The sequence below is a fragment of the Rufibacter immobilis genome (assembly GCF_003721565.1).
GTDB classification, from domain to species: domain Bacteria; phylum Bacteroidota; class Bacteroidia; order Cytophagales; family Hymenobacteraceae; genus Nibribacter; species Nibribacter immobilis.
This window is the reverse complement of sequence record NZ_RJJE01000009.1, coordinates 1-230,686: the sequence shown is the minus strand read 5'-3', so window position 1 is coordinate 230,686 and position 230,686 is coordinate 1. Positions and strand designations below refer to the sequence as shown.

The window sequence follows — 230,686 nt, the reverse complement described above, 5'->3', positions numbered from 1 at the left end:
GGGCCGTTTTTGGAAAAAGAGGCCCTAAACGCAACGGCCGGGCATGGAAAGGAACCTAAGCAAATTACTATCTTTACCGGCTTGCAGAGGCAGATGTGGCAGTCCAACTGTTGCGGGTGCCCAGCTTCTGCCAGTGACTAACCGTAACTTCAGTACATGGGAATAAAAGCGTTCTTGAGTAAACCATTGGCATCCTGGGTAGTAAGCCGCCAGCAACGCTGGATGGCGCAACCGGCCCAGGCGCAGGAGCAGGTGTTTCAGTCCATCATCAGGAAAGCCGAAAATACCGCCTTTGGGAAAGATCACCATTTCAAGGACATCCAGACCCCGCAGGAGTTCACCCAGGCCGTGCCCGTGCGCGACTATGAGTCGCTCCGGCCATATTTTGACCGGCTCAAGCAAGGGGAGCGCGATGTGCTCTGGCCAGGTTTGCCGCTGTACTTCGCCAAAACCTCAGGTACCACCTCGGGCACCAAGTACATCCCCATTACCCAGGATTCTATCCCCAACCACATCAATGGGGCCAAAAATGCGCTGCTCAATTACATCCATGAAACCGGAAGGGCACAGTTTCTGGACGGGAAGCTGATCTTCCTTAGCGGCAGTCCCGTGCTGGAGCAGATTTCCGGCATTAACACCGGCCGATTGTCTGGTATTGTGAACCACCACGTGCCGGGTTATCTGCGCACAAACCAATTGCCCAGCTACCAGACCAACGTCATTGAAGACTGGGAAACCAAACTGGACGCCATTGTGGGCGAAACCCTGCATCAGCGCATGACGCTCATCTCGGGCATTCCGCCGTGGGTGCAGATGTACTTTGACAAGATCATGGCCCGCACCGGCAAGCAGATCAAAGACGTGTTTCCATACTTCAACCTGTTTGTGTACGGGGGGGTGAACTTTGCGCCGTACCGGGCCAAGCTGCTGGAGAGCATTGGCCGTAAGGTAGATTCTATTGAGACATTCCCGGCTTCAGAGGGCTTTTTCGCGTTCCAGAACCAGCAGCACGACCCCGGGCTGCTCTTGTTAGCCGACAGCGGTATCTTCTTTGAGTTTGTTCCCGCCGAGGAGTTTCACCAGCCCAACCCGCGTCGCCTCACGCTGGCTGAGGTGCAGACCGGCGTGAACTATGCGCTCATTATTAACAGCAACGCCGGGCTCTGGGGCTATTCCATTGGCGACACGGTGAAGTTTACGTCTTTGTACCCGCATAAACTGGTGGTGAGCGGCCGTCTCAAGCATTTTATCTCGGCTTTTGGCGAGCACGTGATTGGCGAGGAAGTGGAGGGCGCCTTGAAAGATGCCATGGCTGAGTTTCCGGAAGTAGCTGTGACCGAGTTCACCGTGGCGCCGTACGTGAGCCAAACCGATGCGCCCTCTTATCATGAGTGGCTCATTGCTTTTGACACGCCGCCCCATGACCCAGCGCAGTTTGCCAAAGCCCTGGACCTGCACCTGCGCCGCCGCAACAGCTATTATGATGATCTCATTGCCGGGAACATTTTGGCTACCTTAAAAGTGACGCTGTTGCCGCCAGACGCTTTTCAGCAGTACATGAAGCGGCAGGGCAAGCTGGGTGGCCAGAACAAAGTGCCCCGCCTGAGCAATGACCGCACCCTAGCAGATGGCCTTTTGGCTATCTTCGGGCGTTGAGGGGGGCGTTTCTTTGAGGTTTAAATACGCAGACAACATACCACCCGTGCCATAAAGCCGTTCCTCTAACTGAAATCTTGTCATGGAACTACTTATTATCATCATCCTCACACTGCTCAACGGGTTCTTCGCCCTGTCAGAAATCTCCATTATCTCAGTGAAGAAAAGCCGGATTGAGCGTAAAGCGCAGGCAGGCAGCAAGGGCGCGAAAAAGGTGCTGCAACTGCTGGCCGAACCCGAAGATTTTCTTTCTGCCGTGCAGGTGGGTATCACGCTCATCGGGATTGTGTCTGGGGCGTACGGGGGAGCCGCTTTCTCAGATGACATGCAGAGCCTGCTGGTGAAGGTTCCGTTTCTTGTTCCTTATTCAGAGGAGCTTTCCATTATCCTGGTCATCGGGTTGATCACGTATTTCTCCATCGTGATTGGCGAGCTTATCCCTAAAACCCTGGCTTTGGGCAACAGCGAGCAGATTGCGCTTACGGTGGCTCCCATCATCAAGGTGTTTACCACGCTCACGTTGCCGCTGGTGAAGTTGCTGTCGGCTTCCACCAATTTGGTGATCAAACTACTGGGCATTAAAGAGCCAGAGGAGGAACAGCTGTCTGAAGAAGAGCTGCGGCAGATCATTAAGACGGCGGGCAAGCAGGGGGTGCTGGACAAAGACGAGAGCGATCTGCACCAGAACATCTTCAACTATTCGGCGCAGCGTGCCAAGAACCTTAAAACCCACCGTATGGACGTGCAGTGGGTGTGCCTGCAAGATTCCCTGGAGACCATTCAGGAGAAATTGCAGCGCAGCGTGCACTCCCGGTTCCCGGTGTACGATACCACCCATGACAACGTGGTGGGCGTGCTCACTTCCCGCGATTTCTATGAGAACCTGTTGGGGAAAAACCTGCCGCTCAGGAGTATTCTGCTGGAGCCTCTTTTCATCCCCGAGACGATGCTTGCCCATGCCGTCTTGAACCTGTTCCGTCTGCGCAAGCAATACATGGGCATTGTGGTGGATGAGTTTGGCTCCGTGGAAGGGATTATCACGCTGCATGACATTCTGGAAGCTATTGTAGGCGACATCCCGGATACCGATGAACTGGCCGAGCCGCTGGTAGTGCGCCGCGACCAGCACTCGTTCCTGGTGAGTGGCTCCGTTCCCGTTCGGGAACTGAACAAAAGCCTGAAAAAGAAATTGCTGGAAGAAAAATCCCCGGACTTTTCCACGCTAGCGGGTTTCGTGATCCATCATCTGGGCCGTCTGCCCGAGGTGGGGGAGAAGTTTGACTACAAAAACTTCAGCTTTGAAGTGGTAGACATGGACGGCATCAAGATAGACAAGCTCATTGTACAGGCTTTGGCCGCGCCGACTGAGCAGCCTTAGCTAGCGGCGGGAAAGATTTACTAGAGGCTTTCCCCTCATTTAGGGAACAGAATTAACGGCACGTAGTTGTGAATAAGACAGTATTCAGGCATTCTATAGGCGTAAATGTGCCATTAGCATAATGTAGCGTTTATTAATCAAGGTTTTCTGCTCAAAATACCTGAAATCGCTTGTCTGGATGGTGCGGAAGTTCTGGACACCCAACAGGTTCTGGCCAGAAAGTTGAAAAGCCCACTTGCTCCTTTCTGGTTTATAGTCTACCGTTACCGCTAGGAAGGAATGCTTGTTGCCAGACAGGTGATAGAAATTGTGGTTTGTGGTGAATACTAGCTTCTCATTAGGCTTAAAGATAATCTCGTTGCTAAGTATATAGTTGTTAACCTGTGAACTAGCCTCGTTGAAAGTGCTACGGTTCTTCTGGTACTCAGCAGAAAATCTAAGATTAGCAGGAAAATTGAAATAGGTGGTTCCTGAAAACCTGGAGGACACGTTATAGTTCTTTGCCTTTTGGAAAGGTCCTAAGTTAATTGACAGATAATTAAGGGTATGGCTGAAGGTGCTTTCCAATTTAAAGCTTGTATAGAGTGGGGCCACGTAAGTAGTGATTTGATTTTGCGCTAAAAGGAGCCTTCCTCCTTTTCCCTCCTCTGTCTCAATTACGGTAAAATCTTCGTTGATAAAATTTTGTGTGATATACCCTTTATCATAGCTGGTGTAAGAGACAATGTTGAAGAGCAAAAAGCCATTGGCCAAATCTTGGTAATTATGGGTGAAGCCCAGTGCATTACTGTTTACCCTAAGTAAGTGGGTTGCTCCCCCCACCAAGGTTCTATAGTCTTTGAGGGCATACCCATTGTAAAACCTACTATAGTCGCTCAATTGTTGCCGGTAGGTATAATTTAGCGCGAATTTGCCTGCCTTTGGCACTGAGAAAAGATAGGTGATTCCGCTCCTCACTAAGTGAAAATCTTCTGCAAGAGCTTTGCCTGTTACCTTATGGGTAAACCCAGCCTCTACCTCTATGCTCTTATTTTGCTGCAAGTAAAAGGTGTAGCTGGCTTGTTCATGAAAGTTGGTGAAGTTCAACTTCCGGCTACTCTGTAAACTATCCTCTATTTTGCTCTCTGAGGAGAAAATATTCGCTTGTAGGTGGTCATTTTCTTTCTCTATGCCTACGGCTAAATGAATGCGTCTCCTGGCATTAGAAAATTTTAGTCTGCTATTCAGGCCTGCATATGTTTTTCGTTCTTTCGAGAATTGTTGTAGATCTGCCTCTTCTAATCTTTGTCTAAAGTTGATGCCCTGTCCAAAAAAGTCTTGGGTTGTTCTGGAATAGGAGAAATAGGCGTAATTTTCTAATAGAAAAGACTCTGAGGCTTGGTACGTGACATATAGATGATTGTTGAAATAGTGTTGTAAAGCCTCAGACGCGCTTTTTATAGCCTTGTCATTTAGCAGTAGCCCCTGATTCCATAGGGGTGACTCTCGTCTATATTCGGCTTCAAAGGTAGTATACCAGTTTTTCTGGTTGTAGTATTTTAATTCCGTATTGAGGTAAAGGTTTCTGTTGACGGGCCTTGCATGAATTTGTTCTGTATAAGTGAGTGGCTGCTCTTCTGTAAGAAACCGTGTATAGGTATTGTTATCAAAGAACAGTTTGTCTTTAGAGAAATAGGTAAGAGACCTAATGCTCAGGTTATTGTTCCACTTGTAGGAAGTAGTAATAGAACCTAGCTCTGATTTGTTGGGTAACGCTTCTTCTGCTTTTAGAAATCCAGGTTGGTTTACTTCATTTTGAACTACGGGTGTAGCGAATGCCTCTTTTTTTGAGTTGTATTCCCATAAATCTTGTAAAGCTAGATTCTTATAAGTGTTCTTAGGGCTAGTTTGGAAGCCATTGTTATTGGCGTCATTAATATTTAAAACTTTGAACTGCTCTTTTAAGAGGCCTAGATTGGATTTTGTGTTGTAACGTTGGTTCGTCCCTGATCCTGCACTTAGTTTACCAAACAGGATGTTCTTCTTGTCTTCCTTTATGGATAGGTTTATGGCCACTTCATCTCCCTCCCCAAACTTCTTGCGCAATGGATTCTCGTCATAGTTGCGGAGCACCTGCACGTTTTTGAGCAGGTCACTGTCCAGGTTCTTACTTAATAGGGTGTACTGGTCATCCACTAAATTGTCCCCGTCTATCAGAATTCTGCTTATCTCCTTATTCCCATATCTAATGGTGCCGTCATCTGCCACAGAAACGCCCGGCAGTTTCTTTAAAACATCTTCAACAGTTTGTTCATTCTTATCTGTATGGAAGTCTAGATTATAGGTGATGGTATCTTGCGTAACCGTAATTGGTCTGGAAGATTCAATAACAACCACTTCATCCAGGTTCTCATTCTTTTGGGTAAGAATACCATCTATGGAGAGAACAGTAGGAGTGGAATTGATAGAAATTTCTTTTCTGAACTCGTTATACCCCAAATAACGAACGGAGAGCCATAAGCTGTCGCCTGCTGTTGCGCTAAATTTCAAAGAGTACTCCCCGCCTTGCTTTGATATAGCATAGGTAATCACCTCTTCTTTGTTAGAGAGAAGAAGTACGTTGGCAAATTCAATAGGCTTTCCTTCTTTGTCTTTGATGAAGCCAGTTATTTGGTAATCCTGAGCATGAAGGGCAAATGCGTTGATGAAGAAGATAAGAAGGAAAATGTGGCGCATCAGTTATTCAAAGATTTCGAAATAGCGCTTTCTATATTCAGTTGTTTTCCCTTCCGTGCTTATAGAACCGGCATATTGCTCAGCAATGGCTCTTTGGTACTTCAGATTATTTTCGTAGTTAAGATCTTGTTCTCTTTTTAATGCAGTCAAATCAGGGAGATTGCCCTTTACCTCGGGGAAAAGTATTTTCCCTTTATAGGGGTAAACTATCTTTTTGAAAATGAAGTGAATCTCTTTATGGTCATCGTGTGCCTCAAGAATCAAACCAGGAAGCCCTTGTAGTTTCCAGGGGCCTAAGGGAACCGCAATTTCTGGAGAAAACCATGCTGTGTAGTTTCTTCCTCTAAATTTAGTAGTGGCTTTGATGGCTTTTATGCCTCCTATTTCTTTTGATTGGTTTGATATTTTCCAACTAATTTCTGGCAGGGCTTCTTGATAAGTGAAATTACTTTTAAAGCGTGCATTGCTAATCAGCTTGCTCTCTTTACGATATGTTATATTAAATAGGCCTTTATCTGTACTGCTGGATTTTATGCCTTTTACAGCCCCGTTCGCATCTGTATACGTTTTAGAAATGTTTTTCTTGCCGTTTTCCAGGGAATCTATTCTTGTTACATAAAGAGCTACTTCTGGAGAGAAATATAATGCCGCGTTAAAAGGCTTCAAATTGGCGCCTGGAGCACCCAGGCTTTCAATGTCTTCATAGTAAACAACTCCGGTGGCTTGCTGTGCAAATGTATAGGAGTGGACTAGTAAAAGAAGTGTTTTTATAAGTAATAATATATGTCTTTTATGCATGTTGAAGCGCGTTTATTTTTTTTGAGATATTAATGATTTTTTATAAATAATTTCAAAGTATATATGCTGCCTTTGCTTCTAGTTTAAATAGGAAAGATGAGAAGAGAATAGTTTGTATGATTATAGATATATTTTTCTATTCCTACATGTAAATTTGTATAGGGATAGACGCCTGTCTAAAATAAGGTAATTTCTGATAGAAGCAAAATCTAAAACGTTTTATCTTATTTAGAGGAGAAGAATGTTTTCAACTGTAACACATGCGTGTAGGATCATGCGATAGAGTTACTTTAACTTGGCAAGGAGTATCTAATAGCATATGGTGATGCATAGTAAAAAGCAGCTTTCTGAGGCATTTGATTTTCCGGCCGTCTTGTAAAAGCAAGGCAAGAGTTTAGAGGGTTAGAAGTTTGCCATGGCAGAAGGGATTGGGGCATAGTAGGCAAACCCACAGTTTTCCCTTAATTTCGCAAAAACGGCCTCTAAACGGCTTCAAGAAGATTACATGAAGAAAAGAATAGCTATTCTTGGCTCTACGGGTTCCATTGGCACGCAGGCGCTGGACGTGATACAGGCACAGGCACAGGCATTTGAGGTGGAGGTGCTTACCGCCCATTCCAACGCAGATTTGCTCATTGCGCAGGCCATGGCCTTTCAGCCTAATGTGGTGGTCATTACCAAGGAGGAACTCTATGAGCAGGTGCGGGCGGCCCTGGAGGCGTATCCAATTAAGGTGTATGCCGGTATGGGCGCCGTGAATAGCGTAGTGCAGATGGACACGGTTGACATTGTACTTACCGCCATGGTGGGGTACGCCGGGTTGCAGCCTACCATCAAAGCCATTGAAGCGGGAAAAACCATTGCCCTGGCCAATAAAGAGACGCTGGTGGTGGCCGGGCAGTTAATTACCCAGTTGGCGCGGGAGAAAGGCGTCAACATTTATCCGGTAGACTCAGAGCACAGTGCTATTTTCCAGTGTCTGGCCGGCGAATTCCATAATCCCATAGAGAAAATCATCCTTACCGCCTCCGGTGGTCCGTTCCGGGGCCAGAGCCGGGAGTTTCTGCAGACCGTGACCAAAGCGCAGGCGCTCAAGCACCCAAACTGGGAGATGGGCGCTAAAATCACCATAGACTCCGCTTCGCTCATGAACAAGGGGCTGGAGGTGATTGAGGCCAAATGGCTGTTCGGGCTGCGGAACGATCAGATAGAAGTGGTGGTGCATCCGCAATCTATTGTGCATTCGCTCGTTCAGTTTGAAGACGGTTCGCTCAAGGCGCAGATGGGCTTGCCCGACATGAAACTGCCCATTCAGTACGCGCTCAATTATCCGCAGCGGCTCAAGGCAGATTTCCCTAGGTTCAACTTCCTGAACTATCCGCAGCTTACCTTTGAGCAGCCCGACCTGAACACGTTCCAGAACCTTGGGTTGGCCTTTGCAGCCATGGAGAAAGGTGGGAATGCGCCCTGTATCCTGAACGCGGCCAATGAAATAGCGGTAGCGGCGTTTCTGCGGGAGGAGATTGGCTTTTTGGAGATGTCTGACCTCATTTCTGACTGTCTCGCTAAAGTTGCGTATATTGCCGAACCTTCTTTGGACGACTATGTGCAAACCGACCAGGAAGCGCGCCGTCTGGCAGAGAGCCTGATGCAGGCGTAAATTTTTTCCAGAACCATCAACTTAAAAACATAAAACGGCGGGGCTTGTTAGTGCAATGCCTTGGCGCAGACCTCATAATTTCTTTCAATGGATGCATTAGTAATGGCCGGCCAGTTAATTCTGGGTTTGACCATCTTGGTAGGGATACATGAATTAGGCCACATGCTCACGGCCAAATGGTTTGGGATGCGGGTGGAGAAATACGCCATCGGGTTTCCGCCCAAACTGGTGAGCAAGCAGGTAGGCGAGACCGAGTATATGATTGGCATGATTCCGCTGGGAGGTTTCGTGAAGATATCGGGCATGGTAGACGAGTCCTTGGACACCGCTTCGCTTTCACAGGAGCCGGAGCCTTGGGAGTTCCGGGCCAAGCCCGCCTGGCAGCGTCTCATTGTCATGATGGGCGGTATCATCTTTAACGTAATTACGGGCATCATCATTTTTGCGGCATTAACCTACATGTATGGCGAGAGCTACCTACTGGCCAAAGACGTGCAGTACGGCATTGAAACCAACGAGATTGGTGAGCAGATTGGTCTCCGCGACGGCGATAAGATTGTGGCCGTGAACGGAAAGCCCTTGGTGGAGTTCCAGGACGTCTACAACCCTGATGTTCTGTTGGGCCAAAACGGTTCCTACACCGTTGAGCGCAACGGGCAGCAGGTGCAGGTTCCGGTCCCATCTGATTTGATCGACAAACTTGCCGACGGTGACAAAGCCGGTTTCATTATGGCCCGTGAGCCGTTCCAGGTAGAGGCGGTAAAAGCCAAAACCCCAGCGGCGGCCGCCGGTCTGCAACCCGGAGACCGAATTACACAGGTAGGCAACCAACCCATTCAGTTTTTCCATGAGTTTCAGCAGGCCCTGCAGGTAAACAAAGGAAAGCCGGTTGCCCTGCAGGTGGAGCGCGGAACGCAGGAACTGACTCTTAAAGCCACTGTGGAGGAAGACGGCACCATTGGTTTTATGCCTAAGTTGTTATTGCCGCGGGCCACCCGCGAGTACGGTTTACTGGCTTCTATTCCAATTGGCGCCGAGAAAGCGTTCTCTGTCATTACCACCAACATCAAAGGGTTCGCGAAGATTTTCAGAGCCGAAGTTTCTCCTTCTAAAGCCTTGAGCGGTCCTATTGGTATTGCCCAGATCTTTGGCGGCAATTTCTCCTGGATCAATTTCTGGGCCATCACGGCTATGTTGTCTATGGTGCTGGCGTTCATGAACTTCCTGCCTATTCCGGCCCTGGACGGCGGGCACGTGATGTTCCTCACCTATGAGATCATCTCGGGCCGCAAGCCTTCAGATAAGTTCCTGGAAAATGCGCAGAAAGTAGGCATGGTGTTGCTGTTGGGCCTCATGGGCTTCGCCATTTTCAATGACTTCTTTAAATTGCTGTTCAATTAGAAGATTCACCCAAGAGGTGTTCTTGATAAAAATTAGAAGAGAAAGACGCAAGCATACTGCGTCTTTCTCTGTTTAAAGGGGAGTAGAATGAGAACAAGAAGGAAGAAAGGGCTGCTAATAGCCATTGGGGGTATTCTGCTGCTGGCTATTTTAGCTCCGTTTACGGGATGGGCGCATGATTTCCATACCAGCATCACAGATGCCCGCTACAACCCAAAGACCCAAACCTATGAGCTTTCGGTGCGGGTGTTCGCCGATGACCTGGAAGAGGCCCTGAGCCGCCGGCATAAAACTACCATCCGGCTAGACCGGTCTGAGCGGGTAAATAAACTGATTGCTGAATATCTACAGACGCACCTGGCCATCTCCACCACCCGTGGTACCCGCGCCGCCCAGAAATTTATAGGGGCTCAGGAAGAGGCAGACGCCATCTGGCTGTACCTGGAGATTCCGGCGGGTAAATTAACCTCAGGCCAGGTGTGGGTGCAGAACGCTCTGCTGGTGGAGATCTTTGACGACCAAACCAACATCCTCAATTTAGAGGTAGCGGGTAAGAAACGCTCCGTTCTCTGCCGTACCGGCGATACCCAGCAGGTTATTCAACTGTAAGACAATTAATTCCCCATCTGAGAATAGGGGTTTCTCCGGCGGAAGGCATCTTCTGAAGGCAGCGCGAACGCAAGAGAGGGAGCGGAGTTCTTTTTCCTGAGTCCTAGAATCCGTACCTTTCCAGACCAGAATCAACGTTAACCGCGGAAGGGTAGAGGCTGCCTGGATGTAGCGTCTTTGCGCGGTTTTGCCTTGGGCAGTGAGTGAAGGATACCAAGTTGCCTTGTGGAAAGAGAGGCGGAAGACACTTGGTACCGATGATTATTTTTACTGTTTTATGAGAAAAAGCTTTCTACGTGTAGTGGGTTTATTGGCGGGAGTGGTAAGTGTAAGCGGCTGCTCCTCTGTGTACATGCCCAACGTGCCCAATACCCCTATGCTCACCTCCAAAGGTGAATTGAGCACCAGCGGACACATTACCCTCAAAGGAAACGCCAGTTTCAACTCTGCCTACGCCGTCACAGACCATGTGGGGGTGCTGCTCAGCGGAGCCATGATGAACAATAACAATGACAAGAAAGACTTCCGGCATAACCTGCTGGAGGCGGGGGGCGGCTACTTTACCACCTTCGGGCCTAACCAGAACCGGGTGCTGGAAGTGTACGCCGGTATTGGCCACGGCAGCAGCGACCGCACCTACAAAGACAAATCCTCCGAAGGACTGATCACCTATGACCGCCAGGAGACTACTTTCAATAAGTATTTTCTACAGGTAAATTATTCCTCCAAGAAAAAACGGCTGTTGAAACTGTTCGGGAATGAGCACACGCTCAATTACGGCACCGCCCTCCGGCTGAGCTACCTCAACATGAGTGAATTCATCCGGAATGATGTGAAGCAGCCCACCGAGGACAACATCTTCTTTGAGCCCATTTTCTACACCCGCATGTCCTTGACGCCATCTATCCAGTTGCAGTACACCAGCGGCAGTAACTTCGGGCTGAAGAACCGTGACTTCATGACGGCCGGTAACTCCGTGTTCAGCATTGGGTTCATTGTGAATGTGGGCGGGCGTAAACTCAAAAAAGACGCTCCCCGGCCAGAAGACAGAACGCCAGCCCTTCCACCTCTTCCTAAATGGAACAAGAAAGGGAATTCCATTAAGCTGTAGAAGCGCAGGCCAAAAAAAGCGTTTAGGGGCTGTTTTTTCAAAAACAGCCCCTAAACGCTTTTTTTGTTTTTATCTGGGTCGCTTGCTTTGGGCCTAATTCCAGAAAAAGAGCCGCTAAACGCACTTAACCCACCCCTACCCCTCCCGGGAGGGGAGTCCCGCAGTCAAGGATCAATACGCAATGCCTTAACTCATGCGCCTCGTACTCCAGCCACATCCTCAGGGCGAGGAAGGCGTTGCAGTGGCTCTAATGGTAGTAGGCTTGCCTGCGGGAGTGGGCAACGCAGGGGCGGCACGCCTCGAGGCGCTTAGCGGGAGCACGCTTAAACTTAACAAACCTGCAACAGCCTTCGCTTCCTACGCAGCAGAGGACGGTTGCCAGGTGGTACCATTACTGAAGCTCCGCCTGTTTGAGCGTCAGCGAGTTCGGAGGTTCTTGATTCTTTTGGTCACTTTTCTCATCAAGGAGAAAAGTGACAGACGCGGGCAGAGCGCATCACGCGCCAAGAGCTTAGCAGGAAAAGACGTGGAAGGCAAAGACGGATAGTTAACCGGAGCGGCAGTCTTGGTTGTCGGTGAGAACACCAACAACGGCGAAAGACGGATAGCTCACCGGAGCGGCAGTCTTGGTTGTCGGTGAGAACACCAACAACGGCGAGGAAGTAAAAAGCAGGAGGTTTGGCAAAAAAGGTAATGGAAATAAGCTGCAAGGCATCGCCACTGAAAGCAGGAGATGAATCAGCGGGTGTAAACATCCCCCTGCCCCCTTCAAAGGGGGAATCTGTGTTGGCAAAGGCAGTCTGCTTGGCAATTGGCGAGAACTTCAACAACGACCCAACGGCGGGAACACCGGCAATGGCGGCGGATAACTTCCTTGAAACTAAGAAAAGTAAAAGTGTTTAGGGGCTATTTTCTGAAAAACGGCCTCTAAACGCATTTACTGCTAATGTGCTACAAGCTTCTTTGTGCTACCAGTCACTGCCGCCGCCGCCGCCAGTTTCATTCTCCTTAGGCCTGATCAGTTTGAACTCCACGCGGCGGTTAATGGCGCGGTCTTCCAGGGTGAGTTCGGGTTTGATGGGCTCTGAACTGCCTTTGCCCACAGCGTCTATGCGGCCGGGGGCCAACTTGCCTTTGTCTTCCAGGTACTTCTGAATGGAGAAGGCGCGCCACTGTGAGAGTTCAATATTAGCATTAGGGTCGCCGCTGCCGTCGGTGTGGCCTTCAATGCTGAGGCGTACGCGCGGGTGGTCTACCAGGAACAGCACAATGCGGTCTAAGGTAGGTTTCATGGCTTCTTTGATCTCGGCCTTGCCCTCGTCAAACTCCAGATTCTTGAAAATAAGCGGAATGCTGTAGTCAATGAGCGTGGTCATGATTTTGAGCACCGTGTCCTGCTCCAGATTGATCTCTTTTTCAATGGAGAAAAAATCAGGGCCCTGAATGAGCATCATGTAGCGGCTGTTGTCAATGAGGTCAAAGTCAAAGGAGCCGTCTTCGCGCAGGTATTTGGAGGCTACCTCAATGCCGTTGTCCAGGTCAATGATGGAAATGATGCCATTGAGGGGTTTATTGGAAATAGAGTCGGTGAGCACGCCCGTCAGCTTGGTCACCGCCAGCGGATGGGCTTCCATGGGCAGCGGAAACGAGTATAAGTCCAGGTTCTTGAGGTCTGTAGGCTCAGAGCGGGCGTAGTACAGGTTGGTGGAGTTGGCGTTGATGGTGAAGTAATACTCGCTGCCTTTGCCGTTCACCAACGGCCCAATATTGCGCGGCTCCTGCCAGTTGCTGTTGATCCTATACGATTTATAGATGTCAAAGTCCCCAAAGTTCAACAGCTGACCGCGCGAACTGAAATACAGCACCTGGTACAGCGGGTGGAAGTAAGGGCTCACCTCGCTCTCGCGGGTGTTAATGATGGGGCCCATGTTCTGCGCCGGCGCCCACTGCCCGCTCTTTAGCTTGTAGGTAAAGTAAATGTCTGACATGCCAAAGCCGCCCAAACGGTCAGAGGCGAAATACAGCGTGTCTTCCTGCGGCGACAGGGTAGGCTGCGAGTCCCAGGACTTGCTGTTCACGCTGGCCCCCAGGTTCTTGATCTGGCCCCAGGAACCGTCAGTGAGTTTGGTGGCCGAGTAGAGGTCGCAGTTGCCTAGGCCATCGGGGCTTTCGCAGCGGGCGAAGTAGAGGGTTTTGCCGTCGCGGCTGAGACAGGCCGAGCCTTCGTTGTAAATGCTGTTGATGGGTTTGCCAAACGACTGGCCTTCCTGCCAGAAACCGTTCTCATACTTAGAGAAATACAAGTCCTCATCAGTACCGGTGGCCTTGATGCCTTTGCGCCGGGAGGTGTAAATGAACAGCTCTTCGTCTGAGTGCACCGCCGGGCCGTAGTCTTCCGCTTTGGAGTTGATGGCATCGCCCATGTTGGTGTACACCCCGCGCGGAGGTTTAAATGTGCTCACAGATTTACGGTACTCCACCAGCTCATAGTAGTACTGCAAGGGCACATACAGTTCCGTGTTTTTCTCCTCCAGGGAGTCATAGTATTGCTTTACCTGGCGCACATCGGTGCGGTGGTGTTTCAGGACCAGGCGGTAATAGGCAATGGCTTTCTCGCGCTGCCCGGTACGCTCATACAATTGGCCCAAACGCCAGAGAAGTTTTGTATCTTTATAAAAATTATCAATCCCGAAGTTGCCCACATATTCCGCCAGCAGCGGAAGTACTTTGTTCCAGTCCTTTTTCTTCTCCAGTTTCTGGATGGTCTGGTACTTTGCCTTGTGGTAGTAATAGGGAATGCGGTTGATGTTGGGGAAATGCAAGACCGGCTCCACTTGAGGGGTTCTCTGGCGGAGAGAATCACTCACGGGCCGCAGTTTCAACCGCAGAGGAGATTTGGTCTGTGCCTGGGCAGAGAAGCCAACCACCCAGAACAGTAGTAAATAAAGATATAAACCAGTACGAGACATAACTGAAAAGAGCCTCCGGAAAATCGGGCTTCCGGTACGCCGAACCAAATGTAGCTTTTTCTGAGGGGAAAATTACTCCCGGTCCCGCAGATTTGCGCTTATATATTGGCACAGCTCTTGACAAGTATATATCTTGAAGACAAACAACCGAACCTACGGGAGGATTGCTGCCAATTTGGCACCCTCTGCTACATTTCGTATGAATTATACCCAAGAGAACCTACTCCAGCAACTCATGTTGTCCGATCTGTCTGACGACGGTAACGGGGAATTGATCTCCATTATTACCTCAGAATTGGATGACTCAGAGGGCGCTGAAAAAAATAACCCGGGCTCTTTGCCGCTATTGCCCATTAGAAACACGGTGCTGTTTCCGGGCGTGGTAATCCCTATTACGGTAAGCCGTAAAAAATCGGTGCGGTTGGTGCGTAAAGCCTACCGCGGCGACAAAACGGTGGGCGTAGTGGCCCAGAAAAACATGAGTGCCGAAGAACCTACCCCAGATGATCTGTTTGAGGTGGGAACCATGGCCAAAATCCTGAAAATGCTGGTGCTGCCAGACGGCAATACCACCATCATCATTCAGGGCCAGAGCCGTTTCAAAATTGAGGAGATTACGCAAGAGGAGCCATTTATGGTGGCCAAAGTGTCTTACTGCCCAGAGACGTTCCCTAAAAAGAACAGCAAGGAGGTAAAGGCGCTGGTAGAGTCTTTGCAGGATGCGGCGGCTAAAATCCTGAAATTGAATCCTGAGATTCCGCAGGAGGCCCAGGTGGCCCTGGATAACATTGACAGCCCCAGCTTCTTAATGCATTTCCTGTCGTCTAACATCAACGCGGAGGTAGGCCAGAAGCAGAAACTGCTGGAGATCAATGATGGCGTGGAGCGCGGCACTACGCTGCTGCAATTGATGATGCGTGAAATCCAGATGCTGGAAATCAAGCAGGAAATCCATAGCAAAGTACACACCGACATTGACGAGCAGCAGCGCGATTATTTCCTGCGCCAGCAAATTAAAGTGTTGCAGGACGAACTGGGCATGGATGGCCCTGAGCAGGAAGTAGAGAAAATGCGCGCGGCCGCGGCCAAGAAAAAATGGCCAGAGGCGGTTGCCAAACATTTCAACAAGGAACTGGATAAACTCAGCCGCCTGAACCCGCAGGCCGCCGAATATCCTATCTCCCTCAATTACTGCGAATTCCTGCTGGATCTACCCTGGAGCGATTTCACCAAAGACAACTTCAACCTGAAGCGCACCAAGAAAATCCTGGACACTGACCATTACGGGTTGGAGAAGGTGAAGGAGCGTATCTTAGAGTACCTGGCGGTGCTCAAGCTGAAAAATGACATGAAGGCGCCCATTCTTTGCCTCTACGGGCCTCCGGGCGTGGGGAAAACCTCACTGGGTCGTTCCGTGGCCAAAGCATTGGGGCGTAAATACGTGCGTATTGCCCTGGGCGGTGTGCGCGATGAGGCTGAGATCAGAGGGCACCGCAAAACTTACGTGGGCGCTATGCCGGGCCGTATCATCAGCCAGATTAAGAAAGTGGGTTCTTCCAACCCGGTCATGATTCTGGACGAGGTAGACAAGCTGAACTCAGATTTCCGCGGAGATCCTTCCAGCGCCTTGCTGGAGGTGCTGGACCCTGAGCAGAACCATACTTTCCAGGATAATTACCTGGAGGTGGAATATGACCTCTCTAAGGTGCTGTTCATTGCCACGGCCAACTCTTTGGATACCATTCATCCGGCCCTGCGCGACCGTATGGAGATCATTGAAGTGACGGGCTACACCATTGAAGAGAAAACTGAAATCGCGAAGCGCCACCTCATTTCCAAACTGAAGGAAGACCATGGCCTGCAACCCAAAGACGTGACGCTGTCAACGGCGGCGGTGCAGAAAGTGATTGAAGACTATACCCGTGAGTCTGGGGTCCGAAACCTGGAACGTAAGCTGGGTGCCGTGATCCGGAACATTGCTAAGTCCAAGGCCATGGAAGAGGAGTTTCCGGCCAAACTGGAGCCGAAGGACGTGGTGCGCATTCTGGGACCGGAGATCTTTGACAAAGAACTGTACCAGGACAATGAAACCGCTGGCGTGGTAACCGGGCTTGCCTGGACCTCCGTGGGCGGCGACATCCTGTTCATTGAATCTCTGTTGAGCCGCGGCAAGGGCAAACTGACCTTATCCGGTCAGTTAGGCGATGTGATGAAAGAATCTGCCATCACGGCGGTTTCTTACCTGCGTGCCCGTGCCGACGAAATGGACATTGATTACCGCCTCTTTGACCAGTACGACCTGCACATTCACTTCCCCGAAGGGGCGGTGCCCAAAGACGGTCCAAGTGCCGGTATCGCTATCTTCACGTCCATCGCCTCTGTGTTTACGCAGCGTAAGGTGCGGTCGCATCTGGCCATGACCGGTGAGATTACCCTGCGCGGCAAGGTGCTGCCGGTGGGTGGCATCAAAGAGAAAATACTGGCGGCCAAGCGGGCGGGTATCAAAGACGTGATTCTGTGCTACAAAAACCGTAAGGACGTAGAGGAGATCTCGGCGCACTATATTGAAGGCCTCAACATCCATTACGTAGACCGCGTGGACGAAGTGCTGGAGATTGCGCTGCTGCCTGAGAAAGTAGCCAAGCCCTTGGACCTGCGGGTGCGCGAGGAGGCTCAGCCCAAGGCAGAAGCATAACATTCCTGGCGCCTTTGGCCGCGAGGTAAAAAGAAACGAAGGTCTGTTTAGGGCCGATTTTTTGAAAAACGATGCAGAAACGCCTTTCCCTTCTGGGGCTGCTGTTGGTAGCCGCGGTGCAACTGACCTCAGCGCAGGTGGGAGGGCGTTCTGTTTTTCGGTTTCTGGATGTGCCCACGCACGCGCGGGTGGCGGCGTTGGGCGGTATCAATATTTCCTCTGGGCTGGAGGATGTGAACGCCGTTTCTTCCAACCCCGCGCTCATGCACGGCAAAACCAACCGGCACCTGGGGCTCACGCACCTGAATTACCTGGCAGATGTAAGCCAGAACAACGCCTACTACACCTTTGAGAGCAACCGGTGGGGGCGCAACGCCATTGGGGTGCAATACTTAGACTACGGGGCTTTTACTCAGACCGATGCCGCGGGGCAGGAGGAGGGAAGTTTCAGGGTGCGGGACTATGCCTTCGCCCTGTCGCATGCCGCTACCATAGAGCCTTTCACCCTGGGCGCTACCGCCAAAGTGGCGGTTTCCAGCATTGCCGGAAATCAGGCAGTGGCGTTTCTGGTAGATCTGGGGGGAACCTTCAAGCATCCGGAGAAGGATTTTGTGGTGGGGCTGGCCATCCGCAACCTGGGCGTCATGCTCAAACCCTATGACAACGGGGAGCGCGAAGACCTTCCGCTGGACATCCAGATTGGCGCCAGCTACAAACCCGAGCATGCTCCTTTCCGCTTGTCGCTCACGGCGCACCAGTTGCAGCGCTTTGACATTGTCTACCTGGACCCCAACCAGAAAGGCACCCTCAATGAGAACAACGAGGAGGTGAAGGAGGAAAAAACCTTCGGGGACAAACTGGCGCGGCATTTTGTGGTAGGGGGGGAGTTCATTCTGGGGCCGGGGTTTCAGCTGCGGGCCGGGTACAACCACCTGCGCCGCAAGGAGCTGGTAGTGGAGAATGTGGGCGGTATGGCGGGTGTTTCCTTGGGTGCATCGGTGAAAGTGCATGCGTTCCGGTTTGAGTACACGTACGCCAGCTACCATGTAGCCGGGGCCAGCAATTACCTCACCCTCAACACAGACCTGAACCGTTTCCTGAAGAAGAAGCTGGACTGAAATGCAGAACCGCCTGTGGCGAAGAAGTACGTTTAGCGGCTCTTTTTCCTAAAACAGGCCCAAAACAGAGAGAAATTTTCATTCACTTTGCCAGTTGTTCAGTAGAATTGCGCGTAAAAACCACTTTCTTAGGGCAGCCGTCCAAAAAGCGGGAACGCAGATAGAGTGATTTCCCAATTGGAAGCGGCAGATGTAAGACCGCTTCTTCAGTAAAAAGATACTAGTTAAGAATGGGTGTGATGTTGCAGAACGGCCCATTCGTTTCATTACTTAATAGCATATGTTAGATCCGAGCAAGTATTTAACCCCCAAACAGATAGTAGCTGAGTTAGATAAATACATTATTGGGCAGCATGAGGCCAAGCGCAATGTGGCCATCGCGCTGCGCAACCGCTGGCGACGCATGCACGCCGACCCCGAGATGCAGAAGGAGATTGTACCCAATAACATTCTCATGATTGGCGCTACCGGCGTGGGGAAAACCGAGATTGCCCGCCGTCTGGCTAGCATCGCGGATGCGCCCTTCACCAAAGTGGAGGCTTCTAAGTTCACGGAGGTAGGCTACGTGGGCCGCGACGTGGAAAGCATGGTGCGTGACCTGGTGGAACAGGCCGTGAACATGGTGAAGACCCGTAAGAAGGAAGAAGTGAAACAGCAGGCCGCCCAGCAGGTAGAGGAAGTGATCCTGGACGCGCTTATTCCGCCCATCAACCAGTCCGGTGGCCGTGAGGCCATGATGGGTTTCGGGAACACCGGCAACGGAAGCACCGACATGCCTGACAGCGATCTGGAACTGAACGAGCGCACCCGCGAACGCTTCCGCGAGAAAATCCGGAACGGGGAACTGGAAGACCGCAAGATTGACATCAAAGTGGCGCAGAATCCGTCTTCAGGGGTGGGCGTGGTGGGCCCGGGCATGGATGAAATGTCCATGATGAACATTCAGGAGATGATTGGGAACATGCTGCCCAAGAAAACCAAGAAGCGTAAGGTGACCATTGCCGAGGCCCGCAAACTCCTCCTGGAAGAGGAAGCCACCAAACTCATTGACATGGATGAGGTGAAGGAGGAAGCCATCCGGAAGGCCGAAAACGCCGGCGTTATCTTCATTGACGAGATTGACAAGGTAGCCAGCGCCAGCGGAAAAGGCAGCGGCGGACCAGACGTGAGCCGCGAAGGCGTGCAGCGTGACCTGCTTCCCATTGTGGAGGGCAGCACCGTGAACACCAAATACGGTGTCATCAAAACCGACCACATCCTGTTTATTGCCGCTGGGGCGTTTCACGTGGCCAAACCTTCTGATCTGATTCCCGAGCTGCAGGGCCGTTTCCCCATCAGGGTGGAACTCCAGAGCCTGAGCAAGGATGATTTCTACCAGATTCTGAAGTACCCTAAAAACGCCCTCACCAAGCAATACGAAGAGTTGCTGAAGGCCGAAGGCGTGGAACTGAGCTTCACCGACGAAGCCCTCCAGAAACTGGCCGAAATCTCTTTTGAGGTGAACGCCGAGGTGGAGAACATCGGCGCCCGCCGCCTGCACACCGTCATGAGCCGCCTGCTCAATGACATCCTGTTCGATGTGCCAGACACCATCCCGGTAAACGCCCACCTCATGATCACCCCAGAACTGGTGGAAGAACGCCTCCGCGACATGGTCAAAAACCGCGACCTGAGCCAGTATATTCTTTAATTAGGAATTAGGAATTAGGAATTAGGAATTAGGAATTAGGAATTAGGAATTAGGAATTAGGAATTAGGAATTAGGAATTAGGAATTAGTTTCCGCTAAACGTCTTTATTCTGTTGGTCACTTCCTCTTTCCTCCCGATTCCCTTTTCCATGTCATCTTGAAAAGATCTTGTGGGCGAGCTAGAAAAGCTGCTACTAAACCATATAGAATCTTTCAGGATGAGAATAATAAGCAAGAGCCGCTGCCAATGAGGGAGCGGCTCTTGCTGTTTTGGGGCAGATTACAGAAAAAGCCCCCCTAAACAGGATCTGGAAGATCTACTCGCCAGCTTTGGCAAAAACTCTTACTTGTTACTTTTGCGTATGCTACACAGGTTTAGGTTCTGCCATTCCTAATTCCTAATTCTCAATTCTTAATTATAACCATGAACCACTACATCATCACGGGAGCCAGCCGGGGCTTGGGAAAAGCATTGGCGGAGGCCTTGCTGGAAGAAGACGAACAGAACTGTGTCATTGGGGTGTCGCGCCACAGCACCATCACGCATGAGCGTTACCGGCACCAGCCGCTGGACTTTTCAGACATAGCCGGGGTAGAGCATAACCTGCACAAAGTGTTCGGGCCCCTGGAAGATGCCCAGAAACTGGTGTTGGTCAACAACGCGGGCGTGATGGGTGAGATTGGCTACATTGGCAACAGCCAGAACGAGCATTATGAGTATGTGTTTGACGTGAACGTGATTGTGCCCGCCATGTTCATGAACCTGTTTCTGCAGAGCTACCAGCACCGCCAGAACTGCCAGAAAATGATTGTGAATATCAGTTCCGGGGCGGGGCAGAAACCCAAGGACGGCTGGGCGGCTTACTGCGCTTCCAAGGCGGCGCTGGACATGCTGTCGCAGACGGCGCAGCTGGAGCAGGAAAAGCTAGGAACAGGGGTGCAGGTGTTTTCTGTGGCCCCCGGCATCATTGACACCGAAATGCAGGAGCAGATACGGGAAGCCAGCGTGGAGCAATTCAGCAGTGTGCAGCAGTTCCGGGATTATAAAACACAGGGAGCGCTGGCCTCGCCCGAAGAGGCGGCCCAGAAGATCATCCGGCTCATGAAAGAACCGCAGATCGCCAGGGGCGTGGTGTGCTCAGTGCGGGATTTCTGATAGGACGTAAATTGCGTTTAGGGGCTGTTTTTGGAAAAACGGCCCCTAAACGCAAGCGCCAGTGCGGGAGCTGCTTTAAAATGCCTAATTTTGCTGCGTTTTTATCATATCCACCAACATCAGGCATGACAGCTTTCAAAAAACTATTCGTCCTCGGGTTTCTTCTCTACCTGCCGTTCCAGTCCATGGCGTGGGGCATGCTGGGGCACCGCATTGTGGGCGAAATCGCCGATAGGCATATCTCCTCCAAAACCAGGAAGAACATCAGGCAGATCTTAGGCAATGAGTCTATTGCCATGGCCAGCAACTGGGCCGATTTCGTGAAGTCAGACCCCGCCTACAATTACCTGGGCAACTGGCACTACGTGAACCTGAAGCAAGGCCTGAGCCAGCCCGAGGTAGAGGCATTCTTCCAGCAAGACACCGCCACAGACGCCTACACCCGCATCCAGTTTCTAGCCGGTGAGCTGAAGAAAAAAGAGGTTTCCCAAACCCAGAAAGTGATGTACCTGCGCCTGCTCATTCACCTGATAGGCGATGTGCACCAGCCCATGCACGTAGGCAGACCCGAAGATCTGGGCGGAAACCGCATCAGGGTGCAGTGGTTCAATCAGCCCTCCAACCTGCACCGCGTTTGGGACGAGCAGCTCATTGAATACCAGCAGTTGAGCTACACAGAATACGCCACGGCCATCAACTTCGCCTCCAAGGATCAGGTAAAGACCTGGCAGCGGCAACTGGCGCCGGTGTGGTTCTTTGAGTCTTACCAAATTGCCGAGAACCTGTACAAAGGCATTTCCAGCCCCGACCAGAAACTGAGCTACCGCTATAACTTTGACTACGTAGACACGCTCAACCAGCAACTCCTGAAAGGTGGCGTGCGCCTGGCGGGGGTGCTGAATGAGATCTTCGGGTAAGTGCGTTTAGCGCCCGTTTTTTGGGAATAAGCATCAAAACGGCGGTCCCTCTGTAGAAAGAGGGACCGCCGTTTTCTTTTATGGGTGCCGGTAAGGCTATGATTTTACGTTGAGGGCCCGGAGTTCATCGTCAATCTTCCGGTTCCAGCGCTCCTGCGCGCTGTGGTTGGTGCCGTGGCCGGTTTCGCGGTCATACTGTTTCTGCAGGCGGTCCATTTCCCAGAGCGCTTCCAGGTACTGGTATTTGATGATGCTCTCATAATCTTCCAACGTCAGTTTCTCTGGTCTGATGCGCTGTTTGTAGTGCTCAGAAACCAGTTTGAGGATGTCAAAGTGGCGCTGCTCGTGGTTGAGCGTGTACTCGGTTTTGGCCGAAGGCAATACTTTGGACAGGTTGCGCAGGACGTACGGTTTGGTGGAGACGCGCACATGGATCACGCCATCCTGCACGGTAGATTCAATGTCATTGGACAAGCCCGGGAAAACGGAAGCCGCAAATCCTCCCGAAACCCGGGCTCCCCCCTGAAAATCGTTCCAGTTGAGCGGACGGGCGGGGTCATAGAACAGCGTGTCATCATTTTGGTGGCGCCGGTAGTCTTCATAGTGGACTTTGATGGTATAGGCCAGTTTCTCATTGTGCGGCGCCTCCTGCTCTACCCAGGTAGTCACGTATTTCAATGAACTGGCCAGTAATCTCCTGAGCAGCGGCTCCACCGTAGGAGCGGGTCCTGCCGCAGCTCGGTTATAGCTGGCCCCGCTGCTGTAGTCAAACAAATGCAGGAGCTTGCCTTCACGCCGTACGGCAAACGCCACGGTTATTTTAGCTTTTCCCGCTACCCGGCTTTTTTCGGCGGCGGTTTCGGTGAGATTGAATTCCTTGAGCCGCATGACCACCGGCCGCAGGTGCTGGTTCTGTTTGAAGCTCTGTTTGATATAGCTTTTGATGGCCGTCACGCTGCCGTTCTGCAAATCTACCGGTTGGGGCGCAGTACCCGCGCCCGACGGCAGGGGCAACAGGAACGCTACCCCTTTTTTGTTGGCCCGCTCATCCACCACATCGGCAATGTGGAACTGCTGGGCGGTAAAAGGCAATTCTTCCTGTTGCAGCAGAATGGGGGAGGGAGAGACAGGCGGTTTGCCCGCACCCGAGAGGAAGAAAAGCGGTAGAAGCAAAAGGACAGTCCACCTGTGAAGGCCAGCGGGCCTGGGTGGGGACTGCTTTTCCTTTCGGTGCTTCCTGTGCCAGCCAAAAGAGAAAAATATCATGTTGTAGGGAAATGCGAAGTTCTAAATGGCCAAGGCCGAACGCCATGTGTTCAGAAAAACAGCCCCTTATGCGCATCAGTTCCTTTGCCCAACCAGATTAAAAGAAGTATCTTGGAGGAAGGTTCCGCAGTATTAGCACGTATTACTCCTACTGGTGTGGGCTGATTGCTATCACCTCTGGTTTTGGCCCAATTCTGGAAAAAGAGCCGCTAAACGCAAAGAAGTTCTGGAATACCGTCCTTGTTCTTCTTTCGTATGAAAGGTAAAATAGCTTTGTTCCTGCCCAAGCTACTACGGTTCAATAAATGAGCATGGAGCGCGTTTTCTAAGGTGTCTGTTCTAAAGTGAATGAAAGATGGAAAAGAAGTTATTTGCTGTCATCGTTTTGGTGTTAACGGTAGGAGCCGCCTTCGCGCAGGCACCTGCAGACAGTACCCAAACCATAGAGGCGCCAAAAGAGAGGCCGCACCTCCGCTACAAAGTGAAGCCCGACCGATGGGCTAATAGACTGGGCAAGTCCAGGAGAGGCGATGTAGTAGAATCTGCTGGGGCCGATGGTGTTCAATCTGAAGACGTCACTACTATTTACAGCAACATGCCCGTAGCCAAAATAGGCGGCGGAAAGCGCGGAATGCCTTCCGCTCCCATAGATTCCACCAAGCACTACCACCTCCGGAAGAAACGGTACAAGGTATTGCCCATTCCTGGCCATAAGGAAGAGGCCGCTGAGCAGGAAGCCAAACGCTAATTCCCTTTAATACGTTTAGCGGCTCTTTTTCTGGAAATAGGCCTAAAACAAAAATCCCCGCCTGACGTGTGCCAGGCGGGGATTTCCGTTCTAGAGGCAGAACGTAGATTAGCTCTGCATCAGGTAAGCTTTGATGTAGTCGTCCAGGTCGCCGTCCAGCACGTTCTGCACGTCGGTGCGTTCTACGCCGGTTCTAATGTCTTTCACCAGCTTGTAGGGGTGCAGCACGTAGTTCCTGATCTGAGACCCGAAATCAATGCGTTTCTTGGTGCTTTCCAGCTTGTCGCGCTCCTCGTTGCGCTTGTTGATCTCAATCTGGTAGAGCTGCGATTTCAGCATTCTGATGGCGTGTTCCTTGTTCATGAGCTGCGAGCGCTCAATCTGGCAGGCAATCACAATACCCGAAGGTTTGTGCTTGAGGCGAACGGCGGTTTCCACCTTGTTCACGTTCTGCCCACCGGCTCCGCCGGACCTGAAAGTATCCCACTCTATGTCGGCGGGGTTTACGTTGATCTCAATGGTATCGTCTACAATGGGGTAGGCAAACACGGAGGCGAAGGACGTGTGGCGGCGTCCGCCGGAGTCAAACGGCGAAATGCGCACCAGACGGTGCACCCCAATCTCGGCTTTCAGATAGCCATACGCGAAATCACCCTCAAACTGCAACGTGGCCGATTTGATGCCCGCTCCCTCGCCGGGCTGAAAGTCAATCTGCTTTACCTGATAGCCTTTGCGCTCGCCCCACATGAGGTACATGCGGTAGAGCATCTCGGCCCAGTCCTGGCTTTCGGTACCGCCCGCGCCGGAGTTTACCTCCAGAATAGCGCCCAATTGGTCTTCCTCGTTGCTGAGCATCCGCTTGAACTCCAGTCCTTCCACGGTTTCCTCAGCGGTTTTATATTCAGCGGCTATGTCTTCCTCAGAAACCTCGCCTTCCTTATAGAAGTCGAAGAGGACTTCCACGTCGTCTACGGCTTTGGAAGTGGTTTCAAAGTCATCGGTCCAGGTCTTCAGGCTCTTGGCTTCCTTCAGTACGGTTTCGGCTTTCTTGGGATCGTCCCAGAAGTCAGGGGCGGTAGACTGGGCCTCTATGGCGGTTACTTGTTCTTTCTTGGTATCGTAGTCAAAGATACCTCCTCAACGCCTCTACACGGCCTTTCAATTCTTTTATCTGGTCTTGGGTCATGGTTCAATGATGCTAGAGCAATAGGGCTTTAGCCGTCTGTACAAAGATAATAGATATAAGGGAAGTTGGAGAAAAGGTTATGCGCCAAGCCTGCTGCATAGGCTAGGTGCCAGAGCAACAATACGGTAACACGGCAACAGGCCAGGCAATGCCGTTTTGCCCCTGATTCAGGAAAAAGAGCCGCTAAACGGAAATCGGCGCAGCCGCTCGCAAGTGAAAACAAGTACTGAGTCAGTTTTGGCTTAATTTGGGAAAAAGAGGCTCTAAACGGAAGAACCCACCCCTACCCCTCCCGGGAGGGGATTCATCTGCTAGAGTAAGGAACTTGCTTGGGAGCTCAATTCATGCTGTAGGTTTTCCGCCGCCGCTACGCCTATACCACACGTCCCATCATTGCCGCCTCATCCGCGTTGAACCGGAATTCCCCTCCTTGGAGGGGTAGGGGTGGGTTTACTCCTGCTGAGCTTCCGGCTCAACCTACGTCAGCCCTTATTACCTGCACCTATTCCAGTCTTCCCATCGAGCACCTCGCTTGTGGCCAAGCAGGAAAGAAGCTAAGAGCCAACTACACTGGCCTGGCCGCAAGGGCAGTGCGAGAGGGGAAGACGGGGCCTCGCGGCCGTGAGCGCTTACCGGATAAGATGAAACAACATAGCTCTTAAAGCCATAGACAAACAGCTATTCCCAAGGCATCAGCCAATCCATTTCCCCCACGCATAAAATCTAAAAAGCGTTTAGGGGCTGTTTTTCCAAAAACAGCCCCTAAACGCTTATACAAAAATCAACGAAAGGTTATTTTACCGGCACTACCCACCCGTGTGGGTCTGGGGCCAATCCGTAACGGATGTTATCCAACTCCGCAGAGATCTTGTTGGAGAAAGTACGCTCGGCTACCGGTGGTAACATCATTTCCTCGCCCCGGAAGGTGATGGACTTGATGTGAGCAATAGTGGCGGCTGTACCGGTCCCGAAGGCGTCTTGTAGTTTGCCGGCTTGGTACGCATCTACAATCTCCTGTACTTTGATGCGGCGTTCCTCCACCGGCATGCCCCAGTCGCGGGCCAGTTGCAGCACGCTGTCGCGGGTGATACCGGCCAGGATGGAGGTGCTCAGGGCTGGGGTGACCAGGGTGCCGTCAATCACGAACATCACGTTCATGGTACCGGATTCTTCCACGTAGTTGTGCTCACGGCCATCGGTCCAGATGATCTGGTGGTAGCCTTCGGCGTGGGCCTGTTGGGCGGGCAGTAAAGAACCTCCGTAGTTCCCGGCGGCCTTCGCAAACCCAAATCCGCCTTCCACGGCCCGGGTATACTGCTCTTCAATCTTCACGCGTACCGGCTCGGCATAATAGCTGCTGGCCGGGCTGCAGAACACAATAAACTTGTACTCCGTGGCCGGACGCACGCCCAGCAATCCTTCAGACCCGAACATAACCGGGCGGATGTACAGTGAGTAACCCGGGCGCTGCGGAACCCAGTCAGCGTCTAAGGCGATCAGTTTCTTGAGGCCTTCCATAAATAGCTCTTCGGGGATCTCCGGCATGCACAGGCGTACCGCCGATTTGTTCAAGCGCGCCCAGTTGTCTTGCGGACGGAACAGCACCACTTCGCCTTCCTGGGTTTTGTAGGCTTTCATTCCTTCAAACAAAGCTTGGCCATAATGGATGGCGGCCATGGCCGGACTCATTTCAATGGGGCCATACGGCAGAATGTGCGGTTCTTGCCAGGCACCGTTCTTATAGTCAATGACCAACATGTGGTCTGCGAACACTTTCCCGAATTGCAGATTATCTAAATCTAAGTCAGCCAGCTGGCTGGCGGTAGTCACAGTGGTATGGATGGGCATGGATTCTGTTTGCATGTATTGGGTATTATAGGTGAGTAGTATACGTATTTCTGGCTCTTCTGAATAAAAAAAGCCTCACATACGAGGCTTCCAAGTTATTTCTTTTACTCCTAATTCAAAACCCAGCGCACGGCTAAGCACGAAGAGAAAGTCTGAAAGGCGGTTTAAGTACTTCACTACCAGATCCTCTACCTCAGATTCTTCCTGCAGGGCAATCACCAGGCGTTCGGCGCGGCGGCACACGCTGCGGGCCACGTGGCAGAAAGAAACAGCTGGGTGACCGCCGGGTAAGATGAAGTGGCGGAGGGGAGGCAGTTTCTCGTCCAGCAGGTCCATCTGTTCCTCCAGAAACTTGATGTCGGTTTCATAGAGGTCAGGGGTCTGCATTTTTACGTTTTTGTCGGGGTCAGTGGCCAGGGTAGAGCCAATGGTAAACAGACGGTCCTGTATCTCAGAGAAAAGCTCCTGACGGTTCTGGTTCACTTCCTGGTCCCGCACCACGCCTATAAAGGAGTTAAGCTCGTCTATGGTGCCGTAGGCTTCAATCCGTAAGCTCGATTTCTTTACGCGGGTGCCGCCAATGAGGGAAGTTTCGCCTTTGTCGCCGGTTTTGGTGTAGATTTTCATTCAGAGGAATTCAAAGCGGCGGCCTGTAGGGCGGGCACCGTAATGTTATCATTCATAATGTCAGACTCAATGAGGCCATCGCGCAGGCGTACAATGCGGTGCGCGTAATGGGCGATGTCGTCTTCGTGGGTTACCATAATGATGGTGTTGCCTTTGGCGTGCAGGTTCTCAAACAGGCCCATGATCTCATAGGAGGTCTTGGTGTCCAGGTTTCCGGTAGGCTCATCGGCTAAGATAATGCTGGGGTCATTCACCAGGGCCCGGGCAATGGCTACCCGTTGGCGCTGCCCGCCAGACAGCTCATTAGGTTTGTGCTGGGCGCGGGTGCCCAGGCCTACGCTGTTAAGGGCTTCCATGGCGCGTTCTTCCCGTTCGGCTTTGCCATACCCGGCATACACGAGCGGCAGGGCCACGTTCTCTAAGGAAGAGGAGCGGGGCAAGAGGTTAAAGGTCTGGAACACGAAGCCAATCTCCTTGTTACGCACCGTAGCCAGTTCATTGTCGGCCATGTTGCTCACGTCATTCCCGTTCAGGATGTAGGTGCCTGAGGTGGGAGTATCCAGACAGCCCACAATGTTCATGAGCGTGGATTTTCCGGACCCAGACGGACCCATGAACGCCACATATTCGCCTTTCTTTATCTCAATGGAAATGGACCGCAGGGCGTGGATGGTTTCGGTACCCATCTGGTAGACCCTGGAGATATTCTCGGTTTTTATGATGGTGCTCATATGGTTTTTGTTATTGCCATTCCTGCTGCAGGGCCTCGCTGGCCTTGAGTTGGGGCTCTATTTCTTGTTTAAAGGTAGCGTATTCCTGAGGACTTACCAAAGGTTCCAGCTGCTCCAGGCCCTGCAAGGCGTAGTCCCGCAGGCCCTGCGCCAGCGCCACTTTAACATAGGCTTTTCTAAGTACCACTGAAGCCGGGTTGTAGCCAATGCCCTCCAGTAACAGGTTGTAAGCCCGCATGGGCTGCTTCAGGTTCACGAAGAAATCGGCGGCAGCCAGATGGCCTTCTTCAGACCCGGGAGCCCGCCGTAACAGCTGGTTGTAAAGATTAGTCGCGGCCTTGGGGTTTTTATTACGCTGCGCGAGCAAAGCCTGGTAATAAAGTGGCACCCCGGCATCTGGCGCCGCAAAATAAAGCTTGGTTATTTGCGCTTGTAGTTCCTGCCAGTTCCCGGTTTGCCGCCACAGCTCCGCCTGCAGTACGTTGGCCTGCGACTTGAGCAGGTTCTTAGGAAAGCTTTCTGGGAAGTGGATGCGGAGTAGATTTTGTGCCGTGGTAACATTTCCTTCCTGTAGGTACCGTTCCACCAAGGGCAACGCCGCCACCGGGGCTAGGGCCGGGGTAGTAATGGTATTGGCTATTTCTTCTACCTGGGCAAGGGGCAGCGCGGCGGCATGTAACTCTAAAAAACGAACTTTAAGCGAATCTGGCGCAGAAACGGCTTGCACGGGAGTTAATTGGGTGGCAATGGCTACCTGCATGGCGGCCTTCTGTTGCCAGGGTTCTGGGAAATTAGTTGTACTAAAAGTAATCTGCTGCGCCTGCGAGAAATTTCCGGCCAAAGCCGAAGCCACCACGGCGTGTAAATGGGCATCTCGGTAACCGGCCTGGCGCGCCTTCTGGAAATATTCAGCGGCCAAGGGGTAAAGTTTGCTTTGGAGCATCCACTGGCCCAGAATGTCATAATAATATCCTGCCGCTCCGCCGCTGTTTGTCGCCAGAAACTCAAGCGTGGTTTTGGCCATTGCCGGTTGAGGGGGAGAAGCCGTGCCTTGCTGCAAGAGTAAGGATTTTATCAAAGTAAGGTCATCCAGAAACGCCTGGTTCTCTTCCTGCCGGAGCAGACTGTTCAGTTGGGAGAAGGTAGCAGTACTGTCTTGCTTGGTTCCAGACAAAAGCTGTCGATTATAGTACTGCGCGAACATCTGCGTGCTGAGGGTGCTATCTGTGGGCAGGGCAGGTAAGTTTGCTGGTGCAGGAGCGCCAAGTGCCAGGGCAATGGCTACCCGGTTGGTGAGTAAGGGCCCGTATGTTCCTGCCTCGTATTTTTGGGCAAATTCCTTGGCCTGTTGGGCAAAACCGTGACTGGCTAAGAAGGATAACTGATTGGCCTGAATCACCTCCGGTTCCTTGCTTTGGGCCAAGGCTGCGTCTAAATAATGTCCTGCTGAGTCAGCAAAGGACGTAGTGCCATACAACAGCCCCAGGTTGTTCAGAAGGGGAGCATGCTCTGGGAACCGTTTCACGCCTTCCTGCAAAATGCGCAGATGGTCAAACAAATCTGAAGACGAAGTGAAGAGGCTAGCCAAGCGCAGATACCCCTCCGGCGAAGGTTTCCTTTCCAGCGCTTCCTGCAGGCGGTTCATCTCCAACGTTCGGCTGCCCCCCAAACGGTACAGATCGGCGAGCGAGAAACTGGAGCGCTGGTTGTTTCTGGACTGGATACTGGCTTCGTTATAAAACTGCTCCGCCAGGAGCGGGCTGTCTTCCGTCTGGCGGTATAGATCCCCTAGGTAGTTGTAGTAACCCGCCTGGTGCTGTAAATAAGCGGCGTAGTTGCTGCGCAAAAGCATGACTACCACCAGCACGGTACCCATGAGGTAGACTGTGAAGTAAGGCAGTTGCCTTGGATCATACACCACTTTATACACCCGCAACTTCTGCTTAATGAGCGGCCCGAAGTTGACCAGCACATAAATAAAGAAGGCCACCCCGTACGCCAGGTGGGTAAGGATGACGCTGCTGCGGTAGGCCTGCACCAAAGGATCATTGGCCAACAGAAAGGCATAGCCCAGGTTCAGGAACGTGAGCAGGGCCAACACCAGGTACAAAGGCGCGGCCTCGGTTTCAAACCTGAAAAAGCGGAGATACTGACCCTGTCGTTGTTTGAGTCCCCATAGGCCCACCAGTGCGGAGCAAAGGAAAACCAGCAGTGCATCAAGCCCCGTGAAATCAAAATCAAGCATGCCCGTTTGGCGCAGGTACAGCAGGAGTAAATTACCCAGGTACAAGACACTGATGAGCACAAACTGCACCAAACCAAACCTTCTCTGTGGCTGTTGGGCCTGCGTATTGAACCACAGCAGGCCGTGCAGGTTCTCATAGGCTACCAACACCATGAACAGCAGAGAGGCCACAAAACTAGCCAGGGTGCTGTAATTAACCACATGAAGGGCTGTGAGCTCAGCCGGCAACGGCGAAAAATAGAACAGCGCTCCGCTGAGAAGCACCAGCAGCACGCCAAAAAACAGAAAGCGCAGCAAAAAAGATACCTGGGTCCAGAAAGCCTGAAACAGAAAACTACCTCCTCCTAAGACTACCAAGGCCACCAGCAGCAACAGGTTGCTGGTCTGGGAGAAGATATCCAGTAAATCCAGGTTGAAGGTGGAGAGCCAGAGCATGCCCAGGAGCACAGCCCCATAGTATGGCATCCGCTTAAGCGTGCTGGCCAGCGTCCAGAAGAAGGTAAGCGCAACCACCAATCCCACAAAATAGGCCCAGGTGGCCCAGAGAGGAAGCTGCATGTCACCTATCACATACCGCTCGGTGACCAGGTAGGCGTTTACTTCTACGCGCAGGGGCGTGAGCAGCGGGGATGAAGGGGAAAGATGGGCCTCGGCGGGGAAAAGCTCGGCTTGTTTCTCCAGCGGGAACACGAGGTCCTGTCCTTTGAAAAAACCGTAAAAGCTTAAGGCCATGGCACCAAGCACCATGGCCGTTAACAGGAAATACAAAAAACGACGGCCAGGCTCCACCGATGGCCAAAACGGGAAAAGCTTCATTCAGGCTTACTCCAGTACTTTAGGAACTCTGAAATAGTCTGAGTCTTTGCGTGGGGCCAGCCGCAGCGCATCTTCATGCCGAACCGTATTTTGCGCCACGTCTTCGCGCATCACGTTCAGTTCCTCTGAGATATGAATGAGCGGTTCCACGTTCTGGGTGTCCAGCTGGCGGAGTTGGTCTACCCAATCCAGGATGTTGTTCAGGTCTTTGAGCATTTCCTGCTCTTTGGTCTCATCAAACTCTAGCCGGGCTAAGTGCGCCAGCTGGCGTAAGGTTTCTATGTTGGTGCTCATTGTTTTTCTGATCTAAAGTCTGTTGAATAAGGGTGAACGTCTGTTCCTTCAGGGTTTCCAAATCCTTCAGGGTTAACCCGATGGTGGAAATAGGCGGATGGATGATCATCTCCAGCGGATGGTACCGGATGATGAGTTTGCCCTTCACGTCTGGCAGGAACAGGTGGTTGTACGGCATGGTAATAGGCACCAGCGGCACCTGTTTCTCAATGGCCAGTTTGAAAGGACCGTCTTTGAACGGTAGCAGATTGCGGCCAGACTCCGGCGAGATTTTCCCCTCGGGAAAAATGACCACGCTGCGGCCGGCATCCAGGCTTTGCTTGGAGGCGATATAGGCTTTGGCGCTGCTGATGGGGCTGTCGCGGTCTACGGAGATGTAGAGGGCATCATAGATTTTCCCCCACAGCGGCACTTTGGTCAAAGACTTCTTGCCCACAAAGTTCAGGAAACCGGGCACGGCGGCCAGAATCATGGGAATGTCTATGTACGAGCTGTGGTTGGGCGCAAAGACGTATTTCTGGGCCGGGTCCAGGTGCTCCATGCCTTTTACCGTGACCGGCATCAGGTACATGCGCAACTGGAACTTAGACCATAAACGGTTTAAGGTATGCGCGTGCTTTAACCGCTTAGGGTTAGAGATGAGTACTCTGAACAGGGGGTAAGAAGTGAGAAACGGTAACACAAACCAGGTGGTACACCACACGGAGTAGATTTTTTTGCCGATTCCTGTTAACCTTTTCATCTTTCCCAAAATTAGTAATTATTAAGAAAAGCGCCATATGCGCGGCTGGCAAAGCTTGTTTTGCCCTGTTTTTGGAAAAACAGCCTCTAAACGGCAACGCTTCCCACCCGCACAAAGTGCCAAAGAAAAGAGTTATTTAGGTCGGCGGGTTAAGAGGATTTTCTCGGCCTTCAGCAGGCCGGCCACGCTAATGGCATCGGTGATCTCGCTGTCCATGACCATGCGCACGGCTTCGGGCAAGGGCAGTTTCCAGATCTTGATGTCCTCCGTCTCCTCAAATTCGGTTTCGCCCGGAGTTAAATCCTCGGCCAGAAAGATGAAGCCTTCCTCGTCGGTCACGGAGTTGGAGGTATGGATGCGACCGATGTTGGTCCACTGGGTGGCGGTGAAACCGGTTTCCTCCTTGAGCTCCCGCTTAGCCGACTCCAGCACGTCCAGTTCCACAGGGCCGCCACCCATGGGAATCTCCCAGGAATATTCGTGAAGGGGGTAGCGGTACTGGCCCACCAGCCAGGTGTTGCCTTCCTCATCTACCGGAATAATTCCAATGGCCTTATTTTTCATAGACACCACCCCGTAAATGCCTTGCCCGCCCCCTGGGTTAATCACCTGGTCTTCGCGCACGCTGATCCAGGGGTTGCTGTAAACAGGTTTAGATTCTAAGGTAGTCCAGGGGTTATCTGTGGAATGCTGTGGTTTCATAGAAATATTGGGTACAGGTTTTATGGTGAGGTACTACCCGTTTAGGGGCTCTTTTCTGAAAAAGAGCCCCTAAACGGGTAGAGTGTTTTTAAGAAGAATTAAGAGCATTAGGTTACACTTGGCTGCGCACTGCGTCGGCGGCCTGCTGGTACACCTGTTCGTAGAGTGGTACAATTTTACCTATCTCAAACTCTTTAGCGCGGGCCAGGGCGTTGGCTTTGAAGGTGGGCAGCTGGTCGTCCTGGAGCAGGAAGAGCGTGTTCTTGACCATGTCTTTCACGTCGCCCACGTTGCTCACAAAACCGGTTACGCCGTGCACGTTGAGCTCTGGCAGACCACCGGCGTTGGAAGAGATCACGGGAACCTCGCAGGCCATGGCTTCCAATGCCGCCAACCCGAAGCTTTCCTTCTCTGAGGGCATCAAAAAGACATCGGCAACGGAGAGGAGTTCTTCCACGGCTTCCAGTTTGCCCAAAAAGCGCACATCCTGGCAGATGCCCAGCTTGCGGCACAGGTTCTCCATTTTGGGGCGCTCCGGCCCATCGCCCACCAGCAACAACTTGGACGGAATCTTCTCCCGCACCTTGGAGAAGATCTTGATGATGTCGCCAATGCGTTTCACGCCCCTGAAGTTGGAGGTATGCACCAGCAGCTTCTCCCCGAAGGGCGCAATGGCAGATTTGAAGTGGTCTTTCCGCTGCTTCTGAAAACGCTCCAGATTGATAAAGTTAGGAATGACCACAATGTCTTTCTCTATAGGGAAATGCTCATAGGTTTCTTTGCGCAGGTCATGGGAAACAGACGTAACGGCATCTGACTGGTTAATGCTGAACGTGACCACCGGTTCATAAGAAGCGTCTTTGCCCACCAGCGTGATGTCTGTGCCGTGCAGCGTGGTGATGACCGGGATCTGAATCCCTTTGCTCTGTAAGATCTGCTTGGCCATAAAGGCCGCCGAGGCATGCGGAATGGCATAGTGCACGTGCAGCACATCTAAATGCTCAAACTGCACAATGTCTACCATTTTACTGGCCAGCGCCAATTCATAGGGCGGGTATTGGAACAGCGGGTAATTGGGGATGTTCACCTCATGGTAGAAGAGGTTCTCATTGAAGTAATCCAGGCGGGCAGGTTGGCTGTACGTGATAAAGTGTATCTTATGCCCCTTCTGTGCCAGAGCCTTGCCTAACTCCGTGGCCACCACTCCGCTACCGCCAAAAGTAGGGTAGCATACAATTCCAATCTTCATGCGTGTATAGGTTTGCCGCTAAGTTACGGTTTAGGCTCTAACGATTGATATACTACGTCGTGTATACGGGTCCGGATGTTGTACTTGAGCAGCTTATCATTCTCTGCGTCAGGATAGACACGGTTAGAAAGAAAGATATAAATAATATTGTTCTCTGGGTCTAACCAGGTGCCGGTACCTGTGAAACCGGTGTGCCCAAAGGTGCTGAGCGGAGCCAGGTCAGAGGTGGGACCGTTGCCTTCGGGTTCCGGTTTGTCCCAACCCAGGCCGCGGCGACTGTCTTTACTGGCATTTTGGGAGAACTCAGTCACCACCGGCGTCTTGAAATACTGCTGCCCGCCGTAGTTCCCGTTCTGTAAATCCATCTGCATGAGAATGGCCAGGTCATTGGCGTTGGAAAACAGACCGGCATGCCCGGCCTTGCCCCCTAAGAGGGCCGCGTTCCCATCATGCACCGTGCCTTGCAGCGGCGTATCTGATTTGTAAGCCGAAGTTGGGGCCGTTGGGGCGATCTGCTCTTTCAGGAACTTGTCCAGCGGGTTAAAGGTAAGTGTGCTGGTGCCCAGCGGGGCGTAGAAGTTTTGCTCCAGGAAGTCGGGGAGGGGCTGGTTGAGCAGGCGCTCCGCTATCCGTTTCATAATGTGCAGGCCCAGGTCTGAGTAGCGGTATTCAAACTTGCCGTTGGCGGTTCTTCTTCCAACCAGCTCAGACGTAACCGTCCATTTCCAGACCGAATCTTCCAGTGATTGGTTACTGTACACGCCGGGAACTACCAGATTTGGGTACTTCACTGACGGGAGGCTGTCATAGTACAAGGGATTGAGCGTGCCGTTGACCATGGTTTGTTTCCAGAAGGGGATGTGGGCGGCCAGACCGGCCTGGTGCAGCAGCACATCGCGCACGGTAAGGCTGGCTTTGTTGGAGCCCTTCAATTCCGGAAGATAGGTTACTAATCTTTCATCCAGCTTCAGACGGCCCTGGTCTTTGAGGAACATGACCGCCTGTAGGGTGGCGGCAACTTTGGTGATGGAGGCCAAATCATAGATGGTTTTCTCCGTAACCGGCTGGTTGCGTTCATACGTGTAGTGACCGTAGGCTTTCTCCATGACCACGGTGCCGTCCTTTACCACCAGCACCTGACAACCCGGAGTAGCCGCATACGCGATGGCCTCTAAGGCAATGTTGTCAATCTGTTTTAGAATGGAAGAATTCATGCCCACACTCTCAGGCATAGAATATTTAAGACGACTCAGGGATGGAGTAGAAATCCCGCTACCGGCCTTAAATTTGGTGGAAGCAGTCACGGGCAGGCGGCCGTTGGCGGGCAAAGCCCCAAACAGCACCTGGGGCACTACCCTACGCGAAACGTCATTGTCTTCGTACCCGCACACCAGCCAATCAATGGATTCAAAGTTCCGGAGGCTGTAGGCGTTGCCCATCACCACCACCACTACTTTTTTGGTGGGGTCACGCTGCAGTTCCCTGATGAACCCTAAAGCGTTGCCAGACAGGTTGAAATTGTTCCCGGGGTTGTTGTTCAGTTTATGGAGCGAAACTACCACTACGTCGGCGTCGGCTATATCTCGCTTGATGCCCGCGTACACGCTGTCTGGGGCAAAGCGGCTGGGAATGGCAAACTTCCTGAAAGGAGCGTATTTCTCCAAGGTTTGGGTAAAGGTGTTGTTCAGGTCAGCGCCTACGGCTACCGTGGCAAATACGGTGGTGTCAAGTACCCGGAAGGGCAACAGGTCATTCTTGTTGGCTACCACCGTTACCGCCTGTTCATACAATTGCTGCTGCAGTACCTGGCTTACGGGACGGCTCAGGTCTTGTGAGAGGTTCTCTACCTCTACCGGGGTGTACTGGTTCAACCCTGCCCAATACTTGGCGTGCAGCATCTTTCTTACCCGCAGTTCTATTTCCTGCTCGGTGATGGTGCTGTCAGCAAGGGCTTGTTTGATGTTGGCAATGGCTTTGGGCACATCCTCAGAAAACAGCAGCACGTCATTGCCTGCTTTGAGGGCCAGGGCGTCTACCTCACCGGGTTTGTGGTATTTGGTCACGCCTTTCATGTTGAGGGCATCCGTGAACACCAAACCCTCATACTGCATTTTGCCTTTGAGCAGGTCATTGACCAGATAAGGAGACAGCGTGGCCGCCCGGTTGGCGATGGAATCTAGCTTGGGTACGTGCAGGTGGGCTACCATCACGCCCATGACACCCGCGTCAAAAGAGCGCCTGAAGGGGTATAACTCTACTTCAGTGAGGCGGGCCATGTCATGGGTAAGCACCGGCAGCGAGAAATGGGAATCGGCGTCGGTGTCACCGTGGCCGGGGAAGTGTTTGGCTACCGCAATAATGCCGTGGTCTTGCAAACCTTTGATGTACGCGATGCCCCGGGCCGTAACCTGCTCTTTGCTTTCGCCGAAGGAGCGGTTGCCAATCACGGGATTCTTGGGGTTGCTGTTCACGTCTACCACCGGCGAGAAATTGACATGGATGCCCAAGCGTTTAAGCTTGAGGGCAATCTCACGGCCCATCAGGTACACGTAGTGGTCATCGGGCAGGGCGCCCAGAGTCATCTGCTTGGCGAAGTGCATGCTGCTGTCCAGGCGCATGTCCAGGCCCCACTCGGCGTCAATGGCCACCAGCAGCGGTACTTTGGAGATACTTTGGTAACGGTTGGTCAGTTTGGCCTGGCGTACCGGGCCACCCTGCATGAACATGACGCCGCCAATGCCATATTGGGTAATCAGGCTTTCCACTTCCCGCACGTGACTCTGGCTTTTGTTGGAGTAGGCGGCCACCATGAAGAGCTGCCCCAGCCGCTGGTCTGGCGTAAGGGATTGGTACACACTGTCAACCCAGCGCTGCTCCTGAACAGAAATGTTGCCCCGGCCCCTGGGCCCGAACCCCGATAGAACCCACCAGGCACCCATTACCACCGTCAACAGCCCCAGGCTATATCGCTTTAGCATTTCGCAACGCGTAATTTAATTTGAATAACTGTTTCATAGGGCTAATTTCGCAGAGAGAAACTAGCCGCGGCTAAGCTGGCGCTGAGGCGTTTTGGGCTCGTTTTGGGAAAAACGGCTCCTAAACGGAAATGTTCAGCGCGAATCCTCCTGCGGTGTCCTCTTCGGCCTCTACCGGCAGTCCGGCACATTGGCCGGGACAGGGGAGGCAAAGCAGTGAACCAACAGAGGGTGAGGGAAGTTAGGCCGCTGTTTAAGCTGGTAATATTACTCAAAATTTTGCTTTTATGCCTTAAAAGTTGGTTGAACCAAGCGGTTGCACGGCTGGTTCACCTACCAAAGGCGCTAAAATTATACTACGCAGGGAAGTTTGTATGACAGATATTATCCGTTTATTGCCCGAGAACCTGGCCAACCAGATCGCCGCCGGCGAGGTGGTGCAGCGCCCGGCCTCCGTGGTGAAGGAGTTGTTGGAAAATAGCGTAGACGCGCAAAGCACCAGTGTGACCTTGATCATTAAAGATGCGGGGAAACAACTGATTCAGGTGGTGGATGATGGCGTGGGCATGACCGAGACCGATGCCCGCATGTGCTTTGAGCGCCACGCCACCTCCAAGATTAAAACCACCGAAGACCTGTTCCGGATCAGGACCATGGGCTTTAGGGGAGAGGCCATGGCGTCTATTGCGGCCGTGGCCCAGGTAGAACTGAAAACCCGGCCCCGGGGAGGCGAACTGGGTACCTGCCTCACCATTGAAGGCAATGAGGTGGTCAAACAGGAGCCGGTGGCCATGGCCGAAGGCACGGTGGTAAGCGTGAAGAACCTGTTTTTCAACGTGCCTGCCCGTCGCAACTTTCTTAAAACCAATCCGGTAGAGATGCGCCATGTTCTGGATGAGTTCCAGCGGGTGGCGCTGGCTAACCCGGAGATTGCGTTTGCCCTGTACCAGAACGAGGTGGAGGTCATTAACCTGCCCGCCGGTAAACTGAGCCAGCGCATTGTGAGTGTCTTTGGCAAAGACTACAAAGAACAGTTGGCCTCCTGCGAAGAAACCACGCCGTTTCTGACCGTGAGGGGGTACATTGGAAAACCTGAGTTTGCGAAGAAAAGCCGGGGCGAGCAGTTCTTTTTCGTGAACAACCGCTTCATCAAGAGCCAGTACCTGAACCACGCGGTGCTCACCGCCTATGAGGGCCTGCTGCCCAAAGACAGCTTCCCGTTCTACGTGCTGTTCCTGGAAATAGCCCCCGAGACCATTGACATCAACGTGCACCCCACCAAAACGGAGATTAAGTTTGAGGACGAGAAAACCGTGTACGCCATTGTGCGCGCGGCGGTGAAACAGAGCCTGGGGCTGCACAACATCACCCCGTCTCTGGATTTTGGGGCCGATGTGAATTATATACCGCTGCAACCCATGAAGTTTCCGGCTTCCATGGACTTTGACACGGCTCCGGCCCAGGCGCCCAGAGCTTCTTCGGCCCCTAGCCAGGCAACCACTTTTACCAGCCGGGCTTCCGGAGGAGGCAGCCAGCCCCGTGAAACGGAAAGAGAATACTTTGGCTCCACACCTACCCGTGAGGTGTCGCGGGCTACTTCTGAAGACAGCAGCCTTTTCCCCGAGGAGGAAGATGCCTTCGCGGCGGCCGGCAGTGTGGCCGGTGGTTCCAAAACCCTGCAGGTGCACCAGAAATACCTCATGGTGCAGGTAAAGTCCGGCTTGATGGTGGTAGACCAGCAGGCGGCGCAGGAACGGATTCTGTACGAGAAATACAGCCAGGCTCTGGGCAAACGCACGGGCGCTTCGCAGCAACTGCTTTTCCCGCAGACCCTGCAACTCTCGCCCGCCGACTTTTCTCTGGTGATGGAGCTCTCTGAGGAATTTACCGCGCTGGGGTTTGTCTTCAATGATTTTGGGAACAACACACTAGTGGTGAACGGGATACCGGCAGAGATTCCGCTGCGCGATGAACGGGAACTCATTGAAGGCCTGCTGGAGCAATACAAAAACAACCAGAGTGCCTTAAAGGTAGACCGGCAGGAGAACCTGGCCCGGGCCATGGCCAAACGGGTTGCCTCCCGCCTCACGGGCCGCCTGAGTGACCAGGAGATGAACGCGCTGGTAGACCGTCTGTTTGGGTGCCAGGTGCCCAATTATACGCCCGGGGGCCAGAAAACGCTGGTGATTCTCAAGACCGAGCAGTTACAGGACCTTTTCCTGAGGAACTGACAGCACGGCCGCCGAGCACGTAGATAAAACGAGGGGTTAAGATAGGCAAAAGGAGGTACCTGTAACGTACGTTTCTGCGTAGAGCGGAGACAGAACCCGTACTTTTGGCCGTTTATGAGGGAGAGAATGGGCGAAGGTTTATACTTTTGCCCAGGTTCTACGTTTCCTATTTACTGTACTTACTAAACCCTTCGCTATGCCACCCATCACGCCCATGGTGCGTAACCTGCTTATCATTAACGTACTTATGTACTTTTTGAGCGATAGGCTTTTCCCTACTGAGCTGTTTGCCCTGCATGATATGCGGTCAGAGTTGTTCCGGCCGCACCAGTTCGTAACGCACATGTTCATGCACGCCAACCTCATGCACCTGTTCGGGAATATGTTCAGTTTATTCATCTTCGGGCCGTTGCTGGAGCGTTATTGGGGCGAGAAGCGTTTCCTCATCTTCTATCTGGTGACCGGATTGGGGGCCAGTTTGCTGTACTCGTCTATCCGGTACTATGAGATCAGCCTGGTGTTGGATGGGGTAACCGCCTACATGCAGAACCCAGACCCTATTGACTTTAAGAACCTCTTGGAGACGGCCGGGATCAACATGCGGAACATGGAGTCTTTTCTGGTGGAGTTCAACCGCAACCCAACCAATGCATCGGCCATCATGCAGTCCAAGGCTTACGCGTCTGGTCTGAGTGAGGTAGTGCTCAACAGCCCTATGCTGGGCGCCTCGGGGGCGGTGTTTGGGATTTTGATGGCGTTTGGCATGCTGTTCCCCAACACAGAACTCATGCTGCTGTTTTTCCCTATTCCCATCAAAGCCAAATATTTCGTGTTTATGTACGGGGCGTTTGAACTGTACTCAGGCGTAAACCGTATGCCCGGCGACAACGTAGCGCACTTCGCCCACCTGGGCGGGATGCTCTTTGCGTTTATTTTGCTCAAACTCTGGGAACGGAGACGCAATAACTTCTACTAACCTATGACAAGTATTTTTGACGATATCAAATCGGCGTTCAGCCGGGGGAACAACTCCCTGCACCAGCTCATCTTAATCAATGTGGTGGTGTTTGCAGTGTTGATTATCCTGCGCACTATTATGACCCTGAGCGGGTCTGGCGGGCTTTTCAGCTACCTGCTTACCTTCTTCGTGATTTCCTCAGACCTCACGCTGTTCGCATACCGGCCCTGGACGCTGTTCACCTATTTCTTCACCCATCTGGAGTTCTTCCACATTCTGTTCAATCTGCTCAACCTGTACTGGTTCGGGATGCTGATTAGAGAATATCTGGGCGACAAGCGTTTGGTGAACCTGTACGTGCTGGGCGGCTTGGCCGGAGGCTTGTTTTACCTGCTCACCTACAATACCATCCCGTACCTGCAACTGCGCGGCGATTCTTTCATGATGGGCGCCTCTGGCAGCGTGATTGCCGTGATGGTGGCGGCGGCCACGCTTTTGCCTAACTATACGTTCAACCTCATTCTGCTGGGCCCTATCCGGATCAAGTATATAGCGGCGGTCATGGTGCTGCTGTCTATCTCCGGAGCCGTGGGAAGTAACGCCGGCGGAAATATCGCCCACTTGGGCGGGGCCATTTTAGGCTTTTTCTACATCAGGCAACTACAGCGCGGGTCAGACTGGGGCCGTCCGGTGCAGGCGGTGCTGGACTTCTTCAGAGGGCTGTTCCAGCGGCGGTCACGGCTGAAGGTTTCCTACAAGAACCCAGACCGCCCGTACGCGGCCACTTCTTCCGCAGCGGGGCCAAGCGGCGGCACCAGTGCCCACGGAACGCCATCGCAGATGGAGATTGACCAGATTCTGGACAAGATTTCGGTCTCAGGGTATGAGAGCCTCACCAAAGAAGAAAAGCAGAAGCTGTTCAAGGCGAGCCAGAAATAACCGTTTCCGTTTAGGGGCTCTTTTTCTGAAATAGGGCTTAAACTGATCTTCCACCTGAACCCCAAAGAAGGCCCCGCAGTACAAACTGCGGGGCCTTCTCTTTTTATTTTGCGTTTAGGGGCTGTTTTTGGAAAAAGAGCCCCTAAAGGGCTTAGCCTTTGCTGCTCTTGAGCATATCGCCTATGGCACCAATGTTGCCCAGGGTTTCCACGGCGGCGCTTGGCATGAAGATTTTGTTGGCCGGCCCCATGGCTAGTTTCTCCAGGGCCTCAAAGGAGCGGTAGGTGAGCACCCGCTCGTCCAGACCGGCTTCCAGCAGCAGCCTGATACGGGCTTTCTCAGCCTCGGCAATCTCCGTGATGGCTTTGGCCTGGCCCAAGGCGTCCAGTTCCACGGCGGCGCGCTCACCTTCGGCCTTCAGGATCTTGCTGGCCCGGTCGCCCTCGGCGCGCAGGATCATGTCCTGTTTGGCGGCTTCGGCTTCCAGAATGGTGGCGCGGCGGTTCCGTTCGGCTTTCATCTGCTTGTCCATAGCCTCCTGGATGTCCAGCGGCGGTTTTATGTCGATGACCTCCACGCGCTCAATGCGCACGCCCCATTTCTCGGTGGCTTCGTCCAGGGCGGTCCTGATCTCGGCCGAAATCCGCTCGCGGCCCGACAGGGTCTCGTCCAGTTCCAGGTTGCCTATGATCTGGCGCATGGTGGCGGTGGTGATGTTGCGCACGCCCAGCACGTAGTCAAAGATGCCGTAGGTGGCCTGCTCAGGGCCCACCACCTGGTAAAACACGATGGTGTCAATGAGCACCTGCACGTTGTCGCGGGTGATCACGCTTTGGGGCGGCACGTTCGTCTGCTGGATACGCAGGTCATGGTAAATGCGAATTCGGTCCACGAAGGGGATGAACAGGTTCAGGCCCGGGTGCATGAGCCGCTGAAACTTGCCCAGACGCTCCACCACACCCACCCGCTGCTGCGGAATAATGCGGATAGAAAGCGCCATGAGCACAATGACGGCGGCCAGAATGATGAGAGAGGTGGTCATAATGAGAAAGGGTGTAGTGGTTATTTTCTTTTGTCACGCAGCTGCTGCTGGTGTTGATTTATTTTTTCCCAAGCTTCCTTGGTGAGGGTGGTCAGTTGGTTTGTTTCGCAGTTCCAGACGGAGACATTTTTAGGAGTGACCACATAATGGTGTTTCCAGGTGGTGAATTTCTGGTACAGAAGCAGCGTGCAAATATCAGTGGCCGTGAAATGATCGCCGGTTTCTGGGAGGTGGGTATGCATGGAGGCAATGGCCGGCTCAGCTTTTCCGTCTTTCACGTTGGGGCTGGTTTGAATGGGAATCAGACTTTTGTGCAACTGCTTGACAGAACTGATTTTATTTGTTTTGTCAAATGTGAGGAGGTAATCGTTTCCGAAGAGGACAACACCCTGCGTGGTTGGCCCGGTGAGAACGTACACTTTTCTCTCTTCCTGCTCAATAAGGGGAATTAGGTTGAGGTTGGCGTTGCTGTAGCTTTTGAACAAGGTGTCACTGTTGATTCTGGCCAGCGCCGCCTTTCTTATGGTAAACAATTCCTGCTCCCGGGCATTGAAAGGGCGGGCCTGCTCTTCCAGGGTAGCCTGCTTCAGGTCAAAAGTGGGTTCAAAGGAAGCCTGCGCAATGACGGAAGGTTGCTCTTCGCGCGTGAAGAAAATGCATTTGACTTTGTCACCGTCTGGATAAGAGAGATAACCGCCCAGCAGGTTCGCCTTGGTTTTGAGTTGGGCCATGAACAGGTCAGAACCATGCCAGGAGGCCATTTCTGATTGGTAGAGGCGGGTGCCTTCCTGTAATAGCGCCTTGTCTTTGTCTGAGGAAGCGTCTTGGGCCCAGGCTGCTTGGCAAAGCAAGAAGGAGAGGACAAGGCTGTAAAGTTTTTTCATATAAAGAAGCTTACTTAATAGGAACTACCTGCAACACCGTGCTGCTCTGCTGCACCACCAGTACCCGCTGGCCCGGCAGCAGTTCTTCCTGGGCGCAGGCAGACCAAACCTCGGTGCCCACGCGCACAATGCCCAATTTACCCGGGGTGATGGGTTCCAGCACTTCGGCGTATTGGTTGGTGAGCAGGTGCACCGGGTCTGTGTAGCCCCGCACCTGGCGCAGGCGGGCGGTTAAGGGTTTAGTGAGGAAGATAAGCGCAACTCCAGAAAGGCTGGCGGCGGCCGGCGGAAGCCAGTACAGCTCCGGGAAAAGGTACGCCAACACCGCGGCCACCAGCGCCGAAACGCCCAGCCACAGCAGGTAAAAGGTGCCCGTCACCATCTCCGCCACCAGCAGCAGGATGCCTGCCAGGAGCCAAAACCACCAAAACTCTAGTTCCATCTTTGTCTGTTTCAGCTTCAAGATAGTAATTTTCAGGAAATAGGCAAGAACACTGAGGTTGGCGTTTAGGGGCTCTTTTTCCAAAAATGGGCCCTAAACGCCATTTCCATGGTCTTCACAAGCCGCCGGATAAACAAAGAAGCCCGACCATGCGGCCGGGCTTCTGCTATAAAAGGTCTTGAAATGTGGTTAGGCGTTGGCGGGCATGTTGTCCAGCACATCCATCACTTCGCGTACGGCTTTCTCTGAGGCTTTGAGCAGGGCCATCTCGTCCTCGTTCAGTTGGAGTTCAATCACGCGTTCCACCCCGTTTTTGCCCAGCACCACCGGTACGCCCAGGTAGGTGCCGTCAATGCCGTATTCGCCTTCCAGTTTGATGCAAACCGGGAACACGCGTTTCTGATCGCGCACAATGGCTTCTACCATCTGGGCGGCCGCAGAGCCTGGCGCATACCAGGCACTGGTGCCCATCAGTTTCACCAGCTCGCCGCCGCCGTTCTTGGTGCGGTCCACAATGGCGTCCAGTTTGGCAGAATCAATCAATTCGGTAACCGGAATGCCGCCCACGGTGGTGTAGCGCGGAAGCGGCACCATAGTATCGCCGTGGCCGCCCATGAGCACCGCCTGGATATCTTTAGGGGAAACGTTCAGTTCTTCGGCCAAGAAAGCGCGGTAGCGGGCGGTGTCCAGAATACCGGCCATGCCCATCACTTTGGTGCGGGGCAGCTTAGAGGTGATGTGTGCCGCGTAGGTCATTACGTCCAGGGGGTTAGACACCACAATGATGATGGCCTCCGGCGAGTGCTTGATCACGTTCTCGGTCACGGAACGAACGATACCGGCGTTGGTGCTGATGAGGTCATCGCGGGTCATGCCGGGCTTGCGGGGCAGTCCAGAGGTAATCACCACCACGTCTGAGTTGGCGGTACGGCTATAATCATTGGTAACGCCCACGGTGCGGGTGTCATACAGGTTAATCGGCGATTTCTGCCAGATATCCAATGCCTTGCCTTCGGCGAAGCCTTCTTTGATATCCACTAACACTACTTCATTGGCAATCTCGCGGTACGCCAAAACGTCGGCACAGGTGGCCCCTACGTTTCCGGCTCCAACTACGGTTACTTTCATTCTGTTTAGGTTTGGTTAGATGATATACTACGCGGTGAAGTTAGAAAAAAGGGCGGCACCTGGAAATTCTGCTCTTGTTTTTAATTGATGATTCTTTATGGCTGATGGCCGTTTAGGGGCCGTTTTTCCCAAAACAGGCCCTAAACGGCTTTCCCTGATTTACTCCGAAGCTACTCAGCTTAAGGTGGTCAATCTCTTTCCTGCAAGAATCGGCAATAGACCAGGAACAACCAACAACCAGCCATCAAGCCCGGGTTACGGTGATCTCCAGTATGTGCTGGGTGTTCTCCGTGACTTTGAAACGGTTGTCCAGCTGCTGCCCAATGACCCATGTCAACGACGCGTCTGATACCAATACCCAAACATCGGGTTTAAGGTTAGCGGGAATTTTGCGGTCAATGAGCAGGTCGCTTACCTTTTTCTTGCCGTTCATGCCCAGCGGGATAAACCAGTCGCCTTGTTTCCAGGGGCGCAGCCGGAGCGGGAACTTGACCAGGTCGGCATCCAGGGCGGCCACGTCTTTGGAGCGGGGCACCTTGTAGCCCTGGGCGGGTTTAGCGGCTATTTTTGCCAAATAAGGGCCAAACCGGAGTTCTGCCACCCCTTCGGGGAGAAGCACGCTCCCAAATTGTTCCAGCGGTTTAGGCGTAATCACCAGGTCCTCGCGGTCCTTGACCAGCACATGGGTGGGGGAGGCGAAGGTTTTACCGGCGAGGCCCTGCCAGGCGGCGGCTATTTCCTGCGCCTGCGCATAGGAGAAGTGGAACGGTTTTAGCAGTTCATGCAGCAGCACTACGGGGGCGGGGCTTTCCTGCAGGGGGGCAATAGAAAGATACACCACGCCGTTCTCCTCGCGTTGCGTTTTGGCCTTGATTTGGGAAAAAGAGGCTCTAAACACGGCCTCGGCGCCTTGCAACCGTTCCAGGGTTTGGGTGAAGGTTTCCTCCAGGTTGGGGTTGAGTTGCTTGAGTACCGGGATCACCTCATGGCGTACCAGGTTGCGGTTGTACTTGCGGCTCTCATTGCTGGAATCTTCACGCCAGATCAGGCGTTTAGTGACCAGCCAGTCATAGAGATCATCTTTGGTGAGGCCCAGCAGCGGCCTGATGAGCTGGCCGTTCCTGGGCAGAATGCCGTGGAGGCCCGCCAGGCCGGTGCCGCGCACCAGGTTGAGGAGTACGGTTTCCAATGCGTCTGACTGGTGGTGGGCCGTGGCGATGACGTCATAGCCCAACTGCTGGCGCATCTGCTCAAACCACTGGTAGCGCAGGGTGCGGGCCGCCATCTGGATGGAGATGCCCTCCTGGTCGGCGAAGGCCTGGGTCTGGAACTGTTCGCTGTAGAAAGGGACATCGTACTGTTTGGCCAGTTTCCGGACGAAGAGTTCATCGGCGTCAGATTCCTCGCCGCGCAGGCCAAAGTTGCAGTGCAAAATGGCGAAGGGCAGTTTGAGGCGGTGCAGCACATCGGCCAGTACCACAGAGTCCAGGCCTCCGCTCACGGCGGCCAGGATTTTCGTTTCAGACGTGGCCAGGGCGTGGCTGTTGATATATTGTAAAACTTTCTGGAGCATCAGCGAAGGAAGGGTATTTTTAGTAATTTTGTCTCTATTACGGTTGTTAATGAAGTTCACAAAGATAGGTTTCATATCTCTTTTCTCCCTGCTTTCTGTGGTGGCGGCCTTCGGGCAGAGTACCCAGCAGGAAAAACCGCGGGTAGAGGCGTCCTCAGATTCCCTCAAAGCCGGTACCTATAACGGCGAGAAAGTCCAGCGCCTTTTAGGGCATGTGGTCATCCGGCAGGGGGCTACCACGGTCACCTCAGACTCGGCCTATCGCTACAGCAGTGACCTCAACAAGATGGAGGTGTTCAGCAATGTGCACATCACCCAGGGCACCATGGACGCCACCAGTTCCACGGCCAGCTATGACGGCACAAGCCGTATTGCCAACATGCGCGGCAATGTGGTGCTGCGCGACGAACAAATGACCCTGACCACCCCCACGCTGCATTATAATCTGGATGCCAAGCACGCGTACTACACAGAGGCCGGGAATATAGTAGGGCCAGATTACACCATCCAGAGCCAGTTTGGGACTTACACCACTGAGAACAAAGTCCTCTCCTTCAAGAAAAACGTGAGATACCTGGGGCAGAACGCCGAGGTGCTGAGCGATACCATGGCCTACAACACCGTGAGCAAGATTGTGGAGTTCTTTGGGCCTACCACCATCAAGTCTCCGGACGGAACGCTTTTCGCCAACCGGGGGACCTACAACACCGTTACCCGCGAGTCCAATTTCAGGGGAAACGCCAGCATCAAAACGCCTGATTATCTGATCAGAGGCAACACACTCACTTATAGCAAGGAGAAAGAATATTACACCGCCACAGGCAACGTGTCCATGACCTCTATCAAAGACACTACCGTGATCACCGGGCAAACCGCGCTGTATTGGCGGGCCAGGGGACGATCCAAGGTGTTTGGGTCTCCGGTCATGCGCAGCATTGTCTCCCGTGACACCATGTACCTTTCGGCAGATACGCTGCTTTCAGTGGAGAACGTAAAGGACAAGACGAAGAAAGGCAAGCTGTACGCCTACCATGATGTGCGTATCTTCAAGTCAGATTTGCAGGGGCTCTGTGACTCGCTCACCTATGACCTCAATGACTCCATTATTTACATGAGCCGCAATCCGAGGCTCTGGGCGAACAAAAACCAGATGACCGCCGACAGCGTGATCATGCAGCTGCGCAACAATACCCTGGACCAGATGCGCATGTACGGGAATTCTTTCGCCATTTCGGTAGACACGCTGGAGAACTACAACCAGGTGAAAGGCCGCCGCATGAATGCGTATTTCGCAGACGGGAAGATCAGGCGCATAGATGTGAACGGGAACGCTGAAAGCCTTTATTTCGCCTTGCAAGGCGATTCTGCCACCATGGGCATGAACCGCGCCTTGTCCAGTGACATGCGCATGATGTTCCAGGACGGGCAGGTGCAGTACATCACGTTTCTGGAGCAGCCAGACGCCAAACTCATTCCGCCGCACGAGCTGGAAGACCCTGATAAACGCCTGAAGGGCTTTGTCTGGCGCAGTGACGAAAAACCGTCCAGAGCCTATGTGCTGGAGAAAAGAACCGGTAAAAAGAAGGCCGCTCCTGCTAAAGCCCCCGCCCCGGTTCCTCCAAAAACAGCTTCAACACCTGCCAAAGCAGCCTCTGGCGGTAAGGCAGCCGCGCCAGCAACCTCTAAGGGAAAACTTAAAGCCAAAGATAGAAGGGCCGCCGGAAGAGTAGAAGCCGTCCAATAATTGAGACGCTATACTGAATGGTTCTGCCATTCGTTCTGTTACATATAAAAAAAATAGTTATTTTTGCGCGCTTATGACCAGACGCATCCTTGCTTATTTGCCCATCTTGCTCACAGTAGTGCTGTTGAGCGCCTGCGGCAAATACAATAAAATCCTGAAAAGTGACGACGTAGACAAGAAATACGCCGCCGCGCTCGCTTACTATGAAAAGGAGGAGTACGACAAAGCCGGTGCTTTGCTGGAAGACCTCATGCCACTCTTAAAAGGCCGCAGCGAGTATGAACAGGCTAACTTTCTGTACGCTAACACCAAGTACCACCAGCAGCTGTTCGTAGAGAGTGCTTTCCACTTCACTTCCTTTGGGCAGACGTTCCCGCGGAGCCAGTATGCCGAGGAGGCCGCTTTCCTCAACGCGAAGTCCTTGACCAATGAGTCGCCGGCGCACAACCTGGACCAGCAGAGCACCGTGCAAGCCATGACCGCCTTACAGGAATTCATGCGCCGCTACCCGCAAAGCAAGTACATGCAGGAGGCCAACACCATTTATGATGAACTTTCGCGCAAGATTGAGTTAAAGGCCTTTGACAACGCCAAGCAGTACTACAAGCTTACCAACTATGACCCGCAGTACTACAAGTCGGCGGTGGTGGCGCTGGAGAACTTCCGGAAGAACTTCCCTTCTTCTGCCTTCAATGAAGAAGCCGCTTACCTGCGCATAGATGCCCAGCACAACTACGCCAAAGAAAGCATAGAGACAAAGCAGAGAGACCGTTACCTGGAAGTAATTACCATGTACCAGGCTTTTGTAGACGCTTATCCAAACAGTAAATATTTACGTACCGCTGAAAGTCTTTATGACTCCAGCCGGCAGGCGTTGGAGAGATTGAGCAAATCTACCAACGCGGCTAACGCCACTGCCACCACCAATTAATCTATTTATAAAACCCAATTCACTAGCTATATGGCCCAAGTACCAGCATCCATTGTAACGCGTAATATCTCAGACCTAGCCGTTGAAACCGGGAACGTATATGAGTCTATCTCCATCATCTCTAAGCGTGCGAACCAAATTGCCGTGAAAGTGAAGGAGGAGTTGAATTCTAAATTAGCCGAGTTCGCCACCACGGTAGACAACCTGGAGGAGGTGTTTGAGAACCGCGAGCAGATTGAGATCTCCAAATACTATGAGCGCCTTCCTAAGCCTACCAATATGGCCATTGAGGAGTTCGTTGAAGGAAAAGTATACTTCAGAAGAACAGAGGACGAAGAGCAGACTTCTTCGGCTTTTTAATTTTAGGTTTCTGAATGCTTCGGCATAAGAAAATAATTCTGGGGGTGTGCGGGAGCATTGCGGCCTATAAAGCGGCACTGCTGGTGCGCCTTCTGGTAAAAGCAGAAGCAGAAGTGCAGGTAATCCTGACCACTTCTGCTTCTGCTTTTATAACCCCGGTTACGCTGGCCACCCTCTCTAAGAGGCCCGTGCTCACCCAATTCGTGCGCGATGACAGCTCCGGCCTATGGCATAACCACGTGGAATTGGGCCTCTGGGCCGATGCGCTGGTGGTAGCGCCTGCCAGTGCCAACACGGTGGGGAAATTTGCCCGTGGTTTGTGTGACAACCTGCTTTCGGCCACGTATCTGTCGGCGCGCTGCCCGGTGTTTGTGGCGCCGGCCATGGATCTGGACATGTACCAGCACCCCGCGGTGCAGGAAAATTTTAGGCTGTTACGTTCCTATGGCAACCACCTCATTGAAGCCGGACACGGAGAATTAGCCAGTGGGTTGGTAGGGCAGGGGCGTTTGGCTGAACCGGAGGAAATTGTACAGGTTTTACAGCAGCATTTTACTTCTCTGAACATTGTTTAACGGTAAGAAAGTCCTGATCACGGCAGGGCCAACGTATGAACCGCTAGACCCGGTACGCTTCATTGGCAACCATTCTACCGGTAAAATGGGCTTTGCTCTGGCCCGTTGCCTGGCTGAGCAAGGGGCGGAGGTCTCACTGGTTTCAGGCCCCACAGCCTTAACCCTGGAGCACCCGCAGGTGCAGGTAATTTCAGTCATGACCGCCGATGAGATGTTTGCCGCCTGTAACAAGATAGCCCCAGGAGCAGATCTTTGGATATTCGCCGCCGCCGTGGCAGATTACAAACCCAAAGACACCGCTGTAAACAAGATAAAAAAAAGTGACGCCTCCTTTACCATTGAGTTGGTGAAGAACGTTGATATAGCGGCTACCTTAGGGAAACAGAAACGCCCCGACCAGTTTGCCGTTGGCTTCGCGCTGGAGACAGATCAGGAACTGGAGAATGCCCGCGGCAAACTCCTTAAGAAGAACCTGAACATGGTGGTGTTGAACTCCCTTCGGGACCCCGGGGCCGGGTTTAAGCATGACACAAACAAAATCACCATTGTGAAACCGGCTTCTGTGGAGGAATACTCCCTGAAGGGAAAAGACGAGGTAGCCCTAGATATTCTGGAATCCATTAACGCTGAATGGGCATGTTTGCAAAAAAAATAGGTTGGCTGGTGGCCGGGCTGCTGTTGCCGTTCTGTTCCCTGGCCCAAGAGTTACGCTGCGAAGTAACCGTGAACAGTGAGCAGGTGCAGGCCACCGACCGGCAGGTGTTTCAGCAGATGCAGAACGCCATTTCAGAGCTCATGAACAATACCCGCTGGACCGGAGACGTGTACCAGAACGAGGAGCGCATCAGGTGCAAGATGTTCATCACGCTGCGGGCCATGCCCCAGATTGGGGTGTATGAAGCCAATACGCAAATTATCTCTAGTAGGCCTACCTACGGCACCGGTTATGAGACCACCGTGCTTTCTTTTGTAGACACCAAGTTTGAGTTTGAGTATAACCCGGCGCAGCCGCTGCAATACGCGCCCAATACCTTTACCACCAATCTTACCGCCATTCTGTCTTTCTACGCCTATACCATTATAGGAATGGACAACGACAGCTTCGCGCGTTTGGGCGGGGCCAATGCCCTCGCTGAGGCCAGCAATATCCTCAATTTAGTGACCTCATCGGGTACTGCCGCCACCGGTTGGAGCGCCACCGCCGATACCCGTAACCGTTACTGGCTCATTAACAACTTGCAAGACCCGCAGTTTGAACCGTTCAGATCGGCGCTCTATCTCTACCACCGCCAGGGGCTGGACCTGATGGGGCAAGACCCTGAGAAGGCCCGGCAGAACATTCTGGAAGCGCTCCGTAATGTGCAGCAGGTGGCTCGCATCAGGCCAGGGGCGGCCGCGTTGCGCTCTTTCTTTGAGGCCAAAGCCACTGAGGTAAGCGCGGCGTTCGCATCGGCTACGCCGGAACAGAAACAGCAAGCCTATGATCTACTTACCCAAGTAGATCCCACCAACCGGGCTAAATACGAAACCATCTTACGTCGCTAAGGCATTTAGGAGCCGTTTTCAGAAAAAGAGCCCCTAAACGTCACGTCATCACATCGCCCTGCCTACGGGGAAAGTTATCTGTTTTCTGTGGTGAATCAGAAACTGCTTATATTGAGGCGGTCTTGCACGGGAAGGAACAGACGGGCAGTCTGATTTTGGGAACAAGCAGGTTGCCCGCATCGTTAGGAGGAAGACCACGTACGGGAAGTTTTGCCGGTAGCTAAGTGCTGCGGAAGCTTCCTATTCTGAAGAGAAAAATTTGGCTACACTTATTAGTTTTGAAACTAAATAAATTAGCATATTTGTCTATTGGAGTACATCGTCACCACCAACCCTGAAAGAGGCCTTCCTACTTTATGCTCGTAGACCTTAAGATCAAAAATTACGCCCTTATTGAGCAGCTGGAGCTGCAACCTTCGCCGCTGCTGAACATTATTACCGGCGAGACCGGTGCCGGTAAGTCCATCATGCTGGGAGCCATTGGCTTGCTGCTGGGAAACCGCGCCGACTCCAAACTGCTGTTCAACCAGAATGAGAAGTGTGTGATTGAAGGCTCCTTTGACATTTCTGAGTACCAGCTGCAATCCTTCTTTCAAACCGAAGATCTGGATTTTGAGCCTATCAGCCTGCTGCGCCGCGAGATTAGCCCCAGCGGTAAGTCACGCGCTTTCGTGAATGATACGCCAGTTACGCTGGAACAGCTGCGCCGCATTGGAGACCAGCTCATGGACATCCACTCACAGCATGACACCCTGCTGTTGGGCGACCCGGCGTACCAGTTGAACATCTTGGACTTATTTGCCCAGAACGAGCCGCTGCGCGAGCAATACGGAGCCGCTTTCAGGACCTATCGCAAACTGGAGCGCGAATACAAAGACCTGGAGGCGCAGCTGGCCCAGTCGCAGAAAGAACTGGACTACAACACCTATCTCCTGAACGAACTGTCAGACGCCAATCTGCAGGCCGAGGAACAGGAAAGTCATGAAACCGAGCTGAAGCAGCTGGAGCACGCCGAGGAAATAAAACTGAAGCTGAGCCAGGCCCTGCAATACATTTCTGAGAGTGAGTACAATGCCGCCGGCGCGCTCAAAGATGCCAGCCACTTGGTGGGGCAGGTAACCGAGTACGGCGACAGCTTCCAGGCCTTGAAGGAACGGTTAGACAGCTGCCTCATTGAATTGAATGACATTGCCGGAGAACTGGAAGACGCCGAGCGCAAGACCGAGGCCGACCCCCAGCGCGCCGAGCAGTTGCAGGAACGTTTAGACCTGATCTACACGCTGCAACGCAAGCACCAGGTGCGCTCTGTGGAGGAATTACTGGCTCTCCAAGCCGAATTGGAAGTGAAAGTAAGCAGTGTGCTCAACCTGGACGCCGCCATTGAGAAAACCAAAAAAGCCCTCACCGCGGCCCTGCAGGAAGTGGAAGCCCGGGCGCAGGAACTTTCCCAAAGCCGTACCAGCGTGTTCACCGTTTTCCAGGAGGAACTGCACAGCCTCCTCTCTGAACTGGGTATGCCCAACGCCCGCGTGGTGATTGAGCACAAAACATCGGCCCCGGCCGCCACTGGTATTGATGTGGTCAACATCCTGTTCAGCGCCAACAAAGGAGCCGCGCCGCAGACCTTGAGCAAAGCCGCCTCGGGAGGTGAATTCTCCAGATTGATGCTCTGCGTGAAATATCTGTTAGCTGATAAGACGGCGCTGCCCACCATTATCTTTGATGAGATTGACACCGGTATCTCCGGCGAGATTGCCGTGAAAGTGGGTAAAATGATGCAGCAGATGTCGCAGAAGCACCAGTTAATCTGTATTTCGCACTTGCCGCAGATGGCCGCGCAGGGAGACACGCACTACTTCGTCTACAAAGAAGACCGCGCCGACCGCACCGTGAGCCGGATCAGGCAACTGAGCCACCAGGAACGGGTGGTGGAAATTGCCCAGATGATTGCAGGGGCCAACCCCTCTGAGAACGCCTTCCAGAGCGCGAAAGAACTTCTGGCCCTGAGCGCATAAGCTTGAAGTAGTATCTTAAAACAGAACGCCCGCTATAGCCTCTCTATAGCGGGCGTTCTGTTTAGGGGCCGTTTTTGGAAAAACAGCCCCTAAACGCAAGCACGGCTTACGCTTCGTCTTCCCGGTTCACGGTGTTGATGTCAAAAGCCGGTACGCAGATAGACCAGTATTCTACTTCCTCGTCAAACGGATTGGCGTACCGGATGCGGGCTCCGGCCTTGATGTGCAGGGTCTGCCCGGCGCTGAGCACCACGGTTTCGCCGTCAATCTCAATCTGTTTCCTTCCCCTGAGCACAATGGTCACCTCATCAAACTCCGGGGTCTGGTGGGGCTCGCTCCAGTGGGGCGGCGCTACCATGTGGGCCACGCTGAACGCCTCGGTGCGGGTGCTGGCCAACCCGAAGTGCTCTTCTATCAGTTTCCCGTCGGTGGTGGGTACCCGGAAGGGAGCGGTTTGCAAGAAGTATTTTTTCTCGCTCATGGCTTAGTTGTTAGTGCCGGAGGTGGCGCATTCTCCTTTGGTATAGGAAGTTACGCCTTTGCTTTCCGCTGAGCAGGCATTGCCGTAGGTTTTGCCGTCGCAGCCGCACACGGGGTCGTACTGCATGGTGCAGGCGCGTTCTTTGTCAATTTTGCTGGGGTCTATGCAGGCCACCGCCTGGGAAGTTTGGTTTGTCTTGCAGCCCAGGGCGCTCCCCAGCAGCAAGGCCAGTACAATAACTTGTTTTTTCATAGTGGTAGTTTTCTGCTGAAATATACGGCGGTTCTAAGCTATTTGTATAGGGGCAAGGGCGTTTAGCGGCTTATTTTCCTAAAACAGGCCAAAACTATAAACCTGCCTCCCATTAATCCGTAAAGGGGATAAATATATATTATAATATATATTTATAGTTTGCATATTGTTGCGGTTCCTGTAGCCGTTGTAGTATTGTTCTCCTTCGCGGAGGCACCTAAAACCCTTATTCTTATTCAAATTATGAAAAACGACAATTCTAAAATCTTGATCGCGGCGGCCGCTGGTGCTGCTGCCGGTGTAGTGGCAGGTATCTTAATGGCCCCTAACAACGGGAAAGTATCCCGTGAGAGCCTCCTGAAAGTAGCGGGCCAACTGGCCGAAAGCGTAAACGGGCAAGTGGGAACCTACCTGGAGAAACTGGGCGGCCTATCTAGCCTGTTGGGCGGTTCTAACGCCGGAGGCGGAGCCACCAACACTTCCAACGCAGACACCAACGCCGGCCAGGGAACCGGTAACCAAGCCTAAGCTACAGCCAGTGGGCCAGAATGAGTAGATTCTTCTGAGATAACCAATTGTTTTGGCTCTCGTTAAGAGGAAACAGATGTTATTAGAACATAACCGAAGCATTTATTCCTATGAAAAAAATAAAGCTCATGAAAGACGATAACGGAAAAATCATTCTGGCCATGCTAGCGGGTGCCAGCGCCGGTTTGGTGGCGGGTATCTTAATGGCTCCAGAAGCCGGTGAAGCTACCCGGGGCAACCTGAAGAAATCGGCCTCTAAGCTGGGGTCTGGCCTGGGGTCTACCTTACAGGGGCTGGGTTCCAGTGCCGGGGCTCTGCTGGGCCGCGTGACGGGCGGCGGTGATCCAGAAGTTGTGAATACCGGTTCCAACACCACACCCACTTCCCACCTGGACAACAACCCTACTGGTGGGAACGTGAGCGGAGCCACTGGCGCCGCCGGTGATGCCACCACCAATGATGTAAGCGGTAGTGCCAATCTGGGAACCGCCGGCGCCGCCGGAGACGTAACCACCGGCACCAACACGGCAGACAATGACACCGCCGGTAACACCCCCACCAAGCCTAAGCGCGCCAGCAGAGCCAAAGGCTCTACCAACAGCGGCGGGTCTGGGGGAGGCTCCAACGCCACGGCCTAAACTTTTCTCAGCGGTGCTGTAACCTTACAGGGGCAGAGCCGTTAAAGAAGGTATAGAATGATTGGTTAAATGATGACAGCGAAACCGATGAAGTAAAGCGAAGCGATAATATTGACGTTGAAACTTAATAATAGAGGTCGATTTAGATTTAGTTTTTAAGGGATACGAGAATAGCCGAGCAAACAGACGAAAGTCACATCTAAAGTAGCAGAAAACGTTATTTAACCAATATAAGAAAGCCTTCCCAAACGGGGAAGGCTTTCTGCATTTACAGACTTGGCGTTTAGCGGCTCTTTTTCCGGAATCGGACCAAAAACAGGAAAGGCCACCCATAAGGTGGCCTTTCCTGTTTTATTTTATACTTCAATTACGTAGCAGCACATTATTCAGCTTGCCGCTCTGGCTTCATTTGTGGGAAGAACAGCACATCCTGGATAGAGTGTGAGTTGGTCATGATCATGCTGAGGCGGTCAATGCCAATGCCCAGACCGGCGGTAGGTGGCATGCCGTATTCCAGGGCACGCAGGAAGTCCTCGTCCAGCACCATGGCCTCAGTGTCGCCGCGCTTGCCCAGTTCCAGCTGCTCCTCAAAGCGGGCGCGTTGGTCTACCGGGTCGTTGAGCTCAGAGAAGGAGTTACAGATTTCCTTGCCGTTGCAGATAGCCTCAAACCGCTCCACCAGACCTTCTTTGCTGCGGTGTTTCTTGGCCAGCGGGCTCATCTCCACCGGATAATCCGTGATGAACGTGGGCTGGATCAATTTACCTTCGCACTTTTCGCCAAAGATTTCGTCAATGATCTTGCCTTTCCCAATGTTCGGGTCCAGTTTGATGCCCAGACTGGCGGCGGTTTCACGCAACTTCGGCTCGTCCATCTCAGAGATGTCAATGCCGGTGAAGTGCTCAATGGCCTCAAACATGGTGAAACGTTTCCAGGGGCGGGCGAAGTTGATCACGTTCTCGCCAACCTGAACTTCAGTGGTGCCGTGCAGGGCAATGGCCACGCGCTCCACCATCTCTTCCACCAGATCCATCATCCAGTAGTAGTCTTTGTAGGCCACGTACAGCTCCACCTGCGTGAACTCCGGGTTGTGGAAACGGCTCATGCCTTCGTTCCGGAAGTCTTTGGAGAATTCGTACACGCCGTCAAAACCGCCCACAATCAGACGCTTCAAGTACAGCTCATTGGCTATGCGCAGGTACAAAGTCATGTCCAGGGTGTTGTGGTGCGTCTTGAACGGACGGGCGGCTGCACCGCCGTACAAGGGCTGCAGGATAGGGGTTTCCACCTCCAGGTAGCCGCGCTCGTTCAGGTACTCGCGCATGGTGTTCACAAGCCTGGTGCGCTTGATGAAGGTATCGCGCACGTCTGGGTTCACCACCAGGTCCACGTAGCGCTGGCGGTAGCGCAGTTCCGGGTCAGAGAAGGCATCGTACACATGTTCCACGCCATTCTCGTCTACCTCGCGCTTTACAATAGGAAGCGGTTTCAGGGATTTAGCCAGCAGTTTCAGCTCGGTCACGTGTACCGATGTTTCGCCTACCTGCGTCTTGAACACGTAGCCCTTAATCCCGATGAAGTCGCCGATGTCCAGCATTTTCTTGAACACCGTGTTGTACAGGTCTTTGTTTTCGCCCGGGGCGATGTCATCGCGGGACACGTAGATCTGGATGCGGCCGGTGCTGTCCATGAGCTCGGCAAACGAGGCCTTGCCCATGATGCGGCGGCTCATCATACGGCCCGCCAGGCTTACCTCCTGAAAGTTGTTCTGCTCAGGATCGTAGTTTTCCTTTATTTCCTTGGCCGTGGCGGTCACGTCAAAAAGTTCGGAAGGGTAGGGGTTGATGCCCATCTTCTGGAGCTCTTCGCGCTCATGGCGCCGGCGTAGTTCCTGTTCGCTTAATTGCATGGAAACGTCTAATTCAGTGAATTCTATAAATCGAACCGCAAATTTCGGAAATTATTCGCAGACCTGAATAGATGGTGGGGTGATTCCTTTCAATAAGGTTGATTTAGGGCGGATTTTGGAAAAAGAGCCGCTAAAGGGGATTTTCTTTGGCTGTCCCCTTGGCTGTGGCGTTTGACGCTGAGTTTTATCTGCTGTATTGTTTCATCATAGCCGATATGCGCTCACGGCCGCGGGGCCCCGTCTTCCCCTCTCGCAAGCCCTTGCGGCCAAGTAATGCAGTCTGTGCTTAGCTTCTTGCTTACTTGGCCACAAGCGAGGCGCTCAAAGGAAAGACTGGAACTGGTGCGTTTAGCTGAGGCTGTTGCAGGTTGGAGCCATGGCTCAGCTGGTAATAACGGAAGTTCAGTAGGTGTAAACCCACCCCTGCCCCTCCCAGGAGGGGAGTTTTGTTGCATAGTCAAAACCAATGGCTAACTCTAAGTTTAGCTTCTACCCAAGCAGCTAGATAAACTGTTTCCCACTTTAGTGGATGCTCCCCTCCTGGGAGGGGTAGGGGTGGGTTCTTCCGTTGCTGGACTCTTCTTCCCAAACTAAGCTAAAACTCAGGACTCAAGACTCAGAACTCAGGACTCCCGTTTAGCGGCTCTTTTTCCAGAATTAGCCTAAAACCAGAATGCCCGGCTAATCCTGAGACAGCCGGGCATTGGGCATGGGATGTACGTTTAGGGGCAGATTTTGGAAAAAGAGCCCCTAAACGCACCATTTTACTTGGGCAGGTCCAGCTTGTTCAGTTCCTCGGTCATGAAGGAGATTTCTTCCTGGCTTAGCTGTACGTCCATGGCTTTGGCATTCTGGATGGTTTGCTCAGCGTTGCGGGCGCCTACCAGGGCAATGGTGATGCCGGGCTGGGCAATGGTCCAGCGCAGCACCAGTTGGCCTAAGGTGGCGTTTTTGTCATCGGCCAGCGGCTTTATCTTGTTCAGGAACGCATTTACCTTTTCCAGGCTCTGCGGTTGGTACACCGGTAACTGGGCGCGGTGGTCGCCTTCGTTGAAATGGTGGCCGGGCTTGATTTTACCGGTGAGCAGGCCGCGTTCCAGGGGGCTGTAGGCCAGAATGGCTTTGTTGTGCTCCAGACAGTAAGGCACCACATCGGCTTCAATGCCGCGGTTCACCATGCTGTAGGGGACCTGGTTAGAGGCTAGGGTCACGTATTTTTCGGCTTCCTGCATCTGGGCTACGTTGTAATTGCTGACCCCGGCCTGGCGGATTTTCCCTTCTTTAAGAAGCTGGGCTACGGCCTCCATCGTCTCCTGAATAGGCGTGGTGCTGTCTGGCCAATGGATCTGGTAGAGGTCAATGTAGTCGGTGCCCAGGCGGCGGAGGCTGTCTTCGCATTCTTTGATGATGCTCTCGCGGCCCGCGTATTTGTACACATCAATGGGGTTGCCTTGGTTATCCTGGCTGTGCATGGCGAAATCGCCTTTGGCCAGGTCCCAGCGCATGCCGTACTTGGTCAGAATCTGCACTTTGTCGCGCGGAATTCCTTTGATGGCTTCGCCCACAATTTCCTCGCTCAGGCCCTGGCCGTAAATGGGCGCGGTGTCAATGGAGGTCATGCCGTGGTCATAAGCGGCTTTGATGGCGTCTACGGCCTCCTGGCGTTCGGTACCGCCCCACATCCAGCCGCCCGCTGCCCAAGCCCCGAAGGTTAACACGGTTACTTCCAGGTCTGAGGCTCCTAATTTTCTGTACTCCATAGTGAATGAATTTATGTCTAGGTTCTGATGAACGACCTCCTTTTTGATAGAAGGTCTGTTTCTCTTACGAAGCCTAAAGAAAATGAATGGAATTTCTTTCTGCACGGGCGCAGTGGTAGTGCTGAGTATACCGGGCTGAGGGTGAGCTGTCTGCCGGAGCAAATCATTCAATGATAGCTGCCGTAAATAAAAGAGAGGGAGGCAGAGGCGCGCGGAGAAAATTCAAAAACACTGGACATGGAAAAAGATGCACAAAGACCATTGGCAGATAAAGTAGTGGTCATTACCGGGGCCTCCAGCGGCATTGGGCGGGCTACCGCCCTTACGTTCGCCCAACAGGGGGCCACCCTCATTTTAGCTGCCCGAAGAAAAGAGATTCTGGAACAGCTGGTGGCAGATTGCATGCAGCGGGGGAGCAAAGCACTGGCGGTGCCCACAGACGTTACTCAGCCGCAGGACTTGCCCGCTCTGGCAGAGGCCGCCTTAGCCTTAGCCGGTAAAATTGATGTGTGGGTGAACAACGCCGGTTCCGGGGCCATAGGCGAATACGAGCAGGTGCCCATGGCGGCGCATGAACAGGTCATCCAGATCAATCTGCTGGGCTACATGCGGGGAGCCCACGCGGTGCTGCCCATCTTTAAGCGGCAGGAATACGGGCTGCTCATCAATACCGTTTCCTTGGGAGCGTTCGCGCCTATGCCGTATGGGGTTTCCTATGCGGCCAGCAAGTATGGCTTACGCGGGTTCTCGGAGGCGCTACGGGCAGAGTTGCTCAAATACCCCAAGATCAGAATCAGCGATGTGTTTCCGGCCTTTATTGATACACCTGGCTTTCAGCATGGCGGAAACTACATTGGCAAAAAGTTGAAACCGGCTCCGCCCGTATATGACGCGCAGTTGGTGGCAGACACCATCGTAGAGTTGGTGCACCATTACAAACCAGGGGTAATGGCCGGTGGGTTTGGCTACGTAGCCAGAATCTCCAATTCCCTTTTTCCGGCGCTCACCAGAAAACTGGCTGCCCGGTTCATGGAGAAGTATTTTGCAGTAGCCGAAGCAGTTCCGGTCACCCATGGGCATCTGTTTGAATCTTCCTGGGTAGGCACCGATGTTTCCGGCGGATGGCAGGAACCTAAGAAGCCCCAGGCTGGTAAAATTGCCTTGGCCGTGGCTGGCGCAGCCGCGCTGCTGTACGTGGTCTCCAGAAACGGGAAAAGCCGGAACGCGTGAGCCTGAAGGTATTGGTATTGGGCTGAATAGGAGTAAGCTAGAGGCTTTCCTAATCCTTCCCCGGCTTTCGCCGTTAAAGTCTAAAACCAATCCCCCACGCTATGAAATGTGAATTAAGCCTCGTTTTTGAGGAGAACGACGGAACCCTCCGCTGGATTTTCAATATCCTCATCTATGCCCACCAGATCAGTGACCCGCAGGTGCGTAAAATGCTGCAACCCACTCTCAAAGAATTCCTGCACAAGCGGAGTTACCAGGAAGTGCTGAGGCTGGCGGACACAGACATTGACGAAGGCGATTTCGTGCGGGATTACTTGAAACAGAACCTCATTAAGTTCAATGCCTCACAGGTGCGGGTGAAAGGGGAGAAAGTGAAAGCCATGTGTTTCACCATAGAACAGGCCGGGCACATGCAGGCCGCCGCCGATCCTGAATCTGTGGCCCCGGAAGTGTTGGCGCTCTTTGAAGGTCATGAACTGAAACTACAGCAGATTAAGCACTGTGCCATTGAAGCCCTGAAAGAAGCTGGCGCGCAGGGCGTGCAGATTGAGAGATTCAGCCATTAATGTTACCATTCCTGCCCTTTTGCGTTTAGGGCTGTTTTTCAAAAAAGAGGCCCTAAACAGCAGTTGACCTATAAAAAAGAAGCACCGTTTTGGCGGTGCTTCTTTGTGTAGTAAAGTAAGTGCTACGCCATAGACAAGTCCATTAAGCCGCCACTGAAAGTTGGTGCGTGGTACCTTCTGTGAACAGAGGCGCCACCTGCTCTTGCAGACGCTTGGAAACAAAGCCTGTACGCAAATGTTCCGGCAATTCCGCCACCACTTTCCGGTACTGCTCCAGCCCAATCGCTTGGGCTACGTAGCTCTCGTGCAGGCCGTTCAGGTAACTCACCAAAGAAAGCAGGCATTCATGGAACAGCTTAAAATCAATTTGCGCCTCCACGAAACGCTCAATCTCCTTCTGCGAAGACGAGATCCTAAGGCGGCTTAGCAGGTCAAAGAGCGTAGTATAGCCCATGCGCCACGTAATCTGCTGCCAGTGTTGTGCCGACCATTTCTCCAGCACCTCGCCGGTCTTACTGCTCCTGATGGCCGTAGCCGGATTTCGCTGTACCTGCTGCCTGATGGCATTGGCGGTAAGTTTTCTGGTGGTGCGCAGGAACTGCCCTATTTGGGCCTGGGCCTCAATCTCTTTACCGGCTATCTGCAAACCTGCTTTATAACCCGCCAAGGGCAAGCGGTGAATGCTGAAGTCATTATATGCCCCGGCGGCATAGTAACCCACCACCCTAGGGTAAGCGTTTTTCACCACCAAACGCCCGGCTTCCCTTCTAATGGCCGCTTCATTGTTGGTCTTTATGCCCAACGTATACAGAAACGCCTGCAGTCCCGCGAAGATGGAGTAATACGCCTGCGGAAACGTCCAGTGCAGAGCATTGCGCAGATACGTCTCATCGCCCAACTCGGCGGTGGCGCGTAGGGCGTACTCGGTGCTCCAGCTGTTGTTCAGGATTCTGGCCAGCGCCTGCACGTCTTTCTCAGAAAGATCCGCCGAATGCTGCCGTAAAAAGACTTGGTTCTTCAGGCCTGCGTCTTCCGGGCTATGGGTGATATGGTAGTTGATGGCGAAAAAGTAGTTCAGGAACACCTGGGCCGGAATAGATTTCCGCCAGGCAGAATCCTGTAGTTTTTGCTCTTCCTGAAAGAGCGGAATCACGTTTTCATCTTGTACCTTCTTCATGTTCTTAGAACACATTTGAAAGGCCGCTAGTTGCAAAATAGGAGATGTTTTTATGTATTTAATATGCTGATCTTTAGTGATTTGCGAAATATTTTATCTGGTTTTCTATAACTACTGGAGAGTTGCTGATTCTTAATTTTAAGAAGGCTGTAAGTGCAAGATTTAGAAGAAGATTCTCGGCTAAAATTAACCCAACCATAACATGGTCTAGAGAATCATTGGTTACTTTTGTATAGGACCTTTAGTGCTCTGTCACTGCTGCTCAGGCAGAGGCGCTTGCAATAATTTTATACTTAATATATCAATTCTTAAAGTTACCTCAATGGTTAAACATTTACGCAAAGTTAGTTTGCTCTTATGGACAGGTTTATGGTTTGGTAGTGATGCTTGGGGGCAAGTTGATATTACACCAGGAGCAAAGATTACCCAAGATTTTTCTTCTATAGGCAGTACTGCCGCCGCAGGCTTACCCGCTGGCTGGAAAGTATCAAAGGATGCGAATGTAAGAACGTTGAGTGCCTATGCTGGAGCCGTAACGGCCACAGAAAGGGAAGGGGGAGACAATTTAAGTTCTTCTGCCTCAAATGGCATCTATAATTTTGGAGCAGGCGCCAATTCTGGAGATAGAGCAATAGGCTTTATTTCCTCGGGGAGCGCTACCAAGAGTGGCAACCTGTATGTCGCCCTGAGAAACACAGGGACTGAAACAATTCCGGCGCTAAAGCTGAACTATAACGTGGAGAAGTACCGGAAGGGTAGCAATAGTGCAGGATTTTCCATTCAGCTCTATTATTCCAAAAATGGGGAGAATTGGGTTTCCGCCGGAGATGATTTCAACGTGAGTTTTGGGGCAGATACAGAAACCGCAGGCTTCAGTCCCGCGCCAGGTGCCACCGTTTCAGTGAAGGATAAAACCCTTTCTCTGGCTTTGGCTGCCGGGGAAACGCGCTATTTGGCTTGGAATTACTCTGTAACCTCTGGTTCAACTACTTCTAATGCTCAGGCGCTTGGCATTGATGATATTGTGATTGAGGCAGACAACACACCTCCCACGTTGGTTTCAAGCATACCTGCATCTGGGGCCACCAATGTAGCCACCAACTTAGATGTAGTATTAACATTTAACGAAGACGTGTTTGCCGGTACCGGAAACTTCACCCTGACTCCTCAGAATGGGAACAGTACGTCAGTGGCTGCAACAGACAGTAGAGTTGTCTTTAGTGGAAGGACGGTGACCATCAGAAATGTAGAGATGGTGGCGAACACCGTCTATGTAGGCACCATTGACAATAACGCGGTGAAAGACGGGGCGGGAAATTTCTTCGCGGGTATTTCCGGAAATACATTAACGTTCACTACGGCTGCCAAGGCCACTCCTCAGATTACGGCCAGCCAATCTTCCATTTCTTTCCCCGCAATTGCCCTTGCAAACAAAGTAAACGCTGTGTATGAACTTTCTGCTGCCAATCTTTCTGGTGAGGTCACGGTTGCCGTAACAGGTCCTTTTGAAATCTCTAAAACCGAAGGAAGCTATGCGACTACCCCTTTGGTATTCACGAAGGAAGAGTTAGCAACTGCCCAAAAAGTGTACGTGCGTTTTTCCCCTGCTGCCTTGGGGGCTACAACCGGTACCATCAGCCATACCTCAGCGGGAGCCGAACCTGTGACTGTCACTCTCACGGGCTTAGCGGTAGACCCGTATAACCAGAACTTTAATGATCCGGCATTCCTGACTACCAGTGGCTGGACGCAGTATAGTGTTACCGGAGCTCAGGTGTGGGCAAGCACCAACTTTGGGCATACTTGCCTTACCGGCTGCAATGCCTCTACTCCAGACAAAGCGGCGCAGATCAGTGGATTTGCCGGTTCAGCCATTCCCAATGAAGATTGGCTTGTCTCGCCGCAGTTGGATCTGACTACATTTACCAATACCCCAGTGCTGGAATTCTGGACAATCTCGGCGTTTGAAGGAAACCAGCTAAAGCTGATGTATTCCACAGATTACACCGGAACCGGAAACCCTAACACCGCTACCTGGACCGAGCTTCCAGGCGGGTTTCCGGCTTCTAACAGCAGTCTTTGGACGCTGTCACAAGGCATTGAGTTGCCTAAGACGGCTAAATATGTAGCCTTTGTGTACACTTCCACAGCAGAGGGAGCTTCCCGCTGGACGGTGGATGATTTCAAAATTCAGGATGCAAGCAGCTACCACAGCATTCCAACGCTTACCTTAAACTTCGGGGAGGTGGCTAGCGGAAGTAAATCCGCGGCGCAGAATTTTACCTTCAAAGCGATTGGGTACGGGGATCTCACGGCTACGGCCCCTGCCGGGTTTGAACTGTCTGCCAACAACGGAAATTCCTTCGCCTCTACCATTACAGTTTCTGCCGCCGAGGCCGCCGCTGGTAAAACGGTACAGGTACGTTTTGCCCCCACTACCAAACAACTGAAAGTAGAAGGCCAGATCGCTATTACCGGTACAGGCTTGCAAACCTCCACAATTGCCGTGTTGGGTTCCTCTTATCTTAGAGCGGAAACCTTTGATGTGGCAACCTATAACATGGAATTCTTCGGGAACGGCACCCAGATCAGCGGCGAGTTTGGTCCCAAAGACCGGACGCAGCAAATCTCCAATGCTACCACGGTTTTGAGCAGACTGAACATGGACATCATCGGGATTGAAGAGATCAGTGATGAAACGGCCGTTGATGCCGTGATCGCCAACCTGCCCGGTACCTACGCTAAGAGTATCTCACAGGTGTATTCGTATTCCATCAAGCCTAATACCTCCACCAATCCTTTCCCGGCCCAGAAGATTGGTTTTATCTATAACACGGCTACGGTAACACCCGTGGGCTTCCGGGTGATGTTCAAAGAGCTGTATGAAAAAGCTGTGGCGGGTACTACCACCGCCATCAGTGACGATTTCTGGTCCTCGGGCCGGTTGCCTTATATGGGTACGTTTGACGTCACGCTCAACGGTATCACTAAGCGCATCAGGGTTATTGATATTCATGCTAAGTCTGGCTCTGCCACCGCTGACTATAACCGCAGGGTAGAGGACCTGGCCGTGTTAAAAGATTCCATTGATACGTATTACGGCGCACACAACGTCATTCTGTTGGGTGACTTCAATGACAACGTCTTCGGTTCTATCAAAGAAGGAGCCGAGTCAAGCTACAATTCCTTTGTGGCAGATGTAGCGGATTATAAGACGTTGACGTATTCCCTGGCCCAGAACGGTGGCTTCTCGTTCCCCAGCTCCAAGAGCTTCCTGGACCACATCATCATCTCCAATGAACTGACCGATGAGTACCTGGACAACTCCATCACCATTGAAGATCCCAGCAGTTATGTGCCCAGTTACGCCAGTACCACCTCAGACCACTTGCCGGTGTATGCCCGTTTTGCCTTCACTACGGCAGATCCGCTGGGAGTGAAAGAAGACATGGCTTCTGCCTTCAGATTGTCGCCTAACCCAACTACGGGTGCGGTAAGCCTCCGTTTGCCTGCGGGCGCGGCCAAAGAAAAGCTCTCGGCCACAGTTTACAGCCTGCGCGGCGAGGTGCTGCTTCAGGTAAGCGGTTCTGAACAGAAACTGAACGAGGCGCTTTCCAAAACGCTTGGCTCTTCGGCGGCGGGCCTGTATCTGGTAAAAGTGCAGGCGGGAAGCCAGGCGTACCAAACCAGAATCATCAAGAAGTAAGTTGCTCCTTCGCCCTTCAGAAGCCTGCCAGATCTTTATATGGCAGGCTTTTTTTATCTTCATATATTTCTTTACTTACCGCCTGTAGGGCTCCTGTTTAGGGGCTCTTTTTCCAGAATCTGCCTTAAACCAGCATGAAAAAATCTACTTTCTACCCGGCCATGTTGCTATGGCTTCTTTGGCAATTGACCTGCTGCAAACCTGCTTCTCCACAGCAAACCACCTCGGCCGGCAGGCCAGAAGTGGGCGCTACGGGAAAGAAAGGAATGGTGGTGAGCGCCCATCCGGAGGCTTCGCGCATTGGGCTGGAGATTCTCCGGAAAGGCGGCAACGCCTATGACGCCGCAGTGGCAACCGGCTTTGCGCTGGCCGTGGCCTATCCCGTGGCCGGGAACATTGGCGGTGGCGGTTTTCTGGTGTACCGCACGCAGAACGGCGAGACCGGCACTTTAGATTACCGCGAGAAAGCTCCGGCTGCCGCCACCCGTAACATGTACCTTGATGACCAAGGAAACGTAGTGGCTGGGGCCAGTACGCTGGGGCACTTGGCGGTAGGCGTACCCGGGGCCGTGGCCGGCATGGTGGCCATGCACCAGAAGTTGGGTCGTTTGCCTTGGGCGCAGGTGGTGCAACCGGCCATTGATCTGGCCCAAAAAGGCGTGGTGCTTACCCAACGTGAAGCCCGTTTATTGAACAATGCGCAGGAGGAACTCATCAAGGCAAACAAGTTTACGCCGCACTTAGTCAAAAGCACTCCTTGGCAGCAGGGAGACATTCTTCCGCTGCAAGAGCTGGCCCGAACGCTGGAGCGCATCAGAGACAAGGGAGAGGCGGGTTTTTATGAGGGCGAAACGGCAGATCTGCTGGTGAGGGAAATGCGCCGGGGTGGGGGAATTATGACCCATCAGGATCTGAAAGAGTACAAAGCCGTCTGGCGGCAGCCCATTACCGGAACCTACCGGGGCTATAAAGTCATCTCCATGCCTCCGCCTTCCAGCGGCGGTGTTGCCTTGCTGCAGTTGCTCAACATGGTGGAACCTTATGACCTGCGGAGCTGGGGCTGGCAAGCGCCTAATACGGTGCACGTAATGGTAGAAGCGCAGCGCCGGGTGTATGCTGACCGCGCCACCTATCTGGGAGACCCTGATTTTTTCAAAGTGCCCGCCTCGGAACTGCTCAAACCAGACTATCTCAAACAGCGCATGGCTTCTATGAAAATGGAACAGGCCACTCCTTCATCGGCGGTATTGGCTGGCGTATTGCTGGCCAAGGAAAGTGACCAAACCACCCACTACTCAGTGGTAGACCAGTGGGGGAATGCCGCCTCTATCACCACCACCCTCAACGGAAACTATGGTTCTGGTGTGGTGGTGGAAGGAGCCGGATTCCTGTTGAACAATGAGATGGATGATTTCAGCGCCAAGCCCGGCGTGCCCAATATGTTCGGCCTTATTGGCGGAGAAGCCAACGCCATTGCTCCCGGCAAACGGATGCTCAGCTCCATGACCCCCACCATTCTGGAAAAAGACGGCCAGCTCTTCATGATCGTGGGCACGCCCGGCGGTTCTACCATTATCACTTCCGTCTTCCAGACCATCCTGAACGTGATAGACCACGGCATGGGCATGCAACAGGCCGTGTCGGCTCCCAGATTCCACCACCAATGGCTGCCAGACAGAATTGAACCCGAGGCAGCGGCGCTGTCTGAGCAAGTACGCTCCGAATTGCAGAGCCGAGGCCATAAACTCCAGAACAGGGGCAACTACGGAGCGGTGGAAGGAATCCTGAAACGGCCGAACGGTACGTGGGAAGGCGGCGCCGACCCCAGAGGGGATGATACTGCTTTAGGGTATTAATTTGAAAAGTAAGTAAAACTGGGGTTGTGTTTAGGGGCTTTTTTTGGAAAAGGAGCCCCTAAACGCAACCCCAGTTTTGTTCTAAGGCTTTGCCTTGACCTTTCCTAGATTCATGAGAACCGCTAAGCGGTATAGCCCTTGCTGTTGAATTAATGCGTTTAGGGGCTCTTTTTAGAAAAAGAGCCCCTAAACGCATTAATTCATTACATAGGAAAAGAACAATTGCGCAATCTTTCTTCTAGGTATGGTTGGATCAAAGAGAATACATTTTTGTAGTGGGCCGATATAGGAAAAAGGTTCTTTCAAAACAATTGTTTTCTGAGGTATTTTTCACTTGTTTTGCTTAATATAGTTCAATATGAAGAGTGATTTTATTTGGTAAAAGACTGATATTTAGGTAATTGCGTAATTATTATACTACACTTATATAGAAGGTTACATTTCTATGAACTTATTTTTGCGTTAGGCAGTTTTGTCAGCATCTGTTTTAATTCATAATCAGCACGAATTATTTGCCTCTCCTGCGGGGAGCTAAGCCCAACTCAATTTTTTATAAATATTCATTACATGAAACTGAAGCAAATTGCTGCTCTTGGCCTTCTCTTATTGTCTGCCAGCTTCGCTAAAGCCCAAGAAACTTCAACTCCACAGCGCATGGCTATTCCACGGCTGTACCATCAGAATTATTTCTACCTGAACCCGGCGTTTGCAGGGGCCGAAGGCAAGAAGGAGTTTGGAGCGAATGTTCATTTGAATGCAATTTCCGGCAATGCCTCCTCGGCGCCGCTGTCAGTGATTGCGCATTACCAAGGTAATATCAATGCCAATAACCCCAATGGGATTGGAGCCGTGGCCGTCTATGATCAATTTGGTCCCTACTGGCTGGGTAAATTAGGTCTTACCTATACCAAACGGTTTCAACTGGGTACTAACAGCAGCCTTGCCTTTGGTGCGCAGCTTGCCGCTGAATACCTGAACGTTGACCTAGCCGAGATGACCCGTGGCGAGGAAAAGAAAATGGTAGGCCATGACAATGACCTGCGCCCAGACATTGATGCCGGGGTATGGCTGAAAATCCATAACTTCTACGCCGGTGGTACGTTCGCCAGTCTTTTGGAGCCTACCTATAACCTGGTGGGCAACGCAGAGCACGTAGGCATCAGAGAATTGTTGGTGACAGCCGGCTATAAATTTGACTTGGCTCCCGAGTTCAGCGTTACGCCTTCGTTCCTGATGAACCAGCCGTTGGAAGGAGGAGACCAGGAGTATCAGTTCGGCGCCTTGGCCAACGTGAAATTCCTGACTGGCGGAGTGATCTATCGGGGTCAGTTTGATAAGTCTGCTCCCTGGAACATAAACGCTGGGGTGAACATCAGAGACAACGTTCAGTTGATTACTTCCTTTGACCTCACTAAAAAAGTAGAAAATACTGTTAAACCAGAGCCGCAGGTAGAAGCAAACCTCAGAATCCGTTTCTAACAGAAAATTTAAAGACATGGAAAAGGCTTGCCCTAAGAAGGCAAGCCTTTTTTTATACCCTTAGGGGAGGGCGTCCCTAAGCAAAACCCTGGAAACGGGGGAGGAGTAGAAGGGAGAAACTGAAATTTGCCTATGGATCTCTCCTACATCCTGAACGAACTTGGTGAAGACCGGGCCGCGTATTTCAATGCGGTGGCTCCGCCCATCATCCAGTCCAGCAACTTCGCCTGTAAAACGGTGGAAGAGATGCGTTACGTGTTGCAGCATTACACAGAAACACATTTCTATTCCCGCGGCAACAACCCCACGGTGAACATGCTAGAGAAGAAAATGGCGGCGCTGGAGGGCACGGAGCAGGCCATTGCTTTTGGGAGTGGAATTGCTGCCATAGCCGCGGCAGTACTTTCTCAGGTAAAAGCGGGAGACCACGTGGTTTGTGTCCGGAAACCGTATGCCTGGACCAGCAAGCTCATGCGCGATTTCCTGCCCCGCTTTGGGGTAGAGGTGAGCATGGTAGACGGTACCAGGGCAGAGAACTATGCACAGGCCACCAAAGAAAACACCGTCCTTTATTACCTGGAGAGCCCTAACTCTTTTACGTTTGAGGTACAGGATATTGAAGCCGTGGCGGCGCTGGCCCAAAAGCGGAACATCTGCACCGTGATTGACAACAGCTTTGCCTCCCCGCTTTTCCAGAACCCGGCGGCCATGGGCATAGACCTGGTGGTGCATTCGGCTACTAAGTACATAGGGGGCCACAGCGATGCCTTGGGGGGAGTGGTCTGCGGTTCCAGAGAAAAAATCAACCGTATCTTCTCCTCTGAATATATGACACTGGGAGCTGTATTGCCCCCGCACGATGCCTGGCTGCTGCTGCGTGGCTTGCGCACGTTGCCCCTCCGCATGGAGCGGGTAGCCCAAACCACACGGCAGATAGTGGCCTTTCTCCAGCAACGTCCGGAGGTTGAGGAAATCATCTGGCCATTTCTGCCATCACACCCACAGCACCAACTGATTAAAAAGCAGATGCGGAACAACACCGGGCAGTTCTCCCTTCGGTTACGTGCAGATTCTCTGGAAGAGGTTGAGCGGTTCTGTGACAGCCTTCAGCATTTTCTCATGGCCGCGTCCTGGGGTGGTTACGAGTCCCTGATTTATCCTGCCGCGGCTTATCACCGGAAAGACGGTCATAAGCCCTCTATGCCGTTCAACCTGATCAGGTTCTATATTGGCTTGGAAGATGCGGAGTACCTGATCAAAGATCTGGAGCAGGCTTTTAGTAAGATGAAAGGGTAATTTGCGTTTAGAGGCTCTTTTTTGGAAAAGGCATAAAAAACGCCGCCTCTGGTTTAGAGACGGCGTTTTTTATGCCTTTAAATAGAAGATGGCTTATAAACCGTCTCTTAGGATAGAAACCGCTTCCTGAATGTACAGGTCTTTCTTCGCGTTGCGGGTGAACGCCTGGAAGCGGGCCGAAGCGGCGGTGTCACCGGCTAACTTGGCCAAATCTGTTTTCAGGGTGCTCAGGTCCAGCTGCGGGATGTTTTTCCGGAGGGTTTCCAGCTTCTTGGATTCAGTCTGAGCGCGGCGCTCTTCGGCCAGGTAAGAACTCAGCTTAAGGGAGCGGGTAGAAGTCTCCGTGCGTTCCTTCAGGCGCAAGGCACTATCATTGATGAGCGAGAAGGTAGGGCTAGCCGCAATTCTCGCCTTGGAAGAAGCCTTGAGTTTCTCAATGGAGAAGTTAGGGCTGTTCCAGGTGTTGAACTTGGCAGGCTGAATCTCATCAAACGGAAGCGCGTACTCCTGTTCTTTCTCGCCGTACTTCAGGTACGTGTAGGTGTCTGGCAGCACAATGTCTGGCGTTACTCCGCGCAACTGTACAGTCTTACCACTTACGCGGTAGTATTTCTGAGTAGTGAGTTTCAGGTGGCCCAACGGCTTCACCGCATCAAAAGAAGCGGGCAAAACCTGGTCCAGATCAAAGAACTGCTGTACGGTTCCTTTTCCGTAGGTAGAGCTTCCCACAATTACGCCCCGTTTGTAATCCTGAATAGCGGCTGCCATGATCTCAGAGGCCGAGGCGCTGTTCTCATTCACCAGCACCACCAAGGGGCCGGAGAAATGAATCTGCGAATCTCTGTCCTCCAGCACGGCGGCGGGGCCGTTGGCCGATTTCACCTGCACCACCGGACCAGACTTGATGAAGAGACCCACCATGTCTACCACGTCTTGCAAAGAACCACCGCCGTTGTTTCTAAGGTCCAGGATGATGCCCTGGGCGTTCTCCCGCTTCAGTTTCTCCACTTCCTCGGCTACGTCTTTACCGCTGTTACGGCCTCCGGCATTTTTGAAGTCGGCGTAGAAGGCGGGGAGGTGAATGTAGCCAATAGGTTTCTGGCCTTTGATCAAAAGCGAGCGGGCGTAGCCTTCTTCCCGTACCACCACATCTCTAATGATGGAGATGACCTTCATAGAGCCGTCTACTTTCTTCACAGTCAGGCGTACCTCGGTTCCTTTTTTACCTCTGATGAGGGAAACCGCTTTGTCCAGGCGCATGCCCTGTATGTCTACCGGCTCCTGAGTTCCCTGCGCTACTTTTAAGATGGCATCGCCAGGTTTGAGTTCTCCCTGTAAGTAGGAAGGGCTGCCGGGGGTAATGTCAGATACTTTGATATTGCCGTCTTTCTCTGTTAACGTAGCACCAATCCCTTCCAAACGGCCAGAGAATTCAAAATCGAAGTCTTCTTTCTCTTTGGGGGCATAATACTCCGTATGCGGGTCATAGATGTTGGCAAAGGAGTTGAGGTAGGAAGAACGGTAGTCTTCGTTTTCCAGCTGACCCATGCGCTTGAACAGGTCCACATAGTTTTCCTTGAGTTTCTTGCGCGCATCGGCCTCAATCTCCACCATGCTTTTCTTCACCTCTTTAGTGCCTGCCGTATCTGCTTTCTCCTGGCTGTCCAAGGCATCGGCTACCCTAATGAGGGCCTGGTATTTCAGGTATTTGCGCCATTCTTCTTTCAGGGCCGCGGGCGAAGTGGCGAATTTCAGTTTCTCCGGTTTCACCTCAATGGTTTCTTCCTGCTCAAAGGAGAAAGGCTTCTCCAGGATTTCTTTCGTGTATCCTTCGGCTTCTTTCAGACGCTTCTGGAAGATGCTCATGGACAGGTCAAAAAACTTGAAGGAGCCGCTCTTGAACTCATCATCCAATTGCGTCTGGTAAGCCATCAGTTGATCTACGTCTGACTGCAACAGAAATTTCTTGTTGTAGTCCAGTCGTTCCAGGTAAAGGTTGAAGGCTTTTTTGGAAAAATTATCATCTAAGCGCTCCGGCGAGTAATGGGCAGAACTGAGCCCCTGCACCAGCACTTTGGTCAGTACTTCGTTTTTCTGGTCCCGTACCGCACCGTCTGTCTCCAGCAGTTTATAGGAGGCAATGCCGAACACCACAGAGGCGGCAGTACCATAAGCGACCAGTTTAGATTTAAATGGAAACATATAAAGTCTCTAAAGTTTTGTCTGTTAGTGTATACACAAAAGTAGTGCCTGATTTTACGTACTGAGAGTAGTTTTACTTAAACGTACGGCGGCTTTACAAAGGTGTATCTTGTATGGTTTTATTTACAAAAGAATTGCAATTAAGCAGAACACGGCAGTAGTTGTTTCTTTTGCGTCTCATTTTTTTAACAAATGAACAGGAGGTTTTGTTTCTGATTGATTTTCAGGAAGTAACTAAGGCGCTGAATGTGAAAATAATTTGGGCCAGTAGCGTGTGGAATCTGGCGGCGGGCGACATCATGGGGGAAAGCACCTATCCATTACCCCAAACCAACAAACGCCATGGAAACCAAAACTACCTACCCCGCCACCCTAGACGACATGATTTTTGAGGGCCGCAACAAAGCCTACGGCGCCTATGTGCTGCGCAAGCTCTATGACCGGCACATCAGCCAAGCCGTCTTGTATGCCATTGCACTTTTCCTCTTCGGGTTTTCTGTTCCCTTTGTGGCCAATCTGCTTGTCGGGCAAGATGTTCAGGCAGCCCACGTTAAACCCAAAACGGAGTCTAAGTGGGTAGAGGTGGTGTTGCCTCAGGAAGAACAGATCAAAGAAGTACCCAAAGCAGAGGAACCCGCCGCGGCCCAACCTGCCGCCCGCACGGTTAAAAATGTCACTGTTAAAGTAGTGCCGGAATCTACACCGGTGGTGGATGAGGTGCCCACGCAGGAGGAGCTTAAAACAGCGAATTCTGGCCTGGTGGCTTCTGAGGGCGACGGTGGCGCCAATTTAAATAGCCCAACTCCCGGCGCTGGTTCTGGATCGGGCACCGGAACAGGAACCGATGGCGGATCTGAGCCCCCGGCGAACAGTATTTTTTACAGCGTGGAGCACATGCCTGAGTTTGAGGGCGGGCTACAGAAACTCATGGACTTTGTAGGCCGAAGCCTCCATTACCCTCGGGCCGCCCAAGCCAATGGCGTGGAGGGAACGGTAGTGGTGAGCTTTGTGGTGGCCGCATCCGGTGACCTCACCGATATTCAGATTCTGAAGGGATTGGGCTTCGGCACCGAGGAGGAAGTGCTGCGGGTCATGAAAAAACTACCCCGCTGGAAACCAGGCAACCAAAACGGCAGAAACGTACCCGTGCGCATGACCCTCCCCATCCGGTTAGAGTTGAAATAAGCACTGAGGAAATCATCTGCTCATTTCCCGTTTAGCGGCCGTTTTTGGAAAAAGAGCCGCTAATCGGAAAAAATAATTAAGGGCTATAAAACAAACGACCCGCTTCTTCACAGAAGCGGGTCGTTTGTTTTGGGAGAAAATCTATTGCTTAACGATAGATGTGCTCACCGCGGTTGGTGCGCCACTCGTTCTCAAAATATTCAGCGTCTTCGTGTGAGCGAGGAGTCACGCCCATCACAATATTGCCTTCCTTGATGCCAGACTCATACACCTGGGCTCTTTCTTCCGGAATACCAGACCCTACCAGGGCTCCCAGTAAACCACCCGTTAAACCACCGGCTCCGGCACCCGCCAAACCAGCCGCTAACGGACCCGCAATCACCAAGCCCAAGCCTGGCAGCGCTACTGACGTACCAATAGCGGCAATAGCCCCTACAATGGCACCCAGTGTACCGCCAATGGCAGAACCAGCGCCGGCACCTTCCAGTGCTTTGCTGCCCAGTTCAGTGTGTTCGCCATCGGCGAAGTGGCGTTTGCGGGCATCGTCGCTCATGATCACGTTGATGTCCTCTTTGCTGTAGCCACGGCTGTGCAAGGCATTGTACGCACGTTCTGCGCTGTCTCTATCTCTGAACATACCCGTCATCATGCGGGAGTTGTAGTTGTTTTCAGGACGATTTTCCATAGTTCGTTGTTTGATATTTAGTAGGTGTAACATAACGGTAATTGCAAGGTCCAACTATACCTAAGAGGTTGGCAAGTAGATTTTATCAAACGGAAGAACTACGTATTAGTTACATGCGCTGGCCGGTCTGTAAAACAGAAACGCCCATGCAAGGCACGGGCGTTTTGGAGCTTATTTTCAAAAAAGAGCCGCTAAACAGGAGGGCTGGGGTTAGTTGTACACTTTTACCATGTACACAAAATCCTGCAGTTTCTTAAGCTGCTGCGGACGCGACGTACCGGCCAAAGCATTCACTTTTGGCAAGGCGATAGGCTGCGGAAGCCGGTGCTCCGGCAGTTGTTCCAGCAGAGAGAGCAGATAGGCAGATTTCACCGCGAAAGCCGCGCCGTCTACACCCAGCATCTTCCCACTGATCACGCCAATCATGTTGCCGCGGTCATCCAGCAGCGGGCCGCCGCTGTTACCGGGGTTCAATGGAATAGAGATTTGGTAAGAGGCGGTGTCACCATACACACCGGAACGGGACGAAAGCGTGCCTTCGCCAAACACTATGTCTTCTCTGGGGTAACCCAGCGTGAACACGCGCTCACCTAAGTCACTTTCTTTCTTCTTAAAGGAGTAAGGCAGTTTCCCGAAGCCTGTGAACGCAGTATCAATTACGCGCAGCAGGGCTAGGTCACGCACCTGGTCAGAGTAAATCTCCTCCACTTTGTACTTGGTGCCCGCCTTGTTCTCAATCATGAGCGAGTCTGCGCCCTCAATCACGTGGTAGCTGGTCACGAAGTAGCCGTCTGAAGTAAGCACGAAGCCGGTGCCCGAAAATTGTCCGGGATTGGTGGCCGATGCTTTTGGCGTGGCAGGGTTAGGATTGAGGATTGCGTTCTGCTTACGCTTGAGGTCGTCTACCTCCCGGCGTAATTCCACGTAACGGGCTGTCTGTTGTTTGGTGGCAGACCGCCACATTTCCATGCCCAGCAAACTGCTGAACACCGTGACAATGGCCACCGTGGCAGCCACGCCCATAGTGGCGGCGTACCGGCGCATAAAGATCTGGATAGGCTTGCGGGGCTTGAGCACCGGGGCCTGCGGCATGGCTTTCTGGTTTTCCAGTTTCCAGGCCAGGTGCTCCTGGTTCAGGCGCTCCCGCAGCGATTTTTGGCGCCCGTGCTGTTGCAGGGTAGAGGTGAACAGCTCCATCTCGCGCACCCGCTGGGCAAAGACCGGGTCGGCGGCCATGCGCTCCTGCAGCATCCGGCGCTCGTCAGAAGTCACCTGGTGCTGGTGGTAGCGTTCAATCAGTTCTAATAATTCTCGGTCACTCATATATGGCTAGCATCCTCTCAGGATGTCTTTTTTACGCATTTTCCCTTCCTTTAGGAGGGGACCTGGTAATCCAGGAAGAACAGTTTCTTCAGGCGCATGAGGCATTTGTATTTCTGGTTCTTGGCCGAGTCTACGTTGTTGTACCCAAACTTCTCCGTGATCTCGGGCATGCCCATGCTCCGGATGTAAAAGTCTTCCAGCAGCGTTTTGCAGGGTTCTCCCAACTGCGCCAGCGCGTTGCCCATGGCCTCAAACTTAAGCTCATTCTGCTCGGCCTGCTCTGCTTCGTCTTCTACCTGCGGGGTCAGCTCAGACTCCGTGTCTTCCACCATGCCATGGCTGAACCGGCTGCTGCGGGAGAGCTTCTTGAGCCAGAGCCGCCGGCAAATGGAATACAGGTACGTCTTGATCTGGCAATGCAACTCCAGTTGGCCGGCCTTCACTTTCTCATAGAAGACAATGACCGCTTCCTGAAAAATGTCTTTGGCGTCATCCTCGGTCCCGCTGTTGCTCTGCACGAAGAACAGCACCATGGGGAAGTGGAGTTTGTATAACCTACTCAGGGCCGTCTCGTCGTCTAGCAGAATTCCTTCTATAATGGCCGCATCGGTCACCAGCGCCTTACTAATCATGCTTGTCAATTAATACAGTTTCAGTCAATTAGTAACCCACAGAAAAAAATAAAAAATTTTTCAAAAAACATGGGTTACCTCCCGGGGGGTAGTGGTATAAAGGTTGAATTTAACGCTAAAACCCTTTAAAACACATTAAAATGAAAAAGGTATTTTCTCTTGCCCTTGTAGCTGGTATGTTCGCTTTCGCTTCTTGCGAGTCTAAGCCTGCTGAAACTACTGACGCTGCTGCTACTGAAGGTGCTGCAACTGAGTCAACTGACGCTACTGCAACTGATGCTGCTGCTACTGACGCTGTTGCTACTGATTCAGCTGCCGCTACTACTACTGATTCAACTGCTGCTACCACTGGTACAACTGCTCAGTAATTAGTGGTGTGCGTCTGCACACTTCCTGATTAGGACAAGAAAGGCGTCTCTTGCGGTTTGCGTAAGAGACGCCTTTGTTTTAAGATAGATTGATTTGTAAGCGTTTAGGGGCTGTTTTTCCAAAAACAGCCCCTAAACGCTTTTTTGTTAGGCGCGCTGCCGCTTGCGGCGCTCCATCTCTTTCTTCACCAGGGAGAACTCCCGGCTGCTCTGGCCGGCAATGGCGGTGTTCTCGTCTGCGCGGCGCAGCAGGTAAGGCATCACGGCCTCTACCGGCCCATAAGGCACATACTTGGCCACGTTGTAACCCGCATGGGACAGGTTGTAGGATAAGTTGTCGCTCATGCCCAGCAATTGCGCGAAATAGATGCGCTCATCTGAAGGCTGCAGGTTGTGCTGGGCCATCAGGTCCATGAGCAGGCGGCTGCTTTGTTCGTTATGGGTACCGGCGCAGATGGCAATGCGGTCCACGTGCTCCACGCAGAACTTCAGGGCCTTGTCATACAACGCATCAGTGGCTTGTTTGGTGGGGTTGATGGGGTTCTGGTAGCCTTGCTGCTGGGCAACCCGGCCTTCTTTCTCCATGTAAGCCCCGCGCACCAGTTTGCCGCCCAGGTAATACCCCAGCTTTTTGGCTCGCTCATAATCCCGCTTGATCACGTCCAGGCGGTCGTGGCGGTAGAGTTGGTAGGTGTTGTAGACAATAGGGCGCTCCTGGTTGTAGAGCTCCATCATTTCATAGCACAGCTGGTCAATGGTTTCCTGCAGCCAGCTTTCTTCGGCGTCAATGAACACGCGCACGCCCCGCTCAAAAGCGCGTTGGCAGATGGCTTTCACCCGGGCCCGCACCCGCCCGAAGGCCGCTTTCTCGTCCTGGGTCAGTTCCTGGGTAGTCTGGGCTTTGGCCAGCAGCGCAGAATCGGCGACGCCGGTCACTTTGAACACGCTGAACGGGATGTGCTTTGAGTTGGCGGCCATCTCAATGGTGGCGATGATTTCCTGCACGGTATGGTCAAAGCTGGCCTCGTTGCTTTCGCCTTCCACGGAGTAATCCAGAATGGTGCCTATGCCAGACCGGCCCAGGCGTTCAATGGTGGGTTTGCATTCCTGGATGGTCTCGCCGCCGCAGAACTGTTCAAAGATGCTTTTCTTGATCAGGAACTTCACCGGCAAATTCCAGCTCAGAGCCTTTTTCATGAGGCCTCCGCCCATTTTCACCATAGATTGGTTATTCATGGCCGCGAAGAGGAGGTAGGTTTTATAGAGTTCGGGATCAGATTTATCTGCGAATGCGATGGCGGTATTCTCAAAGGAAACGGTTGGTGCAGGGTTCATATTTAGTTGCTACAAATACACAGTACAAAGATAACGTAAAAACAGTTGTTAGTTGTTTTAAGGTTGATTTGGAAAAAAGAGCCCCTAAAGGCAACCTTCGGCAACGCCTGCCGCCGCGGCTTACGCACGCATACTCGTTTTACAGACGGCCAAGGGGCTTCTGGTAGGGGCACAATTTCACGTAGGAAAGAACTTCTATGTCCCTTGAAAAAACAACCCGGGAAGATCAACGGGATAACAATGGTTAAGAGATGGCCAATTTTTCTTCGTTTTTTCTTTTGAACTGCCCCCAGCATTCCGTTCTTTAGCGCCTCAACCCGTTTAGGGGCTCTTTTTCCAGAAACAGGTCCTAAACGCCTTAAACGCGAACCAGATTGACTGAACAAATTTTCATAGGCGCCCAAGAGACCGGGCAGTGGCAGCAGTTGCTCCAGAACCGGGCTTTCAGGAAGACGGTGGTGCTGGTAGACGAGAATAGCGCCCGGCACTGTTACCCGCTGCTCAAGCCCTTTTTGCCCCAGCAACACTACGTGGTGCAGATCAAGAGCGGGGAGGAGAACAAGAACCTGGCCACCTGTGAACACGTCTGGCGGGAACTGACGGAGCAGGGGCTGGACCGCTGGAGCCTGCTCGTGAACCTGGGCGGCGGTGTGCTCACTGATTTGGGTGGCTTCTGCGCCAGCCTTTACAAACGCGGCATCACCTTCGTGAATGTGCCTACCACCTTGCTCTCGCAGGTAGATGCCAGCGTGGGCGGCAAGACCGGCATAGACTTTATGGGGTTAAAGAACCATATTGGGGTGTTTCAGGAACCGCTGGCCGTGCTGGTGAACCCAGATTTCCTCCAGACCCTGGACATGCGCCAACTTAAATCCGGCTACGCCGAAATGATCAAGCACTGGCTCATCGCCGATGCCGCCATGTTCCATGAACAAAGATACATTGGTTTGTTCACCGACGATTGGACACCCCTGATCAGGCATTCCATTGAGATAAAGGCCAACGTAGTGACCGCTGATCCTCTGGAGAACGGCTTGCGCAAGATCCTCAACTTCGGGCATACCATAGGGCACGCGGTAGAGAGTTTTTACCTGGAGAAACCGGGGCAGATGCTGCTGCACGGTGAGGCCATTGCCGTGGGAATGATCTGTGAAGCCTGGCTTTCCGCGCAACGGGAGCTGCTGTCACAGGAGGAGCTGAGCCAGATGGAGACGTTTATCTTATCTGTGTACGAGAAAGTGAACCTGCCCGAGGCAGATCTGCAAGCCATTAGCCAACTGTGCCTGCATGATAAAAAGAACAGCGGCGCCACCATCAATTGCACCCTGTTGCAGAAGATCGGCGAAGCCGTGTATGACCAACCCATTACTTTATCTGAGGTGCAAAGCGCCTTGCGTTACTACCAATTACTATGATTTCAGCTGCCGCTGTGCACGTGAAGCACCCAACGGGCGCGCTCCACGGAGAAGTGACTTTACCCGCGTCTAAAAGTGAGGCCAACCGGGCCCTCATCATCCGGGCGTTGTCTGGCAAAGACTACCCTATCCATAACCTTTCAGACGCCAATGATACCCAACTCCTGAACCGTCTGCTCTCCACGCCCGCCGGGGCAGAAGTGAGCGCCGAGGATGCCGGTACCGTCATGCGCTTCCTTACGGCCTATTATGCCGCTACCGGACAGAAACTGGTTTTAACCGGCACGCCGCGCATGTGCCAGCGCCCTATTGGGGTACTGGTAGACGCGCTGCGCCAACTGGGGGCGCAGATTGAGTACCTGGGGCAGGAAGGATATCCACCCCTCCAGATGAACGGCTTTGAGTTCTCCGGCTCCAACCAACTCACGGTGCGCTCAGACATCAGCAGTCAATATATCTCGGCATTGCTCATGATTGGGCCGTTGTTGCCGCAGGGCCTGGAACTGACGCTGGACGGAAAAATCAGCTCCGAACCATACATCCGGATGACCTTGGCGCAGATGGCTTTTTTTGGAGTACAGGCCACGTTTGAAGGCCAGCAGATTTCGGTGCCCCGGCAGGAATATGTGCCCAAAGAATACACGGTGGAGTCTGATTGGTCGGCGGCGAGCTACTGGTACAGCATCACAGCGCTGGCCCAGGAGGCAGATCTGTTTTTGCCGGCTCTCCGCCAAGACTCCCTGCAGGGCGACAGCGTGTTGCCCCAGTTGATGGCCCCGTTCGGGGTGAAGACGGAATTTACTCCGGCCGGGGTGCGGCTCACGAAACAGCCGGTGCAGGAGCCGCTGGACCGCATTGATTTCTACGCTTGCCCAGATCTGGCCCAGACGGTGGCAGCCCTGGCGGCGGGACTGGGAGTTGAGGTGGAAATGACCGGACTGGAAAGCCTGCGCATCAAAGAGACGGACAGGATTGCCGCCCTGCAGTTTGAACTGGTGAAAGTTGGGGCAGAACTGCGGGAAATTGCCCCAGACGTTTTCAAGGTGTTCCTGGCCAAAAAGCCCGAAGACAGCCCTACCATCCATACCTATGAAGACCACCGCATGGCCATGGCCTTCGCGCCGCTGGCAATAAAGCAGCCCCTGGTCATTGAGGAACCGAAGGTGGTGCGTAAATCCTACCCCAGGTACTGGGACGAACTCCAGAAAGCGGGGTTTGAAGTAGCTGCCAGAAAGTAAATCTTTCAAGGCTAAAGTTCCTGCGTTTAGGGGCTGTTTTTCCAAAAACAGCCCCTAAACGCAGGAACCAACTCTTCTTCCTTCTAAGTAGTGCTGGTATCGGCCTCTCGGGCAGATGCACAAATCCTCCATTATTCTACTTCTTACGCCTTCTCTACGCCTGCTAAAACGTACATTAGCAAATAGATGAAAATCTTGCTTTAAAAGCTTTAAACATAACTTTTTTAATCATTAGCGCATCGCTGTGGCGCTGTGGGTAATGATATGATGAACTTTTCCAATATAGGGCTCGTTTTAGTAGGAGATGTGCAGTAGCATCTGAGCAACTACTAAACATACAACTATGAAAAAGCAAAAGGTGTGGATGTTGGCAAGTTTATTCTCCATGGCAAGTTTCGCTATGGTTTCTTGTAACAAAGTAGACAAACAAGCCAACGCAGCAGAAAAGGTAAAAGTAGAGCAGTTCCTGAAACAGGCTGCCACTAATGATAACTTCCAGCTTATGGCCGGTATGATGGCCGAAGACCAAGGTAAAACCGGAAGCGTGGGTGCCTTAGGACAGAAAATTTACCACGTACACTCCAGAACTAATCCAGTTCTCCAGGAAATTGCCAAGAAAAAGGCCGTAGAGTTGCCTGCTGAAATGGGAAGCGCCAAAAAAGCATTAGTTGATACTCTTGAGGCAAAAAAAGGGGAACAGTTTGATGAATCTTTCGCTGAGGTGGAAGTGGCAGCCCACGAGGAAGCCATCGCTTTCTATGAGAAAGCCGACAAAGAAGTAAAAGACCCAGACGTACAGTCTTTCATTGACCAGATTCTGCCGGTGCTGAAAGAGCATTTGTCAGAAGCACAGGCTTTGAGAAGTGAATTGAGTAGCCCAAAATAACGTATTAGCAAAGTCCAAAAAACAAGAAGCCTCTCTGCTCTAATGTGGAGAGGCTTCTTGTTTTTTGGACTTTACTGAAATTTTCCTGCGGAAGTGGACGCTTTAAGGATTGTAAACTAAAAAATAACGATTTTTAGCGCATAGTAATATATAAATAGTAAGATTAGTATTTATACCCGTTTTTACCAATTTAGTAGTTCTTTTATGACTTTCCAGATTTATGCACGTAAAGGCTTTAGAGAAAAATTACAATTAACCTCAACCTAAGAGCATGAAAAAGAAAAGTATCTTAATGTTAGTATGGGTAGCGTTGTTTAGCAGCGTGGCGTTTGTAAGTTGCGACGATGATGATTCAGATGCAGAGCCCTCCGCAGACCAACAGCGCATTTCAGAGTTTATGATGAGAGCCGCGGCTTCAGATATGTTTGAGATCCAGAGCGGTGAACTGGCTAAAACCAAAGGAGCCCAACAGAGCACCAAAGACTTTGGGCAACAGTTAGTCACTGACCATACCAGGAGCTCTAACGAAATGAAAGCCTTAGCCACTAAATTAGGCATCACCCTCCCTACCACGTTGCCCGCCGATAAGCAAGCCATGCTCACAGAACTGAACGGTTTAAGCGGTATGGCCTTTGACAGACGTTTCGCGGCCATGCAGGTGACGGCCCACGAAGAGGCGGTAAATCTCTATGAGACATCAGAAGATAATATTGAGAATGATGAAGTAGAAGCCTTCATCAATAAAACATTACCAGTCCTTCAGATGCACTTAGAACACGCCCGGCAACACAAAACCATGATAGATGGTATGCCTGCCGGAAACTAAAGCAAAAAAAAAGCCGCCAGCCTCCAAACCTGGTGGCTTTTTTGTGTCCTATTATTTGGGGATTCTGTTCGCTGTGGTGATTACTTTTTGCAGGTAACCCACTGAATATAACAAGCGGCTCCCGTACCAACTGAACAGCTCGCCATCCACAATCTCTATGGTTGCCTGGGGGCACATCTCAGAAAACTCAGCTTGGTGTTTCTCTTGGAAAGGGTACGGTTCTGATGACAGTAAAATCAGTTTTGGGGCAGCCTGGGCCAGTTGTTCGGGCGTGACCTCCGGGTAGCGGGGCAAGTGCCCCAACACATTGTGAAAGCCGCAGCGGGTAAGCAAATGGTCAATGAAATTGTTGCTGCCCACACCCATGTAAGGGTTGCGCCAGATAAAGTAAGCAGTAGGAATAGGAGGCACGGCGGGTTCCAAACCAGCAAACTGCTGCTCAATCTGGATGACCAGCTCAGTGGCTTTTTCCTGCGTTCCGGTCAGTTGCCCCACTAAAAGCATCATCTGGAGGGCGTCTTCCAAGGTGTAGATATCACTCATCCAGACAGGGTATTTCTCCTGCAGCTGCTCAATTCCTTCCTGGTAGTTTTCCTCCTTGTTCCCGATGATGAGGTCTGGCTGAAGCGCGTCTATAGCCTGAAAATTGAAGTTCTTGGTGCCGCCTACTTTCTTTTTGTATTTCACCTCTTTCAGGGGATGCACACAGAATTTGGTCACGCCCACTACGCGGTTCCCTAAGCCCAGCTGGAAAAGCAGTTCGGTTTGGGAAGGCACCAGCGACACAATCCGTTGCGGAAGCTGCGGCAAGTGGACCATCCGGTTCATTTGGTCAAAGTAGTGCAAAGCGAGTAAGGTTAGACTGATGGTGACTTAATGTAAAAAGCTATCTGCCTGCGTTTAGGGGCTGTTTTTCCAAAAAGAGCCTCTAAACGCAAGGGAGTAGCGGTTTCAGGCTTTGGAACGTTGCTGCCATTCCCAGTCCAAGATAGCATAGTTGTAGGAATCGCACCATTCGCCTTTGATGAAGATGTTCTCTTTGAAGTGGGCCTCGCGGCGCATGCCCAGTTTCTCCATGACGCGGTAAGAACCGGTGTTCCGCGGGTCACAGTCGGCCCAGATGCGGTGCAGGTGCAGTTCTTCAAACCCATAGTGCAGCATGGCGGCGGCGGCTTCGGTTACGTAGCCTTTGTTCCAGTAAGTCTGGTTTAAGATATACCAGAGCACGGCTTCCTCGGCGTCATAGTCAACCTTCATGCCCACCCGGCCAATGAGCATGTCGGTTGAATGGAGTACAATAGCCAGGTCAAACAGGGTGCGGGGTTCTTCCCGGGCTTCCTCCAGGCAGCGCTGAATGTATTCTAGGCTTTCCTGGCTGGTGCGCACTGCACTGGTCTGGTACCGCATCACCTCCTCGTTGGCTTCATATAGGTGGGTGAAATGCCAGTCTTCTTCCTTGAATTCGCGGAGCAGTAGGCGGGGAGTGGTTAGTTCCATTTCTATGTAATGGGTTGGTTCCGGTAAAGCAAATATGGCAAATAGCCTTCTGAATGGGTGGCCCAGGTGAAGGGGAGTATCCAGAAAGTGCGGTAAAAACAGAAGGCCAGCAGTACGTGAATACTACTGGCCTTCTGTTTCTGGTTTGGGGCTTTTTTTGGAAAAATGGCCCCTAAACGGCTATTTCAGGTAGCGGAAATCATGGCCGCTCTCCAACTGCGTCAGGAACTCATAGTACAGTTTAATGATGCTGTCTACGTCATCTTTGTGCACCGTTTCTACGGTGGTGTGCATGTACTTGAGCGGCAAAGAGATAAGCGCCGAAGCCACGCCCTCAGAAGAATACGCGAAGGCATCGGTGTCTGTGCCGGTGGCGCGGGTGGCGGCGGCGCGTTGGAACGGGATCTCGTTCTTCTCAGCTACATCAATCAGCATGTTGAGCAGGTTGTTTTGCACCGCCGGACCGTAGGTGAGCACGGGGCCTCTGCCGCAATGCAGGTCGCCGTTGGTTTTCTTCTCGTAGCCCTGCGACTGGGTATCATGGGTTACGTCGGTGATCACGGCCACGTCTGGCTTGATGCGGTGGGCAATCATCTCAGCGCCTCTGAGGCCGATTTCCTCCTGTACCGCGTTCACAATGTACAGACCGAAAGGCAGTTTTTTGCCGTTTTCCTTGAGCATCCGGGCAACTTCGGCAATCATGAAACCACCAATTCGGTTGTCCAGTGCGCGGCCTACGTAGAACTTCTCGTTCATTACCCAGAACTCATCGTCAAAGGTAACTACGCAGCCCACGTGGATGCCCATTTCTTCCACCTCTTGTTTGTTGGCGGCGCCGCAGTCCAGGAAAATGGTTTCAACGGTAGGAGCTTTGTCCTGATCTGGTTTGCGCACGTGGATGGCCGGATACCCAAACACTGCTTTCACCGGTCCGTTCTTGGTATGGATATTCACGCGTTTGGAAGGCGCAATGACTGCGTCTGAACCACCGTTACGGCGCACGTAGATGTATCCTTCAGCGGTGATGTAGTTCACGAACCAGGCAATTTCATCGGCGTGGGCCTCAATCACTACTTTGTATTGGGCCTCTGGGTTAATAACGCCCACCACCGTGCCATAGGTGTCTACAAAGTAATCATCAATGTAGGGCTTGATATAATCTAACCACAGTTTCTGCCCCGATGACTCAAAACCTGTGGGGGCAGCGTTGTTCAGATAGGTCTGTAGGAATTTAAAGCTTTCTTCTCTCATAGCTTTCAGAATAAAATGGAGCAAAGCACTCTCCGGCTGTTGTTGGTCTGTTGAAGTAGTTCATGGTTGGGGTGCTTTGTCATCATCAACCATAGTACGTGATAAAATATTGAATGTATGAAAGTCTATTAGACAGGTGCCGTGGCTTCATAGTTTAATGTCTGCCGCAGATCTGTCTCCATCTTTTTATTTACAGCGGAATATTCCCGTGTTTTTTCTTGGGCAGCTGGTCTACTTTGTTTTCCAGCATCTTGAACGCCTTGATCAGCTTAGCCCGGGTTTCTGACGGATAAATCACCTCATCCACAAAGCCACGGTGGGCGGCACGGTAAGGCGTTGCGAATTTCTCCTGGTACTCGGTTACTTTTTCGGCGAGTTTGGCTTCCGGGTCTTCAGCGGCCGCGATCTCGCGCTTGAAAATGATCTCAGCGGCTCCTTTGGCTCCCATCACGGCAATCTCGGCGGTAGGCCAGGCATAATTTAGGTCAGCGCCAATGTGTTTGGAGTTCATTACGTCATAGGCGCCGCCGTAGGCTTTGCGGGTAATCACGGTCACGCGTGGTACAGTGGCCTCGCAGAAGGCGTAGAGCAATTTAGCGCCGTTGGTAATGATACCGCGCCATTCCTGGTCGGTGCCGGGTAAGAAACCGGGCACATCTTCCAGTACCAGCAAGGGAATATTGAAGGAGTCGCAGAACCGTACGAAACGGGCGGCTTTGGTACTGGCGTTGATGTCTAGAACCCCGGCCAGGACGGCGGGCTGGTTTCCTACAATGCCAATGCTGCGGCCGGCTAGGCGGGCAAATCCTACCACAATGTTCTCACCGAAGTTTTTGTGTACCTCCAGGAAAGAGTCTGCGTCAATGATGCCTTCAATTACCTCCCTGATGTCATACGGCTGATTGGAGTGTTGAGCACTTCGCGGGTTTCATCACCGGTAGATTCATACGGCAGGGCAGGAGGGAGTTCCTCGCAGTTCTGCGGCATGTAGCTCAACAATTGTTTGATGTTCTGGATGCACACCACCTCATTGGCGCAGGAGAAATGCGTCACGCCACTCTTGGTGCTGTGGGTGCTGGCCCCGCCCAATTCCTCAGAAGTCACGGTTTCATGGGTCACGGTCTTCACCACGTTAGGACCGGTCACGAACATATAAGACGTGTCTTCCACCATTAAGATAAAGTCTGTGATGGCAGGAGAGTAAACCGCTCCACCGGCGCATGGTCCCATAATGCCAGACAACTGCGGCACTACGCCAGAAGCCAGCGTATTCTTGTAGAAGATATCGGCGTAGCCGCCGAGGGAAACTACCCCTTCCTGAATACGCGCACCCCCAGAGTCATTGAGACCAATCACAGGCGCGCCGTTTTTCATGGCTAAATCCATGATTTTGACAATCTTCTCAGCGTGGGTCTCTGAGAGGGAGCCGCCAAATACGGTGAAATCCTGGGAGAAAACATATACTAAACGGCCGTTCACGGTACCGTAACCGGTCACCACGCCATCGCCTAGGTAGTATTCTTTGTCCAGCCCGAAGTCTTTGGAGCGGTGCATCACAAACTTGCCTATCTCTTCAAAAGAGCCTTCGTCCACAAGTAAGTCTATGCGTTCACGGGCGGTGAGTTTGCCTTTTTTATGTTGGGCATCAATGCGGGCTTGGCCGCCTCCTAAGAGGGCCTCGGCATTTTTGCGGTCTAATATCTCAAATTTGCTATTCAGGGAATTCAGGTCTGACATTGAAGCAGTTTGATGTTGGTACAAGAAACCAAATTTAGGAAAGATTAGGGCAGTGTGAAATTTTTGGTAAGTTTTTCTTATGGAAACTGCTCTGGTACTTTAGAAAGACTAGAGTTGGAGGCGCTTTTACGTTTTGAGCCTGTTTTCTGAAAATTAAGCCGAAAACGCAAAATGTTGCGTCGTTACCCTGTAACGACGTGGCTTCTATGCAACAATACCCTTTCAGTTAAGATAAGAAACGTGTCTTTGCAACTGATACCTTCTATTTTGCCCAAGATTTCAGTTTGGTCTTAGATGAGATTTTTCCGTTTCAGGGACACACGTCATTACAGGGTAACGACGCTACATTTTCTGACTGCGTTTTTGGCGCGTTTTTGAAAAAACAAGCTCTAAACGAAAAAAGGCTGACAGTTTGTCTGTCAGCCTTTCATAATTGAATTCAGCAATTAGTCTTTCTTCTTGCCGTCTGTTGGCGTAGTTTCCTCTTCCTCAGTTGAATCTGAGGCCTCAGGCAAGTCATCAGAAGTGTCTGGGGTGTAGCTCTCGCCCTTGCGGTTAGAGAACGTCAGCTCCTCTTTTCCTTCTTCGTAGTCAATCACGATGGTGTCTCCCTGGGCCAGCTCGGCTTTCAGGATTTCCTCCGCAATTGGGTCTTCCATGTACTTGGTGATGGCACGGTTCAACGGACGGGCACCATATTTAGAGTCATATCCTTTCTCGGCCACAAAGTCTTTGGCTTTGTCAGTGATCTCAATGGTATACCCCAAGGTTTTCACACGGGTCAACAACTTGGCAAGTGAGATATCAATGATTTTATGGATATCTTCTTTGGCCAGTGAGTTGAACACAATCACGTCATCCAAACGGTTCAGGAACTCAGGAGAGAATGTTTTCTTCAAGGCAGAAGCAATGGTGCCTTTCATGATATCATCCATGTTCTCCTGGCGGGTTTTGGTTGCGAAACCTACCCCAGCCCCGAAGTCCTGCAAGTCACGCGCTCCAATGTTGGAGGTCATGATGATGATGGTGTTTCTGAAGTCAACCTTGCGGCCTAAACCATCGGTCAACACACCGTCATCCAGTACTTGCAAGAGAAGGTTGTACACATCTGGGTGCGCTTTCTCAATCTCATCCAGCAATACTACGGAGTATGGCTTGCGGCGGATTTTCTCCGTCAGCTGACCACCTTCTTCGTAGCCCACGTAGCCTGGAGGCGCTCCCACCAAGCGAGATACGCTGAATTTCTCCATGTACTCACTCATGTCAATGCGCACCAGAGAATCTTCTTTGTCGAAGAGGTATGTAGCCAGCACCTTCGCCAGCTCCGTCTTACCAACCCCGGTAGGGCCTAAGAACACGAACGAACCAATGGGGCGTTTTGGATCTTTCAGACCAACGCGGGTTCTTTGGATGGCTTTCACCAACTGCTGAATCGCTTTGTCCTGGCCAATCACTTTACCTTTCAGCTCTTCGCCCATATTCAAAAGCTTGAGGCTTTCTTTCTGCGCGATGCGTTTCACCGGAATACCCGTCATCATGGCGATTACCTCAGCCACGTTTTCTTCTTTCACAGCGTAACGCTTCTTCTTGGTTTCCTCTTCCCAGCTCTTTTTAGCGGCGTCCAGTTGGTCAAGAAGTTTTTTCTCTTTGTCACGCAGTTGAGCAGCCTCTTCGTATTTCTGGCTTTTCACCACGCGGTTTTTCTCGTCTTTGATGTTCTCAATCTGTTGCTCCAGATTAAGGATATCTTCAGGCACCACAATGTTGTTGATGTGCACGCGGGCACCGGCCTCATCCAGAATGTCAATGGCTTTGTCTGGGAGGAAACGGTCGCTCATGTAGCGGTCGCTCAACTTCACACAGGCCTCAATGGCTTTGTCTGAATAGGTCACGTGGTGGTGATCCTGGTATTTATCTTTGATGTTGTGCAGGATCTCAATGGTTTCCTCTGGCGTGGTAGGGTCTACCATCACAATCTGGAACCGGCGAGCCAAGGCACCATCTTTCTCAATGTACTGACGGTACTCGTCTAGCGTGGTAGCGCCAATGCATTGGATTTCGCCACGGGCCAAGGCAGGCTTGAACATGTTGGAGGCATCCAGCGAACCGGAGGCGCCACCAGCACCCACAATAGTGTGCAGCTCATCAATGAACAGGATTACGTCCGGAGATTTCTCCAGCTCATTCATCACGGCTTTCATGCGCTCCTCAAACTGACCACGGTATTTAGTACCGGCTACTAATGAAGCCAGATCTAAGGTTACCACGCGTTTCCCGAACAGCACACGGGATACTTTCTTCTGAATGATGCGCAGAGCCAGACCTTCGGCGATAGCCGTTTTACCAACACCTGGTTCACCAATCAAAATTGGGTTATTTTTCTTGCGGCGGCTCAGTACCTGGGCTACACGCTCAATCTCTTTTTCACGGCCCACAATGGGGTCCAGTTTGCCTTCCTCGGCTAGCTTGGTCAGATCACGGCCGAAGTTGTCCAGCACTGGAGTGCGGGATTTCTCGGCACCCTTCTTGGCGGCAGCGCCAGATCCTCCTTTGGAGGAAGACCCGAAGAGTTTGTCGTTATCGTCGTTATCGTCAGTATCTGAGGAGGCGAGAGGGTTGTTAGCATGGTAGTCTAACGAATCCCGAATGGCTTCATAGTTCACGTTGAATTTGGCTAAGGTTTGCGATGAAATATTATCCTCATCCCGCAAAATAGACAGCAACAGGTGTTCTGTACCTATGATGTCTGACTTGAAGATTTTAGCCTCCAAGTACGTTATTTTCAGGACCTTCTCCGTCTGTTTCGTAAGCGGAATACTACCAGTGATATTGGTGTTTGGGCTGGCGGTGTTTTTGGTGGCTTGCTCAAGCGCGTACTTGAGCTCCTCCATGGGTACCCCCAGCTTCTTAAGCAAAGATATGGCGGTGCCTTCCCCTTCGCGGATCATGCCCAGAAGCAAATGCTCAGTGCCAATATAATCATGGCCCAAACGGATTGCTTCCTCGCGACTGAGAGAGATCACCTCTTTCACTCTATTTGAGAATTTGGCTTCCATGTAGTCTAGTCTAGTAAATTGTTGTAGTGCGTCTGCTGCAACTAGTTGTTGCCTAGGCGTCTGCTATAGTATAAACAAGCTGAGTGGGGCAAATGTTCAACAGAAAGCCGCTGAGTTCTGTAGGTAAATAGATGCCTCTGGGCCAAGGTTAAACAACAAGTCCAGTATACTCAGGTTTGATGCAAATTTGCTGCCAAACACTTGCCGGTAGGGCAGAAGGCGCAAAATGTCAGGTTCCTTCTTGGGGTGGAGCTCTCCGCGCCAATCCTGTACCGGCTCCTCATAGGTTTTTACATACGTCTGAGTGTGGTGTATGGGTTTCTTTAGTTTTAGTAATTTAGTGAAAAGTTTAAATAAATCCAAATTCAGGTCCCAGAGCAGGGCCGGCCGGCGGTCATAGATGTCTTTGAGGTAGTCTGCGTAGAATTCAAAGAATGGGGCATTCCCGTAGGCACTTTGGATGGTGCGCCAGTGAATGTCTGCCCAGCGCTGCTCATAGTCAATCTCCACCTCCCGGATTGGAATTTTACTGTTTCCGTGCTTTACCGGCACAGAGAGCGGCACCACTCCCTGCGCCGTGAGAATGTGGCACCGGTTGCGGTAGCTTTGCTTCTGGTAATGTTCATGGGCCTCCAGCAGCAGTTCTTCTGCCTGGTAGATTTTCTGGAAGTACAGAATGCTGGGGTTATGGTGTAGCTCTGTTAGTAGTTGCATGCCGAAATCTGGTGGAACAGGCGCAAGTAAAAGAAATTTCCGTTTAGCGGCTCTTTTTCCCAAAACTGGACCAAACCAGGAGGTGGTATCTCAGAGGTAACGGGGCTAAAGGCCAGGGACAGAACTTTAGAGGTTTACTTTGCCTTTTAAAAGAGCCTCTCGTAAAGAGAAGGAAAGTCCAATTAGAGAATCATGCCTACAAAAAAGTTATCAGATATATACACCTCGGTGCTGGACCTGGTGCCCATTCTGGAAGGGAAAACCGCCGCCGATGCCTTTAAAAGTACCGTTGACCTGGCCCAACACGCCGAGCAGTGGGGCTATCGTCGCTACTGGATGGCCGAGCACCACAACATGGCAGGCATTGCCAGCTCCGCTACGGTGGTGTTGATTGGTCATGTGGCCGGTGCCACCTCTAAGATAAGAGTAGGGTCTGGCGGAATTATGCTTCCTAACCACGCCCCTCTGGTGGTGGCCGAACAGTTTGGTACTTTGGCTACCCTGTATCCGGGCCGGATTGACCTGGGCTTAGGGCGCGCCCCGGGCACCGACCAGCTGACTGCCCATGCCCTGCGCCGCGACCTGCGCGGATCGGTAGACGAGTTTCCGCAGAACGTGGTGGAGCTCAAAAATTACCTGGGGCCGGTAGATCCCACGGCCAGGGTGCGGGCCGTGCCCGGCGAGGGTGTGTACGTACCCTTCTGGATTTTAGGATCCAGCACCTTTGGGGCGCAGTTGGCCGGTATCTTGGGTATGCCCTACGCCTTCGCCAGTCATTTCGCCCCATCGCACTTGCACGCGGCTTTGCAGGTGTACAAAGACAGTTTCCAGCCGGTGGGCGAGTTAAAGGAGCCTTATGCCATGGCCTGCGTGAACGTGATTGCCGCCGACACTGACGAAGAAGCCAAATACCTGTCCACTACGCTGTACCAGTCTTTCCTGAACGTGGTGCGAGGTACCGGCAAGCCGATGCAGCCGCCCGTGCAGAGCATGGACGGTCTCTGGGATGCCTCTGAGCGTTATGCCGTGCAGCAGATGCTAAGGTACTCCTTCATCGGCAGCGCCGCCACCGTGAAAGAGGAGTTGCAGTCTTTCCTGACGGAGACGGGGGTAGACGAGATCATGATTGGCTGCAACGTCTATGACCACGCTGCCCGCCTGCGCTCCTATGAGTTAGTTTCAGATTTCTTCAAGAAGTCTGAGTAGCGGAGGTTAAGCGTAAGCAGCATACAGGAGGGAAGGTTGCCAGAGGCGGTCTTCCCTCTTTTGTTTCAAACCAGAGCTAAAAGAAGAGGTCAAGGGAAATCATTATTTGCGTGTTACCTTTGCCCCTGCCCAAATCGTTTGTCCTTTGCGGCGTGTTTTCCTGAAGATGCAACAGACAGAATCAACCGCTCCTTTTGCCAGACCGGCCCTTACGCCCGGCCAGCTCCCGCTTTGGTGGCTGCTGAAAGGAATCTCCCTTTTGCCGTTTCCGGTCTTGTATGCTTTCTCTACGTTCCTGTACGTGCTGCTGTATTACGTGGTGGGCTACCGGAAGAAGGTAGTGCGGCAAAACCTGGAGCGTTCGTTCCCTGATAAAAGCGCCGAAGAGCTCAGGAAAATAGAGAAGCAGTTTTTCCTCAACCTGACCGATCTGATTGTGGAATCATTGAAGCTGGTCTCCCTGCCGGTCTCTGAACTGCGGAAAAGAGTTGGCTCCAAGGGGCAGGAGCTGGTGGAACGGCAGTTGGCCAATGGTACGTCGGTCCTGGTTCTGGGGGCCCATCTGGGGAACTGGGAATACATGTCTGCGGCAGGAAACTCTATCTTTTCCTTTCCCATTGATGGGATATACAAGCCCCTGGCGAATCCTTTCTTTGAAGAATTTATGAAGTTTATACGCGGCCGGTTTGGTATACACTTAGTGCGCATGAAAGACACGCTCCGCCACATCATCAGGCATAAGACGGAGAGCAGGGTCATTACCTTACTTACGGACCAGACGCCGCCCTTCGGGGAAATCCAGTATTGGACCTCTTTTCTGCACCAGGAAACCCCCTTCTACGTGGGCGCTGACAAGCTTAGGGCCTCCTTCAAGTTGCCTGCGTTTTTTGTGGGCATGCGGCATGTGAAGCGAGGCTACTATGAGATTGAGTTTCAGGAATTGCTGCCAGCGCCGGTGGTCGGGGAAAAGGAGGAAGATCACCCGCTCACCGAAGCCTTCGCCTGTAAGCTGGAACGATGGATTGAAGAAAACCCTGCCGATTACCTGTGGTCGCACAAGCGCTGGAAGCACAAGCGACCGGTGCGCGCTAGTCCTGAGTCTTGAGTTCTGAGTCTATTGTTGGTTGTTGCGTCAGTGCTGAACTAAACGGAGAAGCCTTGCCAATCACAGGCAAGGTTTCTCCGTTTAGGGGCTGTTTTGGAAAAACGGCCCCTAAACAGACATAGCAGCTTTGAGGCTGAGGGCTCAGAATTTCTCTTAGAGATATTCCTCAATGTCGCCGGCTCCCTGGCGGAGGACTTCAAATTCATCGTTCTCGCAGTTGACCACGGTAGAGGCCACGTTGTTGCCGTAGCCCCCGTCAATGATGAGGTCTACCTGGTTGCGGTATTTCTCATAGATCAGCTCGGGGTCAGTGGTATATTCCACCACTTCGTCTTCGTCATGGATGGAGGTGGAAATGATGGGGTTGCCCAGTTCCTCCACCAGGCACAGTGATATTTTATTGTTGGGGATACGGATGCCCACCGTATCTTTCCGCTTGCCGCCAATTTTGGGTACTTTGTTGCTGGCCTCCAATACAAACGTGAAGGGGCCAGGCAACGCCCGTTTCATGACTTTGTAGGTTTGGGTGGAGATTTTAGCGTAGTCTGAGATGTGGGTGAGGTCATGGCAAATAAAGGAGAGGTGCGCCTTGGCCGGATTGATGCCGCGCAACTGACACAGCCGCTCTACCGCCCGGGCGTTGTGCAGGTCGCAGCCTAAACCATAGATAGTGTCGGTGGGGTAAATCACCAAGCCTCCCTTTCTGAGAATTTCCACTGCCTGCGCAATGTTCTTTTGCTGTGGGTTGTCTGGGTGAATGCGGAGGAACGTTGCCTGTGCCATAGGTGAATGAGTTGTTTGCTAAATAGTTGAACGCCTACAGGTGTGAGCTGTAAGACCTTTGTTTTGCCCAAAGCGGCAGGTATTTGCTTGAAAGAACAAATTTGTAGATTCTTTTCTGCGTTAGGTCATACGCCCAAATCTATTTTTGCGTTTTCGGGCATGCGCGCGGAAGCTTTGGACAGGCGCAGCAACCAATAGCTGCCCCTCTGCCAGGCCTTGATCCATTCACAACTTGGCCAATGGCTCATTCAGTCATTAATTTGTACCTTTGCCTTACTATGTCAGAACAAAACATACCTGTCACGCCCGGCCCCAGAAGGTCGCGCAAGCCCCGGAAGACAAGCAAGTGGACCTATGTCCTGGTGCTGGTCATGTTTCTTTTTGTATGCTTCTCCTATTACGCCTACCAGATTGTTTACACGGCTAACGTAGAAAACAAAGGTGAACCGGTGTATGTGCTTATTCCGCGCGGCGCCACCTATGAGCAGGCCATGGACTCCATAGACGCCAAAAAGGTGATCATAGACCGCCTCTCTTTCCGGTTTATGGCCAAACTCATGGACTACCCAGAGCTGGTAAAACCCGGTAGATATGAGCTTGCCAATGGATTAACCAATTACCAGCTCATCGCCAAATTGCGTTCCGGTGACCAGGACCCGGTGAAGCTCACCTACACCAACGTGCGCCTCAAGAAGGATCTGTCCCAGAAGTTGAGCACCTTCATAGATGCCTCGCCCGCCGAGATCGACTCTCTGCTCAACAGTCCGTCGTTTACCAAAAAGCTGGGCTTTGACACTACCACCATCCTAACCATGTTTATCCCCAACACCTATGAGCTGTACTGGACTACCCCAGCCACAGAGATGATGGAGCGCATGAAAAAGGAGTATGATAACTTCTGGACCAAAGAGCGCGAGGCCAAAGCCAAAGATTTAGGCCTGAGCAAAGTGGAAGTTTCAGTGTTAGCCTCCATTGTGCAGGCGGAGCAGTCTGTGCACGCAGATGAGCGCCCACGTATTGCCGGGGTGTACCTCAACCGCCTCAAGCGTAACATGGCCTTGCAGGCAGACCCTACGGTGGTATTCGCCACCGGCGACTTCACCATTCGCCGCGTGCTTAACACGCACCTGCGCACACCATCTCCGTACAACACGTACCTGAACAAAGGCTTGCCGCCGGGGCCCATCAATTTGCCGTCCATTTCGTCCATCAACGCCGTCCTGAACCACGAGGAGCATGAGTACCTGTACTTCTGCGCCAAAGAGGATTTCTCTGGCTACCACGCGTTTGCTGTGACAGAGGCCGAGCACAAGCGCAACGCGCAGCGGTTCCACGCCGCCATGAACCAGCGGAACATCATGCGGTAATTTTTGCGTTTAGGGGCTGTTTTTGGAAAAAGAGGCCCTAAACGCAAAACAGTTTTCCCTAAAGCGAAGAAACAGTGTTTGAATCAGAAGTACAGATACGGGTGCGTTACGCCGAGACTGACCAAATGGGCTATGTCTATTATGGGAACTACGGCGCCTACTATGAGGTGGCCCGTACCGAAACCTTCCGCCAGTTAGGCATCAACTACAAAGAAATGGAGGCTGAAGGTGTCATGATGCCGGTGCTGGAACTGCGCTGCAAGTACATCAGGCCCGCCCGCTATGATGACCTGCTCACCGTGAAGCTGCTCCTGAAGGAGAAACCCAAGGGCGCCCGCATCAAGTTTGAGTACGAGGTGTACAACCAGGCGCAGGAACTCCTAAACATTGGTGAGACCATAATGGTTTTTGTGGATATGAAAAGCGGGAGGCCCACCGCCATACCGGCGTACATCCATGACAAACTAGACCCGCACTTTGCCGCATGAACCTCTACGAGCGCCTGGCCCAGCAACGGTGGTACCGGAAATTCATCGTCTTCCTGAAGCGCCTGCGTTTTGGGGATGGGCGGGTGTCTGTGTACCATGTGCTCAAAGTCATGCTGGACGAGCTCAAGATGGATTCGCTCACCAAGCGGTCTTCCTACATGGCCTTCAACTTCACGCTGGCCACTTTCCCGTCCATCATCTTCCTGTTCACCCTTATCCCGTACATCCCAATTGGGCACCTGGACCGGGACATAATGGGGCTGCTGAGCGATGTAATGCCCCCTGAAATCTACTTCGCGGCCGCAGACACCATTGAGGACATTGTGAACAAGCCCAGGGGAGGTTTGCTGTCCTTCGGTTTTTTGTTCGCGCTGGTGCTGTCTACCAACGGCATCATGAGCCTCATGGACGCTTTTGACAAAAAGTACAAAACCTTCAGGAAGCGGTCTTACCTGCGCAAACGGGTCATTGCCACGCTGCTCACCATCGCGCTGGCGTTTATCCTGTTTCTGGCCATTGGAGCCATTTTCTTCGGGACGTATATTCTGGATGCGCTGGTGTTCTACGAGATTGTGACCGAGTCTTTCACCTATGGGCTTTTCTTGTCAGTGAAATATGTGGCCGTGGTGCTGCTGTTTTTCCTGGCTACCTCCATGATCTATTATTACGTGCCGGCGGTGCATGACAAGTGGCCCTTTGTAAGTGCGGGTTCGGTGGTGGCCACAGTCCTGATTTTTCTGGTGTCCTGGCTGTTTTCGCTCTATATTGGGAAGTTTGACTCTTATAACAAGTTCTACGGCTCTATTGGCGCCCTGATTGGTTTAATGGTCTGGCTTGATTTCGTGTGCATGAGCCTTATTGTGGGCTTTGAGGTAAACATCAGCATTGATGCAATTACCAAACGGCTTGTGAAAGGGAAGGTGTAGGACGTTTAGCGGCTCTTTTTCCTAAAACTGGCTCAAAACGGAGTAGAGGCCTTGAGAAAGCAAGAAAGGCAAGCCGCACGGAGAAAAAAATAGTCACTTATAGTTTGTTGAATTCCAGTTAGTAACGGAGTTAGATAGACTTTTTTGAAAAAAAATCCGGCACCGGGACTTGACAGATATAACTCCAACTATTACTTTTGTGTCACATTTAGAGAGATGGCAGAGTGGTCGATTGCGGCGGTCTTGAAAACCGTTGACCTTTGCGGGTCCGGGGGTTCGAATCCCTCTCTCTCTGCTTCATGAAAAAACCTGTAGCGTAACCGTTACAGGTTTTTTTATGCCCTTCTTTTTTAGTTGTTGCATCTTCTGCGCCAGTAGATAAACTTAACCAATACTGTTGAATGCACGCCTCCGCTATGAGAAGCGCATGAAGGTGCCTGTGCCTATCATAGTTGGTTAGGGGAGGATTAGACTTTGGGTAAACGGATTAGGAACTGTGTGCCTGCGTTTACCTGACTTGTTACCTCCACAGTTCCGGCCATAGCGTCCAGGTGGCTTTTGATCAGAAACAAACCCATGCCCCGGCCTTCCTGCTCTACATGGAAACGCTTGTACAGTTTGAACACGCTGCCCTTGGCCTTTTCCAGGTCAAAGCCCATGCCGTTATCTGTGAACGAGATAAGTGAAGTGTTCTCCTCCAGATCCTGGCAAGTCACCGTGACCTGGAGCGGACGGTCCTCTGCCCGGTATTTAAGCGCATTGGAGAGCAGGTTGTAAAAAATGCTGTGCAGGTAGGCCTTGTTTGCTTTCACGGTGTCTCCTTCAGTTAAATGGACCACTACTTTACCCCCTAATTGTAACAGCGGCTCCTTAAAGGAAGCCAGGGCCTGCTCAAACACACTCAGTACTTCTACCTGCTCCAGTTCCAGATAGCCTTTGCTTTCCCTAATGCCTAAAAGCGTATTGAGGTCAAGCAAGACAGTGTCTAGTTTGGAAACGCTCTGTTGCAGGAACGTCAATGACTTTTGAAAGCTCTCTGCCTCAGGTTTGATGTTCATGAGCAGATGGGCCAGTCCCAGCAAGTTGGCTACCGGGCCTCTTAAATTGTGTGAAATGATATATGTGAACTCCTGCAGATCGCTGTTTTGTTTGTAGAGGTCACTGGCCAGCTTGGAAAGTTCCAGTTCAGAATTCTTGAGTTTGGTGATGTCTGTGTGTACGCCTATAAATCTGCTGATTTCTCCCTGTTCATTTAGAACGGGGCTAATGTCTATAGACAGCCACACTTCCTCTCCGTTCTTCTTTACGTTAAGGATTTCAAAGGTAATCTGCTCGCCGTTCTGGAGCTTGCCCCAGAGGTTTTCATACGCAGAGCGGTCGGTTTTGGGGCTATGCAGAAACTCTGAGGGGCGCCAACCAATCACTTCTTCGGCGCTGTACCCAAAAAGGCGCACGAACCCCTCGTTCACCCATTCAATGTGCCAGCCTTTGTCTACAATGAGAATACTGTTGTTGGCCTTGCTGGCTACCAAAGAGAGTTTCTCCAGTTCCTGCCTGGACCGCACCTGCTCTGTGATGTCTTCAAAATAAATGGACAAACCTTCCGCCGACGGGAATACCTTTACGTTCAGCCAAGTGTTCACTCCTGTGAATGGCGCGGTGAAATGAGCCGGAATGCCGGTGTCAAAGGCCTGTTTATATTGAGTGTAATATTCTCCGTCTACCGCTTCCGGATATATTTCCCACAAACTTCGACCTATATCTGATTCAGGATTTAGGCCTACCAGTCTCTCGGCCTCACGGTTAATGTAGGTGAGCTTCCAGTTCCTGTCTAAGGTGATGAAAGCATCAGTGATGCTTTCAAAAATGGTATTGAGCTTATTGGTCTGCTGGTGGATGGTCTGGAAAGACCGTACTATGGGAGTAATGTCTTTGGCAATGGTTTGTACCGCCACCACCTCACCGTTGACATAGATGGGATACTTGATGGTGTCATACACCCGCAGCTCATCCCCAACCACAAACTCAATGTCGTTTTTGAGCACATGGCCCTGTAGTACGTAGTGCAGGGAATCTTCCATGACAGAGGCCAGTTCCGGAGGGAAGAGAGAGGTGGTGGGGCGGTTGAGCACTTGGTCTATGCGGTGCCCCCAGACCTCACAGAAACTATTGTTTACTTCTGTGATCAGACCCGCTCGGTTCTCAATGAATACAATGTCTGGGTTGTTGTGGAACAGCGTCTTGTATTTTTGTTCGCTCTCAGACAGTTTCTGCTTGTTGCGTTCCATTTCTGTAATGTCGCGGGCAACGCAGAAATAAGCGCCATCTTCCTCAGACCACACAGATGACCACAGAATAGGTACTGAATAACCATTCTTGTGGATAAGGCAGTTCTGGAAACTCTGCTGCTTTATACCATAATAGACACGGCGGTTTACTTCCAGCGTTCTGGTGATTTCCTCCGGGGGCAGCAACTCAGTGAAATGACGCCCAACGATCTCGCTGCTTGTATAGCCAAGTATGCTCTGGCTGGCCGCACTGACATAGGTATAGACTCCGCTCCTGTTTAAAGTGCAGAACATGTCTAAAGACACTTGCGCCAGTTTCTCCCACGGAATCTCGTTTTCTACTTTCTGCAAAGGCAGATTAAGTTTCTCTGTCACAGGCTCTCTTTAAACGTATAAATATACTTGATAGAACTATTCCGCTTTTTTATTCCTTTGGGGAACGCAAAGTTGCGGGGAAACAACCCAATATTGTAGGCAGGAGGGGGAGGAAAAAGCCTGTTATTGGGTGCCTTAATGAGTTGGCCGCAGGAAGAGATAAGGCCCCCCACCTTTGGTAATACTGGCCTAATATAGGAAAATTTTGTTACAAGGAAGTTTTACGCTGGCGCATATCACTTCAAAGTTCGTGTTGATTACGTAAGAGAAAGAAGAAAGTCTTAGAAGAAGCAGGTGCGAATATTTTTAGCAATATCTCTGAAAAAGATAAAATGAAGAGTAAATTTGCGGCCCTTTCAGTTTCTCATGACAAAGAATTTGGCTTTTGAGGAGGGCGGAGAGGAAACCGGAACAGACGCCCATAGAAAAGCAGTGGAAGGAGCAGAACCAAAAGATTTTTTCAGGCAGAAGCGGACAGCCGCTGAGATCAAAGAAGAGATTCTTACCCGGTTTTTCCCACTGTGGGCAGAAGAGGTATTGGCGGGCCAGGCTGGTGTCCAGGAACCTGCCGCTATCTACACCGACCTGAACGCCGCTGCCGGGGCGCCAGCCGTGCAGAAGATTCTGCGGAACATCTATGCCTCCATTGGTTCCAGACATAACCTGAATGCGACTTTCCAGACGTTCTGGGGAGATGGAAACAAACCGGCTTTAGCGCAGTTGCAGCAAACCATCCAAGCATTGCCCTACTACCAGGAGCTAACTCAGCCCCCAGTTTTCCTCCACAACGCCGAAAGCAAAGGAACATTTGGTGCAGCTTTGCAACAGGAATCACCAACTTTAGCCGTCCTTGACCCATTTAGCTACCGGTATGCCCAGGAGACGTTCCTGCAGGCGTTAGAATCAAAGAATATGCACCTGTTTCTGCTTTTTGAAGGAAGCAAAATGAAAGCTTTGGCGAAGAAGGCTTCGGCAGATGATTTTGCTCAGAGGCTGTTCGGGGCACAATGGCCGGCCGTGCAGGGGTTTAGTGCGCGTTCTGCTTCATCCCATAAAAAGGAGGAGTTTTTGCTGGGCAGCTTGCAGAGCGCCATTAGGGAGAGAGGGTTCAGAGTTCTACAGTTTAGGTTTTACCTGTCCGGCAAAGATCAGCCGCACCAATACCTGCTGTTCGTCTCACGGTCAGAGAGCTCGTGTACCAAGCTGAAAGAAATCCTGCTGGACTACTCAGACCTACAGGAAGACGGCGTGCCCCTCATGAGCGTGAACCAGAAGCCCCTGCGCCTGCTGGTGCCGGAGTATGCCCAATATCTCCAATATTCGCTCCATAAGCTGCCCCAGGAACTGCTGGAGAAGGCCAAAGCCTACAACCGCCTTAGCCTGGAGAAAATCTACGAGAAGCACAACGTGGAAACCAACTACAGCAAGGCTAATTATCTGGCGGCTTTGATCAAACTGAAAGAGCAGGGGAAAATCTTGCTGCTCAACCCTAAAACCGGGCAACAGGTACACAAACTGTCGGTGCAATGCCTGATCAAATTCAACCCCTGAGGCAATTTTCTCCCGGGCCACAATTTGCTTTTGAATGAGCCAAGGGCGTTTAGCGGCTCTTTTTCTTAAAAAAGACCCAAAACAGAAAGCGACGTGTCTGTGGGCCAATCTCTCTGGAAGTGAAAAAAGCGCTTGCGTATTTGTTAGCCTTCCTCTGCTGGCCTTTCTATATTTGTCCGTCAATTATAACGTATGAATTCCGTCCCCTCAATATCTGCCTTCGCTGAGTTGGAAACGTCACTCACCGGAGAACTCTTTTTTGACGATTCCTCTTCCTTGCACCAGGCCCAGAAGATGGTGTACGCCACAGATGCATCAGTGTACCAGGAGAAGCCGGTGGCCGTGGCTATCCCCAAGACCAAGGAAGACCTCAAGACGCTGATCCAGTTTGCGAACCAACACCAGATTACGCTCATCCCCCGGGCCGCCGGTACGTCGCTGGCGGGGCAGGTGGTGGGCAATGGCCTGGTGGTAGACATCTCCAAATATTTCACCCAAATCCTGGAGGTGAACCCGCAGGAGCAGTGGGTGCGCGTGCAGCCGGGTGTCATCCGGGACGACCTGAACGCCACGCTCCGTCCGCACGGACTGCTGTTCGGCCCTGAGACCTCCACGGCCAGCCGTGCCATGGTGGGCGGCATGATTGGGAACAACTCCTGCGGTTTGCACTCCATTGTCTGGGGCGATACCCGCACGCATTTGCTCTCGGCTAAAGTATTGTTGAGCGATGGTTCAGAGGCAGAGTTCAAGCCGCTCACCCATGAAGAACTGCAACAGAAACTGACGCTGCCCAACCTGGAAGGCGAGATTTACCGCAAAACATACGGCCTCATCAGCAGCCCGGCAAACCGCGAGCTCATTCAACAGAATTACCCCAAGAAGACCTTGACCCGCCGCAATACCGGTTATGCCCTGGATTTTCTGGTAGACGAAGGCGCGGGCGAAGAAGGGCAAACCACGCTGGACTTGTGCAAACTATTGGCGGGCTCTGAAGGTACGCTGGCCTTTGTGACCGAAGCCAAACTGAACTTGCTGCCGCTGCCTCCCAAAGAGGAAGGGCTAGTGTGCGTGCATTTTACGTCATTGTTGGAGGCGCTGGAAGCCAACATCATCATTCTCAAGCACCACCCCATGTCGTCTGAGCTGGTGGACAAGTACATCATGGATTTCACCAAGGGCCACCGCACCTATGACGCCAACCGCTTCTTTATTGAAGGCGATCCGGCCGCCCTGCTCATGGTAGAGTTCATGGCCGACAGTCAGGACGAAATCACGGCTAAAGCCGAAGCCATGATTGCCGACCTCAAAGCCGCCGGTCTGGGCTACGCCTACCCCGTGGTGCGCGGCGCGATGACCAAACCCGTGTGGGACGTGCGCAAAGCCGGCCTCGGGCTGATAAGAAACCTCCCCGGCGACACCCAGCCCGTGAACCTCATTGAAGACTGCGCCGTGTCTCCCGAGGATCTACCCGCCTACGTAACCGATGTGCAGCAAGTGCTGGAAAAATACAACCTGCAGGCCTCGTACTACGCCCACGCCGGGGCTGGGGAGCTGCATATTGAACCCATGATCAACCTCAAAACCAATGAAGGCAGGCGGGTTTTCCGGGAAGTGCTCGCTGACACCACGGCCTTGGTCAAGAAATACAACGGTTCTTTGAGCGGTGAGCACGGCGACGGTCGTCTGCGCGGTGAGTTCATTCCGCAGGCCCTGGGGCAGGAGGTCTACGAACTGCTGAAGGAGGTGAAAAACATCTTCGACCCGAAGTATATTTTCAATGCGGGCAAGATTGTAGACACCCCGCCCATGAACGAGTTCCTGCGCTACGAGGAACGCCCCGCCCAGCAGCTCATTCCCGTGGAGACGCTCTTTGACTTCACCCGTCAGGAGGGAATCCTGCGCCTCGCCGAAAAATGCTCCGGCTCCGGCGACTGCCGCAAGACCCACGTGAGCGGCGGCACCATGTGCCCCAGCTACATGGCCACCCGTCAGGAAAAAGACACCACCCGCGCCCGCGCCAACATCCTGCGCCAGTTCCTGACCAATTCCGACAAAGTCAACAAGTTTGACCACCAGGAAATCAAGGAGGTGATGGACCTGTGCCTGAGCTGCAAAGCCTGCAAAAGCGAGTGCCCCAGCAGCGTAGACGTGGCCAAAATGAAAGCCGAGTTCCTGCAGCACTACCATGACGCCAACGGTATTCCGCTGCGCACGCGCATGGTGGGCAACTTTACCAAGATGCAGCAACTGGCCAGCGTGGTGCCCGGCGTCTACAACTTCATGATCAGCAACCCTGTCACCAGCAAGCTGATTAAGAAAACCGTGGGCTTTGCCGTGAACCGTTCCTTGCCCGAAGTTGGGAAAACCACCCTCAAAAGCTGGTTCAGGAAATGGCAGAAAGAGAACGCCATCGCCGCCAAAACCGGTAAGCCTGTCTATCTCTTCTGCGACGAGTTCACCAATTACAACGACGTAGAAATTGGCCAGACCACGGTGAAACTTTTATCTGCGTTGGGCTATTCAGTGCAAATTCCCGAGCATTTGGAAAGCGGACGTACTTACCTGTCCAAAGGCCTGGTGCGTGATGCCAAAGAGATTGCCATCAAAAACGTGCAACTCTTGAGCAAAGCCATGGCCAACGGAACGCCCATCATCGGGATTGAGCCCTCGGCTATCTTAACGCTGCGCGATGAGTACCTGGACTTGGTTCCCGCTGACTTAGTGCCAGCCGCCCAACAGATAGCCGCCAATTCTTACCTTTTAGAGGAGTTCCTGCAAAAAGAGGCCGACAACGGAAACATCACTGCCGCTGCCTTCACGCAGGAGAAGAAGCACATCAAGCTGCACGGCCACTGTTACCAAAAAGCGCTGCAGGTACTCACTCCTACGCAGAAAATCCTCTCGCTGCCCCAGAACTACGAGGTGGAGATGATTCCCTCGGGGTGCTGCGGCATGGCCGGTTCCTTCGGCTATGAGGCCGAGCACTATGACGTCTCCATGCAGATTGGCGAGCTGGTGCTGTTCCCGGCCGTTCGGAACGCCGCCCCAGAAACCCTCATCGCCGCCGCCGGTACCAGCTGCCGCCACCAGATCAAAGACGGCACCGCCAAAAAAGCCCTGCACCCGGCAGAGATTCTGTGGCAGGCATTGAAGAAGTAAGAACATAAATAGATGAACAAAAAAGCCTTTCCGATTGGAGAGGCTTTTCTGTTTAGAGGCTCTTTTTCTGAAAACAGGCTCAAAACAGCAGTTCGCTTTTTCTGGCTTTCCACTGGCGCGAGTCTCCAGACTCGTGCCGATGAGTGGTGGGAGTCTCCAGACTCCCGTTTCTCTGCTCATGTTTCCCGGCGAGTCTGGAGACTCGCAGCACAATATGTCACGAGTTGTAAACTCGCGCCAGTCTTTGCTTTTGTTTTTGCCCGGTTTTCAGAAAAAGAGCCCCTAAACGGAAAACATTAGTTTTTACTCATTATCACTTACATACCACTCCCCGAAGGCATTCTCCGTTTCCCAGAGTTTGAGGCTGTGCAGCTGCACGTGCGCGGGTAAATGGGGCTGGAGCTGATCTTTGATGTAGAGAAGCAGGTTTTCGCAGGTGGGCTGGAAGGCGGTGAGCAGGACCTTGTGGCCTTCTTCCTGCAGCACGTTTAGGAGCGCCGGGGAGCTGTTTTCCCGTAGAACCAGAGCATGGTCCAGTGGCTGTAGCACGTGCGTGTTCACCGTCGTTTTCAGATCCCCGAAGTCCAGCACCATGCCGTCTTTGGGGTGTTGCTCTTCGTTGAGCGGGGTTCCGATGATGGTAACTTCAAGTTTATACGAATGCCCGTGAATGTGGCGGCAGGCGCCGTCATAATGGGTTAAGGCGTGCGCCGCCTCAAAAGTAAAACGGCGCGTTAATCTGATTCTGTTCATGCGGTAAACTATTGGCTCTGGCATCTGCCGGAGCCTTTGCGTTTAGGGGCTCTTTTTCCAAAATCAGGCCCTAAACGCAGGAATTATAAATTGATTCTACCCATCCACCGGCAAGCGTCCGCTTGTGCCCGCTCACATTGCTGTTCTGCAAAGTTGGCGGGGACAAGCGGACACTTTCGCCATGTGAAACGCTAATGAAGCCAAGGGAGGTTAAGCGGCTACAAGTGAATTCGGTTTACGCCTTTACCCGCACCAGGGCAGCGTTGAGCAGCTGGTCTTCGGCTTCCAGGAGTTCTTCCAGCATGATGTATTTCTTCTCCAGTTCCTCTTTAGAGAACAGGGTAGGCAACAATTCTTTGTAGTAGCTGATGCCCGACTGCAGGTTTTGCCAGAAGGTATTCAGGTATTTGGCCTGTTTATCGGTGAGGGTGTCTAATTGCTCGGCCTTCTTGTTTTTCCAGTAGTCTACGTACAGCTTGAGCTCGTTGATGAACACGTGCGGACGGTACGTCTGGTTCAGGGCGTTGAAGCGGCCGTAGATGTGGTCTACCATCTCCTGCAGTTTGAAGATGCCGGAGAAGAACGCCAGGTTGGGTCCGGGGCAGATGGCCACGGGCTTACTCAAGGCTTTTTTGCCCAGATTGTACACCAGTGAGGCCGTATTCGCCAGTCCTTCGCAGAGGCACTCTTTGGCCAATAGCTTCGATTCTTCCGCCTTCAAAACCTCCGGAGACAAATTTTGCTGCTGTAGTTGTTCCAGTTTCCGGCGCTGGAATTTGCGCGAGGCGGTGCAGAGGGGCTCCTGGGTGAACTCGCAATTGGATACCAGGTGTTTCTTTACGCAGGGGCTGCCCGGTTTTCCTTTCTCAATGCGCGCGTGGGTGAGTTGCTCGCTGGTGGTGCCGCGCAGGGCGTTGAACGGAACCCCCAGCGGAGAAATGGGGCTCAGGTACAGATCCTCGGCTTTGGCCTTGGATAATTGGGTTAGCGTATCGGCGTCAACGGTGCTGGCCTCGGGCACCAGCAGGAACGGCGTACCCCAGCCGGTGGCGTCGCAGCCGTAGTGTTCCATCAGGAACGCATGTTCTTCGGCCGTGCCGATGCCGCCTTGCACCGTGAGGCGCTGGGTGGGGGCGTTGGCCGGAACGTCCAGTCCTTTGGCCGTAAGCGCCTGCTGGCACATGGCCCAGAGTTCGGCTTTGAGGGCCGGACGGTTAACTTTGAATTCCTCCAGAATAGGGCCCATGAGCAGACCGTCGGTGGCGAAAGCGTGGCCGCCGCAGTTCAAGCCAGACTCCACCCGGAACTCAGACACCCAGATTCCTTTCTTAGCCAGAATCTTGCCCTGTACCGCTGCTGAGCGGTAGTCGCTCACTTTAATGATGACGGTTTTCTCAAACTCGCCCTGCGCATTGGGTAAAAAACAAGGAAATTGCTCCAGATAACTGTACAGCCGTGGGTTCATGCCCGCCGAAAACACAATAGAAGACCGAACGGTACTGAGGGCAAAACCCCGCAGCGCCGCCAGGGCATCTGAATACTCCGTGGGCAGCGGGCTGCCGTCTGCGGCGTAGTTCGTTTTGTCCAGCTTGGTCATGATGTTGACGTCAATGCTGCCGGGCTGAATGGCCTCCCGCAGTTGCTCCTGCAAGAACAGCTTGTACGGCTCATCCTGGGTGCTGAGCATCTGCTGGTAGAGAATGCGCAGGGCAGAATCATCTGGCAGCATCTCAAAGTATTTGGTGAGTTGGGTGCCGGGGGCGAATTCCTCCTGCCGTACTTTCTCCAACTGCTCTTGCACCAGCTCATCCACCAGATTCAGATAAGCCGTGACCCGCTTAGCCCGGTAGTCTTCCTGCTTCTCTGAAATGGGAACATACGGTTTCTGGTACAAAGAAGCGTAGTAAAGCCGCATCTCCTCCAGCAGTTGGTCATCGGCGAGGGAAAGGACCGAGGATATGCCGTAACGGGCTACTTTAAGCGGAGAATCAATAGAAAAAGAGAGCCCCATAACGGGGATGTGGAATGAGTGGAGGGTGTTGAAAGCCATGACTGTATGAACAAGAGTTGCGTTTGCCTCCAGAGCATGGAAGCAGGGCACAAGGTAGCTGGTTCTGGCAGCCGGCGGGTAGGAGGTAGATCAACGCTGGAGATGATCATGGTCATTGCGTAGGTCCCCGGAAATACTAAGGAAGCCCCTGCTCCGTAATGGGCTATGGCTTTATCATCAGACGGTAGCCAGCATGGTTTCGCCAAACAACAGCAGGCCCGCCAACGCGGCGGCTTGCTGCCTGATCTCGCGCAACGCAGTGGTTTCATAGAGAATTCCTTTGAGGGGTGGTCCTAAGGTGAATAGATTTTCGGTTTGTTCTCCCTGTGCGTTGAGGAGGACCCCGTCTGGCGTGGCGGACAAGCCTAAACGTAAAGGGTCTGGGGCGATAAGGCCCTCCCGGAGTAATTGCTGGATGAGCGGTTCTTTGGCCTTGGCGTAGTTGCATAAGGGGCCGGTACAGTTTACCACCTGGTCTACTTCTAGAGTAGTCTTCTCTCCTTTTTTCCGTTTTCTAATATTCACAAGGGCTTTACTTCCCTGCGTCTGCATGTCCAGGACATCTGCGGGAATGATTTCCAGCTGTCCCTGCCGCTGAAGTTGCGCCAGCAAGGCATGGGAGGTTTGCGGCATGCGGTGGCGGTGTACTTCCCACTGGGGCTTCACGTGCCGAAGAAACTGTTTTTTTTCCCACAGGGTGAAATTCTGCCAAACCGCCGGAAGGTGATCCCGAAGCACATCTAGGACACTGTGCCAGGTAATGCCTGCTAATTGGGCTTGCTGAATCTCTTGCCGCACGTATCTTAATGCCTCCAGCGGTGAAAGATGCTGGTTCAAGGGCAAATGACTTAGCGTGTACGGCTTGGTACCCACCAGATAAGCTTTGGGAACCATGCCATGACGCGAGACCACATAGATTTTCCCCTGGTGTCCTCGGGCCATTAAGCTGCCCACCAAGTCTACCATGGTAAGGCTGGAGCCTATCAGGAGCAGCGAGGCATCTTGGGGCAACGCATTCACCACTTCCGCCGACCAAGGCGAGGGTTTGTAGAAAGGGCTATCATAGAAACTGGTGGTAGGGATAGGCAAATTGGCCGGAGCCAGATTCCCGAAGGCCAGTACCGCTTTCTGCGCCTGCAGCGGCGCGTGGTTCTTTAGGTGCACCGTAAAGGCACCAGTTTCTCCGGCTGGTACCAAAGCAACCGCTTCGTCTCTTACCCTAACCAGCTGTACGCCCGGCTGCGCATGTTGCTCCGCCGCCAAAAGGGAATGTTCCACGTAATCACCGAAGATGTTTCTAGGGATAAAGTCATGGGGAGTGACTGCGGTAGGAAGTTGTTCTGGGTAACGGTGCTGGTTTTCCTGGAGCCATTCTACAAAGTCATGGGGCACATCCAGGAACAGGCTCATGCGGTAGGCAGGCACGTTGAGCGGCTGAAACGGCAGGCTGCTGCTGTAGGCTACCCCTCTGCTCATTTTCTGCGCCTCCTTCTCCAGCAGGTAAATTACCGTGGCTTCGCGGGCTGCCAGTAAAAGATTGATGGCGGTGAGCGTACCGCTTAAACCTCCTCCTACAATAGCAATACGAACCGGTTCCATATGTTCCTTCATTGGGGTGGGTGAGCAGGGTCAGAAAGTGAGGTGATGCTGCCGGAACCTGTGCCTGACTATGACCATGGTTCACCTGTTATACAAATTCGTACATATACGGTCTCATCTGGAAGGAGTTCGGCCGGCTCTTCTAATTTAACAGGAACTTTTGGATTAGCCTAACACTCGCGTTTAGAGCCTTTTTTTAGAAAAAGAGGCTCTAAACGCAAACTGTTTTCCCGTACCTTTAGCACTGGCAATGCACCTTCTCTGCTATGAAATGGATTACCCGCGAACGCCCCAAAATTGACCGTCTGGCTTGCCCGTGGCTCATTAGAAGGTTTATTGATGCCAACGCCGAAATCCTCTACGTACCCGAAAACCAGGTGCTGGACAAAGCCAGGGAATTCAATGCCATTCCGTTCGATATCCCCGGTGTGGAATACAGCCACTACCAGGACCGCTGCACCTTTGACTATTTCCTGGAGAAGCACCAGCTGCAACAAGATGCCGCCCTGCAGACCCTGGCCCTAATTGTGCGCGGCGCCGATACCGATGACCACACGCTGGCAGCGCAATCGGCGGGGTTGTGGGCCATCTCGCACGGCATGGCGTTCAACATCACCAATGACCAGGAATTGCTGGAGAAAGCCATGGTTGTGTATGACGGGTTGTACACCTGGGCCAAACACCTGCAAAAGCAGAAGCACACCACGCACCCCACAGAGCAGCTTTTTCTTCAGGCCTACCACCGGTTTCTGGAAGAGCAAAAAGACGTTCCGCAGAAAGTACCCACTTGGGCGCTGCACCTCAAAGAGATGATCCAGGACCAGATAGACACCAACCTCACCCTTAACCTGAAGGAGATTTCTGAGGCGCTGGCTGTCCATCCCGCTTACGTTTCGCGGGCGTTCTCCAAGTATTTTGACAACCTCTCGTTTGGCGAGTACATCAGGAAGCTGCGCATTGAAAAGGCCTTGGCGCTGTTGCATACCTCAGGCTGTTCACTGGTGGAGGTGGCGTACCTTACCGGCTTCTCTGACCAAAGCCATTTTACCCGCGTCTTTAAGCAACAGATGGGGCAAAGCCCTTCCGCTTACCTAAAAACTTTGCGTAAAAAGTAAAACTGGTACAAAAGGTAAATCCTGTGCTAGCGGGCGTAGGGCCGGTGCCGTATTCTTGCCCTCAAATTGCCTTTGCTATGGAAACCAATATGCTCAACCCTATGCCACCTGCTCAACTCAAAGTCCCAGAGAAACCCTCTTTCAAGGAGGCGTTTCTGTTCTGGCTTAAGCTGGGGTTCATCAGTTTTGGAGGGCCTGCGGGACAGATTGCCATCATGCACACATTCATTGTGGAGCAGAAGCGGTGGGTGTCAGACTCCAGATTTTTGCATGCGCTCAATTACTGCATGCTCCTGCCCGGGCCCGAGGCCCAGCAACTGGCCACCTACTTAGGCTGGCTCATGCACGGGGTGCGCGGCGGACTGGTGGCGGGTATTTTCTTTGTGCTGCCCAGTGTGTTTATCCTGTTGGGGCTGAGCGTGGTGTATGTCAGTTTTGGGACGGTGCCGTGGGTGGCGGCCCTTTTTTATGGCCTTAAGCCGGCCGTAGTGGCCATTGTGGCGTTGGCCTTGTTCAAGATTGCGGGCAAGTCTCTGAAAACGTGGCTGCATTACGTATTGGTGGCCATGAGCTTTTTGTGTCTTTTCGTGTTCAAGGTGCCTTTCCCTCTTATCATTCTGGGGGCAGTAGGAGTGGCACTGGTGCTGCGGAAAGCGTTGCCTGATTTATTTCAGGAGAAGGAGACAACTAAAAAGCAAGCCGATGATGAACAAAGCTATTTCCTCAACGCCCAGAGCGAGGTGGTAGGGGAAGGGGTAAGCCTTGGGCGAAGCCTGTTCCGGTTTGGAATCACTCTGGCCTTGTGGGCTCTTCCTTTGGCTTTGTTTCACCTTTTCACGCACCAGTTTCCGTTCTGGAGCAACCTGATCGGCTTCTTCACCAAAGCTGCATTGGTCACGTTTGGCGGAGCCTATGCTGTGTTGCCGTACGCCGCGCAGGTAACGGTGGAGCAATTCCACTGGCTCTCCAAGTACCAGATGATTGACGGGCTGGCCCTGGGGGAAACCACCCCGGGCCCTCTTATTATGGTGCTCGCTTTTGTGGGGTTTATGGCTGGCTTCAACCACTACGGTGGTTCCCTGGCCATGGGCGCGCTGGGTTTGTTCACCACTACCTTCTACACGTTTCTGCCGTGCTTTTTCTTTATTCTGGCAGGGGCCCCTTTTATTGAGCGCACCAGAGGAAACGTGGCGGTGCAGTCTGTGTTGGGTATGGTGACGGCCGCCGTGGTGGGGGTGGTGCTCAACTTAACCGTTTACTTCGGCGCTGTGGTTTTATTCCCAGGTGGGGTGTCATGGGCCCGAATGGATGGCTTCGCTTTGCTCTGGATTTTAATTTCACTCCTGGCCATGTACCGCTTCAAGGTAGGCATGATCCTCTGGATTATGCTCAGTGCCTTGGCTGGTCTGCTTCATTTTCTTCTTCTCTAGTCACCGTTGCCCAATCGCTGTTTAAACGGTTAAGGTTGGTTGTGTATTGATAATCAATGGGTTTGAGATATAATATTAAAAATTCCTAATAAATTATTTGGAGGTGTGGAAAATAACGTTTCTATTTGTCTACTACTTCTATAGAGATTAAGAGTAATGGAAGCGGGTGCTGCTTGTCTGTTTTGGGTTAGCAGAGAATACCCAGAACCTGCTTCTGCTCTTCTTCTCAGATAGAGGTGTAACCGGTCGTGTGGCTGAGTGGCTAGGCAAAGATCCGAAAGGTCTTTTACGGCGGTTCGAATCCGTCCGTGACCGCTGCATGTAAGAGCGAGGGGAACAGGAGAGAAGGCGTTTAGGGGCTGTTTTTCCAAAAACGGCCCCTAAACAGGGGGGAGGCTCAAACGGCAGATATGGGCGCAATGCGTGTGCAAGAGCTTGTAAAACCCAGCATCACATTACCATCAAACCATCCGCTTTTTTCGGGCGGAGCCAAAGCAACACCTTAATTACTCCATACCCATGAAACCAGATGTTTTAAAAGCAAACCAGAGAAGGAAACGAATGTGTGGCTTGGCCAGACGTCACTGCTGTTGTTGTCGCTAGTCCGCTTCAGACTTCTCTTTAGTTTTTACTTTTTAACATCAAACGCATGAAAATCAGATTTTTACTTTTCTATATTCTGCTCACGCTTCCCGCAACTATTCTAAAAGCCCAGGAAACGAACCTGGTGGAAATCAGCGGGCGGGTCACCGACCAAGCCAACAAAGAGCCGCTGCCCGGGGTGAGCGTATACGTGCGGGGTACCGTGACGGGCACCGCCACCAACGGCAACGGCGAATTCACCCTCAAAACCAAGCTGAGATTTCCGTTTACCCTGGTGGTGTCGCTGGTGGGGTTTCAGCCACAGGAGTTTGAGATCACGGAGCCCGGTTCCCGTTTAGACATTGCTCTGGTCACGCAGACGCTGCTGGGAAAGGAAGTGGTGGTATCGGCCTCCCGGGTAGAGGAGAGCATCCTGAAATCGCCGGTGGCGATTGAGAAATTGGACATCAGGGCCATCAAGGAAACTCCGGCACCCAGCTTCTATGACGCGCTGGAGAACGTGAAAGGCGTGCAGATGACCACCAGCAGCCTCACGTTCAAAGTACCTAACACCCGCGGCTTCAACATTCCCAACAACTTCCGGTTCATGCAGCTGGTAGACGGTGTAGACATGCAGGCCGCCACTCTGGGCGTGCCGCTGGGCAACGCCATTGGGCCCACCGAGCTAGACATTGAAAGCGTGGAAATCACGCCCGGGGCGGCCTCGGCGCTGTACGGCATGAACGCCATCAACGGCATGGCCAATCTCCTCACCAAAAGTCCGTTCCTGTACCAGGGGCTGAGCATTTACCAGAAAACCGGCCTCAACCACGTAGACGGCATTGACGCCGAACCGAGCATCTTGTCTGAGGTGGCCGTGCGCTACGCCAAAGCCTTTCAGGACAAGTGGGCCTTCAAGATCAACGCCAGCTACATGAGCGGCACCGACTGGCGCTCCAACACCACCACTGATCAAAACCCCAATTCGCTCAATACCGCCAACCCCGCCTTCGCGGAGCTGTCTGGAGGCAACAACCCGGCTTATGACGCCTGGAACAAGTACGGCGACGAAAACAACAATGCCGTGACTGTGAGTGGCGTGAACTACCAGGGCAAAAACCAGACGTTTCTGGTGCGGCGCACCGGCTACTGGGAGAAAGATCTGGTGAGTCCGCGGGTAGATAACCTGAAGTTTGACGCCGCCCTGCACTACCGCCTCAGCGACAACGCCGAGCTTGCCTACGGGTATAGGATTGGCAAGATGGACGGCGTGTTCCAGCGCGGGAACAAGATCCAGCTAGACAACGTGGTGGTGCAGAACCATAGGCTGGAACTGAAAGGAGCCAATTACTTTGTGCGGTCCTATGTCTCTCTGGAGAATACCGGCGATTCCTACAACGTGAAGCCCATGGCCGACAACCTGGACATTACCGGCGGCGGCTCCAATAGCGAGTGGGGTGGCAAATTCAAGACGGCGCTGCAAACGCAATTGAACGGCGGCACAGACCTGGCCACCGCCATGCAGTTGGCCCGGCAGGCCGCCGATGCGGGCCGGGCCGAACCAGGTACCCCCCAGTTCCAGAACCTGATGCACACCATCCGGAACATCAACAACTGGGACCACGGCAAAGTGATTTCGGGCGCGCCCGCAACCGGTGGGGCCTGGCTCACGCAGAAAAGCCGCCTGTACCACGCCGATGCCCAGTATGATTTCGTGGATCGCTTGAAATTCGCCAATCTGCTGGTGGGCGCCGATGCCCGGGTGTACGAGGTCATTCCGGACGGAAACAATTTCGTGGATTTCACCCGGCCTATTGAGGAGCGCACTCTGCCCGGCGGAAACAACGTGTACTACAAGAAATTTGGGGCCTTCGCGCAGTTGACCAAGACGCTGTTTGGAGACAGGCTCAAGTTGTTTGGCTCATTGCGGGTAGATTACAATCCTGAGTTCGATCCCAAGCTGAACCCCCGGGTGGCGGCGGTGTACACTTTGTCTGAGCAGCATAACTTTAGGGTGTCTTACCAGAACGGCTTCCGGTTCCCGGCCTTGTTTGAGGCGGTTTCCTATGTGAACAACGGCAACGTGCGGCGCGTAGGCGGTTTGGGCTACATCAATGAAGGATTGGGCTATCTGGACAATTCCTACACCCTCACTTCCGTGAACGATTTCAATGCCGCGGTCAATAAAGACGTAACGGCGGGGCTCACAGCAAACGAGGCAGCCCTCAAGAACCGGGATGTTTTGCAGATCACCCGCCTTTCGGCCACCCGGCCAGAGCAGATCAACTCCTTTGAGGTGGGCTACAAAAGTGTGTTGTTTGACAGCAAACTGGTGATTGACCTAGATGCCTATACCAACGTGTATGATGGTTTTCTGGGGCAGGTGGAAGTGAGCGTGCCTAAAAGCAATACCGTGCCGGTAGGCTCTGATGAGGCCGTGATTGCTATGCTGGCCGCCAACCGCAACGGGCAGCAAACCCGTTACCGCGTGTACACCAACGCTAAGAACAAATACAACAACTACGGTTCCTCGCTGGGCCTCACGTACAATTTCTATGAGAAATTCACCCTCTCCGGGAACGTGAACTACAACGCCATCAAGACCAATGCGGAGAAAGACATCTTCGTGACGGCCTTCAACACCCCCAACTGGATTGCCAATGTCTCCTTCGGGAACCGGGAGGTGGTGAAGAACCTGGGCTTCAACGTGGTGTGGCGCTGGCAGGACTCTTTTCTGTGGGAGAGCCCCCTTGCCAACGGTATTGTGCCCGCGTACAGTACCATAGATGCCCAGGTGACCTACCGCGTGCCCGAGAGTAAGATCACCCTCAAAACTGGTGGCACCAACCTGCTCAATGAGCGCTACATCCAGTATGCGGCGGGACCTACCATTGGCGGTCTGTACTACGTGGCCATTACCTTAGATGGCTTGCTGCTGAAATAAGTTTTGAGCGTTTAGCGGCCGTTTTCCAGAATAAAGGCTAAACCAGCAATTACCAAGTAGGACATTTGTTTGGCCCGTTAACCGAATTAAAATACACTTTCATGCTCCCGAAGAGCCCGGTACCCTTGGTGCTGGGCTCTTTTTTTTGTTGTGTTCGGCTGCCTTGCGTTTAGGGGCTGTTTTTGGAAAAACAGCCCCTAAACGCAAGGTAGGGAGTAGGGGCAAGGGAGGGACAGCCCTCCTTTGTTTGAAATAAACCAATTGGTATATTTGCTCGCATGAAACTTCCGCAGACAAGTAAAGCCGAGCAGACGCGCCACCTCATTGTGGAGCGGGCGGCGGAGCTGTTTAACCGTAAAGGCTTTGCCGGCACATCTTACCAAGATTTGATGGAGGCCACTGGAGTAACCAAGGGCTGTCTGTACGGACACTTCGGCAGCAAAGACGAACTGGCCGTCGCGGCCTTTGAGTTTGCCGCCCAAGCCCTCATTGACCGTGTGGGCGATGCCATGGCCCCTTACCAGAAAGCGGGCGAGAAACTGCGGGCTCTGCTGAATTTTTACCGTACCTATCTCAGCAATCCCATCCTGGCGGGCGGCTGCCCTTTGCTCAATACCGCCGTAGAAGCAGATGATAACCACCCGGCCCTGCATGAGCGGGTGGTCAAGGTCCTGGACCGCCTGCACAAAGGCTTGCGCAAAATCATAGCGCTGGGGCAGGAACAGGGTGAGTTTAATGTAATGGCTAATTCCCAGCAGCTGGCCACGTTTTTTGTGGCCACCGTAGAGGGCGGTATTCTCCTGGGCAAAGCCTACAACAGCTCAGAACCCTTACAGACAGTGCTGAACCAGCTGGAGCGCTGGCTGAGACAGGAACTGGAGGTGCGCTAAAAAATTTCCCTTGTCATAAACCAATCGGTATATTCTCAGAAACTATGAAAGAAGAAACAACAAACCCTAAACCCTCTGTGCTGGAAAGCCAGACCCGCATTCGGTTCGATCACTGCGATCCCTTCGGGCACTTGAACAACAGCGCTTTCCTCAATTATTTCCAGAATGAGCGCGAAGACCAGGTGGAGGCCGCCTATGGGCTGGACATCCATGCCTTCTTCCGGAAAACAGGTCGGGCCTGGGTGGTGGGCCAGAACCAGATTGTGTACCTGAACCCGGCGCTGGTGCGGGAATTGGTGACCATCCAGACCAGCATCCGGCACGTGACCGAAACCAGCATGTTGGTAGAGCACCTCATGTTTGACGCCGAGAAAAAGAAGCTGAAATCTGTGCTCTGGACCAAGTTCGTGTACATTGACGTCCGCAAAAACGAACGCGCCCAGCACGAACCCGAACTCATGGAGTTGTTCCAGGAAGTGGTGGCCAAAGAAGAAACGCCAACCTTGTTTGAAGACCGCGTGAAGCAACTGCGGGCGCAGATGAAAGCAAATAGTGCTTCTTAGAAATAGAGTCTTCCCCAAGCAACAAGCCCTGTCAGAGTCTTTTCTGGCAGGGCTTGTTGCTTGGGAACCAAATGAAAGTTGATGGGTGTGCGGCAATATCAGGAGCTAAAGAGATCAAGGATGGTGGTATCCCTTACTTTGTTGCAGTCTTTGTCATGCAGGTAAAAGTGTTCCATTGATCTCTTCCTGAAAGAATCTGCGTTTCCTCTCCTGATCTTTTCCGCATACTCCTCAAAAGACCGGCAGTAGTAATGGTTAAGCTGAATTTTAGCCACGCTAACCTCTGAAAAAGCGCCTTCTATAGGCGTAAAATTTTCGTTCACGCAGAACGCATTGGGTTTATAGGCAAAGCTATGCGAGTTCAGGATTCCTTGCACAAAAGCAGGTTGCACAATGCTTTTGATGTGGCGGTTATTGTCGTAGCTTTCCTCGGACCTAAGCAGAAAGCTTTCCAACAACGGCCGCTGGGTCCTGTTCCGGTGCCCGCTTGACCCGAAGAACATCCAGTTAACCCCAACGCCTCCATACGGTTCATACACTTTCAGGAACGCCGGTAAATCGCCTTTGGGGGCTTTGGGAACAATGAATTCATCAGCGTCAATGAAACCAATCCAGCGGGAAGTGCCGCCGTACATTTTCAGGCAGTGGAGGTAGGCCTTGTTTTGTTTGGCCCGCCCCACCGTTCTAATGACGGTGGCATGTTTCAGGAGCCCTGCCTTAGCCAAGGTTTCTTTCAGGGGTACTTTGCTGTCATTGTCATAGAGGTAAAAATGCTCCACTCCAACCTTGAGGTGGTAGTTGATCCATTCCTCCAGATACTCATTTTCATCTTTGGCAATGCAGCAAACAGACACGTAAAACCTGGCAGAAGGCTGTGGCGGATTGATGATTTCTGTGAAATCTTTTGAAAACAGGTTCTTAAGGCGGTCAACCAGATGAAGGTGTTTCAGACGAGCCGCTAATTTATTGATCATGGAGGAATGCCTTTAATCCGATGCTGCTGCCAGCACGAATGGAAGTGCTGCCCCTGCTTTTCCAATGGAAAAATTAACGGAAGAGCACCAGTAAAGATAATGAGATAGAGAATCTCTTTTGGCTGTTTAGGGGCTGATTTTCAAAAAACGGCCCCAAAACAGGCGATATGCAAATAGTGAATCCTACTGCTCGCCATCGGCGTTGAGCCAATCCTGGATGAGCCGGTAAGAAATGGAAAGGGCTGGGGGTAATTTGATTTCTCCGGTAGACACCAATTCCTTGAGTTGGGAGCGGGTAAACCAGCGGGCATCCTCAATTTCGGCGGGGTCCAGGTGCAGATGCGTGTTTTCTGCCCGGGCTGTGAACCCCACCATAATGGAAGCCGGAAACGGCCAGGGCTGCGAAGAGTGGTATTCCACCTGCGTCACCTGCAAGCCCACTTCTTCCTGCACTTCCCGGGCCACGGCGTTTTCCAGTGTCTCGCCGGGTTCCAGAAAGCCTGCGATGGTCGCGTATTGTCCCTGGGGCCACGAGGCCTGACGGGCGAGTAGTCCGCTATTTCCGCAGGTGACCATGGCAATGACGGCGGTGTCTGTGCGGGGGAAGTGCGAGGTGTGGCAGGCCGGGTTGGTACACTTCCTGCCATGCCCCGCGTCTTTGGAAACGGCCTGAGCCCCGCAAACATGGCAGAACTGGTGCTGCCGGTTCCAATGGATCATGGCTTTGGCGTAGGCTAGCAGCGAACTCTGGGGCCGGGCCAATGGCAGCGTGGCCTCTCAAAGCTCCTGAAAACTTCCGCCCAGCGGAATAAACCCATGGTCTTCCTGCAAATCTATGGCAAAGTAGGCGCGGTCTTCTTTCAGGCCTAAAAAGATAGGACTAAGGCCAAGGTCCTGCACAGGAAGCTCGTTCACTGACAAAGTCATCAGTTGGTGGGTGTCTGAGAGAAGCGGTTTCAGGTGCAGGAAGGGCAGCAGCACAGTGGCAGGATCTTGCAGCCGTTGGCTGAGCCATGCGGCATCCCGCCTCCGTAAATGAGCCCGGTCCAGGTCAGATGCTCCAAAGTAGTTGAGGGCGGAGTAAGCCAAGTGGTTCGGCATGAAGAAATGTATTAGAGGTAAAAGAAAAAAGCGTTTAGGGGCCGTTTTTCCAAAAACGGCCCCTAAACGCTTCAACACGCAAAAGAGGAATTACAGGTTTAGCGTACCGGCAATCTCCTTCAGCGCAATCTCGCCTAACTTGGCCAGATACTGCGCGTTGCTGTATCTAACGGTGGCATTCACGTAGTTGAGTTGGGCATCTCTCACCTCTACCGTGGTAATGCTACCCAGGCGGTATTTATCCATGGTGATGTCCAGGTTCTGGCGGGCGATGCGCTGGTTGTTCTCCTCCAGTTTCACCAGGCTCAGGTTGGTCAGGTACGTTTGGTACGCCGAGGCCAACTGGGCGTTGATGTTCTGGTTGACCTGTTCATACTGCAGCTGCGCACTGTTGATGAGCACATTGGCATTCTGCTCCAGCCGGCGCTGGTTGAACCCGTTGAAGATGGGCACCGAAGCCGTAACGCCATACGTTAAACCATTTCCAGAAGAAATTGAGGTGAATCCTAATGGTGATAAAGCATTTTGGTTTCTAGAAAAGTTATATCCGGTGCTCACACCAATCACTGGTAAACGATTTGCTCTGACCAGCTTTGCATCTAGCTCAACAATCCTGCGGTTAAGCAAAGCTGCTTTCAAGGAAGGGTTCTGCTGTGCGGCTTGGGTAGAGAGGGTTCCCAGGGTGAGTTGATCGTCAATCAGCAACTGGTCCGGTACACTGAATCTGATATTGACGTCTCTAGCCATCAGTTCATTCAACCTGATCTGGGTGTTGCGGTACAGTTCCTGCTGGCGTAACAGGTTGGTAGTGTCTGTGTTGAAGTCTACCTGCGCGTTAAGTACCTCCAAACGCGCGGCTTTTCCTATTTCAAACCGGTTCTGGGCGGTGGTTACCCGCAGGCGGGAAATGGCAATGGCTGTATCATACGCTTTGAGTTGGTGTTGCTGCTGCACCAGTTCATAAAAGGTGCTCATCACGTCGCCTACACGGGAAAGGATAATTAACTGGAGGTTGGCTTCCCCAAGCTTCTCAAGTTCCTGTAACTGCTCATAACGAGTAAACATAGCAAAGCCATTGAAGATGGTCCAGTTCAAGCCTACACCATAATTTAGGTTTGAGCTTTTCCCCCAACTTACTTCATTTATAGGTCTGCCATCACCGCGATCTTGGGTGCTGTTCTGAATTGAGCCATTATTATTCAGCGTTGCACTAACGGTGGGCAACATGCCGGCGTTGCCTCTGGTTACGTTGTTTTCCGCAATGCGCTCGTCATTGGCAGATAGCTTAATGTCATAGTTCCGTTCCAGTGCTATCCTAACGGCTTCTTCTAAGGTCAGGACCTCCTGCGCCTGGGCCGCTCGTGCGCTAAAAAGCATCATGAGGACCAGCAGGGGCAGGAGACCAAATCTATTTTTTAACATAAAAGGTTTAGTTCAAAGGAATGATTAGTGGGCAACTGCTTTTTCGTACTCTTCAATGTGGTCAAACTCTGGGTGGTGTTTGCGTTCCTTAGACCACATGGAATAAATAGCCGGAATAATGAACAGGGTGAGCACCAGGGAGAAAATAGTACCTCCCACAATCACTATCCCCATGCCCATCCGGCTTTGAGCTGCGGCCCCCAAGGCTAGGGCAATTGGCAAGGCACCCAAGGCAATGGCCAAACTGGTCATCAGGATTGGACGCAGGCGGGCTTCTGAGGCTTCCAGAATGGCGTCCATCTTAGATTTGCCCTCTTCCCGCAGCTGGTTCGCAAACTCCACAATCAGGATACCGTTTTTGGTTACCAGCCCGATGAGCATGATGGTCCCAATCTGGCTGAAGATGTTCCAGGTTTGCCCAAACAACCACAGAGAGAGCATAGCCCCAGCCACCGCCATTGGTACCGTCAAGATGATAATGAACGGATCAATGAAGCTTTCAAACTGCGCCGCCAGAATGAGGTAGATCAGCAGCAAAGCCAACCCGAAGGCGAACATGGTGTTGGAACCGCTTTCCACGAAGTCACGTGATTCCCCGCCTAAGTCAGTGGAGAAAGACTCATCCAGCACCTGCTCTTTGATACGGTCCATGGCTTCAATGCCATCGCCAATACTTTTGCCCGGAGCCAGACCCGCAGATACCGTAGCTGATAAATAACGGTTGTTGTGGTACAGCTGCGGTGGGCTGCTTCGTTCCTCCATCGTAACCACATTGTCCAGCTGAATCAGTTGGCCGTTGGAGCTGCGCACAAACAGGGAGGTTAAATCCATAGGATCGTCGCGGTCTGGGCGGTCAAACTGGCCCATCACCTGATATTGGCGGCCGTTCATGAGGAAGTACCCAAAACGCTGCCCGCTTAATGACAACTGTAAGGTTTGGGCCACGTCAATCACAGATACGCCCAGGCTTTGGGCTTTCTCGCGGTCAATGGTGATGTTAATCTCCGGTTTATTGAATTTGAGGTTCACATCGGGCATCACAAACGTGGGGTCATTGTTCACCGCTTCCATAAACTGCGGAATCTTTTCTTCCAGTTTCTGGAAGTTTGGTGCCTGAATGATGTACTGGATAGGCTGACCACCGCGGCGGTTAACGGAGATAGTAGGTTGCTGAATCACATTGGTACGGGCTTCTGGGTAACGGCGCACCAACTTGGACAGGTGATCTGCCACTTCTTTCTGGGATCGTTCCCGGTCTTCAGGTTGCTTTAACGCCAAACGCATCATCCCGCTGTTCACAGAGCCAGAGCCCCCGAAGCCGGGAGACGTAATAACCAGGTTCACTTGTTTCTCTGGAATGGAGTCATCTACCAATTGGCTCAGTTCAGTCATGAAGCGCTCCATGTATTCATAGGAAGAACCTTCGGGAGCCGTAGACATAACCCGTAGCATGCTGCGGTCATCATACGGGGCGGTTTCTTTCTGTAGCACATTGTAAAACAGCGCAATTAAGCCAAGACAAGCCGCAATGATAGGGAAACTGAGCCATTTCCGTTTCATGAAACCGCTCAGGGCATCGGCGTAGCCTTGGTTCATGTTCTGGAAGAACGGCTCTGTCCACTCATAGAATTTAGAGCGTTTGTGAACGCCGCCTTTCATCAAGTAGGCATTCAGCATGGGGGTTAAGGTCAGGGAGACGAACGCTGAGATCAATACGGCCGCGCCAATCACCACCCCAAACTCACGGAACAATCTTCCCACGAAGCCTTCCAGGAAGATAACTGGTAAGAATACCGCCGCCAGCGTGATGGAGATGGAGATAACCGCCAGAAAAATCTCATTGGAACCTTTGATGGCCGCCTCAATAGGAGACATGCCTTCCTCTACCTTTTTATAGATGTTCTCCGTCACCACAATCCCGTCATCTACCACCAGACCGGTAGCCAGTACAATGGCCAGCAAGGTCAAGACATTGATGGAGAAGCCTGCCAGGTACATGATGAAGAACGTGGCAATCAAAGACACCGGAATGTCGATCAACGGGCGGAACGCGATGCCCCAGTCCCGGAAGAACAGGTAAATAATGACAATTACCAGCACCAGTGAGATAAGGATGGTTTCTGCCACCTCGGTCACCGATTTCTTGATGAACAGGGTGTTGTCCATCACAATATCCAGCTGCAGGTCCTGCGGGAGCTCTGTTTTTAACTTATCAAACTGCTCGTAGAAGTTACCGGCAATGTCCAGGTAGTTTGTGCCCGGCTGCGGAATAATGGCCATCCCCACCATGGGCACGCCAGATTCCGTCATTTTGGTCTCCAGGTTCTCGGGCCCAAGTTCGGCCTGCCCTATGTCACTGAAACGGGTAATGGTCTCTCCCTGAGAAGAGATGATGAGGTCGTTGAACTGTTGCTCGTTAGATAAGTTACCAAGCGTTCTTACCGTCAGTTCCGTGTTGCTGCCGCTTACTTTTCCGGTAGGCAGTTCCACGTTCTGGCGGTTGAGGGCGGTGCGTACGTCGCCTACGGTCAAACCGTAAGAGGCCAGTTTCATAGGGTCTAGCCATAAGCGCATAGCGTAACGTTTCTGCCCCCAAATCTGCACGCTACTTACGCCAGGAATGGTTTGCAGACGTTGGGAAATTACGTTCTCGGCGTAATCTGAGAGTTGCAGAGCGTCACGGGTGGCGCTGCGGACCGTCATGGTGATGATAGGCTCAGAGTCAGCATCGGCTTTGGAAACTACCGGCGGGGCATCAATGTCCTCGGGCAGACTTCTTACCGCCTGCGATACTTTGTCACGCACGTCGTTGGCCGCCTCTTCCAGGTTTTTGTCCAGGTTGAACTCAATGTTGATGTTGCTGGAGCCCTGGTTACTGGTAGAGGAAATGTTCCGGATACCGTCAATGGAGTTGATGGCTTTCTCCAGGGGCTCTGTGATCTGGGACTCAATGATATCAGAGTTGGCCCCGGAGTAGGTGGTCCGTACCGACACGATGGCCGGGTCAATGGACGGATATTCCCGTATGCCCAGGAACGTGTACCCAATCACCCCAAACAGCATGAGGAGCAGGTTGAGCACAATCGTGAAGACCGGGCGTTTTATACTGGTGGTGGATAAACTCATTTTAAATGGATTTAGATTATTGCTTGGCCGGCGCTACGCGCACTGGGCTTCCTGCTTTCAAAGACATCACGCCGGTGGTCAGGATGGTGTCTCCGGCGCTGATGCCCGAGGTTACCAATAGGTCTTTCTCTGTGCGGGTGCTGGTTTCAATCATGACTTCCTTGGCTTTGCCGTTTTCTGCAATGAACACTTTTTTACCGTTCTGTACCGGCACTACCGCCTGGGTAGGAATGAGGAGCGCGTCTGGTATAACCGTTAAAGGTAGTTGAATATTGGCGAAGGAACCCGGCAACAACACACCGTTGGGGTTGTCTGCCCGCGCCCGTAATTGCAGGGTGCGGGTGGCTGCCGCAATGTTAGGCTCAATGGCGTACACCTTGGCGGTGAATTTGTCTGAGGAACCGGCCACCGTGAAGGTAAGCTCCGTGTTTACTTTTACCTGGGAAGCGTATTTTTCCGGAACGGCGAAGGTGATCTTAACCGGGTTGGTGCTCACCAGATTGGTCACCACAGTCTCTGGCGTTAAGAACGCACCCTCAGAAATAGCTCTTAACCCCACCTTGCCAGAAAACGGAGCCACAATAGACGTTTTCGCCAGTTGGGCCTGCACCAGCTGAATCTGCGCCTGGGCAGTTTTGAGCTCGGCGCGGGCTACGTCATACTCTTCACGGCTAATGGCTTCTTTCTGGAGGAGCAAACGGGCGCGGCGCTCGTTCTCGGCCGTCAGGCTTTGGCGGGTTTGGGCCTGCGCCAATTGGGCTCTGAGTTCAGAATCATCAATTTTAGCCAGCACTTGGCCTTTGCGTACGTTGCCGCCTTCGCTAAACGTAATGCTGCGAACTTGCCCTGATACCTGGGCTCTAATCTCTACCTGCTCATTGGCTTCAATGGAACCGGTTACCGATAAGGAGTTGGCGAATTCCTGTGGAGTGGCTACAATACCACTGACGCGCATGGCTGGTGCTCCGCCTCCGGGCCCACCGGGTCCGCCTGGACCTTTACCGCCGCCCGGTCCGCCGGCTCCAGCCTGTTCTTTGTTGCTGGAAATACGGTAATAGACCAAAGCTCCTAAACCAATGATGAGCAGCGCATAGACGATGTGTTTGATTTTCATAGAATGTGGAGGTACTAAACTCTAGTGTTTGTAGTGAATAGGTGGTTTTGTTGATGATAAAGTTTGGTGTGGCTACAGGTGAGGGTAACCCAAAAAAGTAACCCGCAGGTTCCTCTATTCGTGTAAAGGTTGTTTTTACCGCTTAATGGGCCGGTGCAGAATATTTCTGAGGCAAATAAGGAAGCGCTCGCGAAGAAGACGGTGAACCATCTGCCCAGGAGGCGTAATACCCGGCTGGAGGGGACAGCAGCGGACAAAAATGCAGCTTTTTCATTTGATGGGGGTATAAATGACTACAGGCTACCGCAAAGGAGCATGAACTTCCTTTCAGAACGGGAGCAGGTAGGTTTATTGCGTTTTTTAGGTACTTTTAAAATTAGACATAAATAGAGGGCAAAGGTTTAACGGAGCAGAAAAAAAATCAGAATTCCGTGTTTTTTCCACCAAGTGCCTCAAAATGAACTCGTATGCCTGCTGCAACCCCTAACGCCTCAGAGAAGCGCACCAATTTTTTTCAGGATGTGTATGAAGTGGTCAAACTCATTCCGCCGGGGCGGGTCACCTCTTATGGGGCCATTGCCGCGTACCTGGGTGCGAAGGGATCTGCCCGCATGGTGGGGTGGGCCCTCATTGCCTCGCATGCGCAGCAGGGCATCCCGGCCTATAGAGTGGTCAACCGGAACGGCATGCTCACGGGAAAGCAGCATTTTGAGTCCTATGATGCCATGCAGGCCCATCTGGAAAGCGAGGGCATTCAGGTGAAGGATGACAAGGTGGTGGACTTTGAGAAACGGTTCTGGGACCCGGCCAAAGAGCTGCTGTAGAGAAGAGCTTTTGCCGCTGGCGATTTAGGGAGGTGAACTGGCCGTTTTTGCGTTTAGCGCCTCTTTTTCCAGAATTAGCCTAAAACTGAGATTTTCCGTATTGTGCCTGATGATTGCATTGCTACCCTCCCACCTAACCACTAAAGTACAGCCCTTGCTCACGCTTTTCAAAGAGGCTTTTGGCCTGTTCCGGCAGAATGATCCTTTGCGGCTGGCGTCTTCCACGGCGTTTTTCACTTTGTTCGCGCTGCCGCCGGTACTAATTCTGGTTATCTCCCTGCTGGGCATTCTCTTCAATGACGCACTTATTACCGGGGAGCTGTTTGAGAAACTGACGGGGCTGGTGGGGGAGAACGTGGCCAGCCAGGTGGAACTGATCCTGACTAACTTCATGGATCTGCAGGGCCACGGCTGGGCGGCGGCGCTCAGTTTCCTGTTCCTGACCTTTGTGTCTACCACGTTATTCACCGTGATTCAGAATTCCCTGAACCAACTCTGGAGCATCAGGCTGAAGGGCAGGCAGCACCTGCGGGGCGCTTTGCGCAACCGGTTCAGGGCGCTGTTGATCATTCTGTCCAGCGGACTCCTGTTTCTGGGATTCTTGATGGCAGATGCGGTGCTGGCCTTCATCAATGACCATTATACTCTCTGGGACGCGCGTTTCCAATTGCACCTGCTGCACCTGGTGAACCGCATTGTGGGTCTGGCGGTGGAGACTACCTGGTTTGCCATCATCTTCAGCTTTTTGCCTTTTGCGCACGTGCACAAGCGGGCGGTTTGGGTGGGGGCCGCGGTAACTGCGCTGCTTTTCCTCCTGGGTAAAATGGTGCTGGCCCGTCTGTTAGTAAACAGTGATCTGGGGTCTGTGTATGCTACTTCGGGTTCCATTGTGGTGCTGCTGCTCTTCATCTTCTACTCGGCCATGATCTTCTACTTTGGCGCTTGCTTCACGCGTGTTTACGCCCGGTCCATTGACCAGCCCCTGCAACCCAAGTCCTTCGCCACGTTCTATGAGTGGAAAGATACGGAACAGGCGCCGCTGTTCTAATATGTTCCCCGTTGCGTTTAGCGCCTGTTTTTCCAAAAAGAGGCCCTAAACGGGAATGTCCAGTAAGCGTTCCTGATTTTCACCCGAGATACGGAAGAAGAACTCCACATCTTTTAAGTCTTTTCTTGCACAAGAATACGAGCGCTTGTTCGTTTTTCTTGCTTTGTGGGGCGGGTGGATTTATATTGCCCGCTAATCGCCCCGGGTAGGGGTGTCTCATCGTAAATTATTTTATTTAACATGAAGAATACCAAGTTGCTATGGCTGGCCTCTGCCCTGAGCGGGGTAGTGGTGGCGGGTTGTTCCAAGCCTGCCGTGCAGCAAACAACGGCCACCGCAGACACGCCGGCCGTAAGTCAGTCTGAGACGTTGGTGAAGGGCGTGGGGCTGAACATGGAGAACCTGGACCGCAGTGTTTCGCCGTGCGAAGACTTTAACCTGTTCGCGAACGGGGGCTGGCTCAAGAACAACCCCATTCCGGCCTCTGAGAGCCGCTGGGGCAGCTTCAATGAGTTAGCTGACAACAATAACAAGACCCTGAGAGCGGTAGTGGATGCGGCGGTGGCCGTGAACAACGCACCCAAAGGTTCCTCCACGCAGTTGGTAGGTGATTTCTACGCCGCCGGTATGGACTCTGCCGCCATTGAGAAAGCGGGCTTAAAGCCTCTGAAGCCTGAACTGGACCGTATCAACGCCATCAAAGACAGAGCTTCTCTGCTGCAGGCCATGGCCCACCTCAAAACCATTGGCAGAGGGGGCGTGTTTGGGTTCTACGTAGGCCAGGACGATAAAAACAGCACCCAGTACATTGTGAACATCACGCAAAGCGGCTTGGGCCTGCCAGACCGTGACTATTACCTCAAAACCGATGCCCGTTCCCAGAGCATCAGGGAGGAGTACCAGAAGCACATGGCCAACATGTTCCGCCTGCTGGGCGACACCGAGGCCACTGCCAGGAAAAATGCCGCCAAGATCATGGAGCTGGAAACCCGTCTGGCCAAAGCGTCTATGACCCGCGTGGAACAGCGCGATCCGCATGCTACCTACAACAAAATGACGGTGGCCGAGCTGCAGAAACTGTCTCCTAATTTTAACTGGCCTACGCTCCTCAAAAACATGAGCGTGACCGGCGCCAAAGAAGTGATAGTAGCGCAGCCTAAATTCCTGAAAGAAGCCAATACCATGCTAACCGCCGTTCCGGTGTCTGACTGGAAAACGTACCTGCGCTGGCATCTGGCCCGTACCTCGGCGGCGTATCTGCCGCAGGCGTTCGTGCAGGAGAACTTCAACTTCTACAGCAAATTCCTGAGCGGCGCCAAAGAGATGCAGCCCCGCTGGAAGCGCGTGCTGCGCATGACCGACGGCACCATCGGCGAAGCCCTGGGCCAGGAGTACGTAGACAAAGCTTTCTCGCCGGAAGCCAAAGCCAAGGCCTTGGAAATGGTGAACAACCTGCGCAGCGCGTTCCAGGAGCACGTGAAAAACCTGGACTGGATGAGCGAAGCCACCAAGCAGCAGGCCCTGAATAAACTAAATGCCTTCGCGGTGAAAATCGGGTATCCAGATAAATGGGAGACCTATGAGGGGCTAAACGTGAGCCGCACGGCTTTCCTGCAAAATGTACTCAACGCCTCCCGCTGGGGATTCCTGGACAACGTGAACAAGCTGGGCAAACCGGTAGACCGCGCCGAGTGGGGCATGACACCGCCTACCGTGAACGCGTACTACAACCCGTCTATGAACGAGATTGTGTTCCCGGCCGGTATTCTGCAACCTCCGTTCTTTGACCCTAAAGCCGATGACGCCGTGAACTACGGGGGCATGGGCGCGGTGATTGGCCACGAACTGACCCACGGCTTTGACGACCAAGGCAGCCAGTATGACCCCGAAGGCAACCTGCGGGACTGGTGGACCGCCGAGGACAAGGCCAAGTTCAAGCAACGCACTGATCTGGTAGACCGCCAGTACAGCGCCATGCAACCCCTGGACAGCGTTTTTGTAAACGGAAAACTGACCATGGGCGAGAACATAGCCGATATTGGAGGTTTGAACATTGCCTTCACCGCCTTACAGAAAGCCATCGCCAACAAGAACGTAGGCAAGATTGACGGCTTCACGCCAGACCAGCGTTTCTTCCTGGCCTGGGCCCAGATCTGGAGAACCAACGCCACCGAGAACTTCCTGCGCCAGCAAGTGCAGACAGACCCGCACTCTCCGGCCTCTTTCCGGATCAACGGACCCTTGTCTAACATGCCGCAGTTTTACAAAGCCTTCGGCTGTGCCCCAGGCAACAAGATGTACCGCCCAGAAGCTGAGCGCGTGCACATCTGGTAGTTCCGTTTCAGGGCTATTTTTCTGAAAACAAGCCAAAAACGCACCTCAGCAATGAGGTGCGTTTTTCTTTTTGGTGCAATGGATGAAGCGGTATGTAAAGAAGTTGATTACACTTGGGTGAGTAGGTTAGTAGTGGCAAACGGAATGAACCCACCCCAACCCCTCCCGGGAGGGGAGTATCAGGTATGCGTGTGGGCGTATGCCATACGCCCCTACAGAGCAATGCGTGCCCTCCTGTGTAAACATCCCCCTTCGCCCCCTTCAAAGGGGGAGTATCTGCTTGTGTAATTCAAGGCTTGCGCCTTGAATGTGCTGTTGACTTCTCTGCCTTGGCGTCCTAGCTTTTCCGTTTAGAGGTTGTTTTTCAGAAAAGAGCCCCTAAACGCAACCAAATATCCAACTTAGCCAATTAAGTACATTCCCTCTGACTGATGTGCGCAGCACGAGCTCACCATAGGCTAGCGGAATGACAGAATTTACCTGTAAAAAGATTACTACAAGAAAACAGAAGCAGAAATGGAACCAAAACCAGTCGTGGCGGTGAGCGCCTCTGTTACTACGGTGCCGAAGGCAAAACCGAAGGTTTAGTTTTAACAGCAGTGCGAACCGACAGGACGAGGCCCCGCGGCCGTGAGCGCTTACCGGAATCTATGAAACAACACAGTTAGTAAACTAACGCATCAAACGGTAAAGCCAGGGGAATACCGGACTACGCTATTCCAACAATCCATCGGCATAGCCGAGGGAACAACAAACTATAGCCCTTCCTAACAACCCTACTCCCGAACCACCTTCACCTTCATGCCCACATCCTTCACCGGCCACTTCTGCTGGTCTACCGGCATGGCGGCAATGCTGTCTACCACGTCCATGCCTTCCACCACTTCACCAAACACAGTGAAAGTCTGGTCCAGGTTGGGCGCGCCACCCTGGGTGCGGTAAATCTTCTTCTGGGCCGGAGTTAGCTTCAGGTTGAATTCCCTGATGTTGGCTTCCAGCTCGTGCTCCTGCTGCGGGTGGCCCTGCACAATGTAGAAGTCCCGGTTAGAGGACATGCGCTCTGGGTTCTGGTCATCGCCGTAGCGGGCCATGCCCACCGCGCCGCGCTTGTGGAAGTAAGGACGCTTAATCTCCGGCGGAATCTTGTAGGTGCCAATTTTCATGTTAGGCTGGTCTGTGCGGCCGCCCTGGATCATGAAGTCTTTCTCCACCCTGAAAAACACCGTCTTGTCAAAGAAGCCGTAATTGGCCAGCCGCACAAAATTGGCGCGGTGCAGCGGCGTGTCTTTGTACAGCCTGATCTTGATGTCGCCTTTGGGGGTGCTGATGAGTACCAGCGTGTCATGGGGGTGCGCCTGCCCGTAGGCGGTGAGCGAGTCAATGACGGTTTCCTGGGTGAGTTGGGTGGGTTCAAAGGCGGCGGCAGGTGCCGGGGCTGCTGGTGCCGCTGGGGCTTTTTTCTGCTCACAGCCCAAAGCGCCGGCCAGGCCTAGAAGCAGGCAAAAATGACGGATGGAAGTCTGCATGGTCTGATGATAGACGGAGGTAAGGATTCTCTTAAACGCCAATTTCCTGTTTAGGGGCCATTTTTCCAAAAACAGCCCCTAAACAGGAAACGGTTTATTCAGCTTTGGGGTCTTCGCAGTTAATGTCATTGAACACCTGGTTGATGGCGTCCTCGGCGGTGCGAAGTTTCTGCTTGCAGAGTTTGATCAGTTCTGAGGAACGCTGCACTTTCTGGGTAAGTTCGTCCACATCTACGTCATCGTTCTCAATGGCTTTGAGAATGGCTTCCAGTTCCTGGGTGGCTTGTTTATAGGTAATGTTGCTCATGTCTGTGAATTAAAAATTGGGAGTTAGGAAAAGAGGGAGGATGTTGCGTGGGTTTAGGCTTTATAATGGGGCAAACATTTCATGTTGTAGAATGTTTGCAGGCAGAAGTTTTCAATTTCTATTGATAAGCTTTGATCCATTTGAGTCTCTTATAAATATCAAATAATCAAAATCATTGGAAATTTTTGCGTCCCAAAACTCTCGTTTTAAAGCTACAGCTCCTGTGTTCCTAAATTTAACAACCTCATGAACAAGCCAATTAGATAGAGGGTTGTTCTCTCTTTTTATTTCTTTGAGGTCAAGTATGAAGATCGGGATATCCAGTGAATTTAGGAGATACTCTAGTGTGCCTTCACCTGCTTTTTGCGCAATCTGAGGAGTGTTTAAACTTTCTCTCTTCATAGAGTTGTCCAATCCTGTAAACGTTCCTTGGTAAAACCCGAATCCAAAAGTAGTATACTTGTCTTTTAACTCTTTAGATAGATAGCTCCCCATCTCATTGCCCCTGTTATTGATATGCCCATTATGAGCGGAAACAATGATTCTGGAATCTGGGTGCTGGTTGTTTAGCCAAAGGACATTTTCAGCCATGAAATCATCACGGTTGGAGTAGCGTTTCTCCAAGTACTGCTCAATAATCCTGATGTTTTGCAGAAGCCAGCTTTTTTGCTGTTTATCAGATATTTTATCTGATGATTGCTTTGCCTTGTTGAGGAGCACAGTTATTCTTTCCTTTTGCTTTTTTGTTACAATAGTGTGGCCCGACTTCCTTTTTGTAGTTTTCGTTTTAATAGCAAGAAGTAACGCTGAAAGTTCATCAATGTCACTTTTAGGAAACTGATGATCTGATAATGTTTCAATGTTTTTAAGTGCCCCCTCGTAAGATTGCATATCAAATCCTGTGTAGTGGATTTTCCTAGCGTGAGTGTCATTGTAGGTTTTCATCCAATGGATAAGGGATAACATTTCCTCTGTCTGCCAAATCCAGAAATGCATTCCTTTAAGTAAAGCTTTAGGATCTCCCTGTGAATGAAAGGTATATTGATTCATTGCATGCGCTTCTGGCATGGCAGCCTCTAAAGCGAAAATGTCAAAGTGATTGTTTTGGGCTAAATACCTAACAATCCTATCTTTCATTTTATAAATCTCGCTTGACCCATGGGTAACTTCGCCCAAAGCCACCACCTTAGAATCTCCTATCAATTTGTCCAAGACTTTCAAGTCTTCATTACTCTGAAAATCTGGTTCAATGGAAGAAAGTGGATAAATAAAATTTAAAAGATATCTTTTCTCTTCCTCATTTAAATAGCTTTTGGTTTGGGCATCTGAGATAAAAGGTAGTAGGCAAAATATGATCTTGAATATCGTGCGTTTCTGCATGCGTGAAATCTGAATTCTATACAATCGCTGTGAACTATTGTATTAACTAAAAAGGTCTGGTTCGTTTACTTTGGTGACGGTACTGGAGACAGAGCCGGCCAGCAGCCTGGTCTGGAGCTGGTCGCCGCGCTTGAGCTGGTCAAGCGACTTCAGCAACTTGCCGTTCACGTAGGTGAGCGTGTAGCCGCGCATGAGCATGATCTCCGGGTCATGTGATTTCAGGTCCATCTCCACCAACTGCAACTGGTGCCCCTTGATCTTAAGCTGGTCTTTGGCGCCGTACAGCAGCCGCTGCTGGTTTTTCTGGAACGCGAACTGCGCTTTCTGCACTTTCTGCTTGGCGGCTGTTTGTAAACAATGCTCCAGGTGCGTGAGGTGTTTCACGCCTGAGTTCAGTTTCTTCTGGCTGCTGTGCTCCAGTTGCTGCCCATACTGCTGCTGCCGGGTTTCTTTGGCCCTAATGAGTTGCTGCACGCTGTGGCTGAGCCGCATTTCCTCGCACATGACGTGGCGCTGTTCCTGCGTGAGGAACTTCTGGGGCTTATCAGACAGTGTGCGGGTCTGGCATTCCAGTTGGTAGTGTTTCTGGTGGAGGAACGCATTGGTGCGCTGCTGTACCTGGCTGCTGAGCAACGTGATGCGGCGCTCCTGGGCCACGGCCAAAGCCGATGCCGCCTCTCTAACCGCCAGAAACACACTTTCCATGGCCGCTTCAAACTCATTGAGCCGGTCTACCAAGAAAGCAGCCACGGCCGTAGGCGTTTTAAGCGGCGTGTGGGCCACCAGGTCGGTGATGGATTCATCGCGCTCGTGGCCAATGCCGGTGAGTACGGGCAAGGGCATCTGAGCCACGGTGGCGGCCAGCTCGTAATGGTCAAAGCACAGCAGATCGGTTTGGGAGCCCCCGCCCCTGATGATGACTACGGCATCAAACGCCTGTTGCCGCAGCGTTACCCTAGACAAAGCCGCCTTTATGGAAGAAACCGCCTCCGTGCCCTGCACGCTGGCCTCAAATAAGCTGAGCTGGAAAGCATACCCGAAGGGATTGTTCGCCAACTGGCTCACAAAGTCCTGGTAACCGGCGGCGGTAGGCGAGGAGATAACGGCCAGCCGTTGGGGTACCGGGGGCAGCGCCAGCTTCTGGTTCAGATCCAGCAGGCCTTCGGTCTGGAGGCGGGCAATGGTTTCCTGCCGCTGCCGGGCCAGATCGCCTAAGGTATAGGTAGGGTCAATGTCATGGATGTCCAGGCTGAACCCGTACAGCTCATGGAACCGCGGGCTGGCGTTGAACAGAATCTTAAGGCCGCTTTTAAGCGGATGCCCGGTCTGGGCCTCAAAATACTGGGCAATTTCCTGGTATTGGCGTTTCCAGATGGTGCCGCGGGCCTGGGCCATGAGCGTGCTCTTGGAGCCGGGTTCTTTGTCGGTGAGGGTGAGGTAGCAGTGGCCGCTCTGGTGGTGCACCCGGGCCTCCGAGATCTCGGCAATGATCCAGTAGCGGTGCGGCAGGGCGTTCTCTATTTCCTCGCGCAGGCGGCGGTTGAACTCATAGAGCGTGAAGGGCCGGTTGGTGTTTACCGTAAACGATATTTCTTCGCGATAACTCTGAAAATATGTCCCCATTCCGTGCGCTCCTCTTTAACTTCAGTCAGCTAAAATTACGGTTTTTATACATGCCGCCAATACGTTGGCTAAAATTTTAAGCAAACTGCGCAAGGCAAGCCACTAGGCAAAGGACCATGGCAAAGCGTTTTAAGCGTAATTCCGGAAAAAGAGCCGCTAAACGCAAGGGCATAGGTGGGAAGAAAGGGGGATGCTCCTGCTAACGGGAAAGAGAAAAAGGACCGGTAGTATTTGGGCGGGAAAAATAAGATAAGTTTAGGGTAAATTATTTGCAAAGTACAAATCTTTAGGAGCGCTCTTCGCGTTTTAAGAATCATTTATACCTTTGGAAAAACAGGCCATCCCAAAGGACACGCCCAGCAGTAGAAACTCTATGTCAACACTTGTACTTAGCGAAATTTACATATATCCCATTAAATCTCTAGGCGGTATCTCCCTTACCTCTGCCCAGGTGGAAGAACGCGGCCTGCAGTATGACCGCCGCTGGATGCTGATAGACGAAAGCGGGGTGTTCCTGACGCAACGCAAGTTTGCGGAGATGGCGCTATTGCAGGTGAGCCTTGCCCCCGATGGACTTTTGGTGACCCACAAAACCAAAGAAGTAACTCCGCTACTGGTGCCCTACGAGACCGACAGCACCCGCTCCACACTAGTCACCGTCTGGGACGACATCTGCTTCGCCTACATTGTGAGCCCGCAGGCCAACGCCTGGTTTTCTGAGGTGCTGGGGGTGAACTGCCGCCTGGTGTACATGCCCGAGAATTCCATCCGGCTCATTGACCCTAATTACGCCAAGCACAACGAGAAGGTGAGCTTCTCAGACGGCTATCCGTTCCTCATCATTGGGCAGGAATCTCTGAACGACCTCAACAGCCGCCTGGAGGAATCTATTCCCATCAACCGTTTCAGGCCTAATTTTGTGTTCACCGGTGGGTTGCCTTACGCCGAGGAGCAGTGGAAAACCTTCAAAATGGGCGAGGTCCTCTTCTACGGCGCCAAACCCTGCGGCCGCTGCAACGTGACCACCATTGACCAGAACACCGCCCAGGCGGGCCAGGAGCCTCTGAAAACGCTCTCGGAGTACCGCAAGCAGGGCAGCAAAGTTATGTTCGGGATGAATTTGATTGGCCTCTCTACCGGTACGGTGCGGGTAGGCGATAAAATCACGGTCATGGAAGCCGCCACGGGAGGCGGTCAGGGCTAAGGATAAGGCTGCGGGGCTGATGGCGTTTAGGGCCTCTTTTTGGAAAAACGGCCGCTAAACGGGTGGGAGAATCCGCGGTGCGGTTTTCCTTTTTTGCCGCTACAATCCGTACCTTTGGCCTCAGGCGCTACCGGCATCTGGTTCACAGGCAGAAACCTGCGCTAGTGCCACAGGTAGCCGTTCCACTTATTCTTACTTCAGACCATGGCCAACCATACCTTATATTTAGTAACCGCGGCCGGCGGGGAGCAGCTAGACCTCACCCACGCCAAAGAGTTGCGCAGCAATAACCTGTTTCCCTTCGGGCTGCACAATTATGCCCTTTACCGCACCCCTGAGGGCGTGTACGTGAAAGGCTCCAACGCAGATAACCCTAACCTCATGCTAGACCAGTACGAGGTGATTTCAGAAGAAGCCGCGCGCACGTACGTACACCCGCACCAGCGCATTGTAGAGGAAGAATAGCCTTTGCGGCGCTAACTGCGTACAAGAAACCCGGTTCTGCCAGATGGAAACATCTTGGGCAGAATCGGGTTTTCGTTTTAAGGCTATTTAAAATGCAATTGAACATGCGTGGTTCTACTTTATCATTCCGCTTGCGGTGGTTGTTTCTGGTGCTGGTGGCGGGGCAAGTAATTTTTTCGGGCTGTAGTCCGCAGAATACCTTAAAGGGAGTATTCAAAAAGCAATCGCCGTATGAGAAGTACCAGTCTAGCCTGAAGGATGCAAAACTGGACCAGACCGCCTTGGGGCAGCAGTGGTTGACCGCCGGGCAGCAGGCCCTGCGGCAGCCGGTGACCGTGAGCCTGCCGTTCAAGGAAACCGGCTATTTCCCCGCCGACAAACCCTTGGCCGCCGGCTATCAGTTCACCGTGAAGAAGGGGCAGAAAGTGGCGGTGCGCGTGCAAACCCAGGGAAAGGAAGTGCCGCAGGTGTTCCTCAACCTGTTTGAGGCCGATCCTGAGAACCCCGCCCAGCCCAGGCAAGTAGCCTACGCCGACACCACCGCCCAAAGCCTGGAATACGAAATAGACGAGGAACTGCCCCATCTGCTAAGGCTGCAGCCCGAGTTGCTCCGGAGCGGGCAATACACCGTGACCATTGAAACCATGCCCATTCTGGCGTTTCCGGTAAAAGGCAAAGACAGCCGGGCGGTACAGAGCTTCTGGGGCCAGGACCGCGACGCCGGCGCCCGTAGGCACGAAGGCATTGACATTTTCGCGCCGCGAAATACGCCGGTGGTGGCAGCCGTGGAAGGTGTGGTTTCCAGGGTGAACACCACGCCCATAGGCGGAAAAGTGGTCTGGCTCTCAGACACAAAACGGCAGCAGAGCCTGTACTATGCCCATCTAGACAGCCAATTGGTGCAGCCCGGGCAGCGGGTTTCCATTGGCGATACCCTTGGTCTGCTGGGGAACACCGGCAACGCCATCACCACGGCCCCGCATCTGCACTTCGGGATATACCAGTTTGGCCGGGGAGCCGTAGACCCGTACCCCTACGTGCACCAGGACCGCACCAAACCCGCCGACCTGAAAGTAGACGAAAAGAAACTAGGCGACTGGGCCCGCGTGGCCAAAGCGAAAGTAGCCTTGCGGTCGGCCCCCGCGTCATCGGCGCAAGCCTTGCTCACGCTACCCCAGCACGCGCCGCTGCAAGTGTTGGCCGGTTCTGCCACCTGGTACCGCGTGATGCTCCCAGACGGACAGCAGGGCTACATTGCCGCCTCCATGGTGGAAGCCCTGGATAGACCCCTACAGGCCGTGAAACTGCGCAGGGAGGCCCCGCTACTGGATGCATCTACCGAGCTGGCCGCCACCCAGAAAAATCTTCCTCCAGATACTACCGTGCGCGTGCTAGCCAAGCAGGAGGCTTTCTGGCTCGTGAAAGACACCGAAGGCACCACCGGCTGGATTCCGGTGGAAGCCGCGCGTTAATCTGATACTAGCGAATCACACCAAATAAAGAAACCCGTTTAGGGGCTCTTTTTCCAAAAAGAGCCTCTAAACGGGTTTGTGCTTTACGAAAAAGCAACTTTACTTCTAACCGTGAAACTCGCGCTACTTGACCTGTTTATACAAGTTCTTCGCGTCATGGCTGGTCTCCATGGTCAGGTATTCGGCTTGCAGGGCCCTGATCTTGATTTTGTCTTTGGCTGTTACCTGGTTTTCCACCAAGTCTTCCTTCTGGTTGAGTCGCCCGTAGATTTCGTCCACGTAGTCCCAGTCAGAGGCGGTCCAGGAATCGCGGTGCAGGCGCACGTTCTGCACAAACTGGCTGTACACCTGCGCTATCTGATGAGCGGGAATAGTACTGTCCAGAGCCGTGGCCGAACCTAACAGTATCTGGTGGAAGCGGTGCAGGGTCTCCGGGCGCAGGGGCAACTGAGTGCGCTGCGCGTTGCGGGCCTCCCAGTTCTGGTATTTGCGTCTGAGCTCCTTGTATTCTTCTTTGGATTTGGCCGAGAGGCTGTCCAATCTGCTATCCAGTTGGGCGGTGCGCTGTTTGAACTCCTCTTTTACCTGTTCAGAGCGGTCTGGGCCGGTGCTGTCTAGACGTTCGGTTTTCTCGTCCATCCAGGCCCGCAGTTCGGCTAGGTCTTCCTCGGCGCGGGTTCTGGGCTGGTTGTTGGGGTCAGTGTTGGAGGGCGAGGTGCGCTCACAGGCAAAGGCTCCGGTCAAGGCCAGCACCACCGCTCCTATCGTGTTCAGTTTCTTGAATCTGGTAAGCATAGCGCGTTTTTTCTATGCATACGCAATTGCCCCTTCAGAGATATTCCCGCATGGCCCAAACAGGATTGGCAGAAAGGAAGGGCCGAAAAAGAGGGAGGCGTTTAGGGGCCGTTTTTCCAAAAACGGCCCCTAAACGCCTCAGTTATAAAATTACTTCTGCAGTCAGACTAAAACAGCCCGAACAGTTCTATGTTGATGCGGTCAATGATGGTGCCCAGGTCTTCGGGTTTCTCCACGAAGTCCATGTGGTTCACGTCCACTACCAGCAGCTTGCCGTGGTTGTAACCCGCAATCCATTGCTCGTAATGCTCGTTCAGGTGCTTGAGGTAGGAGAGGGAGATGTTGTCTTCGTAGTCCCGGCCCCGTTTCTGAATCTGCCCTATGAGTTTGGGAAGATCGGCCTTGAGGTAGACCAGCAGGTCTGGGGGCTTCACCATCCGGGTCATGGACTGGAACAGGCTGAAATAGTTCTGATAGTCGCGGTCGCTCATCATGCCAGAATGGTGCAGGTTCTTGGCGAAGATGTAGGCGTCTTCATAGATGGTGCGGTCCTGAATCACGCCGCTGGTGCGCTCATTGATCTTCAGGACCTGATTGAAGCGGCTGTTGAGGAAGAAAACCTGTAGGTGGAAGGCCCACCGGGGCATGTCTTCATAGAAATCTTTGAGGTAAGGATTGTCCTCCACTGCCTCCAGGAAAACTTCCCATTTGTAGTGCTGGGCAAGTTTGGTGGCCAGGGTGGTTTTTCCGGCGCCAATGTTGCCTACTATTGCAATGTGCATGTGTTATTTCTGCTGGTGTTAAACGCGGACGGCAAAAGTACGGGTTTAACACCAGACTTTGAGTAGGCTCTTCTGTCTCTGGCGTAAAAATAAGGAAGTTAGGCCACCAGTTCTTGTACCCACTCCACCACGTTCATGAGCGAAATCCTGATTTTGGTGAGCAGCAGGCCATTTTCCTGTAAGTTGCCTTTCTTCCAGGCTTTGAGCTCCTGTTTCAGCTGTTTGTTCTCGGCTTTGGTGCGGGGGGTGGGCAGTAATTTGCTGAGGTCTGGTTTGCCGCCGTCTACCCAGCAGGTGTACCAGAAAGAGGCGGTGGCCTCAGCTGAAGCCTTCATGCGGTCCTGTACCATGTTGCCCAGCGCCTGGTGGTAAGCGGCGGCAAAGGCGTCTGTATAGCTTCGGCGGGTTCTGCCATTGCGCTCGGTCACGGTGTATTTGGTGGCCTCCGTGAACTTCTCGCTGGCCTGTTTCTCCGCAGACAGTACCAACGGCACCAGTTGGTGAGAGGCACGCACCACTTCCCAAATGGCCAGTTCTGGGTTTTTCAGGTACTGGCCATTTGATTGCCGCAGGTGGTAGCCCGCCAGGTGCTGCTCAGGCAGTTTAGACTCCCAGAGGCTGTGGAGGCCGGTTTGGCCGGTCAGTTGCCCGTCATGGTTCAGGCTGGTGTGCAGGGGTACGTGGGCATCCTGGATGTAATGGGCCAGATCTGCGGAGTAGTAGAGAATGCTATCGGCGTTCTTGGTATAGAAGGCGTGGGTGAGGCGTTCTTTGATGCGCATGACCTGCCAGGGCACAATGCCGTATTTCTGGAGCGTGTCTGCACTGTACTTGGCCGCGGCGGCAGACCAGTCTCTGGGCATGTCATGCAGGGCGTGCGGCCCGAAGGCTTCCAGATCTATGTAATGCCGGGGCGCTTCCTGCGGATCTACGGAACGGCGCTCATCTGGCCGCACCGAGGTTTCCACCAGCGTAGCCATGTGGCGGTGATAATACACCTGCATCTGCTTGGGCAAGCCGTAAACCGCCAACTGCTGAATCACCTTGTGGCCGAAGAAACCCCAGCTAAACCCAGAAACGGAGCAGCTCAGCAACAGACAACCGGTTAATAGGACTTTGAAGATTGGTTTTGAAGACACGTTTCCTAAATATTACAATTTTTCTTAAAATAAGAACAGAAGATACCTTCTATTTATTAAGAACTCCTTCTTAGGGGGCGTCTGAGAGTTTCTTGTGCAAAATGTAGTCATTCAGCGTGAATTGACCAAATGGAATATCAATTATTTGTGAAATCTCAAAGCCGTGCTTCTGGTAAAAGTGGAAAGCGGGGTTCTGGCGGTGCACATTTAATTCCAATTTCTCTCCTCCCTGGGTCTTTACACGTTGTGTCACTTCTTCCAGAAGTCTATTCCCAAAACCTCGCCCTTGGAACGAAGGATGTATGTACAGCTTATTCAATTTGTACAGTTTCTGGTCTGGCTGGAGGAGGGAGAACGAGGCAAAGGCCGCAGGTATCTCGCCTTGCCGCAGCAGCAGGAACGTCTGGCCTTCCTCCATCTGCTTCCGGAGCGCCTCCGGCGAATACATCTCCGTGAGCATGAAGTCTATTTGCGCCTGAGAGAGGATTTTCTCATAGGTGGGCTGCCAGGTGGCGTAGGCCAGTTCCTGTATTAGCGCGGTGTCTGTGGTGGACTCTACCGTAACAGGCGGAGTAGGGTGGGTGGGTGCCGTCATACTATGTTATATATAAGGAGAAGGGGGAAAAGTACTTGGAAAGTCGCGCGTGGTCTGTCTGGGTTCCGTGGGTAAGTTGGCGGCGCAAAGATACAGACAAAACAAAAAAACATCGGTTTGGCGGCTCAAACAGTTCCTGCTTCGCCCTGGTGCGACTAGAATAGAAAAAGGCGTTTAGGGGCCGTTTTTGAAAAAACGGCCTCTAAACGCCTCAATCGTTCACCCCGGCAGAATGTTGGCTTCTGCCTGAGGCGGTTTATCTGAACTTATAGCCCAAGGATAACTGAAACACGTTGTTGGAACGGTTGGCGCCGCCGTCTGGGTCATCTCTGGTGTCTGACAGACCCAGGTTCACCCGCGCCGAAACCTGCCACGAGGACACATCATAGCCCAAGCCCAGCGCCACAGCTCCGTCATACCGGTTCTGGCTGTCGGTGATGTCCGTGGAGGTTTTCCCTTTTTCACGTTTAGCCGAGAGCAATACCCCAAACTGGGGGCCTACCTGGGCGTGTAAGCCCCCAGAGATGTAGCCTTTGAAAATCAGCGGAATGTTGAGGTAATGATAGGTAAAGGTAGTGCCTTCGGTCTTTACGCCCTGCTGCGAATACAGGATTTCGGGTTGCAGGGCAAAGGACTTGGAGATGGGCGTAGATGCGAAGAAACCGGCATGCACCCCTATGCGCGGGTCAATATCGGTGCCCGGTATCCGGATGGAGGCCACGTTCAGGCCTGCTTTTACGCCCAGGCTGGTCTGGGCATTGGCCGCCACTACGCTCATGAGCGCGAAAGCCCCGGCAAATAGAAGTTTTTTCATCATGTTGGTAAGCAGTAAAGTAATTGAGTACGGCGTTTGGGTGGGAAGGATTTGGGCTCCCGTGTGCGCCGCCCAGGTTTGCGTTTAGGGGCCGTTTTTGCAAAAACAGCCCCTAAACGCAAACGCCGCAAAGATAGCGGCGTCTGGTAAAAGATTTCTATGGAGACTTAGTTTTCTATCTTCCGGAAGCGCTTGCCAAAGAAGTAGAACACCGGAACGCCCACACCCACCAGAATAAGCCCCGGCCAGGAGTAATTGGGCTTGTAGATGAGCAGGATGATGCAGATGAACGAGGCCATGAGGATGTACAAGGCCGGCAGCACCGGGTACCCTATGGCTTTGTACGGCCGCGGCGCGTCTGGCATAGTGCGGCGCAGAATGAAAATACCGGCAATGGTGAGGATGTAGAACAGCAGCACGGCAAAGATCACATAGTCCAACAGGTCTGAGTACCGGCCCGAAAGGCACAGAATACTGGCCCATACGCACTGGATGGTGAGCGCGGCGCCGGGTACCCCGTTCTTGTTCAGCTTGGCCATGTTGGGGAAGAAAAGCCCGTCTTTGGCCATGGCGTAGTACACGCGCGGCGCAGAGAGAATCACGCCGTTGTTGCAGCCAAAGGTGGAGATCATGATCAGGATAGCGATGGCGATGGTAGCGGGCGCGCCGCCTATGACTTCGGCCACGGCCGTGCCCACGCGGTCATTGCTCGCGAACTGAAGCCCTCGGCTCAGCACATCGGCCCCGGCCGGATCTCCCTGCAAAGGCAGAATGGTGAGGTACACCACATTGATGAGCACGTACAGAATAGTCACCAAGGCGGTACCAATGGCCATGCTGAGCACAATGGTGCGTTTGGGGTTCACAATCTCATCGCCGGAGAAGCCAATGTTGTTCCAGGCGTCTGAGGAGAACAGCGACCCGATCATGGCCGTGCCGATGCCCACCATAAGTGCCCACCCAGACAGCGTGGTGCGGGTAACGGTGCCGGTGGTTTTGTCCAGCACCACGTTCTGCGCATCCCAGAGGTTGGAGAAGTTCAGGTCAATCACGTCTGAGTTAGTGCCCAGCAGCAGCCCGAAACCCAGCAGCGCGAACAAGGCGATGATCTTAGTACTCCCGAAGATGTTCTGGATGATGGTGCCGTTTCTCACGCCCTGCTGGTTCACGAAGGTGAGCAGCACAATAGACGCAATGGCCAGCAGCTGCACCGACGTAAATTGCAGGAAACCCAAGTCTAGGAGCACATTGTCTTCTGAGAACCAGGGCACCAACACCCCGGTAAACCGCGCGAAAGCCACGGCCACCGCCGCAATGGTCCCGCTCTGAATCACCAGGAAGAGGGTCCAGCCGTAGAGGAACGCCACCAGCGGGCCGTAAGACTCGCGCAGGTACACGTACTGGCCGCCGGCGCGGGGCATGAGGCTGGTGAGTTCGCCGTAGCTGAGGGCCCCGGCCAGGGTCATGAGTCCCGTGAGCGCCCACACCAGCAGGAGGTAACCCGCGCTGCCCACAGAGCGGCCAATGTCTGCGCTTACAATAAAAATACCGGACCCAATCATGGAACCGGCCACCAGCATGACGGCATCAAATAACTTGATCTCGCGCTTGAATCCCGTAGAAGTTTCGGACATAGAATCTAGTGAATGTGGAAGTAGTAGGGAATAGGTAAGTAGGAGAAGGGAAAGTAAATAAAAAAGAAAAGGCGAAGACACTGTCTCCGCTCATTTCCAGGATCTTCTTTGCCTCTCAATCCTGACTCAGGACTCAGAACTCAAGACTAGAGATTACACCTTGCGCGGCGGCAGGTCAAAAGCCACGGCGTTGTGCTCAAAATGACCTTTGTGTGATCCGTCACAGAAAGGTTTGTTTTGGGAGAGGCCGCAACGGCACACAGACACTACCTCGCGGCCCTGGAGGTTGTACTCATTGCCCTGCGGGTCTACTATGGTAAACTCGCCTTCAATTTTAAGCGAGCCGTTGTTGTTCACCGTAAGTTTGGTTTTCATGCTGTTTTTAAGAAAAGTGATGATAAAAAGGTAAAAGAAATGGGGGCAAACCAACCCAGAACCGGCTCTGCGGCCCCAGAGGGGATTTACCTCGTTCAAAGATAGTGTTTTTGTCCAATGCGGAGCACGGGCGCTCCATTTTCTGCCCTTAAACCGCAACGGATTTCAAGCCAGTTGGCTGCCATCTTTGGCCAGATCCGGGCAAGTAGATTTGCTTTGTGCGGCTTTTTTTCGGTGTTTTAACCCCGGCAGCAGGCGCTGCGTACATATATACGTTGCTGTTTTTGAGCAGCAACCGCTTAAACCATTTATCAGCTATGAAAAAGAACTATTTGCGCCCCGTTTTACCGGCCGTACTGGCCCTCGGACTCCTGGGTTCCTGCGTGTCTACCAAGAAATATGAAGCGGCCCTGGCCGAAAACCGATCATTGGTGGTCCTCCAGGATGAACTGACCCGCCAGAAAGCCGAACTGGAAAGTGAGCGGGCCCGCCTGCAGCAGGACAAAGAGCGCCTGAACCAGGAGAAATCTGATCTGGCCACCGAGAAAGCCTCCACGGAAGCTTCTTTGCGCACCAACCTCAACACCAAAAACCAGCAAGTAACCAAACTCAGCGCCGATTTGCAGGCCCGGGAAGCCCGCCTAGCCGAAATGCAGCGGATCTTGGATGAGAAAGACAAAGCCGTGAACAGCCTGAGACAAGTGGTGAGCAACGCCCTGCTGGGCTTCAAAGCCTCTGACCTCACCGTAGACGTACGCAACGGCAAGGTGTACGTGTCTTTGTCTAACCAGCTGCTGTTCAAATCTGGCTCCACCAAAGTAGACGCCCAGGGGCAGGAAGCACTCAAGAAATTGGCCACCGTGTTGCAGAACCAACCAGACGTGAACGTGCTGGTGGAAGGCCACACAGATGACGTACCCGTAGCCCGCGGCACCGCCGGCATGCAAGACAACTGGGACCTGAGCGTACTCCGCGCCACAGAGATCACCCGCATTCTCACAGATGCCGGCGTGGCCCCGCAGCGTGTCACGCCATCGGGTCGTTCCAAATACGTGCCCGTAGATGCGGCCACCACGGCTGAGGCCCGCCAGAAAAACCGCCGCACGGAGATCATCCTCACGCCAAAGCTGGACGAACTCTTCCAGATTCTGGAGAAAAACTAATCCTGGCGTAGCCAACGGTTAGAATTCATGCAGCCCGCCCCGGCCAGACACCATGTCTGGCCGGGGCGGGCTGTTTAGGGGCGCTTTTTCAGGAAACAGGGCTAAACCAGAAAGTGAGGCTACTGCATAATGGAAGGGTGTTTTTGGCGTTGTTCTTGCTGTAAACCACCTGGGGCCTTTCGGGAAAAATAGTACCTTTGGAGAGGCAACCATCAACCCTTTACTAAACAAACTATGCGAAAAGGAAACGTTTTGGGGCTCATGCTGGGCCTTTCTGTTTTATGCGCCACCACCGGATGGGCCCAGACGCAGGAGGAAACCAAACCGGCCAAGGAAACCCAGGAATCGGCGGCGGAGCAGGAGCTGCGCTCTTTCAAGGAGTGGATGCGCACCCAGTCTGACAAAATTGCCACTACCACCCGGGCGGAGTGGCCCACCATCAAAAATGATTTTTCCCGGCAGGCCAATAAAATTGAGAACAGTTTCCAGAACCTGTCAGAGAACTCCAAACGCGAGTTTCTGGAGCTGAAGACCCGTTTCCAGGAATTGGAGAGCAAACCCATGGCCGATGAGGTGCCTCTGCAGGCCGAGGAAGTGCGGTTGCGCGAGAAGGAACTGCTGGGCTCATTCTCCAATGTGCAGGGCATCAGCCCCATCCACATGCGGGAAGCGTACATCCGGTTCATGCAGAACGTGCGCGCCAAGCGCCAGAACTGGACCTCCCGCGACTGGGACTACGCCGATTACATCCTCCAGAACCTGGGCAAGCGCAAAGCCACGGTAGAGGAAAAACTTTCCACGCTAGACGAGATCAAGATCAGAACCTTGATTGGGGAATTCCACACGCTCCGCTCCGGGCAGGAGTTCAAAGAAAGCCAGCGCGCCAAGAAGCAGAAGTAACTTTCCTTAGACTACTGTTGAGCCATTACTATGGTTGACTTGACTATTGTGGTTCTGTGGATGGCCTTTGGGATTAGCTTTAATCTGAAAGTATATTACCACTTTCTCCTTTTTAAAAAGAAGAAAAGTTTAAACATCACGCTGTTCGATATTTACTTTAATCCATTTAGCCTTTTGTATAGTAAGCTCTTCATTTTCTTTCCCTTTTATTTATTTAAGTCAGAAGAAGTTGAGATAGAGTATAAGAGACTGAGGAGGTTGATCATCGTTTACTCCTGGATAAGTTTTAGCTGCTTTATTATACTAGCAGGGATTGCATTGTATCTGGAGAACTATGTTTATAATGGTTCACATTGAAAGAGGAGATAAAGGACAAAGTGCCTGTCTTGTACCTAGTAATCTATAGCCAAGCAAATATAAAAGCCGTTTAGGGGCCGTTTTCCCAAAAACGGCCCCTAAACGGCTTTTCAAATTTACCTACTTCCGCAGGGTTACATGCTGTCTTGGAGCACCTGGTTCTGGGTAGTGTTGGAATTGGAGTTGTTCTGCTCACCGCGGGTGTCTGAGTTACCCACGCGGGTCTGGGTTTTCTCGGTGGCGCTGGCTCCGGTGGTGTCATTGGTGGGGGCGTTCACCACGCTGCTGTTGCTGTTGTTTCCGCTGGAATTCTGCTCAGAGTCAGTGCCGGCCGAAGAAGTGGTATTGCCCGTTTGGGCGTCGCAGGCCGCAAAACCGGTAGTGCCGGCAATGGCCAATATCATCATTAGCTTTTTCATGGGTATAGAGATAAGTTAAGCGCTCTGTCAGCTTCTCTTAACTGTGAAACGCCCAAAAAAGTTATACCGGCCCTGCGCAGGGGCCCTGTTTGCGTTTAGCGGCTCTTTTTCTGAAATCTGGCCCTAAACGCGGCGGCTAGGTTCCCTTCAAGATACCACCGTTACCAGAGAAGAACATCGGGGAAGTCCTCTTTTATTGCTGCGAACCGTTCTGCCTTTGGTGTAAAAATCCATAGATTTACCGGATGATGCCTTGGCAGTTTACTGCCGCTGCGTCTCTTCTTTACCTCTGAACTTTCTACCTGATATGACCTCTGTTCGTGCTTTCGTGGCGGGGGCGCTTTTGGTGTGGCTGGCCGCGGCTCCGTTTGCCCAGGCCCAGGCCCCTAAAAAGCCCAACGCCGCCGACATCCGCCTGGCCCTAGAGAAACTGAACGTGCTGGGAAGCGTGCTGTACATGGCCGCCCACCCAGACGACGAGAACACCCGCCTCATTGCCTACCTGGCCAATGAACGCAAACTGCGCACCGGTTACCTGTCCCTCACCCGCGGCGACGGGGGCCAGAACCTGATCGGTCCGGAAATCCGTGAGGAGCTGGGCATTATCAGAACCCAGGAGCTGTTGCAGGCCCGCCGCACCGACGGAGGGGAGCAGTTCTTCAGCCGGGCCAACGACTTCGGGTTCTCCAAAAATCCGGCGGAGACGTTCACCATCTGGAACCGCGAACAGGTCCTGGCAGATGCCGTCTGGGTGATCCGTAACTTCCGGCCCGATGTGATTATTACCCGCTTTTCGCCGGAGCCCGGCGGCACCCACGGCCACCATACCGCCTCGGCCATGATTGCCCTGGAAGCCTTTGAGGCCGCCGCCGATCCCAAACGTTTCCCCGAGCAGCTCAAAACCGTGGCCCCCTGGCAGGTGAAGCGCCTCCTCTGGAACACTTCTTCCTTTTTCTACGGCCAAGGCCGACAGTTTGACCCCACCGGCAAGCTCACGGTAGATGCCGGGATGTACAATGCCCTGCTGGGAAAATCTTACAACGAAATTGCGGCCCTGAGCCGAAGCATGCACAAAAGCCAGGGCTTTGGCAGCAGCGGCACCCGCGGCGAGGCAATTGAGTACTTTGAGTTCCTGAAAGGCGACAAAGCCACCACTGATCTGCTGGAAGGCGTGACCACCACCTGGAGCCGGGTGCCCGGCAGCAACGAAGTTAGCAAACTGGTGCAGGAAACCCTCAGAAATTACAATCCCGCTAATCCGGCGGCCTCGGTGCCCACTCTGCTCAAAACGTACGCCGCCCTGAACAAACTGCCTAACTCTTACTGGAAAACGGTGAAGCAGCAGGAGTTGCAGGACGTCATCAAAGCGTGTCTGGGCTTGTACCTGGAGGCTGCCTCTGTGAATGAGTATGCGGTTTCGCCGGGAGAGCCGGTGACCGTGGCGCTGGAAGCCGTGAACCGCTCGGGCGTGCCGGTCACCTTGAACAAAGTGGAATATCTGTTCGCGGGCAAAGACACTGCCGTGCAGCAGAAACTGGAGCCTAATCAACCTTTCTTTGCCAGAACCACGCTCACGCTGCCGGCGGCCACGCCTTACTCACAGCCGTATTGGTTGCAACTGCCGGGCTCTACCGGCATGTTTAGGGTAGATGCCCCGGCGCTTATTGGGTTACCAGAGAATCCGGCCCCGGCGCAGGTGAGGCTCCAGCTCACGGTGCAGAATCAGCCGTTCACCTTCACGTTGCCCCTTGTCTACAAACGCACCGATCCGGTAGAAGGAGAGCAGTACCGTCCGTTTGAGGTGGCACCGCCCGTTACGGTAAACCTGGCGGAGAAAGTCTACGTGTTTGCAGATGCCCAGCCCAAGCCGGTTACGGTGCGGGTACGCGCGGGCAAAGACCAGGTAGCTGGGCAGGTAAGCCTGCGTCTGCCTGCCGGCTGGCGTGCAGAACCTGCCCAGCAAGCGTTCACGCTGGCCCAGAAAGGAGCGGAGCAGAGCTTCATCTTCCAGGTGTACCCCGGGGCAACCCAAACCGAAAGTACCATCGGCGCCGCCGTGACCGCCAACGGTAGAACCTACACCCAGGGACTGACTTCTATCCAGTACAACCATATTCCCACCCAGACCTTATTCCCCGAAGCCGCCGCCAAAGCCGTGAAACTGGACCTGAAACGCAAAGGCCAGCTCATTGGCTACCTCATGGGCGCCGGTGACGAGATACCGGCTAGTCTGCAACAGATTGGGTACACCGTGGAGCAGCTTCGGGTGGAAGATCTCAACGCCTCTTCACTGCGGAAGTATGATGCCGTGGTCACAGGCGTACGCGCCTACAACACCCTGGAACGCCTTAAATTCCAGCAGCCCCAGCTCATGGAGTATGTGCGCAACGGCGGCACTCTGGTGGTGCAGTACAACGTGAGCAATGGGCTGGTGACCACAGAACTGGGGCCGTACCCCATTAAGTTGTCTAATGACCGGGTTACGGTAGAGGATGCCGAAGTTCGTTTCCTGAAGCCCAATCACCCCGTCCTGAACACGCCCAACAAAATCACGGAGCAGGATTTCAGGGGATGGGTGCAGGAACGCGGCCTGTATTTCCCTAACCAGTGGGCCCCGGAATATGAGGCAGTGATCTCTTCCAACGACCCGGGCGAGAGCCCCAAAGACAGCGGACTGCTGGTGGCCAAATACGGGAAAGGGCATTTTGTGTACACGGGTTACTCCTTCTTCCGGGAGCTTCCGGCCGGGGTGCCGGGTGCCTACCGTCTCTTCGTGAATTTGTTATCTTTGGGTAAATAGCGTTTAGGGGCTCTTTTTGGAAAAAGAGCCCCTAAACGTACTGGCAACCCGCTGCCCACCGTTGTTTTTGTATTGCCTGCCATCACTAGCCTGTATGACCAAAGGAGACATTGATCCGCCGCCGTTCTTTAAAAGCTGGACCGCCATGTACGGGTTGGTGCTGGGCGTATTGGCGGCGCTGATTCTGCTGTTTTACCTCATTACCGTTTCCTATTCATGAGCGGTTTGGATTGGGGAGTGCTCGTAGGCACCATAGCGGTGATTGTGTTGTACGGCATCTGGAAGAGCCGGAAAACCCAGCACATGGCCAGCTACCTGCGCGCCGATAACACCGAGCGGTGGTGGATGATGGGGCTCTCTGTGATGGCTACCCAGGCCAGCGCCATTACGTTCCTGTCCACGCCCGGGCAAGCGTTTGATGATGGCATGCGGTTTATTCAGTTCTACTTCGGGTTGCCGCTGGCCATGGTGGTGCTCTCGGTCACGGCTATTCCTATCTATTACCGGCTCAAGGTCTATACCGCCTATGAGTACCTGGAGAGCCGCTTCAACCTGAAAACCCGCTCTCTGGCCGCCCTGCTTTTCCTGTTGCAGCGCGGCTTGTCTACGGGTATCACCATCTATGCCCCGGCCATTATTCTATCGGCTATTCTGGGCTGGAACCTCACGGGCACCATTCTTTTCATTGGCGTTATTGTCACGTATTATACCGTGGTGGGTGGCACCAAGGCCGTGAGCCAGACGCAGCGCCTGCAAATGGCCGTGATGCTGGGTGGTATGCTGGCGGCGGCCGTGGTGGTGGTGCAGATGCTGCCTGCGGGAGTAGGTTTCTCTGAGGCGATGGCCGTGGCGGGTTCCTCCGGTAAACTGAACCTAGTGGACCTCCGCTTTGACCCCAATGACCGCTACAACCTTTGGTCTGGCCTTATTGGTGGGTTTTTCCTGTCTTTGTCGTACTTCGGCACAGATCAGTCGCAGGTGGGGCGTTACCTGGGCGGCGAGACCATTGCCCAGAGCCGGTTGGGCTTGCTCATGAACGGCCTGGTCAAGATTCCCATGCAGTTTCTGATTTTGCTGGTAGGCGTGCTGGTGTTTGTGTTCTATCAGTTCTATCAGCCGCCGTTGTACTTCAACCAGCAGCAGGCGGCCAACGTGGTGGCCTCAGCAGCGGCACCCGCCTGGCACAAATTAGAAGCCGACGGCGAACAGGCTTTTCTCCGGAAGAAGCAGGCGGCGTTGCAATTGCTGGAAGCCCAGAAAGCAAACGATGAAGTAGCTGAAGCCGAGGCGCAGACCAAAATGCGGCAGGCCGAGGAAACCCGGAAAGCCCTTCGGGCCGAGGCCCAGGAACTGATAAAAACCCATAACCAAGGCACCGACCTCAAAGACACCGATTATGTGTTTCTCACGTTTGTGACTACGCAGTTCCCCAAGGGGTTGGTGGGGCTGCTGCTGGCGGTAGTGCTGTGCGCGGCCATGGGAAGCACGGCCTCGGCGTTTAATTCTTTGGCCTCCACCTCAGTGGTAGATGTCTATAAACGCTCCGTGCGGCCCAACGCCACCGATGAGCATTATGTGCGGGCCTCGCGGTGGTTTACAGTGGGCTGGGGAGCGGTTTCCATTTTCTTCGCCCTGTTTGCCTCGCAGCTGGAGAACCTGATACAGGCGGTGAACATCCTAGGCTCTCTGTTCTACGGAACCATCCTGGGAATCTTCATTGCCGCCTTCTATGTCAGGAAACTCCAGGGCAATGCCGTTTTCTGGGCGGCGGTGCTCACCCAGCTCCTTATTTTCGGGTTGTACCTGTTTACACCCATCGCGTACCTGTGGTATAACTTAATTGGCGTGGTGCTGGTGGTGGGGCTGGCCTTTTTGTTGCAGCCACTGTTGCGCAAGCCTGCGTAAACACCTATTTCTGTTCCTTGCCTTCTTTTGCTTATGAATCAGTTTAGCGTCCTGAGAGACATTATAGAACATAGAAGAACGGTTAAGCCGCCCAAGATGAACGGCAAGCCGATTCCCGATGCCCACATTAATGACCTGCTGGCCCTCGCCGATTGGGCTCCTACCCACGGGCACACGGAGCCGTGGCGTTTCATGGTCTATGGTCCGGGCAAAGTGAAGGATTTCTGCACGGCGCATGCCCAACTCTACCGCGAGCAGACGCCGGGGGAGAAGTTTCTGGAGATGAAGTATGAGAAGCTGCTGCACATGGGAGACCAGGCCTCGCACGTGCTGGTGGCGTACATGCGGCGGGACGATTTGCCCAAAATCCCGGCTCTGGAAGAGATTGCGGCCACTTCCTGCGCCATCCAAAACCTGTTATTAGGCGCTACCGCCTTGGGTATTTCCTCTTACTGGGGCTCGGGCGGAATGGCCTATCACCCTGCCATGAAAGAACTGCTGCAACTGCGGGACGAAGATGTGGTGCTGGGTATTCTGTACCTGGGTTACTCAGACAGCCCGGCAGAAACCGGCAAAAGAGTACTTCCTCTGGCAGACAAGGTGCGCTGGATGTAATTGAAACGGTTTCATCTCTCAATCTTTATGGCACAAGCGTCGGTTGGTGCTCACGTTTAGGGGCTCTTTTTTCAAAAACAGGCCTTAAACAGCAAATAGGGAGGTACCAGCGGATGCCTGGGCAACATCAGATTGCATTCTTGTAAGCAGAATAGGAAACAATAAAAAAACAGATGCCGCTGAGATTTCCCAGCGGCATCTGTTTTAGGCCTAATTTGAGAAAAAGCGCCCCTAAACGCTATTTCTTGTTTTTGATCTCGGCCAGGAGCTTCTCGTTGAGGGCTACATAGTCGGCGTTGCTTTCTCTCTTGGCCAGTTCAATTGATTTCTGGGCAGTAGCGGTGGCGCCTTTGTAATCCTTCAGTTTGGCCTGGATTTTGGCTTGCTGGTGCAATGTCCAGAACTTAGGGTCTTTCTCGTTGGCTTGTTTCATCCAGGTAAGCGCCTGTTTCAGGTCTTTGTTGTTGTCTGCATAGTAAGAAGCGGCGGCGGCGTAAAGCGCTGGGGTTACGTTATTCCCGTTCACTACCTTCTCCTGTATCTGCGACATCACTTTGCTGTCTACGTCTGAGGTGATTTTCACGGGCACTAAGGTATTTTCCCACATGATCTGCATCACGGCGCCGTTGCTGGTAAGGTCACTGAACCCAATGGTGAACGTCTCTACTTTGTCGGCGGTTTTCTTAGGTGATACCTTAAAGCGCACTAAGTCTTCTTCGGGCTTATAGTCTTTGCCGCCGTCTCCCCAGTGTTTGGTGTTCTTGTGGATGATGACCGTCCAATCCTTTTCCCCCGGAATGGTGTACAGCGCGTACTGTCCGGCGGGTACTTTGTTTCCTTCCAGCATTACTTCCTCAGAGAAGGTGAGTTTGGTGGAGGCGTTGGCGCCGGTACGCCACACTTTTCCGTAGGGAGCCAGGTCCCCGAAGATTTTCCGTCCTTTTGTGCTCGGTCTGGAATACTCAACGGTCACATCACCTAAGCCAATGCTTTGTTTCACGGTAGCGGCCGGGCTGGCGGCGGGCATTTTAATCTGGGCAGCGGCATTGCCCGCCATCAGGAACAAGGCAAAAGCCAGCACCCACACTGTTTTCAAAGACACAATCTTATTCATAGAAATCAGGATTTAGTTTCAACTGTAATATTACTCAAAAGCAAGGAGCCAGACCATAGGATGTCTTCTGCATTATGCAATTTTAGCCGTCTCTTCTTCCTTTGACACTTCAGTTATTCAAAGCCTTTTTTCATTTAAATACTTTATCTAAAGATTAAGTCCTTTCTATATACTTCCTGTGTAATAGAACGTATAACATAAAAAATTGCACCTAGTAAAGTTAAGTTCTGTGTTACCAGTGAAGAAATAAATCCTTTATTAATTAACTCTAACCCTTCTAGTGCATGAAAAGACTGATACTTCTATTCGCTGTTTTGCTGAGCGTACTGCATTATACTGCACAAGCCCAAAACAGAATCATCTCCGGTAGGGTGACCTCTGCCACAGATGGAACTCCCTTACCTGGTGTAAGTGTGGTGGTCAAAGGTACTACCACCGGAACCAGCACTGATGCCAACGGTCGGTATGAGTTAAGTGTCCCTACCCCAGCTACCCTCACCTTCACTTACCTAGGGTTTGATACCCGTGAAGCAACAGTAGGCACCAATACTACGGTTGATGTCCAATTAGCAGAGTCCACTAGAAGCTTGGGAGAGGTAGTGGTAGTAGGGTATGGTACCCAGGAAAGGCGAGAAGTGACCGGTGCCACAGCCAAGGTGACCGCTGAAGCCATTGAGAATGTACCCGTGGTAGGGGTGGACCAAGCCTTACAGGGGCGTGCCGCCGGTGTCCAGATTTCTCAGAACTCTGGTACGCCAGGTGGGGGAGTGTCTGTGAGAATTAGGGGAGCCAGCTCCATTTCGGCCAGTAACCAGCCTTTGTACGTGGTAGACGGGGTGCCACTCACTACCGGCGATTTTTCGCAGATAGATTTTGGTGGGCAGGGTGTGAACGCCCTCTCAGACTTGAACCCCGCCGATATAGAATCAATGGACATTCTGAAAGACGCCTCTGCGGCGGCCATCTATGGTTCGCGGGCTGCCAACGGAGTTGTCTTAATCACTACTAAACGGGGGAGAGCCAATAAAACGACCGCTAACATCAATGCTTATTACGGCATTCAAAATATGTGGCGGAAGCCCGATTACCTAAACGCCGATGAATACGCCGAGATCATGACCGAAGCGTATGTCAATGACGGGCGGCTTGATCCTGGAGCCACCTTTGAAGATTTTCTGGATTACTATTATGGCGGTGTGGATTTTGAACCTACCAATACAGATTGGATAGATCAAGTAACCCGGGACAACGCAGCCATCAGCAGTTATGAACTGTCGGTGAGCGGCGGTGATCTGAAAACCCGGTATTATCTCTCGGGCAATTACTTTGACCAGCAGGGAATCATCATCGGAAGCAGGTACCAGCGGTATTCAGGCCGATTGAATCTGGACCATACGTACAATGAAAAGTTGTCTTTCAGTGCGGGTTTGCAGATAAGCCGTGCCGAAAACAACCGGATAGTGGGAGACAACACGGTGGTAGGCCCCTTTGCCAATGCACAGGCGTCTTCGCCCATCTGGCCGGTGTATTATGAAGATGGCACCTATACCCAACCCAACTATTACTACACCAACCCGGTGGCAGAAGGCAGAGAGAATGATGCGGTAAACACCAACTTCCGGACGTTGGCCAACGCGACCGCCACCTATAAAATCCTGCCCAAGTTGACGTTGAATCTTAGGGGAGGGGTAGATGTGCTCAACTTAGGAGAGCGGGTCTACACGGCCAATAATTATCCAGGCAGTGCAGCCCAATCCGCTGAAGGCTCAGCCACCAGAACCTCTTCTTCCATCACCAAACGGCTACTAGAAGCTACCCTTGATTATAGGTTAGACTTTGGCACTACCAGTAACTTGAGTTTACTCGTAGGTGCCTCTACAGAGAAAAACACCCGTGATGTGACCACGGTAACCGGAGAAGGTTACCCAGGAGGGAGCTTCCGGTTTATAGGCAGTGCTACCAGAATCAATGCGGGCAGCAACCTTTTGGTTCCGGCCTCCCTTGTTTCAGCGTTTGGTAGGGCAAACCTTAATTTACTGGATAGATATCTTATTGGGGTGAATTTTAGGGCAGACGGATCCAGCCGCTTTGGACCTGATAACCGGTACGGATTCTTTCCCTCTGTCTCGGCGGGGTGGCGTGTGCTGGAAGAACCATTCATGCCAGAAATACCAGCCCTGAGCGAACTGAAACTGCGGGCCAGCTATGGCATTACCGGAAACCAGGAGATTGGGGATTTTGCATATCTGAATCTAGTGACTGCCGCCCCTTACGCAGACAGACCCGGTTTTGCCTTCACGCAACTAGGTAACCCAGAACTGAAATGGGAGGAAACCAGACAGTTCAATGCAGGGGTAGATCTGGGGCTGTTCAGTAACCGGGTTAATTTGGCCCTAGACTATTACATCAAGAATACAGAAGACCTATTGTTCGCCCGGCCGGTACCCACCCAAAGCGGCTTCGGGGCTTATTTTTCCAACATTGGCAGTGTCAAGAACCAAGGGTTTGAAGTCTCTTTGAACACAGTCAATTTCACCTCAGAGAACAAAGGCTTTACCTGGTCAACAGACTTCAATATTTCCTTTAACCGCAATGAGGTAAAGGAGTTGTACCAAGGCCAGGACATTTTCTACGGGTTTGGCGGCAATTCTCTGGTATTGCGGGAGGGAGAGCCCATTGGTACATTCTATGGCTTTAAAACTGATGGTATCTTTTCCACCAATGCAGATGTGCCGGCCTCCAGAGCCGTGGACGCCAACAGAAACGGCATCATAGACACCCAGGCTGGAGATGTCAATTTCCGGGATATAAGCGGGGACGGCAGAATCACGGATGATGATTTGACCATTATTGGCAACGCCCAACCAGATTTTGTTGGGGGGCTTACCAACAATTTCTCCTTCAGAGGATTTGACCTCATGGCTTTTTTCCAATTCTCAGTGGGCAATGAAATCGCAAACCCTGCTATGCAGTACCAGCAACATTTGGGAGCCAATTTCTTGGATGACAATATGCTCGCTTTGGTGAAGAACCGCTGGCAGCAGGAGGGAGATGTCACAGACGTACCCCGGGCCATTGTGCGCGATGAGAATGACAATAACCGCAGCAACCAGGACCGTTTTATTTATGATGGCTCCTATGTCAGGCTGAAGAACCTGATGCTGGGGTACACGTTGCCTACCACTTTGATCTCGCCTTTGAAACTGAGGAGCGTGCGCCTGTACGTGCAGGCCCAGAACCTGGTCACCTGGACCGATTATCCTGGGTTTGACCCGGAGGTCAATTTCTCCGGTACCTCAAATACTACGCTGGGAGTAGATTTCTACACCTTCCCGCAGGCAAGAACCATCACATTTGGTGTTAACATTGGATTATAGCAGACCTATGAAAAAGTATCTATACATGATTTGCCTTGCCGTGGGAATGAATGTGTTCTCTACAGGGTGTGACAATATCTTAGATGTTGAGCCCAACAACGGCATTGAGATGAATGAGGCCATCACAGACGCCAACTCAGCCGCACGAGCGGTCCAGGGAATCTACAGCGCCTTCCAATCAAGCGACTACTATGGCCTGGCATATTTGTTCTACCAGGACTTGTACGCCGATAACCTCTACTTTGACGGTACCTTCACCACCCACGCTGAGATTGGGAACCGCCGGATAAACCCCAGTAACTTACAGATTGCAGATACATGGGGAAGTATCTATACCGCCATAGGAAGAGCCAACTGGGTTATTCAATCTGTAGAAGCCTTAGAGAGCCTATCCCCAGAAGAGAAAGCCGCCTTTACAGGAGAAGCCAAATTTCTGAGAGCATTAGCCTATTTTGATCTGGTGAAGGTGTTTGGGGGAGTACCAATTATAACACGGGTACCTACCAATCCTGATGAGGTGCAGAGTGAGGGAAGAAGTACGGAGGCCGAAGTTTATGCCCTGATTGAGCAAGACCTCAGAGAGGCAGAAACAAGCCTTGCCGGAACAGAAAATCCACAGCAACCTTATGCTGCTTCGGGTTTGGCCGCCACCGCACTCCTAGCTAGGGTTTACCTGCAACAGGGCAAATGGGGCCAGGCCGCAGACAGGGCAAATCTTGTGATCAACAACGGGCCATATCGTCTCGCCAACAACTTCAGGGACATTTTCTCCACCACGGGCAACACCCAGGATGCCAGTACAGAAGAAGTGATCTTTGAATTAGCTTTCAGCCGAGATGATCAAAATGCGCTGGCATCTTCTTCGGCGGCTCCCGGCTCCTTGGGACAACGCTTTTACGTTGACTTTGATTTCTATGATGAACTGGTGGCCTCGGCCGATGAAGGAGATACCCGCCTGGAGTCAAGTGTTATTTTTGATCCTCAGTACGAGGTGGTCAAAATCAGGAAGTACAATGATGTGATCAACAACGGCGACAACGTGCCCATAATTCGGCTGGCCGAAATGTATTTAATCCGTGCGGAGGCCAATGCCCGTATGGCCGCTGCCGGGGCAGCTCCGTCTAGGGCAGTCATTGATGACATCAATGCTATCCGTAACCGCGCAGGTTTATCAGAGGCAGCGCCTTCCACCAATGAAGATGCGCTTCAGGAAATTCTAACCCAGCGCAGGTATGAATTCGCGTTTGAGGGAATGCGCTTCATGGATCTAAAACGCTATAACCTTACCTGTGAAGTATTAGATTTCTGTCCTGCTTCAGGCACTGATCTTGACAATACTTTCCGGGATCTATGGCCAATTCCGCTGCAACAGATAGAAACCAATCCAAATCTTGCCCCTCAGAATAGGGGGTATTGATAGAGTTCCCTAGAAACAGAAACGGGAGGCAGATCTGCCTCCCGTTTCTGTTTCTAGGGGTTGAGTATGTGTATTTAATGTGAGGTCACGGCAGCAGAAGTGAACTGTCTCCGTAGCTCAAAAAACGGTAGTTGTTGGCCAGGGCGTGTTTGTACACCTTTTGCCAGGTAGAACCAATCAAAGCGGAAACCAGCAGCAGCAGGGTGCTCTGGGGCTGGTGGAAGTTGGTGACCAGCCCGTTGCAGATCTTAAACTGATAGCCGGGGGCAATGAGGATGCGGGTAGTAGCCTGTAGGTGCGTGAGGCGCTGTGTGTCCAGGTACTGTAGCAGGGCTTCTATGGCTTCCTGTACAGAGAGCGTGGTACGCACGTCATACGGAAACCACTGGGGAACGGTGAGTTCTTCGCCTTCCTGCGGAAGCAGCCCTAAAGAGAGGCCGGTTCCCAGCCAGTAGAGGCTTTCCAGGGTACGCATGGAGGTGGTGCCTACCGCAATCACTGGTTTAGTTCCGTGGTGCAACAGCTGCTCCAGGAAAGCCCTGCTCACCGAAAGCTGTTCCCCGTGCATGTAGTGGTACTCCATCAAGTCAGACTTAACGGGTTTGAAGGTGCCGGCTCCCACGTGCAAGGTGACAAAGCCCTGCTGGTGCCCCTGGGCGGAGAGTTGTTGCAGGACCGAAGGGGTGAAGTGCAGCCCGGCAGTGGGGGCGGCCACTGCGCCGGCCTCTGAGGCGTACACCGTCTGGTATCGTTCCTGGTCAGACTCCTGGACGTCACGGTTCATGTACGGAGGCAGCGGGAGCATACCGGCCAGTTCCAGAATCTCGGCGAATGTCTTATTCCCCGGCGACCAGGTGAAGTGGATGGCAAAACCTTCCTCGGCGGGAGCCAGGCGCTCAGCCCACAAGGAACCGTCTGAAGGGTATGGCCCCAAAGGCATCTCCAAACGGCCTTCGCGCCAGCGCTTGTTGTTGCCCACCAGACACTTCCAGATAACGGAATAGGTCTGTTGCATGGCCTGCTGTACCTCCCTCACGGGGTCTAGCGGCTCCAGGCAGAAAAGCTCAATTACGCCGCCCGTGGGTTTCTGGAACCGGAGGCGGGCCTGTACTACTTTGGTGTCATTGAACACCAGCAAAGACTGCGGGGGCAGCAAAGAAGGAAGCTCTTTGAACTGTGCGTCTGAAATGCGTCCGTTCTTGTAGAGCAAAAGTTTAGACTGGTCTCTGTTCTCCAGCGGATATTGGGCAATCTTTTCCTCCGGCAAAGAATAGGTGAAGTCTGCTATAGAAATCTGACGCGGGTTAGTAGTAGGCATGAAGGTTTCTTCTCAATAAAAAAGCAAAGGTATAAAGAGGAACCCAGCAACAATAGTTCTTCCGGTGGTAATCGTGTAAATAGGGTAATTTTCTGATATTGGGCCGGTTCTGGGCAGGGCCCGAAAGTGTAAGAGAAAGCTGATTTAGACTCCGTAGAAACTGAAAAGGAACCTCTCCATCCTGTGGGAACCCGCCGGTTCGTTTAGGGGCTGTTTTTGGAAAAAGAGCCCCTAAACGCACCGGCGGGTTCTATGATACTTTAAGAGGAGGCACGCGTGGGCGATGCATCTTCTTTGTGCTCCAGATCGCTTAGCTCCAGTTCCAGCGCCCTCACCGAAATCTGGATCTCCCACAAAGAGAGCGCCATGGACACCATGAGCAACACCAGCCCCGCCCCAAACACAATCTTACCGGCCGTCTGCCAGCCCGCGTACACCATGAACATGCACAGCACGCAGGAAAACATGCTGGCAATGCCCACCGCCTGCATGTTTCTAATAAGGATGAGCCGGGTGCGCAGGTTCTGGATTTGACCGTAAATGAGGTGACTCTGGTTGGTCTTGTAGATGTGTTTCAGGTCACGGATGAGCTTGGCCAGGGACATGAACCGGTTGGTGAAGGCCAGCAGCAGCAGGGAGAGCGCCGGAAACAGCAGGGCAGGGGTAGTGAGCGTGATCTCCATTGCGGCAGGTGTCAAAAGCAGCGCAGGCGCTTATTCCTCGGGCCCATCCTCGGCATCGCCGGGGTGGAACTCCAGGTCTTCGGCCAGGCTGAGGGCGCGGTCAATGAGCTCATCGGTTTCCTCTTTGCTGGAGGCGTTGAGGGTTTCCTCAAACAAAGCCAGCACCAGCTCCGCGTCAGTATTCACGTACAGATCAGTGAAGAGGTCTTCAAACACATAGCCTTTCTTCTGGATGGCCTGGTCTATGGCCTTCACAGACGGAGCCTGAAGCGCCTCCTGCAGCAGTTCGCGTACCTGCAGACTTTCCTCATCGCCGCCCAGATCTGTGAGCAGTTGCAGCAAACTGATGCCCAAGCCCAGGCGCAGGCGCTCAAACCGGTAGCTTACCTCCTCCTGGCTTTTGCGGCCGGGGCGGGCTTCGCGCAGGACATTTTCCAGTTCGCGGTACAGCGGGGCCAGTTCGGTGCTGATGTCGGTCTCCTCCGGGCCAAACACCTGTTCTATCAATTGTTGGTAAAGTGAGTCGTTCATGGAATGACAATAAAAGTAAAACGGGGCGGTACGGACGGTGTCTGCCTTGTCCGCCGTCCCGGGGCAAGTTAGGAAAAAGAAATAATGCGTTTAGCGCCTGTTTTCTGAAAAAAAGCCGCTAAACGCAAAACGGCTACCATAGGCAAAGGTGAGGCCCGGCGCCGGAAAGCCCTCTTGAGAGATTTTTAGCCGATTTTTTCGCCGGAAAAGCTGGCTGCGTGCGTGCAAAAACGCTGGAAAGGTCTGTTGAGGGGCCTCTTTACTTTTCCTGAATAATTTCCTAACTTACTCAGACAGAGTCAACAGTCATGGGAAAACTTCAGCTAAAGCGGTTTTTAACGAAGTTGTTCTTTTTGCTGGGCTTGCTGTTGCCCTTTGGGGCCTTTGCGCAGGAAACGGGGCGGGTGCTGCCAATAGAGGAAGACGGGCTCAAGTTTAAGTTCGGGCGCAAGAAAGTGGCCATCCCGTTCCAGTTGGTGCACAACCTGGTCATCATTCCGGTGCAGATCAACAACTCCAAATCCCTCAATTTTGTGGTTGACACCGGAGTAGACCGCACGCTTCTCATGGAACTGGGGCTGTTTGACACTATTGCCCTCAACAACATTGAGCGCCTGTACCTGCGGGGGCTGGGCAAGGGGGCGGGCATCCAGGCCATGCTGTCGTCGGGGAACAGGATGAGTTTTGCGGGGGTGGAGGCCACCAACCAGAAAGTGTTGGTACTGGAGGAGAACATCTTCAACCTTTCCACCCGGCTGGGCATTGAGGTGAACGGCATCATCGGGTACCCGCTTTTCAATGCCTTTGTGGTGGAGATTGACTACGCCCGCAAAGTCCTTACGCTGTATAAACCAGATAAATACCCCGCCAAAAAAGCCAAGAAATGCACCGTAATACCGCTGACCATAGAAGATGCCAAGCCCTACGTGCAGGTGCAGGTCGCATTCCCAGACCAGCGCAAGTACCCCCTCCGGCTCATTGTGGACAGCGGCATGAGCACGTCCATGCTATTGTACCCGCCCACGCTGCCCCAAGCCAAGTTGCCCGAGCGGCGCATTGAAGCCTTTTTAGGGCGTGGCCTGAACGGCGACATTCACGGCGAAATCGGGCGTTTGGAGGCGCTGCATCTGGGAGAATACATTCTTGAAAAGCCGCCCACTTCCTTCCCAGACAGCATGTCTATCCGGTACGCGCTGGGGCTGAACAACCGCAACGGAAACTTAGGCGCCGATGTGCTGCAACGTTTCAGGGTGGTGTTTGATTACCACAATGGCCGCATGCTGCTCAGGCCCAACCACAAGTTCAAAAAGCCATTCTATTACAACCTGAGCGGGTTGGAGCTCATCAGCCCAATACCAGGGTTCAATTTCTACACCATTTCGCACGTGCTGCCCAACTCCCCGGCCGAGCGCGCGGGCCTGGCGGCCGGCGATGCCCTCCTGAGCATCAATGGGGTGAGGTGCATGGAGAAGACGCTGGTAGAGGTGCTGGACCAGTTCCAGAATGCGCCGGGGCGGCGATTAGTACTTAAGGTGAGCCGCAATTATAAGTCCTTTGAAACCACGCTGCACCTACAGGATTTGATCTGATTTCCGTTTAGGGGCTCTTTTTCCAAAAACAGCCCCTAAACGGAAAGATTTACTTAGTGGGGTTGATGAAGTCATATACCGCCGAGAAATCCTGTTCGCCCAGTCCGGCTTGTTTGGCCATGGCAAAGACTTCTTTCACGGTATGCAGGGTTGGTAACGCAATGCCTTGCTCATAGGCGGTAACCCCGGCCAGATGCAGGTCTTTGTGCAGCCACTCCAGCGGGAACTCGGGGGAGAAGTCGCGGGTAAGGAGTTTTTCCTGTTTGAGTTTGAGGAAAGGCGCGCCGCCGGGGCCGTTGAGCAAAGTCTGGCACAGCGTTTCCTCGGTAATACCCAGAGAAGTGCCCAGTTTCAGCGCTTCGGCGAAAGCCCCCATGATCTGCCCAAAGAGCATGTTGTTCACTATTTTCATGCTTGAGCCCTGCCCGTGGTCACCAATGTGGAGCACGTCTTTGCCCATGGCATCCAGCAACGGGCGCACTTCCTGCAGGTCTTGGGCAGCGCCGCCCACCAGAAACACCAGTTGGCCCGTCTCGGCGGGTTTCAGTGAGCCCGACACGGGCGCGTCCAGGAACCGATGGCCCATTTTCTGGGCGGCCTTGGCCATGCGCACGCTAAAGGAGGGATTCACGGTGCTGGAATCAATCCAGAGGGAATTGCCGGGCATTTCCTTCAGGAAACCGTGCTGGCCCAGGGCGGCTTCCTCCACGGCGTCTGGGGTGGCCAGCATGGTGAAGATGACACGGCACTGTTTGCCCACTTCCTCTGGGGTTGAAGCCAGGGTAGCGCCCTTGGCGACCAATGCCTCGGCTTTTTGGGCGGTGCGGTTGTAGACCACCAGGTTATGCCCCGCTTTTTGCAGGTTGGCGGCCATGCGGCTGCCCATAATGCCCAATCCTATAAATCCTATGTTCATGTGGTTCAAGTTTAGTGAAGACCCAAAGTAAGGAGATACGCACGGGGCGCACAAGTGGTGCCGGGCAATTGCGTTTAGGGGCTCTTTTTTGAAAAACAGCCCCTAAACGCAAAACCTTAGGCCGGGAACCTGAACCGGAACGTGCTGCCCTGCCCCAGCACCGATTCTACGCTCAGGTCAATCTGGTGGAAGGTGGCAATGGTTTTCACAATGGTGAGGCCCAGGCCGTGGCTCTCGCCGTCTGGGGCGTGCAACCGCTTGAACCGGCTGAAGATGTGCGGCAGGTTCTCGGCGGGTATGCCCACGCCCGTATCGGTGACGCAGAGCTCGTAGCCGGTGGGCAGGGAGCGCCCCGTCAGGGTGATTGTGCCTTCGGGTTTGTTGTACTTGATGGCGTTGTTCACCACGTTGAAGAACATGGTGAAGAGCAAAGACTGGTTGGCTTTGCCGAGGGTGAAATCGCCTTTCAAGTCTACTTCCAGGCTTACCTCGCGGGCCTCGGCGCGTTCCTTTATCTCCTCGGCCACTTCCTGGGCCAACTGCGGAATGTCTACACTTTCATTACGCAGGTACTGTTCGTTCTCAATGCGGGAGACGAGCAGCAGCGCCTGAATGATGTTCTTGAGCCGGTGCAGGGTGCGCAGGTTGTCTACCAGTTTCTCCAGCTGCGATTCGGGCGTTTCCGGGTCGGCGAGGAGGTTCTCCAGCCGGTTTTGCAGAATAGAGACCGGTGTGAGCAGCTCATGCGACACATTCCCGATAAACTCTTTCTCTTTCTGGAACGCCTCCTGTATCTGCCCCATCATGGAGTTGATGGTGTCATTGAGGTAGAGGAAGTCCTGGGTGGTGGTGTTGAGTTTCTTGGGCGTGAAGGAACTGGGATGCTCCACGCGCTGCAGGCGTTTCATAATGAGATTGAGCGGGCGCAGCAGAATCTTGCTGAAGGCAAGGTCTGTGAAAACCGTGAGCAGCACCACCGCCGCCAGCACGTAGAGCGCGTATTTTTGCAGGGTTTTGCTGTTGTTCTCAATGGTAGCCAGGGAACGGCCAATCTCCAAGAGGTACCGCTTGCCGCCCAGGTCAAAGGTGGAGGACAATACCCGATACCGCACCACCTCATTCTCCACTTTGCGCAGGCTGTTCTCAATGCTGTTCACCACCTTGCCAGAGTTGATTTCCTCCAGGGAGATGAACTCCTCCCTGAACAGGTTGTAGCTGCCGTAGGCGTTGCCGTCTTCCTCCGTGATGAAGGATTCTATGCCCTGGTCTTCAATGATCTGGTACATCTTCTCCTCCTTGAGCTGGAGGCGGGCGTCTGCGTTGTGCAGGGCCACGGTGTTCACCAGTTTGGGCAAACCCAGAATGAGCAGGAGCAGAACGATGACCTTAGAGGCCGCGCTGAACAGCGCCAGTTTGGTTTGGAGCCGCATGTTAGATCGCTATTCTATAGCCTACGCCGCGCACGGTTTCCAGCCAGTCAGTGGAGGCGTAGGTAGAGAGTTTCTTGCGCAGGTTTTTGATGTGCACGTCTATGTAGTTGGAGTCATAGTCATCTTCCAGAATATTGCCCCAGATGTGCTCCGTGAGTTGCAGGCGGGTTAAGATGCGGTTCTTGTGCAGGAGCAGGTAGTGCAGAATGTCAAACTCCTTTTTGGTGAGCACAATCTCATGGTGGCCGTGCATCACGCGCCGGGAGCTGCTGTCCATCTCAAAGCCGTGGAACATGACGGAGGAAGACTGCAATTTGAATTTGCGGCGCAGCACCGCCTGCATGCGGGCCTGCAACTCCAGGAGGGAGAACGGTTTGGGGAGGTAATCATCGGCCCCCAGGCCCAGTCCTTTGATGCGGTCTTCCAGGGCACCCCGCGCCGTGAGAATGATGATGGCGGGGTCATAGTCAGTGCTTTTTATTTCTTTGAGCAGGTCCAGGCCGTCATAGTCGGGCAGGCCCAGGTCCAGCAGGATAAAGTCATAGCGGTTTACGGCAACCTTCTCTGAGGCTTCGCGGCCGTTGGAGGCCCAGTCACAGACATAATGCTCCTGCGCCAGAAAGTGCATGAGTTCCGTGGCCAGACCAGTTTCGTCTTCTACAATGAGAATGTGCATGGGAGAGGAGGAGTAACGTTAGAACGTATAGCTTAGATTTAAGGAAACAAAAGATTGGGCCTCAGACTCATCGCCTTCCAGCTTGTTCACCGGAACCGAGAATCTGTAGGCAGGTTCAATGTCAATGTTGTACAGGCTGAAGACCAGCGGCACCGTGATGGAGTAATTGAGCACCCTGAACCGCTTGGTGGTGTTGGTGGTAGTAGTGGTGGTGGTTTGGCCGTTCCCGTTTCCCTTGCCATTTCCTTTGCCGTTACCGTTCTTCCAGGGGTCTAGCAGTAACTCCAGCAGCCGCTTGCGGTTCTGCACCACCACGGTATGGGTCTCGGCGAACTCCTGGGTACCGGCAATAATGCTGAACTTGGGATCAATGCCCACCGGGTTTTTCCCTTTCCAGAGTTTCTGGAGCGGAATGTAGCGGGAGTTGTCCAGGACGGTGAACAAGTCACTGCTGCCCCCAAAGATATAGCTCACCGTAAGCCCAGTGAACAGGTAATTCCAGTCATAGTTACCGGAGGCGCTGACCGCGTTGGAGGTCACGGACTTTACCAGCGGCGTGTTGGCCCCGAAGAAAAAGTGCGAATAGCTCACCTGCCCGTCAAACTTCTCGCCAAGGGTATAGCTGTAGCCAATAGACACATCAGTCTCGTCAATGAAGTCCTCGGTGTCAAAAAGCTGGTAAGACATAGCCGAGACAAACAGCCCCGACACGTGGGTATAGGTAAGAGAAGCCGCCACATATGGGTACTGCTCATACGTGTTGCGCCCGAAGAACGAGGCGTTGTTAGCGGTTTCCAGGCCCACCGTTAACCAGGCTTTCCGTTTTTCGGGGTCTTTGCCCGGGGCGGTGATAGGAGTGGGCTTTCCCTTGGGGGCGGCGGCCGCCGAAAAAGCCAGGGAGAAGGCCAATAAAGAACAGAATCCAAACAATTTTTTCATCTGAGCAAGTATAGGTGTGTCATAGGCCAGTGTGTAGTGACGCGGGAAATATGGGTTTATCTGCTCCGCGGGGCAAGCCAGCAGAGGCGATCAATGTTTGCCTACTTTGAAAGGCCGCAATCCTCCGCCCACTTTTACGGGCCGTGCGGCTTTGTTTCCTTTCCCTGCGTTAGCGGGCAATTTGATGCTGCTTCTGCCGGCGCCTCTGCCCGGCCGGGCCGCACTCTGGGGACGGCCCGCCCCGAAGATCTTCTGGGGCTTCACCTGCCGTTTGGCCGGCGCCACCTTCTTTACTTCCTGCCGCTGCGGTTTCACGGTCTGCCGGGCAGCCTGTCGGCTGGCTCTCTGCGGCCGCACCTGGAAGGAGAATTTCCTGGCTTCCGCCGAGGCTTCCCCTACCGCCGTGTGCACCTCCGCCGCCCTCTCCAGACTACTGGCGAGCAAAGGCTGCGTGAACACCGGCGCGACCACCAAAGCCAAGGCGGCCCATAAATAAGATATCTTCATATTGCGTAGACGCATTCCTGTTGTGACACTTAAAACTATTCTAGAAGAGAAAGCGGTTCCAGTTGGTTCACTTCCTGTTCTACTTAATCTTCTCCGGTAGCCCTGCGCCCTGGTTTTTGGCTGTTTTACGAAAAATAGCCCCTAAACGATAATTGGGTGCCGGGCCCGCAGGAAGATCAGGTTCTTAAGGGGTGGTAAAGGTACAAAATTGAAGCTTACGCTCCGGGGTGCCGTACGCCGGGGCAGAGGTAGCCAAGAGCCAGTTGAAAACAAAACAAATGCTGATGACAAATTTCATGGTATGTGCGTGTGTGTTAGGTGAGGGATGGATTCCGTGGCTCCGGCCCATGCCGGGGCCACGGAAGTAGACAGACTATTTTCTAAGGGCTTTGGCGGCTGCGTTGGGGTTCACTTTCACCGGTCGGGGAGCTTTGGGATGAGCTTTGGCGCGGTTTTCTTTCGCTACCCTTACTTTGGCGGCAGCACCGGTTTCCACTCTTCCGGCGCGGGTCTGGCGTTTGGCCGAGGCAGTTTCTTTCACCAACTGCCCTTTGTCTCTGCCCGCCGCGGCGGTCTCACGGCTGAGGTCGCTCACTTGGGTTCCGTGGTTGGTTTTCAGATCCTCTTTGGTTTTCTGTTTCAGCGCTTCCCGTTCCTGGGCGGCGGCTTCTTTTCTGGCTTGGCGACGGGCTTTGGCTTCCTCTGTTGGGGCGTGCTGGCCTGTCCGGCGTTCGGGTTTGGTTCTGGCTGCTTCACGGACTACCTCACCTTTGCCATCGGCTGTGGTTTCCGCTTGGGCGGAAGCGCTAACGGTAGTGCCGTGGGTAGTTTTGGCCGAGTTTTCAGGGTTGGTTGCCACCGTAGTAGACTGCGCAAAGGCAGGCGCCGCAACTAGAAGGGCAAAAACTGCAATGAGACTTTTCTTCATAATGATAGGCGGGTTCTGTTGATTACTGCGCCAAAACTATTTTGTCAAGATGAAGAGAAGATGAAGAACCGCTTCATGAAGAAATTTTTTTAATTTTTTTTTCATGAGGTTGAATGATGCGTTTAGGGGCCGTTTTTCCTAAAATGGCCCCTAAATAGAAGGTTGTTAGGTTTGTATCTCTTCTGAATTTTAGGGTACTTGGAACACGAAAAACATTTCCCCCTTTCTCCTAACATGAAGAAAAATCTGTTGTTGAATTACTGGCAGGTACTGCTGTGTACGCTGGCACTGTCGGGCTGCGGCCAGAAAGAAGAGGATCCCTCGCCTGATGCTGCGCTGCTCAATGGCACATGGAAAGTGGCTGTACACGAAGGAATGTTGCGTTTCCCTTCCGGTAAACCAGACTTGAGCGGACAATCCTACTACCCACCTTATAGAATAGAAGGCGGAGACACGTTATTTTGGCAGTTCCAGCAAGAGAAGCTGTTGACCCTCAAAGACCCGTACCTGCCGGCTCAAATCTTGCGCGATGGGATGGAGGAACCGGAAGACAGTGCCTCCGCCGCTTTGCCTTTGGATATGATCGAGCGCACATTCCAATGGGCCTTAAAAGACGATTTTCTGGAATTTATGGAGGTATCGTCCCGGCCGCGGTATTTGTTCGGGCATCGTTATAAGATTGAGAAATTAACTTCTGATTCATTGGTGCTGCAATTCCATTCCTTCCCGCTGCAGCCGGAAACAGGAGTAATAACTCCTGATAACCCTGAGTCGGTTTCCAGCTTTGTGAGGAAGGTACGCTTGGCTAGGGCGAAGTAACTCGCTGTTTAGAGGCCGTTTTTTGAAAAACAGCCCCTAAACGCAAAAGCCGCTCTTTACAGAAAGAGCGGCTTTTGCGTTTAGGGAAGAAGAAAGCTTATATTACAGCACTTTCACCTTTAGGTAAGAAGGCTGCTGCGCGTTGTGGTACACGCGGTGGGTGGCCTTCTGGAAATCCTCAGCTTTGGCTTCATAAATGTTGGGCACATATTTCTGCGGATTGCGGTCTACCAGCGGGAACCACGTGCTCTGCACCTGCACCATAATGCGGTGGCCTTTCTTGAAGGTATGGAGCACATCCTGTAAGGGTACATTCACAGGGGTAACTTGGTTAGGCGTGAAGGCTTCCGGTTTCTCATAACTGTTTCTGAAGCGGCCGCGCAACACCTCGCTGCGCACCATCTGCTGGTAACCGCCCATTTTCACGTTGGCCGGGTTGTGGGCATTCTGGCGGGCAGAGTCGGGGTACACGTCAATCAGTTTTACTACCCAGTCAGCGTCTGAGCCGGTGGTGGAGACTTGTAGCGCCGATAAGATGTCCCCGGCCAGGGTGATGTCCTCCGTCAGGACCTCGGTTTGGTACACCAACACGTCTGGGCGGCGGCCGGCAAAGCGCTGGTCATCGGTCATGTACTCGCGGGTCATGCCCACGGTGGTTTCCTCAGAGAACGGCACGGGTTTGTTGGGGTCGCTGATGAACTCGTCAAAGCCTGCGCCTGTGGCAGCAGGTTTTTCAAAGCTGAGCGTTCCGTTCGCCCCAAAATAGAGCATGCGTTCCTGGGTGTTTTTGGGGGGCCACACGGCAAACTCGCGCCACTGGTTGGCACCGGTGTTGAACATATAGGCTTCGGGCAGGCCCGGGGTGCCTTTACCGTTTCCTTTGAGGTAGTGCCGGAAGAACTTGGCTTCTATGTTAGGGCGGTAGAACTCAGAGGTGTTCTGCCGGAAAGACACCTTGCCCAGGTTTTCGCCGGTAGAGCGCGACCAGCCGCCGTGGTACCAGGGGCCCATCACAATGGTGTTGTACGCTTTGGGGTTGTTCTTCTCAATGGTTTTATACGTTTCCAGTGCCCCGAAGAGGTTTTCAGCGTCAAACCAGCCGCCTACCACCATCACGGCCGGCTTCACGTTTTTCAGGTGCGGCCGTATGTTCATGGCCTGCCAGAACGCGTCATAGTTGGGGTGCTGCATGAGGTCGTTCCAGAAAGAGACGTTGTTTTTGAGGTAAAGGGCGTTGGCGTTGCTCAAAGGCCCCATCCGCAGAAAGAAATCATAGCCGTCTGGCGTGCCGTGGTTGAAGCGGGGCGCGCCGGTGGGCGAAGGCTGAGGGCGCGGCTGCCCGAAGCTGGACAGGAAGTTAAAAGCGTGCGGCAAAAAGAACGCGCCGTGGTGGTGGAAATCGTCCCAGAACCAGTCCGTGACTGGGGCTTGGGGCGAGGATGCCTTAAGCGCGGGGTGGCTGCCCACCAAACCCACGGTGGTGTAATAGCCGGGGTACGAGATGCCCCACTGGCCCACGCGGCCGTTGTTGTTGGGCACGTTCTTCACCAGCCAGGCAATGGCGTCATAGGTATCAGTGCTTTCGTCAATGTCCTTTTTGCCTTTCCTGGTTTTCAGGGGCGCCATGTTCACAAACTCGCCTTCGCTCATGAACTTGCCGCGCACGTCCTGGTAGGCGAAGATGTAACCTTCGCGGAGCATGTCTGAAGACGGCCCCATGCTGGTTTTGTACTTCCCTTCGCCGTAGGGGCCAATAGAATAAGGCGTACGGTTGAGCATGATGGGGTATTTCTGGCCTTTGTCTTTGGGCGCATACACAATGGTGTACAGCTTGGTGCCGTCGCGCATGGCAATCTGGTGCTCGGTCTTCACGTAGTTCTGCCGGATGTACGCCGAGTCTGATAGCGTCTGCGCAGAGGCCGCCAGCGTGGGCCAGAGCAGGACCAGCAGAAGCCATAGCCAAAAGTTTGGTTTCATAAATTTTGTTTGAGTAGGTTGGAGCGGGAAATTAGAGAATCTGCGGGCAGGAGACAACTTCTATTTTGGGGCTGTTTCCAGAAAAGGAGCCGCTAAACGCCAAACCACGCATCAACAGAAAAGCCCGGGTCAACCGGGCTTTTCTGTTGATGCGTGGTTTGGGCTATTTACAACTGTAGTCAAAAGTGACTTGGCTCTTGCTGCCGTTCTGGTCTGTTCTTTCCACTTTGGTAGGGTAGCCGCTCCCGTTGTAGGTATAGGCGTTGGTGTAGGAAGCTTCCTTCACTATGTTGCCGTTCTCGTCTTTCTCCACTTGGGTGCGGGGATTGTTAAGGCTTGCCGGCCCCAACAAGGATTCCAGAACAGCCCCCGGATTTACGCGGTCATCGTAGTCAGATTTCTCCGTGGTGGAGAGCAGGCTGTTCTGGGAGGTGTATTCCTTCACCGTTAAAATATTCCCTTTGGCGTCATACGTGTAGGCTGTGTACCCCCTGGGCAGCGGGATGGTGGAAGGCCCCGAAGTTGGCCGGAAGGTTCTGCTGTAACTGGCTTTCGTGATCTGATTATTGGTGTATTCATACTGCGTGGTGAGGACGCTGGTTCCACCTTCCACCTGCTCTGCTTCGTTCATGAACGTAAGTTTGCCCTGAGCATCATAGGTATAGGAAATTTCATCATTGCTGCCGGAGTACGTTACCTTACTGGGTTTACCAGCCGTGTTGTAGTCAATGGTGGCGGTTTGGGTGCCTATGGTAAAGCTGGAGAGTTTATCATTGGTGTACGTGAGCGTGGTAATCTGCTGCCCTTCGGTGGCTTTGGTGAGGGAACAGGTCTGGGCCTCCGGCGTGGGCATGGTGCTTTCGTCATCATCTTCACAGGAGGTGAGCAGGAAGGAGGCACTTGCGATTAAAAAGAGAAAGGTTCTATGGATTCTCATCTGGTGTGTAGGTAATAATAAAAAGGAAATCTTGAGTCATGTGCTTTAAAGTATGTTCTTAGGGGTTGCTGAGCTGTACCCTGTTTTGGAGGTGTTTTCAGAAAAAGAGCCCCTAAACGGGAAGCGGGCTAAGAACAGAAAACCTTTGGGTGAGCGGGCTTTCTGTTCTTAGCGCTGGTGCTTCATCAATTGCAGCTATAGTCTATGTTGGTAACCGTAACCTCCCCGTTTTGGGTGGTGGAGGTGATTTTGGTGGCGTAACCGCTGGAGTTGAAGACGTAGGCATTGGAGTAGGAATTGTCTTTGTCTACCGTGTTGCCCTCTTTGTAGATTGCCGTTAAGATGTTGTTGCCCGATGCCGGGTTCATACCAGGTAAACCCACCATAAATGCCTCTATGCCGGCGCTTGGGTTAGATTTGGTATCATAGGTGTACTCAATGGTATGGTCAGGGGTCTCAGAATCTGCGTCATAATCGGTTGCTTTCAGGACATTGCCCTGGCTGTCATAGGTATAGGTAGTGTAGCCCATAGAAATCATGAACGGACCTTCTCCCTCGTCTTCAGACGGAAACACCATGGTGCGGGTAATTTTGGAGATGCGGCCGTTGGTGTAGGTGAACTCGGCTACCTGTCCAGCTCCTCCCAAATCTAGGATGGTTAAAAACGTCCCTATCAGCAGGCCTTGGTCGTCGTACTCATATTCCAGGGTTCCCTTGCCTTGCTCTCCGCCGGAGAAAGCCATTGAGGCCACTTTGCCGGCTAGGTTACCAGCCGAGTGGTAGGAGACTGTTGCGTTCCCGTAGCCCTCCGTGGAGAAGTTGGTGATTTTATCATTGGTATACGTGATGTTGGAGACAAGTCCTTCACTGGTCACTTTCACGGGTCTACAGGTCTGTTGTCCGGGCACGGGGGTACTTTCATCGTCTTCGCTGCAAGAGCCTAACACCAACAAAGAGAATGCAAAAAGCAGAGATAATACTTTGGGTAATTTCATGGTAACGTTCAATAAATAGATAAAAGATGAAGTAGGTTGGAAAGAATGCCAAGCGCTTTATGCATTTTCAAAATTACAGACACCCATAAACATAACTACCCCTAGTCTAAGTAAAACTTTTTTTAATGATATTAATCTGGGGCTACATCCAAGCAAAGGCCGAAAGGCCCTCCGCTGCTCGGTTTCCTGTAGGAAAAAGCACGTGTTGGGATAGTGCTAAAACAAGAGGCGGGAACGGCATGGCAGGAAGTAAAAGATTGGGGTTTAGCTCTCTGCGGGGCCCGTGCGTTTAGGGGCGCTTTTTCGAAAAAGAGCCCCTAAACGCACGGGAGTGTCCTTCATCTTTGCGTAAATTTTTTAAACTTTGGAAATCGCCTGCCACCTGTGGGCAGGCTCACGCAAGCCAACCCTTATGTTTAAAAAAATCTCGAAGCTAGTGCTCTGTGGGGCGCTGCTTTTTTGCGGTACAGCGGGCGGTTACGCCCAAAGTACGCTGCAAACGCCTCAGCAATTCCTGGGGTACAAACTAGGCGAGCAGTTCACCTACCACGCCCGGTTGGTGGACTACGTACGCTACCTCGCCGACCAAAACCCTTCCAGAATGAAGGTGCAGACCTACGGCCATACCTATGAGAAGCGCCCGTTGCTGTTGGCTACCATCTCCTCGCCGGCCAATATGCAGCGCCTGGAGGAAATCAGGACGAATAACCTCAAGAACGCCGGGCTCCTGAGCGGCCAACCTACGGGCGGCAAGCAGCCGGCCATTGTGTGGCTCAGCTACAACATCCACGGAAACGAGTCGGTGAGTTCTGAGGCGGTGTTGCAGGTATTATATGACCTCCTGGACCCCAACAACGCACAGACCCAGAAATGGCTGGAGAACACGGTGGTACTCCTGGACCCCTGCGTAAACCCCGACGGCCGCGAGCGCTACACCCAGTGGTACAACCGCGCCCGCAACCAACAGCCCAATGCCTCGCCGTGGGCCTGGGAGCACAACGAACCCTGGCCCGGCGGGCGCCCCAACCACTATTATTTTGACCTGAACCGCGACTGGGCCTGGCAAACCCAGATTGAGTCCCAGCAACGGGCGGTGGTCTACAACCAGTGGATGCCCCAACTGCACGCCGATTTCCATGAGCAGGCCGTGGATAACCCGTACTACTTCGCGCCCTCGGCGAAGCCCTACCATGATGCCATCACGCGCTGGCAGCGGCAGGCCCAGAACTTCATGGGTGAGTACAACCGCAAGTACTTTGACAAAAACAACTGGCTCTATTTCACCCGCGAGAGCTTTGACCTGTTTTACCCCAGCTACGGCGACACCTGGCCCACTTACCAGGGCGCTATTGCCATGACCTATGAGCAGGGCGGCTCGGGCAGAGCGGGCGTGGTCATCCAGAAATCGGACGGAGACAGCCTTACCTTAAGCCAGCGCATTGCCCACCACCACGCCGCCAGTTTGGCCACCGTGGAGGCCATGTCAGACAAAATGGACCAGGTAGTGCAGGAGTTTAAGAAGTTTTACGCCCAGGCCCAGCGCGAGCCCTTTGGGAAGTACCGCAGCTACGTGTTCAAGGTGAAAGGCGAGGAAGGCCGCATCAAAGATCTCACTCAGTACTTGGACCGTCAGCAGATCCGGTACGGGTACGCCAAAGGAGCCGGAAGCAGCAAAGGCTTCAACTACCAGAACGGAAAAACCGAATCGGTGCGGTATGAGAAAGGCGATTTGGTGATCAGTGCCTATCAGCCTAAGTCTACCTTGCTGAACGTGCTGTTTGAGCCCTCGGCCAGACTGGAAGACTCCGTGACCTATGACATCACCGCGTGGTCCTTGCCATACGCCTATGGTCTTAAGGGAGCTGCTTTCACCAACCGGATAGACGCCGGAGAGGCTCAGCCAGCCGCCGCAACTGCCAATACGGTGGTGCCTGCGGCCTACGCGTACATCGCGCGCTGGAACGGGATTCAGGACCTGCGGTTTTTGGCGGCCCTGCTCAAAGCCAAGGTGCGGGTGCGCTATTCTGAGGTACCATTTGAGCAGAACAAAGTGAAATACGCTCCTGGCACCCTCATCATCACCCGCACCGGCAATGAGAACCTGGATGCCAAGTTTGACCAAATGGTGACCAAAGCCGCCGATTCCCTGGGAATTGAGTTGGCTTCCTCCGCTACCGGGTTTGTGACCAATGGGGCAGACTTTGGGTCCAGGAGCGTGCGTTACGTGAAGGCGCCGCGCGTGGCGTTGCTTACGGGAGAGGGCGTATCGGCCTACGGTTTTGGCGAGGTGTGGCATTATTTTGAACAGCAGATAGGCTATCCGGTCACGGTGCTGGGCGCCAATTACTTTGGCAGTGTTCCGTTGCAGGAATTTGACGTGCTTATCCTGCCCACTGGCTCCTACGGCGGAATCCTGGACGAGAAAACCTTGAACAAAGTGAAGGACTGGGTGCGCGCCGGCGGAAAACTCATTGCCATGGAGGGGGCCGTGAATTTCCTTTCTGACAAACCAGACTTCGCGGTGAAGAAAAAGACCACCGATACCACCAACGCTAAGAAAGCCGCGCCCGCCGCCGAGGACCTCAAAAAGTACGCCAACCGCGAGCGCGAGTCTATCTCTGAAGAAGTACAGGGCAGCGTGTTCAGAATCAACCTGGATAATACCCATCCGCTGGCTTTCGGGTACGGAGCCACTTATCCGGCACTCATCAAAACCAGCAGCTTGCCGCAGTTCATGCGGGACGGCTGGAACGTGGGGGTGGTAAAGGAGGAAGCGCCTGCCACCGGTTTTGTAGGCTCCAAAGTGAGCAGCAACTTGCAGAACGGCCTGGTGCTGGGCGTGCAGGAGATGGGCCGGGGCCAGGTGGTGTATCTGGTGGATAATCCGCTGTTCAGGGCGTTCTGGCAGGGCGGCAAGCTCCTGTTCGGGAACGCAGTTTTCCTGGTAGGGGAATAAGCGACGTGTCAATTTCCTTTCTACAACAGAAATGCCCGCAGCAGCGGGCATTTCTGTTTAGCGGCCGTTTTTCCAGAATTAGCGCCAAAACAGAAAAGAAAAATGCGGGGGAAGCGAATCTGTGTTAATTTAACGGAAGTATCTGTAGAAACCGATAATCACTCTTGCCATGCGTTCTTCCCTTCTTCTTGCGTCTGTTGTAGGTTTAGGCCTCTGGGGCGGCATTGCCTGCACCAAAACCACCTCCTCCGGTTCCAGCAAGGCCTCGGGCACCGGGGCACAGCTGCTCTCGGCGACAGAGGCGGCTGAGGCCCGTACCAACTATGTCAATTACTGCGGGGGCTGCCATGGCCGCGACCTGGAGACATTTGTGAACCGCAAGTGGAAGCACGGCGAATCGCCGGAGGTGCTGTTCAAGGGCATCAAACACGGGTATCCGGAGGAAGGTATGCCCGCCTTCGCGGCCACGTTCACAGACCAGCAGATCACGCAGTTGGTCAGCTACATCAGAGGGGGCATTACGCGGCAAGCCGATGCGGGAGCACAAGAAACGCAGGGCACCGTGCACCGATCTGAGAAACTGAACTTCCGGCTAGACACGGTGGCCACGGGGCTGGACGTGCCCTGGTCCATGGCATTTCTGCCGAACAGCGATATGCTGATCACCGAGCGCTCTGGCACGCTTTACCGTCTTACCCAGAACCGGCAGTTGCAGAAGATTGATGGCGCTCCGGAAGTGCTGGCGCAGGGCCAGGGCGGCCTGCTGGACGTGAAACTCCACCCAGACTTTTCTAAAAACAACGTGCTGTTCCTGTCCTATTCGGCGGTGAAGAAGGAGGGCGGGCAGACGCTTTCCACTACCGCCATCATGCGAGCCCGTCTGGACGGCAATAGCCTGCGGGAGCAGAAAGTGATTTTTGAGGCGCAGCCGTACGCCAGAACCCGCCACCACTACGGCAGCCGCCTAGAGTTTGGGCCAGACGGTTACCTGTATTTCACCATGGGCGACAGGGGCGGCACCAAAGTGAATCCGCAGAATCTGGGCGTGCACGCGGGCAAAACGCATCGCATCAAAGAAGACGGCTCTATTCCCGCCGATAATCCCTTCGTAGGCCGCGCAGACGCTATGCCGTCAATCTACACCTTCGGGAACCGGAACGCCCAAGGGATGGCCTTAAACCCGGCTACCAAAGAACTGTGGCTGCACGAACACGGTCCCAAAGGCGGCGATGAGGTGAATATTGTGAAGAAAGGCCACAACTACGGCTGGGCCGATGTGACCTACGGCATTGACTACAACGGCTCCAAAATCTCAGACCTCAAGCAGAAGTCCGGCATCACAGACCCTATCCACGTGTGGGTGCCGTCTATTGCGCCCTCGGGCATGGCCTTTGTCACCGGCGACCGCTATCCCGGCTGGAAAGGTAGCCTGCTGGTAGGGGCGCTCAGCTTCAAACTGCTGGCCCGCCTGGAACTGAACGGCGACAAGGTGGTGCGCGAGGAGCGGCTTCTGCAAGATGTGGGCCGCATACGGGATGTGCGCATGAGCCCAGACGGCTACGTGTACATTGCCGTGGAGAACCCCGGAATTATCTATCGGTTGGTGCCGGTGAAGTAACCAGGAAGTGTAGCGGCGTTTAGGGGCTCTTTTTCCAGAATTAGGCTTAAAACAGAAAAATTAAGGCATCTGAACGTACACCCCGTCTTCGCGCACCTCCAGCGGGTACCGCACCAGCGGGCGGGTACGGCCTTTGCATTCCTCGCCAGAGATAAGATGGAAACGATAACTGTGCCAGGGGCAGATGATCTCGTTGAGGTAATTGGTGGTGCCGCGGCTGAGGGCATCGCCTAAGTGCGGGCACAGGTTCTCCACTGCAAACAAGCCTGATGGAGTGTGGGCCACGCAGATTTCCTGCCCGGCGGCCAGCACCGCTTTAGAACGGGTAACCGGAATCTGGTCTTTGGCCTGGGCCTCGCTGTCAAATAGTTTGATCCACTGCATACGCCAAGGTACGCAGAAAAAAGAATAGCTGTTTAAGCGTTAATTCCAGAAAAAGAGCCGCTAAACGCCACGAAGGGTAGGAAAGGCTATAAAATGAAAAAGCCCGGAAAAACCGGGCCCCTTACACCAAACTAACAAACAAAACTTTTAAACCTAAATGAAGTCTAAACGCTTCCGTGGGAAATAAGCCGCAGTGGGAAAAACCGTGGCTCCGGTGCCGTTTAGTGATACAAAGATGCAGTGACTTTGCTCCTTGGGCAACGGAAAGAAGAAGAAGCGGCCTTTTTCCTGTCTGAAGCGAGAAAAAGGCGGAGTGAACCGGATTTCCCCTGCCTGAACCCTTCAAAATCTCTCCTGAACCGGGAAGGTAAAAATTCGGACTTTTGCTAAAAAGCACCCGTTTTTTCTCGGTAGCACGAAGTTTTTTCTTCGTTTCCCCCGAAGTCCTCCCAAAAATCTGTCAGATCACCGCTGAACTAGCAACTTCTATTCTCTTCTCTAAATTTTGAAGTAGTCAGAAAACGAAAATAATGGGGCCAGATAGGCTCTTGCGTTTAGCGGCCGTTTTTCCCAAAACAGGACGAAACCAGTAAAAATGAAAAAGCCCGGAAAGACCGGGCCCCTTACACCAAACTAACAAACAAAACCTAAATTCAATTAAAATGCCAAGCGGAGTTGGCGGGGCAACAAGTCCATTTTAAGAAGCCTGCTCGCATGAGCATCAGGGGCTTTGGCCTTGTTGACGATACAAATATGCAGGGTCTTTCTGCGCTTGCCAATGCAATAAAGAAGAAGCAGGCCTTTTTCTGTCTGAAGCCCGCTAAAGTGGGAGTGAACCGGAGTTTACACTTCTGAAACGGATAAAATACGGACTGAATTAACCGCAGCGGCAAGAGTGGGGCAGAGAGGATGCCTTTGCGCATAACTGGGAAAAAGGCAAAAAAAATGCTTAAAAGTAGTCTATCACCAGAGCGCAAGCGGATAGCAGAAGACTACTTTTAAGCTGAAATAGAGTGTGAATGTATCAGTTTTTACGGGGCTAAAACCTTAAGGTTTAACAGCGTATGAAAAAATTTCTGATTTTTTTTCGAAAAGGGGCATAGGCTGCTCCAGGAGCACTATTTTCAAAGGCTTCTTGCCTGTGTTCCAATTTTTGTATTGGGTCAGATCCATCCAGAGGCGGTCGCCGGGTTTTACCTTGATGGTTTTTACCTCCCCGTCTGGGCTCACTATCTTAAGGGTTCCTTCAGAGGCGGCGTAGGCGGCCTGGTCTGGCGTAGCGTGGAAATCCAGGAACTCGCCGGGGGCCAGTTCCAAAGACATGATGCGGAGGTTGTCGGTTTTCAGGACCTGCTGAAATACCTTGGTAGCACGGCTGGCCGGCCCCGAAGCGGGGCTGTTACCGGCAAAGGCGGGAGCCAGGTGAAATAAGAAACAAACTGATAAAATGGCGGAGGTAAGATGCTTTTTCATAATTTTTTATGGTTAAATTTTTTAAACTTTTTTTAGAAGGGTTTGACCATTTCTGGAGGAGCCCTTTTGATTATATAGATGCAAATTTGAGCAAAACGTTGCTTGGGTGTATGTTAATCATTTGTTAAAAGCCTTAAAATGAGGATGAACCCGCTGAAAGATGAGCTGAGGCAGAACTTTTTGAGGATGAAGGAGACAAGTGGTTTTGCCCTGTTTTCAGAAAAAGAGCCGCTAAACGGGAAACAGGCTATGGTGAAGCAAAGCAACGAGGGTTTTAAATACCTCAAGAACCTAAGGTGAAAGACCAAGGGGAGAACAGGAGGCAAGGAAAAAGCAGCGGTGCGTTTAGGGGCGTTTATTTGAAAAAACGCCCCTAAACGCACCGCTGCTAAAGTAGGAATACAGGAGTTGCTAAGAAGGGTCTACGTCTATGGCTACCCGTAATTGTTTAAAGTCTTTGTTCTGGAGCAGCAGATGCACCGCTTCCTGGATATGCGCCTTAGATTCGCGCAGGTGTCCGCTGTCCCGGTCCAGTTTCACGTGAATTTCCTGCAGGAACTGATTCCTGATCTTGAACACATGCGGGGCTTCGGGACCCAGCACGCCCGTTCTGCCCAGACGGTCCACCAAGTCCTTGGCCAGCGTGATGGCGGCAGCTTCGCAGGGCTTGGCCTCCGGATGTTTCACGGTGACTTTGATCATGCGCACAAACGGCGGATAACGGAACTTCTGCCGCTCGGCAATCTCCTGCTCGTACAGACCCAGGTAATCGTTCTCAATCACCCGCTGGAAAATGGCCTGGTTGGGGTTGGCCGTCTGGATCAAGACCTTGCCTTTGTTGCCTTTTCGGCCGGCGCGGCCACTTACCTGCACAAACAACTGGTACGCCCGCTCATGGGCCCTGAAATCGGGGAAATGGATGAGGCTGTCGGCGCTCAAGATGCCCACCAGGCTTACGTGCTCAAAATCCAGCCCTTTGGTCACCATCTGGGTGCCTACCAGAATATTGGTACGCTGTTGCTCAAAGTCTTCAATGATCTGCTGATGACTGTTTTTGCGTTTGGTAGTGTCCAGGTCCATGCGCTGGATCTGGGCCTCCGGCAGAATCAGTTTCAGGTCATCCTCAATCTTCTCCGTCCCGAACCCCACTGTTTTGAGCATGGTGGAGCCGCAGGCGGGGCAATCATTGGGTTTGCGTTCGGTGTAGCCGCAGTAATGGCAGCGGAGCTCGTTGGAAAACTTGTGGTAAGACAAACTCACGGCGCAATGGCGGCACTTGGGAATCCAGGCGCAGTCATTGCAGTCAATGAAGGGGGCGTACCCGCGGCGGTTCTGGAACAGGATCACCTGCTCATGGCGGTGCAGCGTGTCTTCAATGTCATGGATGAGGCGCTGGGAGAAATGGCTCATCATGTTCTTGCGGAGGCTCTCCTGGCGCGTGTCTACCAGCTCTACCTGCGGCAACGTGGCCTCTCCGTAGCGCTCATGCAGGTTCACCAGCCCCCAGCGGCCTGTCTGGCAGTGGTAATACGTTTCCACCGACGGCGTGGCCGATCCCAATAAAGTCTTGGCCCCCTGGAACTGCGCCATCATGAAGGCTACCTCGCGGGCATTGTAGCGGGGGGCAGGCTCGTGCTGCTTGTAGGAAGGTTCGTGCTCTTCGTCTACAATGATGAGCGAGAGCGAGTGGAACGGCAGAAACACCGAGGACCGCACGCCCACCACTACCTGAAACCTGCCGGACAAGATGCCGTTCCAGACCTCTACGCGTTCATTATCTGAAAACTTGGAGTGGTACACGCCCAGTCGGTCCCCGAACACGCGCTTCAGCCTGACCACAATCTGGGCGGTAAGGGCAATCTCAGGGAGCAGGTACAGGACCTGGCCACCGGCTTCCACCGCCTTCTGGATCAGGTCAATATACACTTCGGTTTTACCGCTACCTGTAATGCCGTGCAGCAGCACCGTGCTTTTGTCACCGAACTGTTCCAGAATCTGGTCCCGGGCGGTTGCCTGGGCCGGAGAAAGCTCAGAAGTAAGATACGGCCCTCGGCCCTCGGCCATAGGGAAGCGGTTCACCACCACGTCAAACTGCTCCAGTACCCCATTCTTGAGCAAGGTGTTGATGGCTGAGAGTGACAGGTGCGGATTGGAGGTGAGCAGGTTTTTCTCGATACCCTCGTGGTTCAGGAGCAGATTGTGCAGAATGGGCGTGAGCTGCACGTATTTGAGCAGCACATCCAGTTGCTTGGGTTTGGCGGCCAGTTGGTTGAAGAGTTCTTCCAGGGTTTCCTCATCAGTGACAAACTGGGGGGCCAGCCGCACCTTTTTTACCACTTTGGGGGCGTATTTCTCCGCTATTTCCTCATAGATGATGATGATCTCTTTGAGGAGCAGTGATTTGATGATTTTATGGAAGCTGGTGAGCTGCAGCAGCTGGCCTACCTCTGTAAACGTGAGGTGCTGTTTCTGGCGCAGCCCGAAGATAATCTTCTCTTCATGGCTGGTGAGCGGCCACTCATTGGTCTCTTCATTGAACTGCGGGTGCAGCTGAATCTTAGACTCACTGCTGAGTTTCAAGGCCGAAGGTAGGGCCGCGTTGATGACTTCGCCCAGCGTGCAAAGGTAGTATTCAGCCATCCAGAGGAAGAGGCGCAGCTGCGGGCCGGTTACTACGGGTTTTTCGTCGATGACTTCCAGCAGGTACTTCGCCTGGTATTCTTTGGGCGGCTGGTCATGCACCCGCGCCACCACACAGCTCAATACTTTCTTGGAGCCGAACTGCACCAGTACGCGCGCCCCCACCAGCACCTCGTCGCTCATCTGGTAAGGCACCCGGTAGGTGTAGAGTTTGGGCAGGGGCAAAGGTAAAATGACGTCCGCGAACAGGGTTACCCGTTCAGGGACGTCATCAGAAGGAGTATGAAATTCTAATTCAGGTGTCAAAGCGGCCAATTTAGCCCAAAGTTCGGAAAAACAGGCCGGAAACGGAAAGCTTTCCTTACTGTACCTGAAAGTCTTCCACCAAAAGAACTACCTGCTGTTCTTCTGGGTCTTTGTCTTGTAAGACGGTGGCGTAGAGAAGCACGGGCTCGTCTTTGCGCAATTCAATCTCCAGTTGGCCCACTACGTCAGATTTCACGGGTAACCACACCTGTTTGTCGGCGGCGGTGAAGAGCACTTCTTTCCGGAACTGACGGATGTTGCTGGGCTTAAACCCTTTTGCTTTCATGAGCTGGATGTTCTCCAGGGAAATATTCCGGACTTCGCCTTCGTAGACTAAGGGTAAACGGCAGGCGTCAAGCGAAGCCTGGGCTGAGGGAGCTTGAGATACTGCCGGTTGTTGCAGCGCTTCAAAGGTTGTCTCTGGGTGCGATTTCTGTAGTTTTTTCCAGTAACCGTCTCCATTTCTTTGAGAGTAAGCAGAAGCTGCACAGGCAAGCCATAGCCCACCTATTAAAAGTACTTTTTTCACAGATGTCAAAGGTTTATTTGATGGGGCAACAGTCATCAATGTCAGTCAGTTCTATAGAGGTTAGAAAAAAGTGATTTTATGAGTAATGCTTAACCTTTACTTGTTAAAGTTATAAACTTTTCTGCAAACGCCTTTCTATTGGAATAGTAAGCTTACGAAATTACTATTTAGGAATGAAATTAAATCTGCCAAATTTGTTCCAGCGCCTCCGCTACGGACTGTACCGGCAACTGACAGGCCTTGTTGTAGCATACATATAAGGTGGTTTTTCCATTTTGCACAATACGGTCTTCCAGCAGCGGCAAATCAGAAGTATTTTCTTCCTTGCTCCCTACCAGTAAAGCATTAGGCAGGAAGTGCTGCTGGAGCAGGCCTCTGAATGGATGTGCCTCAGGTCCTATGATGGCAATCTCAGCGGTGGGTTTTAATTGCAGATAGAAAAGCGATGCCCAATTAGCCAGATGCGTAGGTTCTTTCACTACCAGGTCCCGTACTTTAGAGAGCATTTTCTGCGATAGGCGGGTGTAGCGTTCCTTGTCATAGAAAAGCCCCAGGAAATGCAGGTTCATAGCCATGACGGAATTGGACGCAGGCACCACATTGTCAAAAATCTCCTTCTTGCGGGCGATCAACTGTTCCCCGGCAGAGCCAGTGAAGTAGAATAATTCCTCTTCTTGGTCAAAGAAGTTATTGAGCGTGTACTCCGTTAATCTTTTCGCTTCCTGGAGCCAGTGTTCTTCAAAAGTAACCTGGTACAGGCCAATCAAGGCTTGTATGAGCAGGGCGTAATCTTCCAGAAAACCGTCTATGGTAGCTTTGCCTTCTTTGTAATTGTGGTATAACTGGTTGCCTTGCTTGAGTTTGCTCAGGAGAAAATGAGCGTTGGTGCAGGCGAGTTCCAGAATTTTGGGTTCTCCCAAAGCTTTGTAGGCATCTACCAGCCCAGTGAGCATGAGGGCGTTCCAGGAAGTGAGGATTTTGTCATCCAGCCCCGGGCGTACGCGCTGGCTGCGGGCTTTGAGGAGAGTGTCTTTCCAGAGCTGGATGCGCTCCTGCAGTTCTTCCAGACTCAAGCCCTGGTCAGCGGCGAAGGCCTCATCGGTTTGGCGACGGTGCAGAATGTTCAGGCCGTGTTCCCAGTTTCCTTCTGGAGTAATTTGGTAGTATTGGCTGGCCAATTCAGCTTCTTCGCCTAAAAACTCCTGTACTTCAGATTGGGTAAAGACATAGAATTTGCCTTCCACTCCCTCGCTGTCGGCGTCTAGGGAGGAGTAAAAGCCGCCTTCCGGGCTGGTGAGTTCCCGTTCCACAAATGAGATGGTTTCCTGCAGCACCTGCTTATAAAGCTCATTGCGGGTAACCTGATAGGCCTCGGCGTAAAGACTCAGGAGTTGGCCGTTGTCATAGAGCATTTTCTCAAAGTGGGGCACCAGCCAGGCATCGTCTACCGAGTAGCGGGCAAAGCCGCCACCCACCTGGTCATAGATGCCCCCAAAAGCCATTTCTTCCAGCGTGAGGTTCACTTGTTCCAGAGCGGCTGGGTTCTGGCTGTGCTGGTAATAGCGCAACAGAAAGCGCCAGATGCTGGGCATGGGAAATTTAGGAGCGCCGCTGGTGCCGCCCCGTTTCAGGTCAAAGCTGGCTTTCAGGTTTGCAAACATCTGCTCAAAGGCCTCCTGGCTGAAATCCTGGTTCCCGATTTGGAGACCATATTTAGCGAGCTCACTTTGGTTCAGGTGCAGCACAAACTGATCGGCGGATTTGTCTAATTCAGCGCGGCTTTTGGAATATGCTTCGGCAATGCTCTGTAACAGCTGTACCCAGTTCTGGGGCGGGAAATAAGTGCCTCCGTAAAATGGTTTGGCGTCTGAATTCAGGAACACGTTGAGCGGCCAGCCGCCCTGCAAGCCCATGGCATGCAAGGCATCCATGTACACCTGGTCCACATCGGGACGCTCTTCACGATCAACCTTGATGCAGACGAAGTCCTTGTTCATTACCTCGGCAATCTGCCCGTTCTCAAAGGACTCATGTTCCATCACATGGCACCAGTGGCAGGCGGCGTATCCTATGCTCACCAGAATGGGCTTCTGTTCGGCTTTGGCTTTCTCTAGGGCTTCGGGGCCCCAGGGATACCAGTCTACTGGGTTATAGGCGTGCTGCAACAGATACGGGCTTGATTCCTGGGCCAGGCGGTTGGGCTTCTTTTCCATAGTTGTATTGATAGGTAACGGTGCGTTTAGCGGCTCTTTTTCTGAAAAATGACCTAAAACGTATTTATGACATACGCAGCTGGCGCTGTACTGTCTCTATTTCTGCTTGCACATCGGCGATGGGAGCAAGCAACTGTAGTTTCTGGAGGAGCTTCTGCAGGAATTTGTGGTGCGCGGGGCTTTGGGGATGAAACGGTTTATGCGCCAAATCCCGCTGTATTTCTGCCCATTGTTGAATGAAAGCGGTGAAGTCCTGATCTGCGTATGCCTGTGTGAATTTCTCCCAGATGTACTGTTCGGCCATGGCCGATGGGTGGAGCAAATCCTCTGCGAAGAACCGGTAGTCCCGGAGATCGTCCAGAAGCAGTTCATACGCCGGAAAGTAGGTTGTTTGATGGTGCTCCTCCGTAGCTGTGTGCGTCGCCACCCGCAATAGGCTTTTGCTCACACTGTTGAGCGGCAGCGTGTCTTTAAGATGACGAACGGGGCTTACAGTGAGAATTACCCGTTGATTAGGGCAGTGAGTATGGAGCAACTCCAGGGTTTGGCGGGTATCCTGTTCCAGTTCAGACAGGGAGAGCAGCCGTTTGGAGAATTCCCGTTGCGGAATTTTATGGCAGTTGGCTACCAGGGCTCCATTGTCTCGCCGCTCGTACACAAAAGCTGTTCCCCAGGTCAGCAATACTGTTTCAGCCTGTAAAAGGAAGTGGTGCGCCCGTAGAATTTGCTCCGTGAGTTGTTTTAGCAGCTCTTCGCGCTGCGGATGCGAGAAAGAAGAGTGGAAGTCATAGTGGTGCCAGATGCCGTTCTGTTCCACCAATCCTTCCTCCAGCCAGGCAACGTCTTGTTGAAGACTTGCCCTCAGGAGCTTATGCATGGAGAGCGGGTTAAAGATGGTCCCGAATGGGTTCACCAAGACGTTCGCTTTAACTTCCTGCAATTTTCTGCCTATTACCTCGGCAAAGCAGGAACCTATGGTGAAGATGCCTTTGGGGCGGGAGATAAAAGAGGGAGCGGGAGGTACAATGATTTCTGTGCGGAACTGCATGAGAAAAAGCGAATTTGAAACTATGCCCTGGGTTACTTATTTAGTTTGCGCGAGCGGAGTAAGCACTGGATACAGTTGTTCCAGAGCGTGAATGGTGAAGACGGGGTTTGCCGCTAAGCATCGTTCTTTGTTGCCGTAGCCATAAGCAGCCCAGCAAGACGTAAGACCGGCATTGTTGGCGAAAAGAAGATCGGCGTGGGTGTCGCCTACCATCAATATCTGGGAAGGGGAAAGGTGCGGGTAAGTGGGTCTGATTACCTGTTCATATGCCATTGAATTCGGTTTTTTCTTCAGTGGCCGCTGCGGGTCATCGCCTATGACTAAGTCAAAGTAGTGGCGGAGGTTAAACCTTTCCAACGCATCTTCAATGGCTCTTTGCCCTTTGTTGCTAATCACCCCGCAGCAGATGCCCCATTCTTTGAGCTTCACGAAAAGCTGTTCTGCTCCCTGGAAGAGGGTGGTGAGGCGGCCGCCGTCAGTATCATAGATATGGCGGTATTGAAGAACCCATTCCTGCAAGGCCTGCTCCTCTTGTTGCAGGGAGGGGTGCAGCAAAGGCAAGAGCTCAGATAGGTTTCCTCCCGTGGCAATGGCTTCTATGATGGTAGCTGGGGCCGGAGGCGTAACATTCATTTGCTCAAAGGTTTTCTTGAAGCTGTAGAGAATGGCCTCTTGGGTAGCGCAGAGGGTTCCATCAAAATCAAAGATGACAACAGAATATGGTAGCATAGGAAGAATGACAGGGAGTAGCCCAAATGTATTACCTTTTACCTACCGGAGAAATAATGGTTTGCAGGTTTAACTGTGTTAAACCTGCGGTTTAGGCAAGATTCAGGAAAAACGGCCGCTAAACGCAATGATCAATAGAGAAGGGAAGTAGGGAAGGGTACAAAACAAGACAACCTGCCGGGTTACGGCAGGTTGTCTCAATAGGATGCGTAAGAGGCTACTTAGGCAGCAACTACGTTGAAGCGGATTTGGTGCTTCACTTCTTTGTGCAGGTTAAGCGTAGCGGTGTACTCGCCCAAAGATTTTACTTCCTGGTCAAAGTCAATACGCTTACGATCTACATCATAACCTAATGATTTCAGAGCTTCAGAGATTTGTAAGGTTGTCACTGCACCGAAGATTTTACCGGTTTCACCTGCTTTGGCAGGAATTTCCAGGGTAGTTTCTCCAATACGGTTTGCCAGTTCCTGAGCGTCTTTTTGGATTTTCTCAGCTTTGTGAGAAGCTTGGCGAATGTTCTCAGCCACTACTTTACGGGCAGAAGGAGTAGCCATTTCAGCTAATCCTTGAGGGATAAGGTAGTTACGGCCGAAGCCTGGCTTTACGGTAACGATATCGTTTTTGTAGCCAACGCCTTTCACGTCATCTTTCAGAATAACTTCCATCTTGTTTTACCTCCTTATTTTAAAGAATCCGTTACGTAAGGCAAAATTGCCAAGTGGCGCGCTCTGGCAACAGCCTGAGATACGCGGCGCTGGAACTTCAAGCTGGTTCCGGTTAAACGGCGTGGCAACAGTTTGCCTTGCTCGTTTACAAACTTCAATAAGAAGTTACCGTCTTTGTAGTCAATGTACTGGATTCCGTTTTTCTTGAAACGGCAGTATTTCTTGCGTGTGTCTTGCTTGTGGATTTTTTCGTTTACTAAACTCATGACGCTTGGGCCTCCTTCTCTTTTTTAGATGATTTGAATTCTCCGTTTCTGCGACGCTCATTGTAAGCAACAGCGTGCTTATCTAGGGCAGTAGTAAGGAAGCGGATGATTTTCTCATCACGACGGAAAGCAAGCTCCAGGGCATCTACCACAGTAGAGGGACCTTGGAACTCAATGAGGTGATAGAAACCAGTGTTTTTTTTCTGGATTGGGTAAGCCAGTTTTTTCAAGCCCCAGTTCTCCTCATGGATAATGTCGGCGCTATTTTCCTTAAGCACCTGTCTGAACTTCTCGACCGTCTCCTGCATCTGAGCCTCGTTCAGCAACGGGGTCATGATGAAAAGAACTTCGTAATTTTTTAAAGTCATTTGTAAAAATGATTTTGGTTCGAAGGGGCAAAGGTAGAATTATTTTAGCCATTCTCCAAAATAACTTTTGATAAAGCCCACAAGCAGAGGAGCTAAAAAAAATGCTGCCCTTGAATTGGTTTTTGCATAGACGAAAGATCTGTGCCGACCTACTGGATCTGTTCTAAAAAGAAATATAAGTAGAGGAGCAGGAGCCGGAAGAGAATGGAATAGAAGAAGAGAACAAGTCTGAGTTAGCGGGTTAAAAAAGTCTTACCTACTTATATAAGGAGTAGAGACTGGTGAGTAGTGATTTGAACTGTTAGTTAAGGGCCGCATAAAAATGTTTTCAGGGTGACTGTACTTTGAAAATATAATTATAGGATTAGAATAAGTACGAAGAAGTGTGGAATAAATACTAGTTTGTGTTTAAGTAATTATTTTTATGAAATAATTTATCTTGTATGTGGGCTAGTTCAATCTTCAAAGAAGGGAGAAATAGAGAGAAAACGAGAGGTGAGAGATATGTATTCAATTTTCCTATATAATTTATAAGGATTCTAAATAGTGCCTAAACAGGCTGCTTTAAAGGGTTTAGGGGGTTAAAGCAGGTGGTAATGAGGGAAATATCAAAGGGGAAAAATAAGGGATATTGTGTTTGAATAATGGTGTGCGGGTAGTAGATTTGTGGCCGTAATGTACTTTCACTATTCTTAACACTACAATTAAGCTATGATTAGCTGTAAAAAGAGAGCAAAATATACCTTCCTACTCCCTTTTCTCTTGTTGTTCTTTGTTGTTTCGTCTGCGTTCGCGCAAGCGCCAGAACAAAGCCAGACAGGGACGGCTGGTGTAACCCCAGGAGCTGAGGCCCCGGCAGCCGGAGGTGGAGGCGGTGCTGACGCAGCCCTTATTGAAAATGGTCAGACCCTGTTTAAAAACAACTGTACCCAGTGTCACTCAGTGGGTACAGATGTGGTGGTTGGGCCCGGTTTGCGCGATGTGCACAAGAGAAGATCTGAGGCTTGGTTGATAAAATGGATCAAGAACTCCAGTGCTCTAATTCAAAGCGGAGACAAAGATGCGGTAGCGGTCTTTAATGAGTACTCCAAGCAGCAAATGCCTTCTTTCGCCTTCTCTGATGACGAACTGAAGTCAATCATCGCTTATATTGAGAGTGCGAGCGCTGCGCCAGAGAATGTGCAGAGTGCGCCATCTGCGGGTCCGGAAGGAGCTAAGGCTGGTGAAAATGTAGGTACTGATGCTCTTGGAAGTGTGGGTGGTTATGTAGACTTGCTGCTGGTGGTACTGGTAGTGGTTCTTATTGTCCTGGTGATCACACTCCTGATTATAGCGTCAGTTCTTAAGAACTATCTGAAAGGCAAAGAAGACCTGACTGGTGCTGAGCAGGAAATGCTGGAGCGCAGAACCAATTTTGCGAATATCTACAAATCAAAAGCCGTAAGAGTGATTGTAGGTCTAATTGTAGTGGTTGTTTTAGTTGATATCTCCATTGATAAAGTAATGGGTGTGGGTATTCAGCAAGGATACGCTCCAAGACAGCCAATCGCTTTCTCTCACAAGTTGCACGCCGGTGATCACCAGATCAACTGTAACTACTGCCATACCTCTGTATATAAGAGTGCTAGTGCAAACATTCCTTCCGCTAACATCTGTATGAACTGCCATAGCCAGATCAAGAAGGAGTCTGCTGAAATTCAGAAAATCTACCGTGCCATTGAAAATAACAAGCCAATTGAGTGGGTACGTGTTCACAACCTACCAGACCTGGCTTACTTCAATCACTCACAGCACACAAAGGTAGGCGGTGTTGAATGCCAGACATGCCATGGCCCTATTGAGACAATGGAAGTGGTAGGCCAATACTCACCTCTGACTATGGGCTGGTGTATTGATTGCCATAGAAATACCCCTCTTAACACTGAAGGCAACGCCTATTATGACAACTTAGTGAAGTTGCATGAGAAGCAATCTAAAGGCGCGTTTGTGGTTGCGTCTCAAGGTGGAACAGAATGTTCTAAATGCCACTACTAATCAATTCCATATCCTGAATTTGAGTTTTTGAGATATATGCAAGAAACAATTAAATACTGGAGAGGGGTAGAGGAGTTAAACAATACTCCGGAATTCCAGAAGCATGCTCATAATGAGTTTCCTGAGTTCCTGCCAGTAAGTGAGGCTAATGGAGGAGAAGCCTCTTCCTCTTCTGTAGCTCCAAGACGTGATTTCTTAAAGCTGTTGGGCTTTGGGGTAGCGGCGGCAACGCTTGCCTCCTGTGAAGCTCCGGTGCGGAAAGCAATCCCTTACCTGCACAAACCTGAGGAAGTAGAGCCCGGTACACCTAACTGGTATGCCTCTACTTATTTCATGGGTGATATTTATAACTCCATATTGGTGAAGACCCGTGAAGGTCGTCCAATCAAAGTGGAAGGAAACAACCTTTCTCCTATCACCCAAGGTGCTACGCATGCTCGGTCTCAGGCTTCTTTGCTGACCCTGTATGATAACAACCGTCTTAAAGGTCCGGTAGCAAAAGGCAAGAGTGCTTCATGGGAGCAGATTGACCAAGAGATCCGTACTCGCCTGACAGGTGTGCAAGGAAGAGTGGTGTTAGTTTCTAATACCATTATCAGCCCAAGCACAAAGGCGGTGATCAGAGACTTTGGTGCTCAATTCCCTTCTTTTGAGCACGTTACCTATGATGCAAAATCTGCATCAGCCTTATTGCGGGCTAACGGCGGATTAGTGCCTGGCTATGACTTCAGCAAAGCGAACGTGATTGTATCTGTTGGTGCTGACTTCCTAGGTACTTGGATTTCTCCAGTAGAATACTCAAAGCAATATATTGTTAACCGTAAAGTAACTGCTGACAGACCTGTCATGTCTCGCCACTATCAGTTTGAGAGCTTTTTGTCTCTAACTGGTGCTAACGCAGACGTACGCGTACCTGTTAAACCATCTGAGTATGGTGCTGTAGTTGCTGCACTATATAACAGAATTGCAGGTGGAACCGGAGGAGCAGCCATACAGGCACCTTCTACTCCTTATGCAAAACAAGTAGATGCCGCCGCCAAAGAATTGTTGGCCAGCAGAGGTGCAGCATTAGTAGTATCTGACTCTAATGATCCGGCCGTTCAAACTCTGGTGACCGCTATCAATGCCGCTTTAGGCGCAAATGGCTCTACCATCAATACTGCTGTTCCTTCCTATGTCCGTCAGGGTGACGATGCGCGTATGCTGCGTCTAATCAATGACATGAACAATGGCGCAGTAGGTGCTGTGATTTTCTATGGTGTAAACCCTGTTTATGATCACCCACTTAGCCAGCAGGTAGCGAGCGGAATCAAAAAAGTAGGAGTGAAGATTTCTTTCGCAGACAGAGAAGACGAGACTGCTACATTAGTAGACTATATCTGCCCAGATAGCCATTTCCTGGAATCTTGGAACGATTATGAGCCAAAGAGAGGCTTCTTAAGCTTGGCTCAACCTACCATCACTACCATCTTCAATACCAGACAAGCTCAGGATTCTTTACTGAAATGGACAGGATCTACTTCTGACTTTTACACAGTTATCCAAAGAACTTGGTCTAGCATCGTAGGCGGTGCTGCTGCTTGGGATAAAGCCGTACATGATGGTGTTGCCACTGGAACAACAGGCGCGAATGAGCCAACTGCACCGGCTGCTCCTATGACGCTTGCCGCTGCTGCTGTAAGCATCAACAGAGCTGGTCGCGGGGGCAAAGGCATTGAGCTTGAAATTTACGAAAAAGTAGCTATTGGAGCCGGCCAACACACTAACAACCCTTGGTTGCAGGAAATGTCTGATCCTACTACCAAAGCTACTTGGGATAACTATGTCACTATCTCCAGCACAATGGCCAAAGACCTTGGCGTTGAGCAAAATGATATTTTAAGAGTAACAGCTAAAGGGAAGTCTATTGAGCTGCCAGCGCTTATTCAACCAGGACAAGCACCTGGAACAGTAGGTGTCGCGATTGGTTATGGACGTACTCATGCTGGACAAGCTGGTAACAATGTAGGAGCTAATGTTTATCCACTAGTATCTGTAGCCGGCGACTCTTTGATTTATTCCAACACCGTGGAAATTGCGAAAGCAGGAGGTGATAAGCCAATTGCCCAAACGCAAACGCACCACACAGTGATGGGACGTATTGTAGTGCAGGAGAATACCCTTGCTAATTACAAGAAAGATCCTAAGAGTGTAACTGAATACATTAAAATTGCTACTCCGGACGGCCCTCAGAAGCCTCAGAAAATCTCCCTGTGGCAGGACTATGAGTATAAGAACCACCACTGGGGTATGGTCATTGACCTTAACTCATGTATTGGTTGCGGTACTTGTACCATCAGCTGCCAGGTAGAGAACAACGTGCCGGTAGTAGGGAAGCAAGAGGTGTTGAATCGCCGTGAAATGCACTGGCTGCGTATTGACCGCTACTATAGCAGCGATGCCACCCGTGAAGACGGAGGTTTTGAGAAGATGGAGAATCCATCAGAGAACCCTTCCGTTATCTTCCAGCCAATGCTTTGCCAGCACTGTAACCATGCTCCTTGTGAAACAGTGTGTCCTGTGGCTGCAACCATGCACAGCACCGAAGGTATAAACCAAATGGTGTATAACCGTTGTGTAGGTACCCGTTACTGCGCTAACAACTGTCCGTACAAAGTTCGTCGCTTCAACTGGTTCAACTACGCCAACAACGAGAAGTTCGATTACCAGATGAATAACGATCTTGGTAAGATGGTATTGAACCCAGATGTAACTGTTCGTTCACGTGGGGTAATGGAGAAATGCTCTTTCTGCGTTCAGCGTATTCAGTATGGTAAACTAGAGGCTAAGAAAGATGGCCGTCGCCCTAAAGATGGAGAAATTGTTACAGCATGTGCTCAGTCCTGCCCAACCAATGCCATCATCTTCGGTGATATGCTCGATCCAAACAGCCAGGTTTCTCAAATCCTGAAGCGTGAGCAAGGAGAGCGTGCTTTCCACGTATTGGAAGAGTTGAACACTCAGCCAAACGTTACCTACTTAACCAAAATCAGAAATCAAGCTTAATTTAACACAGAAAGATATATGCAGCACGTATCTCCTATAAGAGAGCCCCTAGTAACCGGGGGTAAAACTTATGCAGACATCACGGAGGATGTATGCCGGCAGGTGGAAGCCAAGCCGAACGTCCGCTGGATGATGGCCCTGGGAGTTTCTCTGGTTTTTCTCGGTATCTTTATCTACTCTGTATACCGAACCCTATGGTTCGGTATAGGGGAGTGGGGGCTTAACAAAACCGTAGGTTGGGCATGGGATATTACCAACTTCGTGTGGTGGGTAGGTATCGGTCACGCCGGTACACTTATCTCTGCGATCTTGTTGTTATTCCGTCAGAAATGGAGAACCTCCATCAACCGTGCGGCTGAGGCGATGACCATTTTTGCGGTAATCTGTGCGGCTATGTTCCCTGTACTTCACATGGGACGTCCGTGGTTGGCTTACTGGGTATTGCCTCTCCCTAACACTTTCGGATCGCTGTGGGTGAACTTTAACTCCCCACTGCTTTGGGACGTATTCGCGATTTCAACTTATTTCTCTGTATCGCTTGTTTTCTGGTACATTGGGCTTATCCCAGACTTCGCTACCATTCGTGATAGAGCTACTGGTCCAATTGCACGTAGAGCTTACGCTTTATTGAGCATGAACTGGACAGGTTCTGCCAAACACTGGTCACGTTATGAAACTGTTTCCCTGATTCTTGCCGGTTTAGCAACTCCACTGGTACTTTCGGTACACACTATCGTATCCATGGACTTTGCAACCTCAGTTATCCCAGGATGGCACACCACCATCTTCCCTCCATACTTCGTGGCAGGTGCGATCTTCTCAGGTTTTGCGATGGTATTGACCTTGATGATTATCACGCGTAAAACCTTTGGTCTTGAGGATTATATCACTCTTGAGCACGTAGAATCCATGAACAAGGTAATTACCTTAACTGGTTCTATTGTAGGGGTAGCGTATATCACTGAGTTCTTCATTGCTTGGTATTCAGGAGTAGAATACGAGCAGTATGCCTTCATCAACCGTGCTACGGGTCCTTACTGGTGGGCATACTGGTCCATGATGACATGTAACGTAATCACTCCTCAGCTATTCTGGTTCCGTTCCATCCGCCGTAGCTTAACTGCTACTTTCATCATCTCCATCTTCGTAAACATTGGGATGTGGTTTGAGCGCTTCGTGATCATTGTAACTTCTCTGCACCGTGACTTCCTTCCATCTAGCTGGGTTATGTTCTCTCCAACTAGCATTGACATTGGAGTATATGTAGGAACCATGGGCTTGTTCTTCACCCTATTCCTACTGTTCGCTAAGTTCTTCCCAGTGGTGAACATGGCAGAAGTGAAATCAATTTTGAAGTCGTCTTCCGGCGTGAATCATACTCACAATCCAGACGCATCTATGCACGGTACAGCTCCTAAATCTCACAAGCATGACTAGTAAAAAATATATACTCGGTGTATTTGAAGATGAGGATGTCCTGCTGAGCGCAATTGAGAAAACTCGTGCGGCAGGAACAAAGATCTATGATGTCTTCTCTCCGTACCCTATCCACGGAATTGACGATGTGTTGGGAATCCAACGTTCGCGGTTGCCTATTGTAGCTTTCTTCTGTGGCTTATGTGGTACTTCGTTTGCTCTTTGGATGCAAATCTACATGTTAGGCTTTGATTGGCCTATGATCATTGGTGGTAAGCCTCACGTGTCGTTGCCAAGCTTTATTCCGGTAACGTTTGAGTTAACGGTGTTATTTGCAGCCTTTGGTATGGTTATCACGTTCTTTATCATCAGTGGCTTACGCCCAACATTGAAAGTACCTGTCATGGATGTACGCTCAACAGATGATAAATATATCATGGCCATTGAATTGAAAGAAGGTACTGATATTTCTAAACTGAATGATCTTCTCCGCTCAAACGGGGCAATTGAAGTAAACGAGAAGGAGGTAGTTAAATAATGAACAATTTCTTCAGAACAGGGGCAAAAGCCTCCTTGATTCTTTTCTCTTCCGTTCTTCTTGCGTCATGTGGAAAGGATGACCAAGATCCAGGATCAGAATATGCGCCAGACATGTATTATCCGGTATCTTATGAGCCGCTCAAGCAACTGGCCGATAATAAAAACGCAATCAACCCAGGTGGTTTGAACATGCGTGTTCCTGCCGAGCACACCATTGCCAGAGGTAAATTAGGGTTCTATACCCATATCTCTAAAGACAGTGCCGAAATTGCAGGCCGTGAGTTGGTGAATCCTGTAGCAAGGACTACTCAGAACCTGGAAGAGGGCAAGGTACTTTACTTACGCTTTTGCTCTCCTTGCCATGGAGAGACTGGCCAGGGAGATGGTTTGGTAGGCGCTAAATTTAAGGGGGTGCCAAACTATACGCAAGGACGCTATGCGACACTCCCTGTAGGTCACATTTATCACGTTATTGTAAATGGACGTGGTCGTATGATGCCTCACGGAACGCAGGTGAATCCGCAGGAACGCTGGAAGATCTCCATGTATGTGCAGCAACTGCAAAAAGGAATTACTGATGCCAGTGGTGCTGAAACCGCTGATACAGGTTCAACCTCTACAGATGCCCCACAGGGAGCCAGTACAACCGAAAATACTAATCCAGTAACAGGTACCACTGCCGATCCTACCAAGGATACGCGCAACTAACCTAAAAGGTAAATTTGAAATGATAACTGAAGAAAGACTAAGTATCCCACAAAGAGCCACTAAACGGTTCTTCTTCATGATTGGTATCGGGTTGGTACTTTTGGTTGCGGGACTTCTTATTGCTGCAAATTCCGGTGGTGGTCATGGTGAAGGAGCACACGGTGCTGCTGAGGCAGGTCATCATGCTGCCGGATGGGGTCAGCGCTTATTGGCTAACCTGTGGTTAAACAACGTTTATTTAACTGGTATTGCTGTAGTTGGTATCTTGTTCGTTGCAATCCAGTATGTGGCCTATGCCGGATGGTCTGTATTGATCAAGAGAGTACCAGAAGCCTTAGGTAGCTATCTACCTATTGGTGGTATCATCATGCTGTTGGTGTTTTTGTTACCAATCATTTTTACTGGTCACAATACATTATTGCACTGGACTGATCACTCTCTACATGAGGTGGGTAATCCTAATTATGACCCAATTATAGCTGGTAAATCTGGCTACCTGAACATCACTTTTTATACCATTAGAATGGTAGCGTACTTTGTGTTATGGTTCCTGTTCTTTAAATGGTTGAGAAGAGAGTCACTTGCTGAAGATTTGAATGGTGGTTTAAACCACTATAACAAAAGCATCAGATTAGGGGCTACTTTCTTGGTTGTATTTGGGGTTACTTCCTCTATGTCTGCTTGGGACTGGGTTCTGTCAATTGACACACACTGGTTTAGTACAATGTTTGGTTGGTATGTATTTGCTAGCTGGTGGGTATCTGGTTTAGCTGCCACTACTTTAACAATTGTATTCCTAAAGCAGATGGGTTACATGAAAATGGTGAACTCTAATCACTTACATGATTTAGGTAAATTCCTGTTTGGATTTAGCATTTTCTGGACCTATATCTGGTTCTCTCAGTTTATGCTTTACTGGTATGCTAACATTCCTGAAGAGGCTATCTACTTTATGGAACGTTTAGGTGGTAACAATAACCATTATACCTGGATCTTCTTCTTTAACTTAATTATCAACTTCGCTTTCCCTTTCCTTGTACTTATGACAAGAGATGCGAAGAGACAAATGCTTATGTTGAAGATTGTGTGTATCGCAATCCTGATCGGTCACTGGTTTGACTTCTATATGATGATCATGCCAGGTACTATGAGAGGAGAGAGTGGTTTTGGCTTGATTGAAATTGGTACAGCTTTAACCTTCCTAGGAACTTTCTTGTTAGTATTCACAAAAGAATTAAGCAAGGCTTCTTTGGTTCCTGTGAATCACCCATTCCTGGAAGAAAGTATTCACCATCACGTTTAAGACTAATAATTAAAAACACGGATAATGATAACGATTGCTGTAGCACTATCAATCATCCTTTTACTGGTCATCCTGTATCTTCTCTTCAAGATTCAGGTACTGGCTTCTATCTTCACTGGAAGTTACAGACGTGACGTTGGTAAGAGTAATAAAGTAAATGCCGCTCTATTAATTGTCTTCTTCTTAGTAATGGGAGGCCTCTTCATCTGGTCTTTTGTTTCTTCGAAGGATGAAATGATCCTGCCAATTGCATCAGAACATGGTATTGCTATAGATAGCATGTTCTGGCTAACCATGGCCGTCATTGGTTTTGTATTTGTTCTTACCCACATCTTGTTGTTTGTGTACTCTTACAAGTACCAGCACCAAGACGGTAAAAGAGCTTACTACTATCCACATAACAATAAAATTGAAATTATTTGGACAGTTATCCCGGCAGTAGTAATGGCATTGCTGGTATTCTCAGGTTGGAAAACTTGGGCAAAAATTACCAGTCCGGCCCCAGATAATGCTGTTGTGGTAGAGGTAATGGGAAAACAGTTTAACTGGTTGATTCGCTACCCAGGTGCCGATAATAAGTTGGGTCTCGTTAAAACTACCTTGATTGATGCTACTAATGAGTTTGGTATTGATCTGAATGATAAAAATGCTCAGGATGATTTCGCAGGTGAGCCAAGCGCATTCCACGTTCCAAAGGGACAGCCTGTCATGCTGAAGATCAGATCAAGAGACGTAATTCACAGTGTGTTCCTCCCTCACTTTAGAGTGAAAATGGACGCGGTACCTGGTATGCCAACAACTTTCTGGTTTATTCCTACTAAGACAACTGCTGAGATGCAGACTGAAACAGGAAACCCAAATTTCCAATATGAATTGGCTTGTACAGAGGTTTGCGGCCGTGGTCACTTTGCCATGAAGATGACCATGATTGTAGATGAGCCAGAAGACTATCAAAAGTGGGTGGCTACACAACAGCAGAAAACATTTGCTTCTCAGTTACAACAAGGAGCTCCTGCTGACAGCACTGCTGCTGTTGCCCAAAATACAGCTGATGCCGCAGGTGCTGTTGCCCTTGCCTCAAAACAATAGTTATAATCTTTTAACAGTATTGTATGTCTAGCACAGATATTTCATTACATAAAGATGTGCATGTAGGGCACGATGATCATCATGACGACCATCATGATCAAAGTTTCATAGAGAAGTACATCTTTAGCCAAGACCATAAAGTTATCGCGAAACAGTTCCTGTTCGCGGGTATGTTCTGGGCAATCATTGGAGGAACATTTTCCAGCCTTTTCAGACTTCAATTAGGTTTCCCTGAAGCTACTTTTACCTTCCTTGAGCCTCTTTTAGGGAAATGGGTAGATGGAGGAAAACTAAATCCAGAGTTTTACTTGGCGTTAGTAACCATGCACGGAACCATCATGGTATTCTTCGTGCTTACAGCCGGTTTGAGTGGTACTTTCAGTAACTTCTTGATTCCGCTGCAGATTGGTGCCCGTGATATGGCCTCTGGCTTTATGAACATGTTGTCTTTCTGGTTCTTCTTCTTAGCCAGTGTGATTATGTTCTACTCCATCTTTCTGGAGACAGGTCCTGCGGCAGGGGGATGGACCATTTATCCTCCGCTAAGTGCCCTTCCGCAAGCAATTGCTGGTTCTGGTACGGGTATGACTATGTGGTTGATTAGTATGGCGTTGTTCATTGTTTCCCAGTTGCTGGGTGGTGTGAACTATATTTCTACTGTGATCAACATGCGTACACGTGGCTTATCCATGGCTAAGCTTCCTTTGACTATCTGGGCATTCTTCCTGACGGCTATTCTTGGTCTTTTGGCTTTCCCGGTTTTATTGTCAGCCGCTTTGTTGTTGATCTTTGACCGCTCTTTCGGTACCAGCTTCTTCCTTTCAGACATCTATGTAGCTGGAGAGGCTTTATCCCATACCGGTGGTAGCCCAGTTTTATTCCAGCACTTGTTCTGGTTCCTGGGTCACCCAGAAGTATATATTGTGATCCTACCTACTTTTGGTATTGTATCTGAAATTATTGCTACCAATTCGCGTAAGCCTATCTTCGGTTATCGTGCGATGATTGGTTCAATGTTGGGCATCTCTCTGCTTTCTTTCATTGTATGGGCGCACCACATGTTCGTGTCTGGGATGAATCCTTTCTTAGGATCAGTGTTCATGTTCCTAACGTTGATTATCGCGGTTCCTTCGGCGGTTAAAGTATTCAACTGGATTGCAACCATCTGGAGAGGTAATATCAACTTTACTCCAGCCATGCTTTTCTCCATTGCTTTCGTGTCATTATTTATCTCTGGAGGGGTAACGGGTATCATCTTAGGTAACTCGGCTCTAGATATCCAATTACATGATACTTATTTCGTAGTGGCTCACTTCCACTTAGTAATGGGTAGTGCAGCTTTCTTTGGAATGTTCGCTGGAGTTTACCACTGGTTCCCAAAGATGTTCGGGCGCATGATGGATGATAAGTTAGGCTACCTGCACTTCTGGATTACCTTTGCGGGTGTTTACCTGATCTTTATGCCAATGCACTATATTGGTATAGCAGGTTTCCCTAGGAGATACTATACATGGACTGGATTTGACACTTTCAACAAATTCATGGACATGAATACCTTCATCACTGTAGCGGCTATTGTTGCATTTTTTGCTCAATTCTTCTTCCTGTTCAACTTCATCTATAGCATTTTCAGAGGTAGAAGAGCTACTGAGAACCCTTGGAAGTCTAACACATTGGAGTGGACTACTCCAGTGAATCCAGGTCACGGAAACTGGCCAGGTCCGCTTCCTGTGGTTTACAGATGGCCGTATGACTATAGCAAGCCAGGTGCTCCACAAGATTTTATTCCGCAAAACGTACCATTCTCTCAGACGCAGTCTTCCAACCTGCCTCATGAAAGAGATTTTGAATAAAGAATGAGAGATAAATCTTTTAGTAGTAAAAGGTTTAGGAGTATAGGAGTACTTACCATTGCTTCTGTATACATTTTAATCTTAGTAGGGGGGATCGTCCGTAGTACTGGTTCCGGAATGGGTTGTCCAGACTGGCCTAAGTGCTTTGGTTCGTGGGTCCCCCCCACTAGTTTAGAGGAGTTGCCAATAAACTATCTGGAAGTTTACAAAGAGAAACGTATTCAGAAGAATGAGCGAGTTGGGAAAGTTCTTCAAAGTATTGGCTTTACGAAAGTCGCTCAGGAGATTTTTGCTCATCCGTCTCAGTACATAGAAACGGAATTCAATGTGACAAAGACCTGGATTGAATATGTGAATAGATTGGTAGGAGTAGTGATCGGGTTTTTGATCTTCTTAACAGTTATTTACTCATTTCCTTTCTTCAAGTCAGATCCAAAAGTTTTCTGGGGAGCGGTTGCTTCTTTTATTGTGGTCGCTTTCCAAGGATGGTTGGGTTCTTTGGTTGTTTCAACCAATTTACTTCCTGAGATGGTGACCCTGCATATGGCTTTGGCCTTGGTGTTATTGGCCCTCCTGATTTACATTGTTGTTAGGGTGCAAAGGGGACTTTTCTACCAAGATCAATCACAGCCATCTGCTAAAGTAAAAGTTCTGCTTGTTACTGTTCTTGTTTTCACTTTTGTGCAGGTGATACTTGGTACGCAAGTGAGAGAACAAGTAGACCTAGTTGCCTCCTCTTTAAACAATACAGGAAGAGAAACTTGGATTGAACAGTTAGGATCTTCCTTTTTGGTACATCGCTCTTTCTCTATTCTGTTGGTGCTGTTGCACATTGGGTTATACTTTGTAATCAGAAGACTAGGCAATTCATACTTAATTAAAGTGGTTGTGGCTATTCTATTGGTGATGTTTGCTGAGATAGTACTAGGTATGATCTTAGCTTATTTTGCCTTGCCAGCTTTTGCGCAACCACTTCATTTGTTACTCGGGACACTTATGTTCGGGCTGCAGTTCTTGCTGCTCATTCGTTATATTTACACACAGAAACCTACTTATCCTTCACCCGAATTGGTGGCATAATCACGTTTATGTACGTACAAGACGTAACATCAAGTGCCCAGACATCATCGGCCATGAGTAAAGCATCCGCGTATTTTCAACTTTTAAAATTCAGGCTTTCGGCCACGGTAGCTTTCTCTAGTGCGATTGGTTATTTACTAGGTCGTCCTGATGCAGACTGGCTCAATACCACTTTGGTTATTCTGGGCGGTTTGTTGGTAACAGGTTCCGCCAATATCATCAATCAGATTCTTGAAAAGGACCTCGATAAGATGATGAAACGAACCGCTAAACGTCCGTTACCTACCGGAGTTATTTCTGTTAAGGAAGCTGCTGTTTATTCCATTGTTCTTTGTATTGCTGGTGTAAGCTTACTAGGCTTCTACTTTAACTGGCTAGCTGCGGCTTTGTCATTTCTGTCTCTGCTCCTGTATGGGTTCTTTTATACTCCTTTAAAGAGGTTGTCGCCTATATGTGTGTTTGTAGGAGCTATTCCAGGGGCCTTACCGCCTTTGATTGGCTGGGTTGCCGGAACCGGATATCTGGGAGTGGAAGGATGGATTCTTTTCGGGATTCAATTTATTTGGCAGTTCCCTCACTTTTGGGCCATTGCCTGGGTATTGGATGATGACTACAAGAAAGCTGGGTTCAAGATGCTACCTATGGCGGGAGGTAAAAATCTGAAGACAGCTATTCAGATAATGATCTATACGTTACTGCTGATTCCGTTGGGGCTTTTGCCTTTGCAATTTGGGATGGCTGGGAAAACCTCTGCTTTTATTGCAGTGGTATGTGGGGTTTTATTTTTAATGCAGACGTTCTATCTCATGCTTACTTGCTCTAAGAGAGCCGCCATGAACATTATGTTTGGCTCTTTTCTGTACTTGCCAATTGTGCAGATAGCTTTTGTGGTAGATAAGCTTTAAAGGAGTAACTATACAATGAATACTGAAATTCAAATTGAGCAACGGCGGGTAAATCCGTTAAAGTTTATGCTCTGGCTTTTGATTGTGAGCATCATCATGATGTTTGCTGCCTTTACCAGTGCTTACATAGTACGGCGGGAAGAAGGGAACTGGCTTGAGTTTGATCTCCCTTCCATCTTGATTATCAACACGCTTGTGTTGGTGCTGAGCAGTATATTTATGCAGTGGGCCTATGTTTCTGCCAAAAAAGATAACCTCAAGAACCTGAAACTTGCTTTAGCCTTAACCATTGTGGCTGGTGTGGCTTTCTTAATTGGGCAATGGCAAGGTTGGGTAGAGTTGGTGAAAAATAACGTTTTCTTTGGGGGGAGCACCGCTAATCCATCTGGCTCATTTCTGTACGTCTTAACCGGTGTACACGCATTTCACCTGGTTACGGGGTTAGTTTTTCTAATTATTGTAGTAATTTCGGCGCTTAAGTATAAAGTACATTCCAGAAACCTGAACCGCATTGAGCTGTGCACCATTTACTGGCACTTCCTGGGCGCCCTTTGGATTTACTTATACGTATTTCTAGTTTTGAACCATTAATAATTCTCTAACACATATGTCGCAAACAACAACCTTTGAGCAGCCTAATACTGGCACTTGGGATGGAGGAAACGAGCCATTCAAGGCGAGTTATGGCAAACTGATGATGTGGTTTTTCCTTTTGTCAGATGCCTTCACCTTTGGTGCTTTCCTGACAACGTATGGTCTGGCTCGTCATCGTCATCAAGCTTATGAAGGTACTCCAGAAGCGTTTACTTTCTCTACTGAATGGTGGCCCATTCCTGAGAAAGTGTTCAATGCTTTCCCTTTCTTCCATGGTGTAGACTGGCCGCTCGCGTTTGTGGCCTTGATGACTATGATTCTCATCCTTTCATCAGTTACCATGGTTTTGGCGGTAGAAGCTGGACATAGAATGGATAAAAATGATGTTCAGAAGTGGTTGTTGTGGACCATCCTTTTCGGGGGAATGTTCTTGGGTTGCCAGGCATGGGAGTGGACTCACTTTATCGCTGGGACGGATGAAGGCATGAAATTGGCCGACGGAAGTGTTATCCATGGAGCTAACCTGATCGTGAACCAGTACGGGCCGCCTTTGTTTGCTGACCTGTTCTTCTTCATTACCGGTTTCCACGGTACCCACGTACTCAGTGGTGTGGTTTTGCTGATCATGATCTTCATTAACACCGTAAATGGAGTTTACCACAGAAGAGGACACTATGAGATGGTAGAAAAAGTAGGTTTGTACTGGCACTTTGTAGACTTGGTGTGGGTATTTGTGTTTACCTTCTTCTATCTGGTGTAATTGTTGAATTGATAAAACTGTATAGATATGGCATCGCATTCACATCATGCTGACGAGTTTGAGCAAACAGGGAACATCCCTAAAGCACAGACTAAAGTAATCTGGAAAACATTCTTTATCCTCTGCGCCCTTACCGCTGTTGAATTTGCGTTCGCATTCATGATGGACGCGGGCACTCTGCGGAACGCGATCTTCATTGGATTGACGTTGGTTAAAGCGTTCTACATTGTAGGTGAATTCATGCACTTGAAGCATGAGACCAAAGGCCTTATCTGGGCTGTATTGGTTCCTACTGTATTATTGGTTTGGTTACTGGTAGCCTTGCTGGTAGAAGGTACTTTCTACGGAGAGTCTGTATTCAATTACTTTAACTAATGAATCCAAAAAAAGCTCTGGTACTGGGTACTCTCTTGTTAGTACCCGTACTAGTGTTTTTATTCTTAAAAATGTTCGGAGTGAATAAATTTTCACTCCGAACTTATTTTCCGGCTACTGTAGATTCTACCATGGTAGACGGTCAATGGCGTTATGATACTGTTTATCATAAAGTCCCCGACTTTCAGTTAACCTCCCTGAAGAACCCTTCCTTCTCCCAGAAGGATCTGCAAGGCAAAATCTACATTGCCAGTTTCTCTGACTCTTCCTGCCAGAATACCTGCAAACAGGTAAACATTCAACTAGGAAGAGTACAGGACGCGTTCAGGCTGCAGCCAGACGTGTATATTCTATCTTTTCTTGCTTCTTCAGATGCTGACAATGTTTCTTTTCTGAAACAATACGCGAAAGGTACACGCGCCAATCCTGCTAAATGGTTTTTTCTAACCGGTTCTTCGGCTCAGATTCTACAGATTGCTGAGCAAGATTATCTGCTGTCTTCAAAAGAAAGTGCTCTACCTAATGCCTCGGCGCCATTAAACAGCGGCCGTTTGATATTGGTAGATCAACTAAAACAGGTAAGGGGTATCTATGACGGTACAGATGCCGCTGATGTTGACCGTATGATTACCGAGATTAATGTTCTTCTCTCTGAGTCTACCATCCCAAATGGAAAGTAATAAACTGAGTAACCCAAACGATACCCGTTATCTAATCCTGATCGCCATTCTTTCTGTGGTTGTGCCGCTGGTAGTGGCACTTCTTTTATTTATGCCACAGACAGGAAAATTAGGCGATTTAGATGTTTCTTTTTTGCCCAAGCTGCATGCGGTGCTTAATTCGTTAACCGCTATAGCGTTAGTGATTGGCTATTATCAGATAAAACGGCAGAACCGTAGATTGCATCGTTTTGCCATGGTAACGGCGTTTGTTTTATCGTCCTTCTTCTTGATTTCTTATGTTACCTACCACTACCAGGCGGCGCCCACTGCCTTTGGTGGAGAGGGGGCAATCAAGACACTGTACTACTTTATCCTAATCACACATATCATTCTGGCGGCAGCTATCGTTCCGTTAGTACTGTTGTCTGTGTACTTTGCCATTTCTGAGCAATACGTACGCCACCGCAGAATCTCCAGATGGACGTTTCCGCTTTGGTTGTATGTGGCGGTAACTGGTGTAGTGGTATATTTAATGATTTCACCGTACTACTCTTGAAACTTTGCCCCTGAGTAAATGTTCAAAGAAGAGATAAAAGAGGGTAAGTGATATGAAAAGCAAAATTTCTTTTTGGGTAAGCGGTTTGTTCTTAGTGTTTTGTTTAACGCTACAGAGCCCATCTGCGCAGGCGCAGTGCGCCATGTGTACTGCTTCTGTTGAATCCTCTAGCAACCAGGATGGAGACAGTATAGCCAATGGCTTAAACAAAGGAATTTTATACCTAATGGCTATCCCGTACGTGATTGCCGGTTGCGTGGGCTTCTTCTGGTATAAATACAGCAAGCGCAAATAGTGGGTGCCTGGGAGCATGTGAAAGCCGGACTTGCTTTAAAGTGTCCGCGTTGTCATCAAGGACCAATGTTTACCCATTCTGCGTTCAATCTGCGTAAGTTTGACCAGATGCCAGAGAAATGTCCGGTTTGCGGCTTCAGGTATGAGCTTGAGCTTGGTTTCTACTGGGGGGCTATGTACATGAGCTACGGTTTGTCTGTGGTGATTGTCTTTCTAGTAGGCATTTCGCTTTATTTTCTGGCCAATGATCCGCCCACCTGGGTGTACCTTACAACGGTGGCTGCTACCATTGTCTTGTGTACACCTGCCCTTTTCAGGTATGCCCGGGTATTAATGCTTTATCTCTTTGGGAGCGTCTCCTTTGACCCTACGTTTAACAGGAAGTAAGACTTCAATGCAGAAGCAGATTCTGTTAAAGTCAATTGATTTGACGGGAATACATGTATTACGTTTAGCGCCCGTTTTTTCAAAAATAAGCCTAAACTAGGCCGCAGTGTCAAATCTTTTACTTTTTAGGGCACCTATGGGCAATTTGCCCGTATTATGGCTAAATTCGGGAAAAAGCAGATTTGAAGTTCAGGTACACCTTTCCTTTCCTATTCCTGTTACTGGCGCTCTTCTTTGGAGGGCTGGGCTTGTTTTTGCAGGTAAGTGTACACAAAGACTTACTGGAAGCCCCTGAGAAGCAGATAGCCCAGGAGGTGCAACAGCGCCTGCAGGAGAAGATATTGCAGGCCGAACAGGAACTGCTAAGTGTTAGCGAAGGCTTGGAGCCCGAATCGGGGCTGTTTTCCAGGAATCTGCCCAAAACAAGCTTCCCTCTCTTTCTTTACAAGCAAAATCAGCTTGTCTTCTGGTCAGACCATTCGCTTCGGCCGGAAATAGATCCCAGAGTTATCCAGAAAAACCAGCAGGTGGTTGAGAATCGGTTTGGCCGGTTTCTGGTGCTCAGGTACCAGCCCAACCCAGTCTATACCTTGCTGGCCGTCATTCCGCTGGAAATACGGTACGGGATCAGTAATGTCTACCTGCGGAGCGGGCTTTCAGCTGAGATCTTTGAAGACCGGACAGCCTCTATCCAATTGGAGCGCAGCGCCAAAGCCATTCCAATTCATGGTCCGCGGGGCGTCTATCTCTTTTCTATGTGGGTGCAGGATACGGGCCAGTGGCTTAACGCCGGAGTCCTGACCATGGCGCTTTATCTCCTGGCGGTAGTGGCGGCGGGGCTGTTCCTGTTTACTTTCTACAGAAGACTGCAAGGCACCGGGCACCGCGTAGCTGCTTTATGGACCGTGTTGCTGGGGTTGCCGCTGCTTCGGCTTATCATGTTGCTCACGCAGTTCCCCAACGCCATACAGGAATTGGAATTATTCAGCCCAAGGGTATACGCTGCCGCGTGGTGGTCGCCGTCGTTAGGCGATTTGCTGTTGAACGAAATCTGCTTTATGCTGATGGCTTTGCAGGTGTACCGCCTGGCTAGGTCTTTCCGTTTAGAGCACCTTTTTTTCAAAACGCCCCAAAAACAGCATTGGGCTTGTGTCGTGATTGGCGCTTTTATTACCGTGCTTATCATTGGCTGGTATGAGATGTACCGCAGCCTGGTGGTGAATTCCCAGCCCAACCTGGACATCACGCAGAGCATCCAATTCGGCTTGCCCAAACTGCTGCTGTATCTGGTAGTGGTACTGCACACCCTTGCCCTCAGTTGGATTTTACGGTTGCTGCTGAATTGCCTGCCGTTAACTGCCAATGGGAAGGTGCCCTTTGCCTACGCCTGGATTATAGTGCTGGTGGTAGCGTTAGGCTGGGCTTTCTGGCGAGATGCTCCCAGCGGCAACTGGATAGTGCTGTTTGCCAGCGCCACTTTGATAGGGTGGGAGCAGATTCATCGCAGGCTTGGCTACAGGGCCGGAGTCTACTCTAGTATTTTTCTGCTCAACATAGTAAGCGCCAGTTTGGGAGCAGCGGCCTTGTATGATCTGTATTCGGTTCAGCTACGCGCCGATAAGCAACGCGTAGCCGCCCAACTGCTGAAAGACCGTGATGATTTAACTGAATATCTCTTGGCCCAGGCCGCCGAAGGCATCAGCCAAGATCCTCTGGTACAGCATGAATTGAGCTCGCCTTGGGTGAATCTGAATCTGGTGAAACAGAAAATACGTCGGCACCATTTGCGGAACATCACGGAGAATTATGCCGTGACCGTACGCTTGTTTGATGTAAATGGAGTAAGCTTTCAAAGACAGGACAGCCTTCCTAATCTAGAAATTTATGCTCAGGCCTGGGCTCCCAAGGCAAAATCCACTAACCAGAAAGGGCAGTTGCTGGTGCACACAGAGACAGATCCCAGCAAGTTCACCTATCTGCAGGAAATCAAAGTACCGGTAGATTTTCTGCAGTGGGTAACGGTAGTGCTGGAGGTAAGTCCTAAAATAACGGCTCCTAACAGCGTGTTGCCAGAATTATTGGTAGAAAGGAAGGCTTCCCAAGCTAACACCATTCCTGCCAGCAGCTACGCCCTCTGGCGCGAAAACCGCTGGCTCAAAACTGAAGGCTACTTTGAGTACAGCCAACTCTTTTCCCCTCAATTGTTTGAGGCACCGCTGCTGTATACCCAGGGCCTGTCCTTGGCCAATTATCATCATTTAGGAGCCCGTTCGGCCAACGGAACCATTGCCTTGGTGAGTACCCGGGCCTATGGGGCAAACTCTTGGCTTTCCAACTTCTCATTTCTGTTTTTACTGCACACCGTAGTGCTTTTCTCGCTGCTGGTGCTGGTCATGCTGTCTAAAGGGAAGTTGATACGGGCCATCACGTCCACATTCAGCACCAAAATTCAGTTGTTCCTGAACCTGGGTGTTTTGGTGCCCTTGGTGTTGGTCAGTCTTACCATAGGGAGTCTGGTGACCAATTCGTACCGGCAAGACTTGATCAGGGGCTATACAGACCAAGGCGATTTTGTACGGCAGAGCATTCTTACCAGTAACTGGGGCGATGAACTTTTCAAGGGTAGGGCAGATTCCTTGTCGCGGCGCATTAACAGGCTGGCCATGGTGGCGCAGGCAGAACTGAACATCTACAGTGCCAATGGAGAGCTCCGCATTTCCAGCCAGCCTACTTTGTTTGAGGCGGGGGTATTGTCTACAAGACTGAATCCGGAGGCGTATGGTCTCCTGAAAGAACAGGGGCTCAACCGGGTGCTGTTGGAGGAAAAAGCCGGCACCTTGCCCTATAGCACCATCTATCTTCCGTTGCGGGCCAGCCCGGCGCAGGAGCCCAACGGGTATCTGGCCATTCCTTTCTTTGATTCTGAGAAAGAACTCAACAACAAGCTCATTCAGCTCATTACCACTATCCTCAACATCTTCACGGTGCTGTTCCTGCTGTTCGTGCTCATGAGCTACATGGCTACCAGGGCACTTACCGTACCGTTGCAGTTGCTCACGGAGCGCCTGAAACGCATGTCCTTAACCGGCACCAACGAGAAACTGGTGTACAAATCCCGCGATGAAATTGGGCTCCTGGTGCATGAGTACAATCAGATGCTACAGAAATTGGAGGAAAGCAAGCAGGATCTGGCGCTCAAGGAGAAAGAAGCCGCCTGGAAAGAAATGGCCCGGCAGGTGGCCCATGAGATCAAGAACCCGCTTACGCCCATGAAGCTTTCGTTGCAGTACCTGCGCAAAGCCATGCAGGAAGGCCGCGGGAATTTGCAGGAGCTGATAGAGAAGATCTCCAATACCATGATCACCCAGATTGACGTACTAAGTGATATTGCCACGTCGTTCTCCAGTTTCACGGCCATGCCTGATCTTAAGCTGGAAGTGCTGGAGTTGAATACCTTGATTCATAAAGCCACCGACCTGCACCTGAACCCGCAACAGCAGGAGCAAGTGAACGTGCAGCTGACGGAAGGTTCTGTGTATGTGCGCGCCGATGAGAACCAACTGATCCGGATCTTCAACAATTTGCTGCTGAACGCCCTACAGGCCATTCCTTCTTCCAGAACGCCCCACATTCAGGTTACCCAGGAGTTGGTGAGCGCGCAGTGGGTGCTGGTGGCGGTAAAAGACAACGGAACCGGCATTCCGGAAGAGGTGCAGCCCAAAATCTTCATCCCCAATTTCAGTACCAAGTACTCCGGTTCCGGTATTGGGTTGGCCGTGGTGAAGAAGGGGGTGGAAGCCATTGGCGGATCCATTTGGTTTGAAACCCAGGAAAATGAAGGCACTACCTTTTTCCTGAAATTGCCGGTGGTGCAGCCATGAGCCGCTGGGGCATTATCGTGGTTTTCTTTCTCTCCCTGCTGTGGGCTGGGCAGGTGCAGGGCCAGGAGCTATCTAACCGCCGGTGCAAATGGGTGAGGCTACAGCCGGGCACGTTCCAACTGGACTCCCTTACCGTGGCGGAGCATTCCATTGAGATTCTGGACCGCCGACAACTGCGCACACCCCTGGGTTTCCACTATGACCCCGCCACCAACCAGTTTCAATTTGTGGGCACTTTGTTTCCTGAACCTGCTCCAGCCATGCGGCCAGACAGTATTGCCAGAGACAGCGCCGGTGCGTTTAGCGCCCGTTTTTCCAGAATTGAGCCAAAACCAGATTCGGTGCTGGTGTGTTACCGGGTGTTGCCGCTCAACGTGGCCGCTCCGGCGTTCAAACGCGACATCCGTACCTGGGACTCCACTTCTTTTGAGCGGCCTTACGTGTTCAACCAAGCGGCCACCAAGGAAGAGCTTTTTAAAACTCCCGGCCTCAATAAAACAGGTAGTATTTCCAGGGGCGTGTCCATTGGGAATACCCAGAACGTGTTTGTGAACTCGGCTTTGAACCTACAGCTGGAAGGAAAGCTGACCGATGAAATCAGCATCACGGCTTCCATCACCGACCAAAATATTCCGTTTCAGCCCGAGGGAAATACCCAGCAGTTGCAGGAGTTTGACCGCGTGTTCATTACGTTGCAGCACCGGCTATGGACTTTGACCGGCGGCGATGTGATCTTGCGGAACCGGCCCGCTTCCTACTTTCTGCGGTTCTACAAAAACGTGCAGGGGGGAGCCCTGGAGGTGAACCGCGGCAAACCGGGCTGGGAAAGTTCTACCTCGGTGGCGGCTTCGGTGGCCAAGGGGAAATTTGCCTCTGAGAACATCACGCCCATTGAAAGTGTGCAGGGGCCTTACCGTTTGCGCGGCCCCAACGGGGAGCGGTTCATTATTGTGCTGGCCAATTCTGAGCGCGTGTATTTAGACGGCAAGCTGCTGCAACGCGGGTTTGACTATGACTATGTCATTGACTACAACCAAGCCGAAATCACGTTCACACCCAAATGGATCATTACCCGCAACTCCCGCATACGGGTAGACTTTGAGTACTCAGACCTTAACTATACCCGCAGCGTGGTGCACGCCAGCCATTACCAGAAAATGGGCAAGTTCAACGTGTACGGCAACTACTACAATGAGGCGGACAACCCCAACAACCCGCTCACCCTTAACCTAAGCACGGAGGAAAAACGCCTGCTCTCCCAGATCGGTGATCGGCAGGATTTGGCGGTAGCTCCGGGGGGAGACTCCGTCCGGTTTGATAGAAACCAGGTCCTTTATCTCCGGAAAGATACCGTAGCCGCCAGCGGAACCTACCAGATCTTTGAATATTCCACAGATTCTACCAGGGCGTATTATGCGGTGAGTTTTACGGAAATGGCCAACGGCGGAAACTACGTGTTGCAGAACACCACCGTGAACGGACGGGTTTTCCAGTGGGTGGAACCGGTGAATGGCGTGCCGCAGGGCCGCTATGAGCCCGTGCGAATTTTGCCCACACCCGTGCAGAAGCAGATGATCACCTTGGGCGGCAGCTGGAATCTGGACGACAAAACCAATGTATTCCTGGAGGTGGCCGGTTCTAAGAATGACCTTAACCGGTACTCTAACATTGATTCAGGAGATGACCAGGGCAAGGCCATCAAAATTGGCTATCAGCTGAATGACCGGAATGTTAAGTTTTTGGGTGCTTACAAACTGCGCAGCGCCATGACCTATGAGTACACAGACCCTAACTTCGTGCCCATAGACCGCTACCGCGATGTGGAGTTTGACCGTGACTGGAGCAATCCCACCAACACCACCCAAGCCCGGCAGCCCAGGATTGAGGACCATATTTTTACGTTTGCGGTAGGAGGGGTGCGCGATGCCCAGCGGTTCATCAATTACCGCATCAGTAGGCGGTACCGTCCCACCGAGGTAGACGGAACCCAGCATTTACTGGAGTTGGGCCAGAAGATCAAAGGTCTGGAGCTGCGCGCCAACCTGTTTCTCCTCAACAATGAGCAGCCCGAAAGTATTTCTGAATGGGTACGCGGCGAAATCAATGTGCAGTATCCTACCCGCTTCTTCACGCCCGGCTACGTGTACCGCTTTGATAAAAACCGCATCACCTCCAAGCTCAATGAAGCGTTGGTAGGCTCCGCCAATTATTTTGATGACCACCTGTTTTACATCCAGAGTCGCGACACCGCCACCACGTTTAAATACCGGGCGGAGTACAGCCGCCGCGTAGATTACAGACCGGAGAACGGGGAGTTGGGCAACAAACAGACTGCCAATACTTTCAACGTGAGCACCAGCACCGTCATCAAAAACAACCACCAGCTCACGGCGCTCATTACGCTAAGAAACATCCAGGCCCGGGATAGTCTGCGAGAAACCACCATTCTCTCCAAAATTGACTGGACCGGCGATTTCCTGGACCGGCATCTTCGTTCTGAATTGTCGTACGCTATTGGCACCGGCCGGGAACTGAAGCGGGAATACCAGTTTGTGGAAACTATTCCGGGGCAGGGAACGCACTTTTTTGAGGACCTCAACCGCGATGGTCGGCAGGACCTGAACGAGTTTTTTGAATCGCAGCCCATAGACCCGCCTTACCGCCGCAATTTCATTAAGCTCTTCATTCCCACAGATGAGTACGTGCTTGCCTACACCAACACGTTCACTTACCGCCTCAACAGCAGTCTGCCGCGGGCCTGGCAGAACTCAGAAGCCCGCTGGAAACGGATTGCGGCTAAATTCTCGGCCCTGTCTTACGTTACCGTTGACAAACGCATCACAGATGATGATCTACGCAGCCGGTTCAATCCTTTCAGCCTCAATTTTGAAGATTCCACCCTGCTTTCGCTCACGCGCTCCTATAGAAACACGCTCTACTTTAACCGGAGCAACCCCAAGTACGGGGTGGAGTGGACTTTTCAGCAGGGTTTGCAGAAAACGCTGCTCACCAACGGGACCGATGTGCGCAACAACACGATCCAGCAGGTGCTGGTGCGCGTGAACCTAACGGAGGTTTTCTCCAGCCGCCTGAACGTGACACGCGCTAAGCGTGAAAGTGCTTCCAACTACCTTTCCACCAAGAACTTCCTCATCAGGTCTTGGGAGGCTACCCCGGAGCTCTCGTATCAGCCTAACCCTACCATCCGGTTCACTGGTACCTACCAATGGATGGACAAAGACAACGAGCTGGGCGACCAGGAGCACGCCAAATTCCATGAACTGGGCACCGAGACACGCCTGAGCCAAGTGGGCAAGCGTACGATAACCGGTGTAGTGAAGTACATTAAAATCAAGTACACAGGTTTAGACAACTCGCCGGTGGCGTTTGAGATGCTCAACGGGTTCAGGCCCGGCAATAACCTCACCTGGAACCTGGCCCTGCAACAGCGCCTCAGCAACGGCCTTAACATTACGGTAGACTATGACGGCCGTAAACCCCAAGGCATCCGGACCATCCATACCGGCCGCATGCAAGTCTCCATCCTTTTTTAATTAGGAATTAGGAATTAGTTTTTTGCTAGACGTAGAGCTTCTTTGCGTTTAGGGGCCGTTTTTGGAAAAAAAGCCCCTAAACGCAAAAATGAATTCCCCATTCCTAATTCCCAATTCTCAATTAATTACGTGGTGGTGTAGTGGCGTTTGAGCCAGGCGCTGATGCCGCTGAGGCCGGGGAAAAGGACCCGTTCCGTGATGTTGGCCTGGTCCAGTTTGTCTCTGATTTCCCATTTCAGTTTGGCCGGAATGATGAGCCGGAAATACAGGTCTGGGTGTTCTGTTAGCCATTCGCACAGCATGGCTTCCGGGGTAGACATCATGGAGAACAGCGCGTACTGGTGCACAATGCGCTCATCTAGGGACGGTGGTTCCATGAACAGCACAAACGGTTTTTCCTGGAACTCGCTCAGGCTGCTGAGTGAAGTAGCCACCGGCTCCAGCACCTCGGGGGTGAACACATTAGAGCCCTCCTTCTTGATCACGGTCTGGAGTTTCTTGGGCAGGTGCTCGGTAGACTTTACGTAGTTCACGCACCAGATCACGCCGTCTTCATGGAAATTGCTGAGGTCTGCGGTGGCAAAGTGCAGCGCCACGTAGGGCGAGTAGGTCCAGTCCATGAGGCGGGTGGGCAGGCCGTGGTGCTGGGCTACCGCCAGCCAGTTCCAGATAGATTCGCCCACTTCGGTGGAGCCGCGGGAGTACTTCCTGAAGTTGCGGAGCAGGTGGGGTTCCAGCTTGGGGAAATCGCCGCCAATGCGCATGAGGCTGGTCTTGAGGTTATACCCCTTGTTCCATAACCCCCTGAAGACGTAGGGCGAGCGGTAACGGTTCAGTTTATCGTCCCAGGAATCCCGGAAGAGTTCGCGCTGCAGTTCTTCCCAGGTTGCAATGTGTATGTCATTGGGCATGGCCAAAGAATCAGATGACGCTGCTGCACTCATGTCGTTGTCTACGATGTTGTAGGGCATAGGAGTTCTGGAGGCTAAACAGATTACGGGTTAATTCTGAAGTTTACGTAGTAATACGAAAGCAGGCGCGCTGGTGGTTGTACCGGTACAGATGGGACCTGTTTAGCGGCTCTTTTTTCAAAATCAGCCTTAAAACAGCAGAGCCGGCGCTAAGGCCGGCTCTGCTGTTTTAAGATTAGTAATACGCTCCGCGCATGAGGTAATTCTGCACGTAGTCCTGTATGCCTTCTTCCAAGGTATGGAAGGGTTTGTCATACCCAATGCCGCGCAGTTTGGCCATATTGGCCTGGGTGTAGTACTGGTATTTATCCCTGATGTCTTCTGGGGTGTCTTTGAAATCAATGTTGATGTCATGGCCCATGGCGGTGAAGGTATTGAACGCCAGGTCCAGGAAAGTTCGGGCCTCGCCGCTGCCCAGGTTGTAAATGCCCGAGTCCTTGCGGTGGTGCATGAGCCAGAACAGCACTTCCACCACGTCTTTCACATACACGAAATCGCGCATCTGTTTGCCGTCTTCGTAGTCTGGGTTGTGCGAGCGGAACAGCGTGAGGCGGCCTGTGTCCTGGATGGAGTTGAAGGCGTGCATCACCACGGAGGCCATTCTGCCTTTGTGGTACTCATTGGGCCCGTACACGTTGAAGAACTTAAGCCCCACCCAGAAGAAGGGCTTGGCGGTCTGCTCCAGCGCCCACTGGTCAAATTCGTTTTTAGAATCGCCGTAGGCGTTCAACGGCCGCAGCAGATGGATGAGCGATTCGTCATCGTCATAGCCCAAAGTGCCTGATCCGTACGTGGCGGCAGACGAGGCATACACCAGCGGAATCTGATACTCGCAGCAGGCGTTCCAGACGTTTTTGGAGTAGTCCAGGTTGAGCAGGTTGAGTACCTCACGGTTGGTTTCGGTGGTATCGGTGCGGGCTCCCAGGTGGAAGATGAATTCCACCTCTTCGTAATTCTTGTCCAGCCACGTGAAGAAGTCATGGCGGTCTACAAACTCTTTTATCTTTTTGCCTTCTATGTTGGGCAGTTTTTTAGACACGGAGAAATTGTCTACCACCACTATGTCATTGAAATTGGCAGCGTTGAGCCGGGAAACAAGGCAACTGGCAATAAAGCCGGCCGCTCCGGTTACTACTATCATACAAATCTGGTTTAAGTTCTGGGCACTGGTCTCCAAAGGTACGAAAGTTTTGCAGAGACGGCTTCGCCGATGACCGTCCCGCCGCCCTGAGCCGGTTTTCTGGTTTGGCGCTGATTTCAGAAAAAGAGCCGCTAAACCCAAAGCGGGGCAGAGTAGGTTTCTGTTTAGCGGCTCTTTTTCCTAAAACTGGCCTAAACCAGCGCAGGAGGGGAGGGCGTTCGCTTCGGGCAAATCCCGTATCTTTGGCGTACGCTATGAATAAAGCCTTTGCTGTGAAATTTTACGGTCTTCTTTCCCTGTGGCGCCTGCTGCTCGTTTTGTGTGTGCCCTTGTTGCTCTTCGGCTGCGAGGCCAAAAAAACGGCTGTCCCGGCGACTGATGCCGCTGTCCATACCGTTACCGATGATCTGGGCCGAAAGGTGACCCTGCCCGTGCAGCCCACGCGCATTATGGGACTGGACGCCTCCATGACCGAAATGCTCTACGCCGTGGCAGACACCGGCACCATTGTGGGACGTACCCAGCACTGTGATTACCCTAATGCCGTGCTCTCCAAACCGGTGGTGAACAACTACCCCATGGACTATGAGCGCCTGCTGTTTCTTAAGCCTCAGGTAGTGTTTGCCACCGAAGGCATCATCTCCGCTGAGGTGGCCGCCCAGGTGCAGAAAATGGGTATCCCCGTCTATTTCCAGGCCTATGACAGCGTTTCTGATGTGCTTCGTGGTCTCCGTGACCTGGGCAAACTGCTCAAGCGCGAAGAGCAGGCCCGCAACCTGGTAGATTCCTTAACCCAAAAGCTCCAGGCACTTTCTTCTGACACCGCCCAGCAGCGGGAGCGCCCTAAAGTGTTGGCCATTATTTGGAAAGACCCTATCTACGTGTTTGGCCGCAACACCATCTTCACAGATAAGCTGCGCTACATTGGCGCAGACAATGCCGTGCCCGAAGTGTTTGCCCAGCAGTCTCCCGCCCTCACCCGTGAATACATTCTAAAGATAAACCCAGATGTGCTGGTAGGCGGTACCTTTGAGGAGTTTGAGAAAACGTTCTTCACCCTTTACCCTGAGCTTAGGCGCATCAAAGCCTACCAACAGAAACGAATCTATTCGGTCACCGATAACCTGATGTCCCGTACCAGCCCGCGGGTGGTGGAAAGCGTAGCCGAACTTAAAGCCCTGCTCAGGTGAGAAAGAGCTGGTTAGTTTTACTGTTGCTGCTGGTGCTCCTGGCTCTGTTCTTTCTGCTGGGGCTGCGCGTGGGGAGCCTGAATACGTCCTATGAGACTGTAGGGGAGGCGCTTTTCGCCTATGATCCTGCCAATCCCGCGCATTATAGCATTCTGCACCTGCGGCTGCCCCGGCTGTTGCTCGCGTTTTTGACCGGTGCCTCGCTGGCGTTCTCCGGGTACCTCATGCAGGCGCTGGTGAACAACGCTCTGGCAGATCCTTATCTGTTAGGTACTGCCTCAGGAGCCTCTCTGGGGGCTTCCACCAGTTTTTTCCTTTTCGCGGACCTTACGTTCATGGGCTTGTACCTGCCTCCGTTCTTCGCGCTGGTGGGTTCTTTTGTGGTCACGCTGGTAGTGGTGCTGTTGGGCTCTCGCCGCGGGCAGTTGATTCCCAGCCAGATGCTGTTAGCCGGTGTGGCGCTTAGTTCTTTGCTCACGGCGCTGGTAAGCCTCATCATGTTTCTGTCAGAGTCAGACAGCCAACTGAAGTCAGTGGTGTTCTGGAGCATGGGTGGCTTTGAGAAGGCAGATTGGGCAACGCTGGGTTATCCGGCCACGGCTTTGGGGGTGGGGCTCTTCCTCTTTTTCTTTCTGCAACGGCATTTGAGCGTGTTGCTGCTGGGTCCTGAACGGGCCGGTACTTTAGGAGTGAATGTAGGAAAGTTGCGTTGGGGCATGCTGGTGGCGGTGTCTTTGGTCACGGGTTTTGCGGTGGCGTTCTCAGGCCCGGTGGGGTTTGTGGGGTTAATGGTGCCGCACATCACGCGAGCGCTTTTAGGCGCCACCAACCGGTTTAACCTGTTGGCCTGCGCCCTCACCGGCGGGCTGTTCCTGGTGGTTTGCGATTTGATTTCCAGACTCATTTATCCGCCCGCCGGTCTGCCAATAGGTGTAGTAACATCGTTCTTTGGTGTGCCTTTCTTCGTATATTTGCTGCGAAGAAAGAATTACCGATTCAGTTAATGGTATACGTAAGCAGATTAGAGCATTTCAATGCGGCCCACAAGCTGCATAACCCCAATTGGTCGCTGTCGAAGAACAAGGAAGTCTTCGGGCCATGCGCCAACACCAATTGGCATGGGCACAACTATGAACTGATAGTAACGGTGAAGGGAAAGCCAGATCCTGAAACAGGATTCGTGATTGATTTAAAGAAGCTGAGCACGCTCATTCGGGAGCACATCATCAATAAGGTAGACCACAAGAACCTCAACCTGGATGTTCCCTTTATGGAAGGGAAACTGGCCAGCACAGAAAACCTGGTCATGGAGTTTTGGAACATCCTGGCCCCCCAGATTCCTCGTATATCCAGTGCGCAACTACACAGCCTGAAGCTGTACGAGACTCCCCGTAACTTTGTGGAATATTTTGGCGAATAGCACACCTCAACCCTTAAAAGGATAGGATCACAGGAAATAATTTAGTTAAGTAAGGCAATATCAGTGAATTATATTCGTTCTGGCACAAACATTGTTGGAGTGAATACTGATTGGCTTTCATTGTCAGAGCCCTGTACCTATTCAGATCCATTCAATGAAGTATTACATTATTGCCGGAGAACGATCCGGAGATCTGCACGCCTCTAACCTGATCAAGCAACTGCATGTGCAGGACCCTGAGGCCCAAATCCGCTGCTGGGGTGGCGACATGATGGAAGCGGCGGGAGCAGAGCTGGTGAAGCACTATCAGGAAATGGCCTTTATGGGGTTTCTGGAGGCGGCCAAGAATCTCTTCAAAATAAAACGCTTTCTGAACGAGTGCCAGACAGACCTTATGGCTTTCAAACCAGATGTGGTCATTCTGGTAGACTATGCCGGTTTTAACCTGCGTATTGCCAAGTTTGCCAAAGCCAACGGTTTAAAAGTCTTCTATTACATTTCGCCAAAGATCTGGGCCTGGAACCAGGGCCGGGTGCACACTATCAAACAGTTGGTAGACAAGATGTTCGTCATCATGCCGTTTGAGAAAGACTTTTACCAGAAATTTGATTACAAGACCGACTACGTGGGCAACCCGGTGTCAGATGCGGTGGCGGCGCACGTTTCCAACCCAAATTTCAGGGAAGACAATGAACTGGATGACCGGCCCATTATTGCCGTATTACCGGGCAGCCGCCAGCAGGAAATAGAGAACATTCTCTACATCATGCTCAGTATTTTGCCGCCTTTCCAGGATTACCAGTTTGTGGTGGCCGCGGTGAGCAATTTCTCCAGAGAGTACTATGAGCATTTCAACCGCAAGCCGTTCATCAAGATTGTCTACGACCAAACGTATGATATTCTGGCCAACGCCGATGCCGCTTTGGTGACTTCTGGTACCGCTACCTTGGAGACAGCCATGTTCAATGTACCGCAGGTGGTTTGCTACAGAACCAGCGCCGTTTCTTACTGGATTGGCCGCGCCGTGATCAAAGTGCCGTTTATTTCCCTGGTAAACCTGATTGCCGGCAAAAAAGTAGTACCGGAATTGATCCAAGGCGATATGAACGCGCAGAATCTGGTGAAAGAGCTGAAGAACATTTTACAGAACCCAGCAGGGCGCACCGCCCAACTGGATGGGTACAAACGGGTACGCGAACTGATTGGGGATTTCAACACGTCTGAGACCGCCGCCAAACTGATGGTGCAGTACCTGCGGGAAGAAAAAGCCGCACCTGCCACCAGCCAATCATTACAGAAAGCAGTTTAGCACTTATTTTGAAAAAATAGCCGCTAAACGGAAAGTTCCTAAAAGCAGAAGGCCTCCCTTACTAAGTGTAAGGGAGGCCTTCTGCTTTTAGTTTATCCTGGAAAATTAGCTAAGCTACTTTCAATTTCTTGATGGAAGACTTCTCAAATTTCTCCCGGGCGTAATCCAGAGTAATCACCAGATCAGTAGAACCTTCCTGCTCATCTGATGGTAAGTCAAACATGGCGTCTGTCATGATGCCTTCGCAGATAGAACGGAGGCCTCGGGCGCCCAGTTTGTATTCGGCGGCTTTCTCCACGATGTACTCCAGGGTGTCGTCGGCAAATTCCAGGTTGATGTTTTCCATCTCAAACAGGCGCTTGTACTGTTTTACCAAAGAGTTTTTCGGCTCCGTGAGAATCAGGCGGAGAGTTTCATTGTCCAGTGGGTTCAGGTGCGTCACCACGGGCAGACGGCCAATCAACTCAGGGATCAGGCCAAAGGATTTTAGATCTTGCGACGTGATGTAGCGCAGGAAATTATCTGTATCTAATTTTTCTTCCAGGTTGGTAGAGGAGAAGCCAATGGGCTTGGTGTTCAGGCGGCTCTTAATCAGGCGGTCAATGCCCACAAAGGCGCCTCCGCAGATGAAAAGAATGTTCTCGGTGTTCACCGAAATCATTTTCTGCTCCGGGTGCTTGCGTCCGCCTTGCGGGGGCACGTTCACTGACGTTCCTTCCAAAAGTTTCAGCAACGCCTGCTGCACGCCTTCGCCGCTCACGTCACGGGTGATGGAAGGGTTGTCGCTTTTGCGGGCTATTTTGTCAATCTCGTCAATATACACGATGCCGCGCTCAGCCGCTTCCACGTTGTAGTCGGCGGCTTGCAGCAGGCGGGTCAAAATACTTTCCACGTCTTCGCCCACGTAACCAGCTTCCGTCAAAACAGTAGCATCGGCTATACAGAAAGGCACTTGCAAGACACCGGCCAGCATACGGGCCAAAAAGGTTTTTCCGGTACCGGTTTCGCCCACCATGATGATGTTGGATTTCTCAATCACCACGTCATCGGTTTTAGGCTTTTGCATGAGACGCTTGTAATGGTTGTACACCGCCACAGACATCACCTTCTTCGCTTCGTCCTGACCCACCACAAACTGATCTAGGTAGGTTTTCATCTCCCGCGGTTTGATCAGATTGAATTTAGGTGCACGGTTGGTGGCACGTAACCTATTCTCCTCATTTAAAATCTGTTGCGCCTGCCCAATGCAGCGCTCACAAATGTGCGCATTGATGCCTGAGATCATCACAGACACCTCTTTTTTGTTTTTTCCGCAAAAGGAGCACGTAATTTCTGCCATAAACCGAGAGTGGGAATATACTTGTTGGCCTCTAAGTTGAAGCCGCTACGGCAAAGTTACAAAATTGGTTAGCCACTACGCCAAAATATTTTTTCGCCAACCATGGCAGAGACTCTAGGAACTGTCTGTTTACGAGTGGATTATAAAATATAGAGGATATTGTATCTGCTTGAGATAGAACACGCTGCAAATGCATCTGCCAGGAGATGTCCTTAAACTTCTGCCGGAAAAAAAATTAGAGAGAAGCCCAGTAAAGGCGGCATAGCTTCCCTAAGGTGGCAACCTGGAACCATCTTGTGGTGAAGAAGATGCCAGGAGGAGCAGTCCAGGAGAAAAGGGGTTAAATTGTTGTACAGGTAGATAGGGGAAGGTATGTTTGGGGTAACAGATTCTTACCCCAAATCTTTCCGCGCTATGAAAAAATGCCAGCCTTATTTGTTCCTCTCCTTATTATGGCTGTTTGCCTTCCAATTACAGGCCCAACCCGCTACCCCGGCCTGGATCAGAATCAACCAGATGGGGTACGCGCCCGCCGGCGTGAAAGTGGCCGTGTGGGCTACCAAAAACGCAGATTTGAAGATCAACCGCTTTGAATTGGTAGAGGCCAAAAGCGGGAAAGCAGTTTTGAAAAAGAAAGCTGGCAAAAGCTTTGGCGCCTACGGGCCGTTCACGCAAACCTACCGGCTAGATTTTTCAGATTTCTCCACTCCGGGTAACTATTATCTACGGGTAGGGCAGGTGCGCTCCCCTGAATTCAGGATCTCAACGGAAGCCTATAAAGGAGCCGCTGATTTTGCGTTACGCTACCTGCGGCAACAGCGGAGCAACTTCAACCCGTACCTCAAAGACTCCTGCCACACCCATGACGGATATACGGTGTACGGACCCATGCCCCAGCACACGCGGCTAGATGTATCGGGTGGTTGGCATGACGCCAGCGATTACCTGCAATATTCCACCACCTCGGCAAATGCTACCTATCATCTATTGGCCGCTTACCGGGATTTCTCTAAGGTATTCACTGATCAACATGCGGCCAACGGCCTGGCAGGGCAGAACGGCGTGGCCGATGTGCTGGACGAAGCCAAATGGGGGTTGGATTGGCTCCTGAAGATGCACCCGCGCGCCGACTGGATGTTCAACCAAATAGCCGATGACCGCGACCATGCCGGTTACCGCTTGCCCACCAAAGATTCCGTGGATTACGGTTTCGGGAAAGGCACGGGCCGGCCCGTCTATTTCTTAACAGGAGAACCCCAGGGGTTAGGCAAATACAAAAACAAAGCCACTGGTACCGCTTCAACGGCCGGAAAGTTTGCGAGCGCGTTTGCCCTGGCTGCCCAGATATACCAACCCGTAGATGCCGCCTTGGCTCAAACGTTCCGTACCCGTTCCCTCTCGGCGTATGCCTATGGGTTGGCCAAACCGGGAGTGGGGCAGACGGCATCAGTGAAAGCACCTTACATCTACGCCGAAGGCAACTGGGTGGATGACATGCAATTAGGCGCCGCGGCTTTGTACCAACTCACCAATGACCCGAAATACTTTGAACAGGCTTTTCAGTACGGGCAGCAGGAGAAAGTGACGCCTTGGCTGGGCGCCGATACCGCCAATCATTATGAGTGGTATCCTTTCCACAATTTCGGGCATTATGAGCTGGCCCAGAAAGCCGATGCCCCTTCAAAAGCCGCTCTCATCAGTTATTACAAAGAAGGCATAGACCGGGTTTGGCAGAAATCCAAAGGAAACGCATTTTACCACGGCATTCCGTTTATCTGGTGCTCCAATAACCTGACCACCTCCTTCGCCATCCAGTGCTACCTGTACCGCCAGCTCAGCGGCGACCAGTCCTACGCCCCGCTGGAGCAGGCGTGTTTTGACTGGCTGTTCGGGCTTAATCCCTGGGGCACCAGCATGGTGTATGGGTTGCCCGCCCACGGTGACACCCCGGTAGATCCGCATTCCTCCCTCACGGTGCTGCACAATTACCCGCTAGACGGCGGGTTAGTGGACGGACCCGTGTACGGAAGCATCTTCGGGAGCTTGATTGGGTTGAGCTTGCGGGAAACCGATGAATACGCCGAGTTCCAGTCGCGCCTGGCCGTGTACCATGACGATGCCTCTGACTACAGCACCAATGAGCCCACCATGGATGGTACCGCTTCTTTGGTCTATCTCCTGGCCGCGAAAGAGCATGAATCGGCGCAGCCGGTAAAGGCAAAGAAAAAATAGGAGCGAGGAAGGCCTACCTCAGAAGAAACGGGTTTCTGTTTAGGGGCTCTTTTTCTGAAAATAAGGCTAAAACAGGTATCTTCAGGGAAAAAGAAAAAACATGGCAGGAACCACGTTGGCGGTGAACCCAGCCGTAGGGGAACAGGCAGAGGCATCTGCATTAGGACCTGCGCGGCAAATCTCCATTGATGCCTTCAGGGCGGTGATCATGGTGCTCATGATTTTCTGCAATGACCTGGGCACGCTGATTGATATTCCGGAGTGGCTCCTGCACACCCAGGCGCAGGAAGACGGCATGGGCTTTTCCGATGTCATTTTCCCAGCCTTTCTTTTTATTGTGGGGCTTTCCATCCCGTTGGCCATCCAGGGTAGACGGCGCAAAGGCGATTCTTCGGCAACCATTGCCGGGCATATTGCGCTGCGGTCGTTGGCTTTGCTGGTGATGGGGCTTTTCCACGTGAACCTGGGCAATTACAGCTCGGAGGCGCTGCTGCCCCGGCCGGTCTGGACCATTCTCATTACGGTAGCTTTTTTTCTGATCTGGCTGGACTATCCCAAAGATCCTTCCCGGAAATACCCGGCGGTGCTCAAAACCATGGGGGGGCTCTTGTTACTGCTGATGGCCGCTCTGTACAAAGGCACCTCCGCTGACGGCACCGTCTGGATGCGCCCGCAGTGGTGGGGCATTCTGGGTATGATTGGCTGGGCTTACCTGCTCTCCAGTTTGGTGTGCCTGTTCTCGGATGGAAAGATAGGAGCCTTGGTGGGCGGAATGCTGTTTTTTTTGGCGCTTAACTGCGCCGCGCACCTGGGTTGGTTAGAGCCACTGGAAGAGGTCAAAGAGTACATCTGGATTGTGGGCGATGGGTGCATGCCCACGCTTACCATGGCCGGTGCCGTAACCACCTGGTTTTACCAGCGGAGGTCCCTCCACCAAAGTACCTTCTGGGTTTATGCGCTGGTAGCAGCGGCGGTGCTGCTGGCCTTCGGGTTTATGACGCGCCCCATCTGGGAAATCTCGAAAATCAGGGCTACTCCTTCCTGGACGGCCATCTGCGCCGCGATAAGCTTACTTTGGTTTGCCGCGATGGTATACCTGACTGATGTGAAAGGCATCAAGAAATGGTATACGATCATTAAACCCGCCGGCACCAGTACCCTCACCTGCTATTTGATTCCGTACCTGCACCTGGGCCTGGTGTCTTACCTGGCGTTTCAACTGCCAGAGGTCCTGAGAACCGGAGTGGTGGGACTGATGAAGTCATTAGGCTTTGCGCTGCTGGTGGTGTTTATTGTGTGGTTACTGGGCAAACGCGGCATCAGGCTGAAGCTGTAGTTTCCTGTTTAGGGGCCGTTTTTCTGAAAAGAGGCCCAAAACAGCATTCCCTATCAACAAGAAAGCCCGCTCATGAGCGGGCTTTCTTGTTGATAGGGAATGCAAATTATGCTTTATGACGCGTCAGAACTTCGTCAATCAGACCATATTCTTTGGCTTCCTGCGCGATCATCCAGTAGTCACGGTCAGAGTCTTTGTCAACCTGCTCCACTGATTTGCCGCTGTGGCTGGAGATGATCTCATACAGCTCTTTCTTCAGCTTCAGGATTTCACGCGCGGTGATCTCAATGTCTGAGGCCTGTCCCTGGGTACCACCCATAGGCTGGTGAATCATAACCCGAGCGTGTGGCAGGGCAGAGCGCTTGTCTTTGGCACCACCGCACAACAATACCGCTCCCATAGAAGCCGCCAAACCAGTACAGATGGTAGCTACGTCGGGCTGCACGTACTGCATGGTGTCATAGATACCCAAACCGGCATATACCGAGCCTCCCGGGCTGTTGATGTACAGCAGGATGTCTTTCTTAGCGTCTACGCTTTCCAGGAACAGCAACTGCGCCGTGATGATGTTAGCGATATAATCATCTACCTGGGTGCCCAGGAAAATGATGCGGTCTACCATTAACCGGGAAAAAACGTCAATCTCGCGGAAGTTGGTAGGTCTTTCCTCAATCACGGAACGCGTCATGCTGGTAGGGTTCATGCGCGTGGTGCTCTCCAGATGGGTGAGGTATTGATCAACGCCCAGGCCACTCATGCCTAGGCCCTGTACGGCAAATTTTCTGAATTCGTCTTTAGTGTACATAAGGGTTCTGTTTAGATGCCTTAACTTAAAAAGAAACGCGTTGGTTACAAGAATAACCAGAAGGGCAAACGGTGTTCACCTGTTTCTGGGGTGTTTTTCTAAAATCAGGCCAAAAACGCAAAATAGAAATTTACTGCCATTATGGCCGAGAAAGGTAGCAAGTATCGTGTATCAGGTCTCAAGATAGGAGATATTTTGTATCGCCCGCTAGGTTTTCGGGAAAACTGCGGGAAGCAAACTTTTGAAAGTCTTGCTACCTGCTACCCACTACGTGATACCCGCCAGAAATGGTTATAAATGAAAAAGCCCTTAGCATCTGCTAAGGGCTTTTTCATTTATAACCATTTCTGGCGATTAAGCACCTACTTTGTTACGGAATTCTTCAGCGGAGATGGTGTTTTCTGTGATGGTGATTTTCTCTTTCACAAACTCAAGCACTTTCTCGGCTACCAAGGCCTCGTACTCATTCACGAAGTTGCGGCCGTTGTTTTGCTTCAAGTGGTTGTCCAGGAAGTTATTGAAGGTCTCTTCCATTTCTTCCGGCACTTCTGGCATGTTGAACTGGGCCATCATTTTCTGGCGGGCGCTGTTCACTACATCTTGGTTGCTCACTTTGATGTCGTTCTCTTCTACCACCTTGTTGCGGATCATAGACCACTTCAGTTCTTTCACATATTGATCATAGAACTCATCAATTTGCTCCGGGGTGATTTTTCCTTCGTTGGTCACGGTTAACCAACGCTTGAAGAACTCATTAGGGATCTCAATGGAAGATTTCTCCACCAATTGGTCAATCACGTCGCGGTCCAGTACGTTTACGGACTCACGGTCATAGTTCTCTTTGATCACCTCGCGTACTTTGGCGTCAAACTCTTCCTGGGTAGTCACGTTGCCTTGTCCAAAGATTTTGTCAAAGAACTCCTGGTTCATCTCGGCGTTCTCAGTGCGGTTAATTTTCTCTACCGTGAACGTGAATTGGCCATTCAGGTCTTTGGTTACTTCTTTGCTCAGGCCGGTTACGTGCGCCAAAGCGGCATCGTCGCCAAATGCTTCGCGGATGTCAAAGGTGATGGTGTCACCTGGTTTCACGCCCACAAACTTGTCTGCGCCGGCTACCACTTTGTTCAACGGAAGCAGGGTTTTGGTTTCAAACTCGCCTTCCACTTGTTTCAGGTCGCCGTACAGGTAGTCGTTGGCCTCAGAAACCTCTGGGTTGGTGGTAGTGCCAAACTGTTTCTGCATCTGCTCATAGGCGTCATCAACGGTGGTTTGGTCTACTTCAATGTCATACTTCTGCACAGACACCTCGTTCAAAGGCAGCTCAAACTCTGGCAGTAAGCCCAGTGAGTAGCTGAACTCAAACTCTTTCTGGGTATCCCAGTCAATGGAATTCTCATCCTGGCGGTCTGGAAGCGGCTCGCCCAGAATGCGCAGTTTGTTGTCTTTGATGTAGTTGTTCACAGATTCCTGCAGAATCTGGTTGATAGATTCTACCAGAATGCCTTTACCGTACATTTTACGGATCAAACCAGCCGGAACCTTACCAGGGCGGAAACCTTTGATATTGGCTTTCTTGCTGTATTCTTTGATTTGCTCGTCTACACGGGCAGCGTAGTCGGCCTCTTGCAGGCTAACTTTTAGGCTGGCATTTTGGCCATCGGTTTGATTCAGGGTGATATTCAAAGCTATCAGGTTTTAATTGTGCTACGGTTTAATTGAAAAAACCCCCAACCCCGGTTGGGATTGAGGGTTTGACTTTTGTGCGGATGGAGGGACTCGAACCCCCATGCCTCGCAGCGCTAGATCCTAAGTCTAGTGCGTCTACCAATTTCGCCACATCCGCATCAATGTGTTTTTGTATTTGGTGATGCAAATGTAGCAAACACTTTTTTGTTTATGCAACTCTCTTTCGTTTTTTTTGTTGAAATTTATAAAAAATCTTCCGAAAACGGCTCGGAGCTTGCCCTATCCCGTTTTTTGATGTACTTACCTGCATGATTGACCACGAAGCTGAACGGAAAGAGATACTGCGCCACTACAGAAAACTGCTGCGCCACGCCAAGCCTTTTCTGAAAGACAATGACGCCAAGATTATAAAGAAGGCTTTCAATACTTCCCTGGAAGCCCACAAAGACATGCGCCGCAAGTCCGGCGAACCTTACATTCTGCACCCGCTGGCAGTGGCCCAGATTGCCGTGGAGGAAATAGGCTTGGGTACTACTTCTATTGTAGCCGCGCTGCTGCATGATGTGGTGGAAGACACAGACCTGGAGATTGCCGATATTGAGCGTGACTTCGGGCCACGGGTGGCCAAGATTATTGAGGGGCTTACCAAAATCTCCGGCGTTTTTGAGTATGGTACAAGCCAACAGGCCGAGAACTTCCGGAAAATGCTGCTCACGCTCTCAGATGACGTGCGCGTAATCCTGATCAAGCTGGCCGACCGGTTGCACAACATGCGGACCCTGGGCAGCATGGCCCGCGACAAACAGCTCAAGATCGCCTCTGAGACTATGTACCTGTACGCGCCACTAGCCCACCGTTTGGGTTTGTACGCCATCAAATCTGAGCTGGAAGACCTGCACCTGAAATACACAGACACCGAGACCTATAAATTCATCTCCAATAAAATAAGGCAGACCAAGAGCGCCCGCAACAAGTTTATCTCTGATTTTATTGGCCCTATTGAGGAAGAGCTGCGCCGGCAGGGCTTCACTGATTTTGAGGTGAAAGGACGGCCTAAGTCCATCTACTCTATCCTCAAGAAGATGAAGAAGCAAAACGTCACGTTTGAGGAGATTTATGACCTGTTCGCCATCAGGGTGATTCTGAACGTACCGTACGAGCAGGAAAAACCGGCCTGCTGGCGGGTCTACTCCATTGTGACGGATTTCTACCAGCCCAACCCAGATAGGCTGCGCGATTGGGTCAGTACCCCCAAGGCCAACGGCTATGAGGCGCTGCATACCACCGTAATGAGTAAGACCGGGCAGTGGGTGGAAGTGCAGATCCGCACCAAGCGCATGGATGACATTGCCGAACGCGGTTACGCCGCCCACTGGAAGTATAAAACCGGGAACACGGCGCCGTCAGAATCTGGATTGGACAACTGGATCAACAAAGTGCGCGACATGCTGGATGTGAACAACACCAACGCCATTGAGTTTCTGGACGAGTTCAGGACCAACCTGTTTGTGGAGGAGGTGTTTGTCTTTACCCCCAAAGGAGAATTGATCATTCTCCCAGACCGTGCCACTGCCCTGGATTTCGCTTTTGAGATCCATACCCAGATTGGATACCAATGCCTGGGAGCCAAGGTGAACCAGAAACTGGTGCCGCTCAGCTTCAGGCTGCACAACGGCGACCAGGTGGAAATTCTCACATCGCAGAAGCAAAAACCAACCGGTGAGTGGCTCAAGTTTGTGACCACCTCCAAGGCCCGTTCTAAAATAAAGGACTTTCTGCGGGAGGAACGCAAAAGCAAGGCCGAGGAAGGTAGGGAGCTGGTGGAAGAGCGCCTGAAGCAATTGTCCATAGAAGCTTCGCCGGCTAACCTCAACCGTTTGGCGGCCTACTTCAACGCTCCTTCTTTGCAGGACTTCTATTATAAGCTGGCGGTGAATCTGCTGGATGTGAAAGAAATCAAGGAGTATATCTTCAATCCGCAGAGCGAAAAATACCGCCCGGCATCGTTGTTGGGGGGCTCTTCCTTTGACAAGGAGCTGGAGAAGATACGCGGTGTGAACTCGCAACTGCTGGTAATAGGCGGAAGCACCGATAAAATTGACTATGAACTGGCCAATTGCTGCAACCCTATCCCCGGCGATGATGTGTTCGGGTTCCAGACCGAGGACCATGGTATTACCATTCACCGCACCACTTGCCCCAAAGCGGTGGAACTGATGTCTAACTACGGGCACCGCATTGTAAAGGCCAAATGGACCGGGCAGCAGGAGCTTTCTTTCCTGGCGGGTATCGCCATTAAGGGGACCGACCGCGTAGGATTGGTGAACGACGTAACCAAGGTGATTTCCACCTCGCTTAAAGTAAACATGCGTTCCATCACCATTGACTCCCATGACGGCGTGTTTGAAGGCCATCTGATGGTTTTCGTGAACGACACTGCCCAGCTGGAAAAACTGATTCAGCGGTTATTGAGAGTGAACGGCGTATTGAGCGTAGACAGGTTTGATTCCTAGTCTTCCCAGAGAACTGTCAACACAGGAGCGCCCGGCCAATGTTGGTCGGGCGCTCCTGTTTTAGTTTGAGATGTTTACAGATATGTTTTCTGTTTAGGGGCTCTTTTTCCAAAAACAGCCCCTAAACGCGAAATGCTTAATCTAGAATCTGGTGCTTAAACCCAAGGACAAATGGGACATGGGCCCAGTTTCCAACTCTATAAAACCACCAAATTGCTCAGTGAAGAAGTAACGCGCACCCACCAGGAACCCTACCTTCACTTCGCCTTCGCTGGCATCGTAATCGCCCAGCATAGTGTCCTCGTCCCACTTAACGCTGGTTCTGGCGTACCCAAGGGTTAAGCCACCGTAGGTGTCAATCTGGTCGTTTTGGAGCAGGTCATAGTGGTAGGTTCCTTTGGCGGCGAAATACATAAAGGAAACTTTCAGGTCATCGTCCCACTTGCGGTGCGCGTAGGATATGAGTCCGCCTACTCCTATGGTTCCGGGGCCAACTTCTGCCGTGAGACCTCTATCATAAGAAATAGTGATTGGTTTTAAGGTGCTTCCTCCGCTTCCATAGCCAAAATCAAGATTGTCTAGCAAACCTATTCCCAGATTCACCACGTTGGTTCCGCCTTCAAAAGCGGCCGAAGTTTTTCTTTTTGTTGCCGTTGGAGCCACGGGGGTTACTGTAGGTGTTTCAAGGGTACTCTCTGTGGCAGATATCACTGGGGAGACAGAGGCGAGTGAAGACTGAGCGCTTGTTTTCTGACTTACTGCCGGTTTTGCTTTGGCAGGCGGAGTTTTGGCAGCAACTGTTGAGGCAGGTTTGGCGGCAGTTACTGCTTTTGCCGCGGGTTTACCGGTCTGTGCAGTGGCGCTTTGTGAGGTTAAGCTAATAAATGCGATAAAAGTAAGCGCACAGATGTCCTTCAAAAGGGGTGACTTTTTCATAATCAATGGTTCGAAATGGATTTGATAAATTAAAAGGAATGGCTCTCTGTAGAGGTACGCCTTTGCTATTAATGAAAGTGCGTTAACTCTCTGGAGAGAATGTTGAATGTCTGAAAGGCCTTTCTGAACGATTCTTTACTGTATTCCTGCTTCCTTAGACAAGCATTTTTAGGTGTACCCCTATTTATGTTATAGAAAATCGTAGATAAATTAAAATATGTTGAATAGAAAATGATAAACTGTTTATGCGCAGAAGCTTAATTGACTATTGCTGTATTATATCAAAAAACATGCAACAAAGTGGCCGGGAGAGTTAGGTCATCTACGTTTAGCGGCTCTTTTTCCTAAAACTGGCTTAAAACAGCCTTATATAAAATCAAGAGGTCTGTTTTGTGTGCAGCTGTGAATGTTGTTGATCAGATTTCCCTTTATTGGTTTGGGTGCTCCTGCGGTTAGATTAAGTAGGGAAATGGAACCTTAGAAGCTCGCATGTTCTTGCGTTGAACTCTTCGGGAGTTGGTAAGAGTTTTAGCATTACAGTTTAAAACTGTTAAGTTTGCAACAGAAGAAGGCGTATGGCACTAGATGAAGTAAAATTTTTGGAGGTGAAGAAGATTTTCACCGCCTACCTGGAAAGCAAAGGTCTCCGGAAGACCCCGGAACGCTATGCTATCTTAGAAGAGATTTATTCCCGCACCGGCCATTTTGATGTAGAGTCTCTTTACATCAGCATGAAGAATAAAAACTATCAGGTAAGCCGGGCCACCGTTTATAATACCTTAGACCTGCTGGTTGAGAATGATTTGGTGAGCAAACACCAGTTTGGCCGCAACCTTGCCCAGTACGAGAAATCATACGGCCGCCGCCAGCATGACCACGTGATCTGCACAGAATGTCATAAGGTGGTGGAGTTCTGCGACCCCCGGGTCCACAACATCCAAACTATGGTAGGAGAGTTGCTTAATTTTAATATTCTGCACCACTCCTTAAATTTGTACGGCATCTGTGGCGATTGCCAAGCTAAGTTAAACGCACCAATCCATGAAAATTGATCATACCATAGAGAATAACATTCTGATCATTAGGTTGGAAGGTGACATGATTGGCGGCCCTGAAACGCAGCGTCTCATGGATCTGGCCAACAGCACTATTGATGAGTCTATGCTACTTTCAGCGGTTGACCTTTCCAATGTGCGGTTCATTAACAGTACCGGCATAGGTATTCTGGTTTCGCTCTTAACCAAATTCAGAAACAGGGGAGGCGAGCTCGTCTTGATCAATCCTTCTGAGCATATCCGTAAATTATTAATCATTACAAAACTGAACGCCATTTTCACCATAGCGGAAGATGATGCCAATGCTGTTCAGCTTCTTAAAGAATCATTGTAAATGCCAGTTGACATTCTAGTAGGCCTCCAGTGGGGCGATGAAGGAAAAGGAAAGATCGTAGACGTTCTTGCTCCTCAGTATGACGTAGTAGCCCGTTTCCAGGGTGGTCCCAATGCCGGGCACACCTTAGAATTTGAAGGAACCAAGCACGTGCTCCATCAGATTCCCTCTGGTATCTTCCATGAACATATCACCAATATTATTGGTAATGGCGTAGTGCTGGACCCAATTGTGTTCTGTACAGAAGTTGAGAAATTGGCCGCCAGGGGAGTAGAGGTAACGCGTAACTTGTTCATCTCCAAAAAGGCTCAGTTAATTCTTCCATCCCACAAAAGCCTGGACAGAATCTCAGAGGAAGCCTTAGGTACTTCAAAGATTGGCTCTACTCAGAAAGGGATAGGCCCCGCTTACCAAGATAAAATTGGCCGCAGCGGTTTACGTGTAGGAGATACTTTGCTGCCTGACTTCAAAGAAAAATATGAGGCTATTGTAGAGAAGCACCAGAAAATTGCCTCGTTTTACCAGAAGTCTCTAGAGATAGAAGCACTGGAAGAAGACTTTTTCAATGCAGTAGAGTTCTTGCGGTCCTTTACCTTGGTAGACTCTGAGTACATGATCAACCAAGCGATCAAAGACGGAAAGAAAATTTTAGCAGAAGGTGCTCAAGGCTCTTTATTAGATATAGACTTTGGAACATACCCATTTGTGACTTCTTCTAATACATTAGTGGCAGGCGCTTGTACCGGTCTTGGTATTGCGCCCCGTCATATTGGAGAAGTATACGGTATCTTCAAAGCTTATTGTACCCGAGTGGGTAGCGGGCCATTCCCAACTGAGCTACATGATGAGGTAGGAGAGAAGATCCGTCAGGCAGGTAGAGAGTTCGGATCCACTACTGGTCGCCCCCGTCGCTGCGGCTGGATAGACTTACCTACCCTTAAATATGCCATCATGCTGAATGGTGTTACCCAGTTGAACATGATGAAAGCAGATGTGTTAGATGGTTTTGACGAGATCCAGATCTGTACGCACTATCAATTACCAGATGGTTCTATAACAGATCAACTGCCTCATGATATGGAAAAAACTGAAATAACTCCTATATATAAGAGCATGAAAGGTTGGGGTGAAGAGTTAAGAAGCTATGAAAGCTATCAGGAATTACCTTCCACGGTTCTTGAATATGTTGCTTACCTAGAACAAGAGCTGGGCGTGGGAGTAAACATCATAAGCGTAGGACCAGATAGAAAGAGTACATTGACTAAATAGATCAATACAGATTAGAAAGAGGCTTATACCAGTAAGCCTCTTTTTTTTTGTCTTTATTCAGATGCTGTGATGACAGTAGGAATCTAAAATAACTAAAATTTTCAGGAGGCTTCGGGAACCACTTCGTCCTCTATATGGTTCTCTTTCAGGCTGCTGCGGACTAGGGCCATCTCTGGTGGCGGGGCCAAGGGGAAATCTCCCACCCGGCCGCTTGTTTTCCGGAGAAAGTTTTCTACCTTTGCGTCCCGCTCGGCAGGAGGGGGATGAACCTAGTGTAGACGGCAGATAAGGAAAAAAGTTTCGCCTGCCCCTTGCGGGAAGGGAAAAGTTTCCTACCTTTGCACTCCCTTCCAGAGAGGGCCTGACGCGCCGACCGGGTGCTAAGGGAAAAGAAAAAAAAAAGTTTTGCCGAGCGCTTGCGGAGAGGGGAAAACTTCCTACCTTTGCAGCCCGCTTCGGGATGAAGGCCTTCGGGCTTGGGAA

General features: G+C 51.8%; 183 protein-coding genes, 3 tRNA genes and 1 pseudogene. 99 read left to right on the top strand and 88 right to left on the bottom strand.

The features are described 5' to 3' along the window. Positions 1-156 precede the first annotated feature (156 nt). Complete coding sequence (locus EFA69_RS08245; RefSeq protein ID WP_123132624.1) at positions 157-1,656, top strand: GH3 auxin-responsive promoter family protein; 1,500 nt, start codon at positions 157-159, stop codon at positions 1,654-1,656. A gap of 82 nt (positions 1,657-1,738) precedes the next feature. Further along, on the top strand, positions 1,739-3,034 hold the full coding sequence (locus EFA69_RS08240) for a hemolysin family protein (protein WP_123132623.1): 1,296 nt from the start codon (positions 1,739-1,741) through the stop codon (positions 3,032-3,034). Positions 3,035-3,127: 93 nt separating this feature from the next. Here the strand turns inward: EFA69_RS08240 and EFA69_RS08235 are convergent, their stop codons facing one another. Together EFA69_RS08235 and EFA69_RS08230 are read right to left on the bottom strand one after the other, a co-directional pair. After that, positions 3,128-5,749: a carboxypeptidase regulatory-like domain-containing protein gene (locus EFA69_RS08235; protein WP_123132622.1), complete on the bottom strand. Its 2,622-nt coding sequence runs from the start codon at positions 5,747-5,749 to the stop codon at positions 3,128-3,130. 3 nt (positions 5,750-5,752) lie between these two features. Beyond that, positions 5,753-6,547: a GLPGLI family protein gene (locus EFA69_RS08230; RefSeq protein ID WP_123132621.1), complete on the bottom strand. Its 795-nt coding sequence runs from the start codon at positions 6,545-6,547 to the stop codon at positions 5,753-5,755. 505 nt (positions 6,548-7,052) lie between these two features. Here EFA69_RS08230 and EFA69_RS08225 point away from each other — a divergent pair. From EFA69_RS08225 to EFA69_RS08200, 6 genes are all read left to right on the top strand, one after another. Further along, on the top strand, positions 7,053-8,207 hold the full coding sequence (locus EFA69_RS08225; RefSeq protein WP_123132620.1) for a 1-deoxy-D-xylulose-5-phosphate reductoisomerase: 1,155 nt from the start codon (positions 7,053-7,055) through the stop codon (positions 8,205-8,207). Positions 8,208-8,294: 87 nt separating this feature from the next. Next, on the top strand, positions 8,295-9,608 hold the full coding sequence (rseP, locus tag EFA69_RS08220; protein WP_123132619.1) for an RIP metalloprotease RseP: 1,314 nt from the start codon (positions 8,295-8,297) through the stop codon (positions 9,606-9,608). A gap of 87 nt (positions 9,609-9,695) precedes the next feature. Beyond that, positions 9,696-10,217 carry a DUF6702 family protein gene (locus EFA69_RS08215; RefSeq protein WP_123132618.1) on the top strand — a complete coding sequence of 174 codons (522 nt, stop codon included), beginning with the start codon at positions 9,696-9,698 and terminating at the stop codon, positions 10,215-10,217. Between the two features lie 277 nt (positions 10,218-10,494). Further along, complete coding sequence (locus EFA69_RS08210; protein ID WP_221175695.1) at positions 10,495-11,328, top strand: hypothetical protein; 834 nt, start codon at positions 10,495-10,497, stop codon at positions 11,326-11,328. Positions 11,329-11,521: 193 nt separating this feature from the next. Continuing rightward, a complete protein-coding gene (locus tag EFA69_RS08205; RefSeq protein ID WP_123132617.1) occupies positions 11,522-11,875 on the top strand; it encodes a hypothetical protein in 354 nt (117 codons plus the stop codon). A gap of 131 nt (positions 11,876-12,006) precedes the next feature. Beyond that, on the top strand, positions 12,007-12,231 hold the full coding sequence (locus EFA69_RS08200; RefSeq protein ID WP_123132616.1) for a hypothetical protein: 225 nt from the start codon (positions 12,007-12,009) through the stop codon (positions 12,229-12,231). Between the two features lie 65 nt (positions 12,232-12,296). Here the strand turns inward: EFA69_RS08200 and EFA69_RS08195 are convergent, their stop codons facing one another. Next, a complete protein-coding gene (locus tag EFA69_RS08195; protein ID WP_245964524.1) occupies positions 12,297-14,195 on the bottom strand; it encodes an OmpA family protein in 1,899 nt (632 codons plus the stop codon). Between the two features lie 301 nt (positions 14,196-14,496). Here EFA69_RS08195 and lon point away from each other — a divergent pair, with 301 nt between their 5' ends. From lon to EFA69_RS08170, 5 genes are all read left to right on the top strand, one after another. Continuing rightward, complete coding sequence (gene lon, locus EFA69_RS08190; RefSeq protein WP_123132614.1) at positions 14,497-16,992, top strand: endopeptidase La; 2,496 nt, start codon at positions 14,497-14,499, stop codon at positions 16,990-16,992. 71 nt (positions 16,993-17,063) lie between these two features. After that, positions 17,064-18,110: a type IX secretion system protein PorQ gene (gene porQ, locus EFA69_RS08185; protein ID WP_123132613.1), complete on the top strand. Its 1,047-nt coding sequence runs from the start codon at positions 17,064-17,066 to the stop codon at positions 18,108-18,110. 280 nt (positions 18,111-18,390) lie between these two features. After that, entirely contained in the window at positions 18,391-19,800 is a 1,410-nt protein-coding gene (gene hslU / locus EFA69_RS08180) for an ATP-dependent protease ATPase subunit HslU (RefSeq protein ID WP_123132612.1), read from the top strand. A 423-nt stretch (positions 19,801-20,223) separates the two neighbouring features. Then, positions 20,224-20,955 (top strand): SDR family NAD(P)-dependent oxidoreductase, encoded by a 732-nt coding sequence (locus tag EFA69_RS08175; RefSeq protein WP_123132611.1) that lies wholly within the window; start codon positions 20,224-20,226, stop codon positions 20,953-20,955. Between the two features lie 125 nt (positions 20,956-21,080). Beyond that, positions 21,081-21,872, top strand: a complete 792-nt coding sequence (locus EFA69_RS08170; protein WP_123132610.1) for a S1/P1 nuclease — start codon at positions 21,081-21,083, stop codon at positions 21,870-21,872. Between the two features lie 96 nt (positions 21,873-21,968). Here the strand turns inward: EFA69_RS08170 and EFA69_RS08165 are convergent, their stop codons facing one another. After that, positions 21,969-23,045 carry a hypothetical protein gene (locus EFA69_RS08165; RefSeq protein WP_123132609.1) on the bottom strand — a complete coding sequence of 359 codons (1,077 nt, stop codon included), beginning with the start codon at positions 23,043-23,045 and terminating at the stop codon, positions 21,969-21,971. Positions 23,046-23,493: 448 nt separating this feature from the next. Between EFA69_RS08165 and EFA69_RS08160 the strand changes: the two genes are divergently transcribed. Further along, complete coding sequence (locus EFA69_RS08160; RefSeq protein WP_148041303.1) at positions 23,494-23,886, top strand: hypothetical protein; 393 nt, start codon at positions 23,494-23,496, stop codon at positions 23,884-23,886. Positions 23,887-23,994: 108 nt separating this feature from the next. Here EFA69_RS08160 and prfB read toward each other — a convergent pair. The 10 genes from prfB to EFA69_RS08110 all read right to left on the bottom strand — a co-directional run bounded on the left by prfB (position 23,995) and on the right by EFA69_RS08110 (position 37,304). After that, positions 23,995-25,072 (bottom strand): peptide chain release factor 2 gene (gene prfB / locus EFA69_RS08155; protein ID WP_123132607.1). Its coding sequence is split into 2 segments (ribosomal slippage): positions 23,995-25,011 and positions 25,013-25,072, totalling 1,077 coding nucleotides; the frame shifts between segments, so codons are not numbered across the junction. A gap of 792 nt (positions 25,073-25,864) precedes the next feature. Then, complete coding sequence (locus EFA69_RS08150; RefSeq protein WP_123132606.1) at positions 25,865-26,935, bottom strand: branched-chain amino acid aminotransferase; 1,071 nt, start codon at positions 26,933-26,935, stop codon at positions 25,865-25,867. A 60-nt stretch (positions 26,936-26,995) separates the two neighbouring features. Beyond that, entirely contained in the window at positions 26,996-27,547 is a 552-nt protein-coding gene (locus EFA69_RS08145; protein ID WP_123132605.1) for a cob(I)yrinic acid a,c-diamide adenosyltransferase, read from the bottom strand. Further along, complete coding sequence (locus EFA69_RS08140) at positions 27,544-28,278, bottom strand: ABC transporter ATP-binding protein (protein WP_123132604.1); 735 nt, start codon at positions 28,276-28,278, stop codon at positions 27,544-27,546. The genes EFA69_RS08145 and EFA69_RS08140 overlap by 4 nt, the downstream gene beginning before the upstream one ends. A gap of 10 nt (positions 28,279-28,288) precedes the next feature. Beyond that, positions 28,289-31,339, bottom strand: coding sequence for a tetratricopeptide repeat protein (locus EFA69_RS08135; protein WP_123132603.1), 3,051 nt, complete (start codon positions 31,337-31,339; stop codon positions 28,289-28,291). A 6-nt stretch (positions 31,340-31,345) separates the two neighbouring features. Continuing rightward, positions 31,346-31,633 carry an Asp-tRNA(Asn)/Glu-tRNA(Gln) amidotransferase subunit GatC gene (gatC, locus tag EFA69_RS08130; RefSeq protein WP_123132602.1) on the bottom strand — a complete coding sequence of 96 codons (288 nt, stop codon included), beginning with the start codon at positions 31,631-31,633 and terminating at the stop codon, positions 31,346-31,348. Continuing rightward, a complete protein-coding gene (locus EFA69_RS08125) occupies positions 31,575-32,375 on the bottom strand; it encodes a lysophospholipid acyltransferase family protein (protein WP_123132601.1) in 801 nt (266 codons plus the stop codon). The genes gatC and EFA69_RS08125 overlap by 59 nt, the downstream gene beginning before the upstream one ends. Positions 32,376-32,507: 132 nt before the next feature. Beyond that, entirely contained in the window at positions 32,508-33,077 is a 570-nt protein-coding gene (locus EFA69_RS08120) for an NUDIX domain-containing protein (RefSeq protein ID WP_123132600.1), read from the bottom strand. A gap of 112 nt (positions 33,078-33,189) precedes the next feature. After that, a complete protein-coding gene (gene bshA, locus EFA69_RS08115) occupies positions 33,190-34,326 on the bottom strand; it encodes an N-acetyl-alpha-D-glucosaminyl L-malate synthase BshA (RefSeq protein ID WP_123132599.1) in 1,137 nt (378 codons plus the stop codon). Positions 34,327-34,349: 23 nt separating this feature from the next. Beyond that, entirely contained in the window at positions 34,350-37,304 is a 2,955-nt protein-coding gene (locus EFA69_RS08110; RefSeq protein WP_123132598.1) for a glycoside hydrolase family 3 N-terminal domain-containing protein, read from the bottom strand. A 371-nt stretch (positions 37,305-37,675) separates the two neighbouring features. On the opposite strand from EFA69_RS08110, the gene mutL reads away from it, so the two are divergent. The 3 genes from mutL (at position 37,676) to EFA69_RS08095 (ending at position 41,429) form a co-directional block, all read left to right on the top strand. Continuing rightward, positions 37,676-39,532 (top strand): DNA mismatch repair endonuclease MutL, encoded by a 1,857-nt coding sequence (gene mutL, locus EFA69_RS08105; RefSeq protein WP_123132597.1) that lies wholly within the window; start codon positions 37,676-37,678, stop codon positions 39,530-39,532. A gap of 196 nt (positions 39,533-39,728) precedes the next feature. Continuing rightward, positions 39,729-40,508 carry a rhomboid family intramembrane serine protease gene (locus EFA69_RS08100; protein WP_123132596.1) on the top strand — a complete coding sequence of 260 codons (780 nt, stop codon included), beginning with the start codon at positions 39,729-39,731 and terminating at the stop codon, positions 40,506-40,508. Positions 40,509-40,511: 3 nt separating this feature from the next. Next, positions 40,512-41,429 carry a rhomboid family protein gene (locus EFA69_RS08095; protein ID WP_123132595.1) on the top strand — a complete coding sequence of 306 codons (918 nt, stop codon included), beginning with the start codon at positions 40,512-40,514 and terminating at the stop codon, positions 41,427-41,429. A gap of 151 nt (positions 41,430-41,580) precedes the next feature. Here EFA69_RS08095 and EFA69_RS08090 read toward each other — a convergent pair whose 3' ends face one another. The 5 genes from EFA69_RS08090 to tilS form a co-directional block, all read right to left on the bottom strand. Further along, the gene (locus EFA69_RS08090; RefSeq protein ID WP_123132594.1) at positions 41,581-42,471 is read right to left on the bottom strand and encodes an SPFH domain-containing protein; all 891 of its coding nucleotides are present in this window, start codon (positions 42,469-42,471) and stop codon (positions 41,581-41,583) included. A 20-nt stretch (positions 42,472-42,491) separates the two neighbouring features. Next, on the bottom strand, positions 42,492-43,355 hold the full coding sequence (locus EFA69_RS08085; protein ID WP_123132593.1) for a hypothetical protein: 864 nt from the start codon (positions 43,353-43,355) through the stop codon (positions 42,492-42,494). A gap of 10 nt (positions 43,356-43,365) precedes the next feature. Then, on the bottom strand, positions 43,366-43,797 hold the full coding sequence (locus EFA69_RS08080) for an NfeD family protein (protein ID WP_148041302.1): 432 nt from the start codon (positions 43,795-43,797) through the stop codon (positions 43,366-43,368). 189 nt (positions 43,798-43,986) lie between these two features. Further along, entirely contained in the window at positions 43,987-44,925 is a 939-nt protein-coding gene (gene mdh / locus EFA69_RS08075) for a malate dehydrogenase (RefSeq protein ID WP_123132591.1), read from the bottom strand. A gap of 244 nt (positions 44,926-45,169) precedes the next feature. Then, positions 45,170-46,573, bottom strand: coding sequence for a tRNA lysidine(34) synthetase TilS (gene tilS, locus EFA69_RS08070; protein WP_245964523.1), 1,404 nt, complete (start codon positions 46,571-46,573; stop codon positions 45,170-45,172). Here tilS and EFA69_RS08065 point away from each other — a divergent pair. From EFA69_RS08065 to recN, 7 genes are all read left to right on the top strand, one after another. After that, the gene (locus EFA69_RS08065; protein ID WP_123132590.1) at positions 46,548-48,242 is read left to right on the top strand and encodes an OstA-like protein; all 1,695 of its coding nucleotides are present in this window, start codon (positions 46,548-46,550) and stop codon (positions 48,240-48,242) included. The two genes, tilS and EFA69_RS08065, sit on opposite strands and share 26 nt — an antisense overlap. Positions 48,243-48,315: 73 nt before the next feature. Then, complete coding sequence (locus EFA69_RS08060) at positions 48,316-49,173, top strand: outer membrane protein assembly factor BamD (RefSeq protein ID WP_123132589.1); 858 nt, start codon at positions 48,316-48,318, stop codon at positions 49,171-49,173. Between the two features lie 30 nt (positions 49,174-49,203). Beyond that, on the top strand, positions 49,204-49,533 hold the full coding sequence (locus EFA69_RS08055; RefSeq protein WP_123132588.1) for a DNA-directed RNA polymerase subunit omega: 330 nt from the start codon (positions 49,204-49,206) through the stop codon (positions 49,531-49,533). Positions 49,534-49,547: 14 nt separating this feature from the next. Beyond that, a complete protein-coding gene (locus EFA69_RS20660) occupies positions 49,548-50,108 on the top strand; it encodes a flavoprotein (protein WP_123132587.1) in 561 nt (186 codons plus the stop codon). Beyond that, positions 50,101-50,763: a phosphopantothenoylcysteine decarboxylase domain-containing protein gene (locus EFA69_RS20655; protein ID WP_123132586.1), complete on the top strand. Its 663-nt coding sequence runs from the start codon at positions 50,101-50,103 to the stop codon at positions 50,761-50,763. Before EFA69_RS20660 ends, EFA69_RS20655 begins: the two co-directional genes overlap by 8 nt. Further along, a complete protein-coding gene (gene porD / locus EFA69_RS08040; RefSeq protein WP_183906724.1) occupies positions 50,745-51,653 on the top strand; it encodes a type IX secretion system protein PorD in 909 nt (302 codons plus the stop codon). The genes EFA69_RS20655 and porD overlap by 19 nt, the downstream gene beginning before the upstream one ends. 356 nt (positions 51,654-52,009) lie before the next feature. Beyond that, positions 52,010-53,668: a DNA repair protein RecN gene (gene recN, locus EFA69_RS08035; RefSeq protein ID WP_123132584.1), complete on the top strand. Its 1,659-nt coding sequence runs from the start codon at positions 52,010-52,012 to the stop codon at positions 53,666-53,668. A gap of 106 nt (positions 53,669-53,774) precedes the next feature. On the opposite strand, the gene EFA69_RS08030 is transcribed toward recN, so the two are convergent. Then, complete coding sequence (locus tag EFA69_RS08030) at positions 53,775-54,149, bottom strand: cupin domain-containing protein (RefSeq protein WP_123132583.1); 375 nt, start codon at positions 54,147-54,149, stop codon at positions 53,775-53,777. Positions 54,150-54,152: 3 nt separating this feature from the next. Continuing rightward, the gene (locus EFA69_RS08025; protein ID WP_123132582.1) at positions 54,153-54,401 is read right to left on the bottom strand and encodes a Kazal-type serine protease inhibitor domain-containing protein; all 249 of its coding nucleotides are present in this window, start codon (positions 54,399-54,401) and stop codon (positions 54,153-54,155) included. A gap of 243 nt (positions 54,402-54,644) precedes the next feature. On the opposite strand from EFA69_RS08025, the gene EFA69_RS08020 reads away from it, so the two are divergent. Beyond that, entirely contained in the window at positions 54,645-54,929 is a 285-nt protein-coding gene (locus EFA69_RS08020) for a YtxH domain-containing protein (protein WP_123132581.1), read from the top strand. Positions 54,930-55,039: 110 nt separating this feature from the next. Next, complete coding sequence (locus EFA69_RS08015) at positions 55,040-55,567, top strand: YtxH domain-containing protein (RefSeq protein WP_148041301.1); 528 nt, start codon at positions 55,040-55,042, stop codon at positions 55,565-55,567. 382 nt (positions 55,568-55,949) lie between these two features. Here the strand turns inward: EFA69_RS08015 and lysS are convergent, their stop codons facing one another. Continuing rightward, positions 55,950-57,476, bottom strand: a complete 1,527-nt coding sequence (lysS, locus tag EFA69_RS08010) for a lysine--tRNA ligase (RefSeq protein ID WP_123132579.1) — start codon at positions 57,474-57,476, stop codon at positions 55,950-55,952. A 764-nt stretch (positions 57,477-58,240) separates the two neighbouring features. After that, a complete protein-coding gene (locus EFA69_RS08005; protein WP_123132578.1) occupies positions 58,241-59,236 on the bottom strand; it encodes an aldo/keto reductase in 996 nt (331 codons plus the stop codon). 237 nt (positions 59,237-59,473) lie between these two features. Here EFA69_RS08005 and EFA69_RS08000 point away from each other — a divergent pair, with 237 nt between their 5' ends. Then, on the top strand, positions 59,474-60,466 hold the full coding sequence (locus tag EFA69_RS08000; RefSeq protein ID WP_123132577.1) for an SDR family oxidoreductase: 993 nt from the start codon (positions 59,474-59,476) through the stop codon (positions 60,464-60,466). Between the two features lie 101 nt (positions 60,467-60,567). Beyond that, positions 60,568-61,032: a hypothetical protein gene (locus tag EFA69_RS07995; RefSeq protein ID WP_123132576.1), complete on the top strand. Its 465-nt coding sequence runs from the start codon at positions 60,568-60,570 to the stop codon at positions 61,030-61,032. A gap of 142 nt (positions 61,033-61,174) precedes the next feature. Here the strand turns inward: EFA69_RS07995 and EFA69_RS07990 are convergent, their stop codons facing one another. Next, positions 61,175-62,209 carry a hypothetical protein gene (locus EFA69_RS07990; RefSeq protein ID WP_245964522.1) on the bottom strand — a complete coding sequence of 345 codons (1,035 nt, stop codon included), beginning with the start codon at positions 62,207-62,209 and terminating at the stop codon, positions 61,175-61,177. Between the two features lie 736 nt (positions 62,210-62,945). On the opposite strand from EFA69_RS07990, the gene EFA69_RS07985 reads away from it, so the two are divergent. The 4 genes from EFA69_RS07985 (at position 62,946) to EFA69_RS07970 (ending at position 70,546) form a co-directional block, all read left to right on the top strand. After that, entirely contained in the window at positions 62,946-65,915 is a 2,970-nt protein-coding gene (locus tag EFA69_RS07985; RefSeq protein ID WP_183906723.1) for a T9SS-dependent choice-of-anchor J family protein, read from the top strand. 134 nt (positions 65,916-66,049) lie between these two features. Continuing rightward, the gene (ggt, locus tag EFA69_RS07980; protein ID WP_123132573.1) at positions 66,050-67,771 is read left to right on the top strand and encodes a gamma-glutamyltransferase; all 1,722 of its coding nucleotides are present in this window, start codon (positions 66,050-66,052) and stop codon (positions 67,769-67,771) included. A 567-nt stretch (positions 67,772-68,338) separates the two neighbouring features. Next, positions 68,339-69,250: a PorP/SprF family type IX secretion system membrane protein gene (locus EFA69_RS07975; protein WP_123132572.1), complete on the top strand. Its 912-nt coding sequence runs from the start codon at positions 68,339-68,341 to the stop codon at positions 69,248-69,250. 132 nt (positions 69,251-69,382) lie between these two features. After that, positions 69,383-70,546, top strand: a complete 1,164-nt coding sequence (locus EFA69_RS07970; protein WP_123132571.1) for a trans-sulfuration enzyme family protein — start codon at positions 69,383-69,385, stop codon at positions 70,544-70,546. Between the two features lie 93 nt (positions 70,547-70,639). On the opposite strand, the gene EFA69_RS07965 is transcribed toward EFA69_RS07970, so the two are convergent. Further along, on the bottom strand, positions 70,640-72,748 hold the full coding sequence (locus tag EFA69_RS07965) for a carboxy terminal-processing peptidase (RefSeq protein WP_123132570.1): 2,109 nt from the start codon (positions 72,746-72,748) through the stop codon (positions 70,640-70,642). A gap of 342 nt (positions 72,749-73,090) precedes the next feature. On the opposite strand from EFA69_RS07965, the gene EFA69_RS07960 reads away from it, so the two are divergent. Then, positions 73,091-73,933, top strand: a complete 843-nt coding sequence (locus tag EFA69_RS07960; protein ID WP_123132569.1) for an energy transducer TonB — start codon at positions 73,091-73,093, stop codon at positions 73,931-73,933. 148 nt (positions 73,934-74,081) lie between these two features. Here EFA69_RS07960 and EFA69_RS07955 read toward each other — a convergent pair whose 3' ends face one another. From EFA69_RS07955 to EFA69_RS07945, 3 genes are all read right to left on the bottom strand, one after another. Next, positions 74,082-74,618 carry a hypothetical protein gene (locus EFA69_RS07955; protein WP_123132568.1) on the bottom strand — a complete coding sequence of 179 codons (537 nt, stop codon included), beginning with the start codon at positions 74,616-74,618 and terminating at the stop codon, positions 74,082-74,084. 210 nt (positions 74,619-74,828) lie between these two features. Beyond that, positions 74,829-75,941 carry a S1 family peptidase gene (locus tag EFA69_RS07950; RefSeq protein WP_123132567.1) on the bottom strand — a complete coding sequence of 371 codons (1,113 nt, stop codon included), beginning with the start codon at positions 75,939-75,941 and terminating at the stop codon, positions 74,829-74,831. A 50-nt stretch (positions 75,942-75,991) separates the two neighbouring features. Beyond that, complete coding sequence (locus tag EFA69_RS07945; protein WP_123132566.1) at positions 75,992-76,573, bottom strand: RNA polymerase sigma factor; 582 nt, start codon at positions 76,571-76,573, stop codon at positions 75,992-75,994. Positions 76,574-76,713: 140 nt separating this feature from the next. Between EFA69_RS07945 and EFA69_RS07940 the strand changes: the two genes are divergently transcribed. Continuing rightward, positions 76,714-76,941: a hypothetical protein gene (locus EFA69_RS07940; RefSeq protein ID WP_123132565.1), complete on the top strand. Its 228-nt coding sequence runs from the start codon at positions 76,714-76,716 to the stop codon at positions 76,939-76,941. 147 nt (positions 76,942-77,088) lie between these two features. Here the strand turns inward: EFA69_RS07940 and EFA69_RS07935 are convergent, their stop codons facing one another. Further along, positions 77,089-78,276, bottom strand: coding sequence for a proline dehydrogenase family protein (locus tag EFA69_RS07935; protein WP_123132564.1), 1,188 nt, complete (start codon positions 78,274-78,276; stop codon positions 77,089-77,091). Positions 78,277-78,650: 374 nt separating this feature from the next. Between EFA69_RS07935 and aroB the strand changes: the two genes are divergently transcribed. The 4 genes from aroB (at position 78,651) to EFA69_RS07915 (ending at position 82,641) form a co-directional block, all read left to right on the top strand. After that, a complete protein-coding gene (aroB, locus tag EFA69_RS07930) occupies positions 78,651-79,691 on the top strand; it encodes a 3-dehydroquinate synthase (protein WP_123132563.1) in 1,041 nt (346 codons plus the stop codon). Next, the gene (locus tag EFA69_RS07925; RefSeq protein ID WP_123132562.1) at positions 79,688-80,929 is read left to right on the top strand and encodes a 3-phosphoshikimate 1-carboxyvinyltransferase; all 1,242 of its coding nucleotides are present in this window, start codon (positions 79,688-79,690) and stop codon (positions 80,927-80,929) included. Before aroB ends, EFA69_RS07925 begins: the two co-directional genes overlap by 4 nt. 343 nt (positions 80,930-81,272) lie before the next feature. After that, positions 81,273-81,815 (top strand): DUF4142 domain-containing protein, encoded by a 543-nt coding sequence (locus EFA69_RS07920; RefSeq protein ID WP_123132561.1) that lies wholly within the window; start codon positions 81,273-81,275, stop codon positions 81,813-81,815. Between the two features lie 271 nt (positions 81,816-82,086). Further along, complete coding sequence (locus EFA69_RS07915) at positions 82,087-82,641, top strand: DUF4142 domain-containing protein (protein WP_123132560.1); 555 nt, start codon at positions 82,087-82,089, stop codon at positions 82,639-82,641. 51 nt (positions 82,642-82,692) lie between these two features. Here the strand turns inward: EFA69_RS07915 and EFA69_RS07910 are convergent, their stop codons facing one another. The 6 genes and pseudogenes from EFA69_RS07910 to EFA69_RS07885 all read right to left on the bottom strand — a co-directional run bounded on the left by EFA69_RS07910 (position 82,693) and on the right by EFA69_RS07885 (position 90,896). Beyond that, positions 82,693-83,469 (bottom strand): ABC transporter substrate-binding protein, encoded by a 777-nt coding sequence (locus tag EFA69_RS07910; protein ID WP_123132559.1) that lies wholly within the window; start codon positions 83,467-83,469, stop codon positions 82,693-82,695. A gap of 123 nt (positions 83,470-83,592) precedes the next feature. Continuing rightward, positions 83,593-84,138 (bottom strand): GNAT family N-acetyltransferase, encoded by a 546-nt coding sequence (locus EFA69_RS07905; RefSeq protein ID WP_123132558.1) that lies wholly within the window; start codon positions 84,136-84,138, stop codon positions 83,593-83,595. 180 nt (positions 84,139-84,318) lie between these two features. Next, positions 84,319-85,389 (bottom strand): M42 family metallopeptidase, encoded by a 1,071-nt coding sequence (locus EFA69_RS07900; protein WP_123132557.1) that lies wholly within the window; start codon positions 85,387-85,389, stop codon positions 84,319-84,321. Between the two features lie 190 nt (positions 85,390-85,579). Continuing rightward, a pseudogene (locus EFA69_RS07895) lies at positions 85,580-87,126 on the bottom strand (acyl-CoA carboxylase subunit beta). 446 nt (positions 87,127-87,572) lie between these two features. Further along, positions 87,573-90,182: an ATP-dependent Clp protease ATP-binding subunit gene (locus EFA69_RS07890; RefSeq protein WP_123132556.1), complete on the bottom strand. Its 2,610-nt coding sequence runs from the start codon at positions 90,180-90,182 to the stop codon at positions 87,573-87,575. Between the two features lie 96 nt (positions 90,183-90,278). After that, positions 90,279-90,896 carry a WbqC family protein gene (locus EFA69_RS07885; protein WP_123132555.1) on the bottom strand — a complete coding sequence of 206 codons (618 nt, stop codon included), beginning with the start codon at positions 90,894-90,896 and terminating at the stop codon, positions 90,279-90,281. Positions 90,897-91,088: 192 nt separating this feature from the next. Between EFA69_RS07885 and EFA69_RS07880 the strand changes: the two genes are divergently transcribed. Beyond that, the gene (locus EFA69_RS07880; protein WP_123132554.1) at positions 91,089-92,102 is read left to right on the top strand and encodes an LLM class flavin-dependent oxidoreductase; all 1,014 of its coding nucleotides are present in this window, start codon (positions 91,089-91,091) and stop codon (positions 92,100-92,102) included. A gap of 166 nt (positions 92,103-92,268) precedes the next feature. Then, a complete protein-coding gene (locus tag EFA69_RS07875) occupies positions 92,269-93,207 on the top strand; it encodes a lysophospholipid acyltransferase family protein (protein WP_245964521.1) in 939 nt (312 codons plus the stop codon). 153 nt (positions 93,208-93,360) lie between these two features. On the opposite strand, the gene EFA69_RS07870 is transcribed toward EFA69_RS07875, so the two are convergent. Further along, a complete protein-coding gene (locus tag EFA69_RS07870; protein WP_123132553.1) occupies positions 93,361-93,990 on the bottom strand; it encodes an L-threonylcarbamoyladenylate synthase in 630 nt (209 codons plus the stop codon). A 278-nt stretch (positions 93,991-94,268) separates the two neighbouring features. Between EFA69_RS07870 and mltG the strand changes: the two genes are divergently transcribed. From mltG to EFA69_RS07850, 4 genes are all read left to right on the top strand, one after another. Further along, positions 94,269-95,357 (top strand): endolytic transglycosylase MltG, encoded by a 1,089-nt coding sequence (gene mltG, locus EFA69_RS07865; protein ID WP_123132552.1) that lies wholly within the window; start codon positions 94,269-94,271, stop codon positions 95,355-95,357. A gap of 74 nt (positions 95,358-95,431) precedes the next feature. Then, positions 95,432-95,845, top strand: a complete 414-nt coding sequence (locus EFA69_RS07860) for an acyl-CoA thioesterase (RefSeq protein ID WP_123132551.1) — start codon at positions 95,432-95,434, stop codon at positions 95,843-95,845. Continuing rightward, positions 95,842-96,771 (top strand): YihY/virulence factor BrkB family protein, encoded by a 930-nt coding sequence (locus EFA69_RS07855; RefSeq protein ID WP_123132550.1) that lies wholly within the window; start codon positions 95,842-95,844, stop codon positions 96,769-96,771. Before EFA69_RS07860 ends, EFA69_RS07855 begins: the two co-directional genes overlap by 4 nt. Positions 96,772-96,981: 210 nt before the next feature. Beyond that, positions 96,982-97,066, top strand: a tRNA-Ser gene (locus EFA69_RS07850). Between the two features lie 172 nt (positions 97,067-97,238). Here EFA69_RS07850 and EFA69_RS07845 read toward each other — a convergent pair. Next, positions 97,239-99,434, bottom strand: coding sequence for a PAS domain-containing sensor histidine kinase (locus EFA69_RS07845; RefSeq protein WP_123132549.1), 2,196 nt, complete (start codon positions 99,432-99,434; stop codon positions 97,239-97,241). A 366-nt stretch (positions 99,435-99,800) separates the two neighbouring features. On the opposite strand from EFA69_RS07845, the gene EFA69_RS07840 reads away from it, so the two are divergent. The 3 genes from EFA69_RS07840 (at position 99,801) to EFA69_RS07830 (ending at position 104,444) form a co-directional block, all read left to right on the top strand. Further along, positions 99,801-100,985, top strand: coding sequence for a hypothetical protein (locus EFA69_RS07840; RefSeq protein WP_123132548.1), 1,185 nt, complete (start codon positions 99,801-99,803; stop codon positions 100,983-100,985). Positions 100,986-101,177: 192 nt separating this feature from the next. Next, positions 101,178-104,144, top strand: coding sequence for an FAD-binding and (Fe-S)-binding domain-containing protein (locus EFA69_RS07835; RefSeq protein WP_123132547.1), 2,967 nt, complete (start codon positions 101,178-101,180; stop codon positions 104,142-104,144). Positions 104,145-104,156: 12 nt separating this feature from the next. Then, the gene (locus EFA69_RS07830; protein WP_123132546.1) at positions 104,157-104,444 is read left to right on the top strand and encodes a hypothetical protein; all 288 of its coding nucleotides are present in this window, start codon (positions 104,157-104,159) and stop codon (positions 104,442-104,444) included. A gap of 3 nt (positions 104,445-104,447) precedes the next feature. Here EFA69_RS07830 and EFA69_RS07825 read toward each other — a convergent pair whose 3' ends face one another. From EFA69_RS07825 to EFA69_RS07815, 3 genes are all read right to left on the bottom strand, one after another. Continuing rightward, positions 104,448-104,897 carry a 6-pyruvoyl trahydropterin synthase family protein gene (locus EFA69_RS07825; protein WP_123133419.1) on the bottom strand — a complete coding sequence of 150 codons (450 nt, stop codon included), beginning with the start codon at positions 104,895-104,897 and terminating at the stop codon, positions 104,448-104,450. A 235-nt stretch (positions 104,898-105,132) separates the two neighbouring features. Beyond that, a complete protein-coding gene (locus tag EFA69_RS07820) occupies positions 105,133-106,947 on the bottom strand; it encodes a nitronate monooxygenase family protein (protein ID WP_123132545.1) in 1,815 nt (604 codons plus the stop codon). Between the two features lie 177 nt (positions 106,948-107,124). After that, the gene (locus EFA69_RS07815; protein ID WP_123132544.1) at positions 107,125-108,558 is read right to left on the bottom strand and encodes an FAD/NAD(P)-binding protein; all 1,434 of its coding nucleotides are present in this window, start codon (positions 108,556-108,558) and stop codon (positions 107,125-107,127) included. A 254-nt stretch (positions 108,559-108,812) separates the two neighbouring features. Here EFA69_RS07815 and EFA69_RS07810 point away from each other — a divergent pair, with 254 nt between their 5' ends. The 6 genes from EFA69_RS07810 (at position 108,813) to EFA69_RS07785 (ending at position 116,070) form a co-directional block, all read left to right on the top strand. Continuing rightward, the gene (locus tag EFA69_RS07810; RefSeq protein ID WP_123132543.1) at positions 108,813-109,661 is read left to right on the top strand and encodes a chromate resistance protein ChrB domain-containing protein; all 849 of its coding nucleotides are present in this window, start codon (positions 108,813-108,815) and stop codon (positions 109,659-109,661) included. A 77-nt stretch (positions 109,662-109,738) separates the two neighbouring features. Further along, positions 109,739-111,091 (top strand): chromate efflux transporter, encoded by a 1,353-nt coding sequence (chrA, locus tag EFA69_RS07805; protein WP_123133418.1) that lies wholly within the window; start codon positions 109,739-109,741, stop codon positions 111,089-111,091. 244 nt (positions 111,092-111,335) lie between these two features. After that, positions 111,336-111,406, top strand: a tRNA-Ser gene (locus EFA69_RS07800). 334 nt (positions 111,407-111,740) lie between these two features. Next, positions 111,741-114,617, top strand: coding sequence for a TonB-dependent receptor (locus EFA69_RS07795; protein ID WP_123132542.1), 2,877 nt, complete (start codon positions 111,741-111,743; stop codon positions 114,615-114,617). A 278-nt stretch (positions 114,618-114,895) separates the two neighbouring features. Further along, positions 114,896-115,507, top strand: a complete 612-nt coding sequence (locus EFA69_RS07790; RefSeq protein ID WP_123132541.1) for a TetR/AcrR family transcriptional regulator — start codon at positions 114,896-114,898, stop codon at positions 115,505-115,507. Between the two features lie 44 nt (positions 115,508-115,551). After that, complete coding sequence (locus tag EFA69_RS07785; protein ID WP_123132540.1) at positions 115,552-116,070, top strand: acyl-CoA thioesterase; 519 nt, start codon at positions 115,552-115,554, stop codon at positions 116,068-116,070. A 98-nt stretch (positions 116,071-116,168) separates the two neighbouring features. Here EFA69_RS07785 and EFA69_RS07780 read toward each other — a convergent pair whose 3' ends face one another. The 6 genes from EFA69_RS07780 to EFA69_RS07755 all read right to left on the bottom strand — a co-directional run bounded on the left by EFA69_RS07780 (position 116,169) and on the right by EFA69_RS07755 (position 123,807). Then, on the bottom strand, positions 116,169-117,044 hold the full coding sequence (locus tag EFA69_RS07780) for a glycosyltransferase family 2 protein (RefSeq protein ID WP_123132539.1): 876 nt from the start codon (positions 117,042-117,044) through the stop codon (positions 116,169-116,171). A gap of 183 nt (positions 117,045-117,227) precedes the next feature. Next, entirely contained in the window at positions 117,228-117,806 is a 579-nt protein-coding gene (gene nudC / locus EFA69_RS07775) for an NAD(+) diphosphatase (protein WP_123132538.1), read from the bottom strand. Positions 117,807-117,821: 15 nt separating this feature from the next. Further along, on the bottom strand, positions 117,822-118,145 hold the full coding sequence (locus EFA69_RS07770) for an NUDIX-like domain-containing protein (protein ID WP_123132537.1): 324 nt from the start codon (positions 118,143-118,145) through the stop codon (positions 117,822-117,824). 90 nt (positions 118,146-118,235) lie between these two features. After that, positions 118,236-119,567: a TolC family protein gene (locus EFA69_RS07765; protein WP_123132536.1), complete on the bottom strand. Its 1,332-nt coding sequence runs from the start codon at positions 119,565-119,567 to the stop codon at positions 118,236-118,238. A gap of 24 nt (positions 119,568-119,591) precedes the next feature. After that, positions 119,592-122,693 carry an efflux RND transporter permease subunit gene (locus tag EFA69_RS07760; RefSeq protein WP_123132535.1) on the bottom strand — a complete coding sequence of 1,034 codons (3,102 nt, stop codon included), beginning with the start codon at positions 122,691-122,693 and terminating at the stop codon, positions 119,592-119,594. Between the two features lie 16 nt (positions 122,694-122,709). Beyond that, positions 122,710-123,807: an efflux RND transporter periplasmic adaptor subunit gene (locus tag EFA69_RS07755; protein ID WP_123132534.1), complete on the bottom strand. Its 1,098-nt coding sequence runs from the start codon at positions 123,805-123,807 to the stop codon at positions 122,710-122,712. 467 nt (positions 123,808-124,274) lie between these two features. On the opposite strand from EFA69_RS07755, the gene EFA69_RS07745 reads away from it, so the two are divergent. The 3 genes from EFA69_RS07745 to EFA69_RS07735 all read left to right on the top strand — a co-directional run bounded on the left by EFA69_RS07745 (position 124,275) and on the right by EFA69_RS07735 (position 128,013). After that, a complete protein-coding gene (locus tag EFA69_RS07745) occupies positions 124,275-124,631 on the top strand; it encodes an MGMT family protein (RefSeq protein ID WP_123132532.1) in 357 nt (118 codons plus the stop codon). A gap of 109 nt (positions 124,632-124,740) precedes the next feature. Then, positions 124,741-125,679: a YihY/virulence factor BrkB family protein gene (locus EFA69_RS07740; protein ID WP_123132531.1), complete on the top strand. Its 939-nt coding sequence runs from the start codon at positions 124,741-124,743 to the stop codon at positions 125,677-125,679. Between the two features lie 240 nt (positions 125,680-125,919). After that, positions 125,920-128,013 carry a M13 family metallopeptidase gene (locus EFA69_RS07735; RefSeq protein WP_123132530.1) on the top strand — a complete coding sequence of 698 codons (2,094 nt, stop codon included), beginning with the start codon at positions 125,920-125,922 and terminating at the stop codon, positions 128,011-128,013. Positions 128,014-128,789: 776 nt separating this feature from the next. Here the strand turns inward: EFA69_RS07735 and EFA69_RS07730 are convergent. From EFA69_RS07730 to xseA, 4 genes are all read right to left on the bottom strand, one after another. Next, positions 128,790-129,539, bottom strand: coding sequence for a peptidylprolyl isomerase (locus EFA69_RS07730; RefSeq protein WP_123132529.1), 750 nt, complete (start codon positions 129,537-129,539; stop codon positions 128,790-128,792). Positions 129,540-129,633: 94 nt separating this feature from the next. Further along, the gene (xseB, locus tag EFA69_RS07725; RefSeq protein WP_123132528.1) at positions 129,634-129,846 is read right to left on the bottom strand and encodes an exodeoxyribonuclease VII small subunit; all 213 of its coding nucleotides are present in this window, start codon (positions 129,844-129,846) and stop codon (positions 129,634-129,636) included. A 111-nt stretch (positions 129,847-129,957) separates the two neighbouring features. Next, positions 129,958-131,226: an erythromycin esterase family protein gene (locus EFA69_RS07720; RefSeq protein WP_123132527.1), complete on the bottom strand. Its 1,269-nt coding sequence runs from the start codon at positions 131,224-131,226 to the stop codon at positions 129,958-129,960. A gap of 42 nt (positions 131,227-131,268) precedes the next feature. Beyond that, positions 131,269-132,849 (bottom strand): exodeoxyribonuclease VII large subunit, encoded by a 1,581-nt coding sequence (xseA, locus tag EFA69_RS07715; protein ID WP_123132526.1) that lies wholly within the window; start codon positions 132,847-132,849, stop codon positions 131,269-131,271. 373 nt (positions 132,850-133,222) lie between these two features. Here xseA and EFA69_RS07710 point away from each other — a divergent pair, with 373 nt between their 5' ends. From EFA69_RS07710 to EFA69_RS07700, 3 genes are all read left to right on the top strand, one after another. Next, positions 133,223-134,053 carry an MOSC domain-containing protein gene (locus EFA69_RS07710; protein ID WP_123132525.1) on the top strand — a complete coding sequence of 277 codons (831 nt, stop codon included), beginning with the start codon at positions 133,223-133,225 and terminating at the stop codon, positions 134,051-134,053. Positions 134,054-134,257: 204 nt separating this feature from the next. Continuing rightward, on the top strand, positions 134,258-134,518 hold the full coding sequence (locus EFA69_RS07705; RefSeq protein WP_123132524.1) for a hypothetical protein: 261 nt from the start codon (positions 134,258-134,260) through the stop codon (positions 134,516-134,518). A gap of 92 nt (positions 134,519-134,610) precedes the next feature. Next, complete coding sequence (locus EFA69_RS07700) at positions 134,611-135,990, top strand: peptidoglycan DD-metalloendopeptidase family protein (protein ID WP_245964520.1); 1,380 nt, start codon at positions 134,611-134,613, stop codon at positions 135,988-135,990. 123 nt (positions 135,991-136,113) lie between these two features. On the opposite strand, the gene EFA69_RS07695 is transcribed toward EFA69_RS07700, so the two are convergent. The 7 genes from EFA69_RS07695 to EFA69_RS07665 all read right to left on the bottom strand — a co-directional run bounded on the left by EFA69_RS07695 (position 136,114) and on the right by EFA69_RS07665 (position 142,124). Beyond that, a complete protein-coding gene (locus EFA69_RS07695) occupies positions 136,114-136,785 on the bottom strand; it encodes a hypothetical protein (RefSeq protein ID WP_123132523.1) in 672 nt (223 codons plus the stop codon). Positions 136,786-136,952: 167 nt separating this feature from the next. Further along, positions 136,953-137,567 carry a deoxynucleoside kinase gene (locus EFA69_RS07690; RefSeq protein WP_123132522.1) on the bottom strand — a complete coding sequence of 205 codons (615 nt, stop codon included), beginning with the start codon at positions 137,565-137,567 and terminating at the stop codon, positions 136,953-136,955. A gap of 98 nt (positions 137,568-137,665) precedes the next feature. Beyond that, a complete protein-coding gene (locus tag EFA69_RS07685; RefSeq protein WP_123132521.1) occupies positions 137,666-138,706 on the bottom strand; it encodes a zinc dependent phospholipase C family protein in 1,041 nt (346 codons plus the stop codon). Between the two features lie 70 nt (positions 138,707-138,776). Further along, complete coding sequence (locus EFA69_RS07680) at positions 138,777-139,301, bottom strand: GNAT family N-acetyltransferase (protein WP_123132520.1); 525 nt, start codon at positions 139,299-139,301, stop codon at positions 138,777-138,779. A gap of 256 nt (positions 139,302-139,557) precedes the next feature. Further along, entirely contained in the window at positions 139,558-140,118 is a 561-nt protein-coding gene (locus EFA69_RS07675; protein ID WP_123132519.1) for a porin family protein, read from the bottom strand. A 164-nt stretch (positions 140,119-140,282) separates the two neighbouring features. After that, positions 140,283-141,749: an APC family permease gene (locus EFA69_RS07670; protein WP_123132518.1), complete on the bottom strand. Its 1,467-nt coding sequence runs from the start codon at positions 141,747-141,749 to the stop codon at positions 140,283-140,285. A 153-nt stretch (positions 141,750-141,902) separates the two neighbouring features. Then, entirely contained in the window at positions 141,903-142,124 is a 222-nt protein-coding gene (locus tag EFA69_RS07665) for a CDGSH iron-sulfur domain-containing protein (RefSeq protein WP_123133416.1), read from the bottom strand. Positions 142,125-142,441: 317 nt separating this feature from the next. Here EFA69_RS07665 and EFA69_RS07660 point away from each other — a divergent pair, with 317 nt between their 5' ends. Together EFA69_RS07660 and EFA69_RS07655 are read left to right on the top strand one after the other, a co-directional pair. After that, positions 142,442-143,287 carry an OmpA family protein gene (locus tag EFA69_RS07660; protein WP_123132517.1) on the top strand — a complete coding sequence of 282 codons (846 nt, stop codon included), beginning with the start codon at positions 142,442-142,444 and terminating at the stop codon, positions 143,285-143,287. Between the two features lie 234 nt (positions 143,288-143,521). Next, positions 143,522-144,187: a hypothetical protein gene (locus tag EFA69_RS07655; RefSeq protein ID WP_148041299.1), complete on the top strand. Its 666-nt coding sequence runs from the start codon at positions 143,522-143,524 to the stop codon at positions 144,185-144,187. Between the two features lie 491 nt (positions 144,188-144,678). Here EFA69_RS07655 and EFA69_RS07645 read toward each other — a convergent pair whose 3' ends face one another. Next, positions 144,679-144,963 (bottom strand): hypothetical protein, encoded by a 285-nt coding sequence (locus EFA69_RS07645; RefSeq protein ID WP_148041298.1) that lies wholly within the window; start codon positions 144,961-144,963, stop codon positions 144,679-144,681. Between the two features lie 307 nt (positions 144,964-145,270). Between EFA69_RS07645 and EFA69_RS07640 the strand changes: the two genes are divergently transcribed. The 4 genes from EFA69_RS07640 to EFA69_RS07630 all read left to right on the top strand — a co-directional run bounded on the left by EFA69_RS07640 (position 145,271) and on the right by EFA69_RS07630 (position 150,283). Beyond that, positions 145,271-147,763 (top strand): PIG-L family deacetylase, encoded by a 2,493-nt coding sequence (locus EFA69_RS07640; protein WP_123132513.1) that lies wholly within the window; start codon positions 145,271-145,273, stop codon positions 147,761-147,763. Positions 147,764-147,857: 94 nt separating this feature from the next. After that, positions 147,858-147,983, top strand: a complete 126-nt coding sequence (locus EFA69_RS20605) for a hypothetical protein (RefSeq protein WP_262696978.1) — start codon at positions 147,858-147,860, stop codon at positions 147,981-147,983. After that, positions 147,980-149,668, top strand: a complete 1,689-nt coding sequence (locus EFA69_RS07635) for a sodium:solute symporter family transporter (protein ID WP_123132512.1) — start codon at positions 147,980-147,982, stop codon at positions 149,666-149,668. The genes EFA69_RS20605 and EFA69_RS07635 overlap by 4 nt, the downstream gene beginning before the upstream one ends. A 33-nt stretch (positions 149,669-149,701) precedes the next feature. Then, positions 149,702-150,283: a nitroreductase family protein gene (locus EFA69_RS07630; protein WP_123132511.1), complete on the top strand. Its 582-nt coding sequence runs from the start codon at positions 149,702-149,704 to the stop codon at positions 150,281-150,283. 238 nt (positions 150,284-150,521) lie between these two features. Here the strand turns inward: EFA69_RS07630 and EFA69_RS07625 are convergent, their stop codons facing one another. Further along, positions 150,522-151,397 (bottom strand): DUF2911 domain-containing protein, encoded by an 876-nt coding sequence (locus EFA69_RS07625; protein ID WP_123132510.1) that lies wholly within the window; start codon positions 151,395-151,397, stop codon positions 150,522-150,524. A 284-nt stretch (positions 151,398-151,681) separates the two neighbouring features. On the opposite strand from EFA69_RS07625, the gene EFA69_RS07620 reads away from it, so the two are divergent. Beyond that, on the top strand, positions 151,682-154,774 hold the full coding sequence (locus tag EFA69_RS07620) for a SusC/RagA family TonB-linked outer membrane protein (protein ID WP_123132509.1): 3,093 nt from the start codon (positions 151,682-151,684) through the stop codon (positions 154,772-154,774). Positions 154,775-154,781: 7 nt separating this feature from the next. After that, positions 154,782-156,191, top strand: coding sequence for a RagB/SusD family nutrient uptake outer membrane protein (locus EFA69_RS07615; RefSeq protein WP_123132508.1), 1,410 nt, complete (start codon positions 154,782-154,784; stop codon positions 156,189-156,191). 85 nt (positions 156,192-156,276) lie between these two features. On the opposite strand, the gene EFA69_RS07610 is transcribed toward EFA69_RS07615, so the two are convergent. The 3 genes from EFA69_RS07610 to EFA69_RS07600 form a co-directional block, all read right to left on the bottom strand. Further along, complete coding sequence (locus tag EFA69_RS07610) at positions 156,277-157,509, bottom strand: S-adenosylmethionine:tRNA ribosyltransferase-isomerase (protein ID WP_123132507.1); 1,233 nt, start codon at positions 157,507-157,509, stop codon at positions 156,277-156,279. 260 nt (positions 157,510-157,769) lie between these two features. Then, entirely contained in the window at positions 157,770-158,207 is a 438-nt protein-coding gene (locus EFA69_RS07605; protein ID WP_317125625.1) for a DUF2721 domain-containing protein, read from the bottom strand. Between the two features lie 15 nt (positions 158,208-158,222). Continuing rightward, positions 158,223-158,723, bottom strand: coding sequence for a hypothetical protein (locus EFA69_RS07600; protein ID WP_148041297.1), 501 nt, complete (start codon positions 158,721-158,723; stop codon positions 158,223-158,225). A gap of 308 nt (positions 158,724-159,031) precedes the next feature. On the opposite strand from EFA69_RS07600, the gene EFA69_RS07595 reads away from it, so the two are divergent. Further along, positions 159,032-160,312: a retropepsin-like aspartic protease gene (locus EFA69_RS07595; RefSeq protein WP_123132504.1), complete on the top strand. Its 1,281-nt coding sequence runs from the start codon at positions 159,032-159,034 to the stop codon at positions 160,310-160,312. A gap of 49 nt (positions 160,313-160,361) precedes the next feature. Here the strand turns inward: EFA69_RS07595 and EFA69_RS07590 are convergent, their stop codons facing one another. From EFA69_RS07590 to EFA69_RS07565, 6 genes are all read right to left on the bottom strand, one after another. Further along, positions 160,362-161,237, bottom strand: coding sequence for an NAD(P)-dependent oxidoreductase (locus EFA69_RS07590; protein WP_262696977.1), 876 nt, complete (start codon positions 161,235-161,237; stop codon positions 160,362-160,364). A gap of 107 nt (positions 161,238-161,344) precedes the next feature. Beyond that, a complete protein-coding gene (locus EFA69_RS07585; protein ID WP_123132502.1) occupies positions 161,345-162,658 on the bottom strand; it encodes a sensor histidine kinase in 1,314 nt (437 codons plus the stop codon). 1 nt (position 162,659) lies between these two features. Beyond that, complete coding sequence (locus EFA69_RS07580; RefSeq protein WP_123132501.1) at positions 162,660-163,334, bottom strand: response regulator transcription factor; 675 nt, start codon at positions 163,332-163,334, stop codon at positions 162,660-162,662. 18 nt (positions 163,335-163,352) lie between these two features. Then, on the bottom strand, positions 163,353-164,273 hold the full coding sequence (locus EFA69_RS07575; RefSeq protein ID WP_148041296.1) for a hypothetical protein: 921 nt from the start codon (positions 164,271-164,273) through the stop codon (positions 163,353-163,355). Between the two features lie 90 nt (positions 164,274-164,363). Next, on the bottom strand, positions 164,364-164,780 hold the full coding sequence (locus EFA69_RS07570) for a hypothetical protein (protein ID WP_148041295.1): 417 nt from the start codon (positions 164,778-164,780) through the stop codon (positions 164,364-164,366). 373 nt (positions 164,781-165,153) lie between these two features. Then, positions 165,154-165,708 (bottom strand): hypothetical protein, encoded by a 555-nt coding sequence (locus EFA69_RS07565; RefSeq protein WP_123132498.1) that lies wholly within the window; start codon positions 165,706-165,708, stop codon positions 165,154-165,156. A 234-nt stretch (positions 165,709-165,942) separates the two neighbouring features. On the opposite strand from EFA69_RS07565, the gene EFA69_RS07560 reads away from it, so the two are divergent. After that, a complete protein-coding gene (locus EFA69_RS07560) occupies positions 165,943-166,527 on the top strand; it encodes a hypothetical protein (RefSeq protein WP_123132497.1) in 585 nt (194 codons plus the stop codon). Positions 166,528-166,629: 102 nt separating this feature from the next. Here EFA69_RS07560 and EFA69_RS07555 read toward each other — a convergent pair whose 3' ends face one another. The 3 genes from EFA69_RS07555 to EFA69_RS07545 form a co-directional block, all read right to left on the bottom strand. After that, positions 166,630-168,504, bottom strand: coding sequence for a CocE/NonD family hydrolase (locus EFA69_RS07555; protein WP_123132496.1), 1,875 nt, complete (start codon positions 168,502-168,504; stop codon positions 166,630-166,632). A 163-nt stretch (positions 168,505-168,667) separates the two neighbouring features. Further along, positions 168,668-169,441 carry a hypothetical protein gene (locus tag EFA69_RS07550; protein ID WP_123132495.1) on the bottom strand — a complete coding sequence of 258 codons (774 nt, stop codon included), beginning with the start codon at positions 169,439-169,441 and terminating at the stop codon, positions 168,668-168,670. A gap of 185 nt (positions 169,442-169,626) precedes the next feature. Beyond that, positions 169,627-170,436 (bottom strand): hypothetical protein, encoded by an 810-nt coding sequence (locus EFA69_RS07545; protein WP_148041294.1) that lies wholly within the window; start codon positions 170,434-170,436, stop codon positions 169,627-169,629. Positions 170,437-170,848: 412 nt separating this feature from the next. Between EFA69_RS07545 and EFA69_RS07540 the strand changes: the two genes are divergently transcribed. Together EFA69_RS07540 and EFA69_RS07535 are read left to right on the top strand one after the other, a co-directional pair. Next, positions 170,849-173,392, top strand: coding sequence for a M14 family metallopeptidase (locus EFA69_RS07540; protein WP_123132493.1), 2,544 nt, complete (start codon positions 170,849-170,851; stop codon positions 173,390-173,392). 169 nt (positions 173,393-173,561) lie between these two features. After that, complete coding sequence (locus tag EFA69_RS07535; RefSeq protein WP_123132492.1) at positions 173,562-175,010, top strand: PQQ-dependent sugar dehydrogenase; 1,449 nt, start codon at positions 173,562-173,564, stop codon at positions 175,008-175,010. A gap of 60 nt (positions 175,011-175,070) precedes the next feature. On the opposite strand, the gene EFA69_RS07530 is transcribed toward EFA69_RS07535, so the two are convergent. From EFA69_RS07530 to rpsF, 10 genes are all read right to left on the bottom strand, one after another. Continuing rightward, positions 175,071-175,394 carry a Rieske (2Fe-2S) protein gene (locus EFA69_RS07530; RefSeq protein WP_123132491.1) on the bottom strand — a complete coding sequence of 108 codons (324 nt, stop codon included), beginning with the start codon at positions 175,392-175,394 and terminating at the stop codon, positions 175,071-175,073. 1,047 nt (positions 175,395-176,441) lie between these two features. Then, positions 176,442-176,867 (bottom strand): cupin domain-containing protein, encoded by a 426-nt coding sequence (locus EFA69_RS07520; protein WP_123132489.1) that lies wholly within the window; start codon positions 176,865-176,867, stop codon positions 176,442-176,444. A gap of 411 nt (positions 176,868-177,278) precedes the next feature. Beyond that, positions 177,279-179,813 (bottom strand): replication restart helicase PriA, encoded by a 2,535-nt coding sequence (gene priA / locus EFA69_RS07515; protein ID WP_245964519.1) that lies wholly within the window; start codon positions 179,811-179,813, stop codon positions 177,279-177,281. A 55-nt stretch (positions 179,814-179,868) separates the two neighbouring features. Continuing rightward, complete coding sequence (locus EFA69_RS07510) at positions 179,869-180,342, bottom strand: hypothetical protein (RefSeq protein WP_123132488.1); 474 nt, start codon at positions 180,340-180,342, stop codon at positions 179,869-179,871. A 179-nt stretch (positions 180,343-180,521) separates the two neighbouring features. Next, positions 180,522-182,555: a thioredoxin domain-containing protein gene (locus tag EFA69_RS07505; protein ID WP_123132487.1), complete on the bottom strand. Its 2,034-nt coding sequence runs from the start codon at positions 182,553-182,555 to the stop codon at positions 180,522-180,524. Between the two features lie 64 nt (positions 182,556-182,619). After that, a complete protein-coding gene (locus EFA69_RS07500; protein ID WP_123132486.1) occupies positions 182,620-183,603 on the bottom strand; it encodes a GSCFA domain-containing protein in 984 nt (327 codons plus the stop codon). Positions 183,604-183,639: 36 nt separating this feature from the next. Continuing rightward, on the bottom strand, positions 183,640-184,332 hold the full coding sequence (locus tag EFA69_RS07495) for an HAD family hydrolase (RefSeq protein WP_123132485.1): 693 nt from the start codon (positions 184,330-184,332) through the stop codon (positions 183,640-183,642). A gap of 221 nt (positions 184,333-184,553) precedes the next feature. Next, on the bottom strand, positions 184,554-184,997 hold the full coding sequence (rplI, locus tag EFA69_RS07490) for a 50S ribosomal protein L9 (protein ID WP_123132484.1): 444 nt from the start codon (positions 184,995-184,997) through the stop codon (positions 184,554-184,556). A 14-nt stretch (positions 184,998-185,011) separates the two neighbouring features. Beyond that, a complete protein-coding gene (rpsR, locus tag EFA69_RS07485) occupies positions 185,012-185,263 on the bottom strand; it encodes a 30S ribosomal protein S18 (protein WP_048921044.1) in 252 nt (83 codons plus the stop codon). Next, complete coding sequence (gene rpsF, locus EFA69_RS07480) at positions 185,260-185,631, bottom strand: 30S ribosomal protein S6 (RefSeq protein WP_123132483.1); 372 nt, start codon at positions 185,629-185,631, stop codon at positions 185,260-185,262. Before rpsF ends, rpsR begins: the two co-directional genes overlap by 4 nt. A 711-nt stretch (positions 185,632-186,342) precedes the next feature. Between rpsF and EFA69_RS07475 the strand changes: the two genes are divergently transcribed. From EFA69_RS07475 to EFA69_RS07385, 18 genes are all read left to right on the top strand, one after another. Next, positions 186,343-187,665 carry a c-type cytochrome gene (locus tag EFA69_RS07475; protein WP_123132482.1) on the top strand — a complete coding sequence of 441 codons (1,323 nt, stop codon included), beginning with the start codon at positions 186,343-186,345 and terminating at the stop codon, positions 187,663-187,665. Between the two features lie 36 nt (positions 187,666-187,701). Beyond that, entirely contained in the window at positions 187,702-190,710 is a 3,009-nt protein-coding gene (locus EFA69_RS07470) for a TAT-variant-translocated molybdopterin oxidoreductase (RefSeq protein ID WP_123132481.1), read from the top strand. 18 nt (positions 190,711-190,728) lie between these two features. Beyond that, positions 190,729-192,147, top strand: a complete 1,419-nt coding sequence (nrfD, locus tag EFA69_RS07465) for an NrfD/PsrC family molybdoenzyme membrane anchor subunit (protein ID WP_123132480.1) — start codon at positions 190,729-190,731, stop codon at positions 192,145-192,147. After that, positions 192,140-192,664: a DUF3341 domain-containing protein gene (locus EFA69_RS07460; RefSeq protein WP_123132479.1), complete on the top strand. Its 525-nt coding sequence runs from the start codon at positions 192,140-192,142 to the stop codon at positions 192,662-192,664. The genes nrfD and EFA69_RS07460 overlap by 8 nt, the downstream gene beginning before the upstream one ends. After that, positions 192,664-193,374, top strand: a complete 711-nt coding sequence (locus EFA69_RS07455; protein ID WP_123132478.1) for a c-type cytochrome — start codon at positions 192,664-192,666, stop codon at positions 193,372-193,374. The genes EFA69_RS07460 and EFA69_RS07455 overlap by 1 nt, the downstream gene beginning before the upstream one ends. A gap of 19 nt (positions 193,375-193,393) precedes the next feature. Continuing rightward, the gene (locus tag EFA69_RS07450) at positions 193,394-194,677 is read left to right on the top strand and encodes a quinol:cytochrome C oxidoreductase (RefSeq protein ID WP_245964518.1); all 1,284 of its coding nucleotides are present in this window, start codon (positions 193,394-193,396) and stop codon (positions 194,675-194,677) included. Positions 194,678-194,701: 24 nt separating this feature from the next. Continuing rightward, complete coding sequence (locus EFA69_RS07445; RefSeq protein WP_123132477.1) at positions 194,702-195,766, top strand: cytochrome c oxidase subunit II; 1,065 nt, start codon at positions 194,702-194,704, stop codon at positions 195,764-195,766. A gap of 23 nt (positions 195,767-195,789) precedes the next feature. After that, a complete protein-coding gene (locus tag EFA69_RS07440) occupies positions 195,790-197,619 on the top strand; it encodes a cytochrome c oxidase subunit I (RefSeq protein ID WP_123132476.1) in 1,830 nt (609 codons plus the stop codon). Positions 197,620-197,622: 3 nt separating this feature from the next. Further along, the gene (locus EFA69_RS07435) at positions 197,623-198,699 is read left to right on the top strand and encodes a COX15/CtaA family protein (RefSeq protein WP_123132475.1); all 1,077 of its coding nucleotides are present in this window, start codon (positions 197,623-197,625) and stop codon (positions 198,697-198,699) included. Positions 198,700-198,752: 53 nt separating this feature from the next. Then, positions 198,753-199,604, top strand: a complete 852-nt coding sequence (gene cyoE / locus EFA69_RS07430) for a heme o synthase (protein WP_123132474.1) — start codon at positions 198,753-198,755, stop codon at positions 199,602-199,604. A 15-nt stretch (positions 199,605-199,619) separates the two neighbouring features. Beyond that, entirely contained in the window at positions 199,620-200,195 is a 576-nt protein-coding gene (locus EFA69_RS07425) for a cytochrome c oxidase subunit 3 (RefSeq protein WP_123132473.1), read from the top strand. A gap of 16 nt (positions 200,196-200,211) precedes the next feature. Further along, the gene (locus EFA69_RS07420; RefSeq protein WP_123132472.1) at positions 200,212-200,958 is read left to right on the top strand and encodes a cytochrome c oxidase subunit 3; all 747 of its coding nucleotides are present in this window, start codon (positions 200,212-200,214) and stop codon (positions 200,956-200,958) included. A 27-nt stretch (positions 200,959-200,985) separates the two neighbouring features. Beyond that, positions 200,986-201,333 (top strand): cytochrome C oxidase subunit IV family protein, encoded by a 348-nt coding sequence (locus EFA69_RS07415; RefSeq protein WP_123132471.1) that lies wholly within the window; start codon positions 200,986-200,988, stop codon positions 201,331-201,333. Between the two features lie 80 nt (positions 201,334-201,413). Beyond that, positions 201,414-202,013 carry an SCO family protein gene (locus tag EFA69_RS07410; protein WP_183906721.1) on the top strand — a complete coding sequence of 200 codons (600 nt, stop codon included), beginning with the start codon at positions 201,414-201,416 and terminating at the stop codon, positions 202,011-202,013. Further along, the gene (locus EFA69_RS07405) at positions 202,003-202,551 is read left to right on the top strand and encodes a DUF420 domain-containing protein (RefSeq protein WP_123132469.1); all 549 of its coding nucleotides are present in this window, start codon (positions 202,003-202,005) and stop codon (positions 202,549-202,551) included. Before EFA69_RS07410 ends, EFA69_RS07405 begins: the two co-directional genes overlap by 11 nt. A gap of 360 nt (positions 202,552-202,911) precedes the next feature. Next, entirely contained in the window at positions 202,912-203,232 is a 321-nt protein-coding gene (locus tag EFA69_RS07395) for a DUF983 domain-containing protein (RefSeq protein WP_245964517.1), read from the top strand. 182 nt (positions 203,233-203,414) lie between these two features. Next, positions 203,415-207,113: a sensor histidine kinase gene (locus EFA69_RS07390; protein ID WP_123132467.1), complete on the top strand. Its 3,699-nt coding sequence runs from the start codon at positions 203,415-203,417 to the stop codon at positions 207,111-207,113. Continuing rightward, positions 207,110-210,667, top strand: a complete 3,558-nt coding sequence (locus EFA69_RS07385; RefSeq protein WP_123132466.1) for a hypothetical protein — start codon at positions 207,110-207,112, stop codon at positions 210,665-210,667. The genes EFA69_RS07390 and EFA69_RS07385 overlap by 4 nt, the downstream gene beginning before the upstream one ends. Before the next feature lie 125 nt (positions 210,668-210,792). Here EFA69_RS07385 and EFA69_RS07380 read toward each other — a convergent pair whose 3' ends face one another. Continuing rightward, positions 210,793-211,638: an FRG domain-containing protein gene (locus EFA69_RS07380; RefSeq protein WP_245964516.1), complete on the bottom strand. Its 846-nt coding sequence runs from the start codon at positions 211,636-211,638 to the stop codon at positions 210,793-210,795. Positions 211,639-211,813: 175 nt separating this feature from the next. Continuing rightward, the gene (gene rfaD / locus EFA69_RS07375) at positions 211,814-212,779 is read right to left on the bottom strand and encodes an ADP-glyceromanno-heptose 6-epimerase (RefSeq protein ID WP_123133411.1); all 966 of its coding nucleotides are present in this window, start codon (positions 212,777-212,779) and stop codon (positions 211,814-211,816) included. 254 nt (positions 212,780-213,033) lie between these two features. On the opposite strand from rfaD, the gene EFA69_RS07370 reads away from it, so the two are divergent. The 4 genes from EFA69_RS07370 to lpxB all read left to right on the top strand — a co-directional run bounded on the left by EFA69_RS07370 (position 213,034) and on the right by lpxB (position 216,698). After that, complete coding sequence (locus EFA69_RS07370) at positions 213,034-213,969, top strand: ABC transporter substrate-binding protein (protein WP_123132465.1); 936 nt, start codon at positions 213,034-213,036, stop codon at positions 213,967-213,969. Further along, on the top strand, positions 213,966-214,973 hold the full coding sequence (locus EFA69_RS07365) for a FecCD family ABC transporter permease (RefSeq protein WP_123132464.1): 1,008 nt from the start codon (positions 213,966-213,968) through the stop codon (positions 214,971-214,973). Before EFA69_RS07370 ends, EFA69_RS07365 begins: the two co-directional genes overlap by 4 nt. After that, positions 214,973-215,389 (top strand): 6-pyruvoyl trahydropterin synthase family protein, encoded by a 417-nt coding sequence (locus EFA69_RS07360; RefSeq protein ID WP_123132463.1) that lies wholly within the window; start codon positions 214,973-214,975, stop codon positions 215,387-215,389. Before EFA69_RS07365 ends, EFA69_RS07360 begins: the two co-directional genes overlap by 1 nt. 154 nt (positions 215,390-215,543) lie before the next feature. Further along, positions 215,544-216,698 (top strand): lipid-A-disaccharide synthase, encoded by a 1,155-nt coding sequence (gene lpxB, locus EFA69_RS07355; protein ID WP_123132462.1) that lies wholly within the window; start codon positions 215,544-215,546, stop codon positions 216,696-216,698. A gap of 109 nt (positions 216,699-216,807) precedes the next feature. Here the strand turns inward: lpxB and clpX are convergent, their stop codons facing one another. Next, positions 216,808-218,037 carry an ATP-dependent Clp protease ATP-binding subunit ClpX gene (gene clpX, locus EFA69_RS07350; protein WP_123132461.1) on the bottom strand — a complete coding sequence of 410 codons (1,230 nt, stop codon included), beginning with the start codon at positions 218,035-218,037 and terminating at the stop codon, positions 216,808-216,810. A 414-nt stretch (positions 218,038-218,451) separates the two neighbouring features. On the opposite strand from clpX, the gene EFA69_RS07345 reads away from it, so the two are divergent. Both EFA69_RS07345 and EFA69_RS07340 read left to right on the top strand, forming a co-directional pair. Continuing rightward, complete coding sequence (locus EFA69_RS07345; RefSeq protein ID WP_123133410.1) at positions 218,452-220,269, top strand: glycoside hydrolase family 9 protein; 1,818 nt, start codon at positions 218,452-218,454, stop codon at positions 220,267-220,269. 100 nt (positions 220,270-220,369) lie between these two features. Beyond that, the gene (locus tag EFA69_RS07340) at positions 220,370-221,605 is read left to right on the top strand and encodes a DUF5009 domain-containing protein (protein ID WP_123132460.1); all 1,236 of its coding nucleotides are present in this window, start codon (positions 220,370-220,372) and stop codon (positions 221,603-221,605) included. Positions 221,606-221,711: 106 nt separating this feature from the next. On the opposite strand, the gene EFA69_RS07335 is transcribed toward EFA69_RS07340, so the two are convergent. From EFA69_RS07335 to EFA69_RS07325, 3 genes are all read right to left on the bottom strand, one after another. Next, on the bottom strand, positions 221,712-222,410 hold the full coding sequence (locus tag EFA69_RS07335; protein WP_123132459.1) for a ClpP family protease: 699 nt from the start codon (positions 222,408-222,410) through the stop codon (positions 221,712-221,714). Positions 222,411-222,764: 354 nt separating this feature from the next. Further along, positions 222,765-224,093, bottom strand: a complete 1,329-nt coding sequence (tig, locus tag EFA69_RS07330; RefSeq protein WP_123132458.1) for a trigger factor — start codon at positions 224,091-224,093, stop codon at positions 222,765-222,767. 78 nt (positions 224,094-224,171) lie between these two features. Continuing rightward, positions 224,172-224,253 (bottom strand) — tRNA-Leu (locus tag EFA69_RS07325). Positions 224,254-224,404: 151 nt separating this feature from the next. Here EFA69_RS07325 and EFA69_RS07320 point away from each other — a divergent pair. Beyond that, complete coding sequence (locus tag EFA69_RS07320; protein WP_123132457.1) at positions 224,405-226,609, top strand: RelA/SpoT family protein; 2,205 nt, start codon at positions 224,405-224,407, stop codon at positions 226,607-226,609. 141 nt (positions 226,610-226,750) lie between these two features. On the opposite strand, the gene EFA69_RS07315 is transcribed toward EFA69_RS07320, so the two are convergent. Beyond that, complete coding sequence (locus EFA69_RS07315) at positions 226,751-227,545, bottom strand: RodZ family helix-turn-helix domain-containing protein (RefSeq protein ID WP_148041293.1); 795 nt, start codon at positions 227,543-227,545, stop codon at positions 226,751-226,753. A 575-nt stretch (positions 227,546-228,120) separates the two neighbouring features. Here EFA69_RS07315 and EFA69_RS07310 point away from each other — a divergent pair. The 3 genes from EFA69_RS07310 to EFA69_RS07300 are packed head-to-tail and all read left to right on the top strand — an operon-like array spanning position 228,121 to position 230,203. Continuing rightward, positions 228,121-228,597 (top strand): Fur family transcriptional regulator, encoded by a 477-nt coding sequence (locus EFA69_RS07310; protein ID WP_123132455.1) that lies wholly within the window; start codon positions 228,121-228,123, stop codon positions 228,595-228,597. Further along, a complete protein-coding gene (locus EFA69_RS07305) occupies positions 228,587-228,934 on the top strand; it encodes an STAS domain-containing protein (RefSeq protein ID WP_123132454.1) in 348 nt (115 codons plus the stop codon). The genes EFA69_RS07310 and EFA69_RS07305 overlap by 11 nt, the downstream gene beginning before the upstream one ends. Then, entirely contained in the window at positions 228,935-230,203 is a 1,269-nt protein-coding gene (locus tag EFA69_RS07300) for an adenylosuccinate synthase (protein WP_123132453.1), read from the top strand. Positions 230,204-230,686 lie beyond the last annotated feature (483 nt).

Bases quoted from the DNA above. Each gene is read 5' to 3' on its own strand.
- EFA69_RS07780 (WP_123132539.1), bottom strand. From the start codon at position 117,044: ATGATCAATAAATTAGCGGCTCGTCTGAAACACCTTCATCTGGTTGAC.
- EFA69_RS07360 (WP_123132463.1), top strand. From the start codon at position 214,973: ATGGTATACGTAAGCAGATTAGAGCATTTCAATGCGGCCCACAAGCTG.
- EFA69_RS07475 (WP_123132482.1), top strand. From the start codon at position 186,343: ATGATTAGCTGTAAAAAGAGAGCAAAATATACCTTCCTACTCCCTTTT.
- EFA69_RS07900 (WP_123132557.1), bottom strand. From the start codon at position 85,389: ATGAGAGAAGAAAGCTTTAAATTCCTACAGACCTATCTGAACAACGCT.
- EFA69_RS07740 (WP_123132531.1), top strand. From the start codon at position 124,741: ATGATTGCATTGCTACCCTCCCACCTAACCACTAAAGTACAGCCCTTG.
- EFA69_RS07385 (WP_123132466.1), top strand. From the start codon at position 207,110: ATGAGCCGCTGGGGCATTATCGTGGTTTTCTTTCTCTCCCTGCTGTGG.
- EFA69_RS07555 (WP_123132496.1), bottom strand. From the start codon at position 168,504: ATGAAACCAAACTTTTGGCTATGGCTTCTGCTGGTCCTGCTCTGGCCC.
- EFA69_RS07890 (WP_123132556.1), bottom strand. From the start codon at position 90,182: ATGGAAGCCAAATTCTCAAATAGAGTGAAAGAGGTGATCTCTCTCAGT.
- EFA69_RS07575 (WP_148041296.1), bottom strand. From the start codon at position 164,273: ATGAAAAAATTGTTTGGATTCTGTTCTTTATTGGCCTTCTCCCTGGCT.
- EFA69_RS07420 (WP_123132472.1), top strand. From the start codon at position 200,212: ATGTCGCAAACAACAACCTTTGAGCAGCCTAATACTGGCACTTGGGAT.
- EFA69_RS07445 (WP_123132477.1), top strand. From the start codon at position 194,702: ATGATAACGATTGCTGTAGCACTATCAATCATCCTTTTACTGGTCATC.
- EFA69_RS08110 (WP_123132598.1), bottom strand. From the start codon at position 37,304: ATGCTAAAGCGATATAGCCTGGGGCTGTTGACGGTGGTAATGGGTGCC.
- EFA69_RS07345 (WP_123133410.1), top strand. From the start codon at position 218,452: ATGAAAAAATGCCAGCCTTATTTGTTCCTCTCCTTATTATGGCTGTTT.
- EFA69_RS08080 (WP_148041302.1), bottom strand. From the start codon at position 43,797: ATGGAACTAGAGTTTTGGTGGTTTTGGCTCCTGGCAGGCATCCTGCTG.
- EFA69_RS07990 (WP_245964522.1), bottom strand. From the start codon at position 62,209: ATGAAGAAGGTACAAGATGAAAACGTGATTCCGCTCTTTCAGGAAGAG.
- EFA69_RS08150 (WP_123132606.1), bottom strand. From the start codon at position 26,935: ATGCAAACAGAATCCATGCCCATCCATACCACTGTGACTACCGCCAGC.
- EFA69_RS07810 (WP_123132543.1), top strand. From the start codon at position 108,813: ATGAAATGGATTACCCGCGAACGCCCCAAAATTGACCGTCTGGCTTGC.
- EFA69_RS08025 (WP_123132582.1), bottom strand. From the start codon at position 54,401: ATGAAAAAACAAGTTATTGTACTGGCCTTGCTGCTGGGGAGCGCCCTG.
- rpsR (WP_048921044.1), bottom strand. From the start codon at position 185,263: ATGAGTTTAGTAAACGAAAAAATCCACAAGCAAGACACACGCAAGAAA.
- EFA69_RS07335 (WP_123132459.1), bottom strand. From the start codon at position 222,410: ATGTACACTAAAGACGAATTCAGAAAATTTGCCGTACAGGGCCTAGGC.
- EFA69_RS07320 (WP_123132457.1), top strand. From the start codon at position 224,405: ATGATTGACCACGAAGCTGAACGGAAAGAGATACTGCGCCACTACAGA.
- EFA69_RS07960 (WP_123132569.1), top strand. From the start codon at position 73,091: ATGGAAACCAAAACTACCTACCCCGCCACCCTAGACGACATGATTTTT.
- EFA69_RS07545 (WP_148041294.1), bottom strand. From the start codon at position 170,436: ATGAAATTACCCAAAGTATTATCTCTGCTTTTTGCATTCTCTTTGTTG.
- EFA69_RS08005 (WP_123132578.1), bottom strand. From the start codon at position 59,236: ATGGAGTACAGAAAATTAGGAGCCTCAGACCTGGAAGTAACCGTGTTA.
- EFA69_RS07910 (WP_123132559.1), bottom strand. From the start codon at position 83,469: ATGAACCGGATGGTCCACTTGCCGCAGCTTCCGCAACGGATTGTGTCG.
- EFA69_RS07415 (WP_123132471.1), top strand. From the start codon at position 200,986: ATGGCATCGCATTCACATCATGCTGACGAGTTTGAGCAAACAGGGAAC.
- EFA69_RS07955 (WP_123132568.1), bottom strand. From the start codon at position 74,618: ATGGAAAATCGTCCTGAAAACAACTACAACTCCCGCATGATGACGGGT.
- xseA (WP_123132526.1), bottom strand. From the start codon at position 132,849: ATGGGGACATATTTTCAGAGTTATCGCGAAGAAATATCGTTTACGGTA.
- EFA69_RS07635 (WP_123132512.1), top strand. From the start codon at position 147,980: ATGAGCGGTTTGGATTGGGGAGTGCTCGTAGGCACCATAGCGGTGATT.
- EFA69_RS08065 (WP_123132590.1), top strand. From the start codon at position 46,548: ATGAAGTTCACAAAGATAGGTTTCATATCTCTTTTCTCCCTGCTTTCT.
- EFA69_RS07370 (WP_123132465.1), top strand. From the start codon at position 213,034: ATGAATAAAGCCTTTGCTGTGAAATTTTACGGTCTTCTTTCCCTGTGG.
- EFA69_RS08210 (WP_221175695.1), top strand. From the start codon at position 10,495: ATGAGAAAAAGCTTTCTACGTGTAGTGGGTTTATTGGCGGGAGTGGTA.
- EFA69_RS07655 (WP_148041299.1), top strand. From the start codon at position 143,522: ATGCGAAAAGGAAACGTTTTGGGGCTCATGCTGGGCCTTTCTGTTTTA.
- EFA69_RS08240 (WP_123132623.1), top strand. From the start codon at position 1,739: ATGGAACTACTTATTATCATCATCCTCACACTGCTCAACGGGTTCTTC.
- EFA69_RS07560 (WP_123132497.1), top strand. From the start codon at position 165,943: ATGAAGAAAAATCTGTTGTTGAATTACTGGCAGGTACTGCTGTGTACG.
- EFA69_RS08245 (WP_123132624.1), top strand. From the start codon at position 157: ATGGGAATAAAAGCGTTCTTGAGTAAACCATTGGCATCCTGGGTAGTA.
- lon (WP_123132614.1), top strand. From the start codon at position 14,497: ATGAATTATACCCAAGAGAACCTACTCCAGCAACTCATGTTGTCCGAT.
- EFA69_RS07340 (WP_123132460.1), top strand. From the start codon at position 220,370: ATGGCAGGAACCACGTTGGCGGTGAACCCAGCCGTAGGGGAACAGGCA.
- EFA69_RS07565 (WP_123132498.1), bottom strand. From the start codon at position 165,708: ATGAAGAAAAGTCTCATTGCAGTTTTTGCCCTTCTAGTTGCGGCGCCT.
- EFA69_RS08235 (WP_123132622.1), bottom strand. From the start codon at position 5,749: ATGCGCCACATTTTCCTTCTTATCTTCTTCATCAACGCATTTGCCCTT.
- xseB (WP_123132528.1), bottom strand. From the start codon at position 129,846: ATGAGCAACATTACCTATAAACAAGCCACCCAGGAACTGGAAGCCATT.
- EFA69_RS07530 (WP_123132491.1), bottom strand. From the start codon at position 175,394: ATGCAGTGGATCAAACTATTTGACAGCGAGGCCCAGGCCAAAGACCAG.
- EFA69_RS07880 (WP_123132554.1), top strand. From the start codon at position 91,089: ATGCCTACAAAAAAGTTATCAGATATATACACCTCGGTGCTGGACCTG.
- EFA69_RS07815 (WP_123132544.1), bottom strand. From the start codon at position 108,558: ATGAAGGAACATATGGAACCGGTTCGTATTGCTATTGTAGGAGGAGGT.
- EFA69_RS07945 (WP_123132566.1), bottom strand. From the start codon at position 76,573: ATGATTAGTAAGGCGCTGGTGACCGATGCGGCCATTATAGAAGGAATT.
- EFA69_RS08085 (WP_123132593.1), bottom strand. From the start codon at position 43,355: ATGAAAAAACTTTACAGCCTTGTCCTCTCCTTCTTGCTTTGCCAAGCA.
- EFA69_RS07405 (WP_123132469.1), top strand. From the start codon at position 202,003: ATGGAAAGTAATAAACTGAGTAACCCAAACGATACCCGTTATCTAATC.
- gatC (WP_123132602.1), bottom strand. From the start codon at position 31,633: ATGAGCACCAACATAGAAACCTTACGCCAGCTGGCGCACTTAGCCCGG.
- EFA69_RS07680 (WP_123132520.1), bottom strand. From the start codon at position 139,301: ATGACGGCACCCACCCACCCTACTCCGCCTGTTACGGTAGAGTCCACC.
- clpX (WP_123132461.1), bottom strand. From the start codon at position 218,037: ATGGCAGAAATTACGTGCTCCTTTTGCGGAAAAAACAAAAAAGAGGTG.
- EFA69_RS07785 (WP_123132540.1), top strand. From the start codon at position 115,552: ATGAAAGAAGAAACAACAAACCCTAAACCCTCTGTGCTGGAAAGCCAG.
- EFA69_RS07825 (WP_123133419.1), bottom strand. From the start codon at position 104,897: ATGAACAGAATCAGATTAACGCGCCGTTTTACTTTTGAGGCGGCGCAC.
- EFA69_RS07610 (WP_123132507.1), bottom strand. From the start codon at position 157,509: ATGCCTACTACTAACCCGCGTCAGATTTCTATAGCAGACTTCACCTAT.
- EFA69_RS08135 (WP_123132603.1), bottom strand. From the start codon at position 31,339: ATGAAGCTTTTCCCGTTTTGGCCATCGGTGGAGCCTGGCCGTCGTTTT.
- EFA69_RS07735 (WP_123132530.1), top strand. From the start codon at position 125,920: ATGAAGAATACCAAGTTGCTATGGCTGGCCTCTGCCCTGAGCGGGGTA.
- EFA69_RS07940 (WP_123132565.1), top strand. From the start codon at position 76,714: ATGAAAAAGGTATTTTCTCTTGCCCTTGTAGCTGGTATGTTCGCTTTC.
- EFA69_RS07760 (WP_123132535.1), bottom strand. From the start codon at position 122,693: ATGAGTTTATCCACCACCAGTATAAAACGCCCGGTCTTCACGATTGTG.
- EFA69_RS07300 (WP_123132453.1), top strand. From the start codon at position 228,935: ATGCCAGTTGACATTCTAGTAGGCCTCCAGTGGGGCGATGAAGGAAAA.
- EFA69_RS08015 (WP_148041301.1), top strand. From the start codon at position 55,040: ATGAAAAAAATAAAGCTCATGAAAGACGATAACGGAAAAATCATTCTG.
- EFA69_RS07720 (WP_123132527.1), bottom strand. From the start codon at position 131,226: ATGCAGAAACGCACGATATTCAAGATCATATTTTGCCTACTACCTTTT.
- EFA69_RS07570 (WP_148041295.1), bottom strand. From the start codon at position 164,780: ATGAAGATATCTTATTTATGGGCCGCCTTGGCTTTGGTGGTCGCGCCG.
- EFA69_RS08125 (WP_123132601.1), bottom strand. From the start codon at position 32,375: ATGAAAAGGTTAACAGGAATCGGCAAAAAAATCTACTCCGTGTGGTGT.
- EFA69_RS07315 (WP_148041293.1), bottom strand. From the start codon at position 227,545: ATGAAAAAGTCACCCCTTTTGAAGGACATCTGTGCGCTTACTTTTATC.
- EFA69_RS07755 (WP_123132534.1), bottom strand. From the start codon at position 123,807: ATGAAAATCAAACACATCGTCTATGCGCTGCTCATCATTGGTTTAGGA.
- rpsF (WP_123132483.1), bottom strand. From the start codon at position 185,631: ATGACTTTAAAAAATTACGAAGTTCTTTTCATCATGACCCCGTTGCTG.
- EFA69_RS08215 (WP_123132618.1), top strand. From the start codon at position 9,696: ATGAGAACAAGAAGGAAGAAAGGGCTGCTAATAGCCATTGGGGGTATT.
- EFA69_RS08100 (WP_123132596.1), top strand. From the start codon at position 39,729: ATGCCACCCATCACGCCCATGGTGCGTAACCTGCTTATCATTAACGTA.
- EFA69_RS07455 (WP_123132478.1), top strand. From the start codon at position 192,664: ATGAACAATTTCTTCAGAACAGGGGCAAAAGCCTCCTTGATTCTTTTC.
- EFA69_RS07625 (WP_123132510.1), bottom strand. From the start codon at position 151,397: ATGAATAAGATTGTGTCTTTGAAAACAGTGTGGGTGCTGGCTTTTGCC.
- EFA69_RS20605 (WP_262696978.1), top strand. From the start codon at position 147,858: ATGACCAAAGGAGACATTGATCCGCCGCCGTTCTTTAAAAGCTGGACC.
- EFA69_RS07380 (WP_245964516.1), bottom strand. From the start codon at position 211,638: ATGCCCTACAACATCGTAGACAACGACATGAGTGCAGCAGCGTCATCT.
- EFA69_RS07620 (WP_123132509.1), top strand. From the start codon at position 151,682: ATGAAAAGACTGATACTTCTATTCGCTGTTTTGCTGAGCGTACTGCAT.
- EFA69_RS08140 (WP_123132604.1), bottom strand. From the start codon at position 28,278: ATGAGCACCATCATAAAAACCGAGAATATCTCCAGGGTCTACCAGATG.
- nrfD (WP_123132480.1), top strand. From the start codon at position 190,729: ATGCAGCACGTATCTCCTATAAGAGAGCCCCTAGTAACCGGGGGTAAA.
- EFA69_RS08095 (WP_123132595.1), top strand. From the start codon at position 40,512: ATGACAAGTATTTTTGACGATATCAAATCGGCGTTCAGCCGGGGGAAC.
- EFA69_RS07835 (WP_123132547.1), top strand. From the start codon at position 101,178: ATGAATTCCGTCCCCTCAATATCTGCCTTCGCTGAGTTGGAAACGTCA.
- EFA69_RS07520 (WP_123132489.1), bottom strand. From the start codon at position 176,867: ATGAAAAAGCATCTTACCTCCGCCATTTTATCAGTTTGTTTCTTATTT.
- EFA69_RS07580 (WP_123132501.1), bottom strand. From the start codon at position 163,334: ATGCACATTCTCATTGTAGAAGACGAAACTGGTCTGGCCACGGAACTC.
- EFA69_RS08090 (WP_123132594.1), bottom strand. From the start codon at position 42,471: ATGACCACCTCTCTCATCATTCTGGCCGCCGTCATTGTGCTCATGGCG.
- ggt (WP_123132573.1), top strand. From the start codon at position 66,050: ATGAAAAAATCTACTTTCTACCCGGCCATGTTGCTATGGCTTCTTTGG.
- EFA69_RS07830 (WP_123132546.1), top strand. From the start codon at position 104,157: ATGAACAAAAAAGCCTTTCCGATTGGAGAGGCTTTTCTGTTTAGAGGC.
- rseP (WP_123132619.1), top strand. From the start codon at position 8,295: ATGGATGCATTAGTAATGGCCGGCCAGTTAATTCTGGGTTTGACCATC.
- EFA69_RS07820 (WP_123132545.1), bottom strand. From the start codon at position 106,947: ATGGCTTTCAACACCCTCCACTCATTCCACATCCCCGTTATGGGGCTC.
- hslU (WP_123132612.1), top strand. From the start codon at position 18,391: ATGTTAGATCCGAGCAAGTATTTAACCCCCAAACAGATAGTAGCTGAG.
- EFA69_RS07795 (WP_123132542.1), top strand. From the start codon at position 111,741: ATGAAAATCAGATTTTTACTTTTCTATATTCTGCTCACGCTTCCCGCA.
- EFA69_RS07905 (WP_123132558.1), bottom strand. From the start codon at position 84,138: ATGGAACTAACCACTCCCCGCCTACTGCTCCGCGAATTCAAGGAAGAA.
- EFA69_RS07855 (WP_123132550.1), top strand. From the start codon at position 95,842: ATGAACCTCTACGAGCGCCTGGCCCAGCAACGGTGGTACCGGAAATTC.
- recN (WP_123132584.1), top strand. From the start codon at position 52,010: ATGCTCGTAGACCTTAAGATCAAAAATTACGCCCTTATTGAGCAGCTG.
- lpxB (WP_123132462.1), top strand. From the start codon at position 215,544: ATGAAGTATTACATTATTGCCGGAGAACGATCCGGAGATCTGCACGCC.
- EFA69_RS08225 (WP_123132620.1), top strand. From the start codon at position 7,053: ATGAAGAAAAGAATAGCTATTCTTGGCTCTACGGGTTCCATTGGCACG.
- EFA69_RS08170 (WP_123132610.1), top strand. From the start codon at position 21,081: ATGACAGCTTTCAAAAAACTATTCGTCCTCGGGTTTCTTCTCTACCTG.
- EFA69_RS07970 (WP_123132571.1), top strand. From the start codon at position 69,383: ATGGATCTCTCCTACATCCTGAACGAACTTGGTGAAGACCGGGCCGCG.
- EFA69_RS07550 (WP_123132495.1), bottom strand. From the start codon at position 169,441: ATGAGAATCCATAGAACCTTTCTCTTTTTAATCGCAAGTGCCTCCTTC.
- porD (WP_183906724.1), top strand. From the start codon at position 50,745: ATGTTTGCAAAAAAAATAGGTTGGCTGGTGGCCGGGCTGCTGTTGCCG.
- tilS (WP_245964523.1), bottom strand. From the start codon at position 46,573: ATGAAACCTATCTTTGTGAACTTCATTAACAACCGTAATAGAGACAAA.
- EFA69_RS07790 (WP_123132541.1), top strand. From the start codon at position 114,896: ATGAAACTTCCGCAGACAAGTAAAGCCGAGCAGACGCGCCACCTCATT.
- EFA69_RS07840 (WP_123132548.1), top strand. From the start codon at position 99,801: ATGACAAAGAATTTGGCTTTTGAGGAGGGCGGAGAGGAAACCGGAACA.
- EFA69_RS07670 (WP_123132518.1), bottom strand. From the start codon at position 141,749: ATGTCCGAAACTTCTACGGGATTCAAGCGCGAGATCAAGTTATTTGAT.
- EFA69_RS08060 (WP_123132589.1), top strand. From the start codon at position 48,316: ATGACCAGACGCATCCTTGCTTATTTGCCCATCTTGCTCACAGTAGTG.
- EFA69_RS07505 (WP_123132487.1), bottom strand. From the start codon at position 182,555: ATGGAAAAGAAGCCCAACCGCCTGGCCCAGGAATCAAGCCCGTATCTG.
- porQ (WP_123132613.1), top strand. From the start codon at position 17,064: ATGCAGAAACGCCTTTCCCTTCTGGGGCTGCTGTTGGTAGCCGCGGTG.
- EFA69_RS07540 (WP_123132493.1), top strand. From the start codon at position 170,849: ATGTTTAAAAAAATCTCGAAGCTAGTGCTCTGTGGGGCGCTGCTTTTT.
- EFA69_RS08175 (WP_123132611.1), top strand. From the start codon at position 20,224: ATGAACCACTACATCATCACGGGAGCCAGCCGGGGCTTGGGAAAAGCA.
- EFA69_RS07395 (WP_245964517.1), top strand. From the start codon at position 202,912: ATGTTTACCCATTCTGCGTTCAATCTGCGTAAGTTTGACCAGATGCCA.
- EFA69_RS07975 (WP_123132572.1), top strand. From the start codon at position 68,339: ATGAAACTGAAGCAAATTGCTGCTCTTGGCCTTCTCTTATTGTCTGCC.
- EFA69_RS07630 (WP_123132511.1), top strand. From the start codon at position 149,702: ATGAATCAGTTTAGCGTCCTGAGAGACATTATAGAACATAGAAGAACG.
- EFA69_RS07600 (WP_148041297.1), bottom strand. From the start codon at position 158,723: ATGAACGACTCACTTTACCAACAATTGATAGAACAGGTGTTTGGCCCG.
- EFA69_RS20660 (WP_123132587.1), top strand. From the start codon at position 49,548: ATGCTTCGGCATAAGAAAATAATTCTGGGGGTGTGCGGGAGCATTGCG.
- EFA69_RS07950 (WP_123132567.1), bottom strand. From the start codon at position 75,941: ATGAGTGACCGAGAATTATTAGAACTGATTGAACGCTACCACCAGCAC.
- EFA69_RS07310 (WP_123132455.1), top strand. From the start codon at position 228,121: ATGGCACTAGATGAAGTAAAATTTTTGGAGGTGAAGAAGATTTTCACC.
- EFA69_RS07705 (WP_123132524.1), top strand. From the start codon at position 134,258: ATGGCCAACCATACCTTATATTTAGTAACCGCGGCCGGCGGGGAGCAG.
- EFA69_RS08230 (WP_123132621.1), bottom strand. From the start codon at position 6,547: ATGCATAAAAGACATATATTATTACTTATAAAAACACTTCTTTTACTA.
- EFA69_RS07690 (WP_123132522.1), bottom strand. From the start codon at position 137,567: ATGCACATTGCAATAGTAGGCAACATTGGCGCCGGAAAAACCACCCTG.
- EFA69_RS08055 (WP_123132588.1), top strand. From the start codon at position 49,204: ATGGCCCAAGTACCAGCATCCATTGTAACGCGTAATATCTCAGACCTA.
- EFA69_RS08205 (WP_123132617.1), top strand. From the start codon at position 11,522: ATGCGCCTCGTACTCCAGCCACATCCTCAGGGCGAGGAAGGCGTTGCA.
- EFA69_RS07915 (WP_123132560.1), top strand. From the start codon at position 82,087: ATGAAAAAGAAAAGTATCTTAATGTTAGTATGGGTAGCGTTGTTTAGC.
- EFA69_RS07460 (WP_123132479.1), top strand. From the start codon at position 192,140: ATGACTAGTAAAAAATATATACTCGGTGTATTTGAAGATGAGGATGTC.
- EFA69_RS07695 (WP_123132523.1), bottom strand. From the start codon at position 136,785: ATGCTTACCAGATTCAAGAAACTGAACACGATAGGAGCGGTGGTGCTG.
- EFA69_RS07660 (WP_123132517.1), top strand. From the start codon at position 142,442: ATGAAAAAGAACTATTTGCGCCCCGTTTTACCGGCCGTACTGGCCCTC.
- EFA69_RS07585 (WP_123132502.1), bottom strand. From the start codon at position 162,658: ATGCGGCTCCAAACCAAACTGGCGCTGTTCAGCGCGGCCTCTAAGGTC.
- EFA69_RS08000 (WP_123132577.1), top strand. From the start codon at position 59,474: ATGGAAAAAGATGCACAAAGACCATTGGCAGATAAAGTAGTGGTCATT.
- EFA69_RS07675 (WP_123132519.1), bottom strand. From the start codon at position 140,118: ATGATGAAAAAACTTCTATTTGCCGGGGCTTTCGCGCTCATGAGCGTA.
- EFA69_RS07500 (WP_123132486.1), bottom strand. From the start codon at position 183,603: ATGCAGTTCCGCACAGAAATCATTGTACCTCCCGCTCCCTCTTTTATC.
- EFA69_RS07965 (WP_123132570.1), bottom strand. From the start codon at position 72,748: ATGTTTCCATTTAAATCTAAACTGGTCGCTTATGGTACTGCCGCCTCT.
- EFA69_RS07640 (WP_123132513.1), top strand. From the start codon at position 145,271: ATGACCTCTGTTCGTGCTTTCGTGGCGGGGGCGCTTTTGGTGTGGCTG.
- EFA69_RS07920 (WP_123132561.1), top strand. From the start codon at position 81,273: ATGAAAAAGCAAAAGGTGTGGATGTTGGCAAGTTTATTCTCCATGGCA.
- EFA69_RS07425 (WP_123132473.1), top strand. From the start codon at position 199,620: ATGAATACTGAAATTCAAATTGAGCAACGGCGGGTAAATCCGTTAAAG.
- EFA69_RS07470 (WP_123132481.1), top strand. From the start codon at position 187,702: ATGCAAGAAACAATTAAATACTGGAGAGGGGTAGAGGAGTTAAACAAT.
- EFA69_RS07700 (WP_245964520.1), top strand. From the start codon at position 134,611: ATGCAATTGAACATGCGTGGTTCTACTTTATCATTCCGCTTGCGGTGG.
- EFA69_RS08020 (WP_123132581.1), top strand. From the start codon at position 54,645: ATGAAAAACGACAATTCTAAAATCTTGATCGCGGCGGCCGCTGGTGCT.
- EFA69_RS07935 (WP_123132564.1), bottom strand. From the start codon at position 78,276: ATGAACCCTGCACCAACCGTTTCCTTTGAGAATACCGCCATCGCATTC.
- EFA69_RS07745 (WP_123132532.1), top strand. From the start codon at position 124,275: ATGCCTGCTGCAACCCCTAACGCCTCAGAGAAGCGCACCAATTTTTTT.
- EFA69_RS07770 (WP_123132537.1), bottom strand. From the start codon at position 118,145: ATGCCGAACCACTTGGCTTACTCCGCCCTCAACTACTTTGGAGCATCT.
- EFA69_RS07925 (WP_123132562.1), top strand. From the start codon at position 79,688: ATGATTTCAGCTGCCGCTGTGCACGTGAAGCACCCAACGGGCGCGCTC.
- EFA69_RS07765 (WP_123132536.1), bottom strand. From the start codon at position 119,567: ATGTTAAAAAATAGATTTGGTCTCCTGCCCCTGCTGGTCCTCATGATG.
- EFA69_RS07495 (WP_123132485.1), bottom strand. From the start codon at position 184,332: ATGCTACCATATTCTGTTGTCATCTTTGATTTTGATGGAACCCTCTGC.
- rplI (WP_123132484.1), bottom strand. From the start codon at position 184,997: ATGGAAGTTATTCTGAAAGATGACGTGAAAGGCGTTGGCTACAAAAAC.
- EFA69_RS07305 (WP_123132454.1), top strand. From the start codon at position 228,587: ATGAAAATTGATCATACCATAGAGAATAACATTCTGATCATTAGGTTG.
- lysS (WP_123132579.1), bottom strand. From the start codon at position 57,476: ATGCAATTAAGCGAACAGGAACTACGCCGGCGCCATGAGCGCGAAGAG.
- EFA69_RS07730 (WP_123132529.1), bottom strand. From the start codon at position 129,539: ATGCAGACTTCCATCCGTCATTTTTGCCTGCTTCTAGGCCTGGCCGGC.
- bshA (WP_123132599.1), bottom strand. From the start codon at position 34,326: ATGAAGATTGGAATTGTATGCTACCCTACTTTTGGCGGTAGCGGAGTG.
- EFA69_RS07450 (WP_245964518.1), top strand. From the start codon at position 193,394: ATGATAACTGAAGAAAGACTAAGTATCCCACAAAGAGCCACTAAACGG.
- EFA69_RS07615 (WP_123132508.1), top strand. From the start codon at position 154,782: ATGAAAAAGTATCTATACATGATTTGCCTTGCCGTGGGAATGAATGTG.
- EFA69_RS07995 (WP_123132576.1), top strand. From the start codon at position 60,568: ATGAAATGTGAATTAAGCCTCGTTTTTGAGGAGAACGACGGAACCCTC.
- EFA69_RS08120 (WP_123132600.1), bottom strand. From the start codon at position 33,077: ATGAAACCACAGCATTCCACAGATAACCCCTGGACTACCTTAGAATCT.
- EFA69_RS07645 (WP_148041298.1), bottom strand. From the start codon at position 144,963: ATGAAAAAGCTAATGATGATATTGGCCATTGCCGGCACTACCGGTTTT.
- rfaD (WP_123133411.1), bottom strand. From the start codon at position 212,779: ATGATAGTAGTAACCGGAGCGGCCGGCTTTATTGCCAGTTGCCTTGTT.
- EFA69_RS07440 (WP_123132476.1), top strand. From the start codon at position 195,790: ATGTCTAGCACAGATATTTCATTACATAAAGATGTGCATGTAGGGCAC.
- cyoE (WP_123132474.1), top strand. From the start codon at position 198,753: ATGAGTAAAGCATCCGCGTATTTTCAACTTTTAAAATTCAGGCTTTCG.
- EFA69_RS08160 (WP_148041303.1), top strand. From the start codon at position 23,494: ATGGAAAAGAAGTTATTTGCTGTCATCGTTTTGGTGTTAACGGTAGGA.
- EFA69_RS07665 (WP_123133416.1), bottom strand. From the start codon at position 142,124: ATGAAAACCAAACTTACGGTGAACAACAACGGCTCGCTTAAAATTGAA.
- EFA69_RS08145 (WP_123132605.1), bottom strand. From the start codon at position 27,547: ATGAAAATCTACACCAAAACCGGCGACAAAGGCGAAACTTCCCTCATT.
- EFA69_RS07435 (WP_123132475.1), top strand. From the start codon at position 197,623: ATGAGAGATAAATCTTTTAGTAGTAAAAGGTTTAGGAGTATAGGAGTA.
- chrA (WP_123133418.1), top strand. From the start codon at position 109,739: ATGGAAACCAATATGCTCAACCCTATGCCACCTGCTCAACTCAAAGTC.
- mutL (WP_123132597.1), top strand. From the start codon at position 37,676: ATGACAGATATTATCCGTTTATTGCCCGAGAACCTGGCCAACCAGATC.
- EFA69_RS07535 (WP_123132492.1), top strand. From the start codon at position 173,562: ATGCGTTCTTCCCTTCTTCTTGCGTCTGTTGTAGGTTTAGGCCTCTGG.
- EFA69_RS07885 (WP_123132555.1), bottom strand. From the start codon at position 90,896: ATGCAACTACTAACAGAGCTACACCATAACCCCAGCATTCTGTACTTC.
- EFA69_RS08030 (WP_123132583.1), bottom strand. From the start codon at position 54,149: ATGAGCGAGAAAAAATACTTCTTGCAAACCGCTCCCTTCCGGGTACCC.
- EFA69_RS07595 (WP_123132504.1), top strand. From the start codon at position 159,032: ATGGGAAAACTTCAGCTAAAGCGGTTTTTAACGAAGTTGTTCTTTTTG.
- mdh (WP_123132591.1), bottom strand. From the start codon at position 44,925: ATGAAAGTAACCGTAGTTGGAGCCGGAAACGTAGGGGCCACCTGTGCC.
- EFA69_RS07710 (WP_123132525.1), top strand. From the start codon at position 133,223: ATGTCAACACTTGTACTTAGCGAAATTTACATATATCCCATTAAATCT.
- mltG (WP_123132552.1), top strand. From the start codon at position 94,269: ATGTCAGAACAAAACATACCTGTCACGCCCGGCCCCAGAAGGTCGCGC.
- EFA69_RS07870 (WP_123132553.1), bottom strand. From the start codon at position 93,990: ATGGCACAGGCAACGTTCCTCCGCATTCACCCAGACAACCCACAGCAA.
- EFA69_RS07875 (WP_245964521.1), top strand. From the start codon at position 92,269: ATGCAACAGACAGAATCAACCGCTCCTTTTGCCAGACCGGCCCTTACG.